This is a genomic window from Caballeronia sp. Lep1P3, from assembly GCF_022879595.1.
Lineage (GTDB): Bacteria > Pseudomonadota > Gammaproteobacteria > Burkholderiales > Burkholderiaceae > Caballeronia.
On the sequence record NZ_CP084265.1, the window covers coordinates 1,022,194 to 1,250,769 of the forward strand.

General features: G+C 64.8%; 207 protein-coding genes, 8 tRNA genes and 2 pseudogenes (2 of these 217 cut by a window edge). 139 read left to right on the forward strand and 78 right to left on the reverse strand.

The window, feature by feature from the left end; all coding sequences use genetic code 11:
* The 12 genes from LDZ27_RS04790 to nagZ all read left to right on the forward strand — a co-directional run.
* On the forward strand, positions 1-338 hold the 3' portion of the coding sequence (locus tag LDZ27_RS04790) for a sigma-E factor negative regulatory protein (protein WP_244815569.1). Its footprint begins 316 nt before the window's first position; the window shows 338 of its 654 coding nt (coding positions 317-654); its start codon lies off the left edge, out of view; its stop codon occupies positions 336-338.
* Between the two features lie 57 nt (positions 339-395).
* On the forward strand, positions 396-1,379 hold the full coding sequence (locus LDZ27_RS04795; protein WP_244816041.1) for a MucB/RseB C-terminal domain-containing protein: 984 nt from the start codon (positions 396-398) through the stop codon (positions 1,377-1,379).
* A 22-nt stretch (positions 1,380-1,401) separates the two neighbouring features.
* Positions 1,402-2,958, forward strand: coding sequence for a DegQ family serine endoprotease (locus LDZ27_RS04800; protein ID WP_244815570.1), 1,557 nt, complete (start codon positions 1,402-1,404; stop codon positions 2,956-2,958).
* Positions 2,959-2,967: 9 nt separating this feature from the next.
* On the forward strand, positions 2,968-3,228 hold the full coding sequence (locus tag LDZ27_RS04805) for a glutaredoxin family protein (RefSeq protein WP_244815571.1): 261 nt from the start codon (positions 2,968-2,970) through the stop codon (positions 3,226-3,228).
* Positions 3,229-3,353: 125 nt separating this feature from the next.
* Positions 3,354-5,144, forward strand: a complete 1,791-nt coding sequence (gene lepA, locus LDZ27_RS04810) for a translation elongation factor 4 (protein WP_244815572.1) — start codon at positions 3,354-3,356, stop codon at positions 5,142-5,144.
* 60 nt (positions 5,145-5,204) lie between these two features.
* Complete coding sequence (gene lepB / locus LDZ27_RS04815) at positions 5,205-6,098, forward strand: signal peptidase I (RefSeq protein ID WP_244815573.1); 894 nt, start codon at positions 5,205-5,207, stop codon at positions 6,096-6,098.
* A gap of 142 nt (positions 6,099-6,240) precedes the next feature.
* Entirely contained in the window at positions 6,241-7,392 is a 1,152-nt protein-coding gene (gene rnc, locus LDZ27_RS04820; RefSeq protein ID WP_244815574.1) for a ribonuclease III, read from the forward strand.
* A 100-nt stretch (positions 7,393-7,492) separates the two neighbouring features.
* Positions 7,493-8,392, forward strand: coding sequence for a GTPase Era (gene era / locus LDZ27_RS04825; protein WP_244815575.1), 900 nt, complete (start codon positions 7,493-7,495; stop codon positions 8,390-8,392).
* A gap of 37 nt (positions 8,393-8,429) precedes the next feature.
* Positions 8,430-9,314, forward strand: coding sequence for a DNA repair protein RecO (gene recO / locus LDZ27_RS04830; RefSeq protein ID WP_244815576.1), 885 nt, complete (start codon positions 8,430-8,432; stop codon positions 9,312-9,314).
* Positions 9,311-10,084, forward strand: a complete 774-nt coding sequence (gene pdxJ / locus LDZ27_RS04835; protein ID WP_244815577.1) for a pyridoxine 5'-phosphate synthase — start codon at positions 9,311-9,313, stop codon at positions 10,082-10,084. Before recO ends, pdxJ begins: the two co-directional genes overlap by 4 nt.
* Positions 10,085-10,094: 10 nt before the next feature.
* Entirely contained in the window at positions 10,095-10,508 is a 414-nt protein-coding gene (acpS, locus tag LDZ27_RS04840; protein WP_244815578.1) for a holo-ACP synthase, read from the forward strand.
* Positions 10,509-10,548: 40 nt separating this feature from the next.
* Positions 10,549-11,577 (forward strand): beta-N-acetylhexosaminidase, encoded by a 1,029-nt coding sequence (nagZ, locus tag LDZ27_RS04845; protein WP_244815579.1) that lies wholly within the window; start codon positions 10,549-10,551, stop codon positions 11,575-11,577.
* Positions 11,578-11,653: 76 nt separating this feature from the next.
* Here nagZ and LDZ27_RS04850 read toward each other — a convergent pair whose 3' ends face one another.
* From LDZ27_RS04850 to earP, 4 genes are all read right to left on the reverse strand, one after another.
* The gene (locus tag LDZ27_RS04850) at positions 11,654-13,045 is read right to left on the reverse strand and encodes a sigma-54 dependent transcriptional regulator (protein ID WP_244815580.1); all 1,392 of its coding nucleotides are present in this window, start codon (positions 13,043-13,045) and stop codon (positions 11,654-11,656) included.
* Positions 13,046-13,231: 186 nt separating this feature from the next.
* Positions 13,232-13,567, reverse strand: coding sequence for a BON domain-containing protein (locus LDZ27_RS04855; RefSeq protein WP_244815581.1), 336 nt, complete (start codon positions 13,565-13,567; stop codon positions 13,232-13,234).
* Positions 13,568-13,866: 299 nt separating this feature from the next.
* Positions 13,867-14,424, reverse strand: a complete 558-nt coding sequence (efp, locus tag LDZ27_RS04860; protein WP_244815582.1) for an elongation factor P — start codon at positions 14,422-14,424, stop codon at positions 13,867-13,869.
* 241 nt (positions 14,425-14,665) lie between these two features.
* Positions 14,666-15,841: an elongation factor P maturation arginine rhamnosyltransferase EarP gene (earP, locus tag LDZ27_RS04865; protein ID WP_244815583.1), complete on the reverse strand. Its 1,176-nt coding sequence runs from the start codon at positions 15,839-15,841 to the stop codon at positions 14,666-14,668.
* 119 nt (positions 15,842-15,960) lie between these two features.
* Between earP and uvrC the strand changes: the two genes are divergently transcribed.
* From uvrC to LDZ27_RS04895, 6 genes are all read left to right on the forward strand, one after another.
* A complete protein-coding gene (uvrC, locus tag LDZ27_RS04870; protein ID WP_244815584.1) occupies positions 15,961-18,096 on the forward strand; it encodes an excinuclease ABC subunit UvrC in 2,136 nt (711 codons plus the stop codon).
* Between the two features lie 109 nt (positions 18,097-18,205).
* Positions 18,206-18,802: a CDP-diacylglycerol--glycerol-3-phosphate 3-phosphatidyltransferase gene (pgsA, locus tag LDZ27_RS04875; protein WP_244815585.1), complete on the forward strand. Its 597-nt coding sequence runs from the start codon at positions 18,206-18,208 to the stop codon at positions 18,800-18,802.
* Positions 18,803-18,956: 154 nt separating this feature from the next.
* A tRNA-Gly gene (locus LDZ27_RS04880) sits at positions 18,957-19,032 on the forward strand.
* A gap of 74 nt (positions 19,033-19,106) precedes the next feature.
* A tRNA-Gly gene (locus LDZ27_RS04885) sits at positions 19,107-19,182 on the forward strand.
* Positions 19,183-19,263: 81 nt separating this feature from the next.
* Positions 19,264-19,337: transfer RNA gene (locus LDZ27_RS04890), tRNA-Cys, on the forward strand.
* Positions 19,338-19,444: 107 nt separating this feature from the next.
* Positions 19,445-19,945 (forward strand): GNAT family N-acetyltransferase, encoded by a 501-nt coding sequence (locus LDZ27_RS04895; RefSeq protein WP_244815586.1) that lies wholly within the window; start codon positions 19,445-19,447, stop codon positions 19,943-19,945.
* On the opposite strand, the gene LDZ27_RS04900 is transcribed toward LDZ27_RS04895, so the two are convergent.
* Both LDZ27_RS04900 and LDZ27_RS04905 read right to left on the reverse strand, forming a co-directional pair.
* On the reverse strand, positions 19,940-20,803 hold the full coding sequence (locus LDZ27_RS04900; protein ID WP_244815587.1) for a cytochrome c oxidase assembly protein: 864 nt from the start codon (positions 20,801-20,803) through the stop codon (positions 19,940-19,942). The genes LDZ27_RS04895 and LDZ27_RS04900 overlap by 6 nt on opposite strands.
* Positions 20,804-20,805: 2 nt before the next feature.
* Entirely contained in the window at positions 20,806-21,444 is a 639-nt protein-coding gene (locus tag LDZ27_RS04905; RefSeq protein WP_244815588.1) for an SCO family protein, read from the reverse strand.
* Between the two features lie 325 nt (positions 21,445-21,769).
* Here LDZ27_RS04905 and otsB point away from each other — a divergent pair, with 325 nt between their 5' ends.
* Together otsB and otsA are read left to right on the forward strand one after the other, a co-directional pair.
* Positions 21,770-22,522, forward strand: a complete 753-nt coding sequence (gene otsB, locus LDZ27_RS04910) for a trehalose-phosphatase (protein ID WP_244815589.1) — start codon at positions 21,770-21,772, stop codon at positions 22,520-22,522.
* Positions 22,519-23,901, forward strand: coding sequence for an alpha,alpha-trehalose-phosphate synthase (UDP-forming) (otsA, locus tag LDZ27_RS04915; RefSeq protein ID WP_244815590.1), 1,383 nt, complete (start codon positions 22,519-22,521; stop codon positions 23,899-23,901). The genes otsB and otsA overlap by 4 nt, the downstream gene beginning before the upstream one ends.
* 55 nt (positions 23,902-23,956) lie before the next feature.
* Here the strand turns inward: otsA and LDZ27_RS04920 are convergent, their stop codons facing one another.
* Entirely contained in the window at positions 23,957-25,831 is a 1,875-nt protein-coding gene (locus tag LDZ27_RS04920) for an ABC transporter ATP-binding protein (RefSeq protein ID WP_244815591.1), read from the reverse strand.
* An 806-nt stretch (positions 25,832-26,637) separates the two neighbouring features.
* Between LDZ27_RS04920 and LDZ27_RS04925 the strand changes: the two genes are divergently transcribed.
* The 3 genes from LDZ27_RS04925 to LDZ27_RS04935 all read left to right on the forward strand — a co-directional run bounded on the left by LDZ27_RS04925 (position 26,638) and on the right by LDZ27_RS04935 (position 29,301).
* Complete coding sequence (locus tag LDZ27_RS04925; RefSeq protein WP_244815592.1) at positions 26,638-27,699, forward strand: glycosyltransferase family 4 protein; 1,062 nt, start codon at positions 26,638-26,640, stop codon at positions 27,697-27,699.
* A 247-nt stretch (positions 27,700-27,946) separates the two neighbouring features.
* Positions 27,947-28,774, forward strand: coding sequence for a hypothetical protein (locus LDZ27_RS04930; RefSeq protein WP_244815593.1), 828 nt, complete (start codon positions 27,947-27,949; stop codon positions 28,772-28,774).
* 53 nt (positions 28,775-28,827) lie between these two features.
* Positions 28,828-29,301 carry a DUF2214 family protein gene (locus tag LDZ27_RS04935; protein ID WP_244815594.1) on the forward strand — a complete coding sequence of 158 codons (474 nt, stop codon included), beginning with the start codon at positions 28,828-28,830 and terminating at the stop codon, positions 29,299-29,301.
* Between the two features lie 107 nt (positions 29,302-29,408).
* On the opposite strand, the gene LDZ27_RS04940 is transcribed toward LDZ27_RS04935, so the two are convergent.
* The 4 genes from LDZ27_RS04940 to LDZ27_RS04955 form a co-directional block, all read right to left on the reverse strand.
* Positions 29,409-29,483: transfer RNA gene (locus tag LDZ27_RS04940), tRNA-Val, on the reverse strand.
* Between the two features lie 67 nt (positions 29,484-29,550).
* The gene (gene dnaQ, locus LDZ27_RS04945; RefSeq protein WP_244815595.1) at positions 29,551-30,288 is read right to left on the reverse strand and encodes a DNA polymerase III subunit epsilon; all 738 of its coding nucleotides are present in this window, start codon (positions 30,286-30,288) and stop codon (positions 29,551-29,553) included.
* Positions 30,289-30,309: 21 nt separating this feature from the next.
* Positions 30,310-30,771 carry a ribonuclease HI gene (gene rnhA, locus LDZ27_RS04950; protein WP_244815596.1) on the reverse strand — a complete coding sequence of 154 codons (462 nt, stop codon included), beginning with the start codon at positions 30,769-30,771 and terminating at the stop codon, positions 30,310-30,312.
* Positions 30,771-31,592, reverse strand: coding sequence for a class I SAM-dependent methyltransferase (locus tag LDZ27_RS04955; RefSeq protein ID WP_244815597.1), 822 nt, complete (start codon positions 31,590-31,592; stop codon positions 30,771-30,773). The genes rnhA and LDZ27_RS04955 overlap by 1 nt, the downstream gene beginning before the upstream one ends.
* Before the next feature lie 17 nt (positions 31,593-31,609).
* Between LDZ27_RS04955 and gloB the strand changes: the two genes are divergently transcribed.
* The 7 genes from gloB (at position 31,610) to LDZ27_RS04990 (ending at position 41,471) form a co-directional block, all read left to right on the forward strand.
* The gene (gene gloB / locus LDZ27_RS04960) at positions 31,610-32,449 is read left to right on the forward strand and encodes a hydroxyacylglutathione hydrolase (RefSeq protein ID WP_244815598.1); all 840 of its coding nucleotides are present in this window, start codon (positions 31,610-31,612) and stop codon (positions 32,447-32,449) included.
* A 160-nt stretch (positions 32,450-32,609) separates the two neighbouring features.
* Positions 32,610-34,262 carry a transglycosylase SLT domain-containing protein gene (locus LDZ27_RS04965; protein ID WP_244815599.1) on the forward strand — a complete coding sequence of 551 codons (1,653 nt, stop codon included), beginning with the start codon at positions 32,610-32,612 and terminating at the stop codon, positions 34,260-34,262.
* Positions 34,263-34,375: 113 nt separating this feature from the next.
* Entirely contained in the window at positions 34,376-35,608 is a 1,233-nt protein-coding gene (locus LDZ27_RS04970; RefSeq protein WP_244815600.1) for an MFS transporter, read from the forward strand.
* Positions 35,609-35,945: 337 nt separating this feature from the next.
* Positions 35,946-37,088 (forward strand): glutamine-hydrolyzing carbamoyl-phosphate synthase small subunit, encoded by a 1,143-nt coding sequence (gene carA / locus LDZ27_RS04975; RefSeq protein ID WP_244815601.1) that lies wholly within the window; start codon positions 35,946-35,948, stop codon positions 37,086-37,088.
* 20 nt (positions 37,089-37,108) lie between these two features.
* The gene (carB, locus tag LDZ27_RS04980; protein ID WP_244815602.1) at positions 37,109-40,363 is read left to right on the forward strand and encodes a carbamoyl-phosphate synthase large subunit; all 3,255 of its coding nucleotides are present in this window, start codon (positions 37,109-37,111) and stop codon (positions 40,361-40,363) included.
* Between the two features lie 116 nt (positions 40,364-40,479).
* On the forward strand, positions 40,480-40,956 hold the full coding sequence (gene greA, locus LDZ27_RS04985; RefSeq protein ID WP_244815603.1) for a transcription elongation factor GreA: 477 nt from the start codon (positions 40,480-40,482) through the stop codon (positions 40,954-40,956).
* Positions 40,956-41,471: a DUF4149 domain-containing protein gene (locus LDZ27_RS04990; protein ID WP_244815604.1), complete on the forward strand. Its 516-nt coding sequence runs from the start codon at positions 40,956-40,958 to the stop codon at positions 41,469-41,471. The genes greA and LDZ27_RS04990 overlap by 1 nt, the downstream gene beginning before the upstream one ends.
* Before the next feature lie 52 nt (positions 41,472-41,523).
* Here LDZ27_RS04990 and LDZ27_RS04995 read toward each other — a convergent pair whose 3' ends face one another.
* On the reverse strand, positions 41,524-42,063 hold the full coding sequence (locus LDZ27_RS04995) for a YhbY family RNA-binding protein (RefSeq protein ID WP_244815605.1): 540 nt from the start codon (positions 42,061-42,063) through the stop codon (positions 41,524-41,526).
* Between the two features lie 400 nt (positions 42,064-42,463).
* On the opposite strand from LDZ27_RS04995, the gene LDZ27_RS05000 reads away from it, so the two are divergent.
* The 11 genes from LDZ27_RS05000 (at position 42,464) to phoR (ending at position 54,621) form a co-directional block, all read left to right on the forward strand.
* Positions 42,464-43,138 (forward strand): RlmE family RNA methyltransferase, encoded by a 675-nt coding sequence (locus tag LDZ27_RS05000; RefSeq protein WP_244815606.1) that lies wholly within the window; start codon positions 42,464-42,466, stop codon positions 43,136-43,138.
* Positions 43,139-43,311: 173 nt separating this feature from the next.
* Positions 43,312-45,198: an ATP-dependent zinc metalloprotease FtsH gene (gene ftsH / locus LDZ27_RS05005; RefSeq protein ID WP_244815607.1), complete on the forward strand. Its 1,887-nt coding sequence runs from the start codon at positions 43,312-43,314 to the stop codon at positions 45,196-45,198.
* 205 nt (positions 45,199-45,403) lie between these two features.
* Positions 45,404-46,204, forward strand: coding sequence for a dihydropteroate synthase (gene folP / locus LDZ27_RS05010; protein WP_244816042.1), 801 nt, complete (start codon positions 45,404-45,406; stop codon positions 46,202-46,204).
* Positions 46,205-46,311: 107 nt separating this feature from the next.
* Positions 46,312-47,670 carry a phosphoglucosamine mutase gene (gene glmM, locus LDZ27_RS05015; RefSeq protein WP_244815608.1) on the forward strand — a complete coding sequence of 453 codons (1,359 nt, stop codon included), beginning with the start codon at positions 46,312-46,314 and terminating at the stop codon, positions 47,668-47,670.
* A 208-nt stretch (positions 47,671-47,878) separates the two neighbouring features.
* Entirely contained in the window at positions 47,879-48,910 is a 1,032-nt protein-coding gene (gene pstS / locus LDZ27_RS05020) for a phosphate ABC transporter substrate-binding protein PstS (RefSeq protein WP_244815609.1), read from the forward strand.
* Between the two features lie 121 nt (positions 48,911-49,031).
* Entirely contained in the window at positions 49,032-50,015 is a 984-nt protein-coding gene (gene pstC, locus LDZ27_RS05025) for a phosphate ABC transporter permease PstC (RefSeq protein WP_244815610.1), read from the forward strand.
* Positions 50,012-50,896: a phosphate ABC transporter permease PstA gene (gene pstA, locus LDZ27_RS05030; protein WP_244815611.1), complete on the forward strand. Its 885-nt coding sequence runs from the start codon at positions 50,012-50,014 to the stop codon at positions 50,894-50,896. Before pstC ends, pstA begins: the two co-directional genes overlap by 4 nt.
* A gap of 15 nt (positions 50,897-50,911) precedes the next feature.
* Positions 50,912-51,784, forward strand: coding sequence for a phosphate ABC transporter ATP-binding protein PstB (gene pstB, locus LDZ27_RS05035; RefSeq protein ID WP_244815612.1), 873 nt, complete (start codon positions 50,912-50,914; stop codon positions 51,782-51,784).
* An 18-nt stretch (positions 51,785-51,802) separates the two neighbouring features.
* Positions 51,803-52,507, forward strand: coding sequence for a phosphate signaling complex protein PhoU (gene phoU / locus LDZ27_RS05040; RefSeq protein WP_244815613.1), 705 nt, complete (start codon positions 51,803-51,805; stop codon positions 52,505-52,507).
* A gap of 39 nt (positions 52,508-52,546) precedes the next feature.
* Positions 52,547-53,248, forward strand: coding sequence for a phosphate regulon transcriptional regulator PhoB (phoB, locus tag LDZ27_RS05045; protein ID WP_244815614.1), 702 nt, complete (start codon positions 52,547-52,549; stop codon positions 53,246-53,248).
* Positions 53,249-53,307: 59 nt separating this feature from the next.
* Entirely contained in the window at positions 53,308-54,621 is a 1,314-nt protein-coding gene (gene phoR / locus LDZ27_RS05050; protein WP_244815615.1) for a phosphate regulon sensor histidine kinase PhoR, read from the forward strand.
* 21 nt (positions 54,622-54,642) lie between these two features.
* Here the strand turns inward: phoR and ppk1 are convergent, their stop codons facing one another.
* Positions 54,643-56,706 carry a polyphosphate kinase 1 gene (ppk1, locus tag LDZ27_RS05055; RefSeq protein ID WP_244815616.1) on the reverse strand — a complete coding sequence of 688 codons (2,064 nt, stop codon included), beginning with the start codon at positions 56,704-56,706 and terminating at the stop codon, positions 54,643-54,645.
* Between the two features lie 275 nt (positions 56,707-56,981).
* Here ppk1 and ppx point away from each other — a divergent pair, with 275 nt between their 5' ends.
* Complete coding sequence (gene ppx / locus LDZ27_RS05060) at positions 56,982-58,493, forward strand: exopolyphosphatase (RefSeq protein ID WP_244815617.1); 1,512 nt, start codon at positions 56,982-56,984, stop codon at positions 58,491-58,493.
* A gap of 30 nt (positions 58,494-58,523) precedes the next feature.
* Here the strand turns inward: ppx and LDZ27_RS05065 are convergent, their stop codons facing one another.
* Complete coding sequence (locus LDZ27_RS05065) at positions 58,524-59,357, reverse strand: GNAT family N-acetyltransferase (RefSeq protein ID WP_244815618.1); 834 nt, start codon at positions 59,355-59,357, stop codon at positions 58,524-58,526.
* A 125-nt stretch (positions 59,358-59,482) separates the two neighbouring features.
* Positions 59,483-59,941: a histidine phosphatase family protein gene (locus tag LDZ27_RS05070; RefSeq protein WP_244815619.1), complete on the reverse strand. Its 459-nt coding sequence runs from the start codon at positions 59,939-59,941 to the stop codon at positions 59,483-59,485.
* Positions 59,942-60,036: 95 nt separating this feature from the next.
* Between LDZ27_RS05070 and LDZ27_RS05075 the strand changes: the two genes are divergently transcribed.
* Both LDZ27_RS05075 and LDZ27_RS05080 read left to right on the forward strand, forming a co-directional pair.
* Positions 60,037-60,113 (forward strand) — tRNA-Pro (locus LDZ27_RS05075).
* A 73-nt stretch (positions 60,114-60,186) separates the two neighbouring features.
* Entirely contained in the window at positions 60,187-60,366 is a 180-nt protein-coding gene (locus tag LDZ27_RS05080) for a hypothetical protein (protein ID WP_244815620.1), read from the forward strand.
* A gap of 290 nt (positions 60,367-60,656) precedes the next feature.
* Here LDZ27_RS05080 and LDZ27_RS05085 read toward each other — a convergent pair whose 3' ends face one another.
* The 3 genes from LDZ27_RS05085 to LDZ27_RS05095 form a co-directional block, all read right to left on the reverse strand.
* Positions 60,657-60,965, reverse strand: coding sequence for a hypothetical protein (locus tag LDZ27_RS05085; RefSeq protein WP_244815621.1), 309 nt, complete (start codon positions 60,963-60,965; stop codon positions 60,657-60,659).
* 29 nt (positions 60,966-60,994) lie between these two features.
* Entirely contained in the window at positions 60,995-61,681 is a 687-nt protein-coding gene (locus LDZ27_RS05090; protein ID WP_244815622.1) for a peptidoglycan DD-metalloendopeptidase family protein, read from the reverse strand.
* 141 nt (positions 61,682-61,822) lie between these two features.
* The gene (locus LDZ27_RS05095) at positions 61,823-62,734 is read right to left on the reverse strand and encodes an aldose epimerase (RefSeq protein WP_244815623.1); all 912 of its coding nucleotides are present in this window, start codon (positions 62,732-62,734) and stop codon (positions 61,823-61,825) included.
* A gap of 522 nt (positions 62,735-63,256) precedes the next feature.
* Between LDZ27_RS05095 and LDZ27_RS05100 the strand changes: the two genes are divergently transcribed.
* The 3 genes from LDZ27_RS05100 (at position 63,257) to LDZ27_RS05110 (ending at position 64,994) form a co-directional block, all read left to right on the forward strand.
* A complete protein-coding gene (locus LDZ27_RS05100; protein WP_244815624.1) occupies positions 63,257-64,087 on the forward strand; it encodes an undecaprenyl-diphosphate phosphatase in 831 nt (276 codons plus the stop codon).
* A 77-nt stretch (positions 64,088-64,164) separates the two neighbouring features.
* Positions 64,165-64,241, forward strand: a tRNA-Arg gene (locus tag LDZ27_RS05105).
* Between the two features lie 294 nt (positions 64,242-64,535).
* Positions 64,536-64,994, forward strand: coding sequence for a hypothetical protein (locus tag LDZ27_RS05110; protein ID WP_244815625.1), 459 nt, complete (start codon positions 64,536-64,538; stop codon positions 64,992-64,994).
* On the opposite strand, the gene LDZ27_RS05115 is transcribed toward LDZ27_RS05110, so the two are convergent.
* Both LDZ27_RS05115 and LDZ27_RS05120 read right to left on the reverse strand, forming a co-directional pair.
* The gene (locus LDZ27_RS05115; protein ID WP_244815626.1) at positions 64,894-66,195 is read right to left on the reverse strand and encodes a cyanate transporter; all 1,302 of its coding nucleotides are present in this window, start codon (positions 66,193-66,195) and stop codon (positions 64,894-64,896) included. The two genes, LDZ27_RS05110 and LDZ27_RS05115, sit on opposite strands and share 101 nt — an antisense overlap.
* The gene (locus tag LDZ27_RS05120; protein WP_244815627.1) at positions 66,192-67,382 is read right to left on the reverse strand and encodes an amidohydrolase family protein; all 1,191 of its coding nucleotides are present in this window, start codon (positions 67,380-67,382) and stop codon (positions 66,192-66,194) included. The genes LDZ27_RS05115 and LDZ27_RS05120 overlap by 4 nt, the downstream gene beginning before the upstream one ends.
* 140 nt (positions 67,383-67,522) lie before the next feature.
* Between LDZ27_RS05120 and LDZ27_RS05125 the strand changes: the two genes are divergently transcribed.
* The gene (locus LDZ27_RS05125) at positions 67,523-68,212 is read left to right on the forward strand and encodes a GntR family transcriptional regulator (protein ID WP_244815628.1); all 690 of its coding nucleotides are present in this window, start codon (positions 67,523-67,525) and stop codon (positions 68,210-68,212) included.
* Between the two features lie 88 nt (positions 68,213-68,300).
* On the opposite strand, the gene LDZ27_RS05130 is transcribed toward LDZ27_RS05125, so the two are convergent.
* Positions 68,301-69,863 (reverse strand): acid phosphatase, encoded by a 1,563-nt coding sequence (locus tag LDZ27_RS05130; protein ID WP_244815629.1) that lies wholly within the window; start codon positions 69,861-69,863, stop codon positions 68,301-68,303.
* 246 nt (positions 69,864-70,109) lie between these two features.
* Between LDZ27_RS05130 and LDZ27_RS05135 the strand changes: the two genes are divergently transcribed.
* The 3 genes from LDZ27_RS05135 to LDZ27_RS05145 all read left to right on the forward strand — a co-directional run bounded on the left by LDZ27_RS05135 (position 70,110) and on the right by LDZ27_RS05145 (position 72,426).
* A complete protein-coding gene (locus LDZ27_RS05135) occupies positions 70,110-71,423 on the forward strand; it encodes a cytochrome-c peroxidase (RefSeq protein WP_244816043.1) in 1,314 nt (437 codons plus the stop codon).
* Positions 71,424-71,543: 120 nt separating this feature from the next.
* Complete coding sequence (locus LDZ27_RS05140) at positions 71,544-71,942, forward strand: RT0821/Lpp0805 family surface protein (RefSeq protein WP_244815630.1); 399 nt, start codon at positions 71,544-71,546, stop codon at positions 71,940-71,942.
* Between the two features lie 22 nt (positions 71,943-71,964).
* A complete protein-coding gene (locus tag LDZ27_RS05145; protein WP_244815631.1) occupies positions 71,965-72,426 on the forward strand; it encodes an NUDIX hydrolase in 462 nt (153 codons plus the stop codon).
* Positions 72,427-72,448: 22 nt separating this feature from the next.
* Here LDZ27_RS05145 and LDZ27_RS05150 read toward each other — a convergent pair whose 3' ends face one another.
* Together LDZ27_RS05150 and LDZ27_RS05155 are read right to left on the reverse strand one after the other, a co-directional pair.
* Entirely contained in the window at positions 72,449-73,429 is a 981-nt protein-coding gene (locus LDZ27_RS05150) for a transporter substrate-binding domain-containing protein (protein WP_244815632.1), read from the reverse strand.
* 65 nt (positions 73,430-73,494) lie between these two features.
* The gene (locus tag LDZ27_RS05155; protein ID WP_244815633.1) at positions 73,495-75,204 is read right to left on the reverse strand and encodes a glutamine--tRNA ligase/YqeY domain fusion protein; all 1,710 of its coding nucleotides are present in this window, start codon (positions 75,202-75,204) and stop codon (positions 73,495-73,497) included.
* Between the two features lie 323 nt (positions 75,205-75,527).
* Here LDZ27_RS05155 and LDZ27_RS05160 point away from each other — a divergent pair, with 323 nt between their 5' ends.
* Entirely contained in the window at positions 75,528-75,740 is a 213-nt protein-coding gene (locus tag LDZ27_RS05160; RefSeq protein ID WP_244815634.1) for an ornithine carbamoyltransferase, read from the forward strand.
* A gap of 166 nt (positions 75,741-75,906) precedes the next feature.
* Here LDZ27_RS05160 and LDZ27_RS05165 read toward each other — a convergent pair whose 3' ends face one another.
* On the reverse strand, positions 75,907-77,127 hold the full coding sequence (locus LDZ27_RS05165) for a CaiB/BaiF CoA-transferase family protein (RefSeq protein ID WP_244815635.1): 1,221 nt from the start codon (positions 77,125-77,127) through the stop codon (positions 75,907-75,909).
* 270 nt (positions 77,128-77,397) lie between these two features.
* Between LDZ27_RS05165 and alaS the strand changes: the two genes are divergently transcribed.
* The 9 genes from alaS (at position 77,398) to LDZ27_RS05210 (ending at position 86,837) form a co-directional block, all read left to right on the forward strand.
* Positions 77,398-80,022 carry an alanine--tRNA ligase gene (alaS, locus tag LDZ27_RS05170; RefSeq protein WP_244815636.1) on the forward strand — a complete coding sequence of 875 codons (2,625 nt, stop codon included), beginning with the start codon at positions 77,398-77,400 and terminating at the stop codon, positions 80,020-80,022.
* Between the two features lie 175 nt (positions 80,023-80,197).
* Positions 80,198-80,437, forward strand: a complete 240-nt coding sequence (locus LDZ27_RS05175; protein WP_244815637.1) for a hypothetical protein — start codon at positions 80,198-80,200, stop codon at positions 80,435-80,437.
* Positions 80,438-80,623: 186 nt separating this feature from the next.
* The gene (locus LDZ27_RS05180; protein WP_244815638.1) at positions 80,624-81,679 is read left to right on the forward strand and encodes a low specificity L-threonine aldolase; all 1,056 of its coding nucleotides are present in this window, start codon (positions 80,624-80,626) and stop codon (positions 81,677-81,679) included.
* 94 nt (positions 81,680-81,773) lie between these two features.
* On the forward strand, positions 81,774-82,922 hold the full coding sequence (locus LDZ27_RS05185) for an iron-containing alcohol dehydrogenase (RefSeq protein WP_244815639.1): 1,149 nt from the start codon (positions 81,774-81,776) through the stop codon (positions 82,920-82,922).
* 3 nt (positions 82,923-82,925) lie between these two features.
* Complete coding sequence (locus tag LDZ27_RS05190; RefSeq protein ID WP_244815640.1) at positions 82,926-83,363, forward strand: thioesterase family protein; 438 nt, start codon at positions 82,926-82,928, stop codon at positions 83,361-83,363.
* 70 nt (positions 83,364-83,433) lie between these two features.
* A complete protein-coding gene (locus tag LDZ27_RS05195; RefSeq protein WP_244816044.1) occupies positions 83,434-84,315 on the forward strand; it encodes a branched-chain amino acid ABC transporter permease in 882 nt (293 codons plus the stop codon).
* 4 nt (positions 84,316-84,319) lie between these two features.
* Positions 84,320-85,408 carry a branched-chain amino acid ABC transporter permease gene (locus LDZ27_RS05200; RefSeq protein WP_370653370.1) on the forward strand — a complete coding sequence of 363 codons (1,089 nt, stop codon included), beginning with the start codon at positions 84,320-84,322 and terminating at the stop codon, positions 85,406-85,408.
* Positions 85,405-86,142 (forward strand): ABC transporter ATP-binding protein, encoded by a 738-nt coding sequence (locus LDZ27_RS05205; RefSeq protein WP_244815642.1) that lies wholly within the window; start codon positions 85,405-85,407, stop codon positions 86,140-86,142. The genes LDZ27_RS05200 and LDZ27_RS05205 overlap by 4 nt, the downstream gene beginning before the upstream one ends.
* On the forward strand, positions 86,139-86,837 hold the full coding sequence (locus tag LDZ27_RS05210; protein ID WP_244815643.1) for an ABC transporter ATP-binding protein: 699 nt from the start codon (positions 86,139-86,141) through the stop codon (positions 86,835-86,837). The genes LDZ27_RS05205 and LDZ27_RS05210 overlap by 4 nt, the downstream gene beginning before the upstream one ends.
* A 9-nt stretch (positions 86,838-86,846) precedes the next feature.
* Here the strand turns inward: LDZ27_RS05210 and iolB are convergent, their stop codons facing one another.
* From iolB to LDZ27_RS05245, 7 genes are all read right to left on the reverse strand, one after another.
* Positions 86,847-87,653, reverse strand: a complete 807-nt coding sequence (gene iolB, locus LDZ27_RS05215) for a 5-deoxy-glucuronate isomerase (protein WP_244815644.1) — start codon at positions 87,651-87,653, stop codon at positions 86,847-86,849.
* Complete coding sequence (gene iolE / locus LDZ27_RS05220; RefSeq protein WP_244815645.1) at positions 87,650-88,552, reverse strand: myo-inosose-2 dehydratase; 903 nt, start codon at positions 88,550-88,552, stop codon at positions 87,650-87,652. The genes iolB and iolE overlap by 4 nt, the downstream gene beginning before the upstream one ends.
* A gap of 25 nt (positions 88,553-88,577) precedes the next feature.
* A complete protein-coding gene (iolD, locus tag LDZ27_RS05225; RefSeq protein ID WP_244815646.1) occupies positions 88,578-90,425 on the reverse strand; it encodes a 3D-(3,5/4)-trihydroxycyclohexane-1,2-dione acylhydrolase (decyclizing) in 1,848 nt (615 codons plus the stop codon).
* Positions 90,422-92,413, reverse strand: a complete 1,992-nt coding sequence (gene iolC / locus LDZ27_RS05230; protein ID WP_244815647.1) for a 5-dehydro-2-deoxygluconokinase — start codon at positions 92,411-92,413, stop codon at positions 90,422-90,424. The genes iolD and iolC overlap by 4 nt, the downstream gene beginning before the upstream one ends.
* A gap of 12 nt (positions 92,414-92,425) precedes the next feature.
* Positions 92,426-93,214: an ATP-binding cassette domain-containing protein gene (locus tag LDZ27_RS05235; protein WP_244815648.1), complete on the reverse strand. Its 789-nt coding sequence runs from the start codon at positions 93,212-93,214 to the stop codon at positions 92,426-92,428.
* 10 nt (positions 93,215-93,224) lie between these two features.
* Positions 93,225-94,394 carry an ABC transporter permease gene (locus LDZ27_RS05240; protein ID WP_244815649.1) on the reverse strand — a complete coding sequence of 390 codons (1,170 nt, stop codon included), beginning with the start codon at positions 94,392-94,394 and terminating at the stop codon, positions 93,225-93,227.
* Between the two features lie 147 nt (positions 94,395-94,541).
* On the reverse strand, positions 94,542-95,594 hold the full coding sequence (locus LDZ27_RS05245; RefSeq protein WP_244816045.1) for a sugar ABC transporter substrate-binding protein: 1,053 nt from the start codon (positions 95,592-95,594) through the stop codon (positions 94,542-94,544).
* 226 nt (positions 95,595-95,820) lie between these two features.
* On the opposite strand from LDZ27_RS05245, the gene LDZ27_RS05250 reads away from it, so the two are divergent.
* The 4 genes from LDZ27_RS05250 (at position 95,821) to LDZ27_RS05265 (ending at position 98,999) form a co-directional block, all read left to right on the forward strand.
* Positions 95,821-96,699 carry a MurR/RpiR family transcriptional regulator gene (locus LDZ27_RS05250; RefSeq protein WP_244815650.1) on the forward strand — a complete coding sequence of 293 codons (879 nt, stop codon included), beginning with the start codon at positions 95,821-95,823 and terminating at the stop codon, positions 96,697-96,699.
* Positions 96,689-97,693: an inositol 2-dehydrogenase gene (iolG, locus tag LDZ27_RS05255; RefSeq protein WP_244815651.1), complete on the forward strand. Its 1,005-nt coding sequence runs from the start codon at positions 96,689-96,691 to the stop codon at positions 97,691-97,693. The genes LDZ27_RS05250 and iolG overlap by 11 nt, the downstream gene beginning before the upstream one ends.
* Entirely contained in the window at positions 97,690-98,706 is a 1,017-nt protein-coding gene (locus LDZ27_RS05260) for a Gfo/Idh/MocA family oxidoreductase (RefSeq protein ID WP_244815652.1), read from the forward strand. The genes iolG and LDZ27_RS05260 overlap by 4 nt, the downstream gene beginning before the upstream one ends.
* Positions 98,707-98,771: 65 nt before the next feature.
* Positions 98,772-98,999, forward strand: coding sequence for a sulfurtransferase TusA family protein (locus LDZ27_RS05265; protein ID WP_244815653.1), 228 nt, complete (start codon positions 98,772-98,774; stop codon positions 98,997-98,999).
* Positions 99,000-99,071: 72 nt separating this feature from the next.
* Here the strand turns inward: LDZ27_RS05265 and galU are convergent, their stop codons facing one another.
* Both galU and LDZ27_RS05275 read right to left on the reverse strand, forming a co-directional pair.
* On the reverse strand, positions 99,072-99,953 hold the full coding sequence (gene galU / locus LDZ27_RS05270) for a UTP--glucose-1-phosphate uridylyltransferase GalU (protein ID WP_244815654.1): 882 nt from the start codon (positions 99,951-99,953) through the stop codon (positions 99,072-99,074).
* Between the two features lie 74 nt (positions 99,954-100,027).
* The gene (locus LDZ27_RS05275; RefSeq protein WP_244815655.1) at positions 100,028-102,895 is read right to left on the reverse strand and encodes a valine--tRNA ligase; all 2,868 of its coding nucleotides are present in this window, start codon (positions 102,893-102,895) and stop codon (positions 100,028-100,030) included.
* A 197-nt stretch (positions 102,896-103,092) separates the two neighbouring features.
* On the opposite strand from LDZ27_RS05275, the gene LDZ27_RS05280 reads away from it, so the two are divergent.
* From LDZ27_RS05280 to LDZ27_RS05300, 5 genes are all read left to right on the forward strand, one after another.
* A complete protein-coding gene (locus tag LDZ27_RS05280) occupies positions 103,093-105,459 on the forward strand; it encodes a UvrD-helicase domain-containing protein (RefSeq protein ID WP_244815656.1) in 2,367 nt (788 codons plus the stop codon).
* A complete protein-coding gene (locus tag LDZ27_RS05285; protein WP_244815657.1) occupies positions 105,456-106,208 on the forward strand; it encodes a 5'-methylthioadenosine/adenosylhomocysteine nucleosidase in 753 nt (250 codons plus the stop codon). Before LDZ27_RS05280 ends, LDZ27_RS05285 begins: the two co-directional genes overlap by 4 nt.
* A 119-nt stretch (positions 106,209-106,327) precedes the next feature.
* Positions 106,328-106,585, forward strand: a complete 258-nt coding sequence (locus LDZ27_RS05290) for a hypothetical protein (protein ID WP_244815658.1) — start codon at positions 106,328-106,330, stop codon at positions 106,583-106,585.
* Positions 106,582-107,043 carry a hypothetical protein gene (locus LDZ27_RS05295; RefSeq protein WP_244815659.1) on the forward strand — a complete coding sequence of 154 codons (462 nt, stop codon included), beginning with the start codon at positions 106,582-106,584 and terminating at the stop codon, positions 107,041-107,043. The genes LDZ27_RS05290 and LDZ27_RS05295 overlap by 4 nt, the downstream gene beginning before the upstream one ends.
* A 114-nt stretch (positions 107,044-107,157) precedes the next feature.
* A complete protein-coding gene (locus LDZ27_RS05300; RefSeq protein WP_244815660.1) occupies positions 107,158-109,050 on the forward strand; it encodes a propionate--CoA ligase in 1,893 nt (630 codons plus the stop codon).
* Positions 109,051-109,143: 93 nt separating this feature from the next.
* Here LDZ27_RS05300 and LDZ27_RS05305 read toward each other — a convergent pair whose 3' ends face one another.
* Positions 109,144-110,406, reverse strand: coding sequence for an MFS transporter (locus tag LDZ27_RS05305; RefSeq protein ID WP_244815661.1), 1,263 nt, complete (start codon positions 110,404-110,406; stop codon positions 109,144-109,146).
* A gap of 305 nt (positions 110,407-110,711) precedes the next feature.
* Between LDZ27_RS05305 and LDZ27_RS05310 the strand changes: the two genes are divergently transcribed.
* Together LDZ27_RS05310 and LDZ27_RS05315 are read left to right on the forward strand one after the other, a co-directional pair.
* Positions 110,712-112,367 carry a methyl-accepting chemotaxis protein gene (locus LDZ27_RS05310; protein WP_244815662.1) on the forward strand — a complete coding sequence of 552 codons (1,656 nt, stop codon included), beginning with the start codon at positions 110,712-110,714 and terminating at the stop codon, positions 112,365-112,367.
* A gap of 199 nt (positions 112,368-112,566) precedes the next feature.
* On the forward strand, positions 112,567-113,010 hold the full coding sequence (locus LDZ27_RS05315) for a hypothetical protein (protein WP_244815663.1): 444 nt from the start codon (positions 112,567-112,569) through the stop codon (positions 113,008-113,010).
* 28 nt (positions 113,011-113,038) lie between these two features.
* On the opposite strand, the gene LDZ27_RS05320 is transcribed toward LDZ27_RS05315, so the two are convergent.
* Together LDZ27_RS05320 and LDZ27_RS05325 are read right to left on the reverse strand one after the other, a co-directional pair.
* Positions 113,039-114,511, reverse strand: coding sequence for an HDOD domain-containing protein (locus LDZ27_RS05320; RefSeq protein ID WP_244815664.1), 1,473 nt, complete (start codon positions 114,509-114,511; stop codon positions 113,039-113,041).
* 139 nt (positions 114,512-114,650) lie between these two features.
* Positions 114,651-116,516, reverse strand: coding sequence for a bifunctional diguanylate cyclase/phosphodiesterase (locus tag LDZ27_RS05325; protein WP_244815665.1), 1,866 nt, complete (start codon positions 116,514-116,516; stop codon positions 114,651-114,653).
* Positions 116,517-117,069: 553 nt separating this feature from the next.
* Between LDZ27_RS05325 and LDZ27_RS05330 the strand changes: the two genes are divergently transcribed.
* Genes LDZ27_RS05330 through LDZ27_RS05340 form a run of 3 tightly spaced genes read left to right on the forward strand, consistent with a single transcriptional unit; the run spans position 117,070 to position 119,491 of the window.
* Positions 117,070-118,350: an EAL and HDOD domain-containing protein gene (locus LDZ27_RS05330; RefSeq protein ID WP_244815666.1), complete on the forward strand. Its 1,281-nt coding sequence runs from the start codon at positions 117,070-117,072 to the stop codon at positions 118,348-118,350.
* A 60-nt stretch (positions 118,351-118,410) separates the two neighbouring features.
* Positions 118,411-118,968, forward strand: a complete 558-nt coding sequence (locus LDZ27_RS05335) for a peroxiredoxin (RefSeq protein ID WP_370653371.1) — start codon at positions 118,411-118,413, stop codon at positions 118,966-118,968.
* 34 nt (positions 118,969-119,002) lie between these two features.
* Positions 119,003-119,491 carry a hypothetical protein gene (locus LDZ27_RS05340; RefSeq protein ID WP_244815668.1) on the forward strand — a complete coding sequence of 163 codons (489 nt, stop codon included), beginning with the start codon at positions 119,003-119,005 and terminating at the stop codon, positions 119,489-119,491.
* A 4-nt stretch (positions 119,492-119,495) separates the two neighbouring features.
* Here the strand turns inward: LDZ27_RS05340 and cydB are convergent, their stop codons facing one another.
* Positions 119,496-120,503, reverse strand: coding sequence for a cytochrome d ubiquinol oxidase subunit II (gene cydB, locus LDZ27_RS05345; RefSeq protein WP_244815669.1), 1,008 nt, complete (start codon positions 120,501-120,503; stop codon positions 119,496-119,498).
* A 35-nt stretch (positions 120,504-120,538) separates the two neighbouring features.
* On the reverse strand, positions 120,539-122,002 hold the full coding sequence (locus LDZ27_RS05350) for a cytochrome ubiquinol oxidase subunit I (RefSeq protein WP_244815670.1): 1,464 nt from the start codon (positions 122,000-122,002) through the stop codon (positions 120,539-120,541).
* Between the two features lie 229 nt (positions 122,003-122,231).
* On the opposite strand from LDZ27_RS05350, the gene LDZ27_RS05355 reads away from it, so the two are divergent.
* From LDZ27_RS05355 to LDZ27_RS05385, 7 genes are all read left to right on the forward strand, one after another.
* Positions 122,232-122,561, forward strand: a complete 330-nt coding sequence (locus tag LDZ27_RS05355) for a multidrug efflux SMR transporter (RefSeq protein WP_244815671.1) — start codon at positions 122,232-122,234, stop codon at positions 122,559-122,561.
* 311 nt (positions 122,562-122,872) lie between these two features.
* Entirely contained in the window at positions 122,873-123,511 is a 639-nt protein-coding gene (locus LDZ27_RS05360; RefSeq protein ID WP_244815672.1) for a DUF4126 domain-containing protein, read from the forward strand.
* A gap of 110 nt (positions 123,512-123,621) precedes the next feature.
* On the forward strand, positions 123,622-126,111 hold the full coding sequence (locus LDZ27_RS05365; RefSeq protein ID WP_244816046.1) for an ABC transporter permease: 2,490 nt from the start codon (positions 123,622-123,624) through the stop codon (positions 126,109-126,111).
* Between the two features lie 15 nt (positions 126,112-126,126).
* A complete protein-coding gene (locus tag LDZ27_RS05370) occupies positions 126,127-126,534 on the forward strand; it encodes a group II truncated hemoglobin (protein ID WP_244815673.1) in 408 nt (135 codons plus the stop codon).
* An 83-nt stretch (positions 126,535-126,617) separates the two neighbouring features.
* On the forward strand, positions 126,618-127,349 hold the full coding sequence (locus LDZ27_RS05375; protein WP_244815674.1) for an alanyl-tRNA editing protein: 732 nt from the start codon (positions 126,618-126,620) through the stop codon (positions 127,347-127,349).
* Positions 127,346-127,930, forward strand: a complete 585-nt coding sequence (locus tag LDZ27_RS05380) for a DUF924 family protein (RefSeq protein WP_244815675.1) — start codon at positions 127,346-127,348, stop codon at positions 127,928-127,930. The genes LDZ27_RS05375 and LDZ27_RS05380 overlap by 4 nt, the downstream gene beginning before the upstream one ends.
* An 85-nt stretch (positions 127,931-128,015) precedes the next feature.
* On the forward strand, positions 128,016-128,891 hold the full coding sequence (locus LDZ27_RS05385) for a DUF5672 family protein (RefSeq protein ID WP_244815676.1): 876 nt from the start codon (positions 128,016-128,018) through the stop codon (positions 128,889-128,891).
* Positions 128,892-128,909: 18 nt separating this feature from the next.
* Here the strand turns inward: LDZ27_RS05385 and LDZ27_RS05390 are convergent, their stop codons facing one another.
* The 10 genes and pseudogenes from LDZ27_RS05390 to LDZ27_RS05435 all read right to left on the reverse strand — a co-directional run bounded on the left by LDZ27_RS05390 (position 128,910) and on the right by LDZ27_RS05435 (position 135,985).
* Positions 128,910-129,656 (reverse strand): SDR family oxidoreductase, encoded by a 747-nt coding sequence (locus LDZ27_RS05390; RefSeq protein ID WP_244815677.1) that lies wholly within the window; start codon positions 129,654-129,656, stop codon positions 128,910-128,912.
* Between the two features lie 21 nt (positions 129,657-129,677).
* Positions 129,678-130,262, reverse strand: a complete 585-nt coding sequence (locus LDZ27_RS05395; protein WP_244815678.1) for a TIGR00730 family Rossman fold protein — start codon at positions 130,260-130,262, stop codon at positions 129,678-129,680.
* On the reverse strand, positions 130,259-130,999 hold the full coding sequence (locus LDZ27_RS05400; RefSeq protein ID WP_244815679.1) for a TetR/AcrR family transcriptional regulator: 741 nt from the start codon (positions 130,997-130,999) through the stop codon (positions 130,259-130,261). Before LDZ27_RS05400 ends, LDZ27_RS05395 begins: the two co-directional genes overlap by 4 nt.
* Before the next feature lie 172 nt (positions 131,000-131,171).
* On the reverse strand, positions 131,172-131,711 hold the full coding sequence (locus LDZ27_RS05405) for a diacylglycerol kinase (protein ID WP_244815680.1): 540 nt from the start codon (positions 131,709-131,711) through the stop codon (positions 131,172-131,174).
* A complete protein-coding gene (locus LDZ27_RS05410) occupies positions 131,708-132,739 on the reverse strand; it encodes a glycosyltransferase family 1 protein (protein ID WP_244815681.1) in 1,032 nt (343 codons plus the stop codon). Before LDZ27_RS05410 ends, LDZ27_RS05405 begins: the two co-directional genes overlap by 4 nt.
* Before the next feature lie 40 nt (positions 132,740-132,779).
* A pseudogene (locus LDZ27_RS05415) lies at positions 132,780-133,572 on the reverse strand (UDP-2,3-diacylglucosamine diphosphatase).
* A 95-nt stretch (positions 133,573-133,667) separates the two neighbouring features.
* A complete protein-coding gene (locus LDZ27_RS05420) occupies positions 133,668-134,186 on the reverse strand; it encodes an RDD family protein (RefSeq protein ID WP_244815682.1) in 519 nt (172 codons plus the stop codon).
* 7 nt (positions 134,187-134,193) lie between these two features.
* A complete protein-coding gene (locus LDZ27_RS05425; protein WP_244815683.1) occupies positions 134,194-134,943 on the reverse strand; it encodes a DUF3106 domain-containing protein in 750 nt (249 codons plus the stop codon).
* 29 nt (positions 134,944-134,972) lie between these two features.
* Positions 134,973-135,425, reverse strand: coding sequence for a DUF3619 family protein (locus LDZ27_RS05430; RefSeq protein ID WP_244815684.1), 453 nt, complete (start codon positions 135,423-135,425; stop codon positions 134,973-134,975).
* The gene (locus LDZ27_RS05435) at positions 135,422-135,985 is read right to left on the reverse strand and encodes an RNA polymerase sigma factor (RefSeq protein WP_244815685.1); all 564 of its coding nucleotides are present in this window, start codon (positions 135,983-135,985) and stop codon (positions 135,422-135,424) included. Before LDZ27_RS05435 ends, LDZ27_RS05430 begins: the two co-directional genes overlap by 4 nt.
* A gap of 379 nt (positions 135,986-136,364) precedes the next feature.
* Here LDZ27_RS05435 and LDZ27_RS05440 point away from each other — a divergent pair, with 379 nt between their 5' ends.
* The 5 genes from LDZ27_RS05440 (at position 136,365) to pssA (ending at position 141,442) form a co-directional block, all read left to right on the forward strand.
* The gene (locus LDZ27_RS05440; protein WP_244815686.1) at positions 136,365-138,128 is read left to right on the forward strand and encodes an acetolactate synthase 3 catalytic subunit; all 1,764 of its coding nucleotides are present in this window, start codon (positions 136,365-136,367) and stop codon (positions 138,126-138,128) included.
* 107 nt (positions 138,129-138,235) lie between these two features.
* Complete coding sequence (gene ilvN, locus LDZ27_RS05445) at positions 138,236-138,727, forward strand: acetolactate synthase small subunit (protein WP_008341906.1); 492 nt, start codon at positions 138,236-138,238, stop codon at positions 138,725-138,727.
* A 59-nt stretch (positions 138,728-138,786) separates the two neighbouring features.
* The gene (ilvC, locus tag LDZ27_RS05450; RefSeq protein WP_244815687.1) at positions 138,787-139,803 is read left to right on the forward strand and encodes a ketol-acid reductoisomerase; all 1,017 of its coding nucleotides are present in this window, start codon (positions 138,787-138,789) and stop codon (positions 139,801-139,803) included.
* Positions 139,804-139,917: 114 nt separating this feature from the next.
* Positions 139,918-140,562: a phosphatidylserine decarboxylase gene (locus tag LDZ27_RS05455; RefSeq protein WP_244815688.1), complete on the forward strand. Its 645-nt coding sequence runs from the start codon at positions 139,918-139,920 to the stop codon at positions 140,560-140,562.
* A 13-nt stretch (positions 140,563-140,575) separates the two neighbouring features.
* Positions 140,576-141,442, forward strand: coding sequence for a CDP-diacylglycerol--serine O-phosphatidyltransferase (gene pssA, locus LDZ27_RS05460; protein WP_244815689.1), 867 nt, complete (start codon positions 140,576-140,578; stop codon positions 141,440-141,442).
* Positions 141,443-141,508: 66 nt separating this feature from the next.
* Here the strand turns inward: pssA and LDZ27_RS05465 are convergent, their stop codons facing one another.
* The 5 genes from LDZ27_RS05465 to LDZ27_RS05485 all read right to left on the reverse strand — a co-directional run bounded on the left by LDZ27_RS05465 (position 141,509) and on the right by LDZ27_RS05485 (position 148,204).
* A complete protein-coding gene (locus LDZ27_RS05465; protein WP_244815690.1) occupies positions 141,509-142,180 on the reverse strand; it encodes a glycine zipper 2TM domain-containing protein in 672 nt (223 codons plus the stop codon).
* Positions 142,181-142,405: 225 nt separating this feature from the next.
* Complete coding sequence (gene lysS, locus LDZ27_RS05470; RefSeq protein ID WP_244815691.1) at positions 142,406-143,932, reverse strand: lysine--tRNA ligase; 1,527 nt, start codon at positions 143,930-143,932, stop codon at positions 142,406-142,408.
* An 84-nt stretch (positions 143,933-144,016) separates the two neighbouring features.
* Positions 144,017-145,121, reverse strand: a protein-coding gene (prfB, locus tag LDZ27_RS05475; protein ID WP_244815692.1) for a peptide chain release factor 2 whose coding sequence is annotated in 2 segments (ribosomal slippage) — positions 144,017-145,048 and positions 145,050-145,121 — 1,104 coding nt in all. Because the reading frame shifts where the segments join, the coding sequence is not laid out codon by codon here.
* 195 nt (positions 145,122-145,316) lie between these two features.
* Positions 145,317-147,017: a single-stranded-DNA-specific exonuclease RecJ gene (recJ, locus tag LDZ27_RS05480; protein WP_244815693.1), complete on the reverse strand. Its 1,701-nt coding sequence runs from the start codon at positions 147,015-147,017 to the stop codon at positions 145,317-145,319.
* 11 nt (positions 147,018-147,028) lie between these two features.
* Entirely contained in the window at positions 147,029-148,204 is a 1,176-nt protein-coding gene (locus LDZ27_RS05485) for a regulator (RefSeq protein WP_244815694.1), read from the reverse strand.
* Between the two features lie 289 nt (positions 148,205-148,493).
* Between LDZ27_RS05485 and LDZ27_RS05490 the strand changes: the two genes are divergently transcribed.
* The 9 genes from LDZ27_RS05490 (at position 148,494) to ftsB (ending at position 159,645) form a co-directional block, all read left to right on the forward strand.
* Entirely contained in the window at positions 148,494-149,747 is a 1,254-nt protein-coding gene (locus LDZ27_RS05490; protein ID WP_244815695.1) for a lipoprotein-releasing ABC transporter permease subunit, read from the forward strand.
* Positions 149,740-150,453: a lipoprotein-releasing ABC transporter ATP-binding protein LolD gene (gene lolD / locus LDZ27_RS05495; RefSeq protein WP_244815696.1), complete on the forward strand. Its 714-nt coding sequence runs from the start codon at positions 149,740-149,742 to the stop codon at positions 150,451-150,453. Before LDZ27_RS05490 ends, lolD begins: the two co-directional genes overlap by 8 nt.
* A gap of 25 nt (positions 150,454-150,478) precedes the next feature.
* Positions 150,479-151,267, forward strand: coding sequence for a TatD family hydrolase (locus LDZ27_RS05500; RefSeq protein ID WP_244815697.1), 789 nt, complete (start codon positions 150,479-150,481; stop codon positions 151,265-151,267).
* 180 nt (positions 151,268-151,447) lie between these two features.
* On the forward strand, positions 151,448-153,988 hold the full coding sequence (locus tag LDZ27_RS05505) for a ComEC/Rec2 family competence protein (protein ID WP_244815698.1): 2,541 nt from the start codon (positions 151,448-151,450) through the stop codon (positions 153,986-153,988).
* Between the two features lie 19 nt (positions 153,989-154,007).
* Positions 154,008-154,820, forward strand: coding sequence for an alpha/beta fold hydrolase (locus tag LDZ27_RS05510; protein WP_244815699.1), 813 nt, complete (start codon positions 154,008-154,010; stop codon positions 154,818-154,820).
* A gap of 195 nt (positions 154,821-155,015) precedes the next feature.
* Entirely contained in the window at positions 155,016-156,707 is a 1,692-nt protein-coding gene (locus LDZ27_RS05515) for a CTP synthase (RefSeq protein ID WP_244815700.1), read from the forward strand.
* Positions 156,704-157,558 (forward strand): 3-deoxy-8-phosphooctulonate synthase, encoded by an 855-nt coding sequence (kdsA, locus tag LDZ27_RS05520; RefSeq protein ID WP_244815701.1) that lies wholly within the window; start codon positions 156,704-156,706, stop codon positions 157,556-157,558. Before LDZ27_RS05515 ends, kdsA begins: the two co-directional genes overlap by 4 nt.
* Positions 157,559-157,787: 229 nt before the next feature.
* Positions 157,788-159,071, forward strand: coding sequence for a phosphopyruvate hydratase (eno, locus tag LDZ27_RS05525; RefSeq protein WP_244815702.1), 1,284 nt, complete (start codon positions 157,788-157,790; stop codon positions 159,069-159,071).
* Between the two features lie 106 nt (positions 159,072-159,177).
* Entirely contained in the window at positions 159,178-159,645 is a 468-nt protein-coding gene (gene ftsB, locus LDZ27_RS05530) for a cell division protein FtsB (protein WP_244815703.1), read from the forward strand.
* Between the two features lie 81 nt (positions 159,646-159,726).
* Here the strand turns inward: ftsB and LDZ27_RS05535 are convergent, their stop codons facing one another.
* The 3 genes from LDZ27_RS05535 to LDZ27_RS05545 all read right to left on the reverse strand — a co-directional run bounded on the left by LDZ27_RS05535 (position 159,727) and on the right by LDZ27_RS05545 (position 161,763).
* Positions 159,727-160,077: a hypothetical protein gene (locus tag LDZ27_RS05535; RefSeq protein ID WP_244815704.1), complete on the reverse strand. Its 351-nt coding sequence runs from the start codon at positions 160,075-160,077 to the stop codon at positions 159,727-159,729.
* A gap of 150 nt (positions 160,078-160,227) precedes the next feature.
* Positions 160,228-161,178, reverse strand: a complete 951-nt coding sequence (gene hslO, locus LDZ27_RS05540) for an Hsp33 family molecular chaperone HslO (RefSeq protein WP_244815705.1) — start codon at positions 161,176-161,178, stop codon at positions 160,228-160,230.
* A 60-nt stretch (positions 161,179-161,238) separates the two neighbouring features.
* A complete protein-coding gene (locus LDZ27_RS05545) occupies positions 161,239-161,763 on the reverse strand; it encodes a gamma carbonic anhydrase family protein (RefSeq protein WP_244815706.1) in 525 nt (174 codons plus the stop codon).
* Between the two features lie 197 nt (positions 161,764-161,960).
* Between LDZ27_RS05545 and LDZ27_RS05550 the strand changes: the two genes are divergently transcribed.
* From LDZ27_RS05550 to LDZ27_RS05595, 10 genes are all read left to right on the forward strand, one after another.
* Entirely contained in the window at positions 161,961-162,809 is an 849-nt protein-coding gene (locus tag LDZ27_RS05550; RefSeq protein WP_244815707.1) for a ferritin-like domain-containing protein, read from the forward strand.
* A gap of 59 nt (positions 162,810-162,868) precedes the next feature.
* Positions 162,869-163,753, forward strand: a complete 885-nt coding sequence (locus LDZ27_RS05555) for an alpha/beta fold hydrolase (RefSeq protein ID WP_244815708.1) — start codon at positions 162,869-162,871, stop codon at positions 163,751-163,753.
* A gap of 90 nt (positions 163,754-163,843) precedes the next feature.
* A complete protein-coding gene (locus LDZ27_RS05560) occupies positions 163,844-164,686 on the forward strand; it encodes a 3',5'-nucleoside bisphosphate phosphatase (RefSeq protein WP_244815709.1) in 843 nt (280 codons plus the stop codon).
* A gap of 110 nt (positions 164,687-164,796) precedes the next feature.
* Positions 164,797-165,426 carry an L-threonylcarbamoyladenylate synthase gene (locus LDZ27_RS05565; RefSeq protein WP_244815710.1) on the forward strand — a complete coding sequence of 210 codons (630 nt, stop codon included), beginning with the start codon at positions 164,797-164,799 and terminating at the stop codon, positions 165,424-165,426.
* Between the two features lie 65 nt (positions 165,427-165,491).
* The gene (locus LDZ27_RS05570) at positions 165,492-166,157 is read left to right on the forward strand and encodes a site-2 protease family protein (RefSeq protein ID WP_244815711.1); all 666 of its coding nucleotides are present in this window, start codon (positions 165,492-165,494) and stop codon (positions 166,155-166,157) included.
* A gap of 4 nt (positions 166,158-166,161) precedes the next feature.
* Positions 166,162-167,364 carry a tryptophan--tRNA ligase gene (locus LDZ27_RS05575; RefSeq protein ID WP_244815712.1) on the forward strand — a complete coding sequence of 401 codons (1,203 nt, stop codon included), beginning with the start codon at positions 166,162-166,164 and terminating at the stop codon, positions 167,362-167,364.
* Positions 167,364-167,972 carry a bifunctional 2-polyprenyl-6-hydroxyphenol methylase/3-demethylubiquinol 3-O-methyltransferase UbiG gene (locus LDZ27_RS05580; RefSeq protein WP_244815713.1) on the forward strand — a complete coding sequence of 203 codons (609 nt, stop codon included), beginning with the start codon at positions 167,364-167,366 and terminating at the stop codon, positions 167,970-167,972. The genes LDZ27_RS05575 and LDZ27_RS05580 overlap by 1 nt, the downstream gene beginning before the upstream one ends.
* A gap of 63 nt (positions 167,973-168,035) precedes the next feature.
* Positions 168,036-168,953: a 4-hydroxy-tetrahydrodipicolinate synthase gene (gene dapA, locus LDZ27_RS05585; protein ID WP_244815714.1), complete on the forward strand. Its 918-nt coding sequence runs from the start codon at positions 168,036-168,038 to the stop codon at positions 168,951-168,953.
* Between the two features lie 163 nt (positions 168,954-169,116).
* Positions 169,117-170,259, forward strand: a complete 1,143-nt coding sequence (gene bamC, locus LDZ27_RS05590; protein ID WP_244815715.1) for an outer membrane protein assembly factor BamC — start codon at positions 169,117-169,119, stop codon at positions 170,257-170,259.
* A 15-nt stretch (positions 170,260-170,274) separates the two neighbouring features.
* Entirely contained in the window at positions 170,275-171,048 is a 774-nt protein-coding gene (locus tag LDZ27_RS05595; RefSeq protein ID WP_244815716.1) for an MBL fold metallo-hydrolase, read from the forward strand.
* A gap of 141 nt (positions 171,049-171,189) precedes the next feature.
* Here LDZ27_RS05595 and LDZ27_RS05600 read toward each other — a convergent pair whose 3' ends face one another.
* Both LDZ27_RS05600 and LDZ27_RS05605 read right to left on the reverse strand, forming a co-directional pair.
* Entirely contained in the window at positions 171,190-171,444 is a 255-nt protein-coding gene (locus LDZ27_RS05600; RefSeq protein ID WP_244815717.1) for a hypothetical protein, read from the reverse strand.
* Between the two features lie 267 nt (positions 171,445-171,711).
* Positions 171,712-172,956, reverse strand: coding sequence for a cupin domain-containing protein (locus LDZ27_RS05605; RefSeq protein ID WP_244815718.1), 1,245 nt, complete (start codon positions 172,954-172,956; stop codon positions 171,712-171,714).
* Between the two features lie 33 nt (positions 172,957-172,989).
* On the opposite strand from LDZ27_RS05605, the gene LDZ27_RS05610 reads away from it, so the two are divergent.
* Positions 172,990-173,541 carry a peptidylprolyl isomerase gene (locus tag LDZ27_RS05610; RefSeq protein ID WP_244815719.1) on the forward strand — a complete coding sequence of 184 codons (552 nt, stop codon included), beginning with the start codon at positions 172,990-172,992 and terminating at the stop codon, positions 173,539-173,541.
* A gap of 53 nt (positions 173,542-173,594) precedes the next feature.
* Here the strand turns inward: LDZ27_RS05610 and LDZ27_RS05615 are convergent, their stop codons facing one another.
* The 5 genes from LDZ27_RS05615 to LDZ27_RS05635 form a co-directional block, all read right to left on the reverse strand.
* Entirely contained in the window at positions 173,595-174,980 is a 1,386-nt protein-coding gene (locus LDZ27_RS05615) for a hypothetical protein (protein WP_370653372.1), read from the reverse strand.
* Positions 174,981-175,020: 40 nt separating this feature from the next.
* Positions 175,021-177,654, reverse strand: coding sequence for a DNA mismatch repair protein MutS (mutS, locus tag LDZ27_RS05620; RefSeq protein WP_244816048.1), 2,634 nt, complete (start codon positions 177,652-177,654; stop codon positions 175,021-175,023).
* A gap of 283 nt (positions 177,655-177,937) precedes the next feature.
* Positions 177,938-178,306 (reverse strand): YqjD family protein, encoded by a 369-nt coding sequence (locus LDZ27_RS05625; RefSeq protein WP_244815720.1) that lies wholly within the window; start codon positions 178,304-178,306, stop codon positions 177,938-177,940.
* Between the two features lie 181 nt (positions 178,307-178,487).
* Positions 178,488-179,786: a lysophospholipid transporter LplT gene (gene lplT / locus LDZ27_RS05630; protein ID WP_244815721.1), complete on the reverse strand. Its 1,299-nt coding sequence runs from the start codon at positions 179,784-179,786 to the stop codon at positions 178,488-178,490.
* 177 nt (positions 179,787-179,963) lie between these two features.
* Positions 179,964-180,767 carry an inositol monophosphatase family protein gene (locus LDZ27_RS05635; RefSeq protein ID WP_244815722.1) on the reverse strand — a complete coding sequence of 268 codons (804 nt, stop codon included), beginning with the start codon at positions 180,765-180,767 and terminating at the stop codon, positions 179,964-179,966.
* A gap of 255 nt (positions 180,768-181,022) precedes the next feature.
* Between LDZ27_RS05635 and LDZ27_RS05640 the strand changes: the two genes are divergently transcribed.
* Positions 181,023-181,790, forward strand: coding sequence for an RNA methyltransferase (locus tag LDZ27_RS05640; protein ID WP_244815723.1), 768 nt, complete (start codon positions 181,023-181,025; stop codon positions 181,788-181,790).
* Between the two features lie 173 nt (positions 181,791-181,963).
* Entirely contained in the window at positions 181,964-182,740 is a 777-nt protein-coding gene (gene cysE, locus LDZ27_RS05645) for a serine O-acetyltransferase (RefSeq protein WP_244815724.1), read from the forward strand.
* A gap of 2 nt (positions 182,741-182,742) precedes the next feature.
* Here cysE and LDZ27_RS05650 read toward each other — a convergent pair whose 3' ends face one another.
* From LDZ27_RS05650 to LDZ27_RS05665, 4 genes are all read right to left on the reverse strand, one after another.
* Positions 182,743-183,552 (reverse strand): UDP-2,3-diacylglucosamine diphosphatase, encoded by an 810-nt coding sequence (locus tag LDZ27_RS05650; protein WP_244815725.1) that lies wholly within the window; start codon positions 183,550-183,552, stop codon positions 182,743-182,745.
* 11 nt (positions 183,553-183,563) lie between these two features.
* Complete coding sequence (locus LDZ27_RS05655) at positions 183,564-184,055, reverse strand: peptidylprolyl isomerase (protein ID WP_244815726.1); 492 nt, start codon at positions 184,053-184,055, stop codon at positions 183,564-183,566.
* A gap of 96 nt (positions 184,056-184,151) precedes the next feature.
* Positions 184,152-184,739: a peptidylprolyl isomerase gene (locus tag LDZ27_RS05660; protein ID WP_244815727.1), complete on the reverse strand. Its 588-nt coding sequence runs from the start codon at positions 184,737-184,739 to the stop codon at positions 184,152-184,154.
* Positions 184,740-184,829: 90 nt separating this feature from the next.
* A complete protein-coding gene (locus LDZ27_RS05665; RefSeq protein WP_370653392.1) occupies positions 184,830-185,534 on the reverse strand; it encodes a tetratricopeptide repeat protein in 705 nt (234 codons plus the stop codon).
* A 531-nt stretch (positions 185,535-186,065) separates the two neighbouring features.
* Between LDZ27_RS05665 and cysS the strand changes: the two genes are divergently transcribed.
* The 7 genes from cysS (at position 186,066) to LDZ27_RS05700 (ending at position 194,059) form a co-directional block, all read left to right on the forward strand.
* Positions 186,066-187,463: a cysteine--tRNA ligase gene (gene cysS, locus LDZ27_RS05670; RefSeq protein ID WP_244815729.1), complete on the forward strand. Its 1,398-nt coding sequence runs from the start codon at positions 186,066-186,068 to the stop codon at positions 187,461-187,463.
* Between the two features lie 47 nt (positions 187,464-187,510).
* A complete protein-coding gene (locus tag LDZ27_RS05675) occupies positions 187,511-188,548 on the forward strand; it encodes a DNA-3-methyladenine glycosylase (RefSeq protein ID WP_244815730.1) in 1,038 nt (345 codons plus the stop codon).
* 116 nt (positions 188,549-188,664) lie between these two features.
* The gene (locus LDZ27_RS05680) at positions 188,665-189,636 is read left to right on the forward strand and encodes an acetyl-CoA carboxylase carboxyltransferase subunit alpha (protein ID WP_244815731.1); all 972 of its coding nucleotides are present in this window, start codon (positions 188,665-188,667) and stop codon (positions 189,634-189,636) included.
* 36 nt (positions 189,637-189,672) lie between these two features.
* Positions 189,673-191,100 carry a tRNA lysidine(34) synthetase TilS gene (gene tilS, locus LDZ27_RS05685; protein WP_244815732.1) on the forward strand — a complete coding sequence of 476 codons (1,428 nt, stop codon included), beginning with the start codon at positions 189,673-189,675 and terminating at the stop codon, positions 191,098-191,100.
* A 360-nt stretch (positions 191,101-191,460) separates the two neighbouring features.
* Entirely contained in the window at positions 191,461-192,711 is a 1,251-nt protein-coding gene (locus LDZ27_RS05690) for an aspartate kinase (RefSeq protein WP_244815733.1), read from the forward strand.
* A 172-nt stretch (positions 192,712-192,883) separates the two neighbouring features.
* Positions 192,884-192,976: transfer RNA gene (locus LDZ27_RS05695), tRNA-Ser, on the forward strand.
* 582 nt (positions 192,977-193,558) lie between these two features.
* Complete coding sequence (locus LDZ27_RS05700) at positions 193,559-194,059, forward strand: porin family protein (protein WP_244815734.1); 501 nt, start codon at positions 193,559-193,561, stop codon at positions 194,057-194,059.
* An 81-nt stretch (positions 194,060-194,140) separates the two neighbouring features.
* On the opposite strand, the gene LDZ27_RS05705 is transcribed toward LDZ27_RS05700, so the two are convergent.
* The 9 genes from LDZ27_RS05705 to LDZ27_RS05745 all read right to left on the reverse strand — a co-directional run bounded on the left by LDZ27_RS05705 (position 194,141) and on the right by LDZ27_RS05745 (position 202,067).
* Positions 194,141-194,908, reverse strand: coding sequence for a M48 family metalloprotease (locus LDZ27_RS05705; protein WP_244815735.1), 768 nt, complete (start codon positions 194,906-194,908; stop codon positions 194,141-194,143).
* Between the two features lie 142 nt (positions 194,909-195,050).
* Positions 195,051-195,986: a malonate decarboxylase subunit epsilon gene (mdcH, locus tag LDZ27_RS05710; RefSeq protein WP_244816049.1), complete on the reverse strand. Its 936-nt coding sequence runs from the start codon at positions 195,984-195,986 to the stop codon at positions 195,051-195,053.
* The gene (locus LDZ27_RS05715) at positions 195,983-196,645 is read right to left on the reverse strand and encodes a malonate decarboxylase holo-ACP synthase (protein WP_244815736.1); all 663 of its coding nucleotides are present in this window, start codon (positions 196,643-196,645) and stop codon (positions 195,983-195,985) included. The genes mdcH and LDZ27_RS05715 overlap by 4 nt, the downstream gene beginning before the upstream one ends.
* Before the next feature lie 70 nt (positions 196,646-196,715).
* Complete coding sequence (mdcE, locus tag LDZ27_RS05720; protein ID WP_244815737.1) at positions 196,716-197,531, reverse strand: biotin-independent malonate decarboxylase subunit gamma; 816 nt, start codon at positions 197,529-197,531, stop codon at positions 196,716-196,718.
* Positions 197,528-198,385: a biotin-independent malonate decarboxylase subunit beta gene (locus LDZ27_RS05725; RefSeq protein ID WP_244815738.1), complete on the reverse strand. Its 858-nt coding sequence runs from the start codon at positions 198,383-198,385 to the stop codon at positions 197,528-197,530. Before LDZ27_RS05725 ends, mdcE begins: the two co-directional genes overlap by 4 nt.
* Entirely contained in the window at positions 198,382-198,693 is a 312-nt protein-coding gene (locus LDZ27_RS05730) for a malonate decarboxylase subunit delta (RefSeq protein ID WP_244815739.1), read from the reverse strand. Before LDZ27_RS05730 ends, LDZ27_RS05725 begins: the two co-directional genes overlap by 4 nt.
* A gap of 22 nt (positions 198,694-198,715) precedes the next feature.
* Positions 198,716-199,588, reverse strand: coding sequence for a triphosphoribosyl-dephospho-CoA synthase (locus LDZ27_RS05735; protein ID WP_244815740.1), 873 nt, complete (start codon positions 199,586-199,588; stop codon positions 198,716-198,718).
* 5 nt (positions 199,589-199,593) lie between these two features.
* Positions 199,594-201,270 (reverse strand): malonate decarboxylase subunit alpha, encoded by a 1,677-nt coding sequence (gene mdcA / locus LDZ27_RS05740; protein WP_244815741.1) that lies wholly within the window; start codon positions 201,268-201,270, stop codon positions 199,594-199,596.
* On the reverse strand, positions 201,267-202,067 hold the full coding sequence (locus LDZ27_RS05745; protein WP_244815742.1) for a GntR family transcriptional regulator: 801 nt from the start codon (positions 202,065-202,067) through the stop codon (positions 201,267-201,269). Before LDZ27_RS05745 ends, mdcA begins: the two co-directional genes overlap by 4 nt.
* Before the next feature lie 168 nt (positions 202,068-202,235).
* Here LDZ27_RS05745 and LDZ27_RS05750 point away from each other — a divergent pair, with 168 nt between their 5' ends.
* From LDZ27_RS05750 to LDZ27_RS05760, 3 genes and pseudogenes are all read left to right on the forward strand, one after another.
* Positions 202,236-203,561 (forward strand): MFS transporter, encoded by a 1,326-nt coding sequence (locus tag LDZ27_RS05750; protein WP_244815743.1) that lies wholly within the window; start codon positions 202,236-202,238, stop codon positions 203,559-203,561.
* A 169-nt stretch (positions 203,562-203,730) separates the two neighbouring features.
* Positions 203,731-204,066: a hypothetical protein gene (locus tag LDZ27_RS05755; protein WP_244815744.1), complete on the forward strand. Its 336-nt coding sequence runs from the start codon at positions 203,731-203,733 to the stop codon at positions 204,064-204,066.
* Between the two features lie 213 nt (positions 204,067-204,279).
* Positions 204,280-204,656: pseudogene (locus LDZ27_RS05760) on the forward strand (hypothetical protein).
* Positions 204,657-204,750: 94 nt separating this feature from the next.
* Here the strand turns inward: LDZ27_RS05760 and fabI are convergent.
* Positions 204,751-205,542, reverse strand: coding sequence for an enoyl-ACP reductase FabI (gene fabI, locus LDZ27_RS05765; protein WP_244815745.1), 792 nt, complete (start codon positions 205,540-205,542; stop codon positions 204,751-204,753).
* 286 nt (positions 205,543-205,828) lie between these two features.
* Here fabI and LDZ27_RS05770 point away from each other — a divergent pair, with 286 nt between their 5' ends.
* From LDZ27_RS05770 to LDZ27_RS05795, 6 genes are all read left to right on the forward strand, one after another.
* Entirely contained in the window at positions 205,829-207,673 is a 1,845-nt protein-coding gene (locus tag LDZ27_RS05770) for an extracellular solute-binding protein (protein ID WP_244815746.1), read from the forward strand.
* Between the two features lie 16 nt (positions 207,674-207,689).
* On the forward strand, positions 207,690-208,730 hold the full coding sequence (locus LDZ27_RS05775) for a microcin C ABC transporter permease YejB (RefSeq protein WP_244815747.1): 1,041 nt from the start codon (positions 207,690-207,692) through the stop codon (positions 208,728-208,730).
* A gap of 1 nt (position 208,731) precedes the next feature.
* Positions 208,732-209,844: an ABC transporter permease gene (locus tag LDZ27_RS05780; protein ID WP_244815748.1), complete on the forward strand. Its 1,113-nt coding sequence runs from the start codon at positions 208,732-208,734 to the stop codon at positions 209,842-209,844.
* A complete protein-coding gene (locus LDZ27_RS05785) occupies positions 209,841-211,439 on the forward strand; it encodes an ABC transporter ATP-binding protein (protein WP_244815749.1) in 1,599 nt (532 codons plus the stop codon). Before LDZ27_RS05780 ends, LDZ27_RS05785 begins: the two co-directional genes overlap by 4 nt.
* A 147-nt stretch (positions 211,440-211,586) precedes the next feature.
* Entirely contained in the window at positions 211,587-212,249 is a 663-nt protein-coding gene (locus LDZ27_RS05790) for a C40 family peptidase (RefSeq protein WP_244815750.1), read from the forward strand.
* A 361-nt stretch (positions 212,250-212,610) separates the two neighbouring features.
* Positions 212,611-214,155, forward strand: coding sequence for a 2-isopropylmalate synthase (locus tag LDZ27_RS05795; protein ID WP_244815751.1), 1,545 nt, complete (start codon positions 212,611-212,613; stop codon positions 214,153-214,155).
* Between the two features lie 81 nt (positions 214,156-214,236).
* Here the strand turns inward: LDZ27_RS05795 and LDZ27_RS05800 are convergent, their stop codons facing one another.
* Positions 214,237-214,752 carry a hypothetical protein gene (locus LDZ27_RS05800; protein WP_244815752.1) on the reverse strand — a complete coding sequence of 172 codons (516 nt, stop codon included), beginning with the start codon at positions 214,750-214,752 and terminating at the stop codon, positions 214,237-214,239.
* Between the two features lie 145 nt (positions 214,753-214,897).
* Between LDZ27_RS05800 and LDZ27_RS05805 the strand changes: the two genes are divergently transcribed.
* The 14 genes from LDZ27_RS05805 to nuoG form a co-directional block, all read left to right on the forward strand.
* On the forward strand, positions 214,898-216,193 hold the full coding sequence (locus LDZ27_RS05805) for a branched-chain amino acid ABC transporter substrate-binding protein (RefSeq protein WP_244815753.1): 1,296 nt from the start codon (positions 214,898-214,900) through the stop codon (positions 216,191-216,193).
* 196 nt (positions 216,194-216,389) lie between these two features.
* Entirely contained in the window at positions 216,390-216,659 is a 270-nt protein-coding gene (gene rpsO / locus LDZ27_RS05810; RefSeq protein WP_244815754.1) for a 30S ribosomal protein S15, read from the forward strand.
* A 353-nt stretch (positions 216,660-217,012) separates the two neighbouring features.
* The gene (pnp, locus tag LDZ27_RS05815; RefSeq protein ID WP_244815755.1) at positions 217,013-219,151 is read left to right on the forward strand and encodes a polyribonucleotide nucleotidyltransferase; all 2,139 of its coding nucleotides are present in this window, start codon (positions 217,013-217,015) and stop codon (positions 219,149-219,151) included.
* Positions 219,152-219,350: 199 nt separating this feature from the next.
* The gene (locus LDZ27_RS05820) at positions 219,351-220,367 is read left to right on the forward strand and encodes an NAD(P)H-quinone oxidoreductase (RefSeq protein ID WP_244815756.1); all 1,017 of its coding nucleotides are present in this window, start codon (positions 219,351-219,353) and stop codon (positions 220,365-220,367) included.
* A 174-nt stretch (positions 220,368-220,541) separates the two neighbouring features.
* Positions 220,542-221,312 carry a triose-phosphate isomerase gene (gene tpiA / locus LDZ27_RS05825; RefSeq protein WP_244815757.1) on the forward strand — a complete coding sequence of 257 codons (771 nt, stop codon included), beginning with the start codon at positions 220,542-220,544 and terminating at the stop codon, positions 221,310-221,312.
* A gap of 80 nt (positions 221,313-221,392) precedes the next feature.
* Positions 221,393-221,782, forward strand: a complete 390-nt coding sequence (gene secG, locus LDZ27_RS05830; protein ID WP_244815758.1) for a preprotein translocase subunit SecG — start codon at positions 221,393-221,395, stop codon at positions 221,780-221,782.
* Positions 221,783-221,909: 127 nt separating this feature from the next.
* Positions 221,910-221,994 (forward strand) — tRNA-Leu (locus LDZ27_RS05835).
* 177 nt (positions 221,995-222,171) lie between these two features.
* On the forward strand, positions 222,172-222,531 hold the full coding sequence (locus LDZ27_RS05840; protein ID WP_159836469.1) for an NADH-quinone oxidoreductase subunit A: 360 nt from the start codon (positions 222,172-222,174) through the stop codon (positions 222,529-222,531).
* A gap of 61 nt (positions 222,532-222,592) precedes the next feature.
* Positions 222,593-223,072, forward strand: a complete 480-nt coding sequence (locus LDZ27_RS05845; RefSeq protein WP_006052903.1) for an NADH-quinone oxidoreductase subunit B family protein — start codon at positions 222,593-222,595, stop codon at positions 223,070-223,072.
* A 20-nt stretch (positions 223,073-223,092) separates the two neighbouring features.
* A complete protein-coding gene (locus LDZ27_RS05850) occupies positions 223,093-223,695 on the forward strand; it encodes an NADH-quinone oxidoreductase subunit C (protein ID WP_244815759.1) in 603 nt (200 codons plus the stop codon).
* Positions 223,696-223,704: 9 nt separating this feature from the next.
* Positions 223,705-224,958: an NADH-quinone oxidoreductase subunit D gene (locus LDZ27_RS05855; RefSeq protein WP_244815760.1), complete on the forward strand. Its 1,254-nt coding sequence runs from the start codon at positions 223,705-223,707 to the stop codon at positions 224,956-224,958.
* Between the two features lie 165 nt (positions 224,959-225,123).
* A complete protein-coding gene (gene nuoE, locus LDZ27_RS05860) occupies positions 225,124-225,609 on the forward strand; it encodes an NADH-quinone oxidoreductase subunit NuoE (RefSeq protein WP_244815761.1) in 486 nt (161 codons plus the stop codon).
* On the forward strand, positions 225,606-226,928 hold the full coding sequence (gene nuoF, locus LDZ27_RS05865) for an NADH-quinone oxidoreductase subunit NuoF (protein ID WP_244815762.1): 1,323 nt from the start codon (positions 225,606-225,608) through the stop codon (positions 226,926-226,928). Before nuoE ends, nuoF begins: the two co-directional genes overlap by 4 nt.
* Before the next feature lie 49 nt (positions 226,929-226,977).
* Positions 226,978-228,576: the 5' portion of an NADH-quinone oxidoreductase subunit NuoG gene (nuoG, locus tag LDZ27_RS05870; RefSeq protein ID WP_244815763.1), read on the forward strand. Its footprint extends 738 nt past the window's final position; only the first 1,599 of its 2,337 coding nucleotides appear in the window; the start codon lies at positions 226,978-226,980; its stop codon lies beyond the right edge, outside the window.

A 228,576-nucleotide genomic window follows, 5' to 3' on the forward strand; every position in this document is an offset into this window, starting at 1 on the left:
AGGCGCGCGGCGGCGTGCTGCGTCGCCGCGTCGTGCCGGCTTTTGCCGTCGCGGCGGCTGCCGCCACGCTCACGTGGATCGTCGTGCCGCAACTCCAGGGCATCGGAAGCCATTCCGGTGCGCAGGTGGCAAGCGTCGCGCAGGCGGATTCCGTGCAGCGCGTCGCGCTTGCATCGGTGCCCGTGGCGACCACCGGAACGCCGGTCGTCGAAGCGAACATCATCCGCGACGCGAATCTCGATCAATACCTGGAAGCGCATCAGCAGTTCTCGCAGCAGCCTGCGATGCCCGGGTCCATGCCTCTGATCCGCGCGGCGGTGACTTCGCAGAGCCAATAACTGAAGGCGGGTGTGCGGTTGAATAAAACTAGATATTGGGGGCGGCTGCCGGCATTGATGGTTTGCGCAGCCGCGTTGTTGTGCGCGGTATCGAGTTCGTTCGCCCAAGGCGACGCGCAGGACCAGAAGACCGCGGCCAACCTGCTCAACCGCATTCACGAGGCGGCCCAGCAGCAGAACTACGAGGGCACCTTCGTCTACCAGCGCGGTGCGACGGTGCAGTCGTCGCGCATCACCCACGTCGCGGCGCGCGGCGACGGTGAGTACGAATCGCTCGAAAGTCTCGACGGCGCGCCGCGCCGCATGCTGCGCCACGACGACGACATGCTCACGTTCGTTCCGGAGCGGCATCTGCTCGTGATGGAGCATCGGCAGAGCAAGGATTCGTTTCCCTCGCTGCTCGCAACGAGCGGCGATCAGGTGCTCGCGGTCTACGAGCCGCGCCTTCTTGGCAACGACCGCGTCGCGGGCATCGACAGTCAGGTGATCGAGCTCGATCCGAAAGATGCCTATCGTTTCGCCTACAAGCTCTGGGCCGACGCGAAGACGGGCCTGCTGCTGCGCGCGCAGACGCTCGATCCGGACGGGCAGGTACTCGAACAGCTTTCGTTCTCGCAGGTGCGCATCGGCGGGGCGATCGACAAGGCGTCGATTGCCAACGGCATGCGTGCGACTTCGGGCTGGAACATCGTGCGCCCGCCGGTGCAGCCGGTCGATATGGAAGCGCAAGGCTGGCGGCTTCAGCCGAACATTCCGGGTTTTCGCAAGATCCGCGAACTGCGTCGGCCGATGGCGTCGAGCCAGCAGGGACAGCCGCCGATCCCCGTCGATCAGGCCGTTTTCTCCGACGGCCTCGCCGCGATTTCGGTGTTCGTCGAACCGGTGGAAAAAAGCACCCGCAAGGAAGGCGCGGGCAACAGCGGCGCGACGCATGTGCTCGTCAAGCGCCGGGGCGATTTCTGGATTACCTTGCTCGGTGAAGTGCCGCAAGCCACGTTGCAGCAATTTGCTTCTACCATAGAATACAAGCCTTCCAAGTAATCGGACCCCCGGCCTCTCACCCATGAGCAACTACTCGCTGCGCAAGTTCTTCGCGGCCGCGGCGCTCGCCGTTTGCCTGCCGTTCATCTCGCACACGGCGGCCGCAGCGCCCACGGTGAACCTGCCGGACTTCACGTCGCTCGTCGACAAGGTCGGGCCATCGGTCGTCAACATCCGCACGACGTCGCGCGTCGGCTCGGCGAGCGACCTGCGCGGACTGCCGCCCGGCCTCGACGAAGGGGACATGTCCGAGTTCTTCCGCCGCTTTTTCGGCATTCCGATGCCCGGCCAGCCGGGTTCGCCGCGCGGTAACGGCGGTGGCGGTGGTGGCAGTGGCAGTGGCAGTGGCAGTGGCAGTGGCGGCGATCAGGGCAAGGGCGGCAGCCGCAGCGGGCCGGACGACAACCAGGACAACTCGGAGCAGAGCAGCGGCGTGGGCTCGGGCTTCATCCTGTCGACTGACGGCTACGTGATGACCAACGCGCACGTCGTCGACGACGCGGACACCATCTACGTCACGCTCACCGACAAGCGCGAGTTCAAGGCGCGGCTCGTCGGCGTCGACGAACGCACGGACGTGGCCGTCGTCAAGATCAGCGCATCGAGTCTGCCGGCCATCACCATTGGCGATTCCAACAAGGTGCGCGTCGGCGAGTGGGTGCTCGCCATCGGCTCCCCGTTCGGGCTCGACAACACGGTGACGGCGGGCATCGTCAGCGCCAAGGGCCGCGACACGGGCGACTATCTGCCGTTCATCCAGACCGATGTCGCCGTGAATCCCGGCAATTCGGGCGGCCCGCTCATCAACATGGCGGGCGAAGTCATCGGCATCAACTCGCAGATTTACAGCCGCACGGGCGGCTTCATGGGCATTTCGTTCGCCATTCCGATCGACGAGGCCATGCGCGTCGCCGATCAATTGAAGACATCGGGCAAGGTCACGCGCGGCCGCATCGCAGTGGCGATCGGCGAGGTGACGAAAGACGTCGCGGATTCGCTCGGTCTGCCGAAGGCGCAGGGCGCGCTCGTGAGCAGCGTCGAGTCGGGCGGTCCCGCCGACAAGGCCGGCATCCAGCCGGGCGACATCATCTTGAAGTTCAACGGCGTCAACGTGGAGACGGCGACGGACCTGCCGCGCATGGTCGGCGACACGAAGCCCGGTACGAAGGCGGCCATCACCATCTGGCGCAAGGGCCAGTCGCGCGAGCTGCCGATCACCATCGCGGAAATGCAGCCGGACAAGGTCGCGAAGACCGAGCAGCGCCGCTCGCCGCAGCCGAAGGAACGCGCGAGCAATTCGCTCGGCCTCGCGGTGAGCGACATTCCGGCCGATCAGAAGAAAGCGCTGAAGCTCACAAGCGGCGTGCTGGTGGACGCGGTGGAAGGGCCGGCGGCGCGCGCGGGCTTCCAGAAGGGCGACATCATCATGCGAATCGGCGATACGGACATCACGAGCGCGAAGCAGTTCGAATCGGTCGCGCAGAGTCTCGACGCGAGCAAGATGGTCGCCGTTCTCGTGCGTCGCGGCGACAACACGCAGTTCGTGCCGCTGCGCCCGCGCGTGCCGGCGCAGAAGTAAGCACGCGTGATGGACGGCGGCCAAGTCGCGCGATTCACGCTGTACGGGCGCGCCTGGTGTCATCTGTGCGAGGACATGCGCGCCGAACTGGAGCCGATCGCGCATCGGTTCGGCGCGTCGGTCGAGTGGATCGACATCGACGAAGATCCGCTTCTCGAAGCGCGCTACGACGAACGCGTGCCCGTCCTGATGCTCGATGGCGTCGAGCTGTGCCACTTTCGGCTCGACGCGAAAGCCGTCCACGCGGCCCTCGCTGCCCGGCGCCCATGACACCGACGAGAGCCGAAAACGCCTGTCCACCCCCTTTTCGGCTAAAATGCAGAAGTTTTCCCCCAAATTTTCAAGGCGTGCTCCGCATGTGTGAGGGCGCGCCTTTTTCGCTTGATCGGCACTGAATGAATCATATTCGTAACTTCTCGATCATCGCGCACATCGATCACGGCAAGTCCACGCTCGCGGACCGCATCATCCAGTTGTGCGGCGGGCTGTCCGATCGTGAGATGGAAGCGCAGGTGCTCGATTCGATGGACCTGGAGCGCGAGCGCGGCATCACGATCAAGGCGCAGACGGCAGCGCTCACTTACAAGGCGCGCGACGGCCAGGTCTACAACCTCAATCTGATCGATACCCCCGGACACGTCGACTTTTCCTACGAAGTCAGCCGCTCGCTCTCCGCGTGCGAAGGCGCGCTGCTCGTCGTCGATGCGAGCCAGGGCGTCGAGGCGCAGACCGTTGCGAATTGCTACACGGCGATCGAACTGGGCGTCGAAGTCGTGCCGGTCCTGAACAAGATCGATTTGCCCGCTGCGAACCCGGAAAACGCCATCACGGAAATCGAGGACGTGATCGGCATCGACGCGACCGACGCCGTGCATTGCAGCGCGAAGACCGGACTCGGCGTCGAGGACGTGCTCGAATCGCTGATCGCGAAGGTGCCGCCGCCCAAGGGCGATACGGACGCGCCGCTGCAGGCGCTCATCATCGATTCGTGGTTCGACAATTACGTCGGCGTCGTGATGCTCGTGCGCATTGTCAACGGAACGCTGAAGCCGAAGGACAAGATCAAGATGATGGCGACCGGCGCGCAGTATCCGGTCGAGCATCTCGGCGTCTTCGCGCCGAAGTCTACGAACCTCTCGCAGTTGTCGGCGGGGCAGGTCGGCTTCGTGATCGCGGGCATCAAGGAACTGACGGCCGCGAAGGTCGGCGATACCGTGACCGTCGCGAATCGCGCCGCCGAAACGCCGCTGCCGGGCTTCAAGGAAGTGAAGCCGCAGGTGTTCGCGGGCCTGTATCCGGTCGAGGCGAATCAGTACGACGCGCTGCGCGAATCGCTCGAAAAACTGAAACTCAACGATGCTTCGCTGCAATTCGAGCCGGAAGTCTCGCAGGCGCTCGGTTTCGGCTTCCGATGCGGCTTTCTCGGCCTTCTGCACATGGAAATCGTGCAGGAACGGCTCGAGCGCGAGTTCGACATGGACCTCATCACCACCGCGCCGACGGTGATCTACGAAGTGGTCCAGCGCGACGGCACGACGATCTCCGTCGAAAACCCGGCGAAGATGCCGGAGCCGTCGAAGATCGAGGAAGTGCGCGAGCCGATCGTCACCGTGAACCTGTACATGCCGCAGGAATACGTCGGCTCGGTCATTACGCTGTGCACGAACAAGCGCGGCTCGCAAATCAACATGCAGTACCACGGCCGTCAGGTGCAGTTGACGTATGAAATCCCGATGGCGGAGATCGTGCTCGATTTCTTCGACCGCCTGAAGTCGACCTCGCGCGGCTACGCGTCGATGGACTATGAGTTCAAGGAGTATCGCGCGGCGGACGTCGTGAAGGTGGACATGCTCATCAACGGCGACAAGGTGGATGCGCTTTCCGTCATCGTTCACCGTTCGCAGAGCCAGCATCGCGGGCGCGAAGTGGCGTCGAAGATGCGCGAACTGATCCCGCGCCAGATGTACGACGTGGCGATTCAGGCGACCATCGGCTCGAACATCATCGCGCGCGAGAACATCAAGGCGCTGCGCAAGAACGTCCTCGCGAAGTGCTATGGCGGCGACATCACGCGCAAGAAGAAGCTGCTCGAAAAGCAGAAGGCGGGCAAGAAGCGCATGAAGCAAGTCGGCTCGGTCGAAATTCCGCAAGAGGCTTTCCTCGCCATCCTGCGCGTGGATGAATGACCTTCGCGCGCCGCGAGGCGCAGAACAACAACAACCGACGATAACAACCGGAAGCGATTGATGAATTTCGCACTGATTCTCCTGATCCTCGTCCTGGTGACGGGTATTGCATGGGTGCTCGACAAACTGGTGTTCGTGCCTCAGCGGCGACGGGCGGCGGACGCGGCGGTGGCCGAGTTCGACCGGCAGCAAGGGCGCGTCGGCGAGCGTTTCGCCGACGAAAACGCCGACCAGACGCGCGCGCGGCTGCGCAGCGAGCGGCTGCGTCAACCGTGGTGGCTCGAGTACACGGCGAGCTTTTTCCCGGTGATTCTCGCGGTGTTCGTGGTGCGATCATTCATCGTGGAGCCGTTCAAGATTCCGTCCGGCTCGATGGTGCCGACGCTGCTCGTCGGCGATTTCATCCTCGTGAACAAGTACGAATACGGCCTGCGCATGCCGATCACGAACACGAAGCTCACGGAGGGCAAGCCGCTTTCGCGCGGGGATGTGGTCGTGTTCCGCTATCCGAAAGACGAGTCGGTGGACTACATCAAGCGCGTGATCGGTCTGCCGGGCGACACCGTCGCCTACGAAAACAAGCAACTCACGATCAACGGCCGCGCGGTGCCGGAAACGCCGCAGGCGGACTACTTCGACGACGAGCGCATCGGCTACGCGAAGCAGTTCGTCGAAGATCTCGGCGACCGCAAGAACGCCATCCTCAACAATCCGCAAGTGCCGCCGTTCGTCATGGGCGCGGAAGACTTTCCGTATCGCGACAACTGCGTCTACAACGCGCAAGGCGTGACGTGCAAGGTGCCGCCCGGCCATTACTTCATGATGGGCGACAACCGCGACAACAGCGCCGACAGCCGCTACTGGGGCTTCGTGCCGGACAAGAACGTCGTCGGTCGCGCGTTCTTCATCTGGATGAACTTCAGCAACCTGAAGCGCATCGGCTCATTCGACTAATGTCTCGCGCGCGCCGCCGCGAACGCGTCGGTGCGCTGCTTCGAAACGGCGTGAAGAAGCGCGGCTAAGACCGTCTCGCCACGCGTTTTCCCGGCTCGCCGGGCGGAAACGACCGCCCGCGCGAGCGCGTTATACTCTGTCCATGCCATCTTCTCCGTTGGAAAGCCGGCTGCGGTATGAATTTCGCAATGCGGAATTGCTGCGCCAGGCGATGACCCACCGCAGTCACAGCGCCACGCACAACGAACGGCTCGAATTTCTCGGCGACTCCGTTCTCAATTGCGTGGTGGCCGCGCTTTTGTTCCAACGATTCAGCAAGCTCGACGAAGGCGACCTGTCGCGCGTGCGGGCGAATCTCGTCAAACAGCAGTCGCTTTACGAAATCGCGCAGGCGCTGAACGTGTCCGAATGCCTGCGTCTCGGCGAAGGCGAACTGCGCAGCGGCGGCTTTCGTCGCCCGTCGATTCTCGCGGACACGCTCGAAGCCATCTTCGGTGCGATCTTTCTCGACGGCGGATTCGACGCCGCGTTCACCGTCATCAAGCGGCTGTACACGCCGGTGCTGGATCACATCGATCCGCGCACCATCGGCAAGGACGCCAAGACCCTGCTTCAGGAATATCTGCAAGGCCACAAGATCGCGCTGCCGACGTACACCGTCGTCGCCACGCACGGCGCGGCGCACAACCAGCAATTCGAAGTGGAATGCTCGGTTCCGAAGCTGGACGTGAAAGTGTCCGGCTCCGGTGCAAGCCGCCGCGCGGCGGAGCAGGCTGCGGCAAAGAAGGCGCTCGACGAAGTCATGGCCGCCGCGCCGACGCTCGGCGTCAAGCCCAAGCGCAAGGGCGCGCGCGCAGCGAAGCTCGCGCAAGCCGAGGTCATGCCGGGCGTGATGGGCGTGCAGGCGGCGCTCGATCTTCGCTCGCCGGAGCGCCGCGAGCGCGACCGTCAGCGAAGCCACGCGAGCGCCACAGGCGAATCCGACGTGACAGATATGACCGACCCGACGGACGCAACGGACGATAAAACCGTCGCCGCCGCGCCGCCCGCCGTCATTCGCGCCGCGCACGTCGAACCGTCCGCCGCGTCATACGCCGCCGCGGATAAGCCGGAGCGCCATGTGCTTCATCGTCCGGAGAAGGCGGGCAGGAACGAAGCGGCGCAAGCAGGCGATGCAACCGCCGCGAGCGCGTCCCACGGCGCGGACGATCGCCGTGGCAAGGCCGACGCCGAAGGCCAGACCGATAACGACTCGCCCGCCAGCCGCGTCGTGCGCGCCGACGCCGGACACTGACGCGCATTGCCTTCGCATTGCCTTTGCATTGCCTAAGCGCGTCATCGCGCGATCGCGTCATCGCAACAACGCGCCCAACGAAACTTTGCCGCACACCACTATGAACACTCCCACATCTTCCGGTTTCCGCTGCGGCATGGTCGCAATCGTCGGCAGGCCGAACGTCGGCAAGTCGACGCTCATGAACGCGCTCGTCGGCCAGAAGGTGAGCATCACGTCGCGCAAGGCGCAGACGACGCGCCATCGCATCACCGGCATCAACACGATCGACGACGCGCAGTACATCTTCGTCGATACGCCCGGCTTCCAGACGCGTCACAGCGGCGCGCTCAACCGCTCGCTGAACCGTGCGGTGACGTCCACGCTCACTTCCGTCGATGCCATTCTCTTCGTGATAGAGGCCGGCCGCTTCGGTCCCGACGACCAGAGAGTGCTCGATCTCATTCCGGCCGGCACGCCGACGCTTCTGATCGCGAACAAGCTCGATCGCGTCGGCGACAAGGATTCGCTTTTCCCGTTCATGCAGCAGATGTCGGGCTTGCGCGACTTTCGCGAGATCGTGCCGCTCTCCGCGAAGCACCCGGACGACATCAAGCGCCTGATGTCGGTCGTGAAGCCGTATCTGCCGGAAGGCGAGCCGATCTACGGCGAAGACGATCTCACCGACCGCAGCGAGCGCTTTCTCGCCGCCGAAATTCTGCGCGAGAAAGTGTTCCGCTGGACCGGCGATGAACTGCCCTACACGAGCACCGTGCTCATCGACAAATTCGAGACGGAAGGGCGTCTGCGGCGCGTATTCGCGACCATCCTCGTTGAGCGTGACGGCCACAAGGCGATGATCATCGGTCAGAAGGGCGCGAAGCTGAAGCAGATCAGCACCGAAGCGCGGCTCGACATGGAGAAGCTCTTCGACGGTCCCGTGTATCTCGAAACCTTCGTGAAGGTGAAGAGCGGCTGGGCGGACAACGAAGCGGGCCTGCGCGCATACGGCTACGAGTGACGCATGCACGCTCAGGACGACGCTGAGGACGACGCTGATGGACGCGACCCCGGACGCCGGCACCGACGACGCGTGGATGACGCCGCCCGCCGACGATCGTCCTGAGGACGACTTCGACGCGAGCGAGCGCCCCGCACCGAAGCGGCGGCGGGCGCCGTCGTCGCCGGTCGCGGCCGGCACGAGCGCGCCGAGAGCGAAGCCGCGCTCCGATTTTCGCGTAAGCGAACAGCCGGGCTTCGTGCTGCACAGCTATCCGTATCGGGAGACGAGTCTCGTCATCGACGTGTTTTCGCGCGATCACGGGCGCATCGCGCTCGTCGCGAAGGGCGCGAAGCGTCCGCATTCCGCGCTGCGCGGCGTGCTGCAAACCTTCCAGCCGCTCGGTCTTTCGTGGACGGGCAAGGGCGAAGTCCGCACGCTGACGACGGCCGAATGGGTCGGCGGCATGCTGCCGCTGACCGGCGACGCGCTCCTGTGCGGCTTCTACGTCAACGAACTGCTCGTCAAGTTCTGCGCGCGCGAGGACGCGCATCCCGCGCTCTTCAACCATTACGTGCTGACGCTCTCGCGCCTCGCGCACGATGAACCCGCCGTGCAGGTGCTGCGTTCGTTCGAGCGCGTGCTGCTGCGGGAAACCGGCTACGCAATGGCGCTCACGCGCACCGTGGCGCGCGAAAGCGTCGTGGCCGAAGGCCGTTATACGTTCGATCCCGAGCGCGGCGTGCGCGAAGCCTCCGACGTGCTTCCGGCGCAGTGGCCGCTCGTCTCCGGTCAGACGCTGATCGATATGGAGCGCGACGACTACACGAGCCCGCAGACCGCCGCGCAAAGCAAGGCGCTGATGCGCTTTCTGCTCAACTACCATCTGGGCGGCGCACCGCTTGCCACCCGTCAGATTCTGATCGACCTGCAAAATCTATGAGCTTCTTTCTCTCATCGCCCGCGAGCGTGATCGATCTCGGCGTCAACATCGATCACGTCGCCACGCTGCGCAACGCGCGCGGCACGTCTTATCCTGACCCGATCCGCGCCGCGCTCGCCGCCGAGGAAGCGGGCGCGGACGCCATCACGCTGCATTTGCGCGAAGATCGCCGTCATATCGTCGATGCCGATGTCCGCGCGCTGCGTCCGCTCCTGAAAACGCGCATGAACCTGGAGTGCGCGGTGACGCGCGAAATGCTCGACATCGCGTGCGAGATCAAGCCGCACGATGTCTGCCTCGTGCCTGAAAAGCGGCAGGAATTGACGACCGAAGGCGGCCTCGACGTCGCCGGCCAGTTCGAAGCCGTGAAAGCCGCGTGCGCGCAGCTCGGCGCTGCGGGCATCCGCGTGTCGCTTTTCATCGATCCCGACGAGACGCAGATTCGCGCGGCGAAGGAAGCGGGCGCGCCGGTGATCGAACTGCATACGGGCCGTTACGCCGAAGCCCACGACGAAGCCGAAAAGAAGCGCGAATTCGAGCGCGTGGCCGCAAGCGTCGATTTCGGCAATATGCTCGGTCTGAAGGTCAACGCGGGGCACGGCCTGCATTACACCAACGTGCAGCCGATCGCCGCGCTCGATGGCATCGTCGAGCTGAATATCGGGCACGCGATCGTCGCACATGCGATCTTCGCGGGCTGGGACAACGCGGTGCGCGAGATGAAGGCGATCATGGTCGCCTCGCGTCTCGCCGCGCAAACGAAGCGCTGAGCGCACGGCCATGACGATCTACGGAATCGGCACGGATCTCGTGCAAGTCAGCCGCATCGCGGGCGTCATGGAGCGCACGAACGGGCGCTTCGCCGAGAAGGTGCTCGGCCCCGATGAACTGCGCATCTATCACGCGCGGCGCGCGCGCTCCGAAGTGCGCGGCCTCGCGTATCTCGCCACGCGCTTTTCCGCGAAGGAAGCGTTCTCGAAGGCGATCGGCCTCGGCATGCACTGGCCGATGACCTGGCGCGCGCTGCAAACGCTCAACGAGCCGAGCGGCAAGCCGGTCATCCGCGCATCCGGCGAACTTGCCGAATGGCTCGAGCAACGCGGCATCACCGCGCAGGTGACGGTGAGCGACGAGCGCGACTACGCGGTGACCTTCGTCATCGCCGAAGCAGCGGACGCCGCGAAAAAGGCGTGATTCCAGAACAACCATCACGACAAGAAGCCAATTGAATCCGATGAAACGCACTCCCGGCCCCGTCATGCTCGACGTCGCCGGCACGACGCTCTCCGACGCGGATATCGAGCGCCTCTCGCATCCGATGACGGGCGGCATCATTCTCTTTGCGCGGCACTTTCAGGATCGCGCGCAGCTCGTCGCGCTCACCGACGCGATCCGCGCCGTGCGCGACGACATCCTGATCGCGGTCGATCACGAAGGCGGGCGCGTGCAGCGCTTCCGCTCCGATGGCTTCACGGTGCTGCCCGCGCCGGGCAAGCTCGGCGCGCTGTGGGACGAGGACGTGCTCGCCGCGACGAAGGCGGCCACGGCGTTCGGTTACGTGCTGGCGTCGGAGTTGCGCGCGTGCGGGATCGACATGAGCTTCACGCCGGTGCTCGATCTGAATTACGGACAGTCGCAGGTGATCGGCGATCGCGCGCTGCACAGTGATCCGCGCGTCGTCGCGATGCTCGCGAAAAGCCTGAATCACGGTCTCGCGCTCGCCGGCATGGCGAACTGCGGCAAGCACTTTCCGGGGCACGGGTTCGCGTCGGCGGATTCGCACGTCGCGCTGCCGACGGACGATCGTCCGCTCGAAGCCATCCTCGCCGCCGATGTGCGCCCGTATGACTGGCTTGGCCTGTCGCTCGCATCGGTGATTCCGGCGCACGTCATCTACACGCAGGTCGACGACAAACCGGCCGGCTTCTCGCGCATCTGGCTACAGGACATTCTGCGCGGCAAGCTCGGCTTCAGCGGCGCGATCTTCAGCGACGATCTTTCGATGGAAGCCGCGCGCGCGGGCGGCACGCTCACTGAAGCCGCGACGGCCGCGCTCACCGCCGGCTGCGACATGGTGTTGATCTGCAATCGGCCGGAAGAGGCGGGCAAGGTGCTGGAACAATTGCGCTTCACGCCGACGAAGGCATCGGTGCAACGCATCAGGCAGATGCGTCCGCGCGGCAAGGCGCTGCGCTGGAGCAAGCTGCAGGCGCAGCCCGAGTATCAGGCGGCGCGCGCGCTCGTCAAAAGCGCGCTGGGCTGATTACGGTTCCGGCTCGAATGAAAAAAACGCCACGGCAGCGATGCCGTGGCGTTTGTCATTCAATGCCGCCCGCGCATCAGGACGGTTCGAGCTTCATCCGCTGGAGCTTGTTGTAGAGCGTCTTCGGGCTGATGCCGAGCAGCGTCGCCGCGCGATGCCGCGTGCCGCCGACCGCTTCCAGCGTCGCGCGAATCAGCATGTCCTCGACGTCCGCGAGCGCCGTGCCGACCGTCACCTGCACGCTGCTGCCGTTCAGACCGCGTCCGCCGGGGCCGCCTTGCTCGTCCACGCGCAAGGTTTCGATCGTCTCGCCCGACGCGTGATACGCGCGCCGCACGCGCTCGCGCATCTCGCGCACGTTGCCGGGCCATTCGTTCGCGATGCACTCGCGCAGGAACGACGGGCTGATGCGCTTCGGCGATCCGCTCGTGATGCCCGCGATGTGATTCTCGCGGTTCAGTTCGTCGACGAACTGCTCGGCCATCAACGCGATGTCGTCGTCGCGCTCGCGCAGGGGCGGCAGCACGATCGACGACGCGGACAGCCGCTGGAACAGGTCCTCGCGCAGCATGCCACTCGATACGGCGTCGCGAATGGGCGTGCGCGACGCGGCGATCAGCCGGAAGTCCGTCATGATGCGGTTGCTGCCGCCAACGCGCATGAACGTCTGCGAATCGAGCGCGCGCAGAAGCGCTTCCTGTTGCGGGGCGGGCAGCGAATCGATCTGGTCGAGAAAGAGCGTGCCGCCGCCCGATTGTTCGAGCAGCCCCGGCTCCCGGTTCTCCGCGCCGGCGAACGCATTGCGCTCGTGGCCGAAGAGGACGCTTTCCATCGACCGGTGCGCGCCTTCCTCGCGCGTCGCCGAGCAGTCGAACGTGACGAACGGCCCCTTGCGGCGGCGGCTCAACTCGTGGATCGTGCGCGCCGCGAGCTTCTTCCCGGTGCCCGGCTCGCCGCAGATGAGCACGGCGGCTTCGGTCGGGGCGGTGTGCTCGATCAGATCGTAGACGTGCTGCATCGCCGTGCTGCGGCCCAGCATGTCGCCGAAATGCCCGAGCGCGCGCAGCGTCGAGCGCAACGCCTGCACTTCTTCCGTCAGTTCGTAGGGACGCGGGATGCGCGCGAGCAGGCTGCGCAGCCGCGGAATATTCACGGGCTTGAGCAGATAGTCCCAGATGCCGTGACGCAAGCCTTCGATCGCGCTTTCGACCGTCGCGTTGCCGGTCATCACGATGACGGGAAGCGCGCCGTCGGGCGGTTGCGAGGGCAGGCTCGGCAGCAGGTCGAGGCCGCTGCCGTCTGGCAGGTTCAAGTCGATCAGCACGACATCCGGGATGAAGCGCGTGAGCGCGGAACGCGCCTCGGCGAGCGTCGTCGCGGTGTCGACGGAAAAGCCGTCCGCGGTCAGGATCGCGGACAGCCCGGAAAGGCTATTGGGATCGTCTTCGACAATCAGAGCGTGTGGCATGGCAGACACAACGTATCAAAGTGGACTGTAATTCACCGTTGCCGCATGCGCCGCCGGGCAAGGGCGGCGCTTGAAGTTCGGGCGCTCGTGAGCGGGTAGCGGCGCTTCGGGTCCGGCTGAGAACTCCGGCGCCTCTCTCGTCCCGCTGCGGTTTTCTTCGTCCTGCGCTTAAATGGGGCTAATGCGTCATTGCGGCTTCATGTGCAGATCGTTGTTGACGGATTGCACCCCCGACACGCTGCGGGTTACGGCGACGGCCTTCTGAATCTGATCCTCCGAATTCACGTTTCCGGACAACACGACCACGCCGCGATACGTCGAGACGCTCACGGCCAGCGACTTCAATCCCGGATCGGCGAGCAGCGCGGTTTTCACGCGCGCGGTCACCGACGCATCGGACGCGTAATCGGCGGCGGACTCCGCAGTCGGGGTCGACTTGCAGCCCGCCGTGAACGCGAATGCGGGCACGGCGAGCGCCGCCGACATCACCAGTCGGCCAAGGAGGAATGGCTGGTTGCGCATCTCGTGTTGTTTAGTTCGTATCGTGCGAAGAGAGCATGAACTATGCCAATTGGCGTCCGCGCGCGCTCTTCCTTGCTTAAAGCCATGTCGCAAAAGGAAAAAGGGAACGAAGCACCTGACTTGGCGCCTAACGCCGGCGCCGAATAGCTGACAGTCGACCGGTAAAGTTTGCCTGAATTTGTCAAAACGTTCACGCAAAAGAAAAAGCGCCCGCGATGGGGCGCTTTTTCTTACAGCTCGACGCGGCGGTTTTCGGAACGACCGTCCGTCCGCCGTGTCGTGGACGTAATGCTTACGTTTTACGCGCGGCTGCGGTATTCATTCGTGCGCGTGTCGATCTCGATCTTGTCGCCGATGTTGCAGAAGAGCGGCACTTGCAGTTCGAAACCGGTGTTCAGCTTCGCGGTCTTCAGAACCTTGCCGGACGACGTGTCGCCCTTGACGGCGGGTTCGGTATAGATGATCTCGCGAACCAGCGTCGTCGGCAGTTCGACCGAGATGGCCTTCTCGTTGTAGAACACGACTTCGCACGCCATGCCGTCTTCGAGGTAGTTGAGCGCGTCGCCCATCATCTCGGCTTCGACTTCGAACTGGTTGTAGTCGGCGTCCATGAACACGTACATCGGGTCCGCGAAGTACGAGTACGTCACTTCCTTGCGATCCAGCACGACGACGTCGAACTTGTCGTCGGCCTTGTAGACCGTTTCCATGCCGGCGTTCGTCAGCAGGTTCTTGAACTTCATCTTGACGACCGCTGAGTTACGGCCGGACTTGTTGTATTCGGCGCGCTGCACGACCATGGCATCGTTGCCGATCATGACGACGTTGCCGACGCGGAGTTCTTGTGCGGTCTTCATAAAACTGGGTCCTTACGAATGGATTTGGCTGGGTATGGCTAAACGGATGGCTGACCGGGCTCGCGGCGATGCCTGCCTTGCCCGCGTCGCCCGAATGCGAGTTCTTTCCGGGGCGGCGCCTGACTGAACGCGAGGCGCCCCGCGTCTCGGATAACCGCTTATTTTAACTGAGTTTTTGCTCATTAGGCGAGTCGGGCCGAGCGACGCGCTCGGCCCCCAATGCGCATCGCGGCGAAATCGGTCATGTGCGATCGGCGCCGGTCCGGGCCGCGACGTGCGCGGCGAGATTGCCGGCAAGATCGCCGACGCGCGCCAGTTCGTCCGCCCATTGCGACGCGCGCGCCTCCAGTTGCCGCCGATGCCGCCAGAAGTCGGCCCAGTCCGGCACGCCCGCGCCGTTCCAGGCGTGCCAGAAACGCGTGATCGCTCGCTCCGCCGCCGGCGGCAGCCCGCGCGTGTAATGCGCGAGCGCGGCATCGAGCTTGGGCAAATGCGCGTCGTCGGCTTGGGGATAAATGTGCCAGACGAACGGCTTTCGTGCCCACTGCGCACGCACGAACGAATCTTCTCCGCGCACGAAGTTCACGTCGGCGGCCCACAGCAGTTCGTCGAAACGCGGCTGCTCGACGAAGCCGAGCGCATGCGCCTCGAGCGCGCCCGCGCGCGCCGACGTGCCCGCCGCGAACTTCGGCACGCCGAAGAAACGCGCGAGCGCGCCCGAAATGCGGCCTTCGGGAACCAGCAGCACGATGCGCGACGCGCCGTCGCGCCATTGCGCGAGCAACGCATCGACGGCGGGGTTCTCATACGAAAAGAGCGACACCACGGTCGACGCATCGTCGGGGCGCTCGACGCCGACGCGCTCGCGCCACCAGGCGGCGGCATCGAAGCGCGCGCGGGCGTCATCGAGGCCGCGTTCCTTCAGCACGCCGCCCGTTCCCGCGCCGAGTCCGGGGAAGAAGAAGGTTTTATCGAGCGCATGACGCGGGTGCGGCGACGGTCTTCCGTGAAAATCGGCGACCCAGTCCTCGCCGCTCAGATACTCGAGATTGATCCACACCGGCTTGGTCTCGCGACGCGCCATCGCCGCGATATACGCGTGCGGAATTTCGCACGCGAACGCTTCGATGACGACATCCGCGATCTGCAAGGTCTCGCCCGCATGCGCCGGCTCGCGCCAGTGCTCGATGACGACGCCCGCCGCTTCCTGCCGCGCGCGCGACGCATCGACGGCGGGGCAGAGCGCGTGGAACACGGCGAGGTCGTCGACGAAGAGCCGCATGCGCCAGCCGTGTTCCGCGCGAAGCTGGCGCGCGAGCCGCCAGCACACGCCGATATCGCCGAAGTTGTCGACGACCGCGCAGAAGATGTCGCAGGCGAGTTCCTGCGGCGAAGAAGTGGTCGAAGCGGTGGACATGGCGCGAGGGCGGCCGGCGGGACCGCGTCGTAATGTTCTAAACTGGCGATTCTAAGACCGTCCGCCCCAGGGCGCGCCGCCTTCCTTGTCCCTTCGCGATTCGTCGCGATATTCGCTGCATGACTCCGACCGACGCCCCCGACTCCGCTTTCGACCCGAAGAAGACGCTTGCGCAACTGCCGCATCTGCCGGGCGTGTACCGCTATTACGACAGCGACGGCAACGTGCTCTACGTCGGTAAGGCGCGCAACCTGAAAAAGCGCGTGTCGAGCTATTTCACGAAGACGCTGCACTCGCCGCGCATCGCGATGATGGTCACGCGCATCCGCAAGATCGAGACGACCGTCACGCGCTCGGAGGCCGAGGCGCTCCTGCTCGAGAACAATCTCATCAAGGCGCTCGCGCCGCGCTACAACATCCTTTTTCGCGACGACAAGTCGTATCCGTTTCTCAAGCTCACCGGCCACACGTTCCCGCGCATGGCGTACTACCGCGGCGCGGTGGACAAGAAGAACCAGTACTTCGGGCCGTTTCCGAGCGCCTGGGCCGTGCGCGAGAGCATCCAGATCCTGCAGCGCGTGTTCCAGTTGCGAACGTGCGAGGACTCCGTGTTCAGCAACCGCACGCGGCCTTGCCTGCTGCATCAGATCGGGCGATGCACCGCGCCGTGCACCGGTCTCATCAGCGAAGAGGATTACGCGCGCGACGTGTCGAACGCATCGCGTTTTCTGCTCGGGCGGCAGGGCGAAGTGATGAAGGAACTCGAGCAGAAGATGCACGCGTTCGCCGCCGACCTCAAGTTCGAGCAGGCGGCGGCCGTGCGCAACCAGATGAGCTCGCTGTCGACCGTGCTGCATCAGCAGGCGATCGAAGTGGGCAGCGAGAGCGATGTCGACATCCTCGCGGTCGTCGCGCTCGGCGGCAAGGTGTGCGTGAATCTCGCGATGGTGCGCGGCGGCCGGCATCTCGGCGACAAGGCGTATTTCCCGACGCACGTCGAAAGCGGCGTGGCGCTCGCGGATGAAGATGGCATCGAAGACGACGAAGCCGCAGAAGCGACGGAAGCGACGCCAGAAGCGCTCGTCGATGTCCCCGCGCAAGAGATCGCAGCCATCGCGCGTGAGGCGGAAGCACTCGAAGGCGATGCCGATGTAGCGAGCGCCGATGAAGACGCGCCGGAGACCAACGCCGAGCCAGCCGTGCGCGAAGGCGCGCTGGAGTCCGAAGTGCTCGAGGCGTTCATCGCGCAGCATTACATCGGCAATCGCGTGCCGCCGGTGCTCGTCGTAAGTCACGCGCCGAGCCGCGAACTCGTCGATCTGCTCATCGAACAGGCGGGGCACAAGGTTTCGCTCCTGCGCCAGCCGCAGGGCCAGAAGCGCGTGTGGCTCTCGATGGCCGAGAACAACGCGAAGCTCGCGCTCGCGCGTCTTCTGTCCGAGCAAGGCTCGCAGCAGGCGCGCACGCGCGCGCTCGCCGACACGCTCGGCCTCGACATGGACGACCTCGCGCTCATGCGCATCGAGTGCTTCGACATCAGTCATACGATGGGCGAGGCGACGCAGGCATCGTGCGTCGTGTATCACCATCACAAGATGCAGACGGGCGAATATCGACGGTACAACATTACCGGCATCACGCCCGGCGACGACTACGCCGCGATGCGCCAGGTGCTCACGCGCCGCTACGAGAAGATGGTGGCGCAGGCGGCGGCCAACGCGAACGAGGAAGCGGCGGCCCTGCAGCCCGAGGATGCCGCCGATCCGAACGTCACGCCCGACGCCGCGCCGGCTGCGGCCGCGGGCGGCACGCTGCCCAACATCGTGCTGATCGACGGCGGCAAGGGACAGGTCGAGATCGCGCGGCAGGTGTTCTCCGAACTCGGCCTCGATCACGGCATGCTGGTCGGCGTCGCGAAAGGCGAGGGGCGCAAGGTCGGCCTCGAAACGCTGATCTTCGCGGACGGCCGTTCGGCGCTGGAACTCGGCAAGGAGAGCGCGGCGCTGATGCTCGTCGCGCAGATCCGCGACGAAGCGCACCGGTTCGCCATCACCGGCATGCGCGCGAAGCGGGCGAAGGCGCGTCAGACGTCGCGGCTGGAAGAACTGGAAGGCGTCGGCGCGAAACGGCGTCAGCGGCTTTTGTCGCGCTTTGGCGGACTGCGCGGCGTGCAGGCGGCGAGCGTCGAGGATCTTGCGAGCGTCGAAGGCATCTCGCTTGCGCTTGCGCAGCAGATTTACCGGCAGTTGCATTGAATCCGCAGGCGGGCCGCGAGCCGCGCCCGGCGGGGCCTCGCCTTGTGAGCGCCGGACCGACGCGGCACAATGGCGGCTCCCTTACATGTCCATCACTCGCTGATCGCCCATGCCGTTCAACCTACCGATTTTTCTGACGTGGCTGCGAATCGTGCTGATTCCGCTCGTCGTGGGCGTGTTCTATCTGCCGGACATGATGTTGAGCCTGGAGCATCGCAATCTGCTCGCGATGGTCATCTTCGTGCTCGCCGCGCTCACCGACTGGTTCGACGGCTTTCTCGCGCGCAAGCTCAATCAGACATCGGCGTTCGGCGCGTTCCTCGATCCGGTCGCCGACAAGCTGATGGTGACCGCCGCGCTGCTCGTGCTCGTGCAGCTCACGCGTCTCAATGCGGTGATCGCGCTCGTGATCGTCGGACGCGAGATCACCATTTCGGCGCTGCGCGAATGGATGGCGCAGATCGGTGCATCGAAGAGCGTCGCGGTGAATTCGCTCGGCAAGTTCAAGACCGTCTGCCAGATGGTCGCCATTCCGATGCTGCTGTTCTACGGCCAGTTGCACATCGCGGGCGTGCAGTGGGTGATCGACACGCGCGTGTGGGGCTTGTGGCTGATCGACGTCGCGGCGTTTCTCACCGTGTGGTCGATGCTGTATTACATGAAGCTCGCGTGGCCGCAGATTCGCGAGCGCGGCGGCATGCTTTGAAATAGCTCGCGTGCTCGAATCGAAAAAAGTTGCGTCGAAGGGAAGAAAGCGCAGACGAAACTATTGACAGCTTGCTTTGGCTTCTACATAATCTCGTTTCTCTGATGTGCGGCGCAATGCGGCAAGCGAAGCAGTCAGCGAAAAAGTTGAATCTGCGGGAGTAGCTCAGTTGGTAGAGCGCAACCTTGCCAAGGTTGAGGTCGCGAGTTCGAGCCTCGTCTCCCGCTCCAGATTTCGAAATATTCGGTGCAGACAGCGCGGTGAGCGAAGCGGCATCGGAAAGCAGTAGGCAGAGCAGGATAATGCGGGAGTAGCTCAGTTGGTAGAGCGCAACCTTGCCAAGGTTGAGGTCGCGAGTTCGAGACTCGTCTCCCGCTCCAGTCAAAGGGGAAGCACGGCTTCCCTTTTTGTTTGGTGCACTATAGCCGGCTCATTCGGTCGGCGCGCACCACACCGCTTCCGGCGCGATAGCAAAGCGGTTATGCAGCGGCCTGCAAAGCCGTTTAGACCGGTTCGACTCCGGTTCGCGCCTCCACTTGAAAAGCCCTGATCCGTCAGGGCTTTTTCTTTTTCGGCGTCATCTGCGCGCATCGTCTCGCGGCATAATTGCGGCACGCTGCCATGCCTTCCGACTCCACTCCCATGACCGACCGACTTTCCGACCTTCAATGGCGCTGGAAGCGCTTCGACGATCTCACGACGACCGAGGTCTACGACATGCTCGCCGCCCGCAGCGCGGTGTTCGTCGTCGAGCAGAACTGCGTGTATGGCGACATCGACGGGCTGGATGTCGATGCGTGGCATCTTTTCGCGTATGGGGAAGGAGAAGGCGGCGAACGTGCGAAGCTGGCCGGCTATCTGCGCGTGCTGCTGCCGGGCAATCCGGACGAAAGCGCAAAAGACGTGCGCATCGGCCGCGTGCTGACGACGCCCGCGTTTCGCGGCATCAAGCTCGGCAACGCGATGCTCGAACGCGCACTCGCGCATATCCTCGAACAATGGTCCGATCAGCCGATCAGTCTGCACGCACAGGCCCACTTGCAGCGCTTCTACGGCGCGTTCGGCTTCGAGGCGTCGTCGGGCGTGCATGACGAGGACGGCATCCCGCACATCTGGATGCGTCGTCCGGGCTTCGGGTCATGACGCCGTCACGCTGACCGGTTCCATCGACGCCGCGCGCTCGTCGCGCAACCGCGAGCGCGCGGACAGCCGCAGCCAGTGCCGCAGCGCGATCAGCGCGCCGACCACGCTCATCATCGAGCCGGGAATCCATAGCAGAAGGCCGCCGACCTGTTGATCGCGCATCGGCGTGATCCAGGTGAACGCGCGGCCGCAGATCGAATAGATCGGATACAGCTCGCGCGGCGTGAAAAAGATAAATGCGCCCAGAATGATCTGCGGCGGAATCGCGGCGATGACGACGAGAATGCGTCGGCCAGGCGCGAGTCGCGCGGGCGGCGCGGGCCGCGGGTCGAGAACGAGCCACCAGAAAAGCAGGCCGTCGACGACCATGCTCCAGTTCATCACGCGGTAGAGGCGGACATCGAGCATCGCCTTGAAGTGAATCGGCGAAAGCAGCCAGAAATAAATCAGCCCGACGAACAGCACCACCGCGACGATCGGGTTGAACACGATGTCGAAGAACACGCGTGCGGCGCGCGTCTTTGTGGCGGGGCGCAGCCAGCGCTGCCGCCACGAGAAAGGCACGCCTGCGCGCAGCGCCGCGCCGGGGTACGACCACGCGATCAGAAACGGCCCGAGGTGATGCAGCACGAGATGCTGCAGCCGGTGCATGAAGAACTCGTGCTCGAAGTAATAGTCGAGCCGCGTATGCAGCGCGACGTACAGCGCGGTCAACCCAAGCCAGAACGCGACGTGCCGCAATATCGATACGCGCGCATGCCGCGCGCCGCGCGCAAACAGAATCGCGGCGGCGAGCACCGCGATCACGACCGTCGGCGACGGCTCCCACGGATCGAGCCAATAGAGGAGCGAATTCATCGTCAGGCGCCCTTCGAATGGATGACGCGGCGCAGATCAGCGGCGATGGCGTCGACGGAATCGCGATCGGTGGCGAGCAGTCGCGCGTGGCCTTCGCGATCGAAGATGTAGACGGCCGAACTGTGCGTCACTTCGTAAGCGCCGTTCGGATCGCGCTTTTCCATCTGATACGCCACGCGATATCGCTGCGCGACGGCCTCGATCGCGCGATCGCTTCCGGTCAGCCCGACAGCGTGCTTGTCGTCGAAGGCGCGCACGTAGGCGTGCAGCAGCGCGGGCGTGTCGCGCGCGGGATCGACGGAGATGAACGCGATGCGCGCGTTCTGCGCGTCCGGTCCGATGCGCTGAAGCACTTGAATCAGCCGCGCCATCGTTTCCGGACAGACATCGGGACAATGCGTATAGCCGAAGTAGACGAGCGTCGTGCGACCTTCGAACGACCGGCCGGTGACGTGCGCGCCGGTGTCGTCGGTGAGCGAGAAATCGAGGTCGGGCAGATGGCCGGACACGTCGGTGAGATGCCACGGCTCGGCCGGCTGCGAACAACCGGCAAGCGCGCATGCAGAAAGGGCGGCAAGGACGGCAAGAGCGGGGGCCGCGCGGCGGGAGCGCGGGGCGTGCGAACGATGGAAAGCGTGCATTGAACGAATGAGGCCGCGGCGTGCGGCGTGCTTTGAAGGCGCGAACATCTATCGCAAAATACACGCCTTTGCGGCCCGAGGTGGCGCATCATTTACCTTGTGGCCTATTTTTGAGACGATTTGCCGCATGCTCGCAAGCGCGCGGAAAGGCCGTCGAAGGTGGGCGCAAGCCGCGTCGCAGATGCCCGTAAGCGCGTTGCGCGGCCAGACAGGCAGCTTTCCGGGCCGAAAGGTGGCGCACGTATGATGCGCGATCCCGGCGCAATCCTGACCCAATCCCGACGCGATGCGCCCAACCCAAGGCAGACCCACAGGCCAACGATCGATGCAAATTCTTCCCGATTCCCTGTCTCTCGCCGAGACCGCATTTTTCTTCGATTTCGACGGCACGCTCGTCGAACTCGCGTCCACGCCCGACGGCATCTTCGTGCCGCGCTCCGTTCCCGACATCCTCGCTGCGTTGCGCCGCGCGACCAACAACGCGGTCGCGGTCGTGTCGGGGCGCGGCATCGACAATATCGATTCTTTCCTGCAAATGCCGGATCTTCCCGTGGCCGGCATGCACGGCGCGGAACGCCGCGACGCGAATGGCGACGTGCAGCGCATCGGCTTTCACGACGAGCGGCTCCTGCGCATGGAGCATGTGCTCGAAGGCGTCGTCAAGGCCAATCCGGGCATGCTGCTGGAGATCAAGGGCGCCGCGCTCGCGCTGCATTACCGCAACGCGCCCGATCGCGAGGCGGCCGCGCGCGCGGCGACCGAGCGGCTCGTCAGCGAATACGCCGACGCCTACGTGCTTCAGCCGGGCAAGATGGTCTACGAGATCAAGCCCAAGGACGTCGACAAGGGCCGCGCGCTGCGCGCGTTCATGGCCGAGCCGCCGTTCACGGGCAGAAAGCCGGTGTTCATCGGCGACGATCTGACCGACGAGAAAGGCTTCGCCGTCGTCAACGAATTCGACGGCTTGTCGGTCAAGGTCGGCGCCGGCGAGACCGTCGCGCGCTCGCGCATCGAATCGGTGGAATTGCTGCTCGACTGGCTGCAAGTGATCGCGGGGACGGCGGGGAAGCACGCGTGAGCCGGCTCATCATCGTTTCGAACCGCGTCGCGCCGATCTCCGAAGGCGGCCCGGCGGCGGGCGGGCTTGCGGTCGGCGTCTACGACGCGCTGAAGGAGACCGGCGGCGTGTGGTTCGGCTGGAGCGGCGACGTCCTGCCGGCAGCGCCCGAAGGCATCAGCCTGGAAGAGCAGGGACCGGTGACGTTCGCGACGATCGGCCTCGCGCGCCGCGACTACGACCAGTACTATCGCGGCTTCTCCAACGCGACGCTCTGGCCCGCGTTCCACTATCGCCCCGATCTGATCGAGTTCGATCGCGACGAATACGACGGCTATTGCCGCGTGAATCGCTGGCTCGCCGCGCAGCTCGCGCCGCTCCTGAAGCCCGACGACGTGATCTGGGTCCACGACTATCACCTGATTCCGTTCGCGCAGGCGCTGCGGGCAGCAGGTGTGCGCAATCGCATCGGCTTCTTCTTGCATATTCCGTTTCCCGCCTCGCAGATTCTCCTCGCGGTGCCGCGCCATCGCGAACTCGTCGAGGCGCTGTGCGCGTTCGATCTGCTCGGCTTTCAGACGGAGCCGGATCTGCGCGCGTTTTGCGATTACATCGAAACGGAAGCGGGCGGCGCGCTCACGCGCCACGCGAACGAACCCGCCGAGGTGCGCGCGTTCGGTCGGACGCTGAAGGCGGCGGCTTATCCGATCGGCGTGTATCCGGACGAAGTGCGCGCGCTCGCGAAGGACGGCGAAAGCGGCCGCGACGTGCAGACCGTCAAGGCGACGCTGCATCAGCGCAAGCTCGTGATGAGCGTCGACCGGCTCGACTATTCGAAGGGACTCGTCGAGCGTTTTCGCGCGTTCGAGCGGCTGATCGAGCGCGCGCCGCAGCAGCGCAACAACGTGTCGTTCCTGCAGATCGCGCCGCCGACGCGCACCGATGTCGACGCGTATCGCGACATTCGCCTGCAGCTCGAAGCGGAATCGGGACGCATCAACGGCCGCTATGCGGAACTCGACTGGACGCCGATTCGCTACATTCATCGCCAGTACGAACGGCCGGTGCTGGCCGCGCTGTTTCGCGAGGCGCACGTCGGCCTTGTCACGCCGCTGCGCGACGGCATGAACCTCGTCGCGAAGGAATACGTCGCCGCGCAGAATCCGGACGATCCCGGCGTGTTGGTGTTGTCGCAGTTCGCGGGCGCGGCGCGCGAGTTGACGGCGGCGCTCATCGTGAATCCACTCGATATCGACGGCATGGCCGACGCGCTCGCCGCCGCGCTCGCGATGCCGCTCGATGAACGGCGCGCGCGGCATCGGGAGATGTATCGGCAATTGCGCGAGAACAATGTGTCGGTCTGGCGCGACAACTTCCTGCGCGATCTGAACGCGCGATAGACGCAAAAAAGCCGCGTTCCTTTTTCAGGAAACGCGGCTTTTTCCGTTGCAGCGGTCAGGCCGGCTGCTTGTGCGGCGTCGCGACGATGGAAGGCAGCTTGCCGTGCTGCTTCGCAAGCAACTCGCGATACAGCCCCGGACGTTCGCGCAGTTCTTGCGGCGAACCGTCGTCGATGACCTTGCCCGCGCTCATCACGATGATGCGGTCGAAGTTCTGTAGCGTCGACAAACGGTGCGCGATGGCGATCACCGTGCGGCCGACCATCAGGCGGTCGAGCGCCTGCTGGATCGCTTCTTCGGAGGCGCTGTCGAGCGCGGACGTGGCTTCGTCGAGCAGCAGGATCGGCGCGTTTTTCAGAATCGCGCGCGCAATCGCGATGCGCTGTCGCTGGCCGCCCGACAGCTTCACGCCGCGATCGCCGACGATGGTGTCGAAACCTTCCGGCATCGCCTCGATGAAATCGGTGCAGCGCGCTTCGCGGGCCGCCGCGAACACTTCCTCGCGGCTCGCGTCCGGACGCCCATACGCGATGTTCTCGAACACCGTGCGATGGAAGAGCGAAATGTCCTGCGGCACCAGCGCGATCGCGTGGCGCAGGCTGTCCTGCGTGATCGCGCCGATATCCTGCCCGTCGATCTTGATGCTGCCTTTTTGCGTCTCGTAGAAGCGCTGCAGAAGCGCGAGCACCGTGGATTTGCCCGCGCCCGACTTGCCGATGAGCCCGACGCGCTGGCCCGGCTCGATATGCAGATGGAAGCTGTCGAGGATCGGGCGGCGGCGCGGATACGCGAACGTGACGCCTTCGAAATCCACGCGCCCGCCCTGCGGCACGAGTTCCGTGGCGTCCGAGCGGTCCGGCATGCCATGCGGCTCCAGCAGCGTCTGGACGGCTTCGGCGAGACGCGCGACGTGCTGCGTGACATCGACGAGCGCGACGGCGAGATCGCGCGTGCCGTGAAGAATGGTGAACCCGAGCGAGCTGACGAGCACGATATCGCCCGATGTCGCCTGACCCTTCGACCACAGCCACAGCGCCCAGCCGAGCAGACCGGCCGAAAGAATCGCGGTGACGACGGCGTGAAAGAGCCGCAGCTTTTCGAGGTACAGCAGGCTTTGCTGGCGCGCGACCATTTCGGCCTTGACCGTCGAGCCGAAGCGCTTCTGTTCGCGGATCGTCATGCCGAACGCGCGCACGAGCGCCATGTTGCCGATGACGTCGACGAGTTCGCCGTCCACCGACGCCGCCTTCGACGCAAAGCTGTGATGCCGCGCCGACCCGCGCTTCGCGAGCCGGTAAAGAATGAGCGCGAGGATCAGCGAAGCGGCCATGAGGCCCGCGGCCATCAGCGGATTCACCGCAACGATCATGACGATCGCGCCCAACACCGCGATGCACGGCGGCAGGACGTTCCACGCCATCACGTTCTCGGACGTGTAGATGGCGTTCGACGTCGCCGTGATGCGGCTCGCGAGCATGCCGGGCTGCTTCTCGGAGAAGTAGGTCGGCGAATGGCCGGAGAGGTAGGAGAAGAGGTCGCGGCGCAGGTCGCCCGTGACGATCACGAAGACGTGTGCGCCGACCCAGCCGCCGACGCGCCAGAGCAGATTGTCGGCGGCGATCAGTCCGACGAGGATCATGAACGCGCCCCACAGCGGGCCGGGGTGGCCGCGGCCCTGTCCGAGCACGTCGATCAGATGCTTGATCGCGTATTGCGACGCCAGCGCGCATCCGACTGCGGCGAACACGCTGAAGAGCACGATGGCATGCGCGACCGGATGCCGGCGGATGTAACGCATCAGGAACGCGAGCGGGCGATGCGCGTAGCTCGCGAGCTTGGCGTTGTGCGCGTTACGCTGGGAGACGGTGAGTTGGTCCAATGGTCTTTTGTGGTCGTGAAGCGGTTGAGCGTGTGGTGCGCGTTCGGGCATTGCCACTCGGATGCGGATTCTGTCCGATGCGTCGGCCCGGCCGGCGCGGTTGACGTCAAACCCGGCGACGCGGCGCCGTCTCCGTCGCTGAATTGTAGCCAGTAACCGGCCAGACGAACGTCATTCGGGCACATGACGCGCGGCGGATTCGCCACGCCGATGTCATCGTGCGCGCGGCCTGCTGCCCGCCCGCCGGTGCGCCTCGAGGCTTGGGCGCGCATTGTAAGCACATCGCGCGCTCTTTTGCGATGAAGCGTCCGCCGGCACGCCGCCTCGCGCACTTTGGACGTCGCTACGCGGCAGCGTCGACAAAGCATGCACCGCGCCAGCATCGAGATGAGGAGCCGGGATGCGAGGCGAACCCGCGAAGCGACTTCCGAGCATGGCCGCGGCTCGTGCTCCAATGTAGAACAACCCTAATAAACAGGGGTTTGTAATATGTTTCCTCGGTGTAACAAGGTAAATAAGTTGAAATGACTGCCTGTAGCCGCTGTAGAAAGCCCCATAATTCGCTCCGGGTTTTTACTTAGGCGCTTCGACAGCTTTCTGTAGGTTGGCGTCAACCGCCGCAGCGCAAGCGCGTTTATTGCTGAGCGCGGCGCTTTTTGAGATATGGCTTCGAAGTTGCTTTGCCTGAACGCCCGCGCAGAGCCGGTGATCAGCGAGCCCGCTTTTTCACTCGAGCATCAGCCGTTTGCCGCCGCGCGAGGCGCGCGCCAGGCTTTCGCCCGAGCCGAGCGATTCGCTCTCGACGTCAAACATGACAGCAGTACCTTGCCTGACCTTTTATTAGGAGTTTCACGACAATGCGAATCGCTCAAATCGCGCCCCTCCACGAGGCTGTTCCGCCGAAGCTCTACGGCGGCACGGAACGCGTGGTGTCTTATCTGACCGAGGCTCTTGTCGAGGCCGGACACGACGTCACGCTCTTCGCGAGCGGTGATTCGCAAACGTCCGCGAAGCTCGAAGCCTTCTGGCCGCAAGCGCTGCGCCTGGATCCGACCATCCGCGACACGATGGCGCCGCACATGCTGCTGCTCGAGGAAGTCCGCCGCCGCGCCGACGAGTTCGACGTGCTGCACTTTCACATCGACTATTACCCGTTCTCGCTGTTCGCGCGCCAGCCGGTGCCGTTCTTGACGACGATGCACGGCCGCCTCGACCTGCCCGAACTGCAGCCGATCTTCAGCACGTTCAAGGACGTGCCGGTCGTATCGATCTCGGACAATCAGCGTCAGCCGCTGCCGCAGGCGAACTGGCTCTCGACGGTTTATCACGGCCTGCCGGAGAATCTGCTCACGCCGATTCCGAACGTGAAGCCCGGTTATCTCGCGTTCCTCGGCCGCATCTCGCCGGAGAAGCGCGTGGACCGCGCGATTCGCATCGCCCAGGCGGCGGGCATGAAGATCAAGATCGCCGCGAAGCTCGACAAGGCCGACCGCGCCTATTACGAAGAAGAGATCAAGCCGCTCTTCGCGCTGCCGCATGTCGAGTACATCGGCGAAATCAGCGAGGCGGAAAAGACCGAGTTTCTCGGCAATGCGCACGCGCTGCTCTTCCCGATCGACTGGCCGGAGCCCTTCGGCCTCGTGATGATCGAAGCGATGGCGTGCGGCACGCCGGTGATCGCGTTCAATCGCGGTTCGGTGCCGGAAGTGATCGATAACGGCGTGTCGGGCTTCGTCGTGGAAGACGAGCTTTCGGCGATCGCCGCCGTCAAGCGTCTCGACTCGCTGTCGCGCGCGAAAGTCCGCGAGGCGTTCGAAACGCGCTTCTCGTCGAAGGTGATGGCCGCGCGCTACGTGCAGAACTATGAAGAACTGCTGCGCCAGAAGCACCGCACGATTCTGCGCGAAGTCAACGCCTGACGGACCTGTTCCGACGGCCGCATCGATGCGGCTCAACGACGCCCCGCACGCCGCAAGGTGCGCGGGGCGTTGTCGTTTTGGCACAGTCCTGCCGGTTTTCGCGCGCTGCGGCACGCGCCCGAATCGAATTCTCTGACGACATCCGCAATCTCCCTATAATGACCGGGCTTCGCGATGCGCGAAGCGCGTTCGCCGCGCGTTTTCGCTGACCGTGGCGGCAAGCATCGTTTGTGGACAGGAGCACCCTTTGGCGAGAATCAAGCAAACCAGCGCGAGCCCGGCACCGGGCGCAGGCACCGTTTTCGCGCTGCGGGCCATCGGCGTCGTGCTCGCGGCGCGCTGGGTGTTTTCCATGTCGCAGATGGGCTACCTTTCTTCCCTTCACGCGATGACGTCGTCGCCGTGGGCGTGCCTCAATGTCGTGCTGATCTTCCTGCTCGTCGTGCTTCCCGGCGCGAAGGCGCGCACCGACCGGCCGCTGCATCCGTTGCCGCAATGGCTCAGGCAGGCGCTGCGCTTTCTCGCGCTGCTCGCGTTCGGCTTCGCGGTGTTTTCAGTCGGCGCGTTCGTGTGGGCGTCGGGCTGGCGGCGCTTCGTGCATACGCTCGGCGAAACCAACGGCTGGCTTGCGGTCGGGCCGGCGCTTTACGCCGTCGTCATGTGGATCTGCCGGCCGCGCGCTCTCTGGCGCACGAACATCGCGGCGCGCCGTTTCGCCATCGGCCGATTCGCCATTTCTCTCGATCCCGTCACCCGCACCGCGATGGTCTGGGCCGAAAGCCGCAAGCTCGGGCAGTACGATGCGCGCGAGTTGTCGGTGAGATGGCCGGCGCCGTCGACGGACGCATCGCCGGCGACCATCCTCGCGACATCCGCGCAACCGGCTGCGGCGCCCGTGCAATCGAATGGTGTCGCGCGCAGAAGCTGGTTCGCGCGCCGTCCGAAAGTCGAGTTGCTCTGGGATTCGCCGGCTGCGGCCGGGCACAATCGCACCACGGTATTTCGCGCGCCGCTCGCGAGCGAGGGCGACCGCAGCGCCGCCCGCGCACTGGACGCCACGTTGCGTCAGGTCTGACGCGCGCGGCTTTCGGCGGCACACGTCTTTCTTGTCGATGCTGGGAGGAAAGGATGCTGATACGTTGGTTGCTGGCCGCGCTTCATTTGCTCGCTTTCGGCTTCGCGCTTGCCTCGGTGCTCGCGCGGGCGCGCGCGCTGCGCCGGCTGGATGCGTCGCAATCGGTGCAGGCGAATGAGCTTCGTCTGCGCGAGGTCTTTCGCTCCGACATGGTCTGGGGCGTGACGGCGATCGTGCTGATCGTGACCGGCGTCATGCGCGCGTTCGGCGGCTTCGAAAAGGGCGGGGCGTACTACCTGCACGAGCCGCTTTTCCACCTGAAGATGACCGCGCTGGTGCTGATCTTGTTGATCGAAGTCTCGCCGATGCTCGCGCTGATCCGCTGGCGCGCGGCGCTCGCGCAGGGCGGGGCGATCGATCTCACGCGTGCGCGACGCTTCGCGTGGATGAGCGATCTCGAAGCGGCGCTCGTCATGGTGATGGTGATTGCCGCGACCGGCATGACGCGCGGCATATGGGCGACGTAGGCGCGTGCGGCACGAGTAGTGTCCGACGCCCGCAAATGAAAAAGGCCCGAGTCATCGACTCGGGCCTTTTAGTCTTCGGTGTCTTGGCGTTACCAGCACCAGAATTCTGGTGGGTAGTACTGGGATCGAACCAGTGACCCCTGCCGTGTGAAGGCAGTGCTCTACCGCTGAGCTAACCACCCGAAGAGATTGAGATTATGTCAGGCGTATCGCGTTTCGTAAAGCGATTCTTCAAGCAATTTCGAAAATTCAGGCGGCGACCGCATCGGCCTCGGCGCTGGCCGCTTCCGTGCGCCATACGCTCGTGCCCTTGATCGCCTTGTCGAGATCGTTCAGCACCGCTTCATGCGCGGCCAGTTCGTCCGCGCTCGCGGCAATCACCGGCAAGTCGAGATCGTCCAGCGCAATGCGCGGCGCGGCCGTATCGCCTTCGGACGGCACGTCGCCGAGCATGTCGATGACGAGGCTTTCCTGGCCGCGCGTCATCGCGAGATAGACCTCGGCGAGCAGCTCCGAGTCGAGCAGCGCGCCGTGCAGCGTGCGATGCGCGTTGCTGATGCCGAAGCGGTCGCACAACGCATCCAGCGAATTGCGCTTGCCGGGGAACATCTGCTTCGCATGCGCGAGCGAGTCGATCACGCCCGCGCACGTCTCGGAGACCTTCGGCAGCCCGAGCAGCGCGAATTCCATGTCGAGAAAGCCGATGTCGAACGGCGCGTTATGGATGACCAGCTCCGCGTCGGCGATGAAGTCGCGTAGCTCGGCGGCGATCTCGGCGAACTTCGGTTTGTCGCTCAGGAATTCGGTCGTGAGCCCGTGCACCGCCAGCGCGCCGGGGTCGCTGTCGCGCTCCGGATTGACATAGAAGTGCAGGTTGTTGCCCGTCAGCCGGCGATTGACCAGCTCGACGCAGCCGATCTCGATGATCCTGTCGCCCGTTCGAGCGTTGAGGCCGGTGGTTTCGGTGTCCAGTATCAGTTGGCGCATGAGATGTCTGTTTTTCTGCGTTTAGCTGTCGGCAAGCGATGTGACGCCGCGATTGGCGAGCGCATCGGCGCGTTCGTTCTCGGGATGACCGGCGTGGCCCTTGACCCAGCGCCACTCGATCTGATGCTGCGCGACGAGCGCGTCGAGCCGCTTCCAGAGGTCGGCGTTTTTGACGGGCGTCTTCGCGGCCGTCATCCAGTTCTTTTTCTTCCAGCCGTGAATCCACTCGCTGATGCCTTTCTGCACATATTGCGAGTCCGTGTGGATCACGGCGCGGCACGGGCGCTTGAGCGCTTCGAGCGCGGCGATCACCGCCATCAGTTCCATGCGGTTGTTGGTGGTCGCGGCTTCGCCGCCGAACAGTTCCTTCTCCAGCGCGCCGAAGCGCAGCAGGGCGCCCCAGCCGCCGGGGCCGGGATTGCCTTTGCAGGCGCCGTCCGTGTAGATGTCGATTACTTTGGTCGATGCGGAATCTTCAGTCATCAATGCTCGTTGCGGATGTGCGGGGCGGCGACCGGGGCCAGACCGGGCGCGAGCGCGGGTTTCTTCAGCTTGCGCGGACCGATGAGCCGCATGCCGCGCACGCGCTTCACCGCGGTGATCATGTAGGCGGCGCCGAAGATGGGCCACCAGCGGTCGCCCGCAGGCTCCATGAATGCGCAGCGTTGCAGCCATTTGTCGGTGACGAGCGGCGGACGATAGCAGCCGAAGCGTCCGCGTTCAAGGTCGAATCCGAGCAGCTTGATCCAGTCCTTGATGCGGGTGAACGCGATCATGTCGTGCGCGGCGGGCACGAACGGGCGTCCGGCCACCTTGCCGAGCGATTGCCGCGCGCCCCACAGACTGAGCGAATTGAACCCGAGAATGATGAGCTGGCCCTCGGGCACGAGCACGCGTTCGGCTTCGCGCAGCAGCCGGTGCGGATCGCGCGAGAATTCGAGCGTATGCGGCAGCACGAGCAGATCGACACTCTGCGCTTCGAACGGCAAGTCGAGAAGATCGCACCAGACGGTGCTGCGGCCTTCCGGCGCGCTTGCGGCGGGCAGCGCGCTCACGCCCGCGGCGTGGGCGCGCGGCAGCGTATAGGGCGCGCTTGCGCCGCTTTCCGCGTCGAGCACGAGGGCGCGGCCGGTCATGCGGTTTTCGCGCAGCGCGTCGAGTTGCGGCATGCCGAGCTGAAGCGCGTGATAGCCGAAGATGTCGGATACCAGGCGGTCGAGCTGAGTCTGCTCCCACTCGAGCACGTAACGGCCCGGCGCCGAGTTGGTCCAGGCGGGCCAGTCTATAATCGCTCGGTCAGACATGTTCGGATGCCGCGTAGATGATCGCCATGGATTCACTTGCTGAAGATTCGCCCGGACCCGCGCTCGAGTACGTGCCGGTTCCGGCGTTCGAAGACAATTACATCTGGCTCGTGTCGGACTCGCGGGACGCCGTCGTGATCGACCCGGGCGACGCCGCGCCGGTCGAAGCGTATCTCGCAAGACGCGGCTGGCGGCTGACCGCTATTTTACTCACGCACCATCATCGCGACCACGTCGGCGGTGTGAAAGCGCTCCTCGATAGCCGATCGGCAGAGGGCGGCGTGCCGGTGTACGGGCCGGCCGGCGAGCCAATCGAGCATCTGACGCAGCGGCTGAAGGGCGGCGACGCCGTGCGTATCGCGCACCCGGCGCTGGAATTTACCGTTATCGACGTGCCGGGCCACACTGCGGGCCATATCGCGTATTTTCAGGCCGGCGACGCGCGCGGCACGCCGCATCTATTCTGTGGCGACACGCTCTTCGCGAGCGGCTGCGGGCGTCTTTTCGAAGGCACGCCGCAGCAGATGCTGGCATCGCTCGATGCGCTCGCCGCGCTTCCCGATACCACCGATGTCCACTGCGCGCACGAGTACACGCTGTCGAACATTCGGTTCGCGCGCGCTTGCGAGCCGGACAACGCCGCACTCGTCCGCTGGGACGACGAGGCGCACGCGCTGCGCGCCGCCGGCAAACCGACCGTGCCCACGACGATCCGCCACGAAAAGGCCGTAAATCCCTTCTTGCGCGTCGAACGGCCCGCAATTCAGGCGACGCTTTCGTCGCAATTCGGCGAGCCGGTCAAAGGCCGCCTCGATGCGTTCCGGCTGATGCGAGGATGGAAAGACACGTTCCGGTGAGCGGCCAAACTTGCCGCGAACTTAATCCGATACTTGAGAAACGCCGTTAGATGCAGGATTTTGCAGGGGTTTTACGCGCGTTCTTATTGACGTCCCAAGTGCGGTTCCGTACTATCGGCTCCAAATTTCCAAGCTTTATCTTTTGGAAGCCGAGACGTTCATGCGACTAACACTTAGCGCGCTATCCGTCCTTACGCTGGCCGCCTGTGCCAGCCAGGGTCCGACAGCGCCAGCCTCCAATACAACCGCCGCCGCTCCTACCGCCGCCTCGCAGCAAGAAGTCGCCGACACGATCCGCCGCACCGCAGCCGCCAAGGAAACCATCGACGTCGACAAGACGCCCGTCACTTCGCTCGCGGGGTCGGCCGATCTCTGGAGCCGCATCCGCAACGGTTTTCAGATTCCCGACCTGCAAAGCGATCTCGTCGACATGCAGGTGAACTGGTACGCGCAGCGTCCCGACTACGTCGAGCGCATGACCACGCGCTCGCAGAAGTACCTGTATCACATCGTCGAGGAACTCGAGCAGCGCCATATGCCCACGGAACTGGCGCTTTTGCCGTTTATCGAGTCGGCGTACAACCCGCAGGCGCTGTCGGTGGCGAAAGCGGCTGGCATGTGGCAGTTCGTGCCCGGCACCGGCCGCGATTACAACCTCAAGCAGAACATGTGGCAGGACGAGCGGCGCGACGTGCTGGCATCGACCTCCGCCGCGCTCGATTACCTTTCGCGCCTGCACGACATGTTCGGCGACTGGCATCTCGCGCTCGCCGCGTACAACTGGGGCGAGGGCAACGTGCAGCGCGCCATCGCGCGCAACGAGGCGGCCGGCTTGCCGACGGATTACGAAAGCCTGCGCATGCCCAACGAGACGCGCAACTACGTCCCGAAGCTGCAGGCGGTGAAGAACATCGTCTCGAATCCGCAGCAATACGGCCTCGCGCTGCCGGATATTCCGAATCACCCGTATTTCGTCACGGTCACGACCGCGCGGGACATCGACGTGACCATGGCCGCGAGGCTCGCCGGCATGAGCGTCGAGGAGTTCCGGTCGCTCAATCCGTCGTTCGCGAAGCCAGTCATTCTCGGCGCAACGAATCCCCAGATCCTGCTGCCGTTCGACAACGCCGCGACGTTCCAGCGCAATCTCAGCTCGTACACCGGCGCGCTGTCGTCGTGGACCACGTACACGGTCACGGAACGCGCGCGGCCCGCGGCGATCGCCGAGAAAATCGGTGTCGACGCGGACACGCTGATGTCGGTCAATCGCATTCCGGCGGGCATGCGCCTGAAACCCGGCTCGACCATCGTCGTGCCGCGCACGGATGACGACGACGAAGACATCAGCGCCGACGTCGCCGCGAACGCGATGCTCGCCGTCGAGCGCGACGTGCCGGACACGCGCAAGATGGCCATCCGCGTGCGCCGCAAGCAGTCGATCGCGACGCTCGCGGACCGCTACGACGTGTCCGTCGCGCAGGTTCGGGCGTGGAATCACACGCATCGCGACACGTTCATGCCCGGCCAGGTCGTCGTGCTCCATGTGCCGTATGGACGTCCGGTGCCGGCGGAGCCAGGTCCGGTGCGCGTCGAAACGGTGGCGGCGTCGAGCCATTCGTCGGGCGGCGTGACCAGAATCGGCACGCGTGTGACGGCCAAGACGCCGCACGGCAAGGCGCCGGGCCACACGCTCACGCGCGTGTCGGCGTCCATTCCGGTAAAACCGGCGACGTCGGCGAAACCGGTTGCGGTCGCGAAGACCGTCAAGCCTGCCGCGCCGCATGCGGCGAGCGCGAAGAGCAAAAAGAAGTAAGCGCGCGACGCCTTCGGATGTTTTATCCGCGCCGTCACCAAGGTGACGGCGTTTTCATTTGGCCGCGCGGTTAAACTGGCGTCTCAAAAGAATCGGACAAGCTCCAGAACCGCATGCCGTCCTCCGTTCGCTTTCGCGTATTCTTCCTGTTCGCCGCCGGATATTTCGTCTCTTACGTGTTCCGAGGCGTCAATCTGGGCTTCGCGCCGCTCATCACGCACGACCTCGGCATGTCGGCCGCGGACCTCGGCCTTCTGACGTCGCTCTATTTCATCGGCTTTGCGGTGGCGCAGATTCCCGTCGGCGTGCTGCTCGATCACTTCGGTCCGCGTCCGGTGACGGCCGGCATGCTCGTGTTCGCGGCGGCGGGCATCTGGACGTTCGGCGCGTCGCATGGGCTCGCGGGCCTCATGGTCGGACGGTTGCTGATCGGCATCGGCGTCTCCGTGTGCCTGAGCGCGGCGTTCAAGGCTTCGGCGCAGCATTTTCCGGTGGCGCGGCTCCCGCTCGTCAATGGCTTCACGATGGCCGTCGGCGGGCTGGGCGGCGTTGTCGTCGGTTCGCCGCTGGCATCGCTGCTGCACGTGACGACGTGGCGGCAGGTTTCCTTCGGCCTCGGCATGTTCACGCTCGTCGTCGCGGCGGCGATCGGTCTGTTCGCTCCGCGCAAGTCCGATGCGGGTCATCGGGCCGACGTCATCAGTCAGTTCAAGGGGACGTGGCATATCCTGAAAAGCGGCGCGTTCTGGAAAATCGCGTCGTTCTCCGTCGTGACGCAAGGCGTGTTCTACGCGATGCAATCGCTGTGGATTCGCCCTTATCTGCTCGATGTCATGAATCTCACGCCCGAGCATGCCGCGGGGCTCGTCTCGGTGCTGGGCTTCGCGATGATGTTCGGCTGCGTCGGCTTCGGCGCGGCGGCGCGCGGCATGGAGCGGCGGGGCGTCCCGGTGTATGCGTTCTGCGGCGTCGGCATGGCGCTTTACGTCGTGGTCCAAGTGCTCATGGTGCTGCGCGTGCCCCTTCCGCCCGCGATCCTGCTCGCCGCGTATGGCTTCTTCGGCGGCACAGGCATCCTGAGTTATGCGGTGATGGCCGAATACTTCCCGTCGCACATGATCGGGCGCGCCAGCACGACGCTCACGCTCGTGATCTTCGTGCTCATCTTCGGCTTTCAGGTGGGCGTCGGCGCGATGCTTTCCCAATGGCCGCCCGAAGGCGGGCATTACCCGGCGGTCGCGCATGTGACGGTGTGGGCGCTGCTGATCGCGTTGCAGGCCGCGAGCGCGGTCTGGTATGTGTTGCCGAGCCGGGCGCTGCAAAAGACGGAGCGCGCCGCGTCCTGATTAGGAACGATTCTTGGCAGCAAGCAGACGTTTCCCAAATTTGGAGAAATTGCGGGTTCGGGCTATAATTCGAAGGTTTGAGCATATCAACCCCGCACCCTAGCGCCTACCTCCCATTCACCGTCGTTCGCTGCGCATGGCAGCGCGCGCCGCACGCCGCCAGTCGTCCGCTTCGAGACCCGCTTGCACCACGCAAGTGAGCCGGTTCGAGCCGCGATGCCCGCCTGTGAGCCGCCGCCATCGTGCAAAGGAAGCCCGCGCTTGATCGAGCGGCGGGACACAAGCCTGAATTTCGGACAGACAGGTCGGTAACAGGGTGTTCCCCAAGGAGCTTCCCGTGTTGCCGTCATTCTCCCCAGCACTTCTCGCACTTGCCGACGGCACGGTCTTTCGTGGTCATTCCATCGGCGCGGCCGGTTCGACGATCGGCGAAGTGGTGTTCAACACCGCCATCACCGGCTATCAGGAAATCCTGACCGATCCGAGCTACGCCCAGCAGATCGTCACGCTGACCTATCCGCATATCGGCAATGTCGGCGTCAACGCCGAAGACGTCGAAGCCACCAAAGTCCATGCCGCCGGCCTCATCATCCGCGATTTGCCGGTGCTTGCCTCCAATTTCCGTTCCGAGCAGACGCTCTCCGACTATCTGAAGGCGCAAGGCATTTGCGCGATTGCGGGCATCGACACGCGCAAGCTCACGCGCCTGTTGCGCGACAAGGGCGCGCAGAACGGCTGCATTCTCGCCGGCAGCGACGACGAAGCCGAAGCGCTGCGTCTCGCGCGCTCGTTCCCGGGTCTCGCCGGCATGGACCTCGCGAAGGTCGTGTCGACGCAAGACCGCTATGAATGGACGCAGCGCGAATGGCGCCTCGAAAGCGGCTACGGCAAGCAGGAAGCGCCGAAATTCCGCGTCGTCGCGTTCGATTACGGCGTCAAGTTCAACATTCTGCGAATGCTTGCGGAGCGCGGTTGCCATGTGACCGTGCTGCCCGCTCAAGCAACCGCCGCCGACGCGCTCGCGCTCAATCCCGATGGCGTCTTCCTCTCGAACGGCCCCGGCGATCCGGAACCGTGCGACTACGCGATCGCGGCGACTAAAGAGTTCATCGCGAAAGGCATTCCCACGTTCGGCATCTGCCTCGGGCATCAGATCATGGGCCTCGCCGTCGGCGCGAAGACCGCGAAGATGAAAACCGGGCACCACGGCGCGAATCATCCGGTGAAGGACATGGAAGACGGCCGCGTCGTCATTACGTCGCAGAACCACGGTTTTGCGGTCGATGCCGCCACGCTGCCCGCGAACGCCAAGGTCACGCACGTCTCGCTCTTCGACGGCACGCTGCAAGGCTTCGCGCTCACCGACAAGCCGGCGTTCTGCTTCCAGGGCCATCCGGAAGCGTCGCCGGGCCCGCACGACATCGCGTATCTGTTCGACCGCTTCATCAAGCTGATGGAGACGGCGAAGGTCGCCGCTTAAAGAACACATAGAGAGCAGTTATGCCGAAGCGCACAGACATCAAGAGCATTCTCATCATCGGCGCGGGTCCGATCATCATCGGCCAGGCGTGCGAGTTCGACTATTCGGGCGCGCAGGCGTGCAAGGCGCTGCGCGAGGAAGGCTATAAGGTCATCCTCGTCAACAGCAATCCCGCGACGATCATGACAGACCCCAACACGGCGGACGTCACGTACATCGAGCCGATTTCGTGGGAAGTGGTCGAGCGCATCATCGCGAAGGAGCGCCCGGACGCCATTTTGCCGACGATGGGCGGACAAACCGCGCTCAATTGCGCGCTCGATCTGTTCCATCACGGCGTGCTGGAAAAGTACGACGTCGAGCTGATCGGCGCGTCGCCGGAAGCCATCGACAAGGCGGAAGACCGCCAGAAGTTCAAGGACGCGATGACGAAAATCGGCCTCGGTTCGGCCAAGTCGGGCATCGCGCATTCGATGGAAGAAGCGCTCGTGGTCCAGGCGCAAATCGCCGAAGCCACCGGCAGCGGCGGCTATCCGACCGTCATTCGCCCGTCGTTCACGCTGGGCGGCTCGGGCGGCGGCATCGCGTACAACAAGGAAGAGTTCGAAGAGATTTGCCGTCGCGGTCTCGATCTTTCGCCGACGCGCGAGCTGCTCATCGAAGAATCGCTGCTCGGCTGGAAGGAATACGAGATGGAAGTCGTCCGCGACAAGGCGGACAACTGCATCATCGTGTGCTCGATCGAAAACCTCGACCCGATGGGCGTGCACACCGGCGACTCGATCACCGTCGCGCCCGCGCAGACGCTGACCGACAAGGAGTATCAGGTGCTGCGTAACGCGTCGCTCGCGGTGCTGCGCGAGATCGGCGTCGATACGGGCGGCTCGAACGTGCAGTTCGCGATCAACCCGAACGACGGCCGCATGGTCGTCATCGAGATGAATCCGCGCGTGTCGCGTTCGTCGGCGCTGGCGTCGAAGGCAACGGGCTTTCCTATCGCCAAGGTCGCGGCGAAGCTCGCATGCGGCTATACGCTCGACGAACTCAAGAACGAGATCACGGGCGGCCAGACGCCGGCATCGTTCGAGCCGACCATCGATTACGTCGTCACGAAGGTGCCGCGTTTCGCGTTCGAGAAATTCCGCGAAGCCGATTCGCGCCTGACCACGCAAATGAAGTCCGTCGGTGAAGTCATGGCGATGGGCCGCACGTTCCAGGAATCGTTTCAGAAGGCGCTGCGCGGTCTGGAAGTCGGCGTCGACGGTCTCGATGAAAAGACCACGAGCCGCGACGAAGTCATCCGTGAGATCGGCGAGCCGGGACCGGACCGCATCTGGTATCTCGGCGACGCGTTCCGCCTCGGTCTGACGCGTGAGGAAATCTTCGAAGAGACGTCGATCGATCCGTGGTTCCTCGCGCAGATCGAACAGATCGTGCTGAAAGAGAAGGCGCTCGAAGGCCGCACGCTCGAAAGCCTCACGCGCGACGAACTGCTGTACCTGAAGAAGAGCGGCTTTTCGGATCGCCGTCTCGCGAAGCTGACCGGCTCGACGCAAGCCGACGTGCGCAAGAAGCGTCACGCGCTGAAGGTGCGCCCGGTCTACAAGCGCGTCGATACGTGCGCGGCCGAGTTCGCCACCAAGACGGCGTACATGTACTCGACCTACGAGGAAGAGTGCGAAGCGAATCCGACGGACAGAAAGAAGATCATGGTGCTCGGCGGCGGGCCGAACCGGATCGGGCAGGGCATCGAGTTCGACTACTGCTGCGTGCACGCGGCGCTCGCCATGCGCGAGGACGGTTATGAAACCATCATGGTCAACTGCAACCCGGAGACCGTTTCCACCGACTACGACACCTCCGACCGTCTGTACTTCGAATCGCTGACGCTCGAAGACGTGCTCGAAATCGTCGATCTGGAAAAGCCCGTCGGCGTGATCGTGCAGTACGGCGGCCAGACGCCGCTCAAGCTCGCGCTCGATCTCGAGGCGAACGGCGTGCCGATCATCGGCACGTCGCCCGACATGATCGACGCCGCCGAAGACCGCGAGCGTTTCCAGAAGCTCTTGAAGGATCTCGAGCTGCGTCAGCCGCCGAACCGCACGGCGCGCGCGGAAGACGAAGCGCTCGCGCTCGCCGAAGAGATCGGTTATCCGCTCGTCGTGCGTCCTTCGTATGTGCTCGGCGGCCGCGCAATGGAAATCGTCCACGAGCCGCGCGACCTCGAACGCTACATGCGCGAGGCCGTGAAGGTGAGCAACGATTCGCCGGTGCTGCTCGACCGGTTCCTGAACGACGCGATCGAATGCGATGTCGACTGCATCTCGGATGGCGAAGCCGTGTTCATCGGCGGCGTGATGGAGCACATCGAGCAGGCGGGCGTGCATTCGGGCGATTCGGCCTGCTCGCTGCCGCCGTATTCGCTGTCGAAGGAAACGGTCGACGAACTGAAGCGACAGACCGCCGCGATGGCGAAGGCGCTGAACGTGGTCGGCCTGATGAACGTGCAGTTCGCGATCCAGCAGGTGCCGCAGGAAGATGGCTCGAAGCAGGACATCATCTACGTGCTGGAAGTGAATCCGCGCGCATCGCGCACGGTGCCTTACGTGTCGAAGGCGACGAGCCTGCCGCTCGCGAAGATCGCCGCCCGCGCGATGGTCGGCCAGACGCTCGCGCAGCAGCGCGTGACGAAGGAAATCGTGCCGCCGTATTTCAGCGTGAAAGAAGCCGTGTTCCCGTTCGTCAAGTTCCCGACGGTCGATCCGGTGCTCGGGCCGGAAATGCGTTCGACGGGCGAAGTGATGGGCGTGGGCCGCACCTTCGGCGAGGCGCTCTTCAAGTCGCAACTCGCGGCGGGTTCGCGCCTGCCGGAATCCGGCACGGTGCTCATCACCGTGATGGACGCCGACAAGCCGAAGGCCGTCGAGGTCGCGCAGATGCTGAACGAACTCGGCTATCCGATCGTGGCGACCAAGGGCACCGCGGCGGCGATCGCGGCGGCGGGCGTGCCGGTGAAGGTCGTCAACAAGGTGAAGGATGGCCGGCCGCACATCGTCGACATGATCAAGAACGGCGAGATCGCGCTCGTCTTCACGACCGTCGATGAAACACGCGCCGCCATCGCCGATTCGCGCTCGATTCGCATGAGCGCGCAGGCCAATAAGGTGACGTACTACACGACGATGTCGGGCGCGCGCGCGGCCGTCGAGGGCCTGCGTTATCTGCGCGATTTGGAAGTCTATGATTTACAAGGCTTGCATGCTCGCCTAAACTAAGGCTTCGATTACTGGTCTAAGCATCACGAGCCGCGGTTAAGCGGTATCTCCTTTCGTATAGGGAGATGCGCTTAACCGCGGTAATTTTTTTGGACGTTTTTGTTTCCGGGTTGTCTATGAGCACGATTCCCTTGACGAAGCGCGGCGCGGAGTTGCTGCGCGACGAATTGCAACGCCTAAAGGCTGTCGAGCGTCCGGCGGTCATCAATGCGATCGCCGAAGCGCGCGCGCAGGGCGACCTCTCTGAAAACGCGGAGTACGATGCCGCGAAGGAAAAGCAGGGCTTCATCGAGGGCCGCATCGCGGAACTCGAATCGAAGCTGGCCGCAGCCCAGGTCATCGACCCGACGACGGTCGAAGCCGATGGCCGCGTCGTTTTCGGCGCAACGGTCGAACTGGAAGATCTGGAGTCCGGCGACACGGTCACGTATCAGATCGTCGGCGATGACGAAGCCGATATCGACCACGGTCTCATTTCCGTCAGCTCGCCGATCGCGCGCGCACTGATCTCGAAGACCGAGGGCGACGTCGCGTCCGTGCAGGCGCCGAGCGGCGCGCGCGAGTACGAAATCATCGCTGTCCGTTACGTCTGATGGCTCACCGGCTCTTTCGCTTCGTCGCGATGATCTGGGTCGGCAGTCTGCTGACGCTCGGCCTCGTCGCGGCGCCCGTGCTCTTCTCCATGCTGGATCGCGCGCTGGCCGGATCGGTCGCGGCGCAGTACTTCCGCATCGAGGCGTTCGTCGGTGTGGTTAGCGCGCTGGTTCTGATTCTGATCTGCAATCGCTTCGTGAAGAGCGGCATTGCCGACTACAAGCGCGTTCGGTGGATGGTCGCGGTGATGCTCGTATGCGTGCTGCTCGGCTACTTTGCGTTGCAGCCGTTCATGAATTCGCTGCGCATGGCGGCGCAGGAAGCCGGCACCGATCTCGCCAATTCGCCGTATGCGAGCCGGTTCGGCATTCTGCATGGCATATCGACCGCGATTTATCTGGTCGAGTGCCTGTTCGGGATCGCGCTCGTATGGCGTCTTCCGGGTCAGGCGCCGGCCAAGATCGTGCCGAAGAACAAGTCGGCGAAGATGGCCGCCAAGCGCGCGCGCAGTTGATCCCTGCTGGATGCGGCGCGGACGTTTCGGTTTCACGTCCGCGCCGCATCGATCATTTCACGGTCTGGTGCTGGCGCTTGGAACTCGCCTGGCGCTTCTTCGCGCGCTTCACGTTGCCGCCCGCGGTCACGCGCTCGTTACCCAGCACTTTCAGCGTCTGCTTCTTGGGCTTCTTGAAGGCTGGCGCATCGCGCGAAATCTTCACCGCCTTGACGATGCGCGGCGCCGCGCCCTTCGCGGGACGGTCGGCGGCTTCGGCGGCGCTGGGCGGCATCGTGCTGCGCGTGCGCGTTGCGCGGCCCTTGGCCGGTGCGGCGCCCTCGGGTCGCCAGATGACGAGCAGCTTGCCGATATGCTGAATCGGCGCGGCGTTCAGGCGATCGCAGATTTCTTCGTAGATGGCGATGCGCGCTTCGCGATCGTCGCCGAACACGCGAATCTTGATGAGCTGGTGCGCTTCCAGGTGCACGCCGATTTCGTTCAGCACGGCATCCGTGAGACCCTCCGCGCCGACGAGCACGACGGGCTTGAGTGCGTGGGCCTCCGAGCGATGTTCGGAGCGCTGGGCAGGGGAGAGTTCAAGAGCTGGCATGAGAAATTTGGGACTCGACTAAAATGGGCGGCGCAACGGCGTTTTGAGCGCCAAAGGCGGCGCGCCGAAGCGCGGAGGGCAGAAAAGCCCGGCGACGCGGCGCCAGGGCGATGCCTGAAACGGCGCGTGCCCGGCGATGGCCGGCTTTGGCCCGCGAGATTGGACTCGACCGCCGCCATAAACAAAATAGGCCGGAGACGCGATTGCCGGGCGCATTCGAGCACCCGCGGAAACGTTCCGGCCGACAAGACGCGTATTATCCGCTAAAAGCCGCGCGCGTTGCAGCAAGATTGCGCGCGCAACGCTGGCTTGACACACAACGAAGCGCGCCGATGCGCATTCGGCGCGTCACCGAAATACCTTCCGAAGCGCGCAGGCGCGCAGCATGAGTTCAGTTTGAATGGCAAAGAATCGCTTCAATCATTCGTGGTTGCATGACCACATCAACGACCCTTACGTGAAAATGGCGCAGCGCGAGGGTTATCGCGCGCGCGCGGCGTACAAGCTCAAGGAGATCGACGAGCTGGACAAGCTCATCCGACCGGGGCAGGTCATCGTCGATCTGGGTTCGACGCCGGGGAGCTGGAGCCAGTACGCGCGCAATAAGCTCGCCCAAAGCCCGAAGCGCGATGCGGATCGGCAGGGCGGCATCGACGGCACGATCATCGCGCTCGACATTCTGCCGATGGAGCCGATCGCCGATGTCACGTTCATCCAGGGCGACTTCCGCGAGGACGCCGTGCTCGCTCAACTCGGCGAAATCGTCGGCGATCGTCAGGTGGACCTTGTAATCTCGGACATGGCCCCCAACCTCTCCGGCGTGGCAAGTGCGGATGCGGCGCGGATCGAGCATCTTTGCGACCTGGCGCTGGAATTCGCGCAGACCCATCTGAAACCGGAGGGCGCGCTGCTAGTCAAATGTTTTCACGGCAGCGGTTATAGCCAGATCGTCGAGAAGTTCAAGCACCAGTTCAAAGTGGTGGCGCCGCGCAAGCCCAAGGCGTCTCGGGACAAATCGTCCGAGACTTTTATCCTCGGGCGGCGGCTCAAACATCCGGCTGCGGGACCCGCTTAAACAAGGTCGGCGAAAATCGGCGATATTTTCGCGGAATATGCCGAAAAAAGACCATCTGCCGCTATTTAAGCGGTAGAGAAACCTTATGGCAGGGGTTAGCCGTCTGGATTAGAATGCTTTGGTGGCGCCGCAAGGTTTATGTAGGCGCCCGTCAATGAGTGAGGAGTGGTGCTTTGAACAACAATATGTTCTCTAAAGCGGCAGTGTGGCTCGTGATCGCACTGGTGCTGTTTACGGTGTTCAAGCAGTTCGATAAGCCCCGCGTCCAGGAAGGCGTGTCGTATTCGCAGTTCATGGACGACGCGAAGAACGGCAAGGTGAAGAACGTCACCGTTCAGGGCCGCAATCTTACGGTCACTCCGGCAGACGGCCAGAAATACCAGATCGTGTCGCCTGGCGACATCTGGATGGTCGGCGATCTGATGAAATACGGCGTTCAGGTCAGCGGCAAGGCTGACGATGAACCGAATGCGCTCGTCTCCGCGCTGTACTACCTTGGACCGACGATTCTCATCATCGGCTTCTGGTTCTACATGATGAGGCAGATGCAGGGAGGCGGCAAAGGCGGGGCGTTCTCGTTCGGCAAATCGCGCGCGCGGCTGATCGACGAGAACAACAACGCGATCAATTTCACCGATGTCGCCGGTTGCGACGAAGCGAAGGAAGAAGTGTCGGAGCTGGTGGACTTCCTGCGCGACCCGCAGAAGTTCCAGAAGCTGGGCGGGCGCATTCCGCGCGGCGTGCTGCTGGTCGGCCCTCCGGGTACCGGTAAGACGCTGCTGGCTCGCGCCATCGCGGGCGAGGCGAAGGTGCCGTTCTTCAGCATCTCGGGTTCGGACTTCGTGGAAATGTTCGTCGGCGTGGGCGCGGCCCGCGTGCGCGACATGTTCGAGCAGGCGAAGAAGCATGCGCCGTGTATCGTGTTCATCGACGAAATCGACGCGGTCGGCCGTCATCGCGGCGCCGGCATGGGCGGCGGCAACGACGAACGCGAACAGACGCTGAACCAGATGCTCGTCGAAATGGACGGCTTCGAGGCGAACTCCGGTGTCATCGTGATCGCAGCGACCAACCGTTCGGACGTGCTCGACAAGGCGCTCCTGCGCCCGGGCCGCTTCGACCGCCAGGTGTATGTCGGTCTGCCGGATATCCGCGGCCGCGAACACATCATGAAGGTGCATCTGCGCAAGGTGCCGATCGCCAACGACGTCGACGCATCGGTCATCGCGCGTGGCACGCCGGGCTTCTCGGGCGCGGACCTGGCGAATCTCGTGAACGAAGCCGCGCTGTTTGCGGCGCGCCGCGGCAAGCGCATCGTCGAAATGCAGGATTTCGAGGACGCGAAGGACAAGATCTTCATGGGTCCGGAGCGCAAGTCGGCCGTGATGCGCGAAGAGGAACGCCGCAATACGGCGTATCACGAGTCGGGTCACGCGGTCGTCGCGAAGCTGCTGCCGCATGCAGACCCGGTCCACAAGGTCACGATCATGCCGCGCGGCTGGGCGCTCGGCGTTACCTGGCAATTGCCGGAACATGACCGCGTGAACCTGTATCGCGACAAGATGCTGGAAGAAATCGCGATCCTGTTCGGCGGCCGTGCAGCGGAAGAAGTGTTCCTGAACTCGATGTCGACCGGTGCTTCGAACGACTTCGAGCGCGCAACGAAGATGGCGCGCGACATGGTCACGCGCTACGGCATGTCGGACGTCCTCGGCACGATGGTCTATGTCGATACCGAGCCGGAAGGCATGTTCGGCAAGCTCGGCGCGAAGACGGTGTCGGAAGCTACGCTGCAGAAGGTCGACGCGGAAATCCGCCGCATTCTGGACGAGCAATACGCGCTCGCCCGCAAGCTGCTGGAAGACAACCGCGACAAGGTCGAGGCCATGACCAAGGCGCTGCTCGAATGGGAAACCATCGACGCGGACCAGATCGGCGACATCATGGCGGGCCGTCCGCCGCGTCCGCCGAAGAACTTGCCGCCGCCTTCAGGCGATACGCCTCCGAGCGGGAACAGCGGCACGGAAGTGAAGCCGGGCAGCGCGACCGCTCCCGCCTAAACTCCCGGCATCAGACGATGGGCCGGCGTGCACTGCACGCCGGCCCATTTTTTCTTTATGGCCCGGCGTTCGCGGCCAGGGCGCCTGTCAATTGCTCCAGCAGACTCGCTTGACCACATCCACATCCACATCCACATCCCACCTTCCTGTCGCGCCGCCGTTGCAATGCGGCCGCTTTACGCTGACGTTCGAGCGTCCGCTCGTGATGGGCATTCTGAACGTCACGCCCGACTCGTTTTCCGATGGCGGCCGCTTCCTCTCGCGCGATGCCGCCCTCGCGCGCGCCGAGCGAATGCTTGCCGATGGCGCGGACATCGTTGATATCGGCGGCGAATCGACGCGGCCGGGCGCGCCGCCCGTGCCGCTCGACGAAGAACTGGCGCGCGTGATTCCCATCGTCGAGGCGCTGCGCGCGGTGCGGGTTCCGCTGTCGGTCGACACGTACAAGCCCACGCTGATGCGCGCCGCACTCGATGCAGGCGCGGACATGATCAACGACATCTGGGGCTTTCGTCAGGACGGCGCAATCGACGCGGTGAAAGACGCGAACTGCGGCCTGTGCGTGATGCACATGCTCGGCGAGCCGCGCACCATGCAGTTGCACGAACCCGTTTACGAGGATGTCGTCGCGTCGGTGCGCGAATTCTTCGCCGAGCGCATGTCGATGCTCGCGAGCGCAGGCGTGGCGGCGGATCGCATCAGTCTCGACCCCGGCTACGGCTTCGGAAAGACGGTCGGGCATAATTACACACTGCTTGCCGAACTCAGTGCGACGTTGCCTTCGGGCACGCATCGTCCGCTTCTGGCCGGCATGTCGCGCAAATCGATGCTCGGTGCAGTCACCGGACGCGGCGCCGGCGAACGTCTGAGCGCGAGCATCGCGGCGGCGGTTTGCGCGGCCGAGCGCGGCGCGGCCATCATCCGCGTGCATGATGTCGCGCAAACCGTCGACGCGCTAAACGTTTGGCAGGCAACAAAAGACGCCGCGCGCGGCGGGCAATATTGAAGCGAATCTTTCGAAGCTGACGGCGGAGGCGTCCTGCCGCCATGAACGACAACACAAGCCGCGGACCACAACAGGCGCCATACGTCCGCGAGGAGGGCCAGGCAACGATGACACGACGATATTTTGGAACTGACGGCATTCGCGGGCGCGTTGGCGCGGCCCCGATCACCCCGGACTTCGTACTGAGGCTCGGCTACGCGGCGGGCAAGGTGCTCGCGGGCGCGGGGCAGCCGGCGCAGAAGGGCAATCGCCCGACGGTGCTGATCGGCAAGGACACGCGCGTGTCCGGCTACATGCTCGAAGCGGCGCTCGAGTCCGGCTTTTCGGCGGCGGGCGTCGACGTGATGCTCGCCGGCCCGATGCCCACGCCCGGCGTCGCGTATCTCACGCGGGCGCTGCGCCTTTCGGCGGGCGTGGTCATCAGCGCGTCGCACAATCCTTACGACGACAACGGCATCAAATTCTTTTCCGCCGACGGCAACAAGCTGCCCGACGAAGTCGAATCGCGCATCGAGGCGCAGCTCGAGCTGCCGATGGACTGCGCGCCTTCCGAGCATCTCGGCAAGGCGCGCCGTCTCGACGACGCGGGCGGCCGCTACATCGAGTTCTGCAAAAGCACGTTCCCCGCGAACTTCGACCTGCGCGGCCTGAAACTCGTGGTGGACTGCGCGCACGGAGCGGCGTATGACGTCGCGCCGCACGTCTTTCATGAACTCGGCGCGGAAGTCGTGCCGATCGGCGTGTCGCCCAACGGCTTCAATATCAACGACGGCGTCGGCGCAACGGCGCCCGATGCGCTCGTTCGCGCGGTGAAGGAGCACGGCGCGGACATCGGTATCGCGCTGGATGGCGATGCGGACCGATTACAGGTTGTCGATTCGAGCGGGCGTCTCTATAACGGCGACGAACTGCTCTACGTGCTGGTGAAGGACCGCATCGCGACCGACGGCAAGGTGGAAGGCGCGGTCGGCACGCTGATGACCAACATGGCGGTCGAAGTCGCGCTGAAAGAAGCCGGCGTTCAGTTCGTGCGCGCGGCCGTGGGCGATCGCTATGTGCTGGAAAAGCTGCGCGAGCATGGCTGGCAGCTCGGCGCGGAAGGCTCGGGCCATATCCTGTCGCTGGATCGGCATTCGACGGGCGACGGCATCGTGTCCGCGCTGCTCGTGCTGGCCGCGCTCAAGCGCAGCGGCAAGACGCTCGCCGAACTGCTCGACGGCGTGAGCCTCTTCCCTCAAAAGCTCATCAACGTGCGCATGAGCGCGGGTGCGGACTGGAAGAACAGCGACGCGATTCGCCGCGCGGTCGAGCAAGCCGAGCATTCCCTCGAATCGCGCGGTCGGGTCTTGATTCGCGCGTCGGGAACCGAACCGGTCCTGCGCGTGATGGTGGAAGCCGCCGCGCAGCAGGACGCCGTTCGCCACGCGGAAACGATTGCGCAAGTCGTAAAGGACGTGACTTCGTAGGCGTTCACTGAAAAACATGCGTTTTCGCTAAAGCGGGCTTCGGCCCGCTTTTTTTTCGCGCCGCAGACCGGTGACCAAGGACCGATCAACCCACTTTCGATACGTAAGCCGGATGTCACGCACCTTTCACGGAGAGTCACATTACTGTCACAGAGACTGCCTATATTTCGCGGTGTCGTCTCACACGTTCTCAACCCTTGGAGGTCTCATGAAATTGATGCACACCGCGCTGGCTGGCGTAATTGGCGCAATGTTCGCCATCTCTGCGCAAGCGGCCGATATCACCGGCGCGGGCAGCACCTTCGCAGCTCCGATCTACACCAAGTGGGCAGACGCCTATCAAAAAAGCGGCGGCGGCAAGGTCAACTACCAGGGCATCGGTTCGTCGGGCGGCATCAAGCAGATCGTCGCCAAGACGGTGGATTTCGCAGGTTCGGACGCACCGCTCAAGGACGACGAACTCACGAAGGACGGTCTCTTCCAATTTCCGACGGTGGTGGGCGGCGTGGTGCCGGTCATCAACGTGCCGGGCGTGAAGGCGGGCGAAGTGACGCTGTCGGGCCAGGTGCTCGGCGACATCTATCTCGGCAAGATCAAGAAGTGGAACGACCCGGCCATCGCCGCGCTGAACCCGAAGGTCAAGCTGCCGGATACGGATATCGCCGTGGTGCGCCGCGCGGACGGCTCGGGCACGAGCTTCATCTGGACGAACTATCTGTCGAAGGTCAACGCCGACTGGAAGTCGAAAGTGGGCGAAGGTTCGACGGTCAACTGGCCGACCGGCACGGGCGGCAAGGGCAACGACGGCGTCGCGGCGTTCGTGCAGCGTCTGCCGGGCGCGATCGGCTATGTCGAGTGGGCCTATGCCAAGCAGAACCACATGACGTATGTCGGCCTGAAGAATTCGGCGGGCACGGTGGTCGAGCCGAAGACGGAGACGTTCAAGGCGGCGGCTGCGGGCGCGGACTGGTCGAAGTCGTTCTACCAGATTCTGACGAACGAGCAGGGCAAGGATGCCTGGCCGATCGTCGGCGCGACGTTCGTTCTGCTGCACTCCACGCAGGACAAGGCCGCGCAGGGCACCGAGACGCTCAAGTTCTTCGATTGGGCGTTCAAGAACGGCAACCAGGCCGCGAACGACCTCGACTACATCTCGCTGCCGGATTCGGTCGTGGCGGAAATCCGCTCGCAATGGAAGGCGAAGGTGAAGGACGCATCCGGCAAGCCGGTTGCTGAGTAAAACCGTAGCAGGCAGTCGTTCGAAACTGTTCCGGGCTTGCGCGGGACAGCATGCAGCAAAAAGCCGCGCGGCGATCTGGAAATCGCCGCGCGGTCTGACACGTAGCGTAACCAAGGCTCCCATGTCGGACATCAACCTCGCGTCGGCACCGCCGGCGGCGCATGCACAGCGCGCGCCGAGCCGTATCGGCGACATCATTTTCGGCGGCATCACCCGGCTTGCGGCCATCGTGACGCTGCTGCTCCTGGGCGGCATCATCGTTTCGCTCCTCATCGCGTCGATGCCGACGATCCAGAAGTTCGGCCTGAGCTTTCTGTGGCGCGCGGAATGGGATCCACCGAGCGACAGCTTCGGCGCGCTGGTGCCGATCTACGGCACCATCGCGACGTCGCTCATCGCGCTCATCATCGCGGTGCCGGTGAGCTTCGGCATCGCGCTGTTTCTGACGGAGCTTTCGCCCGCGTGGCTGCGCCGTCCGCTCGGCGTCGCCATCGAGCTGCTCGCGGCGATTCCGTCGATCGTCTACGGCATGTGGGGCCTGCTCGTGTTCGCGCCGATCTTCGCCGCATACTTCGAAAAACCGCTTGGGGCTTTGCTCGGCGGCGTGCCGCTCATCGGCGCGTTCTTCCAGGGGCCGCCGATTGGGATCGGCATTCTGTGCGCGGGCGTCATCCTCGCGATCATGATCATCCCGTATATCGCGTCGGTGATGCGCGACGTCTTCGAGGTCACGCCGGTGCTGCTCAAGGAATCGGCATACGGCATCGGCTGCACGACGTGGGAAGTCATGTGGAAGATCGTGCTGCCGTACACGCGCGCCGGCGTGATCGGCGGCGTCATGCTCGGCCTCGGCCGCGCGCTCGGCGAAACGATGGCGGTGACGTTCGTGATCGGCAACACCAATCTGCTCGACAACGTGTCGCTCTTTTCTCCGGGCAACAGCATCACGTCCGCGCTTGCCAACGAATTCGCGGAAGGGAGTCCCGGCCTGCATACGTCGGCGCTGATGGAACTGGGCCTGATTCTCTTCGTCATCACGTTCTTCGTACTCGCGCTCTCCAAGCTGATGCTTTTGCGCATGGAACGCGGGGAGGGTGCAAAGTGAGCCGTCCCGCAACTTTCGATGACCACGATCGCGTGCAAGCCTCGCGCGTGAAGCTGCAGCGCCGCCGACGCGGCACCAACGCGATCGCGCTGACGCTCTCGCTCGCGGCGATGGCCTTCGGCCTCGTCTGGCTCGTGTGGATTCTCTACACGACGCTGCGCCTCGGCATCTCCGGCTTGTCCGTCGAGCTGTTCACGCAGTCGACGCCGCCGCCGAACACCGATGGCGGCGGTCTTGCCAACGCCATCGTCGGCAGCCTGATGCTCGTCGCGCTGGCAACGTGCGTCGGCACGCCGCTCGGCATTCTCGCGGGCGTCTATCTCGCGGAATACGGCCAGAAGCGCTGGCTCGCGAGCGCCACGCGCTTTATCAACGACATCCTGCTGTCCGCGCCGTCCATCGTCGTCGGTCTGTTCGTGTATGCGCTCGTCGTCGCGAAGATGGGGCGATTCTCCGGCTGGGCCGGCGTGATCGCGCTCGGGCTGCTGCAGATTCCGATCGTCATCCGCACGACGGAAAACATGCTGAAGCTCGTGCCGAACGCGCTGCGCGAAGCGGCTTTCGCGCTCGGCACGCCCAAGTGGAAGATGGTCATGTCCATCACGCTGAAGGCGTCGGTGGGCGGCATCGTGACGGGCGTGCTGCTGGCGGTCGCGCGCATTGCAGGCGAAACCGCGCCGCTGCTTTTCACGGCGCTGTCGAACCAGTTCTTCTCCGTGGACATGAATCAGCCGGTCGCGAATCTGCCGGTCACGATCTACAAGTTCGCGATGAGCCCGTTCCCGCAATGGCAGACGCTCGCGTGGGCCGGCGTGTTCCTGATTACGCTCGGCGTGCTGGGTCTCAATATCCTGGCGCGGTCGATTTTTTCGAAGAAATAAGGTCGGAGTGATTCCATGAGTATGGTCGAAAGTGGTGTCAACCACCTGAATGCGAAGTCGGACGCGCCTGTCGAGCGCGGTCCGGTTCCCGGCAGCACGCGCCCGACGCACGGCTCGCCGCCCGCCGACTCGATCAAGCCGAAGATCGAGGTGAAGAACCTGAACTTCTTCTACAACAAGTATCACGCGCTCAAGAACATCAACCTGCGCATTCCCGAGAAGAAAGTGACCGCGTTCATAGGTCCGTCGGGTTGCGGCAAGTCCACGCTCCTGCGCACGTTCAACAAGATGTACGCGCTCTATCCGGAGCAGCGCGCCGAAGGCGAAATCCTGATGGATGGCGCAAACCTGCTCGAAACCACGCGCGACATTTCGCTTCTGCGCGCGCGAGTCGGAATGGTGTTCCAGAAGCCGACGCCGTTCCCGATGTCGATCTACGACAACATCGCGTTCGGCGTGAAGATGTTCGAGCAGCTTTCGCGCTCGGAAATGGACGATCGCATCGAATGGGCGCTCACGAAGGCCGCGCTGTGGACCGAGGTGAAGGACAAGTTGCAGCAAAGCGGCTATGGGCTGTCGGGCGGCCAGCAGCAGCGCCTTTGCATCGCGCGCGGCATCGCTATCCGGCCGGAAGTGCTGTTGCTCGACGAACCGTGCTCCGCGCTCGATCCGATCTCGACCGGCCGCATCGAAGAGCTGATCGCGGAGCTGAAGAACGACTACACCGTCGTGATCGTCACGCATAACATGCAGCAGGCCGCGCGCTGCTCGGACTACACTGCCTATATGTACCTCGGTGAGTTGATCGAATTCGGCGATACCGAGAAGATCTTCATCAAGCCCGCCCGCAAGGAAACGGAAGACTACATCACGGGCCGCTTCGGCTAAAGGACTAAGGAGCAGAGCATGTCCGATAAACATCTGTCGAGCCAATTCGACGCCGATCTCAACACGGTGTCGTCGAAAGTGCTGGAAATGGGCGGTCTCGTCGAGTCGCAAATCACGGCGGCGATGCAGGCATTGAACGAGTTCGATATCAACATCGCCGATCAGGTGATCGCGGCGGAAACGCGCCTGAACACGATGGAAGTCGAGATCGACGAAGAGTGCAGCAACATCATCGCGCGCCGTCAGCCGGCCGCGCGCGATCTCCGTCTTCTCATGGCGATCTCGAAGACCATCACGAATCTGGAGCGCGCCGGCGACGAAGCCGAGAAGATCGCCAAGCGCGTGAAGCGCATCAACGAGGACGGCGCGGGCCGCACGGTGAACATCGCGGAGATCAAGCTCTCGGGCGAGATGGCGGTGTCGATCCTGCGCCGCGCGCTCGATGCGTTCGCGCGCCTCGATACGGTGGCCGCCGCGCAGATCGTGCGCGACGACAAGGCCATCGACGACGAATTCCGCGCCTTCGTGCGCAAGCTCGTCACGTACATGATGGAAGACCCGCGCACCATTTCCGCGGGCCTCGATTATCTGTTCATCGCGAAGGCGGTGGAGCGCATCGGCGATCACGCGAAGAACATCGCCGAGTTCATCATCTACATCGTGAAGGGCACGGACGTGCGCCATATCTCGCGCGATCAGCTCGAACGCGAAGCGCTCAGTTAATCCAACGTTCCACTTCAAGCAAAAGGTCAAGAGGTGCCGATGCCCAGCAGTATCCTCGTCGTCGAAGACGAACCCGCGATCTCCGAACTGATCTCGGTGAATCTGCAACATGCGGGACATTGCCCGATTCGCGCCTATAACGCGGAGCAGGCGCAAAACCTGATCAGCGACGTGCTGCCCGATCTCGTGCTGCTCGACTGGATGCTGCCCGCGAAGTCCGGCATCGCCTTCGCGCGCGAGTTGCGCAACAACGAGCGCACGAAGCACATTCCGATCATCATGCTGACCGCGCGCGGCGACGAGCAGGACAAGGTGCTCGGCCTCGAAATCGGCGCGGACGACTACGTGACCAAGCCGTTTTCGCCGAAGGAACTGATGGCGCGCATCAAGGCCGTGCTGCGCCGTCGCGCGCCGCAACTGACCGAGGACGTCGTCGCGATCAACGGCCTGCGTCTCGATCCGGCGACGCATCGCGTGGCGGCGAATCAGTCGGGCAGCGACATCAAGCTCGATCTCGGCCCGACCGAGTTCCGGCTGCTGCACTTCTTCATGACGCATCCGGAGCGCGTGCACAGCCGCACGCAACTGCTGGATCAGGTCTGGGGCGATCACGTGTTCGTGGAAGAGCGCACGGTCGACGTGCATATCAAGCGTCTGCGCGCCGCGCTGAAGCCCGCAGGCTGCGATGCTATGATCGAAACGGTGCGCGGCAGCGGCTACCGGCTCGCCAAGGGCGCATGAGCTCGCCCGGTCTTTTCTAGCCGCGCCGATATTCGCCGTCATCCGATCCCGCCGACAACATGAACATCATCTGGACGCGCTCGATCGTGTCCCTGGCCTTGCTCGCCGCGATCAGCGCCGCGATCGGCGTCTTTGCGGGCGTGCGCGTGGCGCTCGGCTTCGCGGTCGCGATGCTCGTCGTGCAGACTTTCGTGAGCACGTATCACACGCAGCGCCTGTGGCGTCTTCTCGATGCCCCCGTCTACGGCGAAGTGCCGAGCGCGCTCGGCGTCTGGGGCGAAATCTACTATCGGCTGCACAAGCTCGCGAAGCGCTGGCACGCGCAGGTGCGGCAGGTCGAGCAGCAACATTCGCGTTTCATTCAGGCGATCCAGGCATCGCCCAACGGTGTCGCGATGCTCGACGATCACGACCAGATCGAGTGGTGCAACGCCATCGCGGAGAAGCATTTCGGGCTCGATGCGAAGCGCGACCTGCGTCAGCACATCACGCATCTCGTGCGTCAGCCGGACTTCATCCGCTATCTGAATTCGCACCATTACGACGAGATGCTCATCATGCGCGGCATGGGCGCGAACCGGCAGCGCTCGCTCTCCGTGCAGGTGTTTCCGTATGGCGAGAACCGCAAGCTGATCCTCACGCAGGACATCACCGAACTCGAGCGCACGGATTCCATGCGCCGCGACTTCGTCGCGAACGTATCGCATGAACTGAAGACGCCGCTCACGGTGCTCTCGGGCTTTCTCGAAACGATGCGCGATTTGCCGCTCGACGAAGCGGACCGTGCGCGCTATCTCGACATGATGAGCCAGCAGGCGACGCGCATGCAGAACATCGTGCGCGATCTGCTCGTGCTCGCGAACCTCGAAGGCGACATGCGTCCGCCCGGCGACGAACTGCTCGACGTGCGCGCGGTGCTGCGTCATCTGGAGGACGATGCGAACAGTCTGTCGGGCGGGCGTCATCGCATCCGTTTTCATAGCGACGATGCGCTGACGGTCGCGGGCGCGGAAACGGAACTGGTGAGCGCGCTCGGCAATCTGGTCACGAACGCGGTGCGCTATACGCCCGATGGCGGCACCATCGACGTGTCATGGCAGCGGGAGAAAGATCGCGCGGTATTCACGGTGAAGGACAGCGGCCTCGGCATTCCGGCCGAACACATTCCGCGTCTGACCGAGCGGTTCTATCGCGTGGACCGCAGCCGTTCGCGCGATACGGGCGGCACGGGGCTCGGCCTCGCCATCGTCAAGCATGTGCTGCAACGGCACAACGCCGAACTCGACGTGAAGAGCGAAGTGGGGCGCGGAAGCACGTTCATCGTGCGCTTCGCGGCATCGCGCACGGCGCAGAGAAAATCGGTCGCGGCTTAAAGGCCGACGTTCACGCGCGAATCACGAACAGAACTTGGCGAGCAGGCCGAGTTGCGCGTTGCGGATCGACTTGCCCGAGCGGCGCTTGCGATAGTGCCCGTCGCTTTGCATGACCCATGCGGATTGATTGTCGCCGAGCGAAACCGAAAGCCCTTCGGCGATCACGCGGCGCTTGAGCCGCCGGTCGCGAATCGGGAACGCGACTTCCACGCGACGGAAGAAGTTGCGGTCCATCCAGTCGGCGCTCGACAGATAGACATCTTCCTTGCCGTTCGCATAGAAATAGAAGATGCGATGGTGTTCGAGAAAGCGCCCGACGATCGAGCGCACCGTGATGTTCTCCGAGAGATCCTCGACGCCGGGCTTGAGCGAGCACACGCCGCGCACGATCAGGTCGATCTTCACGCCCGCATGCGATGCCTCGTAGAGCGCGGCGATCACCGTCGGTTCGAGCAGCGCGTTCATCTTCGCGACGATGCGCGCGCGCCGTCCCGCACGCGCATGTTCGGCTTCGGCGCGAATGGCTTCGATGAGCTTCGCATGCAGCGTGAACGGCGACTGCCATAGCTGATGCAGCGCGATCTCACCGCCGATGCCCGTCAACTGCTGAAACACGTGATGCACGTCTTCGCACATCTGCTGATCGGCGGTCATCAGCCCGAAGTCGGTGTAAAGACGCGCCGTGCGCGGATGATAGTTGCCGGTGCCGAGATGCGCATAACGCTTGAGCACGGTCTTGCCGCCTTGCGACACGCGCCGCACGATGAGCATCATCTTCGCGTGGCACTTGTGGCCGACGACGCCATACACGACATGCGCGCCGACTGCTTCGAGCTGCGACGCCCAGTTGATGTTCGTCTCTTCGTCGAAGCGCGCGAGCAGTTCCACGACGACGGTCACTTCCTTGCCGTTGCGCGCGGCCTGCATGAGCGCGTCCATCAATGGCGAATCGGTGCCCGTGCGATAGATGGTCTGCTTGATCGCGACCACTTGCGGATCCTTGGCTGCCTGCAACAGCAGTTCCAGCACGGGCTGAAAGCTCTCGTAGGGATGATGCAGCAGGATGTCGCCTTGATCGATGGCATCGAAAAGGCTCGTGGTGTTCGCGATGCTCTTGGGCACCGACGGAATGTGCGGCACGAACTTGAGGTCCGGCCGGTCCACCATTTCCGGTAACTGCATGAGTCGCACGAGATTCACCGCGCCGTTCACGCGATAACAGTCGCGCTCGTTCAACTGGCTTTCGTCGAGCAGGCGGCGAATCAGATGCGGCGGCGTTTCCGCGGAGACTTCGAGCCGCACCGCATTGCCGAGATGCCGCGCCGGCAATTCGCCCTGAAGCGCGACGCGCAGGTTCGTGATTTCGTCTTCGTCGACGAAAAGCTCGCTATTGCGCGTGATGCGAAACTGATTGCAATTGCGCACGACGAGGTTCGGAAACAGTTCGCTCACGAAGTGCTGCATGAACGAACTCAGCAGAACGAAGCCATGCGGATACCCCGACAGCGCCTCGGGCATGCGCACGAGCCGCGGCAGCGCGCGCGGCGCCTGCACGATGCCCATCATCGCCTGACGGCCGAACGCGTCCGTGCCTTCCAGTTCGACGACGAAGTTCAGGCTCTTGTTGAGCACGCGCGGAAACGGATGCGCGGGATCGAGACCGATCGGCGTCAGCACCGGCAGCACTTCGTTGCGGAAATATTCGCGCGCCCACGCTGTCTGCTGCTGGCTCCAGCTTTCGGCGCCATGAAAATAAATGCCTTCCATCTCGAGCGCGGGCAGCACGATGTCGTGCAGCATCGCGTATTGTTGATGCACGAGGCGTTGCGCGCGTTCGGAAACGAGATCGTAGACGTGTTGCAGCGACATGCCGTCTGGCGAGACCGAACCGGGGTTGTCGCGCATCTGCTCCTGAAGGCCCGCCATGCGGACTTCGAAGAATTCGTCGAGATTGCTGCTGGTGATGCAGATGAACCGCAGGCGCTCGAGCAAGGGCACCGAAGTGTCGGCGGCTTGCGCCAGTACCCGCTCGTTGAAACCCAGAATGCCCAGTTCACGGTTGAAGAGCGGATAACGTATGGACATCGGCTGGGAGTAGGGCGTCTCGATTGGAAGGGCAGAAGAACGTTCGGATAATCTCACAGTAAGATGTCTTTATTGTGACAGAACGGTTGTCACAAATTCTACTCACATTGCGGATAGCGTCGCTAGCGAGCCGCGCGTTCCGAATCCGCGGTCCCGCTGAGCTTGCCGAAATCCGCTCTTCGCGCCGGCTTGCAATAGAATTCGTGCGCTGCGGCAGCACGGCCAGCACACGCGATGCCGCCGCGCCTTTCTCACTCGACGAATCCGGATATCCGATGGTCACACATCCTCATCTTCTAGCCGCCGTCGACCTCGGATCGAACAGTTTCCGGCTGATCGTCGGGCGCGTCGAGGAAACGCCTGCGGGCAGCCAGATCTATCAGGTCGATGCGTTGCGCGAGCCGGTCCGTCTCGCGGCGGGCCTCTCCAGGGACAAGATGCTCGACCGCGCCTCGCAGTTGCGCGGCTGGGACGCGCTCAGGCGCTTCGGCGAGCGCCTGCGCGACTTTCATCCGGATCAGGTGCGCGCGGTCGCGACCAATACGCTGCGCGTCGCGAAAAACGCGCACGACTTTCTCGTCGAGGCGGAAGCCGCGCTCGGCTTTCCGATCGAAGTGATCGCGGGCAGGGAAGAAGCGCGCCTCATCTACGCGGGCGCGGCGCATTCGGTGCCGGCCATCGCGGGTAAGCGGCTCGTCGTGGATATCGGCGGAGGCTCGACCGAGTTCATCATCGGCTCGCATTACACGCCGATCCACATGGAAAGCCTCTATATCGGCTGTGTGAGTCACAGCCGCCAGTTTTTCGCGGCGGGCAACGTCGACGAATACACGATGCGTCAGGCCGAGCTCGCCGCCAAGCGCGAAATCCAGATCATCTCGCGCGAATACAAGCAGACCGGCTGGGATCAGGCGATCGGCTCGTCGGGCACGGCGCGCGCGCTCGCCGAACTGGTGGAGGCGAACGGCTTCAACGATCCGCAATACACGCACGGCATTTCGCGCGGCGGCCTGGAGCGCCTGAAGCGCGCGCTCATCAAGGCGGAAAACGTGAACCGGCTGAAGCTCGTCGCGCTCAAGCCGGACCGCATTCCGGTGCTTCCCGGCGGGCTGTCGATCATGCTGGGCGTGTTCGAGGAACTGGGCATCGATTACGTCGATACCACCGACGGCGCGCTGCGTCTCGGCGTGCTCTACGACCTGCTCGGCCGCTCGCAGCATCAGGACATGCGGACCGTGACGGTGGAAGGCTTCAAGCGCCGTTATGGCGTCGATGCCGCGCAGGCCGGGCGCATCGGCGATCTCGCTATCAGCTTCTACGATCAGCTCGGCGAGCCCGATGCCGAGCGCCGCGCGGAGAACCGCATGTTCCTCGCGTGGGCGGCGTCGCTGCACGAGATCGGGCTGTCCATCGCGCATAGCGCCTATCACAAGCATTCGGCGTATATCGCGAGCAACGCGGACATGCCCGGCTTTTCACGCACCGATCAGGCGCGGCTCGCGGCGCTCGTGCTCGGTCACGCGGGCAAGCTCGGCAAGCTCGCGCAGGCGCGCGACGTCGACTGGACGCTGCTTTTCTGCCTGCGGCTCGCGGCGCTCTTGTCGCGGCGGCGCACGGATGTCGGGTTGCCGGGCATCGAAGTAAGGGCTGCGGCAGGCGGCTTCGAGGTGCGCCTGCCGAGCGACTGGGTGACGAACAACCCGCTCACCGACTACAGCCTCGTGCAGGAAGCGATGGAGTGGGAGAAGATCGGGCGGCCGTATCGCGTGATTTATACCGGCGATTGAACGGCCGCCTTCCGAATCCTGGCGTGCGGATCAGCGCCCGCGAACGAGCGCCCCGTCGCCGATGAAGTGCCGCGCATAACGCGCGTTGATCTCCGACAGCCGAAAGAGCGTGAGGAAGTCCGCCGTGTTGAAGTCGGGGTCCCACGCGGGCGCGCCGCAGATTCTCGCGCCGAGGCGCAGATAGCCTTTGACGAGCGGCGGCGGGCTCACGTCGGCGCCCGTGCGCAATTCCTCGACCGGCAGCGGCGTATGCGCGAACGCGCGATATTCGGGCGCGGTGAGCGCGTCGGCGGAAAGCGACGCATACAGGTTCGCGGCGTAGTGGCCGCCATCGCCCATGCCGACGCTCGCGCAGCCGAGCATCGTCTCGTAGCCGTTGTGCATCATGTACGCCGCGAGCCCGCCCCACAGCGACATGATGACCGCGCCGCTGCGGTAATCCGGATGCACGCAGGAGCGTCCCACTTCCACGAGCTTTGGCCGCAGATGCGTGAGGCGCGAGACATCGAACTCGCTTTCCGCGTACAGCCGGCCGATGCGCGCGGCCTCGTGCGGCGGCAACACGCGATACGTGCCGACGACCTTAAGCGTATCGAGATCACGCACGAGCAGGTGATCGCAATAGGCATCGAAAGCGTCGACGTCGAGGCCGGCGGGACCGGACAGACGCGCGCCCATTTCGTCGGCGAACACGCGGTAGCGCAGGCGCTGGGCTTCGCGCAAGGCATCGTCGGAGCGCGCCCACGCGACTTGCAGGCGATGCTGCCCGGTGACGGTTTCGGCGGGACGCGGGAGATGGCGGCGCGCATCGAGCGAAAGCGACGATGCTCCGAATTGCAGGGCGGGCGTCGGCAGATCTTGCATGGGCGTTCCTCGGCAGGACGGTAAGCTTTTGTCCTCGCCAATGTAAGGAAGCCGGGTGACGCTCCGGTGGCGCGCGGCAGTGACGTTTCGATGAAACGACACACGCCTCGCCGGTGCCGCTCGCGCTAGAGCAGGTCTGGATTCATCACCGCGCGCACGACCGTCTGCCCGTCGCCAGCGCGCGTGCGGCCCTGGAACCACCAGATGCCGCTCTTCTTGATCGCCCATTCCATTTCTTCGCCCGTCAGAAGCAACGCCGCCACGCAGCCGAGCGTCGGCTGATGCCCGACGATCACGACCGTCTGCCCGATGCCCTCGGGCCAGCCGGCCGCATCGAGCACGTCGGCTGCGCTTCTGCCGGGCGCGAGTTCGTCGACCACGCGATAGCGGTCGCCGAAGGCTTCGGCCGTCTGAATCGTGCGCGTGGCGGGGCTTGCGAGAAAGAGCGCGTCGTCGTCGAGACGCGCTCTCAGCCACTTGGCGATGCCTTGCGCCTGTTTGCGTCCGCGCGACGTGAGTTGCCGCGCGAGATCGCTCGATGCCTGGTCTTCCGCTTCGGCGTGTCGCCAGAGAATGAGGTTCATCGATCGTCTCCTGTTTGGCTTTTGCTGTAGAACGTTGCGTGCCAGCGCGCCTCGTTTGCGGTTATGCGTCATCGACGTTACAATACGCGGCTTGTCGGAGCGTAGCGCAGCCTGGTAGCGCATCTGATTTGGGATCAGAGGGTCGAAGGTTCGAATCCTTTCGCTCCGACCACGATACAACGAAGGGGTTACAAGTTTCGGCTTGTAACCCCTTCGTCTTTTCCGACGCCCGTTCAGGAAACTTCATGCCGCGTATCGCTTCTCTTGCCGTCTGCATGGCCGCTTTCGCCGCCTCCTGCCTGCTATCGGCGTGTGCCGATTCCTCGACGCACAAGCATCCCCCGCAAGACCCGCCCGACTACAAGGGCGTACCGACCGACACGCGCCCGCCGTCGATGCTGATCGCACCGACGCAGTCCGAGTAAATCCCCGACGCTACAGCCATTGGAGAAATCCCGCAGATCGGTCGAATCTACGTGGACGAATCACTCTATCAATCGATTGGGCGAAATTTTTGCCTGCCGGGTATCATCTGACGACTCGTCGCCAACCGGTTTCGCCATGAATCTGCTGTGGGTTTTCGCTGCCGTCGCACCTTTCGCGCTAACTTCGCTTTTCGCGTTTGCCGCGCGTATCGATCCCCATTCGGGACGCTGGCGGCCGCCGGCGCGCAAGCCGCGCAAGAGCGCGACGTCTCGCGCGCCAACGCACGCGGTCACTGCTTGCAGCGAATGACCATCGAACGGTTCTTGATGTTTGCGCCGAAGATGCCGGCGATCGAACCGCCCGCGGTCGCGCCGTTATCGGCGTCCTTCGACACCACGTCGTAGCCATAAGCGCCGCACATCTCGCCCGCCTGCTTGTAGCACGCAGCCCAGCTCGTGCTTGCGTCGCCGCCGCTGCAATTGATCGCGAATCCGGTTTCGCCGGAGGGCAGGTAGGTCATTGTCGCCGTGTGCGCGCAGCCGCCCAGCGCGCTCGCCGCGAGTGCTGCGGCGAGATATGTCTTTCTACTCGAAATCATTCGTCTTCCTCGTAACGGCCGCGCCGATATCAACGCGGCGGCAAGTAGCGCGCCGGGTCCGCCGAGCGGCCCATGTAGCGCACTTCGAAATGCAGCATCGTGCGATCGCTGTCCGTATCGCCCATTTCGGCGATCTGCTGTCCCTGCTGCACCGTCTGACCTTCCTTGACGAGCAGCGTCCGGTTATGCGCGTAGGCAGTGAGGTAGTCGTCGTTATGCTTGACGATCAGCATGTTGCCGTAGCCGCGCAAGCCGTTGCCCGCATAGACGACGTTGCCCGCCGCCGCCGCGACGACCGGCGTGCCCGCCGAATTCCCGATGTCGATGCCCTTCGAACTCTTGCCGTCGAAGCCGCGAATCACCGTGCCTTGCGCGGGCCATATCAGCGAGACGCGCGGGGCCGCGCTCTCTTGCGCGGGCGGCTGCGCGGCGGTTTCGCTCTTCGCGGGCGCGGAAGGGCTCGCCAACGCCTTGCCTGCGGGCGGCTCGACGCGCAGCACCTGCCCGACCTCGATGGCGTCCGGATTCGTGAGCGCGTTCCAGCGCGTGATGTTGCGCACCGACGTGTGATTGTCGCGCGCGACCTTGGACAAGGTGTCGCCGCGCTGCACCCGATAGTATCCCGGCGCAACCGGAGCCGAACCGCATGCGGCGAGCGCCGCAACGAGCGGCACAACGAACGATAGGCAGACGAACTGCCGAATTCTTGTTTGCAAACCTGACCTCGCAAGGCGCCGTCGCGCCTGATGCCGCGCGACGGATCGAAAGGGCAGGATTTTACCGTCTCGGAATTACGCGGACAGAAACGCGCTTCGTGGGCGCCGAACGCATCGGGCGCAGCTTGGACCGCACGGCGCTCATCGCGCGGGCGTGACGACGAGCCTGAGCAACGCCGACTCCGTCTTGCCCGGCGCGAGCCAGCGCAATCCGCGGCCATTATGGATGGCATCGGGCAGGCCGATCCACGGCTCCACGCAGTAGAAGTCCGCGCTATCGGACTCGGTCCAGGTCGTCACGGCGTACCACGGCACCGAATCCGGCTGATGCAACTCGAAGCTGACCGTGCGATTGCGCTGCGGCAGCACGAGGCGCACCGGCTCGTCGGAAGGCCCGGTCAGGCAATGAAAGCAATCGACGATATCCGCATCCGCGAGCGAATAGCGCGGCGCGCCGGGTTCCGCATCGGTGATCGAGCCGTCCGGCAGCTGGCGCCGCCGCTCGGTTCGCGGCAACGCGATGCTGCTTTCGGCGCGCTCGCCGTGCGGCAGATGAAAATAGAAGTGATGTCCCGCGTAGTAGGGCAGCGCGACCTCGCCGGGATTCGATGTCGTCAGTTCGACTTCGAGCGTCGCGGCATCGACGAGACGGTAGGCCGCCTCGAAGCGGAACGCGAACGGATAGCCCTCGCGTGTGGCGTCGCTGTCGACGAGCGTCATGCGCAGGCCGTGACCGTCCGCGTCGCGCGTCGCGGCGAAAGGCAGGTTGCGTGCGAAGCCGTGGGTCGGCAGCGCATGCACGACGCCATCCGCGTCGCGCCATTTGCCGATTTCGCCGTCGACGAAATGCCGCCCGAGGAACGGAAACAACAGCGGATTGCCGCCGCGAATCTTCGCGGCGTTCGACCAGGTGGCATCGTCGAGCGGATCGGGCCAGTGAATTACCGGCTCGCCGCCGATGCGCCACGTCATGAGCCGGCCGCCGGCATGCGGGGCGAGCAGGATGGCGGCGCCGTCGCGCTCGATTTCGATGATGTCTTTCTCAGGTGACATGGTGGCAACGCACTCCACGAGCGGCCAGGCGGCCGGCGGTTTCAAGGATGCGTCGATTCTGCCTCGCTTTTTTCTCGGGAGAAACCCTTTGCGGGAAATCGCGACTGACGAAGCAAACTCCAATGTGTTGTTATGAGGCCCTAATGTGTGAAACCAGACGGACAGGAGCGAAGCATGGATCTGGCGATGGCAATGGGCGTCGCAATGTTCGGCCTCTTTGGTGCGAGCACCGCTCTCTTTCTCTTCAAACTCAAGGGCTGAGCAATCGCTGCGCGAAGCCGCGCGATCGTTACCTACTGCTTTTGATCAGCTTGCAATCTTTTCCAGTTAGCCGACGTTTGTCTGTCGGTTCGCATTTGTGTGCGCATAGCGCTTGGCGCTCGGTTTACCCCTAGGCATAATCGTCCCGGTTTGCGCGCCGCACCATCGTTCATTCCCTCGTTTCGAAGTCTTCCCGTGCGCCCTCGCGGCGTGGAAGCGGGCTGCGGCGCGTCCTTCATTCTCTTCGACAAGGACCGACGCGTGACTCTCTGGTTTCTCGTATTTCTCAGCGTGCTGCAGGGCGTGACCGAACTCTTTCCGGTCAGCAGCCTGGGCCATACGCTGCTCGTTCCCGGCCTCATCGGGATGCATATCGACAAGCATGCGCCGCAGTTGCTGCCGTTTCTCGTCGCGCTGCATCTCGGCACGGCGCTCGCGCTGCTCTGGTATTTCCGCAAGCGTTGGCTTGCGCTGATCGGCGGCTGGTTCGCCTCGCTCGGCGGCCGCCGCAACGACGACGGCCATATGATGTGGGCGCTCATTATCGGCACGATCCCGACGGGCATCGTCGGTCTGCTGCTCGAAAAGCGCCTCGAAGCGATCTTTCACGATCTGCGGATCGTCGCGGCGGCGCTGATCGTCAATGGCGTGCTGCTGTGGCTCGGCGACCGGCTGCAGCGCAGCCGCGCCTCGCGCGCGCCGGAGAAACTCACGTTCAGGCAGGCGTTTCTGGTCGGCCTCGCGCAAATCGGCGCGCTGATTCCGGGCTTCTCGCGCAGCGGCCTGACGATGATCGCAGGCGTGGGCGCGGGCCTCACCGCGGAAGCGGCGGCGGAGTTCTCGTTTCTGCTCGGCACGCCGATCATCTTCGCCGCGGGCGTGCTCGAATTGCCGAAGCTCTTCCATGCGCCGGGCCAGTTGTTCGACGCGGTGCTGGGCGGCGTGCTGACGGGCATCGCGGCGTACTTGAGCGTGCGCTTTCTGATGCGCTATTTCGAGGGCCACGGGAAGCTGGCGTCGTTCGGCGTGTACTGCGTGATCGCGGGCATCTTCTTTCTCGGCTGGTTCATGATGCACGCGCAGCCGGTTTGATGCCGGCGCTCGCGCGGCGCGGCGGATGAGGTAAAATTCCGGGTTCACTGCCGCGCGAGCTTTGCGCGCAGTCGTTACCGCCCTTAGCTCAGTTGGATAGAGCAACGGCCTTCTAAGCCGTAGGTCACACGTTCGAATCGTGTAGGGCGGGCCAGCAGAATTACCAGGGGCCACGCATTGCGTGGCCCTTTCGCTTAAAGCGCAGGTAGTTAGCGTTCCTATGTAACTACGGCGCGACTTTGCAAAACTCAGACCTATGCGCTGGCCCGCTTCGTGCCAGCGTCCATCATCACGCGCTCGGGCGCGCGTTCCATACCGCGCCAGGCCGCGCCCATTTAGGCATGACCCGAAGCAATCACCCGAGCGTCGAAAAAGCGCCGCTCGCAGCCGGTGCGCGCATGCATCAACGTGGCGCGCGGTGCACCAACGTATCCGCGAAAGAGGGCGCATGAACAATCGAGCCTACGAATCGAGCGTCGCGCAATGCTCGCTATGGAATCGCAAGCAGATGCGTGTGGAAACGGATGACCGGCGCGTGCTCGTCGCATCGACGGAGCGCGCGCTCGGCGAATCGCTCGTCTCACTGTTCGGGCTGAAGGGCTTCCCGGCGCGCTTCGCGGCCGATGTGTCGTCGCTCGTCGATGGCGTCGAACGATGGCGCGCGCATGTCGTGTTCGCCGATACGCGCATCGGCGGGTACGGAAACTATGCGCTCGTGCGCGAGTTGCGCGCGCGTTGCGACGACGACGCGAGCCGCCTTGTCATCGCGATGAGCGGTTTTCTGCCCGAAGAGCCGCTCGCGCACCTCAGGGCCGCGGGCTACGACGGGCACTGTCGCCGTCCGTGTCCCGTCTGGCAGATGACCGACATTCTCGACGACTACTTCGCGTGTCATCGCGTGCGCTAGGCGGCTGCGCTGCCCGCATCGCGCGTGCATAGCTGCGCGGGCCGAACGCCGTGGAGAGCGCGATCATCGCGACGAGACTCGCCGCGAGCAGCGCCCACGACATCGTGAAGCCGCCGGTCGCATCGCGCACGATGCCCGCCACGACCGGCGCGACCGCCGCGATCACGAAGCCCACGCCCTGCACAAAGGCGACGAGACGCGCGGCGAGCGCGGGGTCGTCGGCATGATCGAGCGTCAGCACGAGCGTGAGCGCGAATACGCCGCCGAGACCGGCGCCCAGCAGCGCAACGGTCACGCCCGGCGCGGCGAGCGGCGCGCAGAGCAACAACGCGAAGCCCGCGAGTTGCGCGCAAAGGCCGGCTGCAATCCACGCGCGCCGATCGCGCGTGCGTCCGACGCGCGATGCGGCCATCGGCAAGAAAAGCGCGGAGATCGCCTGAAACACCGTGAGCATCGCGAGAAGCGCGCCGCTTTGCGTCACATCGCGGCCGAGTTGCTGGTAGTACGCGGGCATCCACGCGACGAGGCTCGTGTAGCCGCCATTGACGAGGCCGAAGAAGATGCCGAGCACCCACGCGCGGCGGTTCCTCATGAGCGAAGGCGAGGGCGCAGCGTGCCGCGTGGCGGGCGCATGAGGCAAGGGATCGGCGCGCATGAGCGCGAGCCATGCGGCAAGCGCGAGCAGCGCGGGCAGCGCCCAGCACGCGAGCGCGGCCTGCCACGATGCATGCGCGGCGACGCCCGGCGTGATGCTCGCGCCGAGGCCGCCGCCCGCCATCAGCGATGCCGAGTAGAGGCCCATCGCGAAGGGCAGGCGCATGGCGAAGCGCGTCTTCATCACGCCGGGCAAGAGCGCCTGAATGATCGCGACGCCCGTACCCGCAACCGCCGCGCTCGCGATGAACACGGCGGCGTTGCCCGCGACGATGCGCGCCGCGCACGCGCCGATGATCGCAACGAGACCGATCGCGACGCCGCGCGCATTGCCGATGGAACGCGATAACGCGCTTGCGCCGAACGCGCACACGCCCATCGCGACGACAGGCAGGCCCGTCAAGAGCGACGCGCCGCGAAACGAGAGTCCCGTCGCGGGAAGAATCACGCTCATCAGCGGGCTTACGGACGTGAGCAGCGGCCGCAAATTCAGCCCGATCGCGACGATGACCGCGAGCCACGCAAGACTGGACGCGCGCGAGTTCATCGCGAGAAATTCTCCGGAATCACGACGCCGTTCGCCATCACGAAGCGCCGCGCAGGACGCATTGCAACGGCGTGCGCGACGGTTTCCGCATCCACCAGCACGAGGTCCGCGCGCATGCCGGGCGCGAGGCCGTAGCGCTCGAAGCCGCATGCGCGTGCCGCTTCCGTCGATACGCAATCGAACGCGGCGGCGAGATCGTCGTCGCGGCGCAGGTCGTAGCGCATCGCAATGAGCATCGCGCGTTCGAGCATGTCGGGCGAACCGAAGGGCGTCCACGTATCGCGCACGCCATCGTTGCCGCCGAAGAGCGTCACGCCCGACGCGCGGGCTTCGCGAAACGGCGGCACGCTGACCGATGCCGGTGCGGTTGTCAGGATTCCGATGCAATCTCGCGCGATGCGTTCGAAGAGCGCGCCGCGCCGCGCGTCGGGCAATGCGCCGAGACAGAACGCGTGACTCACCACGACGCGGCCCTGATAGCCGTGCGCTTCGACGCGGTCGAGCAGAAGGTCGAACGTGAACGCGCCGAGTTCGCCCGGTTCGTGCAGATGGATGTCGATGGGCTTGCCGTGCTTCGTCGCGAGCGCGAAGGTCGTGTCGAGCGAGGCGGCCGGATCGCCGTCGATGGCCGCGGGATCGAGCGCGCCTAGCACATGCGCGCCCTCGCGCAGCGCGGCATCGAGCCATTCGCGCGTGCCGGCGCGCTTCATCACGCCCGATTGCGGGAACGCGACGATCTGCATGTCGAGCACGTCCGCGAGCGCATCGCGCGTCGCGAGCACGCTCTCGAGATGGCGAAGGCGGGCGTCGGTGTCGATATCGACGTGCGTGCGCAGGCGCGTCGTGCCCCGGCGCAAGAATTCGAGCGCGAGCGCGCGCGAGGACCGCGCGGCATCGTGTCCGCTTTGCGCCCGCCAGACGCGTTCGTTCTCGATTCGGTCGACGAGGCGCGCTCCCACCGCATTGCGATACCACGGCATGCCCCACGTCGTCTTGTCCAGATGCGTGTGGCCTTCGACGAAGCCCGGCAACAGCAGCATGCCCGCGCCATCGATGACGGCATCGCCCGCTGCTGGCGCGCGTTCGCCATGCGGCGCGATGGCGTCGATGATTGCGCCGCTCACGCGCACATCCGACAGCGCGCCGCCGAACGGCCGTGCGCCGATGATCCACGTCGAGTTCTGCATGGGAAGCGCGTTCCTCGGATTGCCCGGTTTTGGTTGACCATTCTAGCAACGGATGGTCAACCAAAAACGACGGATTGGTGATGCGCGGCATTCGGGCTTCGCTACAATCCGAAGCACTTCAACGCGCAAGGTCTGCACCGATGTCACCGTCCGATCACGATACGCCACCCGACGAACGCGTTCACGCGGCCATCACGTCCGCGCTGTTGCGGGGGAAGCTGCCGCCCGGCGCACAGCTCGTCGAACGCGAGCTGGCCGCTGCCTTCGATTGCACGCGCGGCGCGGTGCGCAAGGCGCTCGCGCGGCTCGGCGCGGAAGGCAAGCTCACGCTCGAAGCGAATCGCGGCGCGTTCGTGCCGTCGCCGTCGATCGAGGATATTCGTCATGCGTACCGCGCGCGCCAGGTCGTCGAGGCGGGCATCGTCGCGGCGCTGTGCGGCGGGCTCGGCACGCGCGCCAAACGCGCGCTGCGCGGCCACATCCGAAGCGAGAAGCGTGCGCTGAAAGCCGGCGATGCCGAAGAATGCGTGCGGCTCGCGGGGCAGTTCCATGTGCTGCTGGCGCGGCTGGCCGGTGCGCCGGAAATCGATACGTTTCTGGCGCGGCTTGTCGCCAAGACGGAGCTTTACAAGGCGCTATTCGATCCGTCGAAAGTGTCGAATTGCGCATCGGATGAACACGCCGGTCTCGTCGATGCGCTCGAAGCCGGCGATCTCGATGCCGCGCTCGCGGCGTGCGCCGCGCATCTGACGGAGATCGAGGCGCGCGTCATTGCACAGGCGAGCGCGCGGCGCGAAGGCGATCTCTCGACGCTGTTCGCGCAGAGCTAAAAAGAAGGCAAAACGGGCCGCATCGTTGCGATGCGGCCCGTTTCCGTCAGCGAATCCCGCATGGCGCGGGGTCAAACGTCGTCGAAACTTACTGCGAGAAGTTGAGCGCGTTCGTCAGGTCGCCCATCGGCTTGCCGCCGTTGGCCGTGAGCGCGGCGTCGCGCGAGGCGAGACCCGGCAGCGTCGGCAGCGAGAAGCGTTTCGTGATGAAGCGCAGGATCGACGTCGTGTCGTACTGCGTGTGATCGACGAAACCCTTCTTCGCATACGGCGAGACGATCAGCGCGGGAATGCGCGTGCCCGGACCCCAGCGGTCGCCCTTCGGCGGCGAGACGTGATCCCAGAAGCCGCCGTTCTCGTCGTACGTCACGACGACGACCATGTTGTTCCACTGCGGGCTCTTCTGCAGATGCGCGATCAAGTCGGCGATGTGCTGGTCGCCCGAAGCCACGTCCGTGTAACCCGCGTGCTCGTTCAGGTTGCCTTGCGGCTTGTAGAACGCGACTTGCGGCAGCGTGCCCGCGTCGATCGCCTTGATGAACTCCGCGCCGTTCGTGCCGCCGTCGAGCAGGTGCTGCGCGCGGTTGGCCGTGCCCGGCGCGAGATCGGCGAAGTAGTTGAACGGCTGATGATGCGTCTGGAAGTTCGGCACCGAATTCGTCGAGCCGCCGATGACCGAGCGGCTCGCGAGCGCCGCGCCCCACGATCCGCCGTACCACGCCCAGCTCACGCCGGCGTTGTTCAGCAGATCGCCGATATGCTGCTGCGTCTGCGGCGGCAGCGTCGTCGCCGCGCTCGGGTCCGCGAGCGTCGCATCGCCGCCCGAGGCCGGCGCGTTGCCGCTCGGCTGATACGGCGGCTGCATCGTGTTGACCGCGTAGAAGTCGGGCGTGAGATTGCCGGAATTCACGTACTTGGGCGCGCCGTCGAGCGCGGACGCCGGACTGTTCGATGCCAGCGTGAGCGACACGCCATCCGCGTTCACCGCCGAGATCGCACCTTTCGCGACGCTCTTGTCCGCGTTCGGATACGTCGGCGTGCACGCGCAGACGAGCCACTGGTGATTCAGGAACGAGCCGCCGAACGCGCCCATGAAGAAGTTGTCCGCGAGCGCGTACTGCTGCGCGACCTTCCACAGCGGAAGCTGCTGCGGCGGCGTGCTGTAGTGGCCCATCACCAGACCGCCGGAATCGGCCCAGGCGGCGAACTTGTCGTTCTTGCCGCCGTCGATCTGCATCTGGTTCTCGTAGAAGCGGTGATACAGGTCGCGCGTCGTGACCGAAAGCGGCGTGTTGAAGCCCTTCGGATCGTCGATGGCGAAGGGCGCGTTCGGCAGATTCGCCGTCATCGCTTCGCCGATGGCGGGCGTCACGCCCGTCGCGGTAAGGCCGCCCCAGATTTTCGGCAGCGTCGCGAGCACCGCGCCGTTGCGGTCGACTTGCTGCGCGCTCGCCGCCGTCACGTTCTGCAGACCGTTCGCGCCGGGAAAGCTCCCGTACAGATTGTCGAAGCTGCGGTTTTCCGCGTAGATCACGACGACGTTCTTCACCGACGAAATATCGCTGTTGCGATGATCGTCGCCGCCGCACGCGTAAAATCCGATTGCGAGCGCCGATGCGAGCGGCACTGCGCAAACGAGTTTCTTGTTCATGGGGGTCTCTCTTGTGTTGGAAGCCGGCGCTTGACGTGATTTCGTCGGTCAACGAGACCTTTGCCCGCCGGCGTGCGCAGTGTCGCAACGCTGTTTTACGCGAAGATGTAAATGTGCTTTCGATTTCGTAATGTCGCGTTAATAAAGCTTGCAGCGCGAACGCCGCATATCGGGTGCGCGGGCTGTCATATGTAAGACACATTGCCGACCTACGCTGCGGCATCTTTCGTTTTTCATCTCACGTTCATGCTTTCGATGCGTCTGCCGGCGGTAGTCTGTTCACTCGCGCTTGCCGCGCTGTCCGTCGCGCTCAGCGGCTGCGACTCGCGCGCGGCGACCAGCGCCGCCGCACAGCCGAAAGGCCAGTCGCGTGCGGAAGTCTTCGCGCATGTGAAGCAGACGTCGTCGCTGGGCGAGAAGCTCTTTCTCGATCCATCGCTCTCCGGTTCGGGCAAACTCGCGTGCGCGTCGTGCCATAGTCCGAGTCATGCGTTCGGGCCGCCCAATGCGTTGCCGGTGCAACTCGGCGGCAGCGACATGCATCGGCCGGGCATTCGCGCGGTGCCGTCGCTCAGGTATCTGCAATCGGTGCCGCAATTCACCGAGCATTTCCACGATTCCGACGACGAAGGCGACGAAAGCGTCGATGCCGGCCCGACCGGCGGCCTCACGTGGGATGGCCGCGTCGATCACGGATCGGATCAGGCGCGCATTCCGCTCTTGTCGTCGTTCGAAATGGGCAGCACGCCGGCGAAGGTCGCGGCAGCCGTGAAAGCCGCGCCGTATGCCGACGATTTCCGCCGCGCGTTCGGCGGGAACGTCTTCGATAGCGACGACAAGGCGTTCGCCGCCGTGCTCGAATCGCTCGAAGCCTACGAGCAGACGCCGCGGACGTTCTTTCCGTACACGAGCAAGTTCGATGCGTTTCTCGCCGGCCGCGCGAAGCTCAACGACGCGGAACTGCACGGCCTCGAGCTTTTCAACGACGAGAAGAAGGGCAACTGCGCGGCGTGTCATATCAGCCAGCGCGCGAAGGACGGCTCGCCGCCGCAGTTCAGCGATTTCGGTCTGATCGCGATCGGCGTGCCGCGCAATCGCGCGTTGCCCGCGAACACGAACCCGGCTTATCACGATCTCGGCGCATGCGGTCCCGAGCGCACCGATCTCAAGGGCCGCGACGAATTTTGCGGGCTCTTTCGCACGCCGTCGCTGCGCAATGTCGCCACGCGCAAGACCTTCTTCCACAACGGCATCTATCACTCGCTCGACGATGTCGTGCGCTTCTACGTGGAGCGCGACACGAACCCCGAGAAGTTCTATCCGGTGTCGAAGAAAGGCGTCGTCGCGAAGTTCGACGACCTGCCGCGCCGCTACTGGGACAACGTCAACACGGAACCGCCGTTCGACCGCAAGCGCGGCGACAAGCCCGCGCTCGACGAATCCGAGATAAGGGACGTGGTCGCGTTCCTTCACACGCTCACCGACGGCTACGATCCGGCGAAGGACCCCGACGCGCAAAAGGGCACGGCCATCGGCGAGATGAAGTCCGCCGCCAACTGACGCGAGGCGGGCCGGCGCGGGCGGCGCGGGCGCTGCCGCATGCTATTCTCGTTGCACTCCGGCTGCCGCGCGATCCATGGCGTTGCGCAGCCGGACGTTTTTGCAACGAGGAGGGACTTCATGCCGATTCATCAACGAGCGCTCGCTCGAGCCTGCATCCGGACGATCGCGGCCGCCGCGCTCGTCACCGCCGCATCGGGCGCTTTCGCCGCCAATCTGGGCTTTCTCACCAACACGCCTATCACCTACATGAAGCAGCGCGATCTGCAGGCGCTCAACAAGGCCGCGCAAACGGCGCTGGAGACGAAGCAGGACGGCGAATCGCTCGACTGGAACAACGAGGGCACGGGCAATACGGTCGCCATCGAAGGGAAGGTGACGCCGCATGAGACGTTCGAATCGGATGGCCTGAAGTGCCGCAAGATCACGCTCGTCGCGAACGCGAAAGGGCAGACGCAGACCTGGACGCCGACCGCCTGCCGGGAGGCGAGCGGCCATTGGAAGCTCAAGAAGCAATGAGCGGCGACCGAGCGAGCGCGCGATGACCGGCCGCACCGTATCGTGCGGCGTGGTCATCCTGAACGCACAGGGCGACGTGCTGCTCTGCCACGCCACCGAGACCTCCCACTGGGACGTGCCCAAGGGCCAGGCCGATCCCGGCGAGGACCCGCGCGACGCCGCGTTGCGCGAGCTGGTCGAGGAGACGGGCATCGTGCTGTCTGCCGAGCGGCTGGCGCATCTGAAGGACCTTGGCCGCTTCGTCTATCGGCGCGACAAGGACCTGCACCTCTTCGCCGTGCGCGTGCCCGAGGACGAAGTGAACCTCGAAAATTGCGTGTGCGAATCGTTTTTCCCGCGCTACACCGATGGCACGATGATTCCCGAGATGGATGCCTACCGCTGGGTCAGCGTGACCGAAGTGGATCGCTTCGCGAGCCGCAGCCTCGCGCGGCTCTTTCAGACGACGCTTTCGCTCGCCGAATTACACGAAACGCTCGACTGAGCGCTGAACCGAGCGCGGCGCATTATTTGGCCGGCCGGTCGTTGGGATTCGCGAAGAGCGCCTTCATTTCCGGCGACATCGGGAATCGCAGATTGATGCCGTCGGGCGGAATCGGCTGCGTGAACCACGCGGCGTAGAGTTTCTCCGCTTCGCCGGAGCGCTGCATGCCGGCGATCACGTCGTCGACGATGCGCTTGAACGCCGTGTCGCCCTTGCGCATCATGCAGCCGTAGGCCTCGTTCGCGAGGGACTCGCCCGTCACCGTGTATTCGTCGCGCGCCGCGCCTTCGTCGGCAATCTGTCCGTAGAGCAGCGGGTCGTCCATCACGAAGGCGACCGCGCGATCGCTCTTGAGCGCGGCGAACCCTTCGGCGTGATCGCGCGCGCTGATGATCCGCATGTTGAGCTTGCGCTCCATCGTCATCTGCCGGAGGATGCGCTCGTCCGACGTGCCCGCCGTTGTCGCGACCGTCTTGCCGGCGAGATCGGCGTAATCGCGAATGCCCGACTTGCGCTTGACCGCCATGCGGATGCCGTACTGGAAGAAGCTGTTCGAGAACGCGACGAGCGGGTCGCGGTCGACGAGATGCGCGGTCGAGCCGCATTCCAGATCGACCTGATTGTTGACCACATACGAGATGCGATTCGCGGACGTCACCACGACGTTTTTCACCGCGAGCTCCGGCATCTTGAGCCGCCGCTTGACCTCGTCGACGACCTTCAGCGCGATCGCATACGAGTAGCCGGTGGGCTGCTGCTTCACCATGTAGGAGAACGGAATGGACGATTCGCGCACGCCCAGCACGATTGCGCCGTTCTCCGCGATCTTGCGAAGCGTGGCCGAAGGCGGCATCTGCTCGATGGCCGCCTGCGCGGGAACGGCCGGCGCGGCAGTGGCAGCGTGCGCGGCGGCCGTCGCGAACGAGAACGCGGCCGCCGCGATCACGCAGGCGTTGCGGCATGTCCGCGCGCGAGGGCGCGCGGGCGACTGCGGCAGCTTCATGATGTCCTCGTTCGTGGCGGCCGTGTCAATGCACGGCATGTTCGTTAGACAACGACGCCCGCGCGTCAGGCCGGCTTGCCCCAGCTGTCGCGCAGGCTCACGATCCGGTTGAACACCGGCTTGCCCGGCTGCGAATCCACGCGATCCGCGACGAAGTATCCGTGCCGTTCGAACTGGAAGCGGTCTTCGGGCATCGCTTCGCGCGCGCTCGGCTCTAGATACGCGTTCACGACGCGCTTCGACTCCGGGTTGAGCGCATCCAGAAACTCCGCGCCGCCCGCGCCGGGCTGCGGCTCCCGGAAAAGCCGGTCGTAAATGCGCACTTCGGCCGGATAAGCGGTGGCCGCGCTGACCCAGTGGATCGTGCCCTTGACCTTGTACGCGTTCGCGCCTTCCGTGCCCGACTTGCTGTCCGGGAAGTAATTGCAATGGACGGCGATCACGTTGCCGTTTTCGTCCTTTTCCGCGCCCGTGCATTCCACGACGAAACCGTACTTGAGCCGCACCTTGTTGCCGGGGAAGAGGCGGAAATAGCCCTTCGGCGGCGTTTCCTGAAAGTCCTCGCGCTCGATCCACAACTCGCGCGAAAACGGGAACGTGCGCGTGCCGCGATCCGCGTGATGTGGATGCACCGGCGCGCTGCACTCGTCGGTCCGGCCTTCCGGATAGTTGTCGATGACGAGCTTCAACGGATCGAGCACGCAGATGGCGCGCGGCGCCTTTTCGTCGAGATCGTCGCGCAGCGCGCCTTCGAGCACGCTCATGTCGATCCACGAATCCACTTTCGTCACGCCGACGCGCTCCACCATCAGGCGGATGCTTTCCGGCGTGAAGCCGCGCCGCCGCACGCCGACGATGGTCGGCATGCGCGGATCGTCCCAGCCGTCCACGTGGCCTTCCTGCACGAGTTGCAGCAGCTTGCGCTTGCTAGTGATCGCATACGTGAGGTTCAGGCGCGAAAACTCGATTTGCTGCGGCAGCGGGCGCGCGAACACGCCGTCGTTCGCGAGTTGCGCGAGGAACCAGTCATAAAGCGGGCGATGATCCTCGAACTCCAGCGTGCACAGCGAATGCGTGATGTTCTCGAGCGCGTCCGACACGCAATGCGCGTAGTCGTACATCGGGTAGATGCACCAGGTGTCGCCCGTGCGGTAGTGGTGCGCGAAGCGGATGCGGTAGATGACCGGGTCGCGCATGTTGAAGTTGGGCGACGCCATGTCGATCTTCGCGCGCAGCACATGCTCGCCTTCCTTGAACTCGCCCGCCTTCATGCGGCGGAAGAGGTCGAGGTTCTCTTCGGGCGTGCGGCTGCGGTACGGCGAGTCGATGCCCGCTTCGGTGGCCGAGCCGCGCGTCGCGCGCATTTCTTCGGCGCTCTGGCTGTCGACATACGCCTGGCCCTTCTTGATGAGCATTTCGGCGAACTCGTACAGCTTGCCGTAATAGTCGCTCGCGAAGTACTTGTGCTCGCGGCCATCCTTCGTCCAGTCGAAGCCGAGCCATTTCACCGCGTCGATGATCGAATCGACATATTCGACGCTTTCCTTCTCCGGATTCGTGTCGTCGAAACGCAGGTGACACACGCCGCCGTAGTCCGCCGCGAGGCCGAAATTCACGCAGATGCTCTTCGCATGGCCGATATGCAGATAGCCGTTCGGCTCGGGCGGAAAGCGCGTTTCGACGCGCTGCGCCCATTTGCCGGAGCGGTTGTCGTCCTCGATGATGTTGCGGATGAAATTGGATGGCGCCGGGGCGTCGTTGCGATCGGTATTCATGCGAAAAAGGGTGCCAGCGGATGCGCTCGCGCGCGTGAAACGGTTCGAGGACGCGTCTTTCGGAAGGCGCGTTCGGAATGTCCTGAATATCGGGTCGATTCTACCTTACGCAACCGGCGCGGGCAGGCGCGGCGCGCCGCTCGCGCGCCGTTCGGCGGCGCGGCGTCGGAATCGGACGTAACGACCGTAACGGGACGTAAATCGGCTTGTTGAGCGCGCAACGCGGATTTTAAGATCGGCTCGCCGCGTGGGGCTCCGATCCCGGCGACAGCGTCATCGAAGACATCACAACGACAACACAACGACAAACAAGGAAGCCAACCATGAAGAAGATCGCCATCACGACCGTCAAGCTCGCGTCTGCCGCCGCGCTCGTCGCGAGCCTCGCCGCCTGTTCGGGCATGTCGCGGCAGCAGGCGCACGCGGCCATCGGCGCGGGCGCGGGCGGCGCGCTCGGCTACGTGCTGACGGGCGGCCCGATCGGAACCATCGCCGGCGCGGCGGCGGGCGGGCTGATCGGCGCGGGCACGCGCTAAGGACGAAGCGCGGCGCTTCGCGGGCGGCGAGGGCGATTGATCGGCGAGGGCGGCGGGCGGCGGGCGGCGGCTCATCCCTAGCGTCACGACAGAGCGCAGCGGCAGCGAACCCCGCGCGTCCTCCATCGAAGGAGATCGCGATAACGAGCACGCGCCCGCGTCGGCGTCAAATGACCTTGCCGGCCCGCAACTGCGCGATTCGCGCCTCGTCGTAGCCGAGAACGTCCGACAGCACGTCGACGGTATGCTCGCCGAGCATCGGCGGATGCGTGCGCGCTTCGGGCGGCGTCGCGCTCATTTTGATCGGGTTCGCGACGAGCTTCACCGCGCCGCCTTCCGGATGCGGCAACTCTATCCGCATCCTGCGCGCGAGCACCTGCGGGTCCTCGAACACTTCGGACAGGTCGTTGATCGGCCCGCACGGCACGCCGGCCGCCTCGAGCGCCGCGAGCCATTCGTGCTTGCCTTTTTCGCGGACCATGTCGGCGAGAATCGGCACGAGCACGTCGCGATTGCGCACGCGCGACGGATTCGCAGCGAAGCGCGCATCGTCCGCGAGTTGCGCGCGCCCGCCCGCGGCGACGAACTTGCGAAACTGCCCGTCGTTGCCCACCGCGACGATGATCCAGCCATCGCTCGTCTGGAACGTCTGATACGGCACGATGTTCGGATGCGCGTTGCCCCAGCGCACCGGCGGCTTGCCGCTCGCGAGAAAGTTCGTGTTCATGTTGGCGAGCATCGCGACCTGCACGTCCAGCAGCGCCATGTCGATGTATTGCCCTTCGCCCGTCCGGTCCCGATGCGCGAGCGCCGCGAGCACGCCGACGGTCGCGTACATGCCGGTCATCAGATCGGCAATGGCGACGCCGGCCTTCTGCGGACCGCCGCCCGGCTGCCCGTCGCGCTCGCCGGTGATGCTCATGAACCCGCCGATGCCCTGAATGATGAAGTCGTAACCCGCGCGCTCGGCATACGGCCCGGTCTGCCCGAAGCCCGTCACCGAGCAATAGACGATGTCCGGCTTCATGGCCTTCAGCGACGCGTAGTCGAGGCCGTACTTTTTCAACTGCCCGACCTTGTAGTTCTCCAGCACGACATCGCTTCTCGCGGCCAGTTCGCGCACGATGCGCTGGCCTTCGGGCGTCGCGATATCGACCGTCACGGAGCGCTTGTTGCGGTTCGCCGCGAGATAGTACGCGGCTTCGCGCGTGTCCTCGCCGTCGGGCTTTTTCAGGTACGGCGGCCCCCAGTGACGCGTGTCGTCGCCCGTTTCGGGCCGCTCGACCTTGATGACGTCCGCGCCGAGATCGCTCAAGGTCTGCGCGCACCACGGACCCGCCAGCACGCGGGTGAGGTCGAGTACGCGGATATGGCTCAGGGCTCCCATTCGATGTGTCGCTCGCTTGAAGATGATCGGATGTCGTTTCGCGCGCTCGGCGCCGTATCCACGACTGTCGCATGAAACGCCGCGCGCGCGAAAGCGGGGCGAACCGCGATGCGAACCTCGGGTTCGGCGCGGGGCCGTTATCCGGCGGGCGCGCGCGGCGAATCCCGTATAATCGAACATTCCCTCGCCTGCCCGAAAGTCCCGTCGCAGGGCCCTTCCAGGCAACACCGAAAACCGCATCAAGAGAACGCAGAACGCGCCCGCCCAGCCATGAAAGCCGCCGAAATACGCGAGAAATTCCTGAAGTTCTTCGAATCGAAGGGCCATACGATCGTCCGCTCGTCGAGCCTCGTGCCGGGCAACGACCCGACGCTGCTCTTCACGAACTCGGGCATGGTCCAGTTCAAGGATGTTTTCCTGGGCGCCGAATCGCGGCCCTACACGCGCGCGACCACCGCGCAGCGCAGCGTGCGCGCGGGCGGCAAGCACAACGATCTGGAAAACGTCGGCTACACGGCGCGGCATCACACGTTCTTCGAGATGCTCGGCAACTTCTCGTTCGGCGACTACTTCAAGCGCGACGCTATCCACTATTGCTGGGAGCTGCTGACGAAGGTCTACATGCTGCCCGCCGGGAAGCTGACCGTCACCGTCTATCAGGAAGACGACGAAGCCTACGACATCTGGGCGAAGGAAATCGGCGTGCCGGCCGAGCGCATCATCCGCATCGGCGACAACAAGGGCGCGCGTTACGCATCGGACAATTTCTGGCAGATGGCCGACACCGGCCCATGCGGTCCGTGCTCCGAAGTGTTCTACGATCACGGCCCGGAAATCCGGGGCGGCCCGCCGGGGTCGCCGGAAGAAGACGGCGACCGCTTCATCGAGATCTGGAACCTCGTGTTCATGCAGTTCAACCGCGACGCGCAAGGCAACATGACGCCGCTGCCCAAGCAATGCGTCGATACGGGCATGGGCCTGGAGCGTCTCGCGGCGGTCTTGCAGCACGTTCACAGCAATTACGAAATCGACTTGTTCCAGAACCTCATCAAGGCCGCCGCGCGTGAAACGAACACGCCGGATCTGGAAAACAATTCGCTGAAGGTTATCGCGGACCACATCCGCGCGTGCTCGTTCCTGATCGTCGACGGCGTCATTCCCGGCAACGAAGGCCGCGGCTACGTGCTGCGCCGCATCGTGCGCCGCGCGATCCGCCACGGCTACAAGCTCGGCAAGAAGGGCGCGTTTTTCCACAAGCTCGTGCCGGACCTCGTCGCGGAAATGGGCGCGGCGTATCCCGAACTGAAAGACGCGCAGCAGCGCGTGACGGACGTGCTGCGTCAGGAAGAAGAGCGTTTCTTCGAGACCATCGAGCACGGCATGTCGATTCTCGAAGGCGAGCTCGCCGATCTCGACAAGAAGGGCGTGAAGCAACTGGACGGCGAACTCGCGTTCAAGCTGCACGACACGTACGGCTTTCCGCTCGACCTGACCGCCGACGTCTGCCGCGAGCGCGGCGTGACGGTCGACGAACCCGCCTTCGACGACGCGATGGCCCGCCAGCGCGATCAGGCGCGCGCCGCCGGCAAATTCAAACTCGCGGCGGGCCTCGAATACTCGGGCGCGAAGTCCACGTTCCACGGCTACGAGAAGGAAATTTTCGACGACGCGAAAATCCTCGCGATCTATGTCGAAGGCGCATCGGTTCAGGAAGCGCAAGCCGGCCAGCAAGCGGTCGTCGTGCTGGACCACACGCCGTTCTACGCGGAATCAGGCGGACAGGTGGGCGATCAGGGCGTGCTCGTGAATGCCGCGACGCGCTTCGAAGTCGCCGACACGCTCAAGGTGCAGGCCGATGTCGTCGGTCATCACGGCACGGTCGCGCAGGGCACGCTCAAGGTCGGCGATGTCGTGAAGGCGCAAATCGACGCCATCCGCCGCGCCCGCACCGCCCGCAATCACTCGGTCACGCACCTGATGCACAAGGCGCTGCGCGAAGTGCTCGGCGGCCATGTGCAGCAAAAAGGCTCGCTCGTCGATGCCGACAAGACGCGCTTCGACTTCGCGCACAACGCGCCGATGACGGACGAGCAGATCCGCCGCGTCGAGCAGATCGTCAACGAGGAAATCATCGCGAACGCGCCGGGCGTCGTGCGCGTGATGCCTTACGACGAAGCGGTGAAGGGCGGCGCGATGGCGCTCTTCGGCGAGAAATACGGCGACACCGTGCGCGTGCTGGATCTCGGCTTCTCGCGCGAACTGTGCGGCGGCACGCACGTGCAGCGCACCGGCGACATCGGCTTCTTCAAGATCGTCATGGAAGGCGGCGTGGCGGCGGGCATTCGCCGCGTCGAAGCCATCACCGGCGACAACGCCGTGCGTTACGTGCAGGAACTCGATGCGCGCATCAACGCGGCGGCGAGCGTGCTGAAGGCGCAGCCGGCGGAACTCACGCAGCGCATCGCGCAGGTTCAGGAACATGTGAAGTCGCTGGAAAAGGAACTCGGTCTGCTCAAGTCGAAGCTCGCATCGAGCCAGGGCGACGAACTCGCATCGCAAGCCGTCGATGTCGCCGGCGTGCAGGTGCTCGCCGCGCAGCTCGAAGGCGCCGACGTGAAGACGCTGCGCGAAACCGTCGACAAGCTGAAGGACAAGCTGAAGAGCGCGGCCATCGTGCTCGCGTCCGTCGATGGCGGCAAGGTCAGCCTGATCGCGGGCGTGACGCCGGATGCATCGAAGAAGGTGAAGGCGGGCGAACTCGTCAATTTCGTCGCGCAGCAAGTGGGCGGCAAGGGCGGCGGGCGTCCGGACATGGCGCAGGCAGGCGGCACGGAACCCGCGAAGCTGCCCGCTGCGCTCGCTGGCGTGACCGGCTGGGTGCAGCAGCAGCTTTAAACATCGCGCATAAACGAGAAGCGCTCTAAAAGCGGCCCGATCGACTCACGTCGGTCGGGCCGCTTCGCTTTCGCTTTTCACTCTTCGCTTTGCGCCGTTCCGCGCTTCCTTTACAGCCTGTCAGGCATACGGCGTGCGACTCTGCGTTCACTCGACCAAAAAGGGAGGATGAACCATGAATCGCAAGATCGTATCCGTGCTGTTCGCTGCAACGATGATCGCCACGACCGGCGCTGCCGAGGCAAAGGGATGTATGAAGGGCGCGGCTGTCGGCGGCGTGGCGGGCCATGTGGCCGGCAAGCACGGCACGGCCGGCGCGGTCGGCGGCTGCGCCATCGGCCATCACGAAGCGAACAAGAAAGACAAGCAGGCGGCGAACGCCGCTAATGGCGCGAGCGCGTCGAAGGCGGACTGAGCGGGGGCGCGCATCGCCGCTGACGCGAGAAGCACTTCACGCGTCCATGCGGCTGAGATCCGGCGATGCGCGCCAGCGCGGATTCGTTGCAAAAGCGCTGCGGATAAAATGTCCGCGCCCGGCGCTTTTGCCCGCGACACCGTTCGCGCCCGCGCCGCGGCCCTGATCGACTCATCATCCGAGCCCATGACCGCGCCTATCCATCCCACGCAGCACTTCGCCTCCGACAACTACGCCGGCATCTGCCCCGAGGCGCTCGCCGCGCTCGTCGAGGCGAACACGAGCGGCCACGAGCCCGCTTACGGCGACGATTCCTGGACCGCACGCGTCTGCGACCGCATCCGCGATCTCTTTCAGACCGATTGCGAAGTGTTCTTCGTCTTCAACGGCACGGCGGCCAATTCGCTCGCGCTCGCGTCGCTGTGCCAGTCGTATCACTCGGTCATCTGCCACGAACTCGCGCATATCGAAACCGACGAGTGCGGCGGCCCCGAATTTTTTTCCGGCGGCTCGAAACTCCTGACCGCGAAGGGCGAGAACGGCAAGCTCACGCCCGACGCCATCGAGGAACTGGTCACGAAGCGCGCCGATATCCACTATCCGAAGCCCAAGGTCGTCGCGCTCACGCAGGCAACGGAAGTGGGCACCGTCTACACGGTCGAGGAAGTGCGCGCGATCGCGGCCATCGCGAAGCGTCGTCATCTGAAAGTGCATATGGACGGCGCGCGCTTTGCCAATGCCGTCGCGACGCTCGGCGTGCATCCGTCGGAAATCACGTGGCGCGCGGGCGTGGATGTGCTGTGCTTCGGCGGCACGAAGAACGGCCTGCCGGTGGGCGAGGCCGTCGTCTTCTTCGACAAGGCGCTCGCGACCGACTTCGCGTATCGGCTGAAGCAGGCCGGGCAGCTCGCCTCGAAGATGCGCTTCATCTCCGCGCCGTGGCTCGGCCTGCTCGACGGCGATGTATGGCTGCGCAACGCGCGCCATTCGAACGCGATGGCTCAACTGATGGCCGCGCGTCTCGCGGACATTCCCGGCGTCAACGTGCTCTTCAAACCCGAGGCCAACGCGGTGTTCGCGGAATTGCCCGCGCACGTCAGCGCGGCGCTGCGCGCGCGTGGCTGGAAGTTCTATCAGTTCATCGGCTCGGGCGGCTGCCGGCTGATGTGCGCGTGGGACACGCAGCAGGAAACCGTCGAGCGCTTCACCGACGAAGTGCGCGCGCTCGCCGCCGCGCAGTGAGGCGCGGCGCGCGGCAGACCGGATTGACACGTTCGCCGCGCGCCTCCAACATGGCCGCACGCCCACGACCGCCACTTACTGACCCCCACCGCTCATGGCCTTCATCTTCTATCTGACGCATATCCATCTCGGCTACGACTCGCTCGCGATGCTTCCCGGCGAATGCGCGCGCATCGGCATGAAACGGCCGCTCGTCATCACGGACAAGGGCGTGGCGGCGGCGGGGCTGGCGGCGCGCGTGGCCGAAAGCGCGAAGCTCGGCGCGCTCTCCGTATTCGACGATACGCCGTCGAATCCGACCGAGGCGATGGTCATGCAGGCCGCCGCGCAATACCGGCGCGAGGGCTGCGACGGCCTGATCGCGGTGGGCGGCGGCTCGTCGATCGATCTCGCGAAGGGCGTCGCTATCACGGCCACGCATGACGAGCCGCTCACGGCCTACGCGACCATCGAAGGCGGCAGCGGCAAGATCACCGAGCGCGCCGCGCCGCTGATCGCGGTGCCGACGACATCGGGCACGGGCAGCGAAGTCGCGCGCGGCGCGATCATCATCCTGAACGACGGGCGCAAGCTCGGCTTTCACTCGTGGCATCTGCTGCCGAAATCCGCCATTTGCGATCCCGCGCTCACGCTCGGCCTGCCGCCCGGACTCACGGCGGCGACCGGCATGGACGCGATCGCGCATTGCATCGAAACGTTCCTCGCGCCCGCGTTCAATCCGCCCGCGGACGGCATCGCGCTCGATGGGCTGGAACGCGCGTGGGCCAACATCGAACGCGCGACGCATGACGGTCAGGACCGCGATGCGCGCCTGAACATGATGTCCGCATCGATGCAGGGCGCGATGGCGTTCCAGAAGGGTCTCGGCTGCGTGCATTCGCTGTCGCATCCGCTCGGCGGTCTCGCGGTGAACGGGCGCACGTCGCTGCATCACGGCACGCTCAACGCGGTCGTGCTGCCCGCCGTGCTGCGCTTCAACGAAAGCGCGCCGACGGTCGTGGCCGAACGGCGCTTCGAGCGCATGCGCCGCGTGATGAATCTCGCGAAAGACGCCGATGTCGCGCAGGCCGTCCACGACATGACCGAGCGCCTCGGCCTGCCGACGCGTCTATCGCAGATGGGCGTCGACGAAAGCATGTTCGACAAGGTGGTGAAGGGCGCGCTCGCGGACCATTGCCACAAGACGAATCCGCGCGAGGCGAGCGCGGAGGACTATCGCCGCATGCTGGCCGAATCGCTCTGAACCATGACGAAGCCGGGCCGCACCACGCGCGGGGATTATCCGCACTTTCTGCCGATTAGCACGCGCTGGTCGGACAACGACGTCTACGGGCACATCAACAACGTCGTCTATTACAGCTACTTCGATACGGTCGTGAACGAGTATCTGCTGCGCGCGGGCGTGCTCGATTTCAGCGAAGGCGAAACGATCGGGCTCGTCGTCGAGACGCGCTGCAACTTCTTCGCGTCGCTCATGTTTCCGGAGCGCATCGACGCGGGCTTGCGCGTCGAGCGGCTCGGCAATACGAGCGTGCGCTACGAAGTGGCGATCTTCGCGGAAGGCTCGGACGATGCCGCCGCGCAAGGGCATTTCGTGCATGTCTACGTGGATCGCGTGACGCGCAGGCCGGTGCCGTTGCCCGCGCCGCTCGTGGCTGCACTGAAGCCGCTCGTCAACGCTTGAGGGTTTCGTCTTGCTTCAGTGGTTCACTGTCGGCCTGCTCAATGGCGTAAGCGTCGGGCTGCTGCTTTTCATGCTTTGCGCGGGACTCACGCTGATCTTCTCGATGCTCGGCGTGCTCAACTTCGCGCACGCGAGCTTCTACATGCTCGGCGCTTACGTGGCGCAGGCGCTCGCCGTGCGCGCCGGATTCTGGATCGCGCTCGTTGCCGCGCCGCTCGCCGTCGGCGCAATCGGTGCGATGTTCGAGCGATGGCTCCTGCGCCGCGTGCATCCGCGCGGCGCGCTCGCCGAACTGCTCCTGACTTTCGGCGCGGCAATGGTGATCGGCGAGACCGTGAAACTCGTCTGGGGCCTGAGTCCTATGCCGGCGGCGATTCCGCCCATACTCGACGGCCCGCTTTTCACGCTGTACGGCGCCGCGTTTCCGCGCTACCGCGTCTTCATGATGACGCTTTCGGTCGCGATGCTCGGCGCGCTCTTCTTGGGGCTGCGCATATCGAGGACGGGGCTCGTGGTGCGCGCGGCGCTCACGCATGCCGCGACGGTCGAGACGCTCGGCCACGATGTCCCGCGCGTCTTCACGATGGTCTTCGCGGCGGGCGCGGCGCTCGCCGCACTCGCGGGCGTCATCGGTGCGCCGCTTGCCGTCGTCGAGCCGGCGATGGCCGACGCGATGGGGCCGATCGTCTTCGTCGTGGTCGTGATCGGCGGAATCGGCTCGCTCGCGGGCGCGCTCGCGGCGTCGCTCTTGATCGGCTGCGTGCAGACCTTCGCGGTGGCATCGACGGCCTCCGCGGGCAGCATCGCGGCAACGCTCGGCATTCGCCTGCCCGATGCGTGGAGCGCACTCACGCTCGCGCAACTCGCGCCCGTGCTGCCGTATGTGCTGCTCGTCGCGATGCTGGCGATCCGTCCGCGCGGACTTCTCGGCGAGCGCGTTCGCGATGCGTAAGTGCATGGCACTCTGCGCCGCGCTCGCGCTGCCGGCGTTCTTCGCCGGCCAGTCGTGGCTGCTCGCGTACTTCGCGCAGACGGCGACGCTCATCGTCTTCGCGCTCTCGTATAACCTGCTGCTCGGCGAGACGGGCCTGCTCTCGTTCGGACACGCGGTCTACGCGGGCCTGGGCGCGTTCGCCGCCGCACATGCGTTCAACGCGCTCGGCGTGCCCTTGCCGCTCTTGCCTCTCGTCGGCGCGGTCGCGGCGGCGTTCGTCGCGATGTTCGTCGGCGCGATTTCGACGCAACGCGCCGGCACGTCCTTCGCGATGATCACGCTCGGTATCGGCGAACTCGTCGCGGCGAGCGTGTGGCTCGTGCCCGGCTGGTTCGGCGGCGAGGGCGGCGTGACCATCGACCGTGCGGGCGGACCGCACTTTTTCGCGTGGACCTTCGGGCCGTTGCGCGAGGCGTATGCGCTGATCGCGTGCTGGTGCGCGGTGTCGTCGCTCGCGATGGTCGCGTTCTCGCGCACGCCGATGTGCCGCCTCGCCAACGCGGTGCGCGACAACCCGGCGCGCGCGGCGGCGATCGGCTTCGCGCCGCGACGCGTGCGCTTCGCGATGCTCGTCGTGTCGGCGTTCTTCGCGGGCATCGCGGGCGTGCTGTCGCTGATCAACGTCGAACTGGTGTCGGCGGAGAGCGTCGGACTCGCGCGTTCGACGAGCGCGCTCGTCGCGGCGGTGATCGGCGGCACGGGATCGTTCTTCGGCCCGGTGATCGGCGCGGTGCTGCTGACGTTCATGAGCGTCGCGGTGGCGAGTGTGTCCGCCGCGTGGCCGATGTATCTCGGGCTTTTCTTCATGTGGGTGGTGGCCGCTTCGCCGGATGGCGTCGCGGGTCTCTTTGCGGGTATTTCCATGCGGAATTGGCGCGCGCTCGCGCTGCGCCTCGCGAGCGCGGTGGCGTGGGGCATGGCGGTCGTGCTCGCCGTCGAAACGCTGTACGCGCGCCACGCCGATACAGGCACGCTGCCGCGCGGCGCGGGCTGGGCCGCCGTGCCGTGCGCGCTCTTTGCGCTCTGGCTGCATCGAAGGAACGCGCGATGAACGCGGCGCTCGAATGTCGCGGCGTCGCAAAGCGCTTCGGCGCGACGAAGGTTTTGCGCGGCGTCGACTTGCGCATCGGCGAAGGTGAACGGCACGCGCTGATCGGACCGAACGGCGCGGGCAAATCGACGCTCTTCGATCTCATCTCGGGACGGATTCGCCCGGACGAGGGACGCATTCTCGCGCGCGGCGCCGACATCACCGGAAGGCCGCCGCATCGCGTGAGCCGCGCGCTCGCGCGCAGTTTCCAGACGACGAGCGTGTTCGGCAATCTGAGCGTGCTCGACAACCTGCGCTGCGCGGTGCTGGGCGCGCGCGCGTCGCGCCTGCGCGATCGCTGGTTCGCGTCGCGCGTCATCGAGGATAAGGCACGCGCCATGCTCGATGCCATCGGCCTTCACGCCCGCGCCGACGAGCCCGCCGCGCGCCTCGCGTATGCGGAGCAGCGCGCGCTCGATCTGGGCATCGCGCTCGCCACCGATGCGCCGCTCATCCTGCTCGACGAACCGACCGCCGGCATGAATCGCGCGGAAGCCGCGCACGCGCTCGCGTTGATCCGTGCGACGACGCAAGGGCGCGCGCTTCTCATCATCGAGCACGATATGGACGCCGTCTTCGCGCTTGCGGATCGCGTGTCGGTGCTGGTGCGCGGGCGCGTGATCGCATCGGATGAACCGGACGCCGTTCGCCGCAATCGCGACGTGCAGCAAGCGTATCTCGGAGTCGCGCCATGAGCGCGCTCTTGCGCATCGAAGGTTTGCGCGCGTGGTACGGCGCGGCGCAAGTGCTGCACGGCGTGAATCTGTCGATAGGCGAGGGCGAAGCAGTGGCGCTCGTCGGCCGCAATGGATCGGGACGCTCCACGCTTGGCAAGTCGATCATGGGCCTCGTCCGATGCGCGGGCGACATGCGCTATCGCGGCGTGCAGCTCGTCGGGCTGCGCGCGTTTCGCATCGCGCGGCTCGGCATCGGCTATGTACCCGAGACGCGCGACGTCTTCCCGACGCTCACCGTGCGCGAGAACCTGTTGCTTGGCATGCGCAAAGGCGCGCGCTTCGCACTCGACGATGCGTATGGCGTCTTTCCATCGTTACTGGAACGCTCGGCGGTGAAGGCGGGCGCACTGTCGGGCGGCGAGCAGCAGATGCTCGCGCTCGCGCGCACGTTGATGGGCGATCCCGCGTTCATCGTCATCGACGAACCGGGCGAAGGACTGGCGCCGCAAGTCGTCGCGCAAGTGGCGGCGTGTCTCGCGACGCTGCGGGAACGCGGCGTGGCGATGCTGCTCATCGAGGAGCGCATGACGATCGCGCGAGCATTGAATGCGCGCATCGCGGTGATGGGTCACGGCGCGGTGCGCTTCGATGGCTCGCTGGAAGAACTCGCGCGCCGCGACGACGTGGCGCGCGAGTGGCTCGGCGTCGGATAGCAGATCGGATCAGCCTTTGCTGTCTCTCTCCACGATCCATTCGTGCTTCGGGTCGTTCCTGAAGTGCCACGTCCGCTTGTTGCCCGCCATCACGTTGAGATAGTAGTTGTCGTAGCCATAAGGCACGACGACCGGGTGATACCCGCGCGGCACCATCACGACATCGCGGTCTTCCACGGCCATCGTTTCGTCGAGATCGCGCTCATCAGTATAGACACGCTGAAACGCAAAGCCTTGCGGCGGATTCAGCCGATGATAGTACGTCTCTTCGAGCGCGCTTTCAGATGGTACGTCATCCTTATCATGTTTATGCGGGGGATAACTCGACGCATGACCGCCCGGCGTTCTCACCTCGACGACGAGCAGCGATTCCGCCGGCTCCGTCTGCGGAAGAATGTCGCATACGTAACGCGTATTCGCATGCTTGCCGCGTGTCGCGCGCTTCATCTGCGAAGGCTCGATCAAACGCGGCGGATAACGCCCGGTTGCCGGCGCGCTCGCCACGCCGATCTCGGCTTCGCGCTCGGCGCGCACGATTGCCGCGAGCTTCGGCGGGACGTAGACCGCATACGGCGCGGCATCTTCGAACACACTGTCGCGCGAACCGATGGATTGCCAATGCTCGTCGCCCGCCTCGACGCTCACGGTGCCTGTCAGCACGACGATGCAGCTTTCGCGATCCGCGTCGTAGACGTGCACGACATCGCCCGCATCGAGCCGATACGCCGCGAACCCCACATGCTTCCATCCCGCCGAATCCGGCGTTACGCGCGCGATCGTCTGGCCTTCGCGCGATGCTTTCACTAGCAAGCTCATGCGGCCTCCTTGTGCGTTGCGTCGACGAGCGCGCGCAGCGTGCGATAGCCTTTGTCGGCATACGCACGGCTCGGCGCGATCACCGGGTCCTGTTCCGCTTCGACCACGAGCCAGCCGCGATAATCATGTTCGGCGAGGCACGCGACGATGCCGGGATAATCCACCGCGCCATCTCCCGGCACGGTGAACGCACCGTTGATGACGGCATCGAGAAAGCTCCAGTTGCGGTTGCGCGCGAGCTTCACGATCTCGGGGCGCACGTCCTTGCAATGAACGTGGCACACGCGCGCGATATGCCTTCGCAGCACGCTTTCCGCATCGCCGCCGGCAAACGTGATGTGTCCCGCATCGAAGAGCAGGCCGACGGCATCGCTCGTCAGCGCCATCAGGCGATCCACGTCCGCAGGCGTTTCCACATACGCGCCCATGTGATGATGATAGGCGACGCGCACGCCGTGCGTGAGCGTATATTCCGCGAAACGGTTCAGGCGCTCGGCATAGCGCGACCATTGCGCATCGGAGAAGAAGCGCGGCCGCTGATACAGCGGGCGCGGCGCGCCCTGAATGGAATCGGCGACTTCGCCATAGACCATCACCGCCGCGCCGTTCTGCGCGAGCAGATCGAGATGCGGGCCGACCGCTTCGATCTCTTCTTCGGCGCTGCGTTGCGCGAGCCTGCCCGAGTACCAGCCCGACACGAGCGCGAGATCGTATTGTGCAAGCAACGCCTTGAGCGCCTGCGGCTCGCGCGGAAACTTGTTGCCGAGTTCGAAGCCTTCATAGCCGATCTCCTTGCCTTCGGTGAGCGCGACCGACAAGGGCGTCTCGCCGCCAAGCGATGGAAGATCGTCGTTCATCCACGACAAAGGGTTGATTCCGATGCGCGCTTGCAGGGGCATGGTGTCTTGTCCTCGTTTCGCTATCCTAAGCATCGTTGCCTGTTCGCGCTTTCAACGCACGTTCGTATTCGGCGCGCGCGGACATCACCGCATCGCGGTCGGATACTTCGGGCACCGCGACTTCCCACCACCATCCGCCTTCGTCCGTCGTGCGCGCGGGATCGGTGTCGATCGAGATCAGATAGCTGCGCTCGGCGGCCCGCGCGCGCTTCATCGCGGCCTGCAATTCTCCGATGTTCGATGCATGTTCGGCGAGCGCGCCCATCGAACGCGCGTGCATCGCGAAGTCGATGCGAGGCCCGCCTTCCAGCAGATTGTTGAACGGCGCGCCGCCGCAGGCCTGCTGCAGGCGATTGATGCATCCATAGCCGCGATTGTCGAGCAACACGACGATGAGCTTCGCACCGAGCATCACGGATGTCGCGAGTTCGCTGTTCATCATCAGATAGCTGCCGTCGCCCACGATGACGATCACTTCGCGATCCGGCCGCGCGAGCTTCACGCCGAGTCCGCCCGCGATCTCGTAGCCCATGCACGAATAGCCGTATTCGACGTGATAGCCGCCCGGCCCGCCCGTGCGCCAGAGCTTCTGCAAGTCGGCGGGCAGCGTGCCCGCCGCGCATACCACGATGTCTTCCGCAGGCGATGCATCGTGCGAGCGCTGCACCGCGCCGATCACATCGGCTTCGCGCGGCAACTGTGAGTCTTCGACCGGCGTGTTCGTCACATGCGCGACGGTCTCGCGCCAGTCGTTCGCGAGACGATGCGCGCGCGTGGTCCATTGCGGCGACGCGCGCCAGTCGCCGAGCGCATGCGATAGCGCATCGAGCGCGAGACGCGCATCGGCTTCGATCGCCGTCGCGTTCTGCTTGATCGCATCGAACGGATTCGCGTTGATGGCGATGAGCCGCGCGTGGCGAAAGAGCGTGTTGGAACCGGTCGTGAAGTCCTGCAGGCGCGTGCCGACCGCAAGCACGCAATCGCTTGCATGCGCGAGTTCGTTCGCCGACGACGATCCGGTCACGCCGATGCCGCCCACGTTCAACGCGTCGTCCCATGCGAGCGCGCCCTTGCCGGCCTGCGTTTCCGCAACGGGCACGCCATGCTTGTGCGCGAACGCGCGCAACGCATCGGCGGCGAGGCCATACAGCACGCCGCCGCCCGATACGATCAACGGCTCGCGCGATTCGCGCAGCATCGCGGCGGCGCGTTCGATTTCGCTATGCAGCGCGGCGCTCGCGTGGAACTCGACGGCACGCGGCTCGAAGAACGAAGCGGGGTAATCGTAGGCCATCGCCTGAACGTCTTGCGGCAGCGCGAGCGTGACCGGGCCGCAGAGCGCGGCATCGGTCAGGACGCGTATCGCGCGCGGCAATGCGGTCAGCAACTGCGCGGGATGCACGATGCGATCGAAGTAACGCGACACGGCCTTCAACGCATCGTTCGCGGATGCGCCGCCATCGTGCGTATCCTCGACTTGCTGAAGCACCGGATCAGGCGCGCGCGAAACGAAAATGTCGCCGGGCAACAAGAGCACCGGCAAGCGGTTCACATGCGCGAGCGCGGCGGCCGTCACGAGGTTCGTCGCGCCGGGTCCGATGGACGTCGTCACCGCCATCATGCGGCGCCGCATGTGCGCCTTGGCGAAAGCGATCGCGGCATGCGCCATCGCCTGCTCGTTATGCGCGCGGTAAGTGGACAATTGCTCGCGATGCCGATACAGCGCCTCCCCCATGCCCGCGACGTTGCCATGCCCGAAGATCGCGAACACGCCGCCGAAAAGCGGCTCGCCGTTCTGTGTGCGCAGTGCCGCGAGATAACGCACGAGCGCTTGCGCGGCGGTCAGTCTGATCGTTCCGCTCGCGGCATTCATGCGGCTTGCTCCTGCGTTACGTGAAGGACGTTGGAATCGAGCGCGCTCGCGCGCGCATCGCGCCATGCGGCGATCAGGGTCTCGAAGGTGCGCCGCACGCGCGCGATGAGTTCGTCGTCGCCGATCTCGCCCGCGAGCCATGCATGGCTCGGCTCATGAAAGATCGTGCGCCCGACCGTGAAGCCCTTGCATGTCTTCGACGATGCGGCCGCCCTGAAGCCGTCGCGCAGTTGATCGACGTTCGCCGACAGCCCGAGCAGCACCACGCCGCGGCAATACGGATCGCGTTCGGCAAGCAAGGCATCGATGGCTTGCCATTGCGTCGCGCTCATCGGTTCGAGCTTCCACCACTCGGGGTATAACTGAAGGTTATAGAGGCGCTTGATCGCGCGATACACCGTGTCGTCGTGAACGGGCGGCCCGTTCTTCGGAACGATCACTTCGAGCAGCAGTTCGTGCCCGCTTGCCTGCACCGCGTCGTAAAGCGCGCGCAATTGCGCTTCCTGTTCGAGCCGCAATTCATGCGGATGGTCCGGGTGATAGTGCACGAGGCACTTCACGATATGCTCGCGCGGCCATTCGATCAGCGTCGTGCCGATCGAGCGGCCACGATCGAACACGAGCGGCATCGAGCCGGGCAATTCCACCGGCCTGCCGATCCACCATGCACGCTTCGACGCGCGATTGAGCGCGTCCTGTCCATAGCGGTCGTCGATCAGAACGCCGATGCGCCCGGCAAGCCCGAGCGCTTCCTCGGTCTGTGCGACTGCATCGACGAACAGGTTCTTCAGCGTCGAAATGCGCGCCTCGCTTGCGCCTGTCTGCTGCGCGAGTTCGAAGAACTGATTGCGATGATCGAACGCGAAGCCGAGCACTTCATCCCATTGCTTGCGCGGCGGGCTCACGCGATGCAGGCGCGCGAGCGTCGCGTCGAGATCGGGACGGCACATGCGTGCAGCATCCTCGTTCGCGGCGGCGAGAAAGTAGTCGAGTTCGGCTTGCGTCGGCATTGCGGGCGCGCAGCCGTGTCGCGAAACGACGAGCGCGCCGCACGCATTCGCCGCGCGCGCGCAGGCTTCGAGCGGTTCGTCGCGCAGCCATCCGGAGAGAAAGCCCGACGCGAACGCATCGCCTGCGCCGAGCACGTTCAACACTTCGACTTCGACGCCGCCGTGAACGGGCGCATCGTCGATGGATGCAGGCACCGCGCCTTCGATGATCGAGCAGCCGAGCGGCCCGCGCTTGACGACGAGCGTCGCGCTCGTAACGGCACGCACCATCGTCAGTGCATCGATCAGACGGTCCTTGCCGCCCGCGATGCGAAACTCCTCTTCCGTGCCGATGACGAGATCCATCAACGGCAAGATGCGCTGCAAATGCGCGGTCACGCCTTCGTTGGCAACGAAGCGCGTCTCGCCGTCGGCCTTGCCGGTCAGCCCCCACAGCACGGGCCGATAGTCGATGTCGAGAATCGTGCGCACGTGATTGCGCCGCGCATATTCGAGCGCGCGCCGGCTCGTGCGGTTCACCTGTTCGGTCGAGAAGTGGGTGCCGGTAATGAGCAGCGCCTTCGATGACGCGATATACGCCTCGTCGAAATCGCTTTCATCGACGGCCATATCCGCGCAGTTCTCGCGATAGAAGACGAGCGGAAACGTATCGCGGTCTTCTATGCCGAGCAGCACGAGCGCGGTCAGCCGTTCATGATCGATGCGAACGTGGCCGATGTCGCAGCCTTCGCGCTGCAGCGTCTCGGTGAGAAAGCGCCCCATGTGATCGTTGCCGACGCGCGCGAGCATCGACGACTTCAGTCCGAGCCGCGCGCAGCCGAACGCGATATTCGCCGACGAGCCGCCGAGATACTTTGCAAACGTCGATACGTCTTCGAGGCGCGCGCCGATCTGCTGCGCATACAGATCGACGGCGAGCCGGCCGAGGCAGATGATGTCGCGTTCTCGATCGGCGGCAAAACGGGAATTCATTGGCATGGTTGAAAGTCCTCAGATCGTCGCGCCTTCGAGTTCGCTGATCATCTTCTGCATTTCCGCGCCGCCCGCCATCATGTCGAGCACTTCGTTCTTCGTGATGGTGTCCTTCGTGAAGGTGCCCATCGAGCGCCCACGATTGAGCAGCGTGAACGAATCGCCAATGGGATACGCGTGATGCACGTTGTGCGTGATGAAGATCACGGAGATGCCTTTTTCGCGGGCCTTATGGATGAGCTTCAGCACGTTGAAGCTCTGCTTCACGCCGAGCGCGGCAGTCGGTTCATCGAGGATCAGCACGCGCGCGCCGAAGTGGATCGCGCGCGCAATCGCGAGACATTGCTTTTCGCCGCCGGACATCGTGCCGATCGGCTGATGCGGATCGCGCACGTTGATGCCCATTTCCGCGAGCTTCGCGCGAGACGTGTCGGCGGCGAGATCCAGGTCCATCACGCTGAAGAGACCGAAGCGCTTCTTCTGCGGCTCGCGGCCCATGAAGAAGTTACGGGCAACGGATAACAGCGGCACGAGCGCGAGGTCCTGATACACGGTCGCGATGCCGAGATCGAGCGCTTCTTTCGGCGACTCGAAATGCACCGGCTTGCCATCGACGAGATATGCGCCGGAAGAGGGCGCGTGCACCCCGGCGAGCGTCTTGATGAGCGTGGACTTGCCCGCGCCGTTATCCCCGAGCAGGCAATGCACTTCGCCGCGCTTCAAGCGCAGCGTCACGCCGTTCAGTGCAATGACCTTGCCGAAGAACTTGCTGACATTCTCGAGCGCGAGGATGTTGTCGTCGTTCATAACGTTCTCCTCATTGCGCCTGTGACACGCGGCGGCGCACGTAATGATTGAAGAGCACGGCGATGAGAAGCATCACGCCGAGAAACACGCGGAACCAGTCGGAACTCACGTTCGTGTATGTGATGCCGATCTGCACGACGCCGAAGATGAGCGCGCCGAAGCACGCGCCGACGACAGATCCGTAACCGCCGGTGAGTAGCGTTCCGCCGATGACCGCGGCGATGATCGCTTCGAACTCTTTTTGCAAGCCGCGATCGGCCGCCGCCGAACCGATGTCGCACACTTGCAGCACGGCGAAGAGGCACGAGCAGAACGCAGTGAGCACGAAGAGCGAGATCTTCACGCGCTTGACCGGCACGCCGACGTTCTTCGCGGCGTTCGCATCGCCGCCGACCGCGAGAATCCAGTTGCCGTAGCGCGTCTTCGCAAGCACGAACGCGCCGACGGCCGCGAGGACGAGCCACCAGATGATGACCTTCGGAATGCCGGGCACGAGCGGCTCGCCGCTGTCGAGCAGTTTGCCGATGCCCATATGCGCGAGCGCAGTGAACACGCCGTGCAATGCGACGCCATGAAAAAGCGTATCGGCGAGCCAGTCTTTTTGCGCGAGATCGCCGACGCCGGAGATGATCGTGCGGTCCGCGAACATGATCGAGAGTGCGAGCGTCAGGCCGCGCAGGATGAAGAGAAACGCGAGCGTCACGATGAAGGACGGCAGGCGCGTTCGCATCACGAGATAGCCGTTGAGCGCGCCGAGCAGCATCGAGGCGATGAACGCGAAGAGAATGGCGAGCGAGATCGGCCAATGAAAATAGACCGATGGCAACGCGACCATCATGCCGGCGAAGCCGATCATCGAGCCGATGGATAAGTCGAACTCACCCGCGATCATCAAGAGACACGCGCCGACCGCGAGCAGGCCGAGATACGCGGCCACTTGCGACCAGTTCATCACGCCGTCGAGATTGAACATACCCGACGATCCCGCGCCGAAGCCGAACACGATGAACACCAGCACGGTGCCTGAAATCGCGGCGAATTCCGGCCGGTTCAGCAGATGGCCGAACCACGATTGCCGGCGCACCCGCTCGTCCGATGGCTTGTCGCGCTCGGCTGCATCATCGGCGCCGTCCTGCTGCGGGTGCGCGTGTGGAGGATAGTGCTTGCCGGCTACGCCCATGATGGCTCCTCGAAACTGAAATGCAATGCAGTACCGATGCGTGCGTTCCCGCTGCGTCCGCGCACGGACGCAGCAGCAGGTCATGATGGAGAAAAGCGGGCGGACGCGGCTGTGAAGAGCCGCCGCCCGAAGAAGGTCAGCCGTGCTTCAACGATACTGCCCGGCGTACTTCACGACCTTGTCGAGATTTTCCTTAGTGATGAAACCCGGTCCCGAGCGAATGTTCTTCGGCCCATACGAAGGCTGCAAGCCATACGTTTCGAGCCGCGCCTTGAACTTCGGATTGGCTTCGAGAATCTGGCGAATCTTCGCGGGATCGGTGGTGTGCTCCTTCTTCACGATGGCGAGCACCGCGACCGGAATGTAGCCCTGCAAATACGGCTGCTGGTCGATGGCGAACTTGATCGTGCCGTCCTTGATCGCCTTCGCGATGTCATCGGAGAAATCGAAAGTCACGAAATAGAGCTTGTTTTGCAGGCCCATTTGCGTCACGGCCTTGAGCGTCGCGGATGCGGGCGTCGGTCCGAGCGTGAGGATCGCCTGCGTGTCCGGATGATTGCGCAGATACGCCGATACCTTCGACTGAATCTCGGTCGGGTCTTGTCCCGAGTCGAGCGTCGATGCCTTGTAGTCGATGCCGAGCGCATCCGCGAAACCCTTGCAGCGGTCGAACGACACCGTGTTCGTCGCGAGATGGTTCACGCACAGGAACGACTTGATGCCCGCGGCCTTCGCCTTTTCGCCCGCCGCCTTGCCCGCGACGTATTCCGGCTGGCCGATATGCATGATCGCGTTGAGTTGCGCGCTCTGCTCCTCGGTGCCCGAGTTGATCGTGACGAGCGGAATCTTCTTCGCCGTCACCTTGTTGATCGCGCTCTTCAGCACGTCGAAGTCCGCGATCGTCGTGATGACGCCGTCGTAATTGCGCGCGGCCGCCTGTTCGATGAGACGCGCCATATCCGCGATGTCGCCGTTGGGCGGATTGCGATAGTCGGTCTGGACGTTGAAGTCCTCGTCCGCCTGCTTGATCGCGTTCTTGATGGTGTTCCACCACGAGTCCGAGTCCGGCGCGTGGCTGATGAGGACAAAGCGGGCGTCCGGGGCCGCATGCGCGGGGGACGTCGAGATCAACGCGGCGCTGCACAACGCAGCAGCAGCCGCCAGCGCGCGCAGCGCGGCCCGACCGTTGCAAAGGATCATCGTCTCCACCTATCTCGGTTGTTGTCTGGTGTGATCTTTTGATGAGCGGCGCGGCCTTCCAGCGCCATGCGCCGTGCTCACGAGCAAGACTAGGTCAGTTTTCGGCGTGTTGCAATAGGCATTTTATCGGTGCGACAAATGGAAAATGCTTTCCAATTTGCTTGCGGGCTTCCTATAATCGGCTGCACCGGCGACCATTTCGGCGCGCCGACGAGACGGGCTTTCCATGCAGGACGAAACCGGCACCGACGTGCTTTCCGTGGACGATCTGATGCAGCGGATCACCGATGTCTACGACTCTTTGCCGCGCCAGTTGAAGAGCGTGGCGACGTACATCGAGCAGCATCGGGCGAGCGTGATGATGGACCGCACGAGCGATATCGCCGCGTCGTGCGGCGTGCATCCGTCGGCGGTGGTGCGCTTTGCGCAGCGCTTCGGCTTCTCCGGCTTTTCGGACTTGCAGACGGTGTTCCGGCAGGCGTACACGGGCGGCAGCGCGTCGCAGAGCTATCAGCAGCGCATCCGCAAGCTGATCGACGAGAAAGCGGGCGAGGCGTCGGGCGTGTCGGTCGCGCGCGAATTCATTGCGGCAAGCCGCGCGGGTCTCGATGAACTCGAAGCCGGCCTCGACGACGCGCAGTTCGAAGCCGCCGTCGAAATGCTTCAGCAAGCGGAGAACATCTACGTGATCGGCGTGCGCCGCTCGTTCGCGGTGGCGAGCTACATCGCGTATGCGCTCGGCCATACGAGAAAGCGCGTGCACCTCGTGTCGGGCTTCGGCGGCATGTTCCGCGAGCAGATACGCGGCGTGAAAAAGGGCGACGTGGTCATCGCGATCAGCTTCGCGCCCTACGGCAAGGAAACGCAATACTGCGTGCGCGCGGCGCAGCATCACGGCGCGGCGACGCTCGTCATCACCGATAGCCAGCTTTCGCCGCTTGCGCGCCACGCGAGCGCTAGCCTGCTCGTGAAGGAGGGCAGCGCGTTCGCGTTTCGCTCGCTCACGAGCACCATCTGCCTGTGCCAGGCGCTTTTCATCGCGCTCGCGTACCGGCTCGAATTGAACGTCGAAGAATCCAGGGAGACGAGCGGTTATGACGATTGACGTGGCGGTGTTTGGAGCGGGGCGCATCGGCAAGATTCATGCGGGCAATCTCGCGCGGCAGCCGGGCGTGCGGTTGAAGTATGTCGTCGATGTGAACCGCGAGGCCGCAGCCGCGCTCGCCGGGCAGCACGGCGCGCAGGTCGCGGACATCGACGGCGCAATGGGCGATGCGTCCATCGGCGCGACGGTCGTATGTTCGAGCACGGACACGCATGCGAACCTCATCATGCAGTCGGCGGCGGCGGGCAAGCATGTGTTCTGCGAAAAGCCCGTCGATCTCACGATCGAACGCGCGCGCGCATGCGCCGATGCGATCGACCGCGCGGGCGTCGTCTGCATGATCGGCTTTCAGCGGCGCTTCGATCCGACGTTCTCGGCGCTGAAGGCGCGCGTCGACGCGGGCGAGATCGGCGAGCCGGAGATGCTGATCGTGACGAGCCGCGATCCTGGCGCGCCGCCCGTCGAGTACATCAAGCATTCGGGCGGCATCTTCAAGGACATGCTGATTCACGATTTCGACATCTTCCGCTGGATGCTCGACGACGAAGCCGAGACGCTGCACGCGACGGGCAGTTGCCTGTCCGATCCGGCTATCGCGGATGCGGGCGACATCGACTCGACCGCCGTCACCATCCGCACGAAGCGCGGGCGGCTGTGCCAGATCAACACGGCGCGGCGCGCGGCGTATGGCTACGATCAGCGCTTCGAGCTGCTCGGAAGCGCAGGCATGCTGCAGGCGGGCAACGTGCGGCCGACCGAAGTCACCGCGTACTCGAAAACCGCCGTCTCGACGGACGTGCCCGAAGCGTTCTTTCTCGAACGCTATCGCGCGGCGTATGCGCTCGAAATCGCGCATTTCTTCGACGCGGTGAATACCGGCAAGCCGGTGCGCACGACCGTCGCCGATGGGTTGAAGGCGCTCGAACTCGCGGAAGCCGCGACGCTTTCGTGGCGCGAGAAGCGCATCGTGCGGCTCGGCGAGCGCGCGGCATGAATCCGGTGCGCGTGGGCATCGTCGGGTTGGGGCGGCTCGGGCGGCGGCACGCGGAGAATCTCGCGTGGCGCACGCCGGGCGCGCGACTCGTTGCGGCATGCAGTCCCGTCGATGAAGAGCGCGAATGGGCGCGAGCGCATCTGCCCGAACCCGCGCTCCACGCGAACTACGGCGCGCTGCTCGCCGATCCGTCCGTCGATGCGGTATGGCTCGTCACGCCGACGTCGCTGCACGCGCCGCAGATCGTCGCGGCGCTGGACGCCGGCAAGCACGTCTTCTGCGAGAAGCCGCTCTCGCTCGATCTCGCCGAATGCGACCGCGTCATCGAAGCGCACGCGCGGCATGCGCAACTTCAGGTGATGATCGGCTTCGTGCGCCGCTTCGACGCGAGCTACCGCGATGCGTTCGAGCGCATCCGGAACGGCGCGATCGGCCGGCCGTTCATGGTGCGTTCGCAGACGTGCGACAAGAACGATCCCGATGGCTTCTTCGTGCGATTCGCGCGGACTTCCGGCGGGCTTTTCCTCGATTGCAGCGTGCACGACATCGACCTCGCGCGCTGGCTGCTCGGCAATCCGCGTGCGACGCGCGTGTTCGCGAGCGGCACCATCGCGCTTCACGAAGGCTTGCGTGAATGCGGCGACATCGATAACGGCGTGGGCGTCATCGAATTCGAGGATGGACGGCTGGCCGTGCTCTACGCGTCGCGCACGATGGCGCACGGGCACGATACGCAGACGGAGATTATCGGCACGGCGGGCGCGCTCGCGGTGGGGCGCAATCCGCGCGTGAACCGCGTCGAGATCGCGGACGAACATGGTATGCGCAACGCCTGCACGCCGACGTTCTTCGAGCGTTTCGAGGATGCTTTCCTGAGCGAAGCGCAGGCGTTCGTCGCGTCGCTCGCGCATGGCACGCCGACCGGCCTTACGCTCGACGATGCGCGCGAAGCGACGCGCATCGGCATCGCGATGCGGGAAGCGTATGCCAGCGGCCAGCCGGTGAAGCTTTGACCGCTGCGTTAGAATCGAACGTTCACGGCGCTCAATCAAACAGGCACACGGAAGGTTCAATCGCGATGGAAGTTCACAAGGAAGTCGACGCGCGCGGGCTCAACTGCCCGTTGCCGATTCTGCGGGCGAAGAAGGCGCTCGCCGACATGACGAGCGGCCAGATACTCAAGGTCCTCGCAACCGATCCCGGCTCGCAGCGCGATTTCGCCGCGTTCGCGAAGCAGACCGGCAACGAAATCGTCGAGGCGACGTCGCAGGACAAGACGTTCGTCTTTCTGATGCGGCGTCGCTGACATTTTTAACGGCGCAAAAGCAAAATGCCCGTCACGCAGGTGACGGGCATTTTTTTTCAGGCGCGTGAAGCGTTAGCCTTCGAGAATCGGCGCGCGCGTGCGCAAATATTCTTCGAAGTCCTTCGACACTTCCGGATGGCGCAGCGCGAATTCGACCGTCGCCTTCAGATAGCCGAGCTTGCTGCCGCAATCGAAGCGCGTGCCGTGGTACTTGTAGGCCAGCACTTGCTCATCCGACAGCAGCGATTGAATCGCGTCCGTCAGTTGCAGTTCGCCGCCCGCGCCGGGCTTCAGCGCGCGAATGTGGTCGAAAATGCGGGGCTTGAGCACATAACGGCCGACCACGCCGAGGTTCGACGGCGCCACCGCCGGCTCCGGCTTCTCGACGATGCCCGACAGCTTGACGATGTTGTCTTCCCACTCCTTGCCGTCGATGATGCCGTAGGACTTCGTATCCGACGGCGGGATCTCTTCGACGCCGATCACCGAGCTGTGATAGTGGTCGAACACCTCGATCATCTGCGTCATGACGGGCGGCTTGCCGTACAGCAAGTCGTCCGCGAGGATCACGGCGAACGGGTTGTCGCCGACGAGCTTCTCGGCGCACAGCACCGCATGACCGAGACCCAGCGCTTCCGCCTGGCGCACGTAGAAGCAGTCCACGTGGCTCGGCTTGATGCTGCGCACGAGTTCGAGCAGCTTGTCCTTGCCGCGCGCCTCAAGCTCGGCTTCGATCTCATAGGACTTGTCGAAATGATCTTCGATGGCACGCTTGCTGCGGCCGGTGACGAAAATCATCTCGGTGATGCCGGCGGCCATCGCTTCCTCGACCGCATACTGAATCAGCGGCTTGTCGACGACCGGCAGCATTTCCTTCGGGCTGGCCTTCGTCGCGGGGAGGAACCGCGTGCCGAGACCCGCAACGGGAAAAACCGCTTTGGTAACTTTTAGCATGTGATAACCCTGATCCTTTTAATCATTTAGAACATCGAGCCAAAAACTGAACGGCGTGTGTTTCGACACCCCAATCAGGCCGGCAGTCGCAAGATCTGCGCCTGTAGTTTCTCGATAGTGGTTTTGTATTCTGCCAGCCTTTTCCGCTCCTGTTCAACGACAGGGGCCGGTGCTTTTGAAACAAAGCTTTCGTTTTCGAGCTTCGCGCTACATTTTGCGATCTCGCCGCCGAGACGTTCCACTTCCTTGCTCAATCGCTCGCGCTCCGCCGCGACGTCGATCTCGACTTTCAGCACCAGCTTGTTCGCACCGACGATGGCAACCGGCGCACCGTGCGCTTCGCGGTCGAGCGCGGCTTCGTCGTCGATGATCTTCACTTCGGACAGACGCGCGAGCGCGGCGACGTAAGGCGCGAACGTCGAAAGACGCGCGGCGTCGCCGTGAGCGAGCAAAGGCACTTTCACCGCCGGCGACAGATTCATTTCGCCACGCAGATTACGACACGCATCGATCACCGACTTCAGTTCGGCGGCCCACTGTTCAGCGGCTTCATCGATCTTTTTCGCTTCGGCCTGCGGATAGCGCTGCGTCATGATCGACGCTTCGCCTTCCTTCGCGCCCGCGGGATACGCGTCCGTCAGCGGCGCGACTTTCTGCCACAACGCTTCGGTGATGAACGGAATGACCGGGTGCGCAAGACGCAGCACGGTCTCCAGCACGCGCAGGAGCGTGCGGCGCGTGGCGCGCTGCTGCTCGGGCGTGCCGGTCTGAATCTGCACCTTCGCGAGTTCGAGATACCAGTCGCAGTATTCGTCCCACACGAACTTGTAGAGCGCGCTTGCCACGTTGTCGAAACGGTAGTCGGCGAAGCCTTTCTCGACTTCGGCTTCCACGCGCTGCAGAAGCGACACGATCCAGCGGTCCGCCTGCGAGAAGTCCGTATAGCCGCCGGGCCCGCAGTCGCCGGGCTTGCAGCCGTCGGCGTTCGCGAAACCGCAATCGTGGCCTTCGCAATTCATCAAAACGAAACGCGTGGCGTTCCAGAGCTTGTTGCAGAAGTTGCGATACCCCTCGCAGCGCGCGAGGTCGAAGTTCACGTTGCGGCCGAGCGTGGCCATCGACGCCATCGTGAAGCGCAGCGCATCCGTGCCGAACGACGGAATGCCTTCGGGGAATTCCTTGCGCGTTTTCTTTTCGATCTGCGCGGCCTGCTTCGGATTCATGAGGCCGCTCGTGCGCTTGGCGACGAGCGCTTCGAGATCGATGCCGTCCACGATATCGATGGGATCGAGCGTGTTGCCCTTGCTCTTCGACATCTTCTGGCCTTCGGCGTCGCGCACGAGGCCGTGCACGTAGACGGTATCGAAGGGCACCTTGCCGGTGAAATGCGTGGTCATCATCACCATCCGGGCGACCCAGAAGAAGATGATGTCGAATCCCGTCACGAGCACGGACGACGGCAGGAACGCCTTCAACTCCGGCGTCTCGTTCGGCCAGCCGAGCGAGGAAAACGGCACGAGCGCGGACGAGAACCAGGTGTCGAGCACGTCGTCGTCGCGCTTCAGTGCGCCTTTGTAGCCTCGCGCGTCGGCTTCGGCGCGCGCTTCATCCTCGTTCTTCGCGACGAAGATTTCGCCGTTCTCGCCGTACCACGCGGGAATCTGATGCCCCCACCACAACTGGCGCGAGATGCACCAGTCCTGGATGTTTTCGAGCCATTGATAGTAGGTCGTGGTCCAGTTCTCCGGCACGAACTTGATCTGTCCGCTGCGCACGACGTCGAGCGACGTTTCCGTGATCGACTTGCCCGGATTGAACGATCCTTCAGGCGCGGGCTTCGTCATGGCGACGAACCATTGATCGGTGAGCATCGGCTCGATCACGACGCCCGTGCGATCGCCGCGCGGCACCATCAGCTTGTGCGGCTTGACGGAATCGAGCAGACCTTGCGCTTCGAGATCGGCGACGACTTGCTTGCGGGCATCGAAGCGGTCGAGGCCGCGATACTTCGCGGGCGCGTTGTCGTTAATTTTCGCGTCGAGCGTGAGAATCTCGATCTGCGGCAGCTTGTGGCGCTGGCCGACCGCGTAGTCGTTGAAGTCGTGCGCGGGCGTGACTTTCACGACGCCGGTGCCGAACTCGCGGTCCACGTAGTCGTCGGCGATGACGGGAATCTCGCGGTCGCACAGCGGCAGCACGACCGTCTTGCCGATCAGATGCGCATAGCGCTCGTCTTCCGGATGCACCATCACGGCGACGTCGCCGAGCATGGTTTCGGGGCGCGTGGTCGCAACGGTCAGATGCCCCGAGCCGTCCGGCAGCGGGTAGTTGATGTGCCACAGGCTGCCGTTTTCTTCCTCGCTGACGACTTCGAGATCGGAGACGGCCGTGCCGAGCACCGGGTCCCAGTTCACGAGCCGCTTGCCGCGATAGATGAGACCCTGCTTATAGAGCGTGACGAAGACATCGCGCACGGCGGCGGACATCTTGTCGTCCATCGTGAAGTATTCGCGCGACCAGTCGATCGATGCGCCGAGACGCCGGACCTGATTCGTGATCGTCGAGCCGGATTGCTGCTTCCACGCCCACACGCGCTTCAAAAATTCGTCGCGGCCTAGATCGTGACGCGAGACGCCCTGCGCATCGAGTTGCCGTTCGACGACGATCTGCGTCGCGATGCCCGCGTGGTCGGTGCCGGGCACCCACAGCGTGTTTTCGCCGAGCATGCGGTGATAGCGCGTGAGGCCATCCATGATGGTCTGGTTGAACGCGTGCCCCATGTGCAGCGTGCCGGTGACGTTTGGCGGCGGCAGTTGAATCGAGAAATTCCTTGCGCCTTCCTTGAACGTGGGGGCGGAGTAGCCGCGCTTCTCCCATTCCGGGCCCCATTGGGACTCGATGTTTTGAGGCTCGAAGCTCTTCGCAAGCGTGGTGTCGCTCATCGTGAAATCTGCCGAAAAATGCGTGAAAAGATGCGGGGTAGTCGTTGATTATAAGGTTAGGGCGCACCCTCGGACGAATCCGGCGCGCGGCCCGTGCGTCGGGGGAACCGGCTCGCCCGGCGGCGCCATCGGCGCGGTCTTATAATGGTCGGCCCGCCGCCGGCTTCTCCGGCTCCGCTTTCCGCCGTTCATCTCACATGCCCGATTTACTCGCCAATCTCAATCCCGAACAGCTCGCCGCCGTCACCCTGCCGAACGAGCCCGCGCTGATCCTCGCGGGCGCGGGCAGCGGCAAGACGCGCGTGCTCATCACGCGCATCGCGTGGCTGATCCAGCAGGGTTATGCGTCGCCGCCGACCATTCTCGCCGTCACCTTCACGAACAAGGCCGCGCGCGAAATGATGTCGCGCCTGTCCGCGCTTTTGCCCATCGACACGCGCGGCATGTGGATCGGCACGTTCCACGGCCTGTGCAACCGCATGCTGCGCGCGCACTGGCGCGACGCCGGCCTGCCGCAGACGTTCCAGATCCTCGACACCGCAGACCAGCTTTCGGCCATCAAGCGGCTGATGAAGGGTCTCAACGTCGATGACGAAAAGTATCCGGCGAAGAATCTCCAGTACTTCATCAACAACGCGAAGGAGCAGGGCCTGCGTCCGAAGGACGTCGATGCCACCGACAACTTCAATCGCAAGTTCGTGGAGTTGTACGAGGCTTACGACCAGCAATGCCAGCGCGAGGGCGTCGTCGATTTTCCCGAGCTGCTTTTGCGCTGCTACGAACTGCTCGCGCATAACGTGCCGCTGCGCGCGCATTATCAGGCGCGCTTTCGCAACATCCTCGTCGACGAGTTTCAGGACACGAATAAGCTGCAATACGCGTGGCTCAAGCTGCTGGCGGGCGAGCACAACGCGATCTTCGCGGTCGGCGACGACGATCAGTCCATCTACGCGTTTCGCGGCGCGAATGTCGGCAACATGCACGACTTCGAGCGCGAATTCCGCGTGAGGAATCTCATCAAGCTGGAGCAGAACTATCGCTCGCACGGCCATATTCTCGATACCGCAAACTTCCTGATCGCGAACAACGCGCGGCGGCTCGGCAAGAATCTGCGCACGGACGCGGGCCACGGCGAGCCGGTGCGCGTCTACGAAGCCGCCACCGATACGCAGGAAGCGGGCTGGATCGTCGAGGAAATCAAGGCGCTCATCAATACCGGCCTCGCGCGCGGCGAGATCGCGGTGCTGTATCGGAGCAACGCGCAGTCGCGCACGATCGAACATACGCTCGTGAACGCGGGCATCGCGTATCGCGTGTATGGCGGCCTGCGCTTCTTCGAGCGTCAGGAAGTGAAGCACGCGCTCGCGTATCTGCGCCTGATCGACAACCCGAACGACGACACCGCGTTCGCGCGCGTCGTCAATTTCCCGACGCGGGGCATCGGCGCGCGTTCCATCGAACAGCTCGCCGACGCCGCGCGTCTCTATAACTGTTCGATGGCCGCCGCCGTCCCTTACGTCACCGGCAAGGCGGGATCGAGCCTCGGCGCGTTCGCGACGCTCATCGCGAAGATGCGCGCCGAGACGCAGCAAATGAGTCTGCCGGAGACGGTCGAATATGTCGTGCGCGCAAGCGGGCTCGCCGCGTTCTACGAAACCGAGCGCGAAGGTCAGGACCGGCTGGAAAACTTGCAGGAACTGGTGAACGCGGCGGCGGCCTTCGTGAGCGAAGAGGGTTACGGTCTCGACACGCCCGCGCGCTCCATTCCGCTGCGTCCGGGCGCGAGCGCCGCGCCGGAAATCGTCAGCGCGGACGGCGAGATCGAAGTGCTCGATGCACCCGGCATCGCCGATCCCGCGCAGAATCCCGACACGATGACGCCGCTTGCGGGCTTTCTGTCGCACGCATCGCTCGAAGCCGGCGACAACCAGGCGCAAGCCGGACAGGACGCCGTGCAGCTCATGACCGTTCACGCGGCGAAGGGTCTCGAATTCACGGCGGTGTTCATCACCGGGCTGGAAGAAGGGCTTTTTCCGCACGAAAATAGCGCGCAGGAATCCGACGGGCTCGAAGAAGAGCGGCGGCTCGCGTATGTGGCGATCACGCGCGCGAAGGAGCGGCTCTATCTCTCGTTCGCGCAAAGCCGCATGCTGCACGGACAGACGCGCTACAACATCCGCTCGCGTTTCTTCGACGAGTTGCCGGAAGGCTCGCTCAAGTGGCTCACGCCGAAAGTCGAGGCGGGCGCGCGCTGGGGCGGACGGTCGGACAACGCCGGTTGGGGCCGCGACTGGTTCGCGCGGCCCGGACAGGAACGCGGCGGCTCCGCCGGCTATCCGCGCGATCAAGGCGCGAGCGCCGCGCTGCCTTCGTTCGCGAACGAGCAGCGCGCGGCGGACACCGGCTTCAAGGTCGGACAGGCGGTGTTCCACACGAAGTTCGGCGAAGGCACCGTGACCGCGCTCGAAGGCTCCGGCGGCGATGCACGCGCCCAAGTGCGCTTCAAGCGGCACGGCGAGAAGTGGCTCGCGCTTTCCGTCGCGAAACTGCAGGCGGTCGAATGAAGCGGCTCGGCATCATGGCGGCGCTGTCGCAGGAACTGGGCGACCTGATCGCGCAGATGCGCGCGGGCGGCGAGGTGCGGACGGTTACGCTCGGCATGCGCGAATACCACGTCGGCGAGGCGCATGGCGTGCCTGTCGTCGTGACGCTCGCGCGCGTCGGCAAGGTCGCGGCGGCGGCGACGGCGAGCGCGCTCATCCATGTGTTCGGCGTCGATGCGATCGTTTTCACGGGCGTCGCGGGCGGCGTGCATGCGGACGTGCGGGTGGGCGACATCGTCGTCGCCGATGCGCTGCTGCAACACGATCTCGATGCGTCGCCGTTCTTTCCGCGCTACGAAGTGCCCTTGCTCGATCGCACGCGCTTCGATGCCGACCGCGCGTTCTCCGACGCGCTCATGACGGCGGCGCGCGGCTTCATCGAAACTCACGCGGACGCGCTCGCGCAACGTTTCGCGGTGAGCGAGCCGCGCGTGCATCGCGGGCTGGTGGTGAGCGGCGACCGCTTCATCGCGAGCCAGGAGGCGGTGAACGCCTTGCGCGACGCGTTTCCCGATGCGCTCGCCGTCGAGATGGAAGGCGCGGCGCTCGCGCAGGTCTGCTACGAACACGGCGTGCCGTGCGCGGTCGTGCGCACCATTTCCGATACCGCCGACGCCGAGGCGCCGCTGTCTTTCGCCGAATTCCTGACGGCGATTGCGGGCGCGTATTCGTCCGGTCTGCTCGCGCGATTTCTGACACTCGTCGGCTGAGCGCGCGGCGGCTCGTTCAGCGGCCGCCAGCGGCGGAAAGCCGCAAAATTCCCGCTTGTTGTTGAGAATGATTCTCAATACAATGGATCGTGTGATGTAAAGACACGAGGGAAACCGTCATGACCGCCGATCACAACTCAGGAAGCGCGACGCCCCGCGAGCGCGATGCACAGGCGCGGCTCGCCATCGCCGCGAACGCCGCGAAGATGCTTGACACCACGCGCCGCGCGTGGAGCGACGCGCCCGCCGAAGCGCCATCGAAAGAGGCCGGGCGACGCGCGCCGCACGCGTCGAGAAAAAAGCGCATCGTGCCTCGGCGCTCCCGCTGGCCGAGCCTGATCGCCGCCCTGAACTACTGGAGCCCGAAACCGCTGTGAACGACGCCGCTCTCTCTCCGAAGTCCGTCGCGCTCGACGCGCGGATGCTCGACGCGAGCCGCTTCCCGCTCGTGCGCGTGCGTGGCCGGGCCGCCGAGCCGGGCCACGCCTTTGCGTGGGGCGCGCAAATGCGCCGCATTCTCTCGCTCGCGACGCCTTTCGTCATCGTCGCCGACCATGCCGACGGTGAGACGCCCGAGAACTTTCGCCTGCGCGCGGCGTGGCTGCGCACGCATCGCGCGCCGCTCGCGGCGCACTGCCGCGGTTTCATCGTGATCGAGCCGCGCATCGAGGCGCGAGCGACCGCGCGCGAAACGCTGCGCGCGCTCACCGAAGGCAGCGGTGTGCGAACGGTCGTCGTATCGAGCCTGCGCGTCGCGAACGAACTCGCGCCCGTCTTGCTCAAGCACGCGACAGCGCCCGGCGGCGCGACGGCTGCGCAAAGCCGCGCACGCTGAAATGGCCCGACCGATCAGGGCGCGCCCTCTCTAGGCAGCCGTCGAGCGGCTCGTCTATCCTGTGTGCCATGCACCGCATCAACGCCACGCACTCACGGATTTCAGAGGACGCGCATGCCGACTTACCGAGAAGCGTATCGCCGCTCGATCGAGGAGCCCGAAGCGTTCTGGGCCGAGCAAGCCCGCCGCATTCACTGGCAGACGCCGTTCCAACAGGTTCTCGATGCCAGCAACCCGCCGTTCGCGCGATGGTTCGTCGGCGGGAAAACGAATCTCTGCCATAACGCGGTCGACCGCCATCTCGCGTCGCGGGCGCAGCAGGACGCGCTCGTGTACGTGTCGACGGAAACGGGCATCGAGCGCCGCTACACCTATGCCGAGCTGCATGCGGAAGTGAACCGCATGGCCGCCGTCATGCGCTCGCTCTCGGTGAAGAAAGGCGACCGCGTGCTCATCTATCTGCCGATGATCCCCGAAGCGCTCTTCGCGATGCTCGCGTGCGCGCGCATCGGCGCCATTCACTCGGTCGTGTTCGGCGGGTTCGCCGCGCCCAATCTCGCCGCGCGCATCGACGATGCCGAGCCTTCGCTCATCGTCACCGCGGACGCCGGCGCGCGCGCGGGCAAGGTGATCGACTACACGCCGCTCGTCGACGAAGCGCTCTCGCGCGCGGAGTTCAAGGTGCCGCGCGTGCTGCTGATCGACCGGCAGCTCGCGCCCGAGCGCCTGCAGGCGAGCTATCTCGTCGCCTACGAGCCGCTGCGCGAGCAGTTTTTCGACGCCCACGTTCCCTGCGAATGGCTCGAATCGAACGAGCCTTCGTATGTGCTCTACACGTCCGGCACCACCGGCAAGCCGAAAGGCGTGCAGCGCGATGTGGGCGGCTACGCGGTCGCGCTCGCGGCATCGATGGAGCATATCTTCCAGGGCGCGGCCGGCGACACGATGTTCACCGCATCGGACATCGGCTGGGTCGTCGGGCATAGCTACATCATCTATGCGCCGCTCATCGCGGGGCTCACCACCGTCATGTACGAAGGCACGCCGGTTCGTCCGGACGGCGGCATCTGGTGGCGGCTCGTCGAGCAGTACCGCATCAACCTGATGTTCACCGCGCCGACCGCCATCCGCGTGCTGAAAAAGCAGGACCCGGCGCTCATGGAGAAATACGATCTGTCGAGCCTGCGCACGCTCTTTCTCGCGGGCGAGCCGCTTGACGAGCCGACCGCGCAGTGGATCCAGAGCGCGCTGAAGAAGCCCGTCATCGACAATTACTGGCAGACGGAAACCGGCTGGCCGATGCTCGCGATTCCGCGCGGCATCGAGGCGTTGCCGTCGAAGCTCGGCTCGCCGGGCGTGCCGTCGATGGGCTTCGCGCTCGCGCTGCGCAACGAGTCGACCGGCGATGTGTGCGCGCCGGGCGAAAAGGGCGTCGTCACGCTCGGCTATCCGCTGCCGCCGGGCTGCATGCAGACCGTATGGGGCGACGACCGGCGCTTCGTCGAGACGTATTGGGAAAGCGTGCCGAATCAGACGGTCTATTCGACGTTCGACTGGGGCGTGCAGGACGAGGACGGCTACGTGTCGATACTCGGGCGCACCGACGACGTCATCAACGTGGCGGGGCATCGGCTCGGCACGCGCGAGATCGAGGAGGCGCTTTCGGCGCACGCGGCGGTCGCGGAAGTGGCGGTCGTCGGCGTGACGGACGCGGTGAAGGGGCAGGCGGCCACGGCGTTCGTCGTGCTGCGCGACGCCGACCGGATCGACGCGCCGGGCGCGCGCGAAGGCATGGAGGCGGAGCTGTGCCACGCCGTCGATACGCAGCTCGGCGCGATCGCGCGTCCGGCGCGCGTGCATTTCGTGTCGATGCTGCCGAAGACGCGCTCGGGCAAGCTCTTGCGCCGCGCGATCGCCGCGCTCGCGGAGGGGCGCGATCCCGGCGAGTTGCCGACTATCGAGGACGCGGGCGCGTTGGCGCAGGTGAAGGACGCGCTGCGCGGCTAGTGCGCGCGTAGCGACGAAGCGGTCAAGAAAAACGCCCCGTCATGAACTTCATGACGGGGCGTTTCACTTCGACCGCCCAGGCGTGGAAGCGTTTCAGGCCTTCGCTTCGTGCGTCTTCGGCAGGAACACCGTCAGCACGCCGATCAACGGCAGGAACGCGCAGAGCTTGTAGACGAAATCGATGCTCGTCACGTCCGCGAGATGGCCGAGCACCGCCGCGCCGACGCCGCCCATGCCGAACGCGAAGCCGAAGAAAAGGCCCGCGACCATGCCGACCTTGCCGGGAATCAATTCCTGCGCGTAGACGAGAATCGCCGAGAACGCGGAGGCCAGCACCAGGCCGATCACGACCGACAGCACGCCCGTCCAGAAGAGATTCACGTAAGGCATGAGCAGCGTGAACGGCGCGACACCGAGAATCGACACCCAGATCACCGCCTTGCGCCCGACCTTGTCGCCGACCGGCCCGCCGACGATCGTGCCTGCCGCGACCGCCGCGAGGAACACGAACAGATGAATCTGCGCGGCCTGCACGGAGACGCCGAACTTGCTGATCAGATAGAACGTGAAGTAACTCGTGATGCTCGCGAGATAGAAGTACTTCGAGAACACGAGCAGAACGAGCACGCTCATCGCCATCACGACCTTGTCGCGCGGCAACGCGGCGTGCGCGGCCTTCGCGCGGCCCTTCTTCGTCGCGGGATGACGCTTGTACCAGCGGCCGATGTTCGCGAGCACGAACATCGCGACGAGCGCCGCCGCCGAGAACCACGCGATGCTCTTCTGTCCGTGCGGAATCACGATCAGCGCGGCAAGCAGCGGCCCGAGCGACGAGCCGGCGTTTCCGCCCACCTGAAAGAGCGACTGCGCGAGTCCGTGCCGGCCGCCCGAGGCCATGCGCGCGACGCGCGACGACTCCGGATGAAACACCGACGACCCGCAGCCGACGAGGGCCGCCGCGATCAGGAGCGTGCCGAAGTTGCCCGCCACCGACATCAGCAAGAGGCCCGATAGCGTGAAGCCCATGCCGACCGGAAGCGAATACGGCTTCGGGTGCTTGTCCGTGTATAGCCCGATGATCGGCTGCAGCAGCGACGCGGTGATCTGATACGTGAGCGTGATGAGACCGATCTGGCCGAAGCTCAGCGCGAACTCGCTCTTGAACATGGGGTAGATCGCCAGAATCAGCGACTGGATCATGTCGTTCAGAAGATGCGAAAAGCTGATCGCGCCGAGCACGGAATAGATCGTGCGCTGGGCGGCCTGCGCGGGCGCGGCGTCGGGCGCGCTCGCTGCATTGGCTGCCGGCGCGCCGCCCGAACTCGGGAAAGCGCCTTTGTCGATACTCGTTTGCATGATGATGATGGCGGAAGGAAGCGGTTGTCTCGGATATTTCCTCTGCCCGCGACCGATCGATGAAGCAACGGACTGATGCGCGAACGGAATGTTCGACAAGTGTAATTTGTCCGCCTCGCGTTGTCCTGCCAACGTTTGTCGCGAACCGGACAGCGACGCTCCCGCCCGGTTGAGCGGCGCGAACGCTCGTTCGGGATTACGTGCATCGCGGTTAAAGAAAAGCATGGCGATGCCGTAGACAGGCGATATGGGTGCGTCGCGGATCGGGACGCATCGCTCAAGAAAAACGACTCGGGGATCGATCGATGAAACTGTTTTCACAGGGCGGCGTCGGCACGCTGGGCGCCGCGCCCGCCGGACACGCGACAAAACACGCGACAAAGCACGCAACGCGGCACGCGCTCTCGGTGAAGGCATCGCTGCGCCTTGCCTTCGCGCTCGTTCTCGCGGGAACGCTCGTCATCGGCGCGATTGCGCTCACGCAGATCAGCCGGCTCAACGGCGCGACCGGCTCCATCTATACGCAGGGCTACGTCGCGAGCCACGCGGCCGAGGAAGCGCGCGGCTATCTGCTGCGCGCGAGCCGTTCGCAGAAGATGCTCCTCACCGCATCCACCGCGAAGGAGCGCGACGATCTCGGCGATCAGATCGAAACCGCGCTTACGCAAATCGGCAAGGAACAGGCGCAGCTTTCGCAATACATCGATCACGCCGACAGCGAAGCGCTCGCGCAGCAGAAGCGCTTTGCCGCCGCGCTCGCGACGTGGAGCGGCAACCTGCGCAGCTTCGTGAAGCTCGTGAAGGAACAGCCGCTCGACCTCTCGCAGATGAACTGGCAGGTCGGCACGCAGGACGTGTCGCTGCTCGTCGAAACGGGCAAGCTCGAAAAGATGGTCGATGACCTCGTCGCGCGCCGGGGCGCCGCCGCGAAAGTCACCATCGACGCCGCCGCGTTCATCTTCCGCTCGTCGTTCGTCATGGTCTCGGTGCTGACGATCGCCCTCTTCGCGCTCGCCATCGTCGTGAGCGAATGGGTCGTGCGGCGGCTGTCCGGGCAGCTCGGCGGCGAGCCGGGCTATGCGAAGGAAATCGCGAGCCGCATCGCGTCGGGCGATCTCGCCTATCCGATCCGCCTCGCGCGCCGCGACGACGCCAGCATGCTCTACGCGCTTTCCGAGATGCAGGCGGGACTGTCCGCGACCGTCGGCGATATCGCGGCGAGCGCGGAGGCCATCGCGTCGGCGTCGGGCGAGATTTCGACGGGCAACGTCGATCTGTCGCGGCGCACCGAGGAACAAGCCGTCGCGCTCGAAAAGACGGCGGCGAGCATGGACCAGTTGACGTCGACCGTGCGCCAGAACGCCGATAACGCGATGCAGGCGAGCACGCTCGCGCACGACGCGTCGGCGATCGCGGAGAAGGGCGGCGCGGTGGTCGGCCGCGTCGTGGAAACGATGCAGCGCATCGACGCGAGCGCGAAGAGCATCGGCGACATCATCGGCGTGATCGAAGGCATCGCGTTCCAGACCAACATCCTGGCGCTGAACGCGGCCGTGGAAGCCGCGCGCGCGGGCGAGCAGGGCCGCGGCTTCGCGGTCGTCGCGGGCGAAGTGCGAAGCCTCGCGCAGCGCTCGTCGGCGGCGGCGAAGGAAATCAAGACGCTCATCGATACGTCCGTTTCGCGCGTGTCCGACGGCTCGGCCTACGCGAAGGAAGCCGGCGCGACGATGAACGAAGTCGTGCGCGCGGTGCGCCGCGTGACCGACATCATGGGCGAAATCTCGGCGGCGTCGGCGGAGCAGAAATCCGGCATCGAAGCGATCGGGCACGCGGTCTCGCAGATGGACGCCGGCACGCAGCAGAACGCGGCGCTCGTCGAAGAGGCGGCCGCCGCCGCGCAGTCGCTCGACGATCAGGCGCGCGCGCTGAAGGCGCTCGTCGGCAAGTTTCATCTGGCGTAGCACGCTCGGGAGCGCGCTAGAATGGCGAACGGGCGCGGCAGGGCGCCCGTTCTCGCGAAAGTCATCGGCACCTGCCAGTGTCATCTTCTTCATCTTCGGCGCGTTCTTTCACGAACACGAAAGCGCCTCAACGGATTCGAACCGCAACGTCGAACCTTGTCAGCCGCAGCGAGAGCGGCGCAAACAAAGGAACAACGTCATGTGGTCGACATCCTGTCCGATTCAAACTTCCGTCTCCAATAGCGACTATCTGCGCGAACACGCGCGGCGGCTTCTTCGTCGCGCGCGTGAGGGCGACACGAGCGCCGCGCTGCCCGTGCTTCGGCGTCTCGCCGCGGCCACGGTGATGCGCGAGGAACGGATCGCGGAACTGTACGCGTCGCGCGGCGACTTGCGGCTCAGGCACCTGCTCGCGATGCTCGCCGCCGAACTCGGCTATGCGGGCTGGGACGCCTGCGCACGCGACATCGACGCGCGCCCGGCTGCGCGCATCGACCGATATCGGCTCGACGCGGGCGCGTTCAACGACTTCGAGAGGAACTGGTTCGCGAGCGAAGCCGACGCACTCGGCTGGCAGCGCGAGAACGGCGGCTATATCGTGCGATACGGCGATCAGGCCGTCGCCATACTGAAGCCGGAGTGAAGACGCGAACTGGAAGGAACCGAGCGTGTCAGATCAGCTCGACTTCCTTCCAGTTCGCGTTAGAAAAAAAACGGCCGAGTTCCCGCGTCAGGTCGTTGAGCGCGCTCATTTCCTGCGGCGAAATCTTGTGCACGCGCTGGCCTTCGATCCAGTCGCCGTAGACGAGCGCGACCGTCGAATCGTTCGCTTTCACCGGCAGCAGCACGAACGCCTGCGCCGCGCCGAGCGTGCCCTTGTACCAGCGTGGCAGGCGCGCGTCGATGCGGGCGTCGTGCGCGTTTTCGATGAAGATGCCGACCGGATTCGTGATCGCGAGATGGAAGACATCCGGCTGGAACTGCGCGGGAAAGTTCAGCGCGGGAAGCATCGCCTCCATGCCCGGCCCCATGCCGAGCCGCGCCTGGAACTCGTCGTTGGCCTGGCGCACGAACACGACCGCGCGCGATAGCCCGAGCCCCGCGAGCACGGCTTCGGCCGCGAGCGAGAGCACGTGCGCGAGCGCATTCTTCGACGGCAGCGAGCGCAAGTCCGCGAGACTCGCGCCGATGCGCGCTTCCGCCGACACGCTGGCGCGCGCGATGGCATCCGCGTTCGCCTGCAGTTCGACGATCTCGCGCATCACGCCGTCGCCGCTTTCTTCGCTCGCGAGCGCGAGGCTCATCGAGGCGAGCGTTTCGGCGTCGGTGTTGAGCGCGCCGCTGTAGCGCTCCGCGATGCCGACGAGCATGGATTCGCGCCCATCCGCCGCGACGTTCTGCGCGGTGAGCGCATCCGCGACTTCGGTGGAATAGTTGGTGACGGCCTGCAGCCAGCGAACGTGCTTCGGCACGGTTTCGTCGGGCGGGGCGGTGGGGTCGCTCACGCGCATGCCGGCGCGGATCGTCTCGGGAAGACGCCAGCGGTCCGCCGCCTCGATGCCGATTTCCTCGAACGTCACGCCGAGCAGCGCCGCGCACGCGTGGCTGTCGCTGATGTGTTCGGCGGCGGCCTTGCGGCGCAGCTGGTCCCATTCGTGTTCGAGATAGAACGCGACGAGCAGCTTGCCGATCTGCCGCATCAGCGTGCAGACGACCGCTTCTTCGGCCGAGCGAAGATCGATGCGCTCGGTCACTTGCCGCGCGACGGTGCCCGAGAGCAGCGTGCGGTTCAGTTCGAGCTTCGCGTCGATACGGCGCGGCGCGCTCTGATGAAAGTGATCGACGAGCTTCAGCCCGACGACGAGATGCCCGACCGCGTCCATGCCGAGCACCATCAGCGCGCGCGTGACGGTGGTGATGTTGCCGCCGAACGCCATGTACATGGCGGAATTGGCGAGGCGCAGCACCTTCTGCGTGAGCCCGAAGTCCGACAGCACGACCTGCACGAGCGCCGTGAAGTCGAGGTCGTCATCGCTCATCGCGGACACGGTGGTGGCGAGCGCCTGCGAGAGCATCGGGAAATCCCCGCGCTCGCTCATGCGCGACCACAACTTGTCCAGTAGTTCGGCCTTGGTGCGTGCCATGCGTAATAAAACCTTTCCTTGCGCAACGCTAACCCGTAGCAGCTGAGCTCGATCAATCAATTCCGCGTCCGGCCCCGAAACTGCGGCGATTCAGGGCTTTGCGACGCGCTGTTCGATTAGAACACGAACATACGTAGTCTCATAATGCAGCGTGCAACACGAGCGAGCTCGACTGAAACGAGCGCGCGAGTTCGTCCGAGGGTAGCGCATGGCTCACGAGCCATCCCTGGATGTGATCGCAGCCGAGTTCCGCGAGCAGATCGCGCTGGGCTTCGGTTTCGACGCCTTCGGCGACCAGTTCCAGCCCGAGCGACTGCGCGAGCCCGACCACCGCGCCCACGATCGCCCGGTTGTTGCGCGACGTGATCAGGTTCTCGACGAAGCTGCGGTCGATCTTGAGCTTCGACAGCGGGAAGCGCTGCAGGTACGCGAGGCTCGAATAGCCGGTGCCGAAATCGTCGACGGCAAAGCGGATGCCGAGCGCGCGCAGCGTTTGCAGAAGCCGCGTCGCTTCTTCCGGGTCCTGCATCAGCAGGCTTTCGGTGATTTCGAAGACGAGCCGTTTCGCGTCGATGCCCGTGAGTGCGATGGCTTCCTTCACCGCCGCCGTGAAGCGCTTGTCGCGAAACTGCTGCGGCGACACGTTCACCGACACGTAGTCGAGCCGGATGCCGATGGCGTCCCACTGCACGAGCTGCATGCACGCCACCTTCAGCACCCAGTTGCCGAGATAGTTGATGAGGCCGATCGATTCCGCGAGCGGAATGAAGGTCGACGGCGGCACGAGCCCATGCACCGGATGCGTCCAGCGCATCAGCGCTTCCACGCCGACGACGCCGCTCGTGCGGATTTTCGTGATCGGCTGGAAGTAGAGCGAGAACTCGCCGTTGCGCACTGCCTCGTACAGGTCGGCTTCGAGCTTCAGGCGCTCGGCGTCGGCGGGATTGTCGTCGAGCGTGTGGAAGACGAGCGTGTTGCCGCCCGCATCCTTCGCCTGCGCGAGCGCGAGATCGGCCATGCGCAGAAGGTTCGCCTCGACGCCCGAGCGCGCCGCCGCCGTGCCAGCCGCCGCCGCGCCCGCCGCGTGATCGGGATACAGCGCGACGCCCACGCTCGCGGACAAGTGCGTGTGCTGCCCGCGATTGCGATACGGCTGCGCGATCGCGCTCAGAAGCCGCCGGCCGAGGGCTTCGGCGGCTTCGGCTGTCGTGCCGGCGGGCAGCAGCACGGCGAATTCGTCGCTCGCGACGCGCGCCACGCGCTCGCCGTGCGTCGCCGCATGCTGGATGCGCCGCGCGGTTTCGCGCAACATCTCGTCGCCGGCGTCGTAGCCGAGCGCGCGGTTGATGCGCTGATAATCGTCGATATCGAGCAGCACGAGCGCGGCCTGCGTGCGCGTGCGCTCGGCGTCGGCCTGCACGGTGCGGACCGCCGCTGCGAGCGCCGTCGCGTTTTCGAGGCCGGTGAGCGGATCGTGATGCAGCGCGTGCCTGAGCGCGGCCTCGCGCTCTTGCCAGTGCGACACCTCGAACGCCGCGAGCGCGAAGCCGGGCGTGCCTGCCGCGGCCGTCGAGACGAGGCGCAGCTCGACGCTCATCGGATAGGTGAGCGACTTCACGAGCGTGAGCGTCGCGGTCTCCAGCTTGCCGCTCGCGCGCGCCCGGGCGACGAGCGCGTGCAGCGCGTCGGCTTCGTCGGACGGCACGAGATCGTGCAGCGTCAGCATGTTCAGATAGTCGCGGTGATAGCCGATGAAATCGATGCTCGCGTGCGACACGTACTGAAAGCGCAGCGCGTCGTCGAGCTGCGCGAGGAAGTCCACGGCGCCGAGCGTCGCTTCGGGCGCGGCGGCCGGCGCGGGCGCGGGGGCGCGTGCGGCATGCGCATCGTCCGCGATGCTGTCGTCAGAGGCGTTCGCCGCTTCGCCGCCCCATGCGCGGCGAAGCGCTTCGAGCGCGATGCGCCAGGGCGCGCGGCGTGAGACGTGGGTCCGGTTCGCTTGCATGGTCAGTATTGGTTTGGCGGCGGCACACACTGCCGACGGTCGATGCGCGGGCGCGCACCGGACACTTCGGGCAGCGATGCCGGCATCGCTCGCGGGCGTTTCCGCGCAAGGGGCGCGGCACGCTCTATCAGGCGAGTTATCGGCTCGGCGTCGGAATTCTTTAATGGCCGCGCGCTCGCGATGCCCGCTTCACGCGGCTTGCCGGCGCGCGCAAGCCTCGGCGCGTGGCACGCGCACGACGAGCGCAGGGCAAGCGCATGCCAAGCGGATAGCAAGCGGATAGCAAGCGCGCCGCAATCAGGGAAAAGGCTCGCTGCGCGCGCGGGCACGAGTGCGTATGATGCCGGCTGGCGATTTCGGTTACAGTGCGCGTTTTCCGTGCGCTGGACGCTGTCACGCGCGGTTCGCTTTACCCGGATTCTCGCTGTACAAGGCGCGTCCCGGCGCGTTGCACGCGTGCCGCAGTCCGCTTGCGCAAACCTTTGCGCTTCGCGGCTTGCCGTGCGTCACTTTGGATTCTTGCCTCGTTGCTTGCCCTCATTTCGTTTTCGTCATGCCCGATTTCCCGCTAACGCGCCGCGCGCGCGCCGGACACGAGCCGAGCGTCTACGTCGGACGCCAGCCGATTCTCGACGGCGCGGGCGCGCTCGCCGCCTACGAACTGCTCTTTCGCGAGAGCCCCGACAACCGCGCGTGCGTCCACGACGACGTGCAGGCGACCGCTCACGTCGTCGCGCGCACAGTAGGGGAGATCGGCGTGGGCGCGGTGCTCGGCCTGCATCCCGGCTACGTGAACATGAGCCGCGAGCTGATCTTCGACGACATCGTCCATCTGATGCAGCCCGGGCGCTTCGTCCTGGAACTGCTCGAAAGCATCGTGTTCGACGACGCGCTCTTCAAGCGCTGCGCGCAGTTGCGCCGCGACGGGTTCCGCTTCGCGCTCGACGATGTCGCGCAACTCGACGACGTGCTGCTCTCGGCGCTGCCGTCGGTGGATATCGTGAAGGTCGATCTACTCGCGGTCGAGCGCGCGCATCTTCCGGAACTGACCGCGCTCGTGAAGAAGCACGGCAAGCTGCTCGTCGCGGAGAAAGTCGAGACGCACGAGGACTTCGCGCAGGCGCGCGAGCTGGGCTTCGATCTCTTCCAGGGCTATTTCTTCGCGCGGCCGCAAGTGCTGTCGGCGCGGCGCGCGAGTCCCGCGCGCGGCACCCTCCTGCGGCTGCTTTCGGTGCTCGGCAGCGATCCCGGCATGCGCGAACTCGAAGCGGAGCTAAAGCGCAATCCGGATATCGTGCTGCAACTGATGCGCCTCGCCAATTCGAGCGCGCACGCGCGCGGGCGGCATGTGTCGTCGCTGAAGGACGCGGTCGCCGCAGCCGGCACGCGCCAGCTGATGCGCTGGGCCCAACTGCTGCTCTACGCGGACGGCAGCGGCCTGCCGTGGCGCTCGGACCCGCTGCTGCAACTCGTCGGCACGCGGGCGCGCTTCATGGAACTGGCGGCGGACGTGTTGCGTCCATCGGACGAAGCGTTTTCCGATGCCGCGTACATGACCGGCATCTTTTCGCTCGTGCATGTGGTGCTCGACATGCAGCCGGCCGAAATTGTCGATAAGCTGCATCTGGCCGCCGATATCCGCTCGGCGATTCTCGCGGGCGAAGGCGCGCTCGGCGCGTTGCTCGGCATCGCGCGGGCGGCCGAACGCGGCGACGCGCGCGCCATCGACGAACGGCGGCTCGCCACGCCCGCGCTCGATGCACTCACGCCCGCGCTCCTCGCGACGCTTCAGGTGGAAGCGGCGGCGTGGTTCGGCGAGCAGCGGCTCGACTGAGAAGCGGCTCGACTGAGAAGCGCGCTTCGCGCGAACGTCAAGCCAACGTCAAGGAGACACATGCGCATGAAGAAACGATTGTTCGCGGCGCTGGCCGCCTGTGCGGTCGCGGCGTATTCGCTGACGGCCGGCGCGACGCTCAAGCCGGGCGATGCCGCGCCGGGGTTCGTCGCGAAGGCGTCGCTCGGCGGCGATGTCTACGATTACTCGCTCGCCGATGCGCTCAGGAAAGGCCCCGTCGTGCTGTACTTCTATCCGGCCGCATTCACGAAGGGCTGCACGATCGAGGCGCACGAATTCGCCGAAGCGGTGGATCAGTACAAGGCCGAAGGCGCGACGGTGATCGGCGTGTCGCACGACGACATCGACACGCTCCAGCGCTTTTCCGTGAGCGAGTGCCGCAGCAAGTTCCCCGTCGCCGCCGACGCCGATGCGACGATCATCCGTTCCTACGACGCCGCGCTGCCGATGAAAAGCTCGATGGCCAATCGCGTGTCGTATGTGATCGCGCCGGACGGCAAGGTCATCTACGAATACACGAGCCTTTCGCCGGACAAGCACGTCGCCAACACGCTGCAGGCCGTGCGCGACTGGAACGCGAAGCACAAGGCGCAGTGACGGTGCCTCATTTCATCGACAGGAGCCGGGCGCCATGCCGATCGTTCTCGCGCTGATCGCGCTCGCCGCGCTGATCTACGGCGCGGTGTGGTCCTTCGACGCGCTCGATGCGCGCTTCGGTCCCGCGGTGGCGGTGGGCGTCGCTATCGCTGTGGCGGCGGCTGTCGCGGCGGGCATCGCGTACTGGCTCGCGCGGCGCCGGGAAATCGCGCCGAACCTGCCGGCCGTCAAGGGCGAGGGCGTGACCAACTGGACGCACGAACTCAAGCGCGACTGGGGCGGCGTGCGGCTCGCCGCGGGCAAGCGCCTCGTCGACGTGCGCGTGGGCGAGGCGAGCGGCCACTACATCTTCGCGGACCTGCGCGATGCTCAGGCCGCGCAGGACGGCGAGCGCGGTGCGTGGCACGTCGCGCTCGATGTCGCCGATGCCGCGCACGGTCGATGGCGTCTGCCGATGCAGGATCGTGCCGAAGCGCGCAAATGGGCGCGCATTCTGTCGCTCGCGGTCGCGCAGAAGCTCTGACGCGTCATTCGACGTGATAACCGATATCGCCGCGCACCTTGCCGCGAAACACCCAGTACGACCAGATCACGTAGACCATCAGCACCGGCAGCAGGAACATGGTGCCGATCAGAAAAAACTGGTGCGTGAGCGGCGCCGCCGACGCGTCCCATAGCGTCACCGAAGGCGGCGCGATGAACGGCCACAGGCTGATGACGAGGCCCGTGAACGCGAGAAAGAAGAGGCCCATCGAGCAGATGAACGGCAGCACTTCGCGGCCTTGCGAAAGACTCGTCCAGAGCCTCCACGCGAGAAAGGCGGTCAGAATCGGCACCGGCGCGAACGCGAAGGCCATCGGAAAACCGAACCAGCGCGCGGCGATGCGCGCATCCTTGAGCGGCGTCCACAAGCTGATGAGCACGATGAACGCAATCACGCCGATGAGCGCGTAGCGCGCCATCTTGCGGCCCCACGCCTGAAGCTCGCCCTCGGTTTTCAGCACGAGCCACGTCGAGCCTTGCAGCGCATAGCCGAACACGAGCCCCACGCCGACGAGCAGCGGAAACGGCGCGACCCAGTTCCAGCTCGTGCCCACGTACTCGCGGCCCACGATCGGAAAGCCCTGAATGAACATGCCGAGCACGATGCCCTGCGCGAACGTCGCGACGAGCGACCCGAAGGCGAACGCGTGATCCCACAGCCACATGCGCGCGCCGACCACTTCGCGGAATTCGAACGCGACGCCGCGAAAGATCAGCCCGAGCAGCATGAAGAGAATCGGGAAATAGACGGCCGGCACGATGATCGCGTAGGCGAGCGGAAACACGGCGAAAAGGCCGCCGCCGCCCAGCACGAGCCACGTCTCGTTGAAATCCCATACGGGCGCGACCGAGTTGATCATCAGGTTACGTTCGTCGTGATCGTGGCGCAGCAGAAAAAGCATGCCGACGCCGAGATCGAAGCCGTCGAGCAGCACGTACATGAACACGGCCAGCGCGAGAATGGCGGCCCACAGCGGCACGAGATCGAGCATCGCGTTCTCCGTTTGCTTTCTGGTTCGGCGGTTGTTCAGCTGGGGCGGCGCGGCGGCACGATGTCGTCGCTTGGCGCGACCTTCGCCGTTCGCCGCGACGTTTCTCCGCCCGACGACACCGCCGACAGCGGCCGCGCCGCGCGCGTCTTCGGCTGAAGCAATTCGTTTTCGTGATCCTGCGTGACCTGCGACGGACCGATGCGCGCGAGCCGCCGCAGCAGGATGTAGCCCGCGCCGAAGATCACGATGTAGGCGAGCACGTAGAGCAGCCACGACAACCCGACGTCGGCGGTGGTGAGCGAGGGCGTCACGGAATCGCGCGTGCGCAGCACGCCGTACACGGTCCACGGCTGGCGGCCGGCTTCGGTCGTCGTCCAGCCGGCGATCACGGCGATGAAACCGAGCGGCGTCGCATAGGATGCCGCGCGCAGCCATCGCCGGCTTCGTTCGAGCTTGCCGCGCGCGAAGAGCACGATGCCCGAGAGCACGATCGCGAACATCAGAATCGCCACGCCGACCATGATGTGAAACGCGAAAAACACGACCGCGACGTTCGGCCGGTCTTCGCGCGGAAAATCCTTGAGGCCGCGCACGACGCCGTTCGGATCGTGCGTCAGATAGAGGCTGCCGAGGACCGGTATCGAAATCTCGAAGCGGTTGCGCTCTTCGTCCTGGTCGGGAATGGAGAAGAGGTTCGCGGGCACGCGCGAGCCGGTGTCCCAGAGCGCTTCCATCGCGGCGAGCTTGGCCGGCTGGTGCTTGAGCGTGTTGAGGCCGTGCGCGTCGCCGAGAATCATCTGCACCGGCACCATGATGATGAGAAAGACGAGCGACATCTTGAGCATCACGCGGCTTTCCTCGATCGCGCGGCCTTGCCGCATGTACATGGCGCCGACGCCGAGAATCACGAACGCGGTCGTCACGAGAAACGCGCTCACCGTATGCGTGAGCCGGAACGGAAACGACGGCGAGAAGATGACGTCGAAGAAGCTGACCACTTCGAAGCGGCCGTCGGGCAGGAGCCGGTAGCCTTGCGGCGTCTGCATCCAGCTATTGACGGCGAGTATCCAGAACGACGAAATGACCGTGCCCGCCGCGACGAACATCGCGGACATGACATGCGCCCACTGCGGCACGAGCTTGCGGCCGAAGAGCAGCACGCCGAGAAACGCGGACTCGAGAAAAAACGCGGTCAGCACTTCGTAACCCATCAGCGGGCCGACGACGTTCGCGGTTTTGTCGGCGTAGCGGCTCCAGTTGGTGCCGAACTGAAACGGCATCACGATGCCCGACACCACGCCCATGCCGAACGACACCGCGAAGATTTTCAGCCAGAAGGCGGACAGGCGCCGGTAGACGTCGCGCTTGGTGATCCACCAGTTCAGTTCGAGCGTCGCGATGAAGCAGGACAATCCGACGGTGAAAGCCGGCAGCAAGATATGAAACGCGACGACCCACGCGAACTGAAAGCGCGAGAGCAGCACCGAGTCGATATGCATGAACGCTCCTTTCGGGATTTCTTGCAACGAACGCGCGCAACGATGCGCTGGAACCGCACCGCTCCTTCATACACCGTTTCGGCGGCCTCGAGCGCGCGAGCCGGCGCTTGAGGCGCGGCGTAGGCCCTTTGCTACAATTGCCGGTCCACCTGTCAGCTATAGCCGTGCCGGACGGCCCGCACGCGCATCGATTCACTGGGGACGGCCCCATCTTCGCGGGAGTCACCCGATGTCCTGGATTCTTCTTTTCATTGCCGGCCTGCTGGAAGTCGCGTGGGCGGCGGGGCTCAAGTCGTCCGAAGGCTTCACGAAGCTCGGCCCGTCCGTCTTCACGCTCGTCACGGCCGTCGGCAGCTTCGTGCTGCTCGCGCTCGCCATGCGCCAGTTGCCGCTCGGCACCGCGTATGCCGTCTGGACGGGCATCGGCGCGGTCGGCGCGTTCGGCGCGTTCGTGTTCGGCATCGTGTTTTTGGGCGAGGCGGTGTCGGCGGCGCGCATCGGCAGCGCGGTGCTCATTATCGCCGGGCTGATCGGTCTCAAGCTGACCTCCGGGCACTGAAACGCGCGCTGCGGACGTTTCGCACCGGGAACGGCAATCGCTTGAACCTTGCTGCACCGCATGCTTTTGCGTGGATATAATGGTCTGAAGTCAGTCCGGCGGACGTCCCCGCGCGCGGTCATTGCAGCAAGGGAAGGCTGGCGGTTTCTCATCTGGCGCCCGCGTCGCGGCTTCTTCCGGTCGGTCGTCGCCTGATTGTCGCTTGGTCGTCGCTTCGGTCGTTGTTTCGCACGGAAGCACGCAAAAACGTTTCAGCCGGCAAAGCAGCGGGGCGAAGGCCGCGCCCGCGCTGGCGCAACAAGGAGGCGGCAATGCTGGAGTCACTTTCGCTCGCTGCGGGCCTTTCATGGGCGAGCGGGCTGCGCCTGTACCTCACTGTCTTCGTCGCCGGCCTCTTCGAGCGCATGGGCGTCATTCACCTGCCGGACACGCTCGCGGTGCTCGCTTCGCCGTGGGTGATCGGCGTCGCGGCGGTGCTCGCGGTCGTCGAATTTCTCGCCGATAAAATCCCCGCGCTCGATTCCCTCTGGGACGCGATCCATACGCTGATCCGCATTCCCGCCGGCGCGGTGCTCGCAGCCGGGTCGCTCGGCCACGCCGATCCCGTCATGCTGACGATTGCCGCGCTCGCGGGCGGCACGCTCGCCGGCGCGTCGCACTTCGCGAAAGCGGGCACGCGCGCGCTCATCAATCTGTCGCCGGAGCCGGTGTCGAACTGGGCGGCATCCGCGACCGAAGATGTCGGCGCGATGCTCGGCATCGTGCTCGCGCTCTTCGTGCCGCTTCTTTTCCTCATCATGCTGATCGCGTTTCTGGTCGTCGCGGGATGGGCGCTGCCGCGTCTTGCGCGCGGCGTGCATGGCGGCGTCTCGCGCATGGCCAAGCACATGATGCGAAGCCCGGACAGCGCGCGTCATCCCATCAGCCGCCTGCGGAGCAAGCACGATTGAGCACGGCGGCGCGCAACGACAAGCCGGCGGCCAAAGGCTCGCCCTCTATTCACGACACGCACCCGCGAGCGCGGCTCGACTTCCTCCAGACGCTGCGCCAGTCGTGGCGCATGACCGCGCGCGACTGGCGCGCGGGCGAACTCACGATGCTGCTGCTCGCGCTCGTGCTGGCGGTCGCGGCGCTGTCGAGCGTCGGCTTTCTCGCGGATCGCATGCGGCAGGGGCTCGCGCGCGATGCGCGTCAGATGATCGCGGCGGACTTCGTGGTGCGCGCCGATCATCCCGTCGATCCGATGTTCGCGCGCGAAGCGCAATCGCTCGGTCTCGAAACCGCGGGCACGACGATTTTCCCGAGCATGATCGCCTCGGCCGCGCCGCAATCGCTCTCGCGGCTCGCGGCGGTCAAGGGCGTGACGCCGGGCTATCCGTTGCGCGGCGCGGTGCGCATCGCGCCCGGTCCCGATCTCCCCGACGCCCCCGCGCGCGGCATTCCCGCGCCCGGCACCGTCTGGGCCGATCCCGCCCTCGTCGATGCGCTCAAGACGAAGGTCGGTGGCACGGTGAAGGTCGGCACGCGCACGTTCACGGTCGCGGCCGTCATCACGCGCGAGCTGGATCGCGGCTTCTCGTTCGTCAACTTCTCGCCGCGCCTCATGATGCGCGCCGACGAAATAGCGAGCACCGGGCTCATCGGCTATGGAAGCCGCGTGACGTATCGGCTGCTGGTGGCGGGGCCGGACGCGCAAGTCGAGCGTTTCGCGCAGTTCGCGCGCGGCAAGACCGACGGCGGCAAGCTGCGCGGCGTCGCGCTGGAATCGCTCTCGGACGGCCAGCCGCAAGTGCGGCAGACCATCGACCGCGCGAGCCACTTCCTCACGCTCGTATCGCTTTTGACGGCGCTGCTCGCGGCGGTCGCCATCGCGATGGCCGCGCACCGTTTCGCGCGGCGCCACCTCGACGGCTGCGCCGCGATGCGTTGTCTCGGCGTCAGCCAGCGCACGCTGCGCGCGCTTTTCCTGCACGAATTCCTCGCGATCGGCGTGATCGGCAGCGCGGCGGGCATCGCGCTCGGGTTCATCGGCCATCTCGTGCTGCTGCACTGGCTCGGCTCGCTCGTCGATGTCGAACTGCCGCGCGCGAGCGTGTGGCCCGCGCTGCAAGGCGTCGCGATGGGCCTCGTTTTGCTGCTCGGCTTCGCGCTGCCGCCGCTTCTGCCGTTGACGCGCGTGCCGCCCGTGCATGTGATCCGCCGCGAACTCGGCGATGCGGGGCGCGTCGCGTATGCGGCGTATGGCGTCGGCGTCGTGCTGTTCGCGGCGCTGCTCGTGATCGCCGCGGGCGAGTGGAAGCTCGGCGGCATCGTCGCGGGCGGATTCGCGGCGGGGCTGCTGCTGTTCGGCGCGGTGGCGCGCGCGGCGCTCTTCGCGGCGGCGCGCTTCGTGCGGCGCGAGAAGAGCCGCGCGGGCGTCGGCTGGCGCTATGCGCTCGCGTCGCTGGAGCGGCGCAGCGGCGCGAGCGCGTTGCAGATCACGGCGCTCGGCATCGGCCTGATGTGCCTTCTGCTGATCGCGATGACGCGCAACGATCTCATCAAGGGTTGGCGCGAGGCCACGCCGCCGGATGCGCCCAACGAGTTTCTCATCGACATCCAGCCGGACCAGCGCGACGGCGTCCTCGCCTATCTGCACGGCCACGGCCAGCCGGACGCCGCGCTCTCGCCGATGGTGCGCGCGCGCCTCGTCGCGATCAACGGGCAAGCGGTGAATCCCGACAGCTACGCGAAGCCCGACGCGAAGCGTCTCGTCGACCGCGAATTCAACCTCTCGTACACGACCGCGCTGCCTGACGACAACCGCGTGACGCAGGGCGCGTGGTTCGGCGCGAGCGCGAAGCCGCAGGTGTCGATCGAAGAGGGCATCGCGAAGACGATCCGCGTGAAACTCGGCGACGCGCTGCGCTTCGATGTCGCCGGCATGCCGGTGGAGGCGCCCGTCACGAGCCTGCGCAAGGTCGACTGGAATTCGTTCAAGGTCAATTTCTTCGTGCTGATGCCGCCCGAGGCGCTCGCCGACCTGCCCGCGACGTTCATCACAAGCTTTCATCTGCCCGCGAACGACCAGCGCATGATCGACGGCCTGATCGCCGCGTACCCGAACGTGACGGCCATCGACACCGCGCCGATCCTCGCGCAGATTCAGCGCACGCTCGCGCAGGTGATCGGCGCGGTGCAGTTCCTGTTCCTCTTCACGCTCGCGGCGGGCGTGCTCGTGCTGTACGCGGCGCTCGCGGGCACGCGCGACGAGCGCATGCGCGAGTCGGCGCTCTTGCGCGCGCTCGGCGCGTCGCACAAGCAGGTGCGCGCGGTGCAGATTGCGGAGTTCGTCGCGGTCGGCGGATTGTCGGGCCTCATGGCGGCGCTCGGCGCGCAGGGCATCGGCTATGTGCTCGCCTCGCGCGTGTTCGAATTTCATATCGATTTCAATCCGTGGCTCGTGCCGGCGGGCGTCGTGGCGGGCATCGCCTGCGCGGGGTTCGGCGGCTGGCTCAGTCTGCGGCGCGTGCTCGCGCGTCCGGCGCTGCAGTCGCTGCGGGATGCTTAACGCTCTTTTCAAGCAATGACCGAAGTAACCGACCAAAGCCAACAACCGACGGCCTTCGAGCTGATCGGCGGCGAGGAACGCGTGCGCGCGCTCGTCGACCGTTTCTATGACCTGATGGACCTCGAGCCGGAATTCGCGGGCCTGCGCGCGCTGCATCCACCGACGCTCGACAATTCGCGCGACAAGACGTTCTGGTTCCTGTGCGGCTGGATGGGCGGCCCGGACCATTACATCAGCCGCTTCGGGCATCCGCGGCTGCGCGCGCGGCATCTGCCGTTCGCGATCGCGTCGGCCGAGCGCGATCAATGGCTGCGCTGCATGGCCTGGGCGATGCAGGACATCGGCCTTCCCGAGCCGCTGCGCGAGCGCCTGCTCACGTCGTTCTTCGATACCGCCGACTGGATGCGCAACCGTCCCGGCTGATCGCGCCGGATGTGTACCGGGCGGCGCCGCGCGTGCGTGCGGCATCATCTGCGCTTTCGCTTCGCTGAACAAAGGACCACACGATGACCACACGCGCACTCTTTCGCGAAGACGCCTACCGGACGCGCTGCGACGCGACCGTGACCGCCATCGACGAGGCGGGCATTCATCTGGACCAGACCGTGTTCTATCCGCTCGGCGGCGGTCAGGCGGGCGATGCGGGCACGCTCACGCTCGCGGACGGCACGCGCATCGCGATTGCCGATACGCGCAAGGCGAAGTTCGAAGGCGCGACGCCCGACGACGCCGTGCACGTCCCCGCGCCCGGCCAGGAAGACGCGCTCGCGAGATTGGACGTCGGCGACTCGGTCAGCGCGGAAATCGACTGGGAGCGGCGGTATCGGCATATGCGGCTGCATACGGCGAGTCACCTGATCTGCGCGGTGTTGCCGTATCCGGTCGATGGCTGCAGCATCACGACCGATTACGCGCGGCTCGATCTCGCGACGGTCGAGCCGATCGAGCGCGAAACGGTGGAAGCGAAGCTGCGCGAACTCGTCGGCGGATCGCACGACGTGCGCACCGAATGGATCACCGATGACGAAATGGCCGCGCGCCCCGAACTCGTCCGGACGATGAGCGTGAAGCCGCCGATGGGCCTCGGCCGCGTGCGGCTGTTGCGCATCGAGAATGTGGATCTGCAACCGTGCGGCGGCACGCATGTGCGCAACACGGGCGAGATCGGCGCGTTGCGCATCGCGAAGCTGGAGAAGAAAAGCGCGCGCACGCGGCGGCTCGTGCTGGAACTGGCTTGAACGTCGATCCTCGCGCGCAGGACATCCTCGATGTGTGGTTCGGCGCGCCGGGTTCGCCCGATTTCGGGATTGAACGCAAGCAGTGGTGGAAGAAAAAGCGCGCTTTCGACGCCATGCTCGCCGCGCGTTTCGGCGCGCTCGTCGACTCCGCGCAGGCGGGCGGCTTGCGCGACTGGGAGCGCTCGCCGCTTGGCACGCTCGCGCTGATCGTGCTGCTGGATCAGTTCTCGCGCAATTGCCATCGCAATACGCGGCGCGCGTTCGCGGGTGACGCGCGGGCGCTCGCGCTCGCAAAGGCGCTGGTCGAGACCGGCGACGATCTTCGCTTGCCGAGCGCGTGTCATCGCGCGTTCGCGTACATGCCGTTCGAGCACGACGAATCGCGCGAAAGCCAGCGCGAGTCGGTGCGTCTCTTTCGCGCGCTGAAGGAAGAGACCGGCCTCGCGAGCTTTTACGAATCCGCGCTCGCGCATGCCGAAGTCATCGGGCGATTCGGGCGCTATCCGCATCGCAACCGCATTCTCGGGCGCGAGACGTCGCCGGAAGAAGCGGCGTGGCTCGCGCAACACGGCGGCTTCTAGGCTGCCGCTTTTTATAGAACTCCGTTTATGGAGGCGCGCCGGGCGTTCGCCTATCTTCATCGTCTTTCACTTCATGCGAAAGGCGATGAAAGACTTCAGCCAGATCACGTTGGTCTCCGTCACGGGACTGTCGGACACGCAGCGCGCCGTGTACGCGCTGAGCTTGAGCCTGCGCCAGATGCCCGGCGCGCGCGCGGTGCTCTGCAGTCCTCAGGCGCCCGCGCATCTGCCTGACGGCATCGAGCACCGCAGGATCGCGCCGCTCAACTATCACGAATACTCGTGGTTCATGATGTACGCGCTCTGGCGCGTGGTGGAAACGGAGTTCGCGCTGATCGTTCAGGACGATGGCTGGGTGCTCGACACGGCCAACTGGAGCGACGACTTCCTCGAATACGACTATGTCGGCCCGACCGCGCATGTGGGCCGCATCGACGCGAAAGAGGGCACGCGCTGGGTCACGCATTACACGTGGAGCGGCGAACTGGATAAGCCCGGTCAGGCGGTGATGCCGGTGATCAACGGCGGCTTCTGCCTGCGCAGCCGCCGCATGATGCGCGCGCTCATCGACCATCCCGAAATCAGGATGACCATTCCCGCGCCCGACAAGATCGCTGGCGATGCGTTGGAGGTCGAATGGACCAACTGCGCGCTGAACGAAGACGTGCAGCTCACGTGCGTGCTGCGGCCCGAACTCGAAGCGGTCGGCTTGCGCTTCGCGCCGCTCGAGATGTGCCTGCGCTTCGGCATCGAACATGCGGGGCCGGTGCATCGCGACGTGAACATGATGTCGCTCTTCGGGCATCACTGCCGCTGGCGGCGGCTCGTGAGCATCGATCCGCCGACGGTGCAGTATCGGACCAAGCGCAGCATCGCGGAACGGGCGTTTCGCGAGATGGACATCGCGCGAATGCTCGAGGCGCGCGGCTATCGCGTGCAGTTTCTTCCCGAGGACGCCTGAACCCGCCTCGCGCTGGAATCAGCGTCCGCCCGTCACGTCCAGCAGCGCGCCCGTCACATACGACGACGCATCCGAGAGCAGCCACACGATCGATTCCGCGACTTCGTCGGCCAAGCCGGGACGCCCGAGCGGTGTCTGCGCGCCGAGCACCTGCGCGCGGTCGGGCTTGCCGCCGCTCGCGTGGATGTCCGTCTCGATGAGGCCCGGGCGGACCGCGTTCACGCGCACGCCGTGCGGTCCGAGTTCCTTCGACAGCCCAATGGTCAGCACGTCGATGGCGCCCTTCGAGCCCGCGTAATCGACGTATTCGTTCGGTGCGCCGAGCCGCGCCGCCGCCGACGACACGTTCACGAGCGAGCCGCCGTTGCCGCCGCGCGCACGCGAGAGCCGCCGCGCCGCCTCGCGCGCGCAGAGATACGCGCCGAGCACGTTGGTGTCGAAGATGCGCCTCAACCGTTCGATGTCCATGTCAGCGAGCGCCGCGCCCGGCGCGACGATGCCCGCGTTGTTCACCACGCCGTCGAGTTTGCCGAAGGCTTGCTCGGTCGCGTCGAACATCGCGGTGATCGCGGCTTCGTCGCGCACGTCGCCTGCAATGGCGATGGCATCGCCGCCGGCGGCTTTCACGGCGGCGACGGTTTCATCGGCGGCGCGCGCGTTCGACGCGTAGTTCACGCCGACCGACCAGCCGCGCGCGCCCGCGAGAATCGCCGCCGAGCGGCCGATGCCGCGGCTCGCGCCGGTAATCAGGATCACTTTGGACATTTTTTTTCGGCTCCGTGGCAGTCAGACGGCGTCGCGCTTTTGCGCCCATTTGTCGATGGCGGGCGGCGTGTAGCGTTGCAGCTTCGCGATCATTTCTTCGGGCTCAGCGGCGACCTGTATGAAATCGAGATACGGCTCGCGCATGAAGCCTTCGTCGACGGTGTGGCGCAGCATCGACATGAGCGGGGCGAAATAGCCGTCCACGTCGAGCAGGCCGACAGGCTTCTGGTGATAGCCGAGCTGCGCCCAGGTGTAGACCTCGAAAAACTCCTCGAAGGTGCCGACGCCGCCCGGCAACGCGACGAACGCGTCGGCGAGATCGGCCATCTTTTTCTTGCGCTCGTGCATGTCGGGCACGACGTGCAGTTCGGTGAGGTCGGTGTGTCCCACTTCCTTCGCGAGCAGCAATTCGGGAATCACGCCGACCGCGCGTCCGCCGGCGGCGAGCACTTCATCGGCGATGAGGCCCATCAGCCCGACGCGCCCGCCGCCGTAGACGAGCGACAGGTTCGCCGCGACGAGCGCGCGGCCGAATGCCTTGGCCGCTTCGGCATAGACGGGGCGGGCTCCGGTCGCGGAGCCGCAATACACGCACACTGCTTTCATGCTTCTGAGTCCTTCGGTGTATCGGTTTTCGCGGCTGCGGCAGCATCGTCGCGCGGCGGAAGATAGTCCGCGTATTCGCGCTTGGGCAGCTTGCCGGACACGAGGTCGTCGAAAATCTGGCGCGAGCGGCCGCGCAGATACGGCGCCATGATCGAGATGATATGCAGGCTCGCCTGATGCAGCTCCGCGCGGATCGCTTCCTGATCGTTGTATTTGCGCGGGTTCATCACGTACTGATACGAGAGCCAGTACGTCGCGATTACGCCGATGTTCGTCGCGATCACCTTGATCTCGTCGGGCGTCGCGACCATTTCCTGATCGGCGACGAGCGCTTCGCACAACTGGCCGGCAAAGCGCACCTTGTGCGTGATGATCTGCTTGAAGTGCGTCTCGAGCGTGCGATTGCGCGCGAGCAGATCGTTCAGGTCGCGATACAGGAAGCGATACGTCCAGAGAAAATCGGCCATGTACTGCAGATAGGACCACATCTCGTCGATCGTCGGGCGATGATCGTCCGGAAAGCGCAGCCGCTTCTGAATCTGCTGCTCGAACTGCGCGAAGATGCTGTTGATGATGTCGTCCTTATTGCGGAAATGGTAGTACAGGTTCCCTGGACTGATTTCCATTTCCTCGGCGATCGTCGTCGTGGTGACGTTGGGTTCGCCGATATCGTTGAACAACTTCAGCGACAGCTCGAGAATCCGTTCGCGGGTGCGGCGGGGAGGTTTGGCTTCCATGTCGTCCGACCTTGGCATCCGGCTGCGGCGGCGCTCGCGCGCGCGTCCGGTTCCGTTGCTATTTTTGAGAATATCGGACGATTATAAACCGCGCGTTCTGGCGGACGGGCTTGCGTTCCCGGGCGGGCATCGCCGATTTCGGGACACGGCGCGCGACCGCTTCAGCGCGCGGTCAGTTCAGCGCGCGCGAGATCCACGCGGCGAAGGCGGGCGCGTGCGGCCAGAGGATCATCGCCCAGGTGAGGACGCAGACCGCGAGCGCGACCATCACGGCGGCGCTGCCGAAGTCCTTCGCGCGCTTCGACAGCTCGTGTCGTTCGAGCGAGATGCGATCGATCGCGGCCTCGACGCTCGAATTGAGCAGTTCGACCATCAGCACGAGCAGCACCGACGCCATCAGCGCCGCGCGTTCCACAGGCGCGACCGGCACGGCGAGGCTCGCCGGCACGAGGATCGCCGCGAGCGTCAGTTCCTGGCGAAACGCGCTTTCTTCGCGAATCGCGACGCGAAAGCCGGAGAGCGAGTTCTTCATCGCGTGCCACGCGCGCGTGAAGCCGCGATTGCCCTTGTACGGGTTGAAGGGCAGGTCGTCGGGGCCGAGCGGTTCGGCCACCGGCGCGGGCGTGTCGATGACGTCTTGTGCGTCGTCGTCGTCGAAGGGATCGCGCGCGTCTGCTGTCGCGCGCTCCCCGGCCAGCGCGCGACGCGTCATGCGGCCGCCCGGTCTGCGCTCGCCTCACGCGGCCCGAACTGCCGCAGATGCGATGCGAACTGCTCCGACGCCGCGCGCCACGAAAAGCGTTCGGCCCACGCGCGGGCATCGGCGCGCTCGATTTTCAGCGCCTGAAGGCACGCTTCGCGCAGGTCGTCGTTGAGCGCGCCGGGGCCGTGTTCGCCCAGCACATCGATCGGACCCGTCACCGGATACGCCGCGACGGGCGTGCCGCAAGCCATCGCTTCGAGCAGCACGAGGCCGAAGGTGTCGGTGCGGCTCGGGAACACGAAGACGTCGGCGGCGGCATAGACTTTCGCGAGTTCCGGCTGCGACAGCACGCCGAGATAGTTCACGTTCGTGTAGCGCGACTTGAGTTCCGCGAGCGCCGGGCCTTCGCCCGCGACCCACTTGGAGCCTGGCAAGTCGAGTTTCAGGAACGCTTCGACGTTCTTTTCGATCGCCACGCGCCCGACGTAGAGAAAAATCGGGCGCGCGGTGTTGAGCACCTTCGAGTCCATCGGACGAAAGATGTCGAGATCGACGCCGCGCGTCCACAGCACGACGTTCGTGAATCCGTAACGTTCGAGATCGCTCTTCACAACCGGCGTGGGCGCCATCACCGCCTGCGACGGCCCGTGGAACCAGTGCAGGAAGCGATACGTGAGCGCGAGCGGAATGCCGAAGCGCGCCTTCACGTATTCCGGAAAGCGCGTGTGATAGGCGGTGGTAAACGGCAGCTTGTGACGCAGCGCATAGGCGCGCGCGGCGAGCCCGAGCGGGCCTTCGGTCGCGATATGCAGCGCGTCGGGCGCGAACGCGTCGATGCGCTCGGCGACGTGGCGGCGCGGCATCAGCGAAAGGCGAATCTCGGGATAAGTCGGGCAGGGAATCGTGCGGAATTCGAGCGGCGTCAGCATGTCGACGCGATGCCCGAGCGCCATCAGTTCCTTCGTCGTGTTCTTGAGCGTGCGCACGACGCCGTTGACCTGCGGCTCCCATGCATCGGTGACGATCATGATTTTCATGGCAATTTCCCTCGGGTTCCTGGTATCGGCGGCGTGCGCTTCAGAGCGTCACGCGGGCATTCATGGCGCGTTGTTCGGGGGAACGCATGACGGTCCAGTAGACGATCTTCAATTCGCCGTCGCAGGTTTCGACGAGCGCGGACAGGCTCTCGACCCAGTCGCCGTCGTTGCAGTAGAGAATGCCGTCGATGTCGCGGATCTCCGCCTTGTGGATATGCCCGCACACGACGCCGTCGCAGCCGCGCCGCCGGGCTTCGTCGGTCATCACCCGTTCGAACTGCGAAATGAAGTTGACCGCGTTCTTCACCTGATGCTTGAGGTACTGCGAGAGCGACCAGTAATTGAGGCCGAGCCTCGTGCGCGCGCGGTTGAACCAGCGGTTGAGGAGAAGGATCGCGGTGTACGCGGTATCGCCGAGATAGGCGAGCCATTTCGCGTGCTGGATGACGCCGTCGAAGAGATCGCCGTGCACGATCCACAGGCGCTTGCCCGCGAGCGTGGTGTGGAACGCTTCGCCGCGGCCAGAACCAGCCTTTGCGAAGCTGCCATCCGTCGATGATGTCGCCGACGAGATACAGGTACTCCGATTCGTGGTGCCGCAGGAAATCGAGCAGATAGGCCGCCTGACAGCCGCCCGAGCCGAGGTGGATGTCAGACAGCCAGATCGTGCGATAGCGGTGCGGGCCGTCCGCTGAATCGTCGCCGCGCGCGGGATCGGCTGCGTCGGGCGAGTCGGGCTTGAGCGCCGATGGATCGGCACGCAAGCTGGAACTGCGAAAGCGATGAGCGGTGGAGGAATCGAATGCCGGCGTGACTGACGGAGTGAGGGCCATAGGCTCGCGCGTCGGGTTTCGGTACGCGCATTGCGCCATGCGGCCGTGACCGAGCCGTGACAGTCACGAGAAGTTCTTATTACGTGCGGGAAGGGTCAGCGTGCGCTCGCTGCCGCCGCGACGATGCGCGTGCCGGCGAGACGGTCGTGCGGGAACTGGCGCGCGGGATCGAGCCGGACGGCGGCGGCCCAGAGCGCCACCCAGACGGCGAATACGACGAGCGTCTGAGGAACGGCGAGCGAGAAGAGCGGATGCAGCGCGAGCGGCGGCAGAAACCACAGCCACGCGAGCGCGTAGCGCGCGAGCGCCCGGCCGGGCGTCACGGGCTGGCCGTGAGCGTCGACGAGCTTCATGCGCCAGGTTTTCATCGGCAGCGTCTGGCCGCCGTGCGTCCAGAACCAGACGAAGTACGCGGCGAGCACGACGCCGATCCACGACATCAGCCAGTTGTGATGCGTGAGGCCGTTGCGCTGCTGCGTGAGCGTGCTGAAGAGATAGCCGGCTAGGAACACGACGCCGAACAGGATGACGCCTTCGTAGACCATCGTCGCGAGGCGGCGGCGCAGGCTGGGCGCGGTGAGCGGCGCAATGGCCGCGGCGGCTTGGGCGCTCATCGCTCGGCTATGACCCGTTGTACATCGAGGGCGCCTGCTGCGGCGAGACGGGGATCGGCGTGGCGGGAACCACGCTCGCGGCGTTGGGCGCCGCATGCGCGGGCGCCGCCGACGCAGGCGCGGCCATGCCCGACGCGCCTTCCGCGTGCCCGGCCGCGTGACCCTGTTCCCGCGCCGTGACGAGACGATTGATGTCCTTCACTTCCGTCTTGCCGGTAGGCGGCGCGCTGACGACGGTCGGGCGGCGGTTGTGCTCGCTCGCGGCGAGCTTCTTCTTCTGGTCTTCCGAGAGCTTCTGGTACGCGTCCCACGCTTTCTCGCGCTTGTCGGGCGGCACCGACTTCGAAACCTGATAGTTCTCGCGCGCGACCTTGCGCTGGTCGGGCGTCATGCGCACCCATTCCTGCATGCGCTGATGCAGCCGCTTCTGCGCCTCGGGCGACATGCGGTGATAGCGCGACGCGATCTTGAGCCACTTCTGCTTGCGCTCGTCGCTGAACGAGTCCCACTGCGTCGCGAACGGCGCGAGCGCGACGCGTTGGGCGTCGGTCAGGCGGTTCCACGAGAGCGGGCTTTCCGCGTTGAGCGCGGCAAGCGGCAGAAGCGCGGTGTCGGCACCGGCGCTCGCGCTGCTCGGCGCGGCCGCCGACGCGGGAGCGGCCGTGGGCGAGTAGAAGCGCGGGTAGGTTGCGGCGAACGCGATCACGCCCGCAATCGCGCAGCCGAAGACAATCGCGAGACCGCGCTTGTAACTCACCCGAAAATTCCCCCGCTTATGTTCGATGCTTAGTGATTGCGCGTCAGGTACGCGTTGAAGCCGTGGTCGAGATAGGCGTCGAGCGGCAGGCTGTCGCTCATCATGGCCGCGTCGATGTCGGCGAGTTCGGCCTTGCGCTCCTGATCTTCCCAGTACGCGACGCCCGCCAGCGCGACAGCGAGCGCGAAGAGCGGCGCGGCAAGGCCGAAGCCGCCGAGCCGCGCGAAGAGGCTTCGGCGGCCATGCGCGTCGGCGGGGCCGCCCGCGGAAAGCGCCGCGCCCGCGCCGGCGAACACCGGCGCGAAGGCGGGCGCGGTCACGGCGACCGCCACTTTCTCGGGCTTCTTGCGCGCGATGGCCGCGCGGCGCGCCTCTGCCAACCGATCGACGGCGGCGGCCGGCATAGCCGACGTGTTTTCGTCGAGCGCGCGAATCACCTTCAGCGCGAAGTCGTTTTCTTTCGTTTCTAAAGCGGAACTCATAGCGTGATCCCTTTGGCTCTCAGGGCTTGCGCGAGTGCGTGCGTGGCGCGTGAACAGTGCGTCTTCACGCTGCCCTCGGAACAGCCCATCGCGGCGGCCGTCTCAGCGACATCCATATCCTCCCAGTAACGCATGAGAAAAGCTTCTCGTTGACGCGCGGGCAATTTCTGGATTTCCGCGTCGATCAGGTTCAGCACCTGTTCGCGTTCGAGCCGGTTCTCGCTACTCTCGCTGCCGGCGGCGCCGTCTTCGGATTCGAGGGTTTCCAGCGGATCGAATTCGTCGTCGTCGGCGCTTCCGAACGACGAGAAAAGGCTGATCCACGTATTGCGTACTTTCTGCCGGCGAAAGTAGTCGTGCGTCGCATTCTGGAGGATACGCTGGAACAAAAGAGGAAGCTCGGCAGGCGGACGGTCGCCGTACTTTTCCGCGAGCTTGATCATGGCGTCCTGGACGATGTCCAGCGCCGCGTCGTCATCGCGCACGGTGTAGACGGTCTGCTTGAACGCGCGTCGTTCGACGCCCGCCAGAAAGTCGGCGAGTTCCTTGTCTGATGCCATCCGTTGGGGACCCGGCGCAACGAATTTGCGTCGAAAGAGATTGTGAAGTTGCAGGGAAACCCGCGGATGCTAGCAAATTTTCGCTGGGGCCGGAGCAAACCGGGAAGGATTTGTGTTCCGGATTGCGTTCGCGCAACGCCGTTATGCGCTGTCTCGACGGCCCCACGGCGCCCGGCGCGGGCGTCGACGGAACTTTCTGCTTGACCGGCCGCGCGAAACCGGGCTATCTTTCCCGACTCGCATCAAAAAGTGAAATGTCTGCTTTGAGGCGAGCCCAAGAAGTTCGCCTGTCAAACCAAGACGCGCCGCTTGAACCCGAGCCACAAGCCCGGCAGAGAGCACCCGATCAATTTTTTGCCGAAAATTCGAAAGGTGATGAATGAACATGCCTAGCGCGGAATTCTCCACGTCGGATACCACTCCCCCTCACGAAGCCGGTTCGATCGGCGGGACCGTGCTCATGCGCGCGCTCGCGGATGAGAACGTCGAATTCATCTGGGGCTATCCCGGCGGCTCGGTACTCTACATCTACGACGAGCTGTACAAACAGGACCAGATCCAGCACATTCTCGTGCGCCACGAACAGGCCGCAGTCCACGCCGCCGACGCCTATGCGCGTTCGACCGGTAAAGTGGGCGTGTGCCTCGTGACTTCCGGCCCCGGCGTCACCAATGCCGTCACCGGCATCGCCACGGCCTACATGGATTCCATTCCGCTCGTCGTCATCAGCGGACAGGTGCCGACCGCGGCCATCGGCCTCGACGCATTCCAGGAATGCGACACCGTCGGCATCACGCGGCCCTGCGTCAAGCACAACTTCCTCGTGAAGGACGTGCGCGATCTCGCGGAAACCGTCAAGAAAGCGTTTTACATCGCGCGCACGGGACGTCCCGGCCCGGTGCTGATCGACATTCCGAAGGACGTATCGAAAGCGCCTTGCCGCTACGAGCCGGTCAAGAGCGTGTCGCTGCGTTCGTACAACCCGGTCACGAAGGGCCACTCCGGCCAGATCCGCAAGGCGGTGCAACTGCTCCTGTCGGCAAAGCGCCCGTATATCTACACCGGCGGCGGCATCATCCTCGCGGATGCGTCGCGCGAACTCAACCAGTTCGCCGATCTGCTCGGCTATCCCGTCACGAACACGCTGATGGGCCTCGGCGGCTATCGCGCAAGCGACAAGAAATTCCTCGGCATGCTCGGCATGCACGGCACGTATGAAGCCAACATGGCGATGCAGCACTGCGACGTGCTGATCGCCATCGGCGCGCGCTTCGACGACCGCGTGATCGGCGACCCGAAGCATTTCGCATCGTCGCCGCGCAAGATCATTCATATCGACGTCGATCCGTCGTCCATTTCCAAGCGCGTGAAGGTGGATATTCCCATCGTCGGCGACGTGAAGGAAGTGCTGAAGGAACTGATCGAGCAGCTTCAGCACGCGGAGCACGGCCCCGACGCCGAAGCGCTGAAGACGTGGTGGAACGACATCGAAGGCTGGCGCGCGAAGGACTGTCTCGCCTACGACCGCAAGAGCGAGATCATCAAGCCGCAATATGTCGTGCAAAAGCTGCACGAGCTGACGGACGGCAACGCGTTCGTCTGTTCGGACGTCGGCCAGCATCAGATGTGGGCGGCGCAGTTCTATCCGTTCAACAAGCCGCGCCGCTGGATCAACTCGGGCGGCCTCGGCACGATGGGCTTCGGCCTGCCCGCCGCGATGGGCGTGAAGATGGCGCATCCCGACGAGGAAGTCGTCTGCATCACGGGCGAAGGCTCGATTCAGATGTGCATTCAGGAGCTTTCGACGTGCAAGCAGTACGACACGCCCGTCAAGATCATCTCGCTCAACAACCGCTATCTGGGCATGGTCCGCCAGTGGCAGCAGATCGAGTACAAGAAGCGCTATTCCAGTTCCTACATGGATGCGCTGCCTGACTTCGTGAAGCTCGCCGAAGCGTATGGGCATGTCGGCATTCGCGTCGAAAAGACGGCGGACGTCGAGCCGGCGCTGAAAGAAGCGCTGCGCCTGAAAGATCGCACCGTATTCCTCGACTTCCAGACCGATCCCACCGAAAACGTATTCCCGATGGTGCAAGCCGGTAAAGGCATCACGGAAATGCTGCTCGGGTCTGAGGATCTGTAAGGCGGGTTTCGCCTGCGCGGGTTCGCGTGCGCCTGTCTCCACAAAAGACATGTGCCGCGCGTGAATCCGCGACGAAACTCAACTGGATAAACATCGGGAAACGACACATGAAACACATCATCTCCGTTTTGCTGGAAAACGAACCGGGTGCGTTATCGCGCGTCGTCGGGCTCTTTTCCGCGCGCGGCTACAACATCGAAACGCTGACGGTGGCACCGACCGAAGACAGTTCGCTGTCGCGGCTCACGATCGTCTCCATTGGCTCGGACGACGTGATCGAACAGATCACGAAGCACCTGAACCGCCTGATCGAGGTGGTGAAAGTGGTCGACCTGACAGAGGGCGCCCACATCGAGCGCGAGCTGATGCTCATCAAGGTAAGGGCGGTCGGCAAGGAACGCGAAGAGATGAAGCGGATGGCGGATATCTTCCGCGGCCGCATCATCGACGTGACCGAAAAGACCTACACGATGGAACTGACGGGCGCGTCCGACAAGCTCGACGCGTTCATTCAGGCGCTCGACGCCACGGCGATTCTAGAGACGGTTCGCACGGGCAGCTCCGGCATCGGCCGGGGCGAGCGCATCCTGAAAGTGTGACGGCGCCTCATCCATTCAATTGCAGCACAAGTAGCGCAACCATAGATCAAGGAACCACCATGAAAGTTTTCTACGACAAAGACGCCGACCTCTCCCTCATCAAGGGCAAGCAAGTCACCATCATCGGTTATGGCTCGCAAGGCCATGCGCACGCGCTGAACCTGAAGGAAAGCGGCGTGAACGTGACGGTCGGCCTGCGCAAAGGCGGCGCTTCGTGGAGCAAGGCTGAAAACGCCGGCCTGCCGGTCAAGGAAGTGGCCGAAGCGGTGAAGGGCGCCGATGTCGTCATGATGCTGCTGCCCGACGAGCAGATCGCCGAGGTGTACGCGAAGGAAGTCCACGCGAACATCAAGAACGGCGCGGCGCTCGCGTTCGCGCACGGCTTCAACGTGCACTACGGCCAGGTGATTCCGCGCGCCGATCTCGACGTCATCATGATCGCGCCGAAGGCGCCGGGCCACACGGTCCGCAATACGTACTCGCAAGGCGGCGGCGTGCCGCACCTGATCGCGGTCGCGCAGGACAAGTCGGGCGCGGCGCGCGACGTGGCGCTTTCGTATGCGGCGGCAAACGGCGGCGGCCGCGCGGGCATCATCGAAACGAACTTCCGTGAAGAGACCGAAACCGACCTGTTCGGCGAGCAGGCCGTTCTGTGCGGCGGCACCGTCGACCTGATCAAGGCCGGCTTCGAAACGCTGGTTGAAGCGGGCTACGCGCCGGAAATGGCGTACTTCGAGTGCCTGCACGAACTGAAGCTGATCGTCGACCTGATCTACGAAGGCGGCATCGCGAACATGAACTACTCGATCTCGAACAACGCCGAGTACGGCGAGTACGTGACGGGCCCGCGCATCGTCACCGAAGAGACGAAGCAGGCGATGAAGGCCGTGCTCAAGGACATCCAGACCGGCGAGTACGCGAAGAGCTTCATCATCGAGAACCGCGCGGGTGCGCCGACGCTGCAATCGCGCCGCCGCCTGACGTCCGAGCACCAGATCGAGCAGGTCGGCAGCAAGCTGCGCGCGATGATGCCGTGGATCGCGAAGAACAAGCTCGTCGACCAGTCGAAGAACTAAGCAAGCCTGCCTGAACCCGCGTCACGGTTCTTGCTGCAACGAAAGCCGCCCGAAGCCGCTGTGCCGAGGGCGGCTTTTGCTATCCTACGGGTTTCAAAAACACAGACCTCGTTCATGAACTATCCTCATCCGATCATTGCCCGCGAAGGCTGGCCGTTCATCGCCATCGCGGCCGTCGTTGCCATTCTCGTGCAGGCGATCGGCGGCTTCGGCTTCGCCTGGATCTTCTGGCTGATCGTGATTTTCGTCGTGCAGTTCTTCCGCGATCCGCCGCGTCCCATTCCCACGCAGGCCAATGCCGTGCTGTGCCCGGCGGACGGACGCATCGTCGCCGTCGAGACCGCGCACGATCCGTATGCCGGGCGCGAGGCGCTCAAGATCAGCGTGTTCATGAACGTGTTCAACGTGCACTCGCAGCGTTCTCCCGTCGACGGCGCGATCTCCAAGGTCCAGTACTTTCCGGGCGCCTATCTGAACGCGGCGGTCGACAAGGCCTCCACCGAGAACGAGCGCAACGCGATCGTCCTGCAAACCGCGAGCGGCCACACGGTGACGTCGGTGCAGATCGCCGGGCTGATCGCGCGCCGCATCCTCTGCTACGTGCACGCCGGCGAGCCGCTCACGCGCGGCCAGCGTTACGGCTTCATCCGCTTCGGATCGCGCGTCGACGTGTATTTGCCGGTGGGCAGCCGGCCGCGCGTGTCGATCGGGGAGAAGGTGTCGGCCTCGTCGACGATCCTCGCCGAGTTCGCGGAATAACGCGGAGGGGTCGATGGCGGCATTCAAACCGCGCCGGAATCGCGTCAACGGGGCGCCGCCGCGCGCATTTCGTCGTAACAAGGTGGTGGCGGACGTGAGCGTCGTCGAATCGCGGCGCGCCAAGCGGCAGCAGTTTCTGAAGAAGCGCGGCATTTATCTGTTGCCCAACGCGTTCACCACGGCCGCGCTCTTTTGCGGCTTCTTCGCCGTCGTCCAGGCGATGAACGTGCGCTTCGAGATCGCGGCCATCGCCATTTTCGTGGCGATGGTGCTCGACGGCATGGACGGCCGCGTCGCGCGCATGACGCACACGCAAAGCGCCTTCGGCGAGCAGTTCGATAGCCTGTCGGACATGGTGTCGTTCGGCGTCGCGCCGGCGCTCGTCATGTACGAGTGGGTGCTGAAGGACCTCGGGCGCTGGGGCTGGCTCGCGGCATTCGTCTACTGTTCGGGCGCGGCGTTGCGGCTCGCGCGTTTCAATACGAACGTCGGCGTGGTCGACAAGCGCTATTTTCAGGGCTTGCCGAGTCCGGCTGCTGCGGCGCTGATCGCCGGCTTCGTGTGGCTTGCGACGGACAACCGTGTGCCGCTCAAGCTCGTATGGCTGCCGTGGGTCGCGTTCGCGCTGACCATTTATGCGGGCGTGACGATGGTATCGAACGCGCCGTTTTATAGCGGCAAGGCGCTCGACGTGCGCTATCGCGTGCCGTTCGCAGGCGTGCTGCTGGTCGTCGTGGCGTTCGTGCTGGTGTCGTCGGACCCGCCCGTGATGTTGTTTTGCCTGTTCGTGCTGTACGGGTTCTCGGGCTATTTCTGGTGGGCCTATATGGCGATGCGCGGCAAGCCGAATCCCGCGCGCAGTTCACAGCGCGACCATTAGCGCTTTTCCGTATCGAACGCCAAAAGGCGACGGGTCTCTCAGACCGTCGCCTTTTTTGTCGGCGAATCATCCCGCGGCCAGCGCTCCGTTCGAAATGTGCACGCGTTGTCCTTGCGCGAACGGCGGCGGATTCCTGTACGTGAAGTAGCGCGTCTTGCCGTTTTCCATGCGCACTCGCACCGAATAATCCGTCTCGCTGCGCAAATGTTTTTCGACGGAATTGCCCGCGAGCCCGCCGCCGAGCGCGCCGAGAAGCGTCATCGCCGTGCGGCCGCCGCCGCGTCCGAACTGATTGCCGACGACACCGCCCGCCACCGCACCGCCGACCGCGCCGATGCCCGTGCCGTGGCCTTGACGCTTGACGGCGGAAACCGCTTCGACGGTGCCGCACGACGAGCAATGCGCGGGACGCTGAGGCGGCTGCTGCGCGTAGGACGGCTGCGCGGGCGGCTGCTGAACCGGCGCTTGCTGCACCGGCTGCGCCGCAACGGGCTGGGCGGCGGGCGGCGCGGCGGGCGCAGCAGGCGCGACGACCGGCTGCTGTGCCACGGCCACCGCCTGCGTCTGCGGATTCTGCGCGGAATTGCTGTGCGCGCCCGGAAACAGTCCGGTCACGGCGGCGGTCGCCGCGAGACTCGCGACGATGACCGCGCCAGCCGCCGTGGCGACGAGCGGATGCAGCCGTCGCCGTTGCCCCGTCTCGGGCGAGGGTGAGAGTTTGTCGGTAAGGTTATCCATGTTCGACCTCCGTTCGAGGCGCGCTGCTGACACATATCGATTTTGGTCGATCCCGCGCGCCAGCGCTTTTCGGTTGTTGACAGTCGTTCTGAGCGTTCTTTTCCGCTAAAGAAGCACGCTTCATGCCAAAGTCCGAACACGAGCGTCGCCGGCTGAGGCCGACGACGGACAAAAAAAAGCGCGCCTCCAAGGGCGCGCTTTCGTCAGCGGAACATACGTCTCTGCTCAATCCTCACGCCGCAGATGCGGAAAGAGAATGACATCGCGGATGCTCGGGCTATCGGTAAGCAACATCACGAGCCGGTCGACGCCGATGCCGCAGCCGCCCGTCGGGGGCATGCCGTATTCGAGCGCGCGGATATAGTCGGCGTCGAAATACATGGCTTCTTCGTCGCCGGCGTCTTTCTGGTCGACTTGCTTCTGGAAACGCGCGGCCTGATCTTCCGGATCGTTCAACTCCGAGAAGCCGTTCGCGATTTCGCGTCCGGTGATGAACAACTCGAAGCGCTCGGTGATGCCCGGCACCGAATCCGATTCCCGCGCGAGCGGCGAGACTTCGATCGGATAATCGACGATATACGTCGGCTCCCACAATTGCGATTCGGCGGTCTCTTCGAAGAGCGCCAGTTGCAGCGCGCCGATGCCCGCATTCAGAAACGCGGGCTGCGTCGTATCGACGCCGAACTTCTTGAGCTCCGCGCGCATGAACACGGCATCGGCGAGCTGCGCGTCGGTGTATTGCGGCGCGTACTTCTGGATTGCCTGATTGATCGTCAGACGATGGAACGGCTTCGCGAGATCCAGCTCGCGGCCCTGATACGTGATGGTCGCGGTGCCGAGCGCGTCGACGGCGGCCTGGCGGATCAGCTGCTCCGTGAAGTCCATGAGCCAGCGGTAGTCCGTGTAGGCCGCGTAGAACTCCATCATCGTGAATTCGGGATTGTGGCGCGGCGACACGCCTTCGTTCCGGAAATTGCGATTGATCTCGAACACGCGCTCGAAGCCGCCCACGACCAGCCGCTTCAGATACAACTCAGGCGCGATGCGCAGGAACATCTGCATGTCGAGCGCGTTGTGATGCGTGACGAAGGGCTTCGCCGCCGCGCCGCCGGGAATCGGATGCAGCATCGGCGTTTCGACTTCCATGAAGTTCGCCTGCGCCATGAAGTTGCGGATCGACGTGACCGCCTTCGTGCGCGCCATGAAGGTCTTGCGCGATTCGGGCGTGACGATCAGATCGACGTAGCGCTGGCGATAGCGCATCTCCTGATCGGCGAGGCCGTGGAACTTGTCCGGCAGCGGACGCAGCGCCTTCGAGAGCAGCCGCAACTCCGTGCAACGCACCGACAGTTCGCCCTTGTTCGTGCGAAACAGCACGCCCTTTGCCGCGACGATGTCGCCGAGATCCCACTTTTTGAACGCTTCGTAGACCTCCGCGCCGACGTCGGCGGGCGTCACGAAGAACTGGATCTGGCCGCTTGCATCCTGAACCGTGGCAAAGCTCGCCTTGCCCATCACGCGCTTGAGCATCATGCGGCCGGCAAGCGCGACGGGCAGGGGATTCGCTTCGAGCGCTTCCTTGCCGGTGTCGGCGTATTCGGTCTGCAGCGCGGCGGCCTGATGCGTCGGGCGGAAATCGTTCGGATAGGCGACGCCTTGCTCGCGCAGCGAGCGCAGCTTGTCGCGGCGCTCGGCGATGATCTGGTTGTCTTCCAGTTCGGGAGCGGCGCCCGGTTGAGTCGGTTCGGTCATGATGTGTAGCGGTGGATTCACGAATGCGCGGCGGGGTGAAACGAAAACGCGGACACCGCTGCCGGTATCCGCGTCGAGAGACGATCAGACGCCCTGTTTCAGGCTCGCGCTGATGAAATCGTCGAGATCGCCGTCGAGCACGGCGCGCGTGTTGCTCATTTCGACGCTGGTGCGCAGGTCCTTCACGCGGCTCTGGTCCAGCACGTAGGAGCGGATCTGATGGCCCCAGCCCACGTCGGTCTTGCTCGATTCGAGCTTGTCCTGCTCGGCCTGACGCTTGCGCATCTCGAATTCGTACAGACGCGCCTTGAGCATCTGCATGGCTTCGGCGCGGTTGCGGTGCTGCGAGCGGTCGTTCTGGCATTGCACGACGATGCCCGTCGGCGCGTGCGTGAGACGCACGGCGGAGTCCGTCTTGTTGATGTGCTGGCCGCCCGCGCCCGACGCGCGATACGTGTCCGTGCGGACATCGGCGGGATTGATCTCGATTTCGATCGAATCGTCGATTTCCGGATACACGAACACCGACGAGAACGACGTATGCCGCCCGCCCGACGAATCGAACGGCGACTTGCGCACGAGGCGGTGAATGCCGGTTTCGGTGCGCAGATAGCCGTAGGCGTATTCGCCTTCGACCTTGATGGTCGCGCTCTTGATGCCGGCGACGTCGCCTTCGGATTCTTCGAGCACTTCGGTCTTGAAGCCCTTGCGCTCGCAGTAGCGCAGATACTGGCGCAGCAGCATGGAGGCCCAGTCGCACGCTTCGGTGCCGCCGGCGCCAGCCTGAATGTCGATGAAGCAGTTGTTCGGATCGGCCGGATTGGAGAACATCCGGCGGAACTCCATGTCTTCGACGCGCGCCTTGAGCGCATCGGCGTCCGCCTCGCACGCGACGAGCGTGTCTTCGTCCTGTTCCTCGCGCGCCATGTCGAAGAGATCGCTGGCGTCGCGCAGGTCGTTGTCGAGGCCGGTGAGCGTCGTCACGACGCCGTCGAGCAGCTTCTTCTCGCGACCGAGCGCCTGAGCGTTCTTGGAGTCGTTCCAGACGTTCGGGTCTTCGAGTTCCTTGTTGACTTCGACCAGGCGCGCGGACTTGGCGTCGTAGTCAAAGATACCCCCGTAGCTCACCCGCGCGGCGGCGCAGGTCGGCCAGAAGGCTTTCGATCGCGTTGAGACGTTCTGCTTCCATTGTCGATCTTCGGCTTCGTAAAAAGGTGCAATTATAGCCGATCGACACGTTTTTCCCGCGCCGCCGGGACGCCGGCGGGCTTACTGCGCGACCAGCGATTCGCACGCGGCGACGTGCTTCGCGGCCTGATCCGGGATAACCGGATCAGGCCGTGATTTCGAAAGCGCGCGAGTGAATCGATCACGCGAACCGGAATCACCCCGCATGCTCGACGATCAACTGCACCCGCGCCACGCCGTTCCACGAATCGCTGACGAGCCGGTACGCGACGGTCGCGCGCGGCGGCAGCGGATCGACGTGGTTGAACCAGATCGCGTTGAAGCGCTGACGTCCGCGCACGAGTTGCAGTTTGAGGTGCTTGTCCTTCACGAGCGCTTGCGACGCGACCTCGAACTCGCCCGAGAAAGTGGGCGCGGGAAAGCCCTGGCCCCAGACGCCCGCGTCCAGCAGTTCGACGAACTGCGGCGTGAAGTACGCGTCTTCGAGATCGCCGTCGGTTTCGATCGTGCGGGAAAGCGCGTCGGCGGTGAGCCATTCGCGGCCGACCGCTTCGAACGCGGCGGTGAAGCGCGGGATGTCGGCGGTGAAAAGCGTGAGGCCCGCCGCCATCGCGTGGCCGCCGAACTTGTGGATGAGGCCGGGCTCGCGCTTGCTGATGAGATCGACGGCATCGCGCAGATGGAAGCCGGGAATCGAGCGGCCCGAGCCTTTGGACAACGTGCCGGCGTCGTCCGCGTGCGCGAACGTGAACGAGGGCCGATGAAAGCGCTCCTTGAGCCGCCCCGCGACGATGCCGATCACGCCCTGATGCCAGCCGGGGTCGAAAAGCGTGAGCGTCGCGCGCTCGCCGGGATCGACGTCCTGCAACTCGGCGAGCGCCTGTTGCTGCATGCCCGCTTCGATTTCGCGCCGCTCGCGGTTCATCGCGTCGAGCTGCTGCGCGAGTTCCCACGCGCGGCCGATGTCGTCGGTCGTGAGGCACTCGATGCCGAGCGACATGTCCGCGAGCCGTCCCGCCGCATTCAGGCGCGGGCCGAGCGCAAACCCGAGATCGAAGCCGGACGCCGCGCGCGCATCCCGGCCCGCTGCGCGAAAGAGCGCGGCAATGCCCGGCTGCATGCGTCCCGAGCGAATCCGCTTCAGCCCTTGCGCGACGAGAATCCGGTTGTTGCCGTCGAGCTTCACGACATCGGCGACGGTGCCGAGCGCGACGAGATCGAGCAGGCCGTCCAGACGCGGTTCGGGCGCGTTCTCATACGCGCCGCGCCGCCGCAGTTCGGCGCGCAGCGCGAGCAGCACGTAGAACATGACGCCCACGCCCGCGATGCACTTGCTCGGAAAGCCGCAGCCCGGCTGGTTCGGATTGACGATCGCGCGCGCGGCGGGCAGTTCGTCGCCGGGCAAGTGGTGATCGGTCACGAGCACGTCGACGCCGAGCGCGTTGGCCGCAGCGACGCCGTCGACGCTCGCGATGCCGTTATCGACGGTAATCAGCAGATCGGGCGCGCCGAGTGGCGAGCGCGCGGCCAGGCCGACGATCTCCGGTGTCAGTCCGTAGCCGTACTCGAAGCGGTTCGGCACGAGATACTCGATGTTCGCGCCGAACATGCGCAGTCCGCGCACGGCGACGGCGCAGGCGGTCGCGCCGTCGCAGTCGTAATCGGCGACGACGAGCATGCGCTTGCCGGCCGCGAGCGCATCGGCGAGCACGACGGCGGCATCGTCGCAACCTTTGAGGCCGACGGGCGCGTGCAGGCGTTTGAATTCCGTCTCGACTTCATCCGGCGACGTGACGCCGCGCGAAGCATAGAGCCGCGCGATGACGGGATGCAGGCCGTGGCGCACGAGCGCTTCGGCGTCGGCGGGGGAAGAGGCGCGCGTAACGATTCGCGTCATTCGGTAGAGCCTTATTCGATGAGAAGCGCCGCGAGCGGCCGGCGACGCCAGAACTTGCGCAAGTCGCCGCGCGTGACCGAAAGCGTGACCGAACCGGTGTCGCCGCAGAGCGTCAGCGAAAGGCGCCTGAGAGAGCCGTTCGAGAGCGCGTCCAGCGCGGGCGCGAACCACGCCGTTTCGAGCGCGAGAAGCGCCGCGTTCCAGCGCGCCCAGTCCTGCTCGATGAAGGGCGCGGAGAACGGATTCAGTTCGACGAGCGTCGCGCCTTGCGCGTTCCCGTTGCCGTTCGCGCTGCCGTTCGCGCTGCCGTTCGCGCTGTCGTTCGCGAGCGCGCTGAAACTTTCGGGCGGCGTCGTCGGCGCGAGACCGGCGGCAAGCGCGAGGCCGCGCGTCGCGGCGGCGTCCGACATCACGCGCGCGAAGGGGCTCGTCACCGGGCGCATCGCGCCTTGTCCGTGCAGCCAGATCGAGTTGATGGCTGGCAACCCGCGCGATTCCCGCTCGACGTTGAGCGGATGCTCGAACCACGCCATCTGAACTTCGTTCTGCAGCTTCATCCACGGACGCGAGCGCTCGCCGGTGCGGGCTTCGTGCGGCAGCCAGATTTCGATGTTGCGCCCGGCCGCGCGCAACGGCGACGCGCCCGCGAGCGCGCCGAGCGCATCGCCGGAAACGTACCAGCGCAGGGGCGTCGGCGCCTGCAGCGCAATGCCGAGGTCTTCGATGACGGGCCGCGCCGTCTTGAGCAGCTCACGCGCTTCCTCGGTCCGCACGCCGAGCGTGGCGGGATCGATCAGCACGAGATGATCGTGCGCGATGCGAACGTGGACCGGCTCGATGCACGCCCACAGCGCGGTGCCCGAAGTGCCGGAAGGGCCGGAAGTGCCGGAGGAAGCGGGATCGCCGCCGTCGGCGAGCAGCATGAAAGGGGCGAGGGGCGCGTCGTCGGCGTGGCGCTGGCCGGGCTCGCGCGCGACGATGCCGAAGCGTTGCGCGATCCAGCGTTCGTGCGGCAGCGTGCGCTGGAAATCCTCGCCGATCACGCGTTCTTCGAGCGTGGCGCGGGCGAGCAGCTTGTCGAGCGCCGCGCTTTCCAGTCCGTGCAGCGCGGTTGCCGCGTCCGCCGCCGAGGGCAACGCGAACGGCAACAGAAGGTGAAGGTCGGGAACGGGCATGATGGTCGGCATTGTAGGGCAAAGCGCCGCATTTCATCGGGCGCGCGGGGCGTGTTCGCGGTACGCCGCAGCGCCCTCGCGCGCCCGCCGTTGTTACGGCCGCCGCGCCATGTGTGGCAAACTTTCGCAGATTTCGCGGTGCAGGCGCTGGACTCGCGGCCAAGCGCTGCATCCACGAGGCGGATGACCGCGACGTACCCGCTACATATCCGCTACATACATCGCACGGGGCCGCGAGATCGGCCGGCCGCGACAGCAATGAGGCGACAGCAATGCAGCAACAGCAGAAGAAAGGATTCGCTTGAAACTTCCCTACGAATGGCAGATTGGCTGGCGCTACACGCGCGCCGGCAAACGCACCACGGGCAACGGCTTCATATCGTTCATCGCGCTCGTGTCGATGGCGGGCATCGCGCTCGGCGTCGCCGCGCTGATCGTCGTGCTCTCGGTCATGAACGGCTTCCAGAAGGAAGTGCGCGACCGCATGCTCTCGGTGCTCGCGCACGTCGAAATTTTCTCGCCGACGGGTTCCATGCCCAACTGGCAACTCACCGCGCAGGAAGCGCGCCGCAATCCGGAAGTGACCGGCGCGGCGCCGTATGTCGAAGCGCAGGCGCTGCTCACGCGCCAGGGCGCGGTGAGCGGCGTCGCGTTGCGCGGCGTCGAGCCGACGCTCGAGCCCGAAGTGTCGGACATCGGCAAGGAAATGCGCGCGGGCAAGCTCGCGAACCTCGTTCCGGGCGAGTTCGGCATCGTGCTCGGCGCGGACCTCGCGACCAATCTCGGCGTCATGAACGGCGACAAGATCACGCTCGTCGCGCCCGAAGGCACCATCACGCCGGCCGGGATGATGCCGCGCTTGAAGCAGTTCACGGTCGTCGGCATCTTCGAATCCGGCCATTACGAATACGATTCGACGCTCGCGCTCATTTCGATCCGCGATGCGCAGGCGCTCTTTCGCCTTCCCGCGCCGACCGGCGTGCGCCTTCGCCTGAAGGACATGCAGCGCGCGCCCGACGTCGCGCGGCAACTGTCGCACACGCTCTCCGGCGATCTCTATATCCGCGACTGGACGCAGCAGAACAAGACGTGGTTCTCCGCCGTGCAGATCGAGAAACGCATGATGTTCATCATCCTCACGCTCATCATCGCGGTGGCGGCGTTCAACCTCGTTTCGTCGCTCGTGATGACCGTCACGGACAAGCAGGCCGACATCGCCATCTTGCGCACGCTCGGCGCCCAGCCCGGCTCGATCATGAAAATTTTCGTGGTGCAAGGCGTGACGATCGGGTTCATCGGAACCGCGCTCGGCGTGTCGCTCGGGTGCCTGATCGCGTGGAGCATTCCGTGGCTCGTTCCGATGATCGAACATCTGCTCGGCGTGCAGTTCCTGCCGCCTTCGGTGTATTTCATCAGCGAGCTGCCGTCCGAGCTCGTTCCGGGCGATGTCATGAAGATCGGCGTGATCGCGTTTCTGTTGTCGTCGCTCGCGACGCTCTATCCGAGCTGGCGCGGCGCGAAGGTTCGTCCGGCGGAGGCGCTGCGCTATGAGTGACCTGATTCCGGCAAACAACATCGTGCTCGATGCGTCGTCGATATCGAAGACCTTCGTGCAGGGCGGCTTCAACGTGCAGGTGCTCGACAACGCGCAACTGCAAGTGCGGCGCGGCGAAAAGCTCGCGATCGTCGGTGCGTCCGGCTCGGGCAAGAGCACGCTTCTGCATGTTCTCGGCGGTCTCGACGAACCGAGCGCGGGCAAGGTCTCGCTGCTCGGCAAGCCGTTCACGCAACTGAAAGAGAAGGAACGCAACGAGTTGCGCAACCGCGCGCTCGGCTTCGTCTATCAGTTTCATCATCTGCTGGCGGAATTCACCGCGCTCGATAACGTCGCGATGCCGCTGCGCATCCGCCGCATGAGCGAAGAGGCCGCGCGCAAGGAAGCGCTCGGCATGCTCGAACGCGTGGGCATCGGGCATCGCGCGAAGCATCGGCCGGGCGAATTGTCGGGCGGCGAGCGGCAGCGCGTCGCGATTGCGCGCGCGCTCGTCACGCGTCCGGCATGCGTGCTCGCCGACGAACCGACCGGCAATCTCGACGGCGGCACGGCCGACACCGTATTCAACCTGATGCTCGAGCTTTCGCAGACGCTCGAGACGAGCTTCGTGATCGTCACGCACGATCCCGATCTCGCCGCGCGCTGCGACCGCATCATGCGTCTGCGCGACGGCGTGCTGCACGAAGAGCCGTCCGTGCCGGTCTAAGCGGCGCGCGCCGCGGAGCAACGCCATGTGGATCGACACGCATTGCCATCTCGATGCCTCCGAGTTCGACGCGGACCGCGACGCGGTGGCGCGCGCGGCGCTCGATTCGGCGGTTGAGCGCATCGTGATTCCGGGCGTCGAGCGCTCCAACTTCGAGACGGTGCGCGCGCTCGCGCATCGCATCGAAGGCGGCGCGTATGCGCTCGGCATCCATCCGCTCTTCACCCCGCGCGCCACCGAGGACGACTTGCGCGTGTTGCGCGCGCAGATCGCGGCGAGCATGGACGATCCGCTGTTCGTCGGCATCGGCGAGATTGGGTTGGATTACTTCGTGCCGACGCTCGACGACGCGCGCCAGCAGTTTTTCTACGATGCGCAAGTCAAGCTCGCGCGTGAGTTCGATCTGCCGGTCATTTGCCACGTGCGCAAGTCGCAGGACAAGGTGCTGAAGGGCTTGCGCGTGAATGGCATCCGCTGCGGCATCGCGCATGCGTTCAACGGCAGTTTCCAGCAGGCCGAGGCGTTCATCGCGCAGGGCATGCGGCTCGGTTTCGGCGGCAATCTGACGTTCGAGCGCGCGCGGCAGATTCGCCGCCTCGCGACCGAGCTTCCGCTCGATGCGATCGTGCTCGAAACCGATGCGCCGGACATCGCGCCGGCGTGGCGGTACAAGGGGCGCAACACGCCCGATCAGGTGCCCGGTATCGCGAAGGTGCTGGCGCAGTTGCGCGGCATCGATGAGCCGGCGCTTTCCATAGGCACGACGGCCAACGCGCACGCGGCGCTGCCGCGTCTCGGGCTGGCGGGTTCCTGATTCTTCGCCGATTCACACCGCTTTTCCCCTAGGCCGAACGGCTAACACTCACGCGCCGGCGACGCCATCCGCGTTCTGTTCTGCATAATCGTTCGCTGGTCGCATATTGCTTCGGATGACTGATGGTTATCCGAAAGCACGATGCGTTCGCGTTCACGACGACAACAAAGAGAGCAGGCCGTGCGTGCAGTCCTGATGAGTTTCGCGCTGGGCGTCTGGTGGCTGCAGCAGCAGGCCGCGTTGCCGACGTGGGGCGGCTGGGCCGTCTGCATCGCGCTCTTTTTCATCGCGGCGTGGGCGGCCCGCGCCGCACAACGACGTGCGCGCGTCGCGGCGTTCGCGCTGACGGCGTTCGCCGCGTTTGCGTTCGGATTCGCTTATGCCGCGCTGCGCGCCGAAGTGCGTCTGCGCCCGCATTTGCCGCTTGCCTATGAACAGCGCGACATCGAACTCACCGGCTTCGTGCGCGGCCTGCCCGAGCCGCAAGCCGAAGGCACGCGCTTTCTGTTCCAAGTCGAGTCGAATTCGGCGGGATTGCGCGACTTCCCGAAGATCGTGCGGCTGACGTGGACGCCTGCTGCGCGCGATCCGTCGAGCGGGCCGCCCGCGCTTCGCGCCGGTCAGCGCTGGACGCTCGTTGCGCGGCTCAAGCGCGCGCACGCGAACGCGAACTTCTCGCTGCGCGATGGCGAGGCCGCGCTGCTGGAACGCGGCATCCGCGCGACGGGATCGGTGACGCTCGCGCGCGCGCCGCGCCGCCTGGCCGTCGATGCCGCCGGTCCCTGGCTCGCGATCGATCGCTTGCGCGCGCGCATCCGCGATCGCATCGAAACGGTGCTCGAGCGCGCGCCGCATCGCGGGATCATCGTCGCGCTGGCGGTGGGCGCGCAGGAGTCCGTGAGCGACGCGGACTGGGCCGTCATGCGCGCGACGGGCACGAGTCATCTCGTCGCGATCTCGGGGCTGCACATCGGCTTCGTCGCGGGACTGGCGGCGTTGATCTGCGGCTTTGTCTGGAAGCGGCTCTGCTTTCGCGGCGTGCCCGCGCCGCTTCTCGTGGCCGCGCCGAAGATCGCGGCGCTCGGCGCGGCGTCGTTCGCGGCGTTCTATGCGGCGCTTGCCGGCTTCAACGTGCCCGCGCAGCGCACCTTGTGGATGCTCGCCGTGTTCGCTGCCGCGTTCGTGTGCGGGCGGCGGCCCGCGTCGTCGCTCGTGCTCGCGTGGGCGCTCGCGTTCGTGCTGATCGCCGGTCCGTGGGCGGTGACATCGCCCGGATTCTGGTTGTCGTTTTGCGCGGTGGCGTCGATCTTGCATGCGATCGCGGCGCATGGGCGGCGCGCGTCGAAAGCGCAGCGGGACGACGCTCGCGACTGGCTCGCCGGCATGGAAGCGCGCGATCCGGTGCTGCCGGACGAGTTGCCTCGGCGCTCGCCCGATCCGACATCGCGCGACCATCGGCGCGCGTTCGCCGGAGCCTGCCATCGCGCTGTCGGGAAAGTTCGCGCGCATGTCGCGTCGAGCGTCCGCGTGCAATGGGCCGTGACGCTGTCGCTCGCGCCGCTCACCGCGTACTGGTTTTCGCAGATTCCGCTCATCGGGCCGCTTGCCAATGCGGTCGCGATTCCGTGGGTCAGCCTCGTCGTGACGCCCGTGACGCTCGTCGCGCTGATTCTTCCCGCGCCGCTGGACGCGCCGATGCTTCGCCTCGCGCATGCCGCGCTATCCATGCTCTGCGACGCCCTCGCGCGTCTCGCCGATGCAGCGCCGCAGTGGGCGTTGTGGCATCTTCCCCAGCCCGGTGCGCTGGCGCTCGCCGCGGCGCTTGGCGGCGCCGCATGGATGCTCGCGCCGCGCGGCTGGCCGTTGCGCGCCGCCGCCGTCCTCGCGTGGCTGCCGCTTGCCGTGCCCGCGCCGCACGGCGTCGCAGCCGGCGCGTTTCGCGTGACGGCGCTCGATATCGGACAGGGCTCGTCGCTCGTCGTCGAGACGGCGCGGCACACGCTTCTCTTCGATGCCGGACCCGGCCCCGAATCGACGCATGCGGGCGAGCGCATCGTCGCGCCGTATCTGCACGCGAGCGGCGTGCGTGCGCTGGATGCGCTCGTCGTCAGCCATTCGGATTCGGACCACGCGGGCGGGGCGCCAGCGGTGCTGGACGCGGTGCCGGTCGATCAACTGCTCGCGTCGCTTCCCGCGAGCGATCCGCTGTGGCCGGCCGCGCGCTCGCGCAACAGCGACACCGTGCGTTGCGCGGCGGGGCAGCGCTGGAACTGGGACGGCGTCGAGTTTCGCGTGCTATGGCCCGACCCCGTCCCGCTCACCGGCAGCCCGAACCATCAGGCGTGCGTGCTCAAGGTGACGAACGCGGCGGGGCGCGCCGCGCTCTTCGCCGCCGACATCGAAGCCGATGTCGAACGCACGCTCCTCATGCGCGATCCCGCCGCGCTGCGCGCCGATGTGCTGATCGTGCCGCATCACGGCAGCCGCACGTCGTCGACCGAACCTTTCCTCGATTCCGTCGGGCCGCTCGCAGCGGTATTTCAGGTAGGCTATCGCAACCGTTTTCACCATCCGAATGCGACCGTCTACGCGCGCTATCGCATGCGCGGGATTGCCCTCACGCGCAGCGACGAGGACGGCGCGGCGCGCATCGACATCGGTTCGGAAATCGTGATGGAGCGGTTCCGGCAAACGCACGCCCGGTACTGGATGGGACGCTGACATAACAACAAGGAGCCGCGTGAAGGACATCATCCATTTCTCGCATGCGAACGGCTTTCCGGCTTCGACGTATCGCACGATCTTCGCCGAACTCGCCGACGACTACGAGATCCGCAGCATCGAACGATACGGGCACGATCCGCGCTTTCCGGTCACGCGCGACTGGCCGTATCTCGTCGACCAGCTCGTCGACGACATGAGCCGCTACCGCGAGGATGCGGGCGGCGCGCATCCGAAGGTGTGGCTCGTCGGGCATTCGCTCGGCGGCTATCTTTCGCTGATGGCGGCGTTGAAGCGCCCGCAGTGGGTGAAGGGCGTCGTGATGCTGGATTCGCCGGTCATCGCGGGCTGGCGCAGCGGGCTTTTGCGCGCGACGCAATGGACCGGACTCGACGAACGCCTTTCCCCCGCCGCCGCGACGAAAAAGCGCCGCACGAACTGGGCGAGCCGCGACGAAGCGTGGCGTCATTTCCGCGCGAAGCCGGCGTTCGCGCGCTGGGACGAACGCATGCTCGCCGATTACATCGACTTCGGCATTCCACAAACGCACCCGAACGGCGCGCGCTCGCTCGCGTTCGACCGTCACGTCGAATACCTCATCTATCGCACGTTGCCGCATACGCTCGGCGCGCGGCTCGCGCACGGCGCGCCGGTGCCGGTCGGTTTCGTCGCGGGGACGCGTTCCACGGAAGTGCGGCAAGTGGGACTCGGCATGACGCGGCGCATCGCGGGCGAGCACTTGGAGTGGGTCGAAGGCAGTCATCTCTTCCCGATGGAACGCCCGATCGAAACCGCGCGCGCGGTTCAGCGGCTCATCGGCGCGATGGCGTGAAAGACACGCGAAACGGGACACGAAGCGGGACACGGAACGGTACGCGAAACGGCACGCGCATGCGGTGTTGAACACGGAAGCGGTGCGCAAGAAATACCGCAAAAGAAGGGCCGGCGCGAGTGTTTCGGGCCGAGCGCGGGTTAGGTCGCGGGCGGCCTTTACGGTATAATCCGTTTTTCCCGCGAGCATCTAGCGATGACCAAATATGTATTCGTCACCGGCGGCGTAGTTTCTTCCCTCGGCAAAGGTATTGCCGCCGCCTCCCTCGCCGCGATCCTCGAATCGCGCGGTCTGAAAGTCACTCTCCTCAAGCTCGATCCCTACATCAACGTCGACCCCGGCACGATGTCCCCGTTTCAGCACGGCGAAGTGTTCGTGACGGAAGACGGCGCGGAGACGGACCTCGACCTCGGCCACTACGAGCGCTTCATCAGCACGAAGATGCGCAAGGCCAACAACTTCACCACGGGCCAGATTTACGAATCGGTGATCCGCAAGGAACGCCGCGGCGAGTATCTCGGCAAGACGGTGCAGGTCATTCCGCACATCACCAACGAAATTCAGGCGTTCGTCGAGCGCGGCGCGGCTGCGGCCACGTGCGGCCAGCCGGATGTGGCGATCGTGGAAATCGGCGGCACGGTGGGCGACATCGAATCGCTGCCGTTCCTCGAAGCCGCGCGTCAGATGAGCCTGCGCAGGGGCCGTAACAGCGCGTGCTTCGTGCACCTGACGCTCGTGCCGTTCATCGCCACCGCGGGCGAACTCAAGACGAAGCCGACGCAGCACAGCGTGCAGAAGCTGCGCGAAATCGGTATCTATCCGAACGTGCTCCTGTGCCGCGCGGACCGCCCGATTCCCGACGACGAGCGCCAGAAGATTTCGCTCTTCTCGAACGTGCACGAAGAGGCGGTCATCTCCGTGTGGGACGTCGACAGCATCTACAAGATTCCGCAGATGCTCAACGATCAGGGTCTCGACGAGATCGTCTGCAACGAACTTAAGCTCTCGCCGAAGCCGGCCGATCTCAAGATGTGGTCGGACCTCGTCGAAAAGCTCGAGAATCCGAAGCACGAAGTAACCATCGGCATGGTCGGCAAGTATGTCGAACTCACGGAGTCGTACAAGTCGCTGATCGAGGCGCTGCGCCACGCGGCCATTCATACGTCGACGAAAGTCAACATCGAATATATCGATTCCGAGCAGATCGAAGCAGAAGGCACGGGCGCGCTGCAACATCTGGATGCGGTGCTGGTGCCGGGCGGTTTCGGCCGTCGCGGCACGGAAGGCAAGATCAAGGCCATCCGCTATGCGCGCGAATCGAAGACTCCGTATCTCGGCATCTGCCTCGGCATGCAGCTCGCGGTGATCGAATTCGCACGCGACGTCGCCGGTCTTTCGGATGCGAACAGCACCGAATTCGATTCCGACACGACAAACCCGGTCGTCGCGCTCATCACCGAGTGGTATGACCGCGCGGGGCGCGTCGAAAAGCGCAGCGAAGAGTCGGATCTCGGCGGCACGATGCGCCTAGGCTCGCAGAAATGCCCGATCAAGCCCGGTACGATGGCCGCGCGCATCTACGGCACCGATGTGAACGAGCGTCATCGTCACCGTTATGAGGTCAATAACCGTTTCGTGCCCCAACTCGAAGCGGGCGGCCTTATCATCAGCGCCCGTACCCCGAGCGAGGATCTGCCCGAGATGATGGAGTTGCCGCAATCGATGCATCCGTGGTTCGTCGGCGTACAGTTCCACCCCGAGTTCACGTCGACGCCGCGCGACGGGCATCCGCTCTTCAAGGCATTCGTGGAAGCGGCGCGCGCTCATGCGCAAGGTGAGAACGCATCGGCAACGGCAAGCAAGGCGACGGCGGGAGCGCAGGCATGAAGCTGTGTCACTTCGAAGCGGGACTCGACAAGCCGTTCTTCCTGATCGCCGGTACGTGCGTGGTCGAATCGGAGCAAATGACGATCGACGTCGCCGGGCGGCTCAAGGAAATCACCGGCAAGCTCGGCGTGCCGTTCATCTACAAGTCGTCCTACGACAAGGCGAACCGCAGTTCAGGCAAATCGTTCCGCGGCCTCGGCATGGACGAAGGCTTGCGCATTCTCGGCGAAGTGAAGAAGCAGCTCGGCGTGCCCGTTCTCACGGACGTGCATGCCGAGCATGAGATCGAGGCGGTCGCGTCGGTCGTGGACGTGTTGCAGACGCCCGCGTTCCTGTGCCGTCAGACGGATTTCATCCACGCATGCGCGCGTTCGGGCAAGCCCGTCAACATCAAGAAGGGCCAGTTCCTCGCGCCGCATGACATGAAGAATGTCATCGACAAGGCGCGCGACGCGGCGCGCGAAGCGGGGCTTTCCGAAGACCGCTTCATGGCGTGCGAGCGCGGCGTGTCGTTCGGCTATAACAATCTTGTGTCCGACATGCGCTCGCTCGCGATCATGCGCGAGACCAACGCGCCCGTCGTCTTCGATGCAACGCATTCCGTGCAGTTGCCGGGCGGGCAGGGCACGAGTTCGGGCGGCCAGCGCGAGTTCGTGCCGGTGCTCGCGCGCGCCGCGGTCGCGACGGGCGTGGCGGGACTCTTCATGGAGACGCATCCCGATCCCGCGTGCGCGAAGTCGGACGGCCCCAACGCGGTCCCGCTCGCGCGCATGGAAGCGCTGCTCGAAACGCTGGTCGCGCTCGATCGCGCGGTGAAAAGCGGTCCGTTCCTCGAGAACGACTTCAGTTGAGCGGTACGCGCGCTTTCCCGCAGTCGCCGCGGCTTTCGTATGGCACCATGCAGTCGGGCGGACGCCTCGCGGTCGGCGGCGTCCGGCGTCACGGAACACGCCGTGCAGAGGCACGCCCGAGCGCCGCAAGTGAACGCGAGGGGCGCGAGAAGGTCTGAGCGAAGCCGATGAAGCGCGGGCGCACCGCTTCGTCGTGACTGACAGAATTCATCGTCAATTTGAGGAAACCATGAGTGCTATCGTAGATATCATCGGCCGCGAGATTCTCGATTCGCGAGGCAATCCGACCGTCGAATGCGACGTGTTGCTCGAATCGGGCACGATGGGCCGCGCCGCGGTTCCGTCGGGCGCGTCCACCGGGTCGCGCGAGGCCATCGAACTGCGCGACGGCGAAGCGGGCCGTTACGGCGGCAAGGGCGTGCTGAAGGCGGTCGAACACATCAACACCGAGATTTCCGAAGCCATCATGGGCCTCGACGCCTCGGAGCAGGCTTTCCTCGACAAGACCCTGCTCGAGCTCGACGGCACTGACAACAAGTCGCGCCTCGGTGCGAACGCGCTGCTGGCCGTCTCGATGGCGGTGGCAAAGGCAGCAGCCGAAGAAGCCGGCTTGCCGCTGTATCGCTATTTCGGCGGCTCGGGCGCCATGCAACTGCCGGTGCCGATGATGAACATCGTCAACGGCGGCGCGCACGCGAACAACAGCCTGGACATCCAGGAATTCATGATCGTGCCGGTGAGCCAGCCGACGTTCCGCGAAGCGCTGCGCTGCGGCGCAGAAGTGTTCCATGCGCTCAAGAAGATCCTGTCGGATCGCGGTATGAGCACGGCGGTCGGCGACGAAGGCGGCTTCGCGCCGAACTTCGGCAGCAACGACGAGTGCCTGTCCACGATTCTTCAGGCCATCGAGAAGGCGGGCTATCGCGCCGGTGAAGACGTGCTGCTCGCGCTCGATTGCGCGGCGAGCGAGTTCTACCACGACGGCAAGTACCAGCTCGCGGGCGAAGGGCTGCAACTGTCGTCGGGCGAATTCGCGGACTATCTCGCGACGCTGGCCGATAAATTCCCGATCGTCTCCATCGAAGACGGCATGCACGAAGGCGACTGGGACGGCTGGAAGACGCTGACCGAGCGCCTCGGCAAGAAGATTCAGCTCGTCGGCGATGATCTCTTCGTCACGAACACGCGCATCCTGAAGGAAGGCATCGAGAAGGGCATCGCCAACTCGATCCTCATCAAGATCAACCAGATCGGCACGCTGACGGAGACGTTCGCGGCCATCGAAATGGCGAAGCGCGCGGGCTACACGGCGGTCATCTCGCACCGCTCGGGCGAAACGGAAGATTCGACCATCGCGGATATCGCGGTGGGCCTGAACGCCGGTCAGATCAAGACGGGCTCGCTCTCGCGCAGCGACCGCATCTCGAAGTACAACCAGTTGCTGCGTATCGAAGAAGACCTCGGCGATATCGCAAGCTACCCCGGCAAGTCGGCGTTCTACAACTTGCGCTAAAGCTTTCGCCGCTTTAGTCGATAAGGACGTTAGTCTTATCTTTTGCCCGCCGCCCCGGCCTCGCGTGACGCGAAGCCGCCGGACGGCGCTTATCTCGGCTACGTGAATGCGGCTTGTAACTGTCGTTCTGCTCTTTTTGCTGGTGCTGATCCAATACCCGCTTTGGTGGGGGCACGGCGGTTGGCTGCGCGTGCATGAATTGCAGCAGCAACTTGCGCAGCAGACCGACAAAAACACGAACCTGAAGTTGCGCAACGAGCGCGTGCAGGGTGAAGTGCAGGATCTGCAAACCGGCACCGCTGCGGTGGAAGAGCGCGCCCGCTATGAAATGGGCATGGTGAAGGACAGCGAGGTGTTCGTGCAGTTCGTCTCGCCGAATTCGACCGCGCCGGTGAACGCCGCGAACGTGCCGGGCATGAACGGCTCGACGCGCGGACAGGTATCGGCGGCGCCGCTGCGCGTGGTGCCGAATCCGGTATCGCGATCGAAACAGGAATTGCGCGACCTCGATCGCAAGGCGCGCAAGGACAAGACAGCGGAAGCCAAGAAGAAGCAGCAGGGCGCGGGAGGTTGACGGCTTTCGCTTTGCGGGCAAACAAAAATGGCGCAGTCTCGCGGACGGCGCCATTTTTTTATGCTGCGTCAGATCGGACGCTCACCACCAGGTGCCGAAGCCGACGCCCGTGCCCCAGTAAGGACCGCCGCCCCAGCCGCCGCTCGAGTATCCGCCGTACACGCTGACGGGCGGCGTGTAGTAGCCGGACATCATCTTCGCGTTATTGCCGGCGGTGGCCGCCTGCTGGGATTCGTTGAGCGCTTGTCTGTCGATATCGTTGTAGCGCTGCATCTGCTGCTCGGGCGTGAGCGCTTGTTGCGCCGGTGTCGGCGTATTCGGCAGACGGCTGTAGATGGGCGACGGACCCGGCGGGTCCATCGCGCAACCGGCGACGACGAGCGCCGCAGCCGCAGCGGACGACAGTTTCAGCGTGAACAGGGCGGTTCTCATCTTGCGACCTCCAGCGGGTCGGACAACTAAACAAAGTCCCATCATAGCGCGCGGCGTCGAACGCGAGCGCTTGCATCGCGCTGCGCCTTCGGACTGTCGGGCGCGCTTACGGCGCGCGCCAAGCACCGCCCGACAACGCTTCTTTAGCACTCAGTGCCGCTGATCCGATGCCGGACTCACGCCCTGCGAAAGCTCTTTCGCGACAAAAAGTTGCGCAACGTCGACCGGATCGAACTCATAGCGCTGATTGCAGAATTCGCAATGCACCTCGACGCCGCCGCGTTCCGCGATCACGCTATCGACCTCTTCGCGCCCGAGCATCCTCAGCATGCCGCCGACCTTCTCGCGCGAGCACGTACATTGGAAGCGCGCCGAAGCGGGCTCGAAATGCTGCACGTCCTCCTGCCAGAAAAGACGCCGAAACACCGTCTCCGGCTCTTCCTTCAACAATTCGTCGTTCGACAGCGTGCTGCCGAGATGACAGACGCGCTGCCACGTATCGGCGTCGTGATCGCCCGGATGCGGAACGATGCCGCCATCGCCCGGCAGTTTTTGCAGCAGCATGCCGACGGCGCGGTCCGTGTCGGCGGCGAGCCATATGCGCGTGTCGAGCTGCTCCGAGTGATGCATGTAATGTTCCAGCACCTCGGCCATCGACGCGAGTGGCCCATGCTCGCCCGACAGCGGCACGATGCCCTGGTACGGCTGCTGTCCGGGCTTCTTGTCCGAAGGATCGAGCGTGATGACGCAGCGGCCGTGACCCTGACGGTTGAGCAGGTCCGCGAGCAACATGTCGTCCGTAAGCTCGCTCTCGGCGCCTTCCGCGAGCTTCGCCGTCGCGCGCAGCGTCAGGCTCGAATTGCACTGCACGACCAGCATCTTCACCGGGCCGTCGCCGTAAATCTGCATGATGAGCGTGCCGTCGAACTTGAGGTTCGCCGACAGCAGCGCGCAGGCGGCCATCATCTCGCCGAGCACGTTGCGCACGGCCGGCGGATACGCGCGGCGCGCGAGCACTTCCTGCCACGTATTGCGCAGCGAAACGATCTCGCCGCGCACCGGCGCCGCGTTGAACATGAATTTTTGCAACTGGTCCTTCACAACGCTTCCTTGGATGTTGGGGCGGAGCGTGCCGCTCTGCGTTGTCCGCAGAGCCGCCGTTCAGCCGATGCGCACGAGTTGCGCCTTATAGTATTCGCGCCGGTCGGCATAACTCGCCGTGGCCGCGCGCATGCGGGCGATGTCCGCTTCGCCGATCTCGCGCACGGCCTTCGCGGGCGCGCCCAAAATCAGCGTGTTGTCGGGAAACACCTTGCCTTCGGTGACGATCGCGCCCGCGCCAACGAGACAATTGCGGCCGATGACCGCGCCATTCAAGACCACGGCCTGAATTCCGATCAGCGAACCTTCGCCGATGCTGCAACCGTGCAGCATCGCCTGATGGCCGACGGTGACATCCGCCGCGATATTCAGCGGAAAGCCGGGGTCCGCGTGCAGCACCGCGCCTTCCTGCACATTGCTGCCGCGCCCGACGACGATGGGCTCGTTGTCGCCGCGCAGCGCCGCGCCGAACCAGACGCTCGCGTTTTCTTCGAGCGTCACGCGACCGATGATGGTCGCCGTATCCGCCAGAAACACGCTTTCGTGGATGTTTGGGGCGTCGTCGCCGAGTTTGTAGATCGCCACGTTGTCTCCTCTGCTCTCGTTGATCGGGGAATTTCGCGCGGCGCTAAAATGCGCGCCTTGGCGCCCGCGCGTGGATGCCGCGCTTTTTTGCGCGCTCGTGATGCGATGCTTGGCGTCGATCTTGCCGCCGCCGGGATTCCCATTTTAGCCGTTTGCAGCGTTTCGCCGCCGAGCCTGCATTTCCTGTGTACGTTGTCATGCCGAATGCCCCGACGCTCCCGACTGCCGATTCCATTCCCCAATGCGCGCGCGCCACGGCGCTCGCGATCCTCCGCGAGCCGGAACCGGCAGCGAAGGCCGCGCACGCGCGTGCGTTGTACGAGCGCGTGCGAGCGGGCGCGTGCGTCGTCGATCCGGCCGTCGCGCTCGCGGAACCCGAGGGCCTTCCCGGACGCCCGGCGCGGCCCGAACTCGTCGAGCCGTCGTCGCTCAAGCGCCGCAGCATGCAGTCCGACGCGGGCCGCGCGGTGCTGCTGCACGCGCTCGCGCATATCGAATTCAATGCGATCAACCTCGCGCTCGACGCGGTCTGGCGCTTTCCGTCGATGCCCGCCAATTTTTATCTCGACTGGTTGAAAGTCGCGGCCGAGGAAGCGCATCACTTCTCGCTTCTCACGGCGCGCCTTGCGGAATTCGGCCACGCCTACGGCGATTTTCCGGCGCACGATGGTTTGTGGGACATGGCGCAGCGCACGCGTGGCGACGTGCTGGCGCGCATGGCGCTCGTTCCGCGCACGCTGGAGGCGCGCGGGCTGGACGCGTCGCCGCCGATTCGCAAGCGGCTCGCGCAGGCGGGCGATCACGCGTCGGCGGCGATTCTCGACGTGATCCTGCGCGACGAAATCGGCCATGTGCTGATCGGCAATCGCTGGTTCCGGTTTCTCTGCGAGCGTGCGTCGCTCGATCCGCACGCCGCCTACGAACGGCTCGCCGCGCACTATCACGCGCCGAAGCTGCGCGGTCCGTTCAACTTCGAGGCGCGCCGCGACGCGGGCTTCGACGAGGAGGAGCTTCGGGCGCTTGCGGGGCTGGACGGCGCGGTCTGAAGCGCTTCGCCGCTATACTCGAACGACCATCCTTTTCTATCGATTCCAAGGCGAAAACCATGAAAGAATCGCGCTCCGAGTTCGTCGATGCGCGCGGCGTGCGGCTGCATGTGCGCCGCTGGGGTTCGCCCGACGCGCCCATGCTTTTCATGCTGCACGGCTGGATGGACGTGGCCGCGTCGTTCCAGTTCGTCGTCGATGCGCTCGCGGGCGACTGGCAAGTGCTCGCGCCCGATGCGCGCGGCTTCGGCCTGTCGGACTGGCCTGTCGCGCAACGAGGCGGCGGGCATTATTACTTTCCCGACTATCTCGCCGATCTGGATGCGCTTCTCGACCACTACGCGCCGATGGGCGCCGTCGATCTCGTCGGGCACAGCATGGGCGCGAACGTCGCGCTGCTCTATGCGGGCGCGCGGCCCGAGCGCGTGCGGCGCGTCGTCGATCTGGAAGGTTTCGGGCTTCCCGCGACACGTCCGTCGCAAGCGCCCGGCGCGATGACGCGATGGCTCGACGATCTGCGCGCGCCGCCGCCCTTGCGCAGCTACGCCACGCTCGATGAAGTCGCCGACCGGCTCATCAAGACGAATCCGCGTCTCGCGCGCTCGCGGGCGCGTTTTCTCGCGCAGCACTGGTCGCGTCGCGAAGCGGACGGCGCCTTTCATCTGCTCGCGGACCCGGCGCACAAACTGCGCAGCCCGACGCTCTTTCGACTCGACGAAGTGATGGCCGTCTGGTCGCGCGTGCGGGCGAAAGTGCTGCATGTCGAGGCGCAAGAGTCGCCGACGCTCGCGCAGTTCGCCGCCGGTACGCCGATCGCCGAATTCAAGGCGCGCTTTTCCGCGTTCGTGGACTGGCGCGAGGAAACCTTGAGCGACGCGGGACACATGATTCATCACGATCAGCCCGAGCGCGTCGCCGCGCTGATCGAATCGTTTTGCGCGTGAGGCGAGGCGTTTGCTTGGGTGTTGGTGCAGGCATCGGCGCAGGCATCGGCGCAAGCGGTGTTTTGCACCGTTCAAGTAAAATGAGACACCATGAAGCCGACCATCAACGCCGATCTGCACTGCCATTCCACCGTTTCCGACGGCCAGCTTGCGCCCGCTGACGTCGCGGGGCGCGCGCATGCCGGCGGCGTCGAATTGTGGTCGCTGACCGATCACGACCAACTCGGCGGGCAGCGCGAAGCCCGCGCCGCGGCCGAAGCGCTCGGCATGCGCTATCTCGCGGGCGTGGAAATCTCGGTGACGTGGGCATCGCGCACGGTGCACGTGGTCGGCATGAACGTCGATCCCGAGAACGAGGAATTGCGCAACGGGCTCGCGTCGACGCGCAATGGCCGTGCGGCACGCGGCGTCGCCATCGGCGAGGCGCTCGCGGCGGTCGGCATCCCGAACGCCTACGAAGGCGCGCTGCGCTACACCGACGACCCCGACATGATCTCGCGCACGCACTTCGCGCGCTTTCTCGTCGACGCAGGGTACGCGCAGAGCACGTCCGACGTGTTCGCGCGCTATCTCGGCGACGGCAAGCCCGGCTTCGTCGGGCATCGCTGGGCGAAGCTCGCCGACGCCATGCAGTGGATTCGCAATGCGGGCGGCGAGGCGATCATCGCGCATCCCGGCCGCTACGATTACACGCCCGTGGAGTTCGCCGCGCTCTTCGACGAATTCATCGAACTCGGCGGCAAGGCGATCGAAGTCGTCACCGGCAGTCACACGCCGGACCAGTATCGCGAATACGCGGAGGTGGCGCGCCGCTACGGTTTCGAGGCGTCGCGCGGCTCGGACTTTCACGCGCCGGGGGAAGGGCGCATCGATCTCGGCCAGCTTCCGCCGCTGCCGGACGATCTGAAGCCCGTCTGGGAGCGCTGGCTTTAACGCTCCCGCCGCGACGCGCGCACGCTCCTTGCGTCGTTTGCATATCCGCACGCACCACTCGACAGACGCGTCGCATCTCGCGCGCACGATCGGAACAAGAAGGCGTCGCCATGTCCCAATTTTTTCGCATTCATCCGGATAATCCGCAGCCGCGGCTCATCAATCAGGCGGTGCAGATCATCAGGGACGGCGGCGTCGTCGCGCTGCCGACCGATTCGAGCTACGCGCTCGCCTGCCATCTCGACGATAAGGCCGCCGTCGAACGCTTGCGGCGCATTCGCGGCATCGACGACAAGCAGTTGCTATCGCTGCTCGTGCGCGATCTGTCGGAGTTGTCGAACTTCGCGATGGTGGACAACCGGCAGTATCGGCTCATCAAGTCGGTGACGCCCGGGCCGTATGTGTTCGTGCTGCAGGCGACGAAGGAAGTGCCGCGCCGGCTGTCGCATCCGTCGCGCAAGACGATCGGCTTGCGGGTGCCGGATCATACGATCGCGCTGGCGCTGCTCGAAGCGCTCGGCGAACCGCTGCTCGCCTCGACGCTCATCCTTCCCGGCGAAGAGGAACCGCTGAACGACGCGGAGGAAATCCGCGAGCGGCTCGAAAAGCAGATCGAGCTCGTGATCGATGCGGGCGCGTGTCCCGCCGAGCCGTCCACCGTGATCGACCTGTCCGGCGGCGAGCCGGTGCTCGTGCGGGCGGGGCGGGGCAGTCTGGAACCGTTCGGGCTCACGGCGTAGGAATCGTCCTGGCGCCTCAGGGCGAGCGCCTGAGGACCGCGCCCCGCTTGATACAATGTCGCCCTATGGATCCTTCCCTGATACAAACCATCGCGGTGTACGCGCTTCCGGTGATCTTCGCGATCACGCTGCACGAGGCCGCGCATGGCTACGCCGCTTGTCTGCTCGGCGACAACACGGCCTATGTGCTCGGCCGCGTTTCGATGAATCCCATGCGCCACATCGATCCCATCGGCACGATCGTCATACCTATCGTGCTGTATTTCGTGACGAGCGGCGCATTCATGTTCGGCTACGCGAAGCCGGTTCCGGTCGCTTTCGGCAATCTGCGCAATCCGCGCTGGGGCAGCCTGTGGGTCGCGGCGGCCGGTCCCGGCAGCAATTTCGTGCAGGCGCTTCTCTGGGGCGTGCTCGCGGTGCTGCTCGCGGCCTTTCACGTCGACGAACCGTTCTTCACGCGCATGGCGGCGGCGGGCGTCGGCGTGAATCTCGTCTTCGGCGTGCTCAATCTCTTTCCGCTCTTGCCGCTCGATGGCGGGCGCATCCTGGCGGCGCTTCTGCCGGTGCGCGCGTCGCTCGCGTTTCAGAAAATCGAGCCATACGGCTTCTGGATCGTGATGGCGCTCATCATGACCAACGCGCTCACGCGCTTCTGGCTCGGCCCGCTCGTGAACGTCGGCTACGCGGCGGTGTCGGCCATTCTGAATCCCTTCGCTTCACTCTTTCCCTAAGATCATGTTCCCTGACCGTATCTTTTCCGGCATGCGGCCCACCGGGTCGCTGCACCTCGGCCACTATCACGGCGTGCTGAAAAACTGGGTGCGGCTTCAGTCCGAATACCCGTGCTTCTTCGCGGTGGTCGACTGGCACGCGCTGACGACGCACTACGAAACGCCCGAGGTCATCGAGAAAAACGTCTGGGAAGTGCTGATCGACTGGCTCGCATCGGGCATCGATCCGGCGCAGGCCACGCTCTTCATCCAGAGCCGGGTGCCGGAGCATGCGGAACTGTCGCTGCTGCTCGGCATGGGCACGCCGCTCGGCTGGCTCGAACGCGTGCCGACCTACAAGGAGCAGATCGAGAAGCTGAGGGAAAAGGACCTTTCCACCTACGGCTTTCTCGGCTATCCGGTGCTGATGGCGGCGGACATTCTGCTGTACCGCGCGTCGCTCGTGCCGGTCGGCGAAGATCAGGTGCCGCACGTCGAAATGACGCGCGAAATCGCGCGCCGCTTCAACTATTTGTACGGGAAGGAACCGGATTTCGAGGAGAAGGCGCTCGAAGCCGCGAAGAAACTCGGGGGCAAGCGCGCGAAGCTGTACCACGAACTGCGCGTCGCGTATCAGCAGGAAGGCGACGACGAAGCGCTCGAACAAGCCCGCGCGATGCTCCAGGAATCGCAAAGCCTGTCGATGAGCGACCGCGAGCGGCTCTTCGGCTATCTGGAAGGCGCGCGCAAGCTCATCCTCGTGGAGCCGCAAGTGCTCTTGACCGAAGCGTCGCGCATGCCGGGTCTCGACGGCCAGAAGATGTCGAAGTCTTATGGCAACACCATCGGCTTGCGGGAAGACGCCGAGACCATCACGAAGAAGGTCCGCACGATGCCGACCGATCCGGCCCGCGTGCGCCGCACCGATCCGGGCGATCCCGACAAATGCCCGGTGTGGCAACTGCATCAGGTCTATACCGACGAAGCCACGCACGAATGGGTGCAGAAGGGCTGCCGCAGCGCGGGCATCGGTTGCCTCGACTGCAAGCAGCCGGTCATCGAAGGCATCTTGCGCGAGCAGCAGCCGATGCTCGAGCGCGCGCAGAAGTACATGCACGACCCGTCGCTGTTGCGCGCGATCGTCGCCGATGGCTGCGACAAGGCGCGCAAGTTCGCGACCGAAACCATGCGCGACGTGCGCGAAGCCATGGGCCTGTCGTACAACTGATGAACGCCGGCACGCCGAGCGGCTGGGTCGCGCGCTGGGTGCATCTCGTTGCGCCCGGCGCGCGCGTGCTCGATGTCGCATCGGGCGGCGGGCGTCACGCGCGCTGGTTCGCCGGGCGCGGTCATGCCGTGCTCGCCGTCGACCGCGACGAGGAGGCGCTTGCCTCGATGTCCGCGTGCGATCGCATCGCGACGCTCGCCGCCGATCTGGAAGGCGCGCCGTGGCCGCTTCCTGCCGATCAACGGTTCGGCGCGGTGATCGTGACCAACTATCTGCATCGGCCGCTCTTCGCGCGTCTGATCGAGTCGCTCGCGCCGGGCGGCGTGCTGATCTACGAGACGTTCGCGGCAGGAAACGAGCGCATCGGCAAGCCGTCGAATCCGGCGTTCCTGCTCGCGCCCGGCGAGTTGCTCGATGCAGTGCGCGGTCGTCTTCGCGTCGTTGCATACGAAGACGGCTTCATCGACGCGCCGCGTGCTGCCTACGTGCAGCGAATCTGCGCGGTGCATGAAGCGCAGGCAGACAATGGCGCCGTAGACGACGCAGCCGCGGCGCTCACGATTGGTAACACACCCCGGGGAAGGCCGCGTTACGTATTGACGGGCTAATCCGCTACAATCGCGTAGTAGCGCTTTTCGCGATTAAATTTTCGATTAAATTCATAGAGTTTCATGACTAGCGAAACCAACGGCGGAACGAACGGCGGCATCCGGATCCGCGGCAGCATCCCTGCCATCGTCACACCGATGCACGAGGACGGTAGTCTCGATCTGCCGGCGTTTCGAAAGCTGATCGACTGGCACGTCGACGAGGGCTCGAACGGGCTCGTCGTCGTGGGAACGAGCGGCGAATCGGCCACGCTCTCGGTCGAAGAGCACGTTCTGATGGTGCAGACCGCCGTCGAGCATGCGGCGAAGCGCATTCCGATCATCGCGGGCGCGGGCGGCAATTCCACGGCGGAAGCCATCGAGCTGTCGAAGCAGGCGAAGAAGGTCGGCGCCGACGCCACGCTGCAAGTCGTGCCGTATTACAACAAGCCGACGCAAGAGGGCATGTACCGGCACTTCCGCGCCATCGCGCAAGCCGTCGATCTGCCCGTCATCCTTTACAACGTGCCGGGCCGCACCGTTGCCGACATGAGCAACGAGACCATCCTGCGTCTCGCGGAGGTGCCGGGCATCATCGGCGTGAAGGAAGCGACGGGCAATATCGATCGCGCGGCGCATCTCATCAAGCACGCACCGGCGAACTTCGCGATTCTGAGCGGCGACGATCCCACCGCCATCGCGCTGATGCTGCTGGGCGGCCACGGCAATATCTCGGTGACGGCCAACGTTGCGCCCCGTCAGATGAGCGAACTCTGCCGCGCCGCGCTGCAAGGCGATGCCATCACGGCGCGCCGCATCCACCTGAGCCTGCTCGCGCTGCACAAGCAATTGTTCTGCGAATCGAACCCGATTCCGGCGAAATGGGCGCTGCAAGCGCTCGGCCGCATGGAAGGCGGCATTCGCCTGCCGCTCACGCCGCTCGATGCGCGTTTTCACGATGTCGTGCGCGGCGCGCTCCGCGAGGCCGGGCTGCTCGCCTGACCCTGGAAGGCGGCGCTCGACGAATCGATCGCGCCGCCGCCTGGTTCGGAGCCGCCACGCCAATCACCAACCGCGATCTATCGCCCTCGACGACCCGCGCTCGCGCGGGACCGACGCGAGGCAATGCGGTTTCAGCACGTAATCTGCAGCAAAGAAGGACCTCATGAAACATTCCGCTCTTCTTACTCAAGCCAAACGCCTGAGCGTGCTGTCGCTGGGCGCGGGCGTCGTCTTTGCGCTCGCCGGCTGCGATACGCTCAACGACTGGCTCGCGCCGGATCGCGTCAATTACAAGGCGGCTGAAACCGCGCCGGCGCTCAACGTGCCGTCGGATCTGAGCACGGCCGACATCAGCCAGCGCTACGCCGCGCCGCCGCCGATCAACGCGCTCGGCGGTGCTGCCCAGCGCAACGCGACGCCCGCGGGCAACCTGACGCTCGGCGTGCCGAACGCGCAAGACCCCTACGGCATGCACGTCGAGAGCGACGGCGATCGCCGCTGGCTCGTCGTGGACGGCCGTTCGCCCGATCAGATCTGGCCGCAGTTGCAGGAGTTCTGGACGGAAAACGGCTTCACGCTGAAAACCGATTCGGCGCAGCAGGGCATCATGGCGACGGACTGGGCGGAAAACCGCGCGAACATTCCGGACGACTGGTTCAGAAAGAGCGTCGGCAAGCTGCTCGATTTCGCGTATTCGTCGGGCACGCGCGACATGTTCCGCACGCAGGTGGACCGCGCGTCGGACGGCTCGACGGACATCTCCGTCACGCATAGCGCGATGGAAGAAGTGCTGACCGGGCAGGACAAGACGTCATCGCGCTGGGAGACGCGTCCGCGCAATCCCGCGCTCGAAGCCGCGTTCCTCGCGAAGATGATGCAGAAATTCGGCCTGACCGAAGGCCAGTCGAAGCAGCTGATCGCGCAGGCGCGTCCGGCGGGCGCGAAGGTGGCGGTGGAGCAGACGGCGGGCGCATCGACGCTCGATCTCGCCGAGCCGTTCGATCGCGCGTGGCTGCGCGTCGGGCTCGCGCTCGACCGCACCAACTTCACGGTCGACAATCGCGATCGCGACAAGGGCATCTACTACGTGCACTACTCCGATTCGATGGCCGAGCTGAAGAAGGAAGGTCTCTTCGGCAAGCTCTTCTCGAGCAATTCGCCGCGGCCGACGCGCCAGTTCCTCGTGAACGTGCGCTCCAAGGCGGATTCGGTGACGCAGATCGCCGTCGTCGACGCAAACGGTCAGCCGGACAACTCGTCCGATGCGCAGCGCATCGTGTCGCTGCTGCATGCGCAGTTGAACTAGGCGGCGCAACCCATTGTGAGATTCGCCAGTCTGGGCAGCGGCAGTGAGGGCAATGCGTTGCTCGTCGAATCGACGAGCGGCGCGACCACCACGCGCGTGCTGCTCGATTGCGGTTTTTCCGCGAAGGAAGTGGAGCGTCGTCTCGCCCGGCTCGGAACGAGCGCCGAGCAACTCGACGCGATTCTCATCACGCACGAACACACGGACCACATCGGCAGCGCGCTGACGCTGGCGCGCAAATGGTCCATTCCGCTTCATATGAGTTGGGGCACGGCGCGCGCGGTCGGCGCGGACGAAGCCAAGGTCGATCTGCGCGTGCTCTGGGGCGATGAAAGCGTCGCCATCGGCGATGTGAGCGTGTTGCCTTACACCGTTCCCCACGATGCCCGCGAGCCGCTGCAATACGTCTTCTCGGATGGCGCGAGCCGTCTCGGTGTCCTGACGGATGTCGGCGTCGCGACGCCGCATATCACGAGCGTACTGAGCGGCTGCGACGCGCTCGTGCTCGAATCCAATCACGATATCGAGATGCTCGCTGCGAGCCGCTATCCGGCATCGCTGAAGGCGCGCATCGGCGGAACGCATGGACACCTGAATAACGATGCGGCGGCCGCCATTCTGGCGTCGCTCGATCGTTCCAGGCTGCGTCATCTGGTGGCCGCGCATCTGAGCCAGCAAAACAATCTGCCGCACCTCGCGCAGGCGGCGCTCGCGAGTGTGTTGGGCGCGTGTGCGCTGGACATAGTGGTCGCAACGCAAACGGAAGGCTTCGACTGGCTCGCGCTCTGAATGAGTGACCGGCTTTCTCGCCTTCTGCCAGGCGAGACGCAACGGAAACAACGAAGCAGAAGACGCAAAAAAACCGGCTCAAAAGCCGGTTTTTTTGTCTCCGGGCAGCCTGAGCCGCCCGTTGCTCAAAGCCTGATGGCCTTACTGGCTTGCGCCCGATGCCGGAGCAGCAGCCGAAGCAGCAGCGTCCGAAGCTGCGCCAGCAGCCGAAGCTGCGTCGCTTGCAGCGGCCGAAGCGCTCGATGCAGCAGTGTTAGCGTCCGAAGCGGCAGCAGCCGGAGCCGAAGCAGCCGACGAATCGCTTGCAGCGCTCGGAGCAGCCGTATCGCTAGACTTGTTGCATGCAGCCAGGGCAACAGCAGCCAACAGGGATGCTACGAGGAGGGATTTCTTCATGATCACGTCCTTTTATGGTTAAAGGTAAGCAACAGCGCAAAGTACCGGTAATGTGTGCTCCAACACCGACTTGGGCCGCTGTGGAGCCTCACAATTCTTTTTGGGTGTGAGACTTACTACGGCTTGGCCGGAAATTATAGGCATTTTCGTAACGACCGTCGATAAATCAGGGGCCGATACGTTGTCTTTCTCATACAAACTTTCATATTGCGGAACAGCAAAATCCCGGCCTTGCCGATAGCCGCCGACGCTCGCGCGCCAAGCGTTTCAGGCCGATGAGTCCGTCTGAATCCAGCCCGCACGATACCACTCGTGCAGCAGGGATGTCATCGCGGAATCGTCTGTAAGTGTTACAAAGCGTTTCGCCTCCAGACGCCGTGAATCGGCCAACTCCGGCAGCCACTTTCTAGCCTTTGCGGTTAACGCAGCGGCTTCGCCATTAACGAAATACGAGTGCGTGTTGTAGAGCAAATTCGTCTTTCTATCTAGCCTGACGCCAGTCTTTTTCGCGCGCTCCACAAATTTTTGCTCATTTAGCGCGCGACTCGGCGGATCGAAAACCACATTGGCTTTCGGCTCACTCAAGTAACTGCCTAGAAACTCCGCAACGTCCTTTTCATCCCACGTCACCTTTGCAAGGATCGCGCCAACCTGTTCGACGAGCAGTGCGGGCAGCGCGGCCGGTGTTTCCACAGGCGGCTGCGCGGGATCGCGATAGCGCGCGTCGGCCTTCGCGTGTGCCCGCGATGCGTCTTCGCCAATGCGCTCGGCGAGGTGATACAGGAACTGCGCGGTCAGTTCGCGCGAGGACGGCGCGCGAAAACCGATGGAGCACGTCATGCACTCGCCCTCGGCGATGCCGTCGTGCGCGATATGCGGCGGCAGATAAAGCATGTCTCCCGGTTCGAGCACCCACTCTTCCTGCGGCTCGAAGTGCTGTAAAACTTTCAACGGCAAACCGGCTTTTAGCGAGAGATCGCGCTGCGCGCCGATGCGCCAGCGCCGCTTGCCGTGAACTTGCAGCAGGAAGACATCGTAGGAGTCGAAGTGAGGCCCGACGCCGCCGCCGTCGGTGGCGTAGGAGATCATGAGGTCGTCGAGACGCGCGTCGGGGATGAAGCGAAAACGGTTCATCAGCGCATGCGCGCGATCGTGATGCAGGTTCAGGCCTTGCACGAGAAGCGTCCATTCACGCTTCTTCACCGATGGAAGTTCGTCGGGCGCGAACGGTCCATGCTCCAGATCCCAAGCGTTGCGAAAATGGGTGATGAGGCGCGATTCGACGTCATCCTGATCGGCGAGTTCGAACAGTTCTTCGCGCGACAGCGGCGCGGCGATGCCGGGGATCGCCTGGCGGATCAGGAGCGGTTTTTTCTGCCAGTAGCGACGCATGAACTGTCGCGGCGTGCGATTGCCCAACAAGGGCGAAACTTCGTCGGGAAGCGGCGCGCGGGGCGATTCGGAAAGGTTCGGAAGGGGCAAGGCTGTAACGTCTGAGGGCCGCTGACGCATCGTATAATCGAGGCTTGTATCTTGGAGGATTCAATGAAAATTGCGAAAGACACTGTCGTTTCGGTCGCTTACAAGCTATCGGATGCGCAAGGCAATCTGATCGAGGAAAGCGACGAGCCGATGGTCTATCTGCACGGCGGCTATGATGGCACGTTCCCCAAGATCGAGGAAGCGCTCGACGGTCACGAGCCGGGTTTTGAAACGCTCATTCAACTGGAGCCTCAGGACGCGTTCGGCGAGTACGATCCCGAACTCGTGAAGATCGAGGAGCGCAGCCGTTTTCCGGAGCCGCTGGAAGTCGGCATGCAGTTCGAAGGCACGCCCGAAGACAGCGACGACGAACTGGACGCGCTCATCTACACGGTGACGGATGTCGCCGAAGACAAGGTCGTGCTCGACGGCAATCATCCGCTCGCGGGCATGGCGCTGCGCTTTGCGCTGTCGGTGCAGGAAGTGCGCACCGCGACGGAAGACGAGATCGAGCATCAGCACGCGCACGGCGCGGACGGGTTGCAGATCGCCGATGAAGACGAAGACGACGATGACGGCGAGCCCGGCGTCGATTCGACTCCGACCCTGCACTGAGCACGTCCACGCAGTGAGTGATCTTTGAAAAGCGCAGCTTCGGCTGCGCTATTTTATTGGCTGTTTGCGTTGGCGGATGCGCCCGGCGGCGTGCCGCGCTGCGCGCCCGATGCAGAAGCCGGCGAGGGAACCGGCAAAATCGGCGGCAGCGCTTGCGGCGGCGTCAGGATCGGCGGAAGACTTGTCGGTGGCTGCATGAGCGAGGGCGCTGGCGGCAAGAAGTCCGGCTGCTCGTTTCGCGGCAGTGCGGGCGGCGTGGACGACGGCGCTGCGGGCGCTGCCGGATACGAAGATGAATAGGGCGACGAATAGGGCGCCGGATAAACGCCATAAGCGCTGTCCGACGCAGCCGATTGCGCGGGCGTCTCGCCCTGCGCTTCGCTCGCCGCGCGCTTGTGTGCATCCCTTGGATCGCGTGCATCGCGGGCATCGCGTGCATCGCGAACCCGCAGGCGAAACGGCGGATGCCAGCGCGCATCGCTCGCCACTTCGAGCCACTGCGACTGCGGCTTCCTGAGCGACAGCGCGACGCGCGTGAGGTTCGTCACCGTCAGGCCCTTGTCGTTGCGAAGCGGCTGATCGATATGGAAACCGTTCGGCTCCGACGCCTCCGTCCGGTGAATGACGATGACCGGACCGCGAAACGCTTCTGCCGCTTTCACCAGACTGCGCTTGAGTTCGAGAAAGCCGTCGCGCGGCTGACTCGAACGCGAGAAGCGCAGCCACGCGAAACGCTCGCGCCGCTCGTAGCGTGCGAAGTCCGGATCGCCCTGAAACAGGATGACGAGCGCGCGCATGCCCGCGCGCCGCGCCGACTCCGCCGCGTGCTCCAGCCAGAATGTCGTCGCGACGGCGCGGTCTTCGAACTCGCCGTTGCGACCGCCCGCCGTCACGTAGTGATTGTTCGGGCTCGGCGCGTTCAGCCCGATGAACGCAATGCCCTCCGCCTGCCAGCGCACGTTCTCCCTGAACGGCCGAAACCGCGCGACGTCGCTCTCGCGCGCAAGCGAAAGCGGACTCTGTCCGAGCGCGTTCGCGTCGGTGAAAAAGAGCTGGCGCACGAAATCGAGCCGCTCGACGGCGTCGTAAGCGCCGCCGTGTGCCTGACCGCAGTCGGCCCAGTCGTGCTGGCCGAGCAGCAGCACGAGCGGTGCGCGCGAGCTGTCCAGCACGTCGCGGCGCGATTGATAGATGCTGTCGCGGCAAGGCTCCGCGCCACCTTTGACGTTGCCGTCGTAGACGATGAACGCGATGTCCCGATCGCGCCCGATGGCATCGAGCATTTGACGCACGGGCGCTTCATCGGCGGGGCGCGTGAGCGCATCCGAAATTACGGCGAACGACAGCGGCTCGCCCGTTTGCGCGCGGACACCGGTGAACGCGCCGCTCAGAACCATCGCGATGAGCGCTGCGGCGAGATATCGCGCCGCAGCGCTCATCGACCGCGACGCGCGCGACGTGGGCGGCGCACCGATACGCTCAACGCGACGCATCCGGCGCGGGCTTCGCCAGTTCATGCAGTTCGTAGAGCAGATCGAGGGCGTCGCGCGGGCGAAGATCGTTCGGATCGAGCGCGCGCAGCTTGTCCAGCGCGGGATGGTCGGGTGCGGCGTTCTCGGTGGACTTCCCGGCGGGCTGATCGGCGGCGTCTTCGAAGGCGTAGGGCGGACTCGCGAAGAGATCGAACTGCGCGGCAGGTTGCCCGATCGATTGCTGTTCGAGATGCACGAGATGCTTGCGCGCGGCGCGAATCACGGCGGACGGCACGCCCGCGAGTTGCGCGACCTGGAGGCCGTAGCTTTGATTGGCCGGACCTTCGTTCACCGCGTGCAAAAACACGATGCCGTGATCGTGCTCGACCGCCGACAGATGCACGTTCGCCGCCTGCGCGAACTCGCCGGGCAGTTGCGTCAGCTCGAAATAATGCGTCGCGAAAAGCGTGTAGCAGCGGTTATGCGAGAGCAGATGCCGCGCGATCGCCCAGGCGAGCGCGAGGCCATCGAAGGTGGACGTGCCGCGGCCGATTTCATCCATCAGCACGAGGCTCGATTCCGTTGCGTCGTTGAGGATGGCCGCGGCTTCGGTCATCTCGACCATGAAGGTCGAGCGGCCACCGGCGAGATCGTCGGCGGCGCCGATGCGCGTGAAGATGCGGTCGAGCGCGCCGAAACGCGCACGCTTCGCAGGCACGTAGCTGCCGACATACGCCATCAGCGCAATCAGCGCGGTCTGCCGCATGAATGTGGATTTACCGCCCATGTTCGGGCCGGTGATGAGAAGCAGCTTGCGATCGTGGCTCAGGCAGCAGTCGTTGGCGATGAACTGCTCGACTTGCGCCTCCACGACGGGATGCCGTCCCTGTTCGATGTCGATGCCCGCGTCGGCGGCGAACTCCGGCGCGACCCAGTCGAGCGCGCGGGCGCGTTCCGCGAAGGCGGCGAGCAGGTCCAGCTCGGCGAGCGCGCCCGCGACACGCTGGCAATCCGCGATGAACGGCAGCAGGTTCTGCAGCAGCGCGTCATAAAGCGCGCGTTCGCGGGCGAGCGCGCGTTCCTGCGCGGACAGCGCCTTGTCCTCGAATGCGTTCAGCTCGGGCGTGATGTAGCGCTCCGCGTTCTTCAGCGTCTGACGGCGGCGATAGTCGTCGGGCACCTTGTCGGTTTGCCCGCGCGTGACTTCGATATAGAAGCCGTGCACCTTGTTGTATTCGACGCGCAGATTGCCGATGCCGGTGCGCGTGCGCTCGCGGGCTTCGAGGTCGATGAGGAACTGGTCGCAGTTCTCGGAGATGTCGCGCAGTTCGTCGAGGTCGGGGTCGTAGCCGCGCGCGATCACGCCGCCGTCGCGGATCAGCGCGGCCGGTTCCGGCGCGATGGCGCTCGTCAGCAGATCGAGACATTCGGGCGGCGGTTCGAGCGCCGCGCCGATGCGGGCGAGCGCGTCGGCGTGAGCGGGCATCGCCGCGACGAGCGCCTGAAGCTCGGGCAGGGCGGCGAACGTATCGCGCAGGCTCGAGAGATCGCGCGGACGGGCCGACAGCAGCGCGAGCCGGCCGGTAATGCGCTCGATATCCGACATCTTGCGCAACGCCGCGCGCAGTGCGTCGAGCCCGCTCGATGCAGGCGCGTCGAGCAGCGTGCCGATTGCATGCTGGCGCGCCTGCGCGATCGACGCATTGCGCGGCGGATGATGCAGCCAGTGACGCAGAAGGCGGCTGCCCATCGTCGTGCAGCAGGTGTCGAGCAGCGAGCAAAGCGTAGGCGATTCGGTGCCGCGCAGCGTCTCGGTGAGTTCGAGATTGCGCCGCGTCGCGGGATCGAGCCCGATGTACTCGGACTCGTACTCCACCTTCAGACTGCGGACGTGCCGCAACTGCTGTCCTTGCGTGGCCGCCGCGTAGAGCAGGAGCGCGCCCGCCGCGCCGCACGCGCAGGTCAGCGTCTCGCCGCCGAAACCGTCGAGGCTCGCCACGTTCATTTGCTCGCGCAGGCGCGCGGTGCCCGAGCCGACATCGAAGTGCCACGCGGGCACGCGCGTCGGCGCGGCGAGATTCGCGACGCCGAAGGTCGCGGGCGTGTCGGCGACCGTATCGGCGATGAGCGTCTCCGACGGACGGATGCGCTCGAGCGCGGCGGCCACTTGCTCGGGCGCGACTTCCGCGAGCCGCAGCGCGCCGCTCGCGAGATTGAGCCACGCCATGCCGACGCTCGTCACGACGCCGCGCCGGTTATGCGCCGGGCAAAGCGCGAGCAGATAGACATCGCTCTTGTCGGAGAGGAGCGCGGCGTCCGTCAGCGTGCCGGGCGTGACGACGCGCACGACCTTGCGCTCGACCGGCCCTTTCGATGTCGCCGGGTCGCCGATCTGCTCGCAGATGGCCACGGATTCCCCGAGCTTCACGAGCTTCGCGAGGTATTGCTCGCACGCGTGATGCGGCACGCCCGCCATCCGGATGGGATTGCCGCCCGATGCGCCGCGCTGCGTGAGCGTGAGGTCGAGCAGGCGCGCGGCTTTCTCGGCATCGTCGAAAAAGAGCTCGTAGAAATCGCCCATGCGATAGAAGACGAGCGTGCCGGGATGCTCCGCCTTGATGCGCAGGTATTGCTGCATCATCGGCGTGTGCTGCGCGAGATCCGCCGGAAGCGGGGCCGCGGCGGGGGCGGAAGAAGAGTCGGGAATTGCCGTGTGATTGCCCATCTTGCGTGCGGTAGGAGCGAGTGGGCCGAACGCGACGCGCGTTCAGCCGCGAGTCAGCTGATAGGGCATGAGTTTAACCTGTCGGGGGTGGCGCGACGGCATCGGCCGGACGGCATAGGACGCGCTCAAGACGCGCTTGAGATGCGCCAAAACGAAAAGGGCCACCGAGCGGTGGCCCCGAAAGCGAGACGCGCGAGCTTCAGGAGCGTCCCGCCAGAAAGCCGACGAGCAGCGCGAGACCCGCGACCGCGCCGAGCGTGTGCCACGGCTTGTCGTGGACGAAATCGTCGGCGTAGCCCGCTGCGTCACCGAGCCTGTCCGTGATCGCCGAGCTTGCGCCGTCCATCTGCGAACGGGCCGATTTCAGCTTCGACTGCAATTGCTTGCGCAACTTGTCCGCGTCGATGTCTCGCGCGCCCTGAAGCGAGCTTTCCAGATCGTCGAGCAGGCTGCGCAACTGGTCGCTGGCCGAATCGACGACATCGCTCGCACCGCGCACGGCGCGTTGGCCGACATCGGCTGCGCCATTGATTTTGCTGTCGAGCGTCGAACGTGTGAACAATCCCATTTCCTTGCTCCTTTATTGACGTGCCGAAGAATGGCCGCGCGCCGGCTTGTGCCTCGAGCCTGGCCGCGGCCCGCTGCGCTGGCGCGCGTTCCTGTTGTTACGACTTCGCCTCGCTAGCCATCGTTCCCTCCCTGAATCGAACGCAGGCGGCGCGGAGCCGGACTCAACGCCGAAGCAAACTTCATTCCTCGACGAGCGCGCCGAGATCGACTTCGCGTTCGTTGCGCGTATGGCGGCGCATCGCGAGCGCCATCATCCCGCAGACGAAGACCCCGAACACCACGATGATCCACTGCACCGGCACCTTCGCCGTCAGAAGCAGCGCGTAGGAGCCGAGCATGGCGAGCACCGCGAGATTCTGGTTGAAATTCTGCACCGCGATCGAGTGTCCGGCGGAAAGCAGCGTGGCGCCGCGATGCTGAAGTATTGCGTTCATCGGCACGATGAAGAAGCCGGACAAGCCGCCGAGCGCGATCATCAGCGGATACGCCATCAGAATATAGGCGGGCGCGAAGAAAGGACCGATGTGCACGCCCGCGCCGGCCGGAAAGAGGTCCTTGTTGTAGAAGGCCATCGCGACCGCGACCGCACCGATCAGCACGCCGACCGGCAGCACCTTGAGCGACTGCCGCAACGCGATCCACGCCGATGCCGCCGCCGCCCCGAGCGCGATGCCCACGCCCGTGATGCCTTGCAGCACCGCCGCCTTCGAGAGCGTGAGACCGAGATTCGCGTCGGCCCATTTCAGCACGAGCAATTGCAGCGTGACGGCCGCGCCCCAGAGCAGCGTCGTGACCCAGAGCGCGATCTGCGCGAGCCTGTCGTGCCACAGCACCTTGAAACAATGCGAGAAATCGTGAACGAGGCGCGTTGGCTGCGTGAGCAGATTGGGATAGCGCGCGCCGGTATCGGGGATGAACGCGTTGATGGCCGCCGCCGACGCGTAGATGACCATGACCGCGAACATCGCGGCGTGCGCGGCGCTCGCCATGAAGGGCAGGTGCGCGTGCGTCACCCAGCGTTCGACGACCTTGCTCACGAGCGCGCCGCCGATGACGGTGCCGAGGATCGTCGAGCCGACCGTCGCGGATTCGAGCCACGCGTTCGCCGCGATCAGTTTCTGCGGCGGCAACAGTTCGGTGAGGATGCCGTACTTCGCGGGCGAGTAGGCCGCCGCGCCGAGGCCGACGACGCCGTAAGCGATCATCGGGTGGACGCCCGCGATCATCAACGCGCAGCCGCCCGCCTTCAGCGCGTTGGAGATGAACATGACGTGGCGCTTTTGCAGGGCATCGGCGAAGGCGCCGACGAAAGGCGCGAGCACGACATACGAAACGGTGAAGAAGATTTGCAGCAGCGGCGTGACCCACGGCGCGGAGCGCACGACGGCGAGCATCGCGATGGCGGCGATCAGGAGCGCGTTGTCCGCCAGCGACGAGACGAACTGCGCGGCGATGATCGTGTAGAAGCCTTTTTTCATGGCGGACTGGAGGGCGGGCGCGCGAGGCGGGAAGCGGATAACGCGAGTGCGCCCCGCGTGGGATGCGGGGCAAAAGAATGCACTCTAGCGGAGCCCGGTATTCGTTGCAGAGCAGAAGACGCGCCCGCCGTGCGGGCGCGAGAGGAGGAGCGCGGCAGCGCCTGGCCGAAAGCCGGCTTACTCGCCCGTCAGACGCGTGCGCGAGTACATGTCGAGGGTCTTGACCATCTGCGCGTAGACCTTGGGATTGGCCGCGACGATTTCGTTCTGGAACAGGAAGTCCGATTCACCTGTGTAATTGCCGACGAGGCCGCCCGCTTCCGTGACGAGCAGGCTGCCCGCCGCCACGTCCCACGGATGAATGCCCTGTTCGAAGAAACCGTCGAGACGCCCGGCCGCGACGTTCGCGAGGTCGAGTGCCGCCGCACCCGGACGGCGCAGCCCCGCGCACGACAGCGTCATTTCGCTGAAGAGGCGTGTGTAGGCGTTCAGGCCCTGGCCGTCGCGAAACGGGAAGCCCGTGCCGATGAGCGCATCGGACAGGCGGTCCAGCTTGCCGACGCGGATACGCCGCTCGTTCAGATACGCGCCGCCGCCGCGCGACGCGGTGAAGAGATCGTTGCGCGTCGGGTCGTACACGACGGCCTGCGTCACCGTGCCCCGGTGCACGAGCGCAATCGACACGCAGTAATACTGGAAGCCGTGGATGAAGTTGGTGGTGCCGTCGAGCGGATCGATGATCCACTGATACTCGGATTGGCGATCGTCCTTGCCGGATTCCTCGGCGAGGATCGAATGATCGGGGTAGGCCGTGTGCAGCGTCTCGATGATGGCGGCTTCGGACGCCTTGTCGACTTCCGTCACGAAGTCGTTGTGCTGTTTCTTGCTGACCTGAACGCGGTCGAGATCGAGCGACGCGCGATTGATGATCTGTCCGGCGCGGCGCGCGGCCTTGACAGCGATATTGAGCATCGGATGCATGAGCGGAATCCTTTGATCGCCGCGCGCCCGGATAGGGATTGAAGCGCGGACGAAGAGTGGGCGACAACGACTATGTCGACGGAAGACGAATTGAATAAGAGCGGGGCGCCCGCGAAGATTCACGAAGCGCGAATGGACCATTTTACCCGAAGGCGGCGCGACGGCGGCGCGACCGCGCAGGCGAAAGCGCGTTAACATACCGGGCCGCGCCGCAATTCTCTTCCGGCATTCAGCACGTTCAGCACAAATCGCGCCTTGGAACACACAGACCTTCACACTCCCGCCGGCGGTTTCACGTCGACACGTTTCATCCTCGTCGAGCCGAGTCATCCCGGCAACGTCGGCGCCGCGGCGCGCGCGCTCAAGACGATGGGCTTCGCGCGCCTCGTTCTCGTCGCGCCGCGCGTGGCCGACGTCAAGAACGAGCCCGAGGCCATCGCGATGGCAAGCGGCGCGGACGACGTGCTCGCCTCCGCGCATGTCGTCGATACGCTCGCGGACGCGCTCGTCGGCGTGCGCTGGTCCGCGGCGCTCACCGCGCGCATGCGCGAGTACGGCCCGCCGCAGATGCCGCCGCGCGCGGTCGGCGAACGCGCGCGCGAATCCGTGCGTCATGGCGACATCGCGCTCGTGTTCGGCAACGAGCGCACCGGTTTGTCGAACGCCGATGTCGAGCGTTGCAGCGCGCTCGCGCACATTCCGGCGAATCCCGCGTACAGCTCGCTCAATCTCGCGCAGGCGGTGCAGGTGCTCGCTTACGAACTGCGGCTCGCGTTTCAGGAAGCGGCGCCCGAGTTGTCGCTCGTGGAAACGGCGGCGCATGCATCGAGCGATGAAATCGAAGGCATGTACGCGCATTTCGAAGAAGCGCTCGTCGCGCTCGGCTTTCTGGACCCCGCCCATCCGAAGAAGCTGATGTCGCGCGTGCGGCGGCTCTTTGCGCGGACCGCGCTCGAACGTGAGGAAGTGAACATTCTTCGGGGCATCGCAAAGCATATTCTTCTGCGCGATAAGCGTCCGTAAGAGCTCGTAAGCGCCCATAAGCGCGCGCGCTCGCAGCGGCGACATCGCGCGTCCTGCAATCGGCGGAAAACGGCTCGCCGATATACGCTTTGCGCTCATCGTGCAAAGGGCGCGCGCGACAGTCCGCACGAGCGCACGCGCGCGCTCGCCCATTCCCCAACCGAGACATCGACATGTTCGACCGACTCCGCGAAGACATCGCCGCCATCCGCGCGCGCGATCCCGCCGCTCGCAGCGTCCTTGAAGTGGTCTCGTGCTATCCGGGCCTCCACGCGATCGTGCTGCATCGTTTCGCGCATGCGTGCTGGGCAAGCGGCTGGCGCTGGCTCGGACGCTTCGTTTCGCAGGTCGCGCGCTTTCTCACCGGCATCGAGATTCATCGGGGCGCGACGCTCGGGCGGCGCGTGTTCATCGATCACGGCATGGGCGTCGTGATCGGCGAGACGGCCGAAATCGGCGACGACTGCACGATCTACCAGGGCGTGACGCTCGGCGGCACGTCGCTCACGCGCGGCGCGAAGCGCCATCCGACGCTCGAACGCGGCGTGATCGTCGGCGCGGGCGCGAAGGTGCTCGGCGGCTTCACGGTCGGCGCCGAAGCGAAGATCGGCTCCAACGCGGTCGTCGTGAAGCCGGTGCCCGCGGGCGGCACGGCGGTCGGCAATCCGGCGCGCATCGTGATGCCGGCCGTCGCGAAGAAGGACGATGCACGCGAGCGCGAGCGGGCCGGCTTCTGCGCGTATGGCATTACGCCGAACGCCGACGATCCCGTCTCGCTCGCCATTCATGGCCTGATCGATCACGCGTCCACACAGACGCGGCGCACCGATGAAATCGTCGCCGCGCTCGAGCGGCTCGGCGCAGGCATCGACGGCGCGGCGCTCGTCGACCTCAAGCATCTTTGCTCGGTGATGGAAGGCGAGGCGCGCGGCGCCGAGCGCGAGCTATGACGCTATAGCGGCAACGCCCGAATGCCGTCGGCATCGACGCGCAGATAGCCGCCGCGCGGCGTGTCGATGTCGAGCTCCCAATCGGGCAACACCCAGCGTACGCCCTCGACTTCGCGATGCATCGCCGGGCGATGCGTATGGCCGTGGATCATCGTATGCGTGCGTGTGCGAATGAAGAGTTCGGAGACGGCCTTGCGCGTCACGTCGTATTTCGGCGATACGCCGTCCACGCGCGCGCCTTCGCTTTTCGAGCGCATGCGCTGACCGATCGCGAGACGCTTCGTGAGCGGCAATGCGAGAAATAATCGCTGCGCGAGCGGATTGCGCGCGAAACGGCGAAACCGCTGATACGCGGGATCGGCGGTGCAGAGGGCGTCACCGTGCGCGAGCACGATGCGCGTGCCGAACGCGGTCATCGTGAAAGGATCGGGCAGCGGCATCGCGCCGGCTGCCTGCATGAAGCGCCTGCCGAGCAGGAAATCGCGATTGCCGTGCATCACGTAGAGCGCGATGCCCCGTTCGGTGAGCGTGTGCATGAGCTTCGCCATGCGGCGCGCGAAGCGGGCGCGCTCGTCGTCGACGGCGGGATCGAGCACGTCGTCGCCGACCCAGAATTCGAACAGGTCGCCGAGAATGAAGACGGAATCCGCGTCATTCGCCGTGACCTCGATGAAATGCTCGAACGCGGCGACCGTGTTCGGTATCGCCTCGCTCAGGTGCAGGTCCGAAATGAAAAACAGCGGGCGCGCGTTGTGCGCTGCGCCCGCTGCTTCGTGCCTCGTTTCGCGACCGAAAACCTTCGTGTCGATCATGCGGCGAAGGCTTAGACCACCACGGCCTTCTCGATCACGACGTCATCGACCGGCACGTCCTGATGGAAGCCCTTCGAGCCCGTCTTCACCTTCTTGATCTTCTCGACCACGTCCATGCCTTCGACCACGCGGCCGAACACGGTGTAGCCCCAGCCTTGCGGCGTCGGCGACGAGTGATTCAGGAAGTCGTTGTCCTTCACGTTGATGAAGAACTGCGCGGTGGCCGAGTGCGGGTCGTTGGTGCGCGCCATCGCGACCGTGCCGTTGTCGTTCGTGAGGCCGTTGTTGGCTTCGTTGTCGATCGGCGCGTCGGTCGGCTTCTGCGTCATGCCCGGCTCGAAGCCGCCGCCCTGGATCATGAAGCCGTCGATCACGCGATGGAACACCGTGTTGTCGTAGTGGCCCTTCTTCACGTAGTTGAGGAAGTTCTCGACGGTCTTCGGCGCTTTGTCGGCGTCGAGTTCGAGCTTGATGACGCCGTGGTTCGTATGCAGTTCGACCATGTTCTTTCTCCGGTGTGTTGAGCGAGCGGCGCGCGACCATCGCGCGCCGCCGGGATTCTTTCGCGTTATTTGCGTTTATCTCGCGTTTATCTCGCGTTACTGAGACACCACGGTGGCCGATTCGATCACCGTCGGCTTTTGCGGCACGTCCGCCATCGGGCCGCGCGTGGTGGTCGGGCTTCCCTCGATCTTCTTCACGACATCCATGCCCGAGACGACCTTGCCGAACACCGCATAGCCATTGCCATCGGGATTCGGATAGTCGAGGCCGGCATTATCGACCGTATTGATGAAGAACTGGGCCGTGGCCGAATTCGGATCGCTCGTGCGCGCCATCGCGATGGTGCCCGTGGCGTTCTTCAGGCCGTTCCTGCTTTCGAGCGGGATCGGCGCGCGTGTCGGCTTCTCCGCGAAGCTCGTGCTGTAGCCGCCGCCCTGGATCATGAAGCCGGGAATCACGCGATGAAAGATCGTGCCGCTGTATTGACCGGACTTCACGTAGGCGAGAAAGTTCTCGACCGTCTTCGGCGCCTTCTCCGGATACAGCTCGACGCGGATGTCGCCTTGCGAGGTCTTGAAGAGCACGTTCGGATGCGCGGCCTGCGCGGGTTGCCCCGGTTGAGCGAAAGCGGGGGCGGTCGCGATGAGGGCGGCGCCGGAGAGCGCCAGCATCAGCAATTTCATGAAGGTCGGATCCTCGAGTGATGAATGCGAAGCGTCGTGCTGCCGCGCGGCGCAAGCTACAGCTTAACGCCTGCGGCGCGTGTGCTTTCGTTACGGCTGCGGATTGGGCGCGACGTAGGGCGAACTCGGCAGCGGGCCGTTCGGTCCGCCGAACGGCGAGAAGCTGTCGGGCGAAGGCATCGTGGACGTGCCCTGCGTCTGCGCGGGCGCCCATTCGTCCGATGTCGCGCGCGCCGCCGATGCCGCCTGCGCCGCCGATGCCGCATTCGCCGCGGCGCGCTTTTTCGCGGGCGGCGGCGTGATGATGTTCTGGATGTCCGTCACGCGCTGACGCGTGAGCGGGCTCGTCGAGCCGAGCGATTGCGCGCGCTTGTACGATTCGCTCGCGAGGCGCAGATACAGGTCGCCGAGATTGTCATAGGCGAGCGCATAGCCGGGATTCGCTTTCACCGCCGTTTCGAGCGCTGCGCGCGCATCTTCGTAGCGGCCCTTCTTCGCGTACAGCGCGGCCAGGTTGTTGTACGGCTCGGGCAGCTCGGGATAAGCCTGCGTGAGTTCGGTGAACGCGGTGATGGCTTCGTCGTCGCGATTGAGGCGCGCGAGCACCGTGGCGCGCTTGAACTTCGCCTGCACATCGCGCGGATTGGTCGCGAGGCGCGCGTCCAGTTCCGTGAGCGCGGCGTTCCAGTCCTTGTTCGCGATGGACGCATCGATCTGCGGCGTGCCATCGGCCGTTGCCGACGACACTTGCGCGAGCGCAGGACGCGTCGCGACGAAGCATGCCGCCACGCCGATGAGCGCACAGGCGCTGGCGCGCACGAGCGTTGCAAGCGTTGCGTGAAAGCGCTCGGCGGCGGGCCGGCAGGAGAGTTGCAGAGGCATGCGCGCTTGGGCGTGAGTCACTGGAATTTGGGTCAAGAAACGAAGCAAGAAGGTGGGTGAAGCGAAGGACCGGACACTATGCGAAGACGGGCGCGAAACGCGAGAAACGCGGCCCAAAGCACGCGTGGCGACGCCCGCCGTGCGGCCGTCTTCCGGGCCTTGTTCCGACTTCATAGGCTCAGGTCCGAGTGTTATACTCCGACCCATTCTAACAAAAGGTCCGGACGTTCCGCGCACGCGCCTTGCACACGACATTGCGCTCGTGGTCACGCGCTGCCGACATCGGACTGTCTTTGCCACTCGTGGCCGTCTCCGTCCTGGTCGCATGACCGTCGTGTTCGCGCTCGCGTGTGCGTGTCATCCGTTCCCGCCCGCATCGAGCACGCCTTTTGCGACCACTTGCGACCCAACGCACGGTTGTTCACGGCACACGCACTGTCCTCTATGAATTCGCTGCGCATCTACAACACGCTCGCGCGTGACAAGCAACCCTTTACGCCGCTTCGCGCCGGCGAGGCACGCATGTACGTCTGCGGAATGACGGTCTATGACTACTGCCATATCGGTCATGCACGCGTGATGGTCGTGTTCGATGTCGTGCAGCGATGGCTGCGCACGCTCGGCTACAAGGTCATTTACGTGCGCAACATCACGGACATCGACGACAAGATCATTCGCCGCGCGATCGCAAACAACGAGCCGATCAAGGCGCTCACGCAGCGCTTCATCCAGGCGATGCACGAAGACGCCGATGCGCTCGGCGTCGAGCGTCCGGACATGGAGCCGCGCGCGACCGACTTCATCCCGCAGATGCTCGGCATGATCGATGCGTTGCAGGGGAACGGCTACGCGTATCAGGGCAAGGACGGCGACGTGAACTATGCGGTGCGCAAGTTCGCGGGCTACGGCAAGCTCTCGGGCAAGTCCATCGAAGACTTGCGCGCGGGCGAGCGCGTCGCCGCGAACGACGCGAAGGAAGATCCGCTCGACTTCGTATTGTGGAAGCGCGCGAAGGCGGGCGAGCCCGCCGATACGGGCTGGGATTCGCAGTGGGGACGCGGTCGCCCGGGCTGGCACATCGAATGTTCCGCAATGGGCTGCAGTCTGCTCGGCGAACACTTCGACATTCACGGCGGCGGTCAGGACTTGCAGTTCCCGCATCACGAGAACGAGATTGCGCAAAGCGAAGGCGCGACGGGCAAGACCTTCGTGAACTACTGGATGCACAACGGCTTCGTGCAGATCGACAGCGAGAAGATGTCCAAGTCGCTCGGCAACTTCTTCACGATCCGCGAAGTGCTCCAAAAATTCGATGCCGAAGTCGTGCGCTTCTTTATTGCACGGGCACACTATCGTTCGCCGCTGAATTACAGCGACGTGCATATCGACGATGCGAAGAATGCATTGACGCGCCTATATACGGCGTTGAAGGATGTCGAGCCGGACAATCGGCAGCTTGACTGGAACGAGGCGAACGCGCAGCGTTTCCAGTCGGCGATGAACGACGACTTCAATACGCCGGTGGCCGTGTCGGTGCTCTTCGACCTCGCAAGCGAAGTGAACCGCACGCGCGATCCCGCGCTCGCGCGGCAGCTCAAGAGCCTGGGCCAGGTGCTCGGTCTTCTCGGGCGCGAGCCGCGCGTCTTCCTGCAACAGGCAGGCGGCACCGGCGAAGCGGATGGCCTTTCGCCGCAGGAGATCGAAGCGAGGATCGCCGAGCGCATTGCAGCGAAGCAGGCACGGAACTATGCCGAAGCAGACCGGATTCGCGCCCAGTTGCTCGAAGCCGGGATTGCGCTTGAAGACAAACCGGGTGGGTCGACCGAATGGCGCCGCGTTTGAACGCGGCCCTTCGCACCCTCTGATCGACTCGCCAGGCAGGAGGCAAGATGGCAACGGCCAGGAAGACGCCGGTCAAGCGACCTGCGTCAGCAAGCGCTGCGTCGCCCGCAACGAAGCGCGCGCGCGGTGCGCAACTGAAATCGACCACGCTGAAGGCCGACAGTGCGACCACGCCGGCGCGCGGCAAGCGCGCGGCGTCGGGCGATACGGCTGAGGACGCCGGCACGGCGCTGAACGGCGCGCGCCGCGGCAACGGCGAGGACGTGTCTGCGCGCGCCTCGAAGACGCGCATCGACGAAGCCCGCGCGCCGCGCGCGAAGGGCAACGGCCGCGCCGCGCGCGACGATGCCGCGCACGCGCAATCGCTCGTCGCCGACAAGGAGCACGGCGAGGTCGTGCGCAAGTCGCGCGTCGTCACGGCGGATGCCGCCGTGCCCGTGCAGGTCGGCGGACTCACGCGCGAAGTCGTGCGCCCGGACTATTGGGACAAGGCCTGCGCCGATCTCATGAAGCGCGACCGCATTCTCAAGAAGCTGATTCCGAAGTTCGGCCAGATGCATCTCGTCAATCTCGGCGATCCTTTCTCGACGCTCGCGCGATCGGTGGCCGGACAGCAGATTTCGGTGAAGGCCGCGCAAGCCATTTGGGAGCGCGTGAAGAACGCGTGCCCGGAAGTCGTGCCCGCGCACTTCATCAAGCTCGGCGCGGAGAAGCTGCAGGCGTGCGGACTGTCGAAGCGCAAGACCGAATACATACTCGATCTCGCGCAGCACTTCGTGTCGGGCGCGCTGCACGTCGAAGCCTGGGCCTCGATGGACGACGAAGCCGTCATCGCCGAACTCACGCAGATTCGCGGCATCGGCCGATGGACGGCGGAGATGTTCCTCATCTTCAACCTGTCGCGCCCGGACGTGCTGCCGCTCGACGACCTCGGACTCATTCAGGCAATCAGCGTCAACTACTTCAGCGGCGAGCCGGTCACGCGCAGCGAAGCGCGCGAAGTGGCGGCGAACTGGGAGCCGTGGCGCACGGTCGCGACGTGGTACATGTGGCGCAGTCTCAACCCCATTCCCGCAGACCACTGATTTCATAACGGAATTGCCGGACTATCGTTGATTTATAATCGATAGTTCCCGCGCGCATTTATCAGGGACGGACGCGGTTAGAATACGCGCTGCCCGATGTTTCAGGACCCGAACACATGAAGACCACGTTTCTGGATTTCGAGCAGCCGATCGCCGAGCTCGAAGCGAAGATCGAAGAACTCCGCTTCGTTCAGGACGATTCCGCTGTCGATATCTCGGAAGAAATCGAGCGGCTGTCGAAGAAAAGCCAGCAGCTCACGAAGGATCTCTACGCGAACCTGTCGCCGTGGCAGGTTTCGCAAATCGCGCGTCATCCGCAACGTCCGTACACGCTCGACTACGTGAGCGAGCTGTTCACCGACTTTCACGAACTACATGGCGACCGTTCCTTCGCGGACGACCTCGCCATCGTCGGCGGTTTCGCGCGCTTCAACGGCCAGCCGTGCATGGTGATCGGCCATCAGAAAGGCCGCGACACGAAGGAGCGCGCGCTGCGCAACTTCGGCATGCCGCGTCCGGAAGGCTATCGCAAGGCCGAACGGCTCATGCGTCTCGCCGAGAAGTTCAGCATGCCCATCTTCACGTTCGTCGATACGCCCGGCGCGTATCCCGGCATCGGCGCGGAAGAGCGCGGGCAGTCCGAGGCCATCGGCCGCAATCTGTTCGTCATGGCCGAACTCAAGACGCCGATCATCACGACGATCATCGGCGAGGGCGGCTCGGGCGGCGCGCTCGCCATTGCCGTCGCCGACACGGTGATGATGCTGCAGTTCTCCACGTATTCGGTCATTTCGCCGGAAGGCTGCGCGTCCATTCTGTGGAAGAGCGCCGCAAAGGCGCCGGAAGCGGCTGAGGCGCTCGGCCTGACGGCGCATCGGCTGAAGGCGCTCGGACTCATCGACAAGATCATCAACGAGCCGCTCGGCGGCGCGCATCGCGATGCGAAAGGCATGGCCGCGCTGCTGCGCCGCGCGCTTTCGGATTCGCTGCGCCAGTTCCAGGGCTTGAGCGTGCAGGAATTGCGCGATCGCCGCTTCGACAAGCTGATGGCCTACGGCAAGTTCAAGGAATCGCTGCCGGGCGCGTAACGTGCGTTCGCTCGCGCGTCCATCATTATCCTTCCCGTGACATCCGACAGCGAAACTCCAGCCGGCCGCCTCGTACTCGAGGCGGTGCGGGCGGCGGTTTCAGACGCGGCGCTCGCCGCTGACGCTGTTCTCGCCGTCGCACTGAGCGGCGGGCTCGACTCCACCGTTTTGCTCGATGCCGCCGTGCGCGTGTTCGGCGCGGCGCGCGTGGTCGCGTTGCATGTCCATCACGGCCTGAGCCCGAACGCCGATGCCTGGGGCGCGCATTGCCAAGCGTTCGCCGCATCGCTCGACGTGCGCTTTGCGGCGCGCCACGTCGATGTGATACGCGCGGGCGGCGAAAGTCTCGAAGCCGCCGCGCGCGATGCGCGTTATCGCGCGCTCGACGATCTTTGCGACGCGCATCGCGCGGCGGCGCTTTTGATCGCGCATCACGCGGATGACCAGGCCGAAACCGTGCTGCTGCAATTGCTGCGCGGCGCGGGCGTCGCGGGGCTCGCCGCGATGGCGCCGCAGCGGCGCGACGGCGCGACGGTGCCGCGCCTGCGTCCGTTGCTGAGGCTGCTGCGCGCGCAACTGGAGCAGTACGCGCACGAACGCGACCTCATCTGGATCGACGACGAATCCAACGCCGATACGCGCTACGCACGCAACGCGCTGCGCCATGACGTGCTGCCGGTGCTCGCCGTTCATTTCCCCGGCTTTCGCGATGCGCTCGCGCGGACCGCGTCGCATGCGGCGTCGGCGCAGCGGCTGCTCGACGACCTCGCGCGCGTCGATATGGAAACCGTTCAGGGCGAAGAAGACGGCGCGCTCGCGCTCGATGCGCTGCTGGCTCTCGACGACGAACGCGCCGTGAACGTGCTGCGCTACTGGATGCGCGCGCGCGACTTGCCGGCGGCATCGACGGCGCGCGTCGCGGACATGCTGCGCCAGTTGCGCGATGCCGCGAGCACACGCGACGGTCACGCGCTGCGCGTCGATCACGCGGGGCAGTGCCTGCGGGTGTATCGGAATGCGCTTTTCTGGGAGTCGGGCGATAGCGCCGATGCGCCCGACGTGGACGAAGGCGCGGCTATCGCGAGAGCGCCCGTCGAGCTGCACTGGCAGGGCGACGAAGTCTGGCGGCTGCCGCAGTGGCGCGGTTCCTTCGTATTCGAACCGGCCGATGCGCCCGGCGCCGATGTGGTCGCCGAAGGGCTGCTGCGCGCGGCGCCGCTCGTCGCGCGGTCGCGTGCGGGCGGCGAGCGCATGCGCCTCGATGCCGATGCGCCCAGCCGCACGCTCAAGAATCTGTTCCAGGAGCGCGGCGTGCCGGCGTGGAAGCGCGACGTGCCGCTGATGTTCATCCGCGATGCGCTGCTGTTCGTGCCGCTCGTCGGCGTGAACCGTGAGGTCGCGCCTGAGACATCGCATGCGCCGTTGCGACGCATCGTCTGGCGGCCCGATCTGCTGCTCGCGTAAGCGCGGCTTTTGCGCGGCGCGTTCGGCAGGCGTTTCGCGCAAGCCGGTAAAATGTCGCTCGCGGCCGCCCAATCTTGTAATTTCAGGCTCGATCGGGTACCGTAGGCCGCTTGTCCGCCACGCGCTTTGCGCGGCATCTCCGTTCAAAAGACGCGAATTTCGCCTGCAAACGAGCGCCTTCTCGCGCACACTCTCGAGCGCCCCGGCGAGTCCATATGGCGAATTCATATGGCGAGGCGGACATGCCGCGGCACCCGCGTATCGTTGCTGGCTTCACCTATCCCCGAAGCCGTCTAGCGCAACGCACGGCACAACGCATCGAGCGCGTCAGCGCGGTTTTCCCTTCAGTTCAAAACGACAATGGCACTCATCGTACACAAATACGGCGGCACTTCGATGGGCTCGGTCGAGCGCATCAAGAACGTCGCCAGGCGCGTCGCCAAATGGCACAAGGCCGGCCACAGGATGGTCGTCGTGCCCTCGGCGATGTCCGGCGAAACCAACCGCCTGCTCGGTCTTGCAAAAGACATCACGGCGAACCCGGACCCGCGCGAACTCGACATGATTGCTTCCACGGGCGAGCAGGTGAGCGTCGGCCTTCTGGCCATCGCGCTGCACGCCGAGGGCCTCGACGCCGTGAGTTATGCCGGCTGGCAAGTGCCCATCAAGACGGATAGCGCCTTCACGAAGGCGCGCATCAGCGAGATCGACGGCGAGCGCGTGCTCAAGGATCTCGACGCGGGCAAGGTCGTCGTCATCACGGGCTTTCAGGGCGTCGATCCGGAAGGCCATATCGCGACGCTCGGGCGCGGCGGCTCGGACACGTCGGCGGTGGCGATCGCGGCGGCGCTCGAGGCGGACGAGTGCCTGATCTACACCGACGTCGACGGCGTCTACACGACCGATCCGCGCGTCGTCGAAGAAGCGCGCCGGCTCGATCGCGTGACGTTTGAGGAAATGCTGGAAATGGCGAGCCTGGGCTCGAAGGTTCTGCAGATCCGCTCGGTGGAATTCGCCGGCAAGTATCAGGTGAAGACGCGCGTGCTCTCCAGCCTGACCGATCCTTTGATGCCGCTCGATCAAGAGATGCACTCGGGCACGCTGATTACTTTTGAAGAAGACGAGAACATGGAAAAGGCAGTTATCTCTGGCATCGCGTTCCAGCGCGATGAAGCGCGCATCGCGGTCATGGGCGTGCCCGACAAGCCGGGCGTCGCCTATCAGATTCTCGGTCCGGTCGCCGATGCGAACATCGACATCGACATGATCATTCAGAATCAGAGCGTGAACGGTAAAACCGACTTCACGTTCACGGTCGGCCGCGGCGATTATCATCGCGCGCTCGAGATTCTGAACGGCCAGGTGAAAGGTCACGTGCAGGCGGAAACGGTTCTCGGCGATCCGAAGGTGTCGAAGGTGTCGGTGGTCGGCGTCGGCATGCGATCGCACGTCGGCATTGCGAGCACGATGTTCCGCACGCTGTCGGAAGAGGGCATCAACATCCAGATGATCTCGACGTCGGAAATCAAGATTTCGGTGCTGATCGACGAGAAATACACCGAACTCGCGGTGCGCGCGCTCCACAAGGCATTCGAACTCGACCGCGCGTAAGACGGGAGAGGGCGCGGGGGCTCGCGGGTCCTCGCGCCGTTGCGGTTTGTCGGGCAGCCAGATTCGAAGTTGATCGATTGGAAAAAATCGTCATGCGAATTTGACCGCCGCAGATGAACACGCTATTATCTCGATCTCGTTGCACTGCACTCCCGGTGCAACGAAAAGTTTGGGAGACGTGGCCGAGAGGTCGAAGGCACTCCCCTGCTAAGGGAGCATCTGGCTAAAAACTGGATCGAGGGTTCGAATCCCTCCGTCTCCGCCAGTAGTAGGAGAAAAGCCCCGCAAGGTTAAAAACTTGCGGGGCTTTTTGTTTTGTGGCGCCGAATCGAAATTGTCCGTTAGTACGCAGAGATACATCGAGCGTTGAAGCGCGCCGTTGCAGTGAAGACTTCCATGCACTTTCGGGCGCAAAACGCCGGGAAACGGCACATCTCCAGCAGAAGTGCTGCTGGCTTGGAACGAGTCGACGACACGTTCATTCCTCGCAGATTGATGGTTTCAAGCACCAGCGAATAATCGACACATGTCTATATCCCGAACGTATCGCCCGCCGCTTTACGGATGGTATCGAACGAAGTCAACGCACGGTTTCTTCACGCTGGAAATGATTCGTATAACAAACTAACGGACGACAGCCAGATCGGAATGGCTTGCATCCGAGTGACGAAACAATGTCTGGTTAATTCGCCTCAAAGAGCTCCCGCGACGGCGCTTTAAGATAACTCCCCTTCCTATGTTGCGGCTTGGCAATTAATCTCGCTGGCTGTTTCAGCATGCGCTCCGTCCCTAAGCGCAAGGCTCAACTCTGAGCCGTACAAATCCAGCACAAGCACCAAAGTCACTCATGCCAAGCATCAGAAAATTCTTCGCGCCGCTTCTCGTCTCTCTGCTAAGTGCGACAACCATTCACGCAAGCGAATTCGCTGGCCCTTATGTCGGCGCAAAACTCGGCGTTAACCGGTCCGACGCAACCGGCAATCACTATCAAACGTCGGGGCAGGCAACGTTCTTTCCCGGCATCGTGGCGGGATACGGCTTCGATGTCGATCGTTTCGTGCTCGGCGTCGAAGGCTTCGCGGATTTCCACAGCCGCTCCACGACGAAAAACGATGCCGGCGTCGACGTCAGATTCGGCATGCCGCTCGACGGCAATGTCATGCCTTACGCGCGCATCGGCGCGACGGGCTCGTGGCCGGATACGCGCCTCCATTACGGGGCGGGCCTCGAATACAAGATTCGGCAACACTGGAGCGTGGCGGTCGAATATACCGGCGATACGTCCCACTACGATGGCGGACATCGCCGCAACGACAGCCTGACGGCCGGCGTGCATTACATCTTCTGACCGCTTGCCTTCAATCACGCGACGGCGGTCCGCGGCTTCCGGCGGCATCTCGCCGCCGGATGTCTCTACCTCGCTTCGCCCTTACTTAGCCGAAGCCAACCGCTCCTCGATATGCTTCGCGCGCGACGGCGACGACGGGTGCGAGCTCAACATGCTCGACTTGCCGCCGTCGAGCGCCGCAAGCTTCTGGAACGCGGTGACGAGACCCGCCGGGCTGTAACCCTTCTTCTTCTGCTGGTCGAACGAATAGTCATCCGCTGCGCTTTCCTGCGACTGCGAGAACTGCGCGTTCACGAACTTCTCCGACAGATCGCCGAGCTGCGAACCCGACAGGCTGCCGACCACGCCGCCCGCCGACGACGCCACCGAGCGCGCCGCCGACGTCGCGTAGGCAAGCTGCATCGCCTTCTTCGTGTGGCCGAGCGCAACGTGGCCCATCTCGTGACCCACGACGCCGCGCACTTCGTCGTCGTTCATCATGTCCAGCAGGCCGCTATAGACGCGCACGCAGCCGTTCGCCATCGCCCACGCGTTCACATCCTTCGTGATGTACACCTTGTAGTTGACCGGCACGCCGTTGATGTTGTCGCCGAGTTGCTTCGAAATGCGGTTCAGGCGCTGCGTGTACTGGCTCGATGCCGGCGCGATCTTGCTTTGCGCATCCATTTGCGCGCACGACTTGTCGGAGATCTGGCGCACGTCGGTGTCGCTGAGCGAGAACGCTTGCGTCGCGAGCTGGCCGGACTGAAGCAGCGTGTCGGGATCGAGGCTCGCGACGCTGCCGCACGAAGCGAGCGTGAACAGGGCGGACGCGGCGGATGCGGCCAATGCCAGGCGAATGATTTTCATGGTCTGCCTCTTGAGCGGTTGTGGTTGTTCGTCCGCGAAGGTTCGCGGACGGGCGCAATGCTCAATGGGCGGTCGTTTGTAAGCTATCCGAAAATTCCGAAATCCGCCTCGCGCCCGACGAACGACAGACGGGCAAGCGAAATCATTCGTCCGCGTGACGGCACGCCGTGCGCACGCGCGCCGCGGCCGATCCGAGCGCAGACGCATCGATGGCGAAGGCCGGCGTATCGGGGAGCGCTTCGGAGAGAAGCTGGGTGAGCGTGCGGCCGGGCGGCATTTCGACGAAAACCTGCGCGCCGCGCTCGTTCATCGCGATGGTCGATTCATGCCAGCGCACCGGATAGCGCAGATTGGTCGCGAGGTCTTCGCGAACCGCGTCCGCGCGATGAAGCACGCGCGCGCCGCGATTGCCGACATACGGAATGTGCGGGGCATCGAAATGCACTTTGTCGGCCGCTTCGCCGAGGCGCGCGGCGGCGTCCTCCAGCAGCACGCAGTGCGACGGCACGCTCACCGCAAGCCGCTCCGCCTTGCGCGCGCCGCGTGCGAGCACGGTCTCGCGCAGCGTGTCGAGCGCGTCGTCGCTGCCCGACACGACGATCTGCCGCGGCGCGTTCAGGTTCGCGATGTAGGCATCGGCGCGGCTGTCGGCAATGGCGGTCGCGATTTCGCGCTCGTTTAGGCCGAGCACCGCGAGCATGCCGTAGCCGCGCGGATAGGCGTCTTCCATCAGCGTGGCGCGCAGGCGCACGAGCCGCAGCGCATCGTCGAACGCGATCGCACCGCATGCGACCGCCGCGCCGTACGCGCCGACCGACAGACCAGCGACCGCGCCCGCTTCGATGCCTTCCTCGGCGAGCGCGCGCGTCGCCGCCACGCCCGCGACGACGAGGCCAATCTGCACCGCGACGGTCGACTGGAGCGCATCGGCGGTATCGAGCGCGAGCACGTCTTCGCTGAGAATCGCGCTGGCTTCGGCGAGCGTGCGCCCGATGGCCGGATGCGGCTTCTCGCCGCCTAGCCGATGCAGGAAGCCGGGCGTTTGCGCGCCTTGTCCGGGAAAGAGATACGCGATCACGCGACGGCCCACGGATCGGCGGCGAGACGCGGGCCGTCCTCGCGGCGAAGCAGCACGCGCACGTTGCGGTGCGCGTACTCCGCGAGCGAGAACGCGGCGTCCGGCGTTTCGATCTGCACGTCGATGCGCGTGGCCGCGCGGTCCGCTTCGCGCGAGAGGGCATCGAAGAGGCGCGATGCGTCGTCGCGCGAAAGCCGCTGCGGTGCGCGCATGAGGACATCGAGATCGCTTTGATGCGTGACGGCCGGCACACCGCTCGCCAGCTCGAAACCCGCGCTTCCGGCGGGGCCCCAGGCGAGTCCGGTCGCGTCGAGGACCGGCGCGATGGCGCGCAGCAGCACGAAGGCCGGGATGTGCGCGCGGGAATCGTCGGGCTGGCGTTGGCGCAGTGTCTCGGGCGTCAGAATCGCGCCGATGTAGCGCGGCTCGATCCACGCGCCGAACCGTTCGCCGCGCGTGGCGCCGCGCACGCCGACCGCGATCGACGTTGCAAGCGACATTGCAAGCGACACTGCAAGCGGCGGCGCCCGTCGCACGACGACGAACGGCGCGCGCGCGAGCGCGGCGTCGACCCATGCGGGCGCATCGGGGAAGGGTGGGGCATCGGCGGTCAATGCCAGAAGATCGTGTGGGCGCGGCTTCGGATTCGACTGAGTCATCGCACGGTTTCCCGTCTGGATTGCGTTGCGCGGCGGCGTGGCATCGAAGCTTCCAGCGACGGCTCGCGCATCACGCGTCCCACTGTTCCCGCATGCGCCTGCGCACTTCGACCGATGCCGCGCGCGTGCGTTTGGCATCCGCCGAAGCGAGCCGGTTCGACAGATCGCGCGGGCCGCTGCGCGCATCCCTCACCGCCGCCGCGAGCGATGCCTTCACGCGCTCGACATCCGCGTCGGTCGGCGCATCGGCATTCACGCCGTGAATCAGTTCGTGGAGCAGGCCGAGCTTCGCATAGGCGCTCATCTTGTACGACATCGGCAGCACGGTATCGCCGAGCGCATCGAGACTTTCGACGCTGCGCCGCGTGACGCGCGCGGCGGCTTCCTTGCCCATCGCGTGCACGGCCGTGCCGGATGCGTCCAGCGCGACGATGCGGTTCGCCTGATAGCCATGCGCGAGATACGCGCCCGACATCGCCGGCCCGACGATCAGCGCGATCACCGGATGCCCCGCGAGGCGCGCGCTCGCATAGGCGTCGACGGCGGCGGCGCACGCGAGATGGATGCCGAGCAATTCCTCGCGACGCCCGTACGCCTGGCTTTTGACATCGACGACAGCGACGATCGGGCGCTTTTCGTCCGCGTCGCGATCGGCGTCGAGCACGTCGCGCACCGCGCGTGCGAGGAGCCACCCTTGCTCCAGCCCGACGACGTTATCCGTCGCGCGGGGAAAGCGGTTGTGCGGATCGGGCACGACGGCGATGAAGCGCGCCGCTTCGCCGTCGAGTTCGCCGTCGCGCGCGCGGACCGGGCCGCTTTGCGCGCCCGCCGGCGATGGCGCCAGCGCGTTGAGCCAGCATTGGCCGCGTGAAGACATCGCGCTCATCGTTGTGTTCCTCCCGACGTGTGCCAGAGCGTGCGCAGCGTGTCCGGATCGATGTCGCCCGGATTCACGCGCGCAAGCCGCCCGATGAAGCCCTCGACATCCGCGCTCCGATGCTGCGACGGCACGCCGCGCGCGAACGCCGCGAGCACGGCGTCGCGGACTTCGGCGGTATCGTCTTCGACGAGCGTATCCGCAAGCCCGACCGCGACGCGTTCCTCGCCGCCGATCATCGACCAGATGAGCCGGCGATCGCCCGCATCGAGTTCCTCGATGCCCGCTTCCTGCTCGATCACTTCCGGCCCGTTCATGCCGAGCCGCGCCTGGCGCGTCATCACGAGTTCGGTGCACAGCGCCGCCGCGAGCGACATGCCGCCGAAGCAGCCGACCATGCCGCCGATCACGCCGACGACCGGCACGTGCTGACGCAACGCAACGATGGCCGCCTGAATTTCCGCGATCGCCGCGAGTCCGAGATTCGCTTCCTGCAGACGCACGCCGCCGGTTTCGAAAAGAATGAGCGGACGAATGGCGCGGCCCGCCTCGAATTCGCCGAGCGCGAGTTCGAGCGCCGCCGCGATCTTCGCGCCCGATACTTCGCCGATGCTGCCGCCCTGAAACGCCGGCTCGATCGCGGCGATCACGGCCGGTTCGCCGCCGAGCCTGCCGCGCGCGATCACCGCGCCGTCGTCGGCCTGACAGACGATGTTCTGCATCGCGAGCCACGGCGATTCGAGTTTGTCGAACGGGCCGAGCAGTTCGCGGAACGTGCCCGCATCGAGCAACGCCTGCGCGCGCTCGCGCGCCGTCATCTCGATGAAGCTGTGCCGCGCGAGAAAATTATCGTGGGCGCTCATCGCGTGTCTCCGTCGCCGGCTTCTTCCGCTTCGGCGGCTTCCGAGAGCCGCAGCATCACGACGCCGGGCGTCGCGCCGAAATCGTTCAGCTCGAAGCGCGCCGCGCCGTCGTAGCGCTGAAAGAAGCGGTCGAGCACGCTCTTCCAGACGTGCCCGTAGCCGTCGACGCTCGTGCGGATCACAACTTCGGCGTTCGCCGTCTGCGACGGCGTGAGCAGCACTTCGAGATCGCCCGAGCCGACGACGCCCACGTGCGCGCGGCGCGTCACCGGGCGCCGCGCGGGATATTCGTATCGCATGTTTTCCATTTGCGTTCCTCTTGAATGCTTTTCAGGACGATGATTGCCTGAGGCTGTCGAGAAAGAGCGTGGCCGCGAGCAGATCGGCGGCGCCGCCCGGCGAGGCGTTCAGTGCGAGCAGTTCGGCATCGAGCGCGGCAAGCGCGGCGCGGCCTTCGCGCGAACCCGCGCCGCCGCTTTGCAGCACGCGGCGCGCGCCTTTCTTCGCGATGACGAGCGCCTTCATGCCGCCGCGATGCAAGAGGCACGTATCGTCGAGCGACGCGATGATCGCGACGAGCGCATCGAGCCGCGCGTCGTTTTCGGCGAGACCGCGACGGCGTGCGTCGTCGAGTGCGGGCAGGCCGATGCGCAGCGCATGCAAAAAGCCCTCGCGCGCTTCGCCGCGCGCGCCCGCCACGCGAAAGCGCGCCGCGACGCGCGCGCCGTGGCTCGTTTCGGCGGACGCGGGCGCGAAACGGTCTTCGTGACGCGCGATCAGCGCGGCGGACGAACAGATCGCTTCGGTGTCGCCGGGCGCATGCATCGCCGCGCCGGCGCAGAGCAGGCCGACGATCCAGATCGCGCCGCGATGCGCGTTGCTGCCGTCGGTCGCGCGCAGCATCGCCGCTTCCCCTTCGCGTCCGATGCGCGCGAGCCGTTCGCGCAATGCCTGCGAGGGCGCTTCGCCGGATGCCGCGCGCGCAATTGCGAGAAAGGTCGGACGAAGCGCGCGCGCCGAGCGCAGCATCGTCATGAGATCGAGATCGCGATGCGCGCCGCTGCCGCGTTCGTCGACGAGTGCGGGCTTGGGCGTCACGCGCGCCTCGGCGATGAGCGCATCGACGGCTCGATCCGCGATGTCAGCGGCGGCGGGCTGCGCCGTCGCGAGCGGGCGGTCCGCATAGAGGAAAGCGCAACGCATCGCGCTCACCAGCTTCTGAAGCGCGCGGGCGGCGCGTAGAGACCGCCCGACCACGCGACGAGATCGTCGATGCTGCGCGCGGCGAGCAGCGAGCGCTTCGCTTCGCCGCGCCGCACGCCGAGGTCTTCCGGGAACGCGACGATGCCGCGCCGCCGCAGTTCCGCCGTCTTCGACGCGTCCGCGCGCATGCCGATGGGCGTCACGCCCGCGACCGCCGCGAGCGCCGCGCGCCGTTCATCGACGCCTTCGGCCGCATGCAGATACGCGATGCCTTCCTCGGTCACGACGTGCGTGACATCGTCGCCGTAGATCATGACGGGCGCGATCGGCATGTTGCTTTTCTCGCCGACGGCAATCGCGTCGAGCGCATCGACGATGGTCGGCTCGCCGCCTTTCTTGTACGTCTCGGCGGTCTGCACGACGAGCTTGTGACCGCGCGCAATCGACGGATTCGGGCCGTCGTTGCGCAGCAGCTTGAGCCACGCTTCGCTCGAATGGCGGCGGCCGCGCGGATCGTGTCCCATGTTCGGCGCGCCGCCGAAACCCGCGAGCCGCCCGAGCGTGACGGTGGACGAGTTGGCGTCGGCGTCCATCTGCAAGGTCGAGCCGATGAAGAGATCGACACCGTACTGGCCCGCAAGCTGACAGAACACGCGATTGGAGCGCAGGCTGCCGTCGCGTCCGGTGAAGAACACGTCGGGGCGCGCCGCGATGTAGTTTTCCATGCCGACTTCGCTGCCGAAGCAGTGCACGCTTTCGACCCAGCCGGACTCGATCGCCGGAATGAGCGTGGGATGCGGATTGAGCGCCCAGTGCGTGCAGATCTTGCCTTTCAGCCCGAGCGATTCGCCGTAAGTCGGCAGCAGCAGTTCGATCGCCGCCGTATCGAAGCCGATGCCGTGATTGAGCGACGTCACGCCATAACGCGCGTAGATGCCGCGAATGGTCATCATCGCCATGAGAATCTGCAACTCGCCGATGTGACGCGGATCGCGCGTGAAAAGCGGCTCGACGGCGAACGGCCGGTCCGCCTTCACGACGACATCGACCCACGAGCCGGGAATGTCCACGCGCGGCAATTCATCGACGATCTCGTTCACCTGCGCGATCACGATGCCGTGACGAAACGCGGTGGCCTCGACGATCGTCGGCGTGTCTTCGGTGTTCGCGCCGGTGTAGAGGTTGCCGTGGCGGTCCGCTTTTTCCGCGCAGACGAGCGCGACGTTCGGCGTGAGATCGATGAACATGCGCGCGTACAGTTCGATGTACGTATAGATCGCGCCGATTTCCAGCATGCCGTCTTCGAGCAGTTGCGCGACGCGCAGGCTCTGCGGGCCGGCGTAGGCGAAGTCCACCTTGCGCGCGATGCCTTGCTCGAAGAGCGTCAGATGCTCGGGCCGGCTGATGCTCGAAATCAGCAGATGGACGTCATGCACGCGCTCCGGGTCGAGCCTCGCGAACGCGCGCGACAGAAAATCCGCCTGCTTCTGATTGTTGCCTTCGAGCGCCACGCGGTCGCCGGTGACGATGAGCGCGTGCAGCGCATCGACGATACGGCGGCTATCGAGCACCGGACCGTCGAGCCACGGTTCGACGAGCTTCAGACGGCGCGCTTTTTCCTGCGCGCGCGTGTTCCAGTTGCGGGTTGGCGTGAGGGCTTCGGCGGGAGGGGACGATGTCATCGGTCGGCCTGTCGGGAAGACGTGGAGGATGAGGAAGCGCGAACGGTCGCGCGCGCGCGGCGCTTCTTCTTGACGTGGCTCGCGTCCGCGAGTGCCTGCGCATCGGCGAGAAAGCGGTGGATCAGATCGCCGGTCGCGAGCAGATGGCGCGCCACGAGCGTCTGCGCGGCTTCGATATCGCGTGCGACGAGGGCATCGAAAATGGCGTGATGTTCGGCATCGGACGCATCCTTGTGGATCGGCAAGCCCAGCTTGAGACGCAGATAACGCTCGCCTCTGCGATGCATCTGGCCGATCAGTTCCATGAGACGCGGCCGGTTCGCGGGCGCATACAGGCTCATGTGGAAGGCCTCGTTGCGCATCACGTAGAGCGCGGGGTCCGGCTCCTTCTCGGCGGCTTGAAGCAGACGTTGCGATTGCGCGAGCGTCTCGTCCGTGTGATGTTCGATCGCAATGCCGATCGCGAGGCTTTCCAGCGACGCGCGAATCTCGTAGATCTCGCGGGCTTCATCGGCGGATTGCAGGCTCACCGCCGCGCCGCGGTTCGGCTCGATCGTGACCCAACCTTCGCTTTCGAGCTGCCGGAACGCCTCGCGCACCGGAATCGCGCTCACCGAGAACTGCCGCGCGACCGCGTCCTGGCGCAGCGGCTCGCCCGGCCGCAGCGATCCCTCGACGATGGCGGTGCGCAACGCGTCCGCGATGAAGCGCGAGGTGCTCTGCCGCGGCTCGAACTGCGCGTTCCGGAACGATGAGATCGCGTGCGGCGCGGCGGCGTTCAACAGGTCTGTCGGCATGGCTGCTAGGTGAAAGTGCGGAGTTGTGGCGCGTCGTTGTTCAAATATTATATATAAAACGACACACCGAACCCCCGGTGCTTTCCCTAGACGCCGACCCCAAGAATCGACAAGCCGCGTCGCCACTTCCTCACCAGTCGCCGACCCGCAGAGAAGGAGAGTCACGCCATGCCCAGCACGCTAGACGAAGAGATCGGCGCCCCGCGCGCCGCACGCACGAAACGCACACCGCTCAACCGTTCGCAGATAACGGGTTTCTGGGGCGCGTGGGCCGGCTGGACGCTCGACGGGATGGATTCGTTCATCTACGCGCTGGTGCTCGCGCCCGCGCTCACGGAACTGCTGCCGCGTTCGGGCTATGCGGCGACGCCCGCGAACGTCGGCCTCGCCGGGTCGATTCTTTTCGCGCTCTTTCTCGTCGGATGGGGACTCTCGTTCATCTGGGGGCCGCTCGCGGACCGCTTCGGGCGCACGAAGGTGCTTGCCGCGACGATCTTCACGTTCGCGATCTTCACCGGCCTCGCGGCGACCGCGCATACGGTGTGGGCGCTCGGCATCTACCGGTTCTTCGCGGGCGTCGGCATCGGCGGGGAGTGGGCGCTGGCGGGAACGTATGTCGCGGAGGCGTGGCCGGAGGATCGCCGCAAGATGGGCGCGGGCTATCTCCAGACCGGCTACTACGCGGGCTTTTTCCTCGCCGCCGCGCTGAACTACACCATCGGCGCGGCGTTCGGCTGGCGCGCGATGTTTCTCGTCGGGTTGTTCCCGGTCGTCGTGTCGATTGTCGTGCTGATGCGCGTGAAGGAAACCGACAAGTGGGAGCGCGCCGAGGCCACGGCTGCGCCGGCGGTGAAACATCAAAGTCCGCTGCGCGCGATCTTTTCCGCGCAGTATCGCAAGCGCACGATCGTCGCGGCGGTGCTGCTGACGGTCGCGATCATCGGGCTGTGGGCGGGCGCGGTGTACGAGCCGTCCGCCGTCATCCAGCTTGCGACGAAGGCCGGCATGTCGAAGCCCGAAGCCGCGCGCATGGCGTCGATCGCCACGGGGCTTTTGTCCATCGGCACGATCCTCGGCTGTCTCGCGCTCCCGCCGATGGCCGAGCGCATCGGCCGGCGCATGACGCTCGCGGTGTATTTCATCGGCATGGCGGCGTCGATCGCGCTGTCGTTCGGCTGGGCGTTCTACATGCACAACGGGCTTGCGCCGTTCATCGCGCTGCTCTTTGTGCTGGGCTTCTTCGGCGGCAACTTCGCGCTCTTCAGCCTGTGGCTTCCCGAGCAGTTCGAGACCCGCGTGCGCGCCACGGCGTTTGCCTTCTGCACGTCGGTGGGGCGCTTCTTCGGCGCGATCGTGAACTTCGGCATCGGCGCGATGGTGCTCAACATGAAGACGCTCGGCGTGCCGATCGCGCTGACGGCGATCGTGTTTCTCGTCGGTCTCGCGGTGATTCCGCTCGCACCGGAAACGAGGGGGCAGGAACTGCCGAACTGAGTTTTGTTGCGTGCGGCAGCAAGGAGGCGGCCTTCATCGGCCGCCTTTTTGTTGCTCGTTGTAAAAGCGCCGCGCGGTAATAGGAGGTTACGAACTCGAACACTCCGCCGCGCCAACGTTCGTTATAGTTGATTCAACACAACAAACAACCCATCGAGGTGGGCTTCACATGAACAAGGTTTCGAAGGCTTCGGTCGCTTACGCACTCGTCATCGGGGGATTGACGCTTTCCGGCGCGGCAATGGCGGGCGTATCGCTCGGCGTGAACATCGGGGTGCCCGCGCCTGTGTACGTTGCACCGGCGCCTGTCTACGCGCCGCCCCCGCCGCCCGTCATGTACGCGCCGCCGCCGCCGCTGTACGCGCAGCCGGCCGTGGTGATCGGCTGGCACGGCGATCGTTACTGGGACGGCCGCCGCTACTGGGAGCGCGACGACTGGTATCGCCATCACGGTCGCGGCAATGCTTACGGGCACGAGGAACACGGCCATCACGGCTGGCACTGAGCACCAAACGCTGCATGTTGAAAAAAACCACCCGCGCGCCGGGTGGTTTTTTATCTTCGCTGACCTGCGCGCGGCGACGCTATGTAACAAAAGGTAAGCTTTCGTCCGACGTTTCCTCTCGGCAGCCAGCAACTTACAAAGCTGCAACATCCGGGCGAAAGCATTCCGTTATATTTTGTCGCACGCAAACAATCAGAAAGCGAGGTCGAAAGCATGAGAGCCAGTCTTACGGGGCGTAGTTTCAGAGCCGCGCTCGTCGCAGCCGCGATGGCGGCAGGCGCAGGCGCGCATGCCGCGGATGTGCGCGTCGGCGTGAACATCGGCGTGCCGGCGCCCATATACGTCGCGCCGACGCCCGTCTACGCGCCGCCGCCGCCCCCGTCGTCTATCAACCCGCGCCGATGTACGCGCCGCCCGTGGTGATCGGCTGGCACGGCGACCGTTATTGGGACGGACGACGCTACTGGAACCGCAACGACTGGAATCGGCATCACGGTTATGGGCACGGACCGCATCCGGGCTACGGCCACGGCCACGGCTACGGTCACGGCAACGAACATGGCCACGGCAACGGACACGGACGGCACTGAAGCCGACGTCGCCTGAACGCAAAAAGGGCTGCCCTCGCAAGAGAGCAGCCCTTTTCTTCGACAGCAGCCGGCGAAACGGCCAGCCGCGTGACGGTTACTCGCCGATGCCCGCCATGCCGCCGACGACCGCGTGGAATCCGCCATCGACGTGCATGATTTCCGCGCTCACGCCGCCCGAAAGGTCCGACAGCAGGAACGCCGCGACATTGCCGACTTGCTCGATCGTCACGTTGCGCTTGAGCGGCGCGTTGTCGGCGACGAAATCGAGAATCTTGCCGAAGCTCTTGATGCCGCTCGCCGCCAGCGTCTTGATCGGGCCGGCGGAAATGCCGTTCACGCGCACGCCCTTGTTGCCGAGCGACGCCGCGAGATAACGCACGCTCGCTTCGAGCGATGCCTTGGCGAGACCCATCGTGTTGTAGTTCGGGATCGCGCGCTCGGCGCCGAGGTAGCTCAGCGTGAGCAGCGACGCGCTGTCGGAGAGCATCGGCTGCGCGGCTTTCGCGAGCGCCGGGAAGCTGTACGCGGAGATGTCGTGGGCGATGCGGAAGTTCTCGCGCGTCATGCCGTCGAGGAAATCGCCCGCGATCGCTTCGCGCGGCGCGAAGCCGATGGAGTGCACGAGGCCGTCGAGCGTGTCCCAGCGTTCCTTGAGCGAGGCGAAGAGCGCTTCGATGTCGGCGTCGCTCGCGACATCGCAGGGATAAATCATGTCGCTGCCGAATTCGGTCGCGAATTCGGTGATGCGGTCCTTGAAGCGCTCGCCGACATACGTGAACGCCAGTTCCGCGCCTTCGCGCTTGCAGGCCTGCGCGATGCCGTAGGCGATCGAGCGGTTCGACAGCAAGCCCGTCAGCAGAATTCGTTTTCCAGCGAGAAAGCCCATGAATGCTCCTTGAATGTCAATGTCACGCGATGCGCGCGGGCGGTTGAATGGCGTGCTTCGCGTGGGATACGGCGCGCATCCGGGCGGTGAAGGCGCTCGCGTTGCGCGAGCGGCCCGCCAGGCGCCAGACGGACGGCGTTTTGATTGGGTAGAATTCTCTCACATCGCCCGCGCCGCCCGGCCGCTTCGTTCTCTCAACGTCGCCGGCATCGCGCCTGGCGTCTTCGCGCCCACGGCCATTCACTCATCTCCCAGGGAGCCTATGACCGGGCTGTCGACGTCCTGCATGCCGATCGCATCATCGCCCGCGCGGGGCAAGTGCCTCGCGCTCGCGTTTGCCGCGTGGATCGCCCTGAATGCCACGACTCCTGCGCACGCCGCGCACGCCTACGCGCAATACGGCGAGCCGAAATATCCGGCGGGCTTCACGCACTTCGACTACGTCAATCCCGACGCGCCGCGCGACGGCACGCTGGTGCTCGCGAATCCGAGCCGCCTCACGAGCTTCGACAAGTTCAATCCGTTCACGCTACGCGGCAATCCCGCGCCGGGGCTCGGCCTCATGTTCGAAAGCCTGACGACGGGCAGTTCCGACGAAGTCGCGAGCGCGTACTGCCTGCTCGCCGACGATATCGACGTCGCGCCGGACGGCCTTTCGACGACCTTCCACATCAATCCGAAGGCGCGCTTCTCGAACGGCGATCCCGTCACCGCCGAAGACGTCAAGTTCTCGTTCGAGACGTTGAAAAGCCCGCAGGCCGCGCCGCAGTTCTCGGTGTACTTCGGGCAGATCAAACGCGCGGTCGTTGTCGACCGGCTGACGATCCGCTTCGAATTCAAGGTCGCGACGCGCGAAATGCCGCTGCTCGCGGGCGGCATTCCGGTGTTTTCGCGCAAGTGGGGCATGAAGCCGGACGGCACGCGCATTCCGTTCGACCAGCTCGCGTTCGAAAAGCCGATCGCGAGCGGCGACTACGTGATCGACAAGTTCGACAACGGCCGCACCATCACCTATAAGCGCGATCCGCATTACTGGGGGGCGTCGCTGCCGGTTCGCGTCGGCACGCACAACTTCGCGCGCATCGACTACAAGCTGTATTCGGACGCCACCGCGCGGCTCGAAGCGTTCAAGGCCGGCGAGTACGACGTGCTCGTCGAAAACGTCGCGCGAAGCTGGGTACGGCGCGATATCGGCAAGCGCTTCACGAGCGGCGAACTCATCAAGCGCGAATTTCCGCATCACAACGGCACCGGCATGCAGGGCTTCTTCATGAACCTGCGCCGGCCGCTTTTCAGGGACGTGCGCGTGCGTCAGGCACTCGACCTCGCGCTCGACTTCGAATGGCTCAACCGGCAGTTGTTCTTCAATCAGTACAGGCGTACGGACAGCTTCTTCGTCAACACGGACCTGCAGGCGAAGGGCATGCCGAGCGACGGCGAGCTCGCCATTCTGAATCCGCTGCGCAGCAAGCTCGATCCCGCGGTCTTCGGTGAAATGCCGAAGCAGCCGGACACGGATCCGCCCGGCTCGCTGCGCGCGAATCTCATCAAGGCGCGAGAGTTGCTGGCGCAAGCCGGCTGGACATATCGCGACGGCGCGCTGCGCAACGCGCGCGGCCAGCCGTTCGTCTTCGAGATACTCGACGACACCGGCGGCGGCGCGTCGATGGAGCCGGTCGCGGCCGCGTTCGGCCGCAATCTGCAGAAGCTCGGGATTACGATGAACTTTCGCACCGTCGATTACGCGCTCATTCAGAAACGCCTCGACGCGTTCGATTTCGACATGACGAGCGTGCGCCTGCCCGACGTGCAGGTGCCCGGCACCGAGCAGGTGTCGCGTTTCGGCAGCAAGTACGCGGACGAGCAGGGCTCGGACAATCTCGCGGGCGTGAAGTCGCCGGCCATCGACGCGATCCTGCACAAGGTCGTGTCCGCGCAGACGCGCGATCAGCTCGTCGACGCGACGCACGCGCTCGATCGCGTGCTGATGAACGGGTATTACGTGATTCCGCACTGGTACTCGGCGACGCATCGCATCGCGTATCGGAATACGCTCGGGTATCCGTCGACGCTGCCGCTCTATTACGCCGCGGACGAGTGGGTGTTGTCGACGTGGTGGGTCAAACATTGACGAGGCGACGCGCATCATGTGGAGCTACATCGCAAAACGCATCCTGCTGATGATCCCGACGCTCGTCGGCGTGCTGACGCTGACGTTCGTCGTGATCCAGTTCGTGCCGGGCGGTCCGGTGGAGCAGGCGGTGCACGACCTGCGGCGCGGCAACGCGGAAGGCGGCGGCGGCTTCGGCATGCGCGCGCATACCGGCGTCGATGCGCAGCAGATTGCGCAACTGAAGGCGCTGTACGGCTTCGACAAGCCGCCGCTTACGCGCTATCTCTCGATGCTCGGCAGGTTCGCGCGCTTCGATCTCGGCGAAAGCTACTTCCGGCATCAGAGCGTGTGGTCGCTCATCGTCTCGAAGCTGCCGGTGTCGATCAGCATCGGCTTGTGGACGTTCTTCATCACGTATCTGATATCGGTGCCGCTCGGCATCGCGAAAGCGGTCAAGAACGGCTCGACGTTCGATGTCGCGACGAGTCTCATCGTGCTGATCGGCTTCGCGATTCCCGGCTTCGTGCTCGGCGTGCTGCTGCTCGTGCTGTTCGGCGGCGGCACGTTCTGGCAGCTTTTTCCGCTGCGCAACCTGACTTCCGATAACTGGGCGACGCTCTCGCTCGGCGGGAAGATCGTCGATTATCTGTGGCACATCACGTTGCCTGTCGCGGCCTCGGTGGTCGGCAGCTTCGCTGTCGTCACGATGCTTACGAAGAACGCCTTTCTCGACGAAATCCGCAAGCAATACGTGCTGACCGCGCGCGCAAAAGGCCTCTCCGAGCGGCGCGTGCTCTGGAAGCATGTGTTCCGCAATGCGCTCTTGCCGCTGATCGTCGGTTTTCCGGCGGCGTTCATCGGCGCGTTTTTCACGGGCAGCCTGCTGATCGAGACGCTCTTTTCGCTCGACGGCCTCGGCCTGCTTTCTTACGAATCCGTCGTGCGGCGCGATTATCCGGTCGTGCTCGGCACGCTCTATCTCTTCACGCTGATCGGCCTCGCGACCAAGCTCATCTCGGACCTCTGCTACGTCTGGGTCGATCCGCGCATTCAATTCGAGCAACTGGAGCGCTGACTTGAACCGAGCCGCATCGCCGCGCCGCGCCGCGACCGCCACCGACGCAGAGCCGCTTCGCCCGGAAGTCTCGACGACCCCCGCGCGGCGCGTGTGGCAGCGCTTCAGGCAGCATCGGCTCGGATACTGGAGCCTCGTCGTGTTCGTGACGGCGTTCGTCATCAGTCTCGCCGGGCCGCTGTGGTCGAACGACAAGCCGCTTATCGTGCGCTATCAGGGGCAGTTCTACTTTCCGCTTGTGAAGACCTACGCGGAAACGACGTTCGGCGGCGATTTCCCGACGCCTGCGGACTACCTCGATCCGTTCGTGCGGGACCGTTTCAGCGCGCCCGGCAACTTCGCCGTCTATCCGCCGAATCACTATTACTACGACACGCTCAACTACTTCTCGAAAGGCTCAAATCCCGCGCCGCCATCGCGCGAAAACTGGCTCGGCACCGACGACCGCGGCCGCGACGTGTTCGCGCGCCTCGTCTACGGCTTTCGCGTGTCGGTGCTCTTCGCGCTCGTTCTGACGGCGATCGGCACGGTCGTCGGCGTGCTGGCGGGCGCGGTGCAGGGCTATTTCGGCGGCAGGACCGACATCTTCGGGCAGCGGCTCATCGAAATCTGGAGCGCGCTGCCGGAGCTTTATCTGCTGATCATCTTCGCGTCCATCTTCGAGCCGAGCCTGATCCTGCTCATCATCCTGTTGTCGCTCTTCGGCTGGATCGGGCTGTCGGACTACGTGCGCGCGGAGTTCCTGCGCAACCGCACGCAGGATTACGTGCGCGCCGCCCGCGCGATGGGCCTTTCCAACTGGCAGATCATCTGGCGGCACGTGCTGCCCAATAGCCTCACGCCCGTCATCACGTTCCTGCCGTTTCGCATGAGCGGCGCGATTCTCGCGCTGACGAGCCTCGATTTTCTCGGTCTCGGCGTGCCGCCGCCGACGCCTTCGCTGGGCGAACTGCTCGCGCAAGGCAAGGCGAATCTCGACGCGTGGTGGATTTCGCTCTCGACGTTCGGCGTGCTCGTCGGGACTTTGCTGCTGCTCACGTTCATGGGCGACGCGCTGCGCAACGCGCTCGATACGCGTATCGCGGACGCCGTGAAAGCGGGAGGCGGGCAGTGACGGAGCCTTTGCTGTCCATCGAAAACCTGCGCGTGCGCTTTGGCGACACGCTCGCCGTCGACGGCGTGAGTCTCGACATCCGCGCGGGCGAACGCGTCGCGCTCGTCGGCGAATCCGGCTCGGGCAAGAGCGTGACCGCGCTGTCGATCCTGCGCCTCGTGCGCGACGCGGAGCTGAGCGGCGCGATCCGCTTCGCCGGCGACGATCTCCTCGCCAAAAGCGAACGCGCGATGCGCGGCTTGCGCGGCTCCGACATCGCGATGATCTTTCAGGAGCCGATGACCGCGCTCAACCCGCTCTACACGGTCGGCGACCAGATCGGCGAAACCATTCAGCTTCACGACGGCGCGAGCCCGCGCGAGGCGCGCGAACGCGCAATCGCGCTGCTCGCGCGCACGGGCATCACCGAACCCGGGCGGCGCGTCGATAGTTACCCGCATCAGCTATCGGGCGGGCAGCGTCAGCGCGTGATGATCGCGATGGCGCTCGCGTGCCGGCCGCGCCTCTTGCTCGCCGACGAACCGACGACCGCGCTCGACGTGACGATCCGCGCGCAGATCGTCGAACTGCTGCTGGAACTGCAGCGCGACGAGGCGCAGAAGCGCGGCATGGCCGTCCTGCTCATCACGCACGATCTGAATCTCGTGCGCCGCTTCGCCGAGCGCGTCGCGGTGATGGAGAAGGGCGTGCTGGTGGAAAGCGGGCCGGTGAACGACATCTTCGAGTCGCCGCAGCATCCGTACACGCAGCGCCTGTTGAACAGCCGGCCGGAGCGTCGCGTGCTGCCGGTGCTGCCTATCGCGCCCGTGCTTCTCGACGCGAAAGACGTGCGCGTCGACTATCCGACGCGGCTGCCGGGCTTCGAGGGCTGGTTCCGGCGCGGCCGCTTCAAAGCCGTCGACGACGTGACGCTCTCGGTGCGTCAGGGCGAAACGCTCGGAATCGTCGGCGAATCGGGCTCGGGCAAGTCGACGCTCGCGATGGCGCTGCTCGGCCTGCAGCGCATCTCGCACGGCACGGTGCAGTTCCAGGGCAAGGCGCTCGGCGATTTTCGCGGACGCGAAAAGACGGTGCTGCGCTCGAATCTGCAAGTCGTGTTTCAGGACCCGTTCGGCTCGCTGTCGCCGCGGCAGACGGTGGAGAGAATCGTCGGGGAAGGGCTGGCGTTGCATCGGCCGGAACTGGATGCCGCCGCCCGGCGCGCAAAGGTGATCGCGGTGCTGCGCGAAGTCGGGCTGGACCGCACGGCGCTCACGCGATATCCGCACGAGTTTTCGGGCGGGCAGCGGCAACGCATCGCGATTGCGCGCGCGCTCGTGCTCGAACCGAGCATTCTGATTCTCGATGAACCGACGAGCGCGCTCGATGTCTCAATCCAGACTCAAGTTCTGGCACTTCTTGCCGATATTCAAAGAAAGCACAACCTCGGATATGTATTTATTAGCCACGATTTGCAAGTGATTGGCGCGATGGCGCATCGCGTCGCGGTCATGCGAGATGGAAATGTCGTGGAGGCAGGCGAAGTGGAGAAGATTTTTGCGAATCCGTCGGAAGAATACACACGAAAGCTACTGGCGGCAGCCCTGAATTCCTAAAAATCTTTCTTTTTCTCCAATTGCGTCTGGGTCTCAATTGTATTTTCCTATTTCTTTTGACAGTTAAATACTTTGTGGCTAGTATGCGTTCAAACTTTCACATATCTCCCTGATTTTTCAGTCTTTAATTGTAAAACCTACCGACCGATGCAGCCACTCACACTGACTCAGACATGCGCGCGCGCCGCCGCCGGCATGTTGATCGGCCTTCTGATGACAACAGCTTCCGGCGCCTTCGCCGACGAAGTCAGCAGTAATAGCCAAAACGCCGCCAACGGCGTCATCATTTCCCCCAAAGCACCCGAAACTGCAGCCGCGGCGGACACTGCCAGCGCTCCCGGCGCTGCCAAGTCGTTCCTCTCGGGCGTTGCGAGCAAGGCGGGCGACGTCGTCGTCGGCGCGCTCAACATGATCGGCGTGCGCTATCGCTGGGGCGGCGACACGCCGGATTCCGGTCTGGATTGCAGCGGCTTCGTGCGCTACGTGTTTCAGGACACGCTCGGCATGACACTGCCGCGCCGCGCCGAGGAAATGAGCCGCGTCGGCGAGAAGGTCCGCGTGTCGGATCTCAAGCCGGGCGACCTCGTCTTCTTCAATACGATGCGCCGCTCGTTTTCGCACGTCGGCATCTATATCGGCGACAACAAGTTCGTGCACTCGCCGTCCACCGGCAGCACGATCCGTGTCGACGACATGGAAAACGCGTATTGGGAAAAGCGCTTTACAGGCGCACGCCGCATCGAGAACGCGCAGTTCAACGACGGTTCCGAACTGCGTCAGCGCGTGAGCGCGACAATCGGCGGTTACTGAAGCACAGTCGCCCCGGCCACGAAAAGCCTGCATTCTCGCGAACGCAGGCTTTTTTGTTTCTGCGCGCCCAAAGCGCAAAGCGGCGCGCGCCTATGACGTTCATCGGAAAGCCTCATTGCACGGGTTTCTAAAAGCCGTTATAGTTTTCGAATGAACTTTTCTCTGTTCTCCCTCTCGTTTTCCCCGGCTGGTGCGTCGCTACGCGCACTATCGCTACTAGCGCTACTTACGCGCTGATCTTTCTCGCCTCCCGTCTGCTCGTTCAAGGTTTTCGACGCCAGCGGTGGCGCGAACACCCGAATTCCCTTTGCCGTTTTATCTCGATATTCCCAGCAATCGATAAATCCCCCAGGAGCCCAACATGGCAGCAGACAAGTTGATCATTTTCGACACGACCTTGCGCGACGGCGAGCAGTCCCCCGGCGCTTCGATGACGAAGGAAGAGAAGATTCGCATCGCGAAGCAGCTCGAGCGCATGAAAGTCGACGTGATCGAGGCGGGCTTCGCCGCCAGCTCCAACGGCGACTTCGACGCGATCAACACGATTGCCTCGCTCGTGAAGGACAGCACGGTCTGCTCGCTTGCCCGGGCGAACGACAAGGACATTCAGCGCGCCGCCGACGCGCTCAAGCCCGCCAATCAGTTCCGCATTCACACGTTTATCGCGACTTCCGCGCTTCATATGGAAAAGAAGCTGCGTATGTCGTCGGAACAGGTCTACGAACAGGCGCGGCTCGCGGTGCGTTTCGCCCGCAAATTTACCGATGACGTCGAGTTCTCGCCGGAAGACGGCAGCCGCTCGGATATCGACTTTCTGTGCCGCGTGCTCGAGGCAGTGATCGACGAAGGCGCGCGCACGATCAATATCGCCGACACGGTCGGCTACGGCGTGCCCGAACTGTACGGCAATCTCGTCAAGACGCTGCGGGAGCGCATTCCCAATTCCGACAAGGCCATTTTCTCGGTCCACTGTCACGACGATCTGGGCATGGCGGTCGCGAACTCGCTCGCGGGCGTGCAGATCGGCGGGGCGCGTCAGGTCGAATGCACGATGAACGGGCTTGGCGAGCGCGCGGGCAATACGTCGCTCGAAGAAATCGTGATGGCGGTCAAGACGCGCAAGGATTACTTCGGCCTGGACGTGGGCATCGACACCTCGCAGATCGTGCCGACTTCGAAGCTCGTCTCGCAGATCACCGGCTTCGTCGTGCAGCCGAACAAGGCGGTGGTCGGCGCGAATGCGTTCGCGCACGCGTCGGGCATCCACCAGGATGGCGTGCTCAAGGCGCGCGATACCTACGAAATCATGCGCGCCGAAGACGTGGGCTGGAGCGCGAACAAGATCGTGCTCGGCAAGCTCTCCGGGCGCAATGCGTTCAAGCAGCGGCTCGAGGAACTCGGCGTCACGATGGAATCCGAGGCGGCCGTGAACGCCGCGTTCGCGCGCTTCAAGGATCTCGCGGACCGTAAGGCCGAAATCTTCGACGAAGACATCATGCAGATCGTCTCCGAGGGATCGGCGGAGTCGCAGGCCAAGGAGCATTTCCGCTTCGTCTCGATGAAGCAGCACTCCGAGACCGGCGAGCAGCCGCAAGCGCGCGTGGTGTTCGCGGTGGACGGCACGGAAACGACGGGTGAAGCGCGCGGCAACGGTCCGGTGGACGCGACGCTGCACGCGATCGAATCGAAGGTGGAAAGCGGCGCGGAACTCGTCCTGTATTCGGTCAACGCCATCACGACCGGCACGCAGGCGCAAGGCGAAGTCACCGTGCGGCTGTCGAAGAGCGGGCGCATCGTGAACGGCGTCGGCACGGACCCGGACATCGTCGCGGCATCGGCGAAGGCGTATATCGCCGCGCTCAACAAGCTGCACTCGAAGGTCGAGAAGCTGAATCCGCAACTCTGATCTCGCGCTTTTCGCGGAGGAAGTCACGCAGGAAGAAGAAAGCCCTCGCCGTCCGCGAGGGCTTTTTTCATGGCTTTGTCGTCAGAACAGGTTGCGCCGGTCGGGATCGTGTAACGGATCGGGCGTTTTCTGCGTCATGCGCAAGATGCCTTGGTCGTCGAAATAGAAGCTGTACATCAGATACCAGAAGTTCGCCTCCATATAGCGATAGGTCCAGACTTCGCGCTTCATCAGCGGAAAGTACGAGGTCTCCACGGGCCGGCCGAAGTTGACGAGCACGTCCTTCTTCGTCCATGTGCCAATCTGCGCCTTGTAGAACTCGTTTTCGTCGAGCACTTGACGCACGCTGACGATTTTCCCCGATGCATCGACGTCCGCGGCGGTCGTGAATTCGCCGAGCGGCTGCGTCGGCCACATCAGCCGCTTGCCGCCGTTGGGCAGATCGTAGACCTCGCGCGGCGGGCCGAGCCGCGCGGTGATCGTCGAGGCATCTGCGCCCGCCTGATAGTTCTGCCACGGCTGCGCGCAAGCCGACAGGAGAAGCGCGCAAAGCGCGAGCGCCGCCGCGCCGCGCAGGCGCCTGAGTGTGTGCCGCATCGGTGCCTCCACTTACGTGTTCATTGTTTGCCGTGATTTTGACACGCGGCGCAAAAACCATGCTTCGGCTTCCGGCGCTCGAATGGCTTGCATGGCGGACGCGCCGCGGCCTATGATCCGCGCTTTCGTTGATGGGAAACATCCGATGACAAGCTCGCATCACACAAAGGCGGCCGCGCGATGGCTGCGGCTCGTGCTGGCGTGCGCCGCGTCGGCGTGCATCGCGCACGCGCATGCCGCCGATCTCGCACCGATCAGGCTCGCGATGATCGAGGGCATGTCCGGCCCCTTTGCGAATGCCGGCGCTGCGGTCGAGCGCAATCTGCGCTTCGGCGTCGAGCGCGTGAACGCGAAAGGCGGCGTCAAGCTCGCCGATGGCATGCATCCGCTGCAACTCGTCGTGCTCGACGGCAAGGGCAGCAGCGAGGCGAGCCTCGTGCAGTTGCGCGCCGCGATCGACGGGAAAATCGGTTTCGTCATGCAGGGCAATAGCTCGGCGGTCGCGGCGGCGCTCGTCGCGGCAATCGACAAACAGAACGCGCGCGAGCCCGAACGCCGCGTGCTGTTCCTCAACTATTCCGCCGACGATCCCGCGCTCACCAACGACGCCTGCAGTTTCTGGCACTTCCGCTTCGACGCCCACGCGGGCATGCGAATGGACGCGCTGGCGGACGCCATCGAGCGCGATCGCGCGGTAAAGAGGGTGTATCTGCTGAATCAGGACTACAGCTTCGGCCATGACGTCAGCCGCGAAGCGCGGCGAGCGCTCGGCGAAAAGCGGCCGGATATCGCGATCGCGGGCGACGAGTTTCATCCGGTCGGGCGCGTGAAAGACTTTGCGCCGTATATCGCCAAGATTCGCGCGAGCGGCGCGGACGCCGTCATCACGGGGAATTGGGGCAACGATCTCACGCTGCTCGTGAAAGCGGCGCGCGAGCAGGGGCTCGAAACGAAGTTCTACACGTTCTACGGCAATAGCCTGGGCGCGCCTGCCGCACTCGGCGACGCGGGCGTGAAGCGCGTGATCGCGGTCGCCGACTGGCATCCGAACGCGGGCGGCGCGGCCTCGGACGCGTACTATCGCGCGTTTCGCGCCCGATTTCCGGCGGCGTCGGACGATTATCTGGTGCTGCGCATGCCGCTTATGATCGAGATGCTCGCCGCCGCGATGACGCGCGCGGGGAGCGCCGATCCGCTCGCCGTGGCGCGCGCGCTCGAAGGCATGCGCTTCGACGGGGAGGGTTTTCATCCGTCGACCATGCGGGCGGCCGATCATCAGCTGATTCAGTCGCTCTACGTCATGAAAATGGACAAGGCGGGCGCGCCGGGCGTGCGTTTCGACAATGAAGGCTCGGGGTACGGTTTTCGCACGCTTTTGAACGTGCCCGCCGAGGCGACCGCCCGCCCGACGACCTGCAAGATGACGCGGCCATCGAACTGAGCGCGTGAGTGTGTGAGTGAAACGCACTGTGCTATACTTCGCACTTCGTTTTTGGCTCATTGCGTCTTCCGGAAGTCCGAAGGGAAGGAGGCGCGGAGTCTGGAACGGATGAAATCGGGCTTCAGTCCAGCCCGCCGATGCAACCACGGCACGGCCTTTCTTCCGTGACCGCCTGTCTGTTTCAAAGGAAACGCAAATGTCCGTAGCAGAAATCAAGAAGTCCGAAGTCGTCGCTGAATATGCGCGCGGCGCCAACGACACCGGCTCCCCCGAAGTGCAAGTCGCACTGCTCACGAGCCGCATCAACGAACTGACCATCCACTTCAAGGCCCACACGAAGGATCACCACAGCCGCCGCGGTCTGCTGCGCATGGTGAGCCGCCGTCGCAAGCTGCTCGACTACCTGAAGGGCAAGGATGCGGACCGTTATCGCTCGCTGATCGAAAAGCTGGGTCTGCGCAAGTAATTGGCCCCTGACGTGGCTTCGCGGCCAGCGTTCTAACGAAGTGCCTGTGTCGGTTCGCTGATACAGGCATTTTGTTTTTGCGCGATCCGCTCGCGAAGTGGTGTCTGATCGCTTTCGATGGATCGCCACCGAAACAAGCTTCACCCGGATGAATCGTCCGGTTCGACACTCGGTCCAGCCTCGCGGCAAGAGCTTTGTGTCATTCCAGCGCGGCGCGCCAGCGCCTTGGCCGCACCCCGCTGGAATGGCATAACACACCTCTCAAGCGTGGCTCGGCACCGTCCCGGCCCAGCGCCGTTCCAAAAGCCCGAAGCGCTCGATGGAAGGCGCGGCGCAACATAGAAGGAGTCGCAATGTTTAATAAAATCGTCAAAGAATTTAAGTGGGGACAACACAGCGTCCGCCTGGAAACGGGCGAAATCGCGCGTCAGGCGAGCGGCGCGGTGATCGTCGATGTCGAGGACACCGTCGTGCTCGCGACCGTCGTCGGCGCGAAGACCGCGAAGCCCGGCCAGGACTTTTTCCCGCTGACCGTCGATTATCTCGAGAAGACCTATGCCGCCGGCAAGATCCCGGGCGGCTTTTTCCGTCGCGAAGGCCGTCCGTCGGAAGGCGAAACGCTCATCTCGCGCCTGATCGACCGGCCGCTGCGTCCGCTGTTCCCGGAAGGTTTCTATAACGAAGTGCAGGTCGTCATCCACGTCCTGTCGCTGAATCCGGAAATCCCGGCCGACATTCCCGCGCTGATCGGCGCGTCGGCCGCGCTTGCCGTCTCCGGTCTGCCGTTCAACGGTCCGGTCGGCGCCGCGCGCGTCGCCTACATCAACAACGAGTACGTGCTGAATCCGACGCGCGCGCAGATGAAGGAATCGGCGCTCGATCTCGTCGTCGCGGGCACGGAGCGCGCGGTGCTGATGGTCGAATCCGAAGCGCAGCAGCTTTCCGAAGAAGTGATGCTCGGCGCGGTCGTGTTCGGCCACGATCAGATGCAAACGGCGATCGACGCGATCCACGAACTCGTGCGCGACGGCGGCAAGCCCGAGTGGGACTGGCAGCCGGCTGCGAAGAACGAAGCGCTGATCGCGCGCGTCACCGAAATCGCGAAGCCGGAACTGGAAGCGGCCTATCAGCTGCGCAACAAGCAGGCGCGCTCGGCCAAGCTGAAGGAAGTCTACGCATCGACGTCGGCGAAGCTCGCCGAAGAAGCTGCGGCATCGGGCACGGCAGCGGCGGACGCGGCCACCGTCGGCAACGTCCTCTTCGACATCGAAGCGAAGATCGTTCGCACGCAGATCCTGAACGGCGAGCCGCGCATCGATGGCCGCGACACGCGCACCGTGCGTCCCATCGAAATCCGCACGGGCGTGTTGCCGCGCACCCACGGCTCGGCGCTCTTCACGCGCGGCGAGACGCAGGCGCTCGTCATCGCGACGCTCGGCACGAAGGGCGACGAGCAGAACATCGACGCGCTCGAAGGCGAATATCGCGAGCGCTTCATGCTCCACTACAACATGCCGCCGTTCGCGACGGGCGAAACGGGCCGCGTCGGTTCGCCGAAGCGCCGTGAAATCGGCCACGGACGTCTCGCCAAGCGCGCGCTCGTCGCGTGCCTGCCGAGCGCCGACGAATTCGGCTACTCGATCCGCGTCGTCTCGGAAATCACCGAGTCGAACGGCTCGTCGTCGATGGCTTCGGTGTGCGGCGGCTGTCTCGCGCTGATGGACGCCGGCGTGCCGATGAAGGCGCACGTCGCGGGCATCGCAATGGGCCTGATTCTCGAAGGCAACAAGTTCGCGGTTCTGACCGACATCCTGGGCGACGAAGATCACCTCGGCGACATGGACTTCAAGGTGGCCGGCACGGCGCAAGGCGTGACCGCGCTGCAGATGGACATCAAGATTCAGGGCATCACGAAGGAAATCATGCAGGTCGCGCTCGCGCAGGCGAAGGAAGGCCGCATGCATATTCTCGGCAAGATGACCACCGCCGTGCCGGGCACGAACACCGAACTGTCGGAATTCGCGCCGCGCATGATCACGCTGAAGATCAACCCGGAAAAGATCCGCGACGTGATCGGCAAGGGCGGTTCCGTGATTCGCGCGCTGACCGAAGAGACGAACACGACCATCGACATCTCGGACGACGGCGTCGTGACCATCGCGAGCACGTCGAGCGAGGGCATGGCCGAGGCGAAGAAACGCATCGAGAACATCACGGCGGAAGTGGAAGTGGGTCAGGTCTACGAAGGCCCGGTGCTCAAGCTGCTGGACTTCGGCGCGATCGTGAACATCCTGCCGGGCAAGGACGGTCTCCTGCACATCTCCGAGATCGTCAACGAGCGCGTGAAGGACATCAACGATTACCTGAAGGAAGGCCAGATCGTGAAGGTCAAGGTCATCCAGACGGACGAAAAGGGCCGCGTGCGTTTGTCCGCCAAGGCGCTTCTGAACGAAGCCGCGCAACAGAACGAACCGACGCAGCCGCAGCAGTAATGCGGTAACGTGTGGACGGCCGGCCGCATCCGCGAGCCGGCCGTTTTCTTGTACGACGGCGATCGGACTATGCATTGTCCGGCGCGCCGCCGGACCCGATGGCACTGTGGAGCACGGATTGCTGTCTCCGCGTGCATAGCGCCATCCGGTTCGTCTCTATGAATCGATCCATCCCGCCATGCCCAATCAGAGGAATGCTATGAAGGCCGTCGAAATCACCGAGTTTGGCGCACCCGAAGTCCTCAAACTAGGCGAGCGCCCGATGCCCGAAGCGGGCAAGTGCGAGGTGCTCATCAAGGTCGCGGCATCCGGCGTCAACAGGCCGGACGTGTTCCAGCGCAAGGGCGCGTATGCGCCGCCGCCGGGCGCGTCGGATCTGCCGGGGCTCGAAGTGGCGGGCGAGATCGTCGATGGCGATTTCGATTCGAAGCACAATCCGTTCGGCCTCAAAAAGGGCGATCGCGTGTGCGCGCTGCTGGCCGGCGGCGGCTATGCCGAATACGCGGTCGCGCCGATCGAGCAATGTCTGCCGGTGCCGGCGGGTTTGTCGGACATCGAGGCGGCATCGCTGCCGGAAACGTTCTTCACCGTGTGGAGCAACGTGTTCGAGCGCGCGCATCTCGGCGCGGGCGAAAACGGCGAGGAAGAGACGCTGCTCGTGCAGGGCGGATCGAGCGGTATCGGCGTGACGGCGATCCAGATCGCGCGCGCACTCGGCTTTCGCGTGTTCGCGACTGCCGGCAGCGACGAGAAGTGCCGCGCGTGCGAATCGCTCGGCGCGGAGCGGGCGATCAACTACAAGACGGAAGACTTCGTCGAAGTGGCGAAGTCGCTCACGAACGACCGCGGCGTCGACGTCATTCTCGATATGGTCGCGGGCGACTACCTGCCGCGCGAACTCAAGGCGCTGGCGGACGGCGGGCGCATCTGCGTGATCGCGCTGCTCGGCGGCGCCAAGGCCGAGATCAATCTGAACGACATCTTGCGCCGCCGTCTGGTCATCACCGGCTCGACGCTGCGTCCGCGTCCCATCGCGTTCAAGGCGAAGATCGCGGCGAAGCTGAAGGAACGCGTGTGGCCGGAAATCGAGGCCGGGCGCATCAAGCCGGTCATTCACCAGGTCTTTCCGGCGCACGAGGCCGCCGCCGCGCATGCGCTGATGGAAAGCAGCACGCATGTCGGCAAGATCGTGCTGAGCTGGAAAGACGGCGCGTGAGTGGCGCGACGGCTTTCGGCGGTTTGACCGGTTTCGCCGTATCACAGTAAAATCGCCTGTTTTGCAAGCAGTTGGCGGTTTCCAGCGGTTCATTCCAATAACATGCCGGCGACTGGGCGAAAGCGCGGTCGCTCCACAGAAAGGCGGTCGTCACAGCCGCCGAGTGACGAGACAATGGCGAGAGAACGAGCAAAACTGGTGGTAGGCAACTGGAAGATGCACGGCCGCATCGAGCAAAATGCGCCCTTGCTGACGGAAGTAGCCGCGGGGGCATCGGCTTTGCAGGATGTGGGAGTCGGAGTATGCGTGCCGTTCCCGTATCTCGCGCAGACGCAGGCGCTGCTCGCCGATTCCATCGTGCGCTGGGGCGTGCAGGATATTTCGGCGCATGCGCAGGGCGCCTACACCGGGGAAGTCGCCGCGGAAATGGCGACGGACTTCGGCGCGACGTATGCCATCGTCGGTCATTCCGAGCGTCGCGCGTATCATCACGAGACGCCGGAGCTGGTCGGTGCAAAGGCGCGCCGCGCGCTCGATGCGGGCGTAACGCCGATCGTCTGTCTCGGCGAAACGCTCGATGAGCGCGAGTGCGATGCGACCGAGCGCGTGATCGGCGCGCAGCTGGAAGCGGTGCTCCTCATGCTGAGCGAGGAGCAGGCGGCGCGAATTGTCATCGCTTATGAGCCGGTTTGGGCCATCGGGACGGGCAAGAGCGCGACGGCGGCCCAGGCGCAAAACGTTCACGCGTTCGTGCGCTCGAAGCTGGCCGAGAAGGGCGCAACCATCGCTCACGTCCCGTTGCTCTACGGCGGAAGCGTGAAGCCGGATAATGCGCAAGAGTTGTTCGGGCAAGCGGACATCGATGGCGGGCTGATTGGCGGCGCGTCGTTGAAATCCCAAGATTTTCTTGCAATCTGCCAGGCGGCCCAAACCGTGTTGCAATAACGGCTTGTATCGTAAGCGATTGAAAGAGCACGTCGCGGCACGCGAGTGTCACGGAAACATCAAGATCCAGGTGAGTTGAAATGCTGTATTTGAAAACATTGATTATCGTCGTCCAGTTGTTGTCGGCGCTTGGCGTGATTGGGCTTGTTCTTCTGCAACACGGCAAGGGCGCCGACATGGGCGCGGCCTTCGGGAGTGGCGCATCGGGCAGTCTGTTCGGTGCGACGGGGTCGGCGAATTTCTTGTCGCGCACGACGGCAGTTCTCGCCGCCATCTTCTTCGTCACAACGCTGGCGCTGACGTATCTGGGAAGCTACAAGCCGCAGGTGTCCGCGGGCGTGCTGGGCGGTGCGGCTCCGGTGGCGGCATCCGCCGCTGCACCGGCTCGCGCGGGCGCTTCGGCTCCGGTGACTGCGCCCGCATCGGCGGCTCCGGCGTCGTCCGCACCGGGCGCCGACGTGCCGAAATAACGGCCAGAACAAATTTTCGCGAAATTCGTGGTTTGTGCGTTGAACAATTCGTGAGACCTAGTTATAATTCAAGTCTTGAAGCGATTCGCGGCAATTAAGAAGTTGTTTTCCCGGATTGCAGTACAGTGCCGACGTGGTGAAATTGGTAGACACGCTATCTTGAGGGGGTAGTGGCGAAAGCTGTGCGAGTTCGAGTCTCGCCGTCGGCACCAAAAGTTATCCAATGCCAGCCGCATGCATCGCTTCGGCTGGCATTGTCACTTCTGGAGTACCCTTACGATATCGTTGTGATCGTGAGCGGTCCCAAGTGAATCCCACCGCCGGGTGGTCTGTCCCGGCAGTAGCGTCCCAATCATCGACTGACCGAACCTACCGATCTGAGGATAGCCTTGAACCTCGCACCCTATTACCCCGTCTTCTTGTTTCTTGTGGTGGGCCTTGGTTTAGGTATAGCGTTGGTCAGCATCGGCAAGATTCTCGGTCCCAACAAGCCCGACACCGAAAAAAATGCGCCGTATGAATGCGGCTTCGAGGCATTCGAAGACGCGCGTATGAAGTTCGATGTGCGCTACTATCTCGTCGCAATTCTTTTCATCATTTTCGACCTCGAGACGGCGTTCCTGTTTCCGTGGGGCGTTGCCCTGCGCGACATCGGCTGGCCGGGGTTCATGGCCATGATGATCTTTCTGCTCGAATTCCTGCTCGGCTTCGCCTACATCTGGAGAAAGGGCGGTCTGGACTGGGAGTAACGGGTAGATCACCGGATTCATGAGCGGCTATGGCTGGCGGCTCATCTGGAGTGGAAATCAAATGAGTATCGAAGGGGTCTTGAAGGAAGGCTTTGTCACCACCACGGCTGACAAGCTGATCAACTGGACGCGCACCGGCTCCTTGTGGCCGATGACGTTCGGTCTCGCGTGTTGCGCGGTCGAGATGATGCATGCGGGCGCGGCCCGTTACGACCTGGACCGTTTCGGCGTGGTGTTTCGCCCGAGTCCGCGCCAGTCCGACGTGATGATCGTCGCCGGTACGCTCTGCAACAAGATGGCGCCCGCGCTTCGTAAGGTGTACGACCAGATGGCCGAGCCGCGCTGGGTCATTTCGATGGGTTCGTGCGCGAACGGCGGCGGCTACTATCACTATTCGTATTCGGTTGTGCGTGGCTGCGACCGCATCGTCCCGGTCGACGTGTACGTTCCTGGTTGCCCTCCGACGGCCGAAGCGCTGGTCTACGGCGTGATCCAGTTGCAGGCGAAGATTCGCCGCACCAACACCATCGCCCGTCAATAAAGGCCTGAGCCTCCCCAACTATGGCAAGCAAACTCGAGACCCTCAAAGCGAACCTCGAGGCGGCGTTCGGTGGCCGTCTCCTGAACATCACCGAGTCGCTGGGTCAGTTGACGGTCGCCGTCAAGTCGGCCGATTATCTGGAAGTCGCCACCAAGCTGCGTGACGATCGCTCGCTCGGCTTCGAGCAGCTCATGGACCTCGCCGGCGTCGACTATTCGACGTATGGCGACGGCGCCTACGACGGCCCGCGTTTCGCGGCGGTCGTCCATCTCCTCTCCGTTTCGAACAACTGGCGTCTGCGCGTGCGCGTGTTCGCACCGGACGACGAAGTGCCCATCGTTCCGTCGCTGGTCGATATCTGGTCGTCGGCGAACTGGTACGAACGCGAAGCGTTCGACCTGTACGGCATCGTGTTCGAAGGCCACCCCGACCTGCGCCGGATTTTGACGGACTACGGCTTCATCGGCCATCCGTTCCGCAAGGACTTCCCGGTGACAGGTTTTGTCGAAATGCGCTACGACCCGGAAGAAAAGCGCGTCGTGTATCAGCCTGTGACGATCGAGCCGCGCGAAATCACGCCGCGCGTGATCCGCGAAGATCGTTACGGTGGCCTGAAACATTAAGAGAGCGTCATGGCAGACATCAAGAACTACACGCTGAACTTCGGCCCGCAACACCCTGCCGCGCACGGCGTGCTGCGCCTCGTGCTGGAACTCGACGGCGAAGTGATTCAGCGCGCCGATCCGCACATCGGCCTCTTGCATCGCGCGACCGAGAAGCTCGCGGAATCCAAGACCTTCATTCAGTCGGTGCCGTACATGGACCGTCTCGACTACGTGTCGATGATGGCCAACGAGCACGCTTACGTGATGGCAATCGAGAAGCTGCTGGGCATCGACGTGCCGATCCGCGCGAAGTACATCCGCGTGCTGTTCGACGAAATCACGCGCGTGCTGAATCACCTCATGTGGATCGGCTCGCACGCGCTCGACGTCGGCGCGATGGCCGTGTTCCTCTATGCGTTCCGTGAGCGCGAAGACCTGATGGACGTGTACGAAGCGGTGTCCGGCGCGCGCATGCACGCCGCGTATTACCGTCCGGGCGGCGTGTACCGCGACCTGCCCGACGCCATGCCGCAATACAAGGTCTCGAAAATCCGCAATGCGAAGGCGCTCGAGAGGATGAACGAGAACCGTCAGGGGTCGCTGCTCGACTTCATCGACGACTTCTTCAATCGCTTTCCGGGCTACGTCGACGAGTACGAAACGCTGCTCACCGACAACCGCATCTGGAAGCAGCGTCTCGTCGGCATCGGCGTAGTGAGTCCGGAGCGCGCGTTGCAGCTTGGCATGAGCGGCGCGATGCTGCGCGGCTCGGGCATCGAGTGGGATTTGCGCAAGAAGCAGCCTTACGAAGTGTACGACCAGCTGGATTTCGACATCCCGGTAGGCGTAAACGGCGACTGCTATGACCGCTATCTTGTGCGCGTCGAGGAAATGCGTCAGTCCACGCGTATCGCCAAACAGTGCATTGCCTGGCTGCGCAAGAATCCTGGCCCTGTGATGGTCGATAATCACAAGGTTGCGCCGCCGTCGCGCGTGGGCATGAAGAGCAACATGGAAGAGCTGATTCACCACTTCAAGCTCTTCACGGAAGGCTTCCACGTACCCGAAGGCGAGACGTATGCCACGATCGAACACCCGAAGGGCGAGTTCGGCATCTATCTGATCTCGGACGGCGCGAACAAGCCGTATCGCCTGAAGATCCGCGCGCCCGGTTATGCCCACCTCGCCGCGCTGGACGAGATGGCGCGCGGCCACATGATCGCGGATGCGGTGACGATCATCGGTACGCAGGACATCGTGTTCGGCGAAATCGATCGCTGATCCATTCGCCCGCTCACGCGGCGCGCTCGTCGAGCCGCCGTCGCAGAAAACCGCAGCGGGAAGCGTAGAAGCAATTACAGGAAACCGCAGGACGCCAGGTCTGCCGCAATATGATGGGCGCGGCAGGTTTTCGTTCGGTAGGAATTGAAAGAGTCGTGTCTGAAAATGATCTCAGCTGAAGGCCTGAAAGAAATCGATCGTGCGGTCGCCAAGTATCCCGCCGAGCAGAAGCAGTCGGCGGTGATGTCCGCGCTCGCTGTCGCTCAGGAAGAGCATGGATGGCTCTCGCCCGAGCTCATGAAGTTCGTGGCCGACTATCTGGGCATGCCGCCTGTCGCGGTGCAGGAAGTCGCCACGTTCTACACGATGTACCAGCTCACGCCGGTCGGTAAGCACAAGATCACGCTCTGCACGAACCTGCCTTGCCAGCTCGGTCCGGACGGCGGCTCGGATAGTGCTGCTCAATATCTCAAGCAGAAGCTCGGCATCGACTTCGGCGAAACCACGCCCGACGGAAAGTTCACGCTGAAAGAAGGCGAGTGCTTCGGCGCGTGCGGCGATGCGCCTGTCATGCTGGTGAACAACCACCGCATGTGCAGCTTCATGAGCCGCGAGAAGATCGACCAGTTGATCGAGGAACTTTCGAAATGACGTCACTCCACGATCGTCACATCAAGCCGCTGATCCTCGCTGGCCTCAACGGCGAGAACTGGCATCTCGAAGATTACGTTGCGCGCGGCGGCTATAAGCAGCTGCGCCGAATTCTCGAAGAAAAGATTCCGCCCGAACAGGTGATCGCCGACGTCAAGGCGTCCGGTCTGCGCGGTCGCGGAGGCGCCGGCTTCCCGACCGGCCTGAAGTGGAGCTTCATGCCGCGTCAGTTTCCGGGGCAGAAGTATCTCGTCTGCAATTCGGACGAAGGCGAACCGGGCACGTTCAAGGATCGCGACATCCTGCGCTGGAACCCGCACTCGCTGATCGAAGGCATGGCCATCGGCGCGTATGCGATGGGCATCACCGTCGGCTACAACTACATCCACGGTGAGATCTTCGAGGTCTACCGCGTGTTCGAAGCGGCGCTGGAAGAAGCGCGCGCGGGCGGCTATCTTGGCGCGAACATTCTGGGTTCGGGCTTTTCGTTCGAGTTGTACGCGCATCACGGCTATGGCGCGTACATCTGCGGCGAAGAAACGGCGTTGCTCGAATCGCTTGAAGGCAAGAAGGGCCAGCCGCGCTTCAAGCCGCCGTTCCCGGCGAGCTTCGGCGTGTACGGCAAGCCAACGACGATCAACAACACCGAGACCTTCGCTGCCGTGCCGTTCCTGTTGGAAATCGGCCCGAAGAATTACCTCGAACTCGGCAAGCCGAACAACGGCGGCACGAAGATCTTCTCCGTATCGGGCGACGTGAATCGTCCGGGCAACTACGAGGTTCCGCTCGGCACGCCGTTCTCCACGTTGATGGAACTTGCGGGCGGCGTGCGCGGCGAATCGATCAAGGCGGTCATTCCGGGCGGTTCGTCGGCGCCGGTCGTGCCGGGCGACATGATGCTCGCGACCGACATGGACTACGATTCGATCGCGAAAGCCGGGTCGATGCTCGGCTCGGGCGCGGTCATCGTCATGAACGAAACGCGCTGCATGGTGCGCTCGCTGCTGCGCTTGTCGTACTTCTATTACGAAGAGTCGTGCGGCCAGTGCACGCCGTGCCGAGAAGGAACGGGTTGGTTGTATCGCGTGGTGCATCGCATCGAGCATGGCCTCGGCCGCAAGGAAGACCTGGATCTGCTGAACTCGGTCGCCGAAAACATCATGGGCCGCACGATCTGCGCGCTCGGCGATGCGGCCGCGATGCCGGTGCGCGGCATGCTGAAGCACTTCTGGAACGAATTCGAATATCACGTCGAGCACAAGCAGTGTCTCGTCGGCGGGCACGCGCATCATGCGGCGTCCGAAGCGCTTACCGCGTAATCAGGCGCACAGTCAGTTGCGCGAAAGAGGTTGAGGACCATTCCCCATCATGGTTGAACTAGAAATTGACGGCAAGACGGTCGAGGTGCCCGAAGGCAGCATGGTGATCCAGGCTGCGCACAAGGTCGATACGTACATTCCTCACTTCTGCTATCACAAGAAGCTGTCGATCGCGGCGAACTGCCGGATGTGCCTCGTCGAAGTCGAAAAGATGCCGAAGGCCGTCCCCGCCTGCGCGACGCCCGTTTCCGCGGGCATGGTCGTGCGCACCGCCTCCGACCGTGCCGTGAAGGCGCAGCAGTCGGTGATGGAATTCCTGCTGATCAATCACCCGCTGGATTGCCCGATTTGCGATCAGGGCGGCGAGTGCCAACTGCAGGATTTGGCCGTCGGTTACGGCAAGTCGCAGTCGCGCTATAGCGAAGAAAAGCGCGTTGTGTTCCACAAGAACGTGGGTCCGCTCATCTCGATGGAAGAGATGACGCGCTGCATCCACTGCACACGCTGCGTGCGCTTCGGGCAGGAAATCGCCGGCGTGATGGAACTCGGCATGCTGGGCCGCGGCGAGCACTCGGAAATCACGTCGTTCGTCGGCAAGACGGTCGATTCGGAGCTGTCGGGCAATATGATCGACCTGTGCCCGGTCGGCGCTCTGACGAGCAAGCCGTTCCGGTACAGCGCGCGGACGTGGGAATTGTCGCGCCGCAAGTCGGTGAGCCCACATGATTCCGTCGGCGCGAACCTCGTCGTCCAGGTGAAGAACAATCGCGTCATGCGTGTTCTGCCCATGGAAAACGAAGCGATCAACGAATGCTGGATCTCGGACAAGGACCGCTTCTCGTACGAAGGCCTGAACAGCGACGACCGCCTGACGGCGCCGATGCTCAAGCAGGGCGGCAACTGGATCGAGACCGATTGGCAGACCGCGCTCGAATACGTCGCGAAGGGCATCAAGGGCATCAAGGCGGATCATGGCGCGAACGCCATCGCCGCGCTCGCGACGCCGCACAGCACGGTCGAAGAACTGTACCTGCTCAAGCAGTTCGCGGAAGGCGTCGGCACGCCGAACGTCGATTTCCGCCTGCGTCAGAATGATTTCTCCGCGCCGGTCGGCGCCGGTGCGCCGTGGCTCGGCGTGAAGATCGCGGACCTGTCGAATGTGGACACCGCGTTCGTGATCGGCTCGTTCCTGCGCCGCGATCATCCGCTCTTCGCCGCGCGTCTGCGTCAGGCCGCGAAGAACGGCGCGAAGCTCACGTTCCTCAACGCGAGCAACGACGATTCGCTGATCCCGACGGCGCATCGCCTGGTGGCCGCGCCGTCCGCGTGGCTGGACCAACTCGCGGGCATCGCGGCGGCGGTATCGGAAGCGCGCGGCGTCGCGCTGCCGGAAGCGTTCGCAGGCCGCGAAGCGTCGGCGGCGGCGAAGGACGTCGCAGCGTCGCTGTCGGCGGGCGAAAAGCGCGTCGTGCTGCTCGGAAACATGGCGGTTCAGCATCCGGACTTCGCGCAGATTCAGGCGGCCGCGCAATGGATCGCCGACAACACCGGCGCGACGCTCGGCTTCCTCACGGAAGGCGCGAACACCGTTGGCGGATATCTCGTCGATGCGCTGCCGGGCGAGGGTGGCCTGAACGCGCGTGCCGCG

Excerpts from the sequence above, each read along its gene's own strand:
- LDZ27_RS04795 (WP_244816041.1), top strand. The coding sequence starts at position 396 with ATGGTTTGCGCAGCCGCGTTGTTGTGCGCGGTATCGAGTTCGTTCGCC.
- LDZ27_RS04800 (WP_244815570.1), top strand. The coding sequence starts at position 1,402 with ATGAGCAACTACTCGCTGCGCAAGTTCTTCGCGGCCGCGGCGCTCGCC.
- LDZ27_RS04805 (WP_244815571.1), top strand. The coding sequence starts at position 2,968 with ATGGACGGCGGCCAAGTCGCGCGATTCACGCTGTACGGGCGCGCCTGG.
- lepA (WP_244815572.1), top strand. The coding sequence starts at position 3,354 with ATGAATCATATTCGTAACTTCTCGATCATCGCGCACATCGATCACGGC.
- lepB (WP_244815573.1), top strand. The coding sequence starts at position 5,205 with ATGAATTTCGCACTGATTCTCCTGATCCTCGTCCTGGTGACGGGTATT.
- rnc (WP_244815574.1), top strand. The coding sequence starts at position 6,241 with ATGCCATCTTCTCCGTTGGAAAGCCGGCTGCGGTATGAATTTCGCAAT.
- era (WP_244815575.1), top strand. The coding sequence starts at position 7,493 with ATGAACACTCCCACATCTTCCGGTTTCCGCTGCGGCATGGTCGCAATC.
- recO (WP_244815576.1), top strand. The coding sequence starts at position 8,430 with ATGGACGCGACCCCGGACGCCGGCACCGACGACGCGTGGATGACGCCG.
- pdxJ (WP_244815577.1), top strand. The coding sequence starts at position 9,311 with ATGAGCTTCTTTCTCTCATCGCCCGCGAGCGTGATCGATCTCGGCGTC.
- acpS (WP_244815578.1), top strand. The coding sequence starts at position 10,095 with ATGACGATCTACGGAATCGGCACGGATCTCGTGCAAGTCAGCCGCATC.
- nagZ (WP_244815579.1), top strand. The coding sequence starts at position 10,549 with ATGAAACGCACTCCCGGCCCCGTCATGCTCGACGTCGCCGGCACGACG.
- LDZ27_RS04850 (WP_244815580.1), bottom strand. The coding sequence starts at position 13,045 with ATGCCACACGCTCTGATTGTCGAAGACGATCCCAATAGCCTTTCCGGG.
- LDZ27_RS04855 (WP_244815581.1), bottom strand. The coding sequence starts at position 13,567 with ATGCGCAACCAGCCATTCCTCCTTGGCCGACTGGTGATGTCGGCGGCG.
- efp (WP_244815582.1), bottom strand. The coding sequence starts at position 14,424 with ATGAAGACCGCACAAGAACTCCGCGTCGGCAACGTCGTCATGATCGGC.
- earP (WP_244815583.1), bottom strand. The coding sequence starts at position 15,841 with ATGTCCACCGCTTCGACCACTTCTTCGCCGCAGGAACTCGCCTGCGAC.
- uvrC (WP_244815584.1), top strand. The coding sequence starts at position 15,961 with ATGACTCCGACCGACGCCCCCGACTCCGCTTTCGACCCGAAGAAGACG.
- pgsA (WP_244815585.1), top strand. The coding sequence starts at position 18,206 with ATGCCGTTCAACCTACCGATTTTTCTGACGTGGCTGCGAATCGTGCTG.
- LDZ27_RS04895 (WP_244815586.1), top strand. The coding sequence starts at position 19,445 with ATGACCGACCGACTTTCCGACCTTCAATGGCGCTGGAAGCGCTTCGAC.
- LDZ27_RS04900 (WP_244815587.1), bottom strand. The coding sequence starts at position 20,803 with ATGAATTCGCTCCTCTATTGGCTCGATCCGTGGGAGCCGTCGCCGACG.
- LDZ27_RS04905 (WP_244815588.1), bottom strand. The coding sequence starts at position 21,444 with ATGCACGCTTTCCATCGTTCGCACGCCCCGCGCTCCCGCCGCGCGGCC.
- otsB (WP_244815589.1), top strand. The coding sequence starts at position 21,770 with ATGCAAATTCTTCCCGATTCCCTGTCTCTCGCCGAGACCGCATTTTTC.
- LDZ27_RS04920 (WP_244815591.1), bottom strand. The coding sequence starts at position 25,831 with ATGCCCGAACGCGCACCACACGCTCAACCGCTTCACGACCACAAAAGA.
- LDZ27_RS04925 (WP_244815592.1), top strand. The coding sequence starts at position 26,638 with ATGCGAATCGCTCAAATCGCGCCCCTCCACGAGGCTGTTCCGCCGAAG.
- LDZ27_RS04935 (WP_244815594.1), top strand. The coding sequence starts at position 28,828 with ATGCTGATACGTTGGTTGCTGGCCGCGCTTCATTTGCTCGCTTTCGGC.
- dnaQ (WP_244815595.1), bottom strand. The coding sequence starts at position 30,288 with ATGCGCCAACTGATACTGGACACCGAAACCACCGGCCTCAACGCTCGA.
- rnhA (WP_244815596.1), bottom strand. The coding sequence starts at position 30,771 with ATGACTGAAGATTCCGCATCGACCAAAGTAATCGACATCTACACGGAC.
- LDZ27_RS04955 (WP_244815597.1), bottom strand. The coding sequence starts at position 31,592 with ATGTCTGACCGAGCGATTATAGACTGGCCCGCCTGGACCAACTCGGCG.
- gloB (WP_244815598.1), top strand. The coding sequence starts at position 31,610 with ATGATCGCCATGGATTCACTTGCTGAAGATTCGCCCGGACCCGCGCTC.
- LDZ27_RS04965 (WP_244815599.1), top strand. The coding sequence starts at position 32,610 with ATGCGACTAACACTTAGCGCGCTATCCGTCCTTACGCTGGCCGCCTGT.
- LDZ27_RS04970 (WP_244815600.1), top strand. The coding sequence starts at position 34,376 with ATGCCGTCCTCCGTTCGCTTTCGCGTATTCTTCCTGTTCGCCGCCGGA.
- carB (WP_244815602.1), top strand. The coding sequence starts at position 37,109 with ATGCCGAAGCGCACAGACATCAAGAGCATTCTCATCATCGGCGCGGGT.
- greA (WP_244815603.1), top strand. The coding sequence starts at position 40,480 with ATGAGCACGATTCCCTTGACGAAGCGCGGCGCGGAGTTGCTGCGCGAC.
- LDZ27_RS04990 (WP_244815604.1), top strand. The coding sequence starts at position 40,956 with ATGGCTCACCGGCTCTTTCGCTTCGTCGCGATGATCTGGGTCGGCAGT.
- LDZ27_RS04995 (WP_244815605.1), bottom strand. The coding sequence starts at position 42,063 with ATGCCAGCTCTTGAACTCTCCCCTGCCCAGCGCTCCGAACATCGCTCG.
- LDZ27_RS05000 (WP_244815606.1), top strand. The coding sequence starts at position 42,464 with ATGGCAAAGAATCGCTTCAATCATTCGTGGTTGCATGACCACATCAAC.
- folP (WP_244816042.1), top strand. The coding sequence starts at position 45,404 with ATGGGCATTCTGAACGTCACGCCCGACTCGTTTTCCGATGGCGGCCGC.
- glmM (WP_244815608.1), top strand. The coding sequence starts at position 46,312 with ATGACACGACGATATTTTGGAACTGACGGCATTCGCGGGCGCGTTGGC.
- pstS (WP_244815609.1), top strand. The coding sequence starts at position 47,879 with ATGAAATTGATGCACACCGCGCTGGCTGGCGTAATTGGCGCAATGTTC.
- pstC (WP_244815610.1), top strand. The coding sequence starts at position 49,032 with ATGTCGGACATCAACCTCGCGTCGGCACCGCCGGCGGCGCATGCACAG.
- pstB (WP_244815612.1), top strand. The coding sequence starts at position 50,912 with ATGAGTATGGTCGAAAGTGGTGTCAACCACCTGAATGCGAAGTCGGAC.
- phoU (WP_244815613.1), top strand. The coding sequence starts at position 51,803 with ATGTCCGATAAACATCTGTCGAGCCAATTCGACGCCGATCTCAACACG.
- phoB (WP_244815614.1), top strand. The coding sequence starts at position 52,547 with ATGCCCAGCAGTATCCTCGTCGTCGAAGACGAACCCGCGATCTCCGAA.
- phoR (WP_244815615.1), top strand. The coding sequence starts at position 53,308 with ATGAACATCATCTGGACGCGCTCGATCGTGTCCCTGGCCTTGCTCGCC.
- ppk1 (WP_244815616.1), bottom strand. The coding sequence starts at position 56,706 with ATGTCCATACGTTATCCGCTCTTCAACCGTGAACTGGGCATTCTGGGT.
- ppx (WP_244815617.1), top strand. The coding sequence starts at position 56,982 with ATGGTCACACATCCTCATCTTCTAGCCGCCGTCGACCTCGGATCGAAC.
- LDZ27_RS05065 (WP_244815618.1), bottom strand. The coding sequence starts at position 59,357 with ATGCAAGATCTGCCGACGCCCGCCCTGCAATTCGGAGCATCGTCGCTT.
- LDZ27_RS05070 (WP_244815619.1), bottom strand. The coding sequence starts at position 59,941 with ATGAACCTCATTCTCTGGCGACACGCCGAAGCGGAAGACCAGGCATCG.
- LDZ27_RS05080 (WP_244815620.1), top strand. The coding sequence starts at position 60,187 with ATGCCGCGTATCGCTTCTCTTGCCGTCTGCATGGCCGCTTTCGCCGCC.
- LDZ27_RS05085 (WP_244815621.1), bottom strand. The coding sequence starts at position 60,965 with ATGATTTCGAGTAGAAAGACATATCTCGCCGCAGCACTCGCGGCGAGC.
- LDZ27_RS05095 (WP_244815623.1), bottom strand. The coding sequence starts at position 62,734 with ATGTCACCTGAGAAAGACATCATCGAAATCGAGCGCGACGGCGCCGCC.
- LDZ27_RS05110 (WP_244815625.1), top strand. The coding sequence starts at position 64,536 with ATGAACAATCGAGCCTACGAATCGAGCGTCGCGCAATGCTCGCTATGG.
- LDZ27_RS05115 (WP_244815626.1), bottom strand. The coding sequence starts at position 66,195 with ATGAACTCGCGCGCGTCCAGTCTTGCGTGGCTCGCGGTCATCGTCGCG.
- LDZ27_RS05120 (WP_244815627.1), bottom strand. The coding sequence starts at position 67,382 with ATGCAGAACTCGACGTGGATCATCGGCGCACGGCCGTTCGGCGGCGCG.
- LDZ27_RS05125 (WP_244815628.1), top strand. The coding sequence starts at position 67,523 with ATGTCACCGTCCGATCACGATACGCCACCCGACGAACGCGTTCACGCG.
- LDZ27_RS05130 (WP_244815629.1), bottom strand. The coding sequence starts at position 69,863 with ATGAACAAGAAACTCGTTTGCGCAGTGCCGCTCGCATCGGCGCTCGCA.
- LDZ27_RS05135 (WP_244816043.1), top strand. The coding sequence starts at position 70,110 with ATGCTTTCGATGCGTCTGCCGGCGGTAGTCTGTTCACTCGCGCTTGCC.
- LDZ27_RS05140 (WP_244815630.1), top strand. The coding sequence starts at position 71,544 with ATGCCGATTCATCAACGAGCGCTCGCTCGAGCCTGCATCCGGACGATC.
- LDZ27_RS05145 (WP_244815631.1), top strand. The coding sequence starts at position 71,965 with ATGACCGGCCGCACCGTATCGTGCGGCGTGGTCATCCTGAACGCACAG.
- LDZ27_RS05150 (WP_244815632.1), bottom strand. The coding sequence starts at position 73,429 with ATGAAGCTGCCGCAGTCGCCCGCGCGCCCTCGCGCGCGGACATGCCGC.
- LDZ27_RS05155 (WP_244815633.1), bottom strand. The coding sequence starts at position 75,204 with ATGAATACCGATCGCAACGACGCCCCGGCGCCATCCAATTTCATCCGC.
- LDZ27_RS05160 (WP_244815634.1), top strand. The coding sequence starts at position 75,528 with ATGAAGAAGATCGCCATCACGACCGTCAAGCTCGCGTCTGCCGCCGCG.
- LDZ27_RS05165 (WP_244815635.1), bottom strand. The coding sequence starts at position 77,127 with ATGGGAGCCCTGAGCCATATCCGCGTACTCGACCTCACCCGCGTGCTG.
- alaS (WP_244815636.1), top strand. The coding sequence starts at position 77,398 with ATGAAAGCCGCCGAAATACGCGAGAAATTCCTGAAGTTCTTCGAATCG.
- LDZ27_RS05175 (WP_244815637.1), top strand. The coding sequence starts at position 80,198 with ATGAATCGCAAGATCGTATCCGTGCTGTTCGCTGCAACGATGATCGCC.
- LDZ27_RS05180 (WP_244815638.1), top strand. The coding sequence starts at position 80,624 with ATGACCGCGCCTATCCATCCCACGCAGCACTTCGCCTCCGACAACTAC.
- LDZ27_RS05185 (WP_244815639.1), top strand. The coding sequence starts at position 81,774 with ATGGCCTTCATCTTCTATCTGACGCATATCCATCTCGGCTACGACTCG.
- LDZ27_RS05190 (WP_244815640.1), top strand. The coding sequence starts at position 82,926 with ATGACGAAGCCGGGCCGCACCACGCGCGGGGATTATCCGCACTTTCTG.
- LDZ27_RS05195 (WP_244816044.1), top strand. The coding sequence starts at position 83,434 with ATGCTTTGCGCGGGACTCACGCTGATCTTCTCGATGCTCGGCGTGCTC.
- LDZ27_RS05200 (WP_370653370.1), top strand. The coding sequence starts at position 84,320 with ATGGCACTCTGCGCCGCGCTCGCGCTGCCGGCGTTCTTCGCCGGCCAG.
- LDZ27_RS05205 (WP_244815642.1), top strand. The coding sequence starts at position 85,405 with ATGAACGCGGCGCTCGAATGTCGCGGCGTCGCAAAGCGCTTCGGCGCG.
- LDZ27_RS05210 (WP_244815643.1), top strand. The coding sequence starts at position 86,139 with ATGAGCGCGCTCTTGCGCATCGAAGGTTTGCGCGCGTGGTACGGCGCG.
- iolB (WP_244815644.1), bottom strand. The coding sequence starts at position 87,653 with ATGAGCTTGCTAGTGAAAGCATCGCGCGAAGGCCAGACGATCGCGCGC.
- iolE (WP_244815645.1), bottom strand. The coding sequence starts at position 88,552 with ATGCCCCTGCAAGCGCGCATCGGAATCAACCCTTTGTCGTGGATGAAC.
- iolD (WP_244815646.1), bottom strand. The coding sequence starts at position 90,425 with ATGAATGCCGCGAGCGGAACGATCAGACTGACCGCCGCGCAAGCGCTC.
- iolC (WP_244815647.1), bottom strand. The coding sequence starts at position 92,413 with ATGCCAATGAATTCCCGTTTTGCCGCCGATCGAGAACGCGACATCATC.
- LDZ27_RS05235 (WP_244815648.1), bottom strand. The coding sequence starts at position 93,214 with ATGAACGACGACAACATCCTCGCGCTCGAGAATGTCAGCAAGTTCTTC.
- LDZ27_RS05240 (WP_244815649.1), bottom strand. The coding sequence starts at position 94,394 with ATGGGCGTAGCCGGCAAGCACTATCCTCCACACGCGCACCCGCAGCAG.
- LDZ27_RS05245 (WP_244816045.1), bottom strand. The coding sequence starts at position 95,594 with ATGATCCTTTGCAACGGTCGGGCCGCGCTGCGCGCGCTGGCGGCTGCT.
- LDZ27_RS05250 (WP_244815650.1), top strand. The coding sequence starts at position 95,821 with ATGCAGGACGAAACCGGCACCGACGTGCTTTCCGTGGACGATCTGATG.
- iolG (WP_244815651.1), top strand. The coding sequence starts at position 96,689 with ATGACGATTGACGTGGCGGTGTTTGGAGCGGGGCGCATCGGCAAGATT.
- LDZ27_RS05260 (WP_244815652.1), top strand. The coding sequence starts at position 97,690 with ATGAATCCGGTGCGCGTGGGCATCGTCGGGTTGGGGCGGCTCGGGCGG.
- LDZ27_RS05265 (WP_244815653.1), top strand. The coding sequence starts at position 98,772 with ATGGAAGTTCACAAGGAAGTCGACGCGCGCGGGCTCAACTGCCCGTTG.
- galU (WP_244815654.1), bottom strand. The coding sequence starts at position 99,953 with ATGCTAAAAGTTACCAAAGCGGTTTTTCCCGTTGCGGGTCTCGGCACG.
- LDZ27_RS05275 (WP_244815655.1), bottom strand. The coding sequence starts at position 102,895 with ATGAGCGACACCACGCTTGCGAAGAGCTTCGAGCCTCAAAACATCGAG.
- LDZ27_RS05280 (WP_244815656.1), top strand. The coding sequence starts at position 103,093 with ATGCCCGATTTACTCGCCAATCTCAATCCCGAACAGCTCGCCGCCGTC.
- LDZ27_RS05285 (WP_244815657.1), top strand. The coding sequence starts at position 105,456 with ATGAAGCGGCTCGGCATCATGGCGGCGCTGTCGCAGGAACTGGGCGAC.
- LDZ27_RS05290 (WP_244815658.1), top strand. The coding sequence starts at position 106,328 with ATGACCGCCGATCACAACTCAGGAAGCGCGACGCCCCGCGAGCGCGAT.
- LDZ27_RS05300 (WP_244815660.1), top strand. The coding sequence starts at position 107,158 with ATGCCGACTTACCGAGAAGCGTATCGCCGCTCGATCGAGGAGCCCGAA.
- LDZ27_RS05305 (WP_244815661.1), bottom strand. The coding sequence starts at position 110,406 with ATGCAAACGAGTATCGACAAAGGCGCTTTCCCGAGTTCGGGCGGCGCG.
- LDZ27_RS05310 (WP_244815662.1), top strand. The coding sequence starts at position 110,712 with ATGAAACTGTTTTCACAGGGCGGCGTCGGCACGCTGGGCGCCGCGCCC.
- LDZ27_RS05315 (WP_244815663.1), top strand. The coding sequence starts at position 112,567 with ATGTGGTCGACATCCTGTCCGATTCAAACTTCCGTCTCCAATAGCGAC.
- LDZ27_RS05320 (WP_244815664.1), bottom strand. The coding sequence starts at position 114,511 with ATGGCACGCACCAAGGCCGAACTACTGGACAAGTTGTGGTCGCGCATG.
- LDZ27_RS05325 (WP_244815665.1), bottom strand. The coding sequence starts at position 116,516 with ATGCAAGCGAACCGGACCCACGTCTCACGCCGCGCGCCCTGGCGCATC.
- LDZ27_RS05330 (WP_244815666.1), top strand. The coding sequence starts at position 117,070 with ATGCCCGATTTCCCGCTAACGCGCCGCGCGCGCGCCGGACACGAGCCG.
- LDZ27_RS05335 (WP_370653371.1), top strand. The coding sequence starts at position 118,411 with ATGCGCATGAAGAAACGATTGTTCGCGGCGCTGGCCGCCTGTGCGGTC.
- LDZ27_RS05340 (WP_244815668.1), top strand. The coding sequence starts at position 119,003 with ATGCCGATCGTTCTCGCGCTGATCGCGCTCGCCGCGCTGATCTACGGC.
- cydB (WP_244815669.1), bottom strand. The coding sequence starts at position 120,503 with ATGCTCGATCTCGTGCCGCTGTGGGCCGCCATTCTCGCGCTGGCCGTG.
- LDZ27_RS05350 (WP_244815670.1), bottom strand. The coding sequence starts at position 122,002 with ATGCATATCGACTCGGTGCTGCTCTCGCGCTTTCAGTTCGCGTGGGTC.
- LDZ27_RS05355 (WP_244815671.1), top strand. The coding sequence starts at position 122,232 with ATGTCCTGGATTCTTCTTTTCATTGCCGGCCTGCTGGAAGTCGCGTGG.
- LDZ27_RS05360 (WP_244815672.1), top strand. The coding sequence starts at position 122,873 with ATGCTGGAGTCACTTTCGCTCGCTGCGGGCCTTTCATGGGCGAGCGGG.
- LDZ27_RS05365 (WP_244816046.1), top strand. The coding sequence starts at position 123,622 with ATGACCGCGCGCGACTGGCGCGCGGGCGAACTCACGATGCTGCTGCTC.
- LDZ27_RS05370 (WP_244815673.1), top strand. The coding sequence starts at position 126,127 with ATGACCGAAGTAACCGACCAAAGCCAACAACCGACGGCCTTCGAGCTG.
- LDZ27_RS05375 (WP_244815674.1), top strand. The coding sequence starts at position 126,618 with ATGACCACACGCGCACTCTTTCGCGAAGACGCCTACCGGACGCGCTGC.
- LDZ27_RS05385 (WP_244815676.1), top strand. The coding sequence starts at position 128,016 with ATGAAAGACTTCAGCCAGATCACGTTGGTCTCCGTCACGGGACTGTCG.
- LDZ27_RS05390 (WP_244815677.1), bottom strand. The coding sequence starts at position 129,656 with ATGTCCAAAGTGATCCTGATTACCGGCGCGAGCCGCGGCATCGGCCGC.
- LDZ27_RS05395 (WP_244815678.1), bottom strand. The coding sequence starts at position 130,262 with ATGAAAGCAGTGTGCGTGTATTGCGGCTCCGCGACCGGAGCCCGCCCC.
- LDZ27_RS05400 (WP_244815679.1), bottom strand. The coding sequence starts at position 130,999 with ATGGAAGCCAAACCTCCCCGCCGCACCCGCGAACGGATTCTCGAGCTG.
- LDZ27_RS05405 (WP_244815680.1), bottom strand. The coding sequence starts at position 131,711 with ATGACGCGTCGCGCGCTGGCCGGGGAGCGCGCGACAGCAGACGCGCGC.
- LDZ27_RS05410 (WP_244815681.1), bottom strand. The coding sequence starts at position 132,739 with ATGAAAATCATGATCGTCACCGATGCATGGGAGCCGCAGGTCAACGGC.
- LDZ27_RS05420 (WP_244815682.1), bottom strand. The coding sequence starts at position 134,186 with ATGAGCGCCCAAGCCGCCGCGGCCATTGCGCCGCTCACCGCGCCCAGC.
- LDZ27_RS05430 (WP_244815684.1), bottom strand. The coding sequence starts at position 135,425 with ATGAGTTCCGCTTTAGAAACGAAAGAAAACGACTTCGCGCTGAAGGTG.
- LDZ27_RS05435 (WP_244815685.1), bottom strand. The coding sequence starts at position 135,985 with ATGGCATCAGACAAGGAACTCGCCGACTTTCTGGCGGGCGTCGAACGA.
- LDZ27_RS05440 (WP_244815686.1), top strand. The coding sequence starts at position 136,365 with ATGAACATGCCTAGCGCGGAATTCTCCACGTCGGATACCACTCCCCCT.
- ilvN (WP_008341906.1), top strand. The coding sequence starts at position 138,236 with ATGAAACACATCATCTCCGTTTTGCTGGAAAACGAACCGGGTGCGTTA.
- ilvC (WP_244815687.1), top strand. The coding sequence starts at position 138,787 with ATGAAAGTTTTCTACGACAAAGACGCCGACCTCTCCCTCATCAAGGGC.
- LDZ27_RS05455 (WP_244815688.1), top strand. The coding sequence starts at position 139,918 with ATGAACTATCCTCATCCGATCATTGCCCGCGAAGGCTGGCCGTTCATC.
- pssA (WP_244815689.1), top strand. The coding sequence starts at position 140,576 with ATGGCGGCATTCAAACCGCGCCGGAATCGCGTCAACGGGGCGCCGCCG.
- LDZ27_RS05465 (WP_244815690.1), bottom strand. The coding sequence starts at position 142,180 with ATGGATAACCTTACCGACAAACTCTCACCCTCGCCCGAGACGGGGCAA.
- lysS (WP_244815691.1), bottom strand. The coding sequence starts at position 143,932 with ATGACCGAACCGACTCAACCGGGCGCCGCTCCCGAACTGGAAGACAAC.
- recJ (WP_244815693.1), bottom strand. The coding sequence starts at position 147,017 with ATGACGCGAATCGTTACGCGCGCCTCTTCCCCCGCCGACGCCGAAGCG.
- LDZ27_RS05485 (WP_244815694.1), bottom strand. The coding sequence starts at position 148,204 with ATGCCGACCATCATGCCCGTTCCCGACCTTCACCTTCTGTTGCCGTTC.
- lolD (WP_244815696.1), top strand. The coding sequence starts at position 149,740 with ATGAGTGACCTGATTCCGGCAAACAACATCGTGCTCGATGCGTCGTCG.
- LDZ27_RS05500 (WP_244815697.1), top strand. The coding sequence starts at position 150,479 with ATGTGGATCGACACGCATTGCCATCTCGATGCCTCCGAGTTCGACGCG.
- LDZ27_RS05515 (WP_244815700.1), top strand. The coding sequence starts at position 155,016 with ATGACCAAATATGTATTCGTCACCGGCGGCGTAGTTTCTTCCCTCGGC.
- kdsA (WP_244815701.1), top strand. The coding sequence starts at position 156,704 with ATGAAGCTGTGTCACTTCGAAGCGGGACTCGACAAGCCGTTCTTCCTG.
- eno (WP_244815702.1), top strand. The coding sequence starts at position 157,788 with ATGAGTGCTATCGTAGATATCATCGGCCGCGAGATTCTCGATTCGCGA.
- ftsB (WP_244815703.1), top strand. The coding sequence starts at position 159,178 with ATGCGGCTTGTAACTGTCGTTCTGCTCTTTTTGCTGGTGCTGATCCAA.
- LDZ27_RS05535 (WP_244815704.1), bottom strand. The coding sequence starts at position 160,077 with ATGAGAACCGCCCTGTTCACGCTGAAACTGTCGTCCGCTGCGGCTGCG.
- LDZ27_RS05550 (WP_244815707.1), top strand. The coding sequence starts at position 161,961 with ATGCCGAATGCCCCGACGCTCCCGACTGCCGATTCCATTCCCCAATGC.
- LDZ27_RS05555 (WP_244815708.1), top strand. The coding sequence starts at position 162,869 with ATGAAAGAATCGCGCTCCGAGTTCGTCGATGCGCGCGGCGTGCGGCTG.
- LDZ27_RS05560 (WP_244815709.1), top strand. The coding sequence starts at position 163,844 with ATGAAGCCGACCATCAACGCCGATCTGCACTGCCATTCCACCGTTTCC.
- LDZ27_RS05565 (WP_244815710.1), top strand. The coding sequence starts at position 164,797 with ATGTCCCAATTTTTTCGCATTCATCCGGATAATCCGCAGCCGCGGCTC.
- LDZ27_RS05570 (WP_244815711.1), top strand. The coding sequence starts at position 165,492 with ATGGATCCTTCCCTGATACAAACCATCGCGGTGTACGCGCTTCCGGTG.
- LDZ27_RS05575 (WP_244815712.1), top strand. The coding sequence starts at position 166,162 with ATGTTCCCTGACCGTATCTTTTCCGGCATGCGGCCCACCGGGTCGCTG.
- LDZ27_RS05580 (WP_244815713.1), top strand. The coding sequence starts at position 167,364 with ATGAACGCCGGCACGCCGAGCGGCTGGGTCGCGCGCTGGGTGCATCTC.
- dapA (WP_244815714.1), top strand. The coding sequence starts at position 168,036 with ATGACTAGCGAAACCAACGGCGGAACGAACGGCGGCATCCGGATCCGC.
- bamC (WP_244815715.1), top strand. The coding sequence starts at position 169,117 with ATGAAACATTCCGCTCTTCTTACTCAAGCCAAACGCCTGAGCGTGCTG.
- LDZ27_RS05600 (WP_244815717.1), bottom strand. The coding sequence starts at position 171,444 with ATGAAGAAATCCCTCCTCGTAGCATCCCTGTTGGCTGCTGTTGCCCTG.
- LDZ27_RS05605 (WP_244815718.1), bottom strand. The coding sequence starts at position 172,956 with ATGCGTCAGCGGCCCTCAGACGTTACAGCCTTGCCCCTTCCGAACCTT.
- LDZ27_RS05610 (WP_244815719.1), top strand. The coding sequence starts at position 172,990 with ATGAAAATTGCGAAAGACACTGTCGTTTCGGTCGCTTACAAGCTATCG.
- LDZ27_RS05615 (WP_370653372.1), bottom strand. The coding sequence starts at position 174,980 with ATGAGCGCTGCGGCGCGATATCTCGCCGCAGCGCTCATCGCGATGGTT.
- mutS (WP_244816048.1), bottom strand. The coding sequence starts at position 177,654 with ATGATGCAGCAATACCTGCGCATCAAGGCGGAGCATCCCGGCACGCTC.
- LDZ27_RS05625 (WP_244815720.1), bottom strand. The coding sequence starts at position 178,306 with ATGGGATTGTTCACACGTTCGACGCTCGACAGCAAAATCAATGGCGCA.
- lplT (WP_244815721.1), bottom strand. The coding sequence starts at position 179,786 with ATGAAAAAAGGCTTCTACACGATCATCGCCGCGCAGTTCGTCTCGTCG.
- LDZ27_RS05635 (WP_244815722.1), bottom strand. The coding sequence starts at position 180,767 with ATGCATCCGATGCTCAATATCGCTGTCAAGGCCGCGCGCCGCGCCGGA.
- cysE (WP_244815724.1), top strand. The coding sequence starts at position 181,964 with ATGTTCGACCGACTCCGCGAAGACATCGCCGCCATCCGCGCGCGCGAT.
- LDZ27_RS05650 (WP_244815725.1), bottom strand. The coding sequence starts at position 183,552 with ATGATCGACACGAAGGTTTTCGGTCGCGAAACGAGGCACGAAGCAGCG.
- LDZ27_RS05655 (WP_244815726.1), bottom strand. The coding sequence starts at position 184,055 with ATGGTCGAACTGCATACGAACCACGGCGTCATCAAGCTCGAACTCGAC.
- LDZ27_RS05660 (WP_244815727.1), bottom strand. The coding sequence starts at position 184,739 with ATGAAATTGCTGATGCTGGCGCTCTCCGGCGCCGCCCTCATCGCGACC.
- cysS (WP_244815729.1), top strand. The coding sequence starts at position 186,066 with ATGAATTCGCTGCGCATCTACAACACGCTCGCGCGTGACAAGCAACCC.
- LDZ27_RS05675 (WP_244815730.1), top strand. The coding sequence starts at position 187,511 with ATGGCAACGGCCAGGAAGACGCCGGTCAAGCGACCTGCGTCAGCAAGC.
- LDZ27_RS05680 (WP_244815731.1), top strand. The coding sequence starts at position 188,665 with ATGAAGACCACGTTTCTGGATTTCGAGCAGCCGATCGCCGAGCTCGAA.
- LDZ27_RS05690 (WP_244815733.1), top strand. The coding sequence starts at position 191,461 with ATGGCACTCATCGTACACAAATACGGCGGCACTTCGATGGGCTCGGTC.
- LDZ27_RS05700 (WP_244815734.1), top strand. The coding sequence starts at position 193,559 with ATGCCAAGCATCAGAAAATTCTTCGCGCCGCTTCTCGTCTCTCTGCTA.
- LDZ27_RS05705 (WP_244815735.1), bottom strand. The coding sequence starts at position 194,908 with ATGAAAATCATTCGCCTGGCATTGGCCGCATCCGCCGCGTCCGCCCTG.
- LDZ27_RS05715 (WP_244815736.1), bottom strand. The coding sequence starts at position 196,645 with ATGACTCAGTCGAATCCGAAGCCGCGCCCACACGATCTTCTGGCATTG.
- mdcE (WP_244815737.1), bottom strand. The coding sequence starts at position 197,531 with ATGAGCGCGATGTCTTCACGCGGCCAATGCTGGCTCAACGCGCTGGCG.
- LDZ27_RS05725 (WP_244815738.1), bottom strand. The coding sequence starts at position 198,385 with ATGAGCGCCCACGATAATTTTCTCGCGCGGCACAGCTTCATCGAGATG.
- LDZ27_RS05730 (WP_244815739.1), bottom strand. The coding sequence starts at position 198,693 with ATGGAAAACATGCGATACGAATATCCCGCGCGGCGCCCGGTGACGCGC.
- LDZ27_RS05735 (WP_244815740.1), bottom strand. The coding sequence starts at position 199,588 with ATGCGTTGCGCTTTCCTCTATGCGGACCGCCCGCTCGCGACGGCGCAG.
- mdcA (WP_244815741.1), bottom strand. The coding sequence starts at position 201,270 with ATGACATCGTCCCCTCCCGCCGAAGCCCTCACGCCAACCCGCAACTGG.
- LDZ27_RS05745 (WP_244815742.1), bottom strand. The coding sequence starts at position 202,067 with ATGCCGACAGACCTGTTGAACGCCGCCGCGCCGCACGCGATCTCATCG.
- LDZ27_RS05750 (WP_244815743.1), top strand. The coding sequence starts at position 202,236 with ATGCCCAGCACGCTAGACGAAGAGATCGGCGCCCCGCGCGCCGCACGC.
- LDZ27_RS05755 (WP_244815744.1), top strand. The coding sequence starts at position 203,731 with ATGAACAAGGTTTCGAAGGCTTCGGTCGCTTACGCACTCGTCATCGGG.
- fabI (WP_244815745.1), bottom strand. The coding sequence starts at position 205,542 with ATGGGCTTTCTCGCTGGAAAACGAATTCTGCTGACGGGCTTGCTGTCG.
- LDZ27_RS05770 (WP_244815746.1), top strand. The coding sequence starts at position 205,829 with ATGCCGATCGCATCATCGCCCGCGCGGGGCAAGTGCCTCGCGCTCGCG.
- LDZ27_RS05775 (WP_244815747.1), top strand. The coding sequence starts at position 207,690 with ATGTGGAGCTACATCGCAAAACGCATCCTGCTGATGATCCCGACGCTC.
- LDZ27_RS05790 (WP_244815750.1), top strand. The coding sequence starts at position 211,587 with ATGCAGCCACTCACACTGACTCAGACATGCGCGCGCGCCGCCGCCGGC.
- LDZ27_RS05795 (WP_244815751.1), top strand. The coding sequence starts at position 212,611 with ATGGCAGCAGACAAGTTGATCATTTTCGACACGACCTTGCGCGACGGC.
- LDZ27_RS05800 (WP_244815752.1), bottom strand. The coding sequence starts at position 214,752 with ATGCGGCACACACTCAGGCGCCTGCGCGGCGCGGCGGCGCTCGCGCTT.
- LDZ27_RS05805 (WP_244815753.1), top strand. The coding sequence starts at position 214,898 with ATGACAAGCTCGCATCACACAAAGGCGGCCGCGCGATGGCTGCGGCTC.
- rpsO (WP_244815754.1), top strand. The coding sequence starts at position 216,390 with ATGTCCGTAGCAGAAATCAAGAAGTCCGAAGTCGTCGCTGAATATGCG.
- pnp (WP_244815755.1), top strand. The coding sequence starts at position 217,013 with ATGTTTAATAAAATCGTCAAAGAATTTAAGTGGGGACAACACAGCGTC.
- LDZ27_RS05820 (WP_244815756.1), top strand. The coding sequence starts at position 219,351 with ATGAAGGCCGTCGAAATCACCGAGTTTGGCGCACCCGAAGTCCTCAAA.
- tpiA (WP_244815757.1), top strand. The coding sequence starts at position 220,542 with ATGGCGAGAGAACGAGCAAAACTGGTGGTAGGCAACTGGAAGATGCAC.
- secG (WP_244815758.1), top strand. The coding sequence starts at position 221,393 with ATGCTGTATTTGAAAACATTGATTATCGTCGTCCAGTTGTTGTCGGCG.
- LDZ27_RS05845 (WP_006052903.1), top strand. The coding sequence starts at position 222,593 with ATGAGTATCGAAGGGGTCTTGAAGGAAGGCTTTGTCACCACCACGGCT.
- LDZ27_RS05850 (WP_244815759.1), top strand. The coding sequence starts at position 223,093 with ATGGCAAGCAAACTCGAGACCCTCAAAGCGAACCTCGAGGCGGCGTTC.
- LDZ27_RS05855 (WP_244815760.1), top strand. The coding sequence starts at position 223,705 with ATGGCAGACATCAAGAACTACACGCTGAACTTCGGCCCGCAACACCCT.
- nuoE (WP_244815761.1), top strand. The coding sequence starts at position 225,124 with ATGATCTCAGCTGAAGGCCTGAAAGAAATCGATCGTGCGGTCGCCAAG.
- nuoF (WP_244815762.1), top strand. The coding sequence starts at position 225,606 with ATGACGTCACTCCACGATCGTCACATCAAGCCGCTGATCCTCGCTGGC.